General features: G+C 61.6%; 190 protein-coding genes (2 of these 190 running past the window's edge). 120 read left to right on the forward strand and 70 right to left on the reverse strand.

The window, feature by feature from the left end:
- The 26 genes from KOL99_RS13070 to KOL99_RS13195 all read left to right on the forward strand — a co-directional run.
- Positions 1 to 1,778: the 3' portion of a GNAT family N-acetyltransferase gene (locus KOL99_RS13070; protein ID WP_216510891.1), read on the forward strand. 913 nt of this gene lie to the left of the window's left edge; only the last 1,778 of its 2,691 coding nucleotides appear in the window; the start codon falls outside the window, past its left edge; it ends in the stop codon at positions 1,776 to 1,778.
- A gap of 29 nt (positions 1,779 to 1,807) precedes the next feature.
- The gene (locus KOL99_RS13075) at positions 1,808 to 2,185 is read left to right on the forward strand and encodes a helix-turn-helix domain-containing protein (protein WP_236026086.1); all 378 of its coding nucleotides are present in this window, start codon (positions 1,808 to 1,810) and stop codon (positions 2,183 to 2,185) included.
- Entirely contained in the window at positions 2,182 to 3,006 is an 825-nt protein-coding gene (locus KOL99_RS13080; protein WP_216510893.1) for a TIGR04282 family arsenosugar biosynthesis glycosyltransferase, read from the forward strand. The genes KOL99_RS13075 and KOL99_RS13080 overlap by 4 nt, the downstream gene beginning before the upstream one ends.
- A complete protein-coding gene (locus KOL99_RS13085) occupies positions 2,999 to 3,970 on the forward strand; it encodes a DUF169 domain-containing protein (protein ID WP_216510894.1) in 972 nt (323 codons plus the stop codon). Before KOL99_RS13080 ends, KOL99_RS13085 begins: the two co-directional genes overlap by 8 nt.
- Before the next feature lie 47 nt (positions 3,971 to 4,017).
- Entirely contained in the window at positions 4,018 to 4,389 is a 372-nt protein-coding gene (locus KOL99_RS13090; RefSeq protein WP_216510895.1) for a winged helix-turn-helix domain-containing protein, read from the forward strand.
- A 25-nt stretch (positions 4,390 to 4,414) separates the two neighbouring features.
- Positions 4,415 to 5,608 carry a molybdopterin molybdotransferase MoeA gene (locus tag KOL99_RS13095; RefSeq protein ID WP_216510896.1) on the forward strand — a complete coding sequence of 398 codons (1,194 nt, stop codon included), beginning with the start codon at positions 4,415 to 4,417 and terminating at the stop codon, positions 5,606 to 5,608.
- Positions 5,609 to 5,617: 9 nt separating this feature from the next.
- Positions 5,618 to 6,598 (forward strand): GTP 3',8-cyclase MoaA, encoded by a 981-nt coding sequence (moaA, locus tag KOL99_RS13100; RefSeq protein WP_216510897.1) that lies wholly within the window; start codon positions 5,618 to 5,620, stop codon positions 6,596 to 6,598.
- A gap of 133 nt (positions 6,599 to 6,731) precedes the next feature.
- A complete protein-coding gene (locus tag KOL99_RS13105) occupies positions 6,732 to 7,175 on the forward strand; it encodes an MOSC domain-containing protein (RefSeq protein ID WP_216510898.1) in 444 nt (147 codons plus the stop codon).
- Complete coding sequence (locus KOL99_RS13110; protein ID WP_216510899.1) at positions 7,172 to 8,374, forward strand: putative sulfate/molybdate transporter; 1,203 nt, start codon at positions 7,172 to 7,174, stop codon at positions 8,372 to 8,374. The genes KOL99_RS13105 and KOL99_RS13110 overlap by 4 nt, the downstream gene beginning before the upstream one ends.
- Before the next feature lie 42 nt (positions 8,375 to 8,416).
- A complete protein-coding gene (gene moaC, locus KOL99_RS13115; RefSeq protein ID WP_216510900.1) occupies positions 8,417 to 8,899 on the forward strand; it encodes a cyclic pyranopterin monophosphate synthase MoaC in 483 nt (160 codons plus the stop codon).
- On the forward strand, positions 8,896 to 9,489 hold the full coding sequence (gene mobA, locus KOL99_RS13120; protein WP_216510901.1) for a molybdenum cofactor guanylyltransferase: 594 nt from the start codon (positions 8,896 to 8,898) through the stop codon (positions 9,487 to 9,489). The genes moaC and mobA overlap by 4 nt, the downstream gene beginning before the upstream one ends.
- Positions 9,486 to 10,040: a molybdopterin-guanine dinucleotide biosynthesis protein B gene (mobB, locus tag KOL99_RS13125; RefSeq protein WP_216510902.1), complete on the forward strand. Its 555-nt coding sequence runs from the start codon at positions 9,486 to 9,488 to the stop codon at positions 10,038 to 10,040. Before mobA ends, mobB begins: the two co-directional genes overlap by 4 nt.
- A gap of 8 nt (positions 10,041 to 10,048) precedes the next feature.
- Positions 10,049 to 11,134 carry an NADH:flavin oxidoreductase gene (locus tag KOL99_RS13130; protein WP_216510903.1) on the forward strand — a complete coding sequence of 362 codons (1,086 nt, stop codon included), beginning with the start codon at positions 10,049 to 10,051 and terminating at the stop codon, positions 11,132 to 11,134.
- 9 nt (positions 11,135 to 11,143) lie between these two features.
- Positions 11,144 to 12,337 carry a radical SAM protein gene (locus tag KOL99_RS13135; RefSeq protein WP_216510904.1) on the forward strand — a complete coding sequence of 398 codons (1,194 nt, stop codon included), beginning with the start codon at positions 11,144 to 11,146 and terminating at the stop codon, positions 12,335 to 12,337.
- Positions 12,327 to 12,767 (forward strand): sigma factor, encoded by a 441-nt coding sequence (locus KOL99_RS13140; protein ID WP_216510905.1) that lies wholly within the window; start codon positions 12,327 to 12,329, stop codon positions 12,765 to 12,767. The genes KOL99_RS13135 and KOL99_RS13140 overlap by 11 nt, the downstream gene beginning before the upstream one ends.
- A gap of 26 nt (positions 12,768 to 12,793) precedes the next feature.
- Positions 12,794 to 12,943, forward strand: a complete 150-nt coding sequence (locus KOL99_RS13145) for a zf-HC2 domain-containing protein (RefSeq protein ID WP_216510906.1) — start codon at positions 12,794 to 12,796, stop codon at positions 12,941 to 12,943.
- 24 nt (positions 12,944 to 12,967) lie between these two features.
- Positions 12,968 to 13,321, forward strand: coding sequence for a hypothetical protein (locus KOL99_RS13150; protein ID WP_216510907.1), 354 nt, complete (start codon positions 12,968 to 12,970; stop codon positions 13,319 to 13,321).
- 38 nt (positions 13,322 to 13,359) lie between these two features.
- Positions 13,360 to 14,754, forward strand: a complete 1,395-nt coding sequence (gene lpdA, locus KOL99_RS13155; RefSeq protein WP_216510908.1) for a dihydrolipoyl dehydrogenase — start codon at positions 13,360 to 13,362, stop codon at positions 14,752 to 14,754.
- Between the two features lie 74 nt (positions 14,755 to 14,828).
- The gene (locus KOL99_RS13160; protein WP_216510909.1) at positions 14,829 to 15,881 is read left to right on the forward strand and encodes a methyltransferase domain-containing protein; all 1,053 of its coding nucleotides are present in this window, start codon (positions 14,829 to 14,831) and stop codon (positions 15,879 to 15,881) included.
- Positions 15,882 to 15,920: 39 nt separating this feature from the next.
- Complete coding sequence (locus KOL99_RS13165) at positions 15,921 to 16,979, forward strand: methyltransferase domain-containing protein (RefSeq protein WP_216510910.1); 1,059 nt, start codon at positions 15,921 to 15,923, stop codon at positions 16,977 to 16,979.
- Between the two features lie 37 nt (positions 16,980 to 17,016).
- Positions 17,017 to 17,844, forward strand: coding sequence for an MIP/aquaporin family protein (locus tag KOL99_RS13170; RefSeq protein ID WP_216510911.1), 828 nt, complete (start codon positions 17,017 to 17,019; stop codon positions 17,842 to 17,844).
- Between the two features lie 96 nt (positions 17,845 to 17,940).
- Positions 17,941 to 19,365: a B12-binding domain-containing radical SAM protein gene (locus KOL99_RS13175; protein ID WP_216510912.1), complete on the forward strand. Its 1,425-nt coding sequence runs from the start codon at positions 17,941 to 17,943 to the stop codon at positions 19,363 to 19,365.
- 214 nt (positions 19,366 to 19,579) lie between these two features.
- Positions 19,580 to 20,560 (forward strand): arsenosugar biosynthesis radical SAM (seleno)protein ArsS, encoded by a 981-nt coding sequence (gene arsS, locus KOL99_RS13180; RefSeq protein ID WP_216510913.1) that lies wholly within the window; start codon positions 19,580 to 19,582, stop codon positions 20,558 to 20,560.
- A 55-nt stretch (positions 20,561 to 20,615) separates the two neighbouring features.
- On the forward strand, positions 20,616 to 20,840 hold the full coding sequence (locus KOL99_RS13185; RefSeq protein ID WP_216510914.1) for a MoaD/ThiS family protein: 225 nt from the start codon (positions 20,616 to 20,618) through the stop codon (positions 20,838 to 20,840).
- Positions 20,841 to 20,871: 31 nt separating this feature from the next.
- Positions 20,872 to 22,725, forward strand: a complete 1,854-nt coding sequence (locus KOL99_RS13190) for an aldehyde ferredoxin oxidoreductase C-terminal domain-containing protein (protein WP_216510915.1) — start codon at positions 20,872 to 20,874, stop codon at positions 22,723 to 22,725.
- Entirely contained in the window at positions 22,706 to 23,272 is a 567-nt protein-coding gene (locus tag KOL99_RS13195) for a TetR/AcrR family transcriptional regulator (RefSeq protein WP_216510916.1), read from the forward strand. The genes KOL99_RS13190 and KOL99_RS13195 overlap by 20 nt, the downstream gene beginning before the upstream one ends.
- A gap of 45 nt (positions 23,273 to 23,317) precedes the next feature.
- Here KOL99_RS13195 and KOL99_RS13200 read toward each other — a convergent pair whose 3' ends face one another.
- A complete protein-coding gene (locus tag KOL99_RS13200) occupies positions 23,318 to 24,880 on the reverse strand; it encodes a sigma 54-interacting transcriptional regulator (RefSeq protein ID WP_216510917.1) in 1,563 nt (520 codons plus the stop codon).
- 208 nt (positions 24,881 to 25,088) lie between these two features.
- On the opposite strand from KOL99_RS13200, the gene KOL99_RS13205 reads away from it, so the two are divergent.
- The 9 genes from KOL99_RS13205 to KOL99_RS13245 all read left to right on the forward strand — a co-directional run bounded on the left by KOL99_RS13205 (position 25,089) and on the right by KOL99_RS13245 (position 36,467).
- Entirely contained in the window at positions 25,089 to 25,718 is a 630-nt protein-coding gene (locus KOL99_RS13205) for an FMN-dependent NADH-azoreductase (protein WP_216510918.1), read from the forward strand.
- Positions 25,719 to 25,941: 223 nt separating this feature from the next.
- Positions 25,942 to 27,057: an efflux RND transporter periplasmic adaptor subunit gene (locus tag KOL99_RS13210; protein WP_216510919.1), complete on the forward strand. Its 1,116-nt coding sequence runs from the start codon at positions 25,942 to 25,944 to the stop codon at positions 27,055 to 27,057.
- Between the two features lie 24 nt (positions 27,058 to 27,081).
- On the forward strand, positions 27,082 to 31,506 hold the full coding sequence (locus tag KOL99_RS13215) for an efflux RND transporter permease subunit (RefSeq protein ID WP_216510920.1): 4,425 nt from the start codon (positions 27,082 to 27,084) through the stop codon (positions 31,504 to 31,506).
- 18 nt (positions 31,507 to 31,524) lie between these two features.
- Positions 31,525 to 32,187 carry a TetR/AcrR family transcriptional regulator gene (locus KOL99_RS13220; RefSeq protein ID WP_216510921.1) on the forward strand — a complete coding sequence of 221 codons (663 nt, stop codon included), beginning with the start codon at positions 31,525 to 31,527 and terminating at the stop codon, positions 32,185 to 32,187.
- A gap of 43 nt (positions 32,188 to 32,230) precedes the next feature.
- On the forward strand, positions 32,231 to 33,511 hold the full coding sequence (locus KOL99_RS13225) for an alpha/beta hydrolase (RefSeq protein ID WP_216510922.1): 1,281 nt from the start codon (positions 32,231 to 32,233) through the stop codon (positions 33,509 to 33,511).
- A 14-nt stretch (positions 33,512 to 33,525) separates the two neighbouring features.
- On the forward strand, positions 33,526 to 34,290 hold the full coding sequence (locus KOL99_RS13230; protein ID WP_216510923.1) for an MlaA family lipoprotein: 765 nt from the start codon (positions 33,526 to 33,528) through the stop codon (positions 34,288 to 34,290).
- Positions 34,291 to 34,352: 62 nt separating this feature from the next.
- On the forward strand, positions 34,353 to 35,213 hold the full coding sequence (locus tag KOL99_RS13235; RefSeq protein ID WP_216510924.1) for a CBS domain-containing protein: 861 nt from the start codon (positions 34,353 to 34,355) through the stop codon (positions 35,211 to 35,213).
- Between the two features lie 31 nt (positions 35,214 to 35,244).
- A complete protein-coding gene (locus KOL99_RS13240; RefSeq protein WP_216510925.1) occupies positions 35,245 to 35,661 on the forward strand; it encodes a protease inhibitor I42 family protein in 417 nt (138 codons plus the stop codon).
- 161 nt (positions 35,662 to 35,822) lie between these two features.
- Positions 35,823 to 36,467: a DUF3313 family protein gene (locus KOL99_RS13245; protein WP_216510926.1), complete on the forward strand. Its 645-nt coding sequence runs from the start codon at positions 35,823 to 35,825 to the stop codon at positions 36,465 to 36,467.
- Between the two features lie 31 nt (positions 36,468 to 36,498).
- Here the strand turns inward: KOL99_RS13245 and KOL99_RS13250 are convergent, their stop codons facing one another.
- On the reverse strand, positions 36,499 to 39,297 hold the full coding sequence (locus KOL99_RS13250; protein WP_216510927.1) for a hybrid sensor histidine kinase/response regulator: 2,799 nt from the start codon (positions 39,295 to 39,297) through the stop codon (positions 36,499 to 36,501).
- Positions 39,298 to 39,398: 101 nt separating this feature from the next.
- Positions 39,399 to 40,268, reverse strand: a complete 870-nt coding sequence (locus tag KOL99_RS13255) for a transporter substrate-binding domain-containing protein (RefSeq protein ID WP_216510928.1) — start codon at positions 40,266 to 40,268, stop codon at positions 39,399 to 39,401.
- A 388-nt stretch (positions 40,269 to 40,656) separates the two neighbouring features.
- Between KOL99_RS13255 and KOL99_RS13260 the strand changes: the two genes are divergently transcribed.
- A complete protein-coding gene (locus KOL99_RS13260; protein WP_216510929.1) occupies positions 40,657 to 41,694 on the forward strand; it encodes an HD-GYP domain-containing protein in 1,038 nt (345 codons plus the stop codon).
- Positions 41,695 to 41,756: 62 nt separating this feature from the next.
- On the opposite strand, the gene KOL99_RS13265 is transcribed toward KOL99_RS13260, so the two are convergent.
- The 5 genes from KOL99_RS13265 to KOL99_RS13285 all read right to left on the reverse strand — a co-directional run bounded on the left by KOL99_RS13265 (position 41,757) and on the right by KOL99_RS13285 (position 51,346).
- A complete protein-coding gene (locus KOL99_RS13265) occupies positions 41,757 to 43,103 on the reverse strand; it encodes a hybrid sensor histidine kinase/response regulator (RefSeq protein WP_216510930.1) in 1,347 nt (448 codons plus the stop codon).
- A gap of 4 nt (positions 43,104 to 43,107) precedes the next feature.
- Complete coding sequence (locus KOL99_RS13270; protein ID WP_216510931.1) at positions 43,108 to 45,348, reverse strand: ATP-binding protein; 2,241 nt, start codon at positions 45,346 to 45,348, stop codon at positions 43,108 to 43,110.
- Between the two features lie 67 nt (positions 45,349 to 45,415).
- Entirely contained in the window at positions 45,416 to 47,434 is a 2,019-nt protein-coding gene (locus KOL99_RS13275) for an ATP-binding response regulator (protein ID WP_216510932.1), read from the reverse strand.
- Positions 47,431 to 49,548 (reverse strand): PAS domain-containing hybrid sensor histidine kinase/response regulator, encoded by a 2,118-nt coding sequence (locus KOL99_RS13280; RefSeq protein ID WP_216510933.1) that lies wholly within the window; start codon positions 49,546 to 49,548, stop codon positions 47,431 to 47,433. The genes KOL99_RS13275 and KOL99_RS13280 overlap by 4 nt, the downstream gene beginning before the upstream one ends.
- Positions 49,549 to 49,801: 253 nt before the next feature.
- Complete coding sequence (locus KOL99_RS13285) at positions 49,802 to 51,346, reverse strand: sigma 54-interacting transcriptional regulator (protein WP_216510934.1); 1,545 nt, start codon at positions 51,344 to 51,346, stop codon at positions 49,802 to 49,804.
- 787 nt (positions 51,347 to 52,133) lie between these two features.
- On the opposite strand from KOL99_RS13285, the gene KOL99_RS13290 reads away from it, so the two are divergent.
- The 9 genes from KOL99_RS13290 (at position 52,134) to KOL99_RS13330 (ending at position 60,669) form a co-directional block, all read left to right on the forward strand.
- A complete protein-coding gene (locus tag KOL99_RS13290; protein WP_216510935.1) occupies positions 52,134 to 52,997 on the forward strand; it encodes an SDR family oxidoreductase in 864 nt (287 codons plus the stop codon).
- Between the two features lie 27 nt (positions 52,998 to 53,024).
- Positions 53,025 to 53,333 carry a hypothetical protein gene (locus KOL99_RS13295; RefSeq protein ID WP_216510936.1) on the forward strand — a complete coding sequence of 103 codons (309 nt, stop codon included), beginning with the start codon at positions 53,025 to 53,027 and terminating at the stop codon, positions 53,331 to 53,333.
- Entirely contained in the window at positions 53,330 to 53,710 is a 381-nt protein-coding gene (locus KOL99_RS13300; protein WP_216510937.1) for a response regulator, read from the forward strand. The genes KOL99_RS13295 and KOL99_RS13300 overlap by 4 nt, the downstream gene beginning before the upstream one ends.
- A 72-nt stretch (positions 53,711 to 53,782) precedes the next feature.
- Complete coding sequence (locus tag KOL99_RS13305; RefSeq protein ID WP_216510938.1) at positions 53,783 to 55,528, forward strand: SulP family inorganic anion transporter; 1,746 nt, start codon at positions 53,783 to 53,785, stop codon at positions 55,526 to 55,528.
- Between the two features lie 33 nt (positions 55,529 to 55,561).
- Complete coding sequence (gene ppk2 / locus KOL99_RS13310; RefSeq protein WP_216510939.1) at positions 55,562 to 56,389, forward strand: polyphosphate kinase 2; 828 nt, start codon at positions 55,562 to 55,564, stop codon at positions 56,387 to 56,389.
- Between the two features lie 121 nt (positions 56,390 to 56,510).
- On the forward strand, positions 56,511 to 57,074 hold the full coding sequence (locus tag KOL99_RS13315) for an OmpH family outer membrane protein (protein ID WP_216510940.1): 564 nt from the start codon (positions 56,511 to 56,513) through the stop codon (positions 57,072 to 57,074).
- A gap of 109 nt (positions 57,075 to 57,183) precedes the next feature.
- Positions 57,184 to 58,440: a paraquat-inducible protein A gene (locus KOL99_RS13320; RefSeq protein WP_216510941.1), complete on the forward strand. Its 1,257-nt coding sequence runs from the start codon at positions 57,184 to 57,186 to the stop codon at positions 58,438 to 58,440.
- A gap of 1 nt (position 58,441) precedes the next feature.
- Positions 58,442 to 60,064 carry a PqiB family protein gene (locus tag KOL99_RS13325; protein WP_236026090.1) on the forward strand — a complete coding sequence of 541 codons (1,623 nt, stop codon included), beginning with the start codon at positions 58,442 to 58,444 and terminating at the stop codon, positions 60,062 to 60,064.
- Complete coding sequence (locus tag KOL99_RS13330) at positions 60,061 to 60,669, forward strand: PqiC family protein (protein ID WP_216510943.1); 609 nt, start codon at positions 60,061 to 60,063, stop codon at positions 60,667 to 60,669. Before KOL99_RS13325 ends, KOL99_RS13330 begins: the two co-directional genes overlap by 4 nt.
- An 11-nt stretch (positions 60,670 to 60,680) precedes the next feature.
- Here KOL99_RS13330 and KOL99_RS13335 read toward each other — a convergent pair whose 3' ends face one another.
- The 5 genes from KOL99_RS13335 to KOL99_RS13355 form a co-directional block, all read right to left on the reverse strand.
- Positions 60,681 to 61,574, reverse strand: a complete 894-nt coding sequence (locus tag KOL99_RS13335; RefSeq protein WP_216510944.1) for an efflux RND transporter periplasmic adaptor subunit — start codon at positions 61,572 to 61,574, stop codon at positions 60,681 to 60,683.
- Positions 61,575 to 61,617: 43 nt separating this feature from the next.
- Complete coding sequence (locus KOL99_RS22005; RefSeq protein WP_407931856.1) at positions 61,618 to 61,884, reverse strand: DUF1656 domain-containing protein; 267 nt, start codon at positions 61,882 to 61,884, stop codon at positions 61,618 to 61,620.
- A complete protein-coding gene (locus KOL99_RS13345) occupies positions 61,808 to 63,964 on the reverse strand; it encodes an FUSC family protein (protein WP_216510946.1) in 2,157 nt (718 codons plus the stop codon). The genes KOL99_RS22005 and KOL99_RS13345 overlap by 77 nt, the downstream gene beginning before the upstream one ends.
- Complete coding sequence (locus KOL99_RS13350) at positions 63,961 to 65,433, reverse strand: efflux transporter outer membrane subunit (protein WP_216510947.1); 1,473 nt, start codon at positions 65,431 to 65,433, stop codon at positions 63,961 to 63,963. Before KOL99_RS13350 ends, KOL99_RS13345 begins: the two co-directional genes overlap by 4 nt.
- Positions 65,434 to 65,584: 151 nt before the next feature.
- Positions 65,585 to 66,229 (reverse strand): NAD(P)H-dependent oxidoreductase, encoded by a 645-nt coding sequence (locus tag KOL99_RS13355; RefSeq protein ID WP_216510948.1) that lies wholly within the window; start codon positions 66,227 to 66,229, stop codon positions 65,585 to 65,587.
- 224 nt (positions 66,230 to 66,453) lie between these two features.
- Here KOL99_RS13355 and KOL99_RS13360 point away from each other — a divergent pair, with 224 nt between their 5' ends.
- Positions 66,454 to 67,995 (forward strand): sigma 54-interacting transcriptional regulator, encoded by a 1,542-nt coding sequence (locus KOL99_RS13360; protein ID WP_216510949.1) that lies wholly within the window; start codon positions 66,454 to 66,456, stop codon positions 67,993 to 67,995.
- A 399-nt stretch (positions 67,996 to 68,394) separates the two neighbouring features.
- On the opposite strand, the gene KOL99_RS13365 is transcribed toward KOL99_RS13360, so the two are convergent.
- Positions 68,395 to 68,742: a helix-turn-helix domain-containing protein gene (locus KOL99_RS13365; RefSeq protein WP_216510950.1), complete on the reverse strand. Its 348-nt coding sequence runs from the start codon at positions 68,740 to 68,742 to the stop codon at positions 68,395 to 68,397.
- A 204-nt stretch (positions 68,743 to 68,946) separates the two neighbouring features.
- On the opposite strand from KOL99_RS13365, the gene KOL99_RS13370 reads away from it, so the two are divergent.
- From KOL99_RS13370 to KOL99_RS13400, 7 genes are all read left to right on the forward strand, one after another.
- Entirely contained in the window at positions 68,947 to 69,474 is a 528-nt protein-coding gene (locus KOL99_RS13370) for a hypothetical protein (RefSeq protein ID WP_216510951.1), read from the forward strand.
- Positions 69,475 to 69,513: 39 nt separating this feature from the next.
- A complete protein-coding gene (locus KOL99_RS13375) occupies positions 69,514 to 69,804 on the forward strand; it encodes a hypothetical protein (protein ID WP_216510952.1) in 291 nt (96 codons plus the stop codon).
- A 935-nt stretch (positions 69,805 to 70,739) separates the two neighbouring features.
- Positions 70,740 to 71,747, forward strand: a complete 1,008-nt coding sequence (locus KOL99_RS13380; RefSeq protein WP_216510953.1) for a hypothetical protein — start codon at positions 70,740 to 70,742, stop codon at positions 71,745 to 71,747.
- 85 nt (positions 71,748 to 71,832) lie between these two features.
- A complete protein-coding gene (locus KOL99_RS13385; protein ID WP_216510954.1) occupies positions 71,833 to 72,030 on the forward strand; it encodes a helix-turn-helix transcriptional regulator in 198 nt (65 codons plus the stop codon).
- Between the two features lie 156 nt (positions 72,031 to 72,186).
- Complete coding sequence (locus KOL99_RS13390; protein ID WP_216510955.1) at positions 72,187 to 72,819, forward strand: tyrosine-type recombinase/integrase; 633 nt, start codon at positions 72,187 to 72,189, stop codon at positions 72,817 to 72,819.
- 144 nt (positions 72,820 to 72,963) lie between these two features.
- Positions 72,964 to 74,247 (forward strand): tyrosine-type recombinase/integrase, encoded by a 1,284-nt coding sequence (locus tag KOL99_RS13395; protein ID WP_216510956.1) that lies wholly within the window; start codon positions 72,964 to 72,966, stop codon positions 74,245 to 74,247.
- An 807-nt stretch (positions 74,248 to 75,054) separates the two neighbouring features.
- Complete coding sequence (locus KOL99_RS13400; RefSeq protein WP_216510957.1) at positions 75,055 to 75,651, forward strand: antibiotic biosynthesis monooxygenase; 597 nt, start codon at positions 75,055 to 75,057, stop codon at positions 75,649 to 75,651.
- Between the two features lie 128 nt (positions 75,652 to 75,779).
- Here the strand turns inward: KOL99_RS13400 and KOL99_RS21820 are convergent, their stop codons facing one another.
- On the reverse strand, positions 75,780 to 75,911 hold the full coding sequence (locus KOL99_RS21820) for a hypothetical protein (protein WP_268898929.1): 132 nt from the start codon (positions 75,909 to 75,911) through the stop codon (positions 75,780 to 75,782).
- Between the two features lie 123 nt (positions 75,912 to 76,034).
- Between KOL99_RS21820 and KOL99_RS13405 the strand changes: the two genes are divergently transcribed.
- The 4 genes from KOL99_RS13405 to KOL99_RS13420 are packed head-to-tail and all read left to right on the forward strand — an operon-like array spanning position 76,035 to position 78,952.
- Positions 76,035 to 76,376, forward strand: a complete 342-nt coding sequence (locus KOL99_RS13405; protein ID WP_216510958.1) for a hypothetical protein — start codon at positions 76,035 to 76,037, stop codon at positions 76,374 to 76,376.
- A 49-nt stretch (positions 76,377 to 76,425) separates the two neighbouring features.
- Entirely contained in the window at positions 76,426 to 76,941 is a 516-nt protein-coding gene (locus tag KOL99_RS13410; RefSeq protein ID WP_216510959.1) for a lipocalin family protein, read from the forward strand.
- A 25-nt stretch (positions 76,942 to 76,966) separates the two neighbouring features.
- On the forward strand, positions 76,967 to 78,766 hold the full coding sequence (locus KOL99_RS13415) for a cytochrome c3 family protein (RefSeq protein WP_236026092.1): 1,800 nt from the start codon (positions 76,967 to 76,969) through the stop codon (positions 78,764 to 78,766).
- A gap of 18 nt (positions 78,767 to 78,784) precedes the next feature.
- On the forward strand, positions 78,785 to 78,952 hold the full coding sequence (locus KOL99_RS13420; RefSeq protein WP_216510960.1) for a hypothetical protein: 168 nt from the start codon (positions 78,785 to 78,787) through the stop codon (positions 78,950 to 78,952).
- A gap of 217 nt (positions 78,953 to 79,169) precedes the next feature.
- Here the strand turns inward: KOL99_RS13420 and KOL99_RS13425 are convergent, their stop codons facing one another.
- On the reverse strand, positions 79,170 to 79,754 hold the full coding sequence (locus KOL99_RS13425) for a superoxide dismutase (protein ID WP_216510961.1): 585 nt from the start codon (positions 79,752 to 79,754) through the stop codon (positions 79,170 to 79,172).
- A 307-nt stretch (positions 79,755 to 80,061) separates the two neighbouring features.
- Between KOL99_RS13425 and KOL99_RS13430 the strand changes: the two genes are divergently transcribed.
- The 5 genes from KOL99_RS13430 to KOL99_RS13450 all read left to right on the forward strand — a co-directional run bounded on the left by KOL99_RS13430 (position 80,062) and on the right by KOL99_RS13450 (position 86,030).
- The gene (locus KOL99_RS13430) at positions 80,062 to 81,309 is read left to right on the forward strand and encodes an efflux RND transporter periplasmic adaptor subunit (RefSeq protein ID WP_216510962.1); all 1,248 of its coding nucleotides are present in this window, start codon (positions 80,062 to 80,064) and stop codon (positions 81,307 to 81,309) included.
- Positions 81,310 to 82,035 (forward strand): ABC transporter ATP-binding protein, encoded by a 726-nt coding sequence (locus KOL99_RS13435; RefSeq protein WP_216510963.1) that lies wholly within the window; start codon positions 81,310 to 81,312, stop codon positions 82,033 to 82,035. It begins immediately after the preceding gene.
- Entirely contained in the window at positions 82,032 to 83,261 is a 1,230-nt protein-coding gene (locus KOL99_RS13440) for an ABC transporter permease (RefSeq protein ID WP_216510964.1), read from the forward strand. The genes KOL99_RS13435 and KOL99_RS13440 overlap by 4 nt, the downstream gene beginning before the upstream one ends.
- 29 nt (positions 83,262 to 83,290) lie before the next feature.
- On the forward strand, positions 83,291 to 84,772 hold the full coding sequence (locus KOL99_RS13445) for a TolC family protein (RefSeq protein ID WP_216510965.1): 1,482 nt from the start codon (positions 83,291 to 83,293) through the stop codon (positions 84,770 to 84,772).
- 481 nt (positions 84,773 to 85,253) lie between these two features.
- The gene (locus KOL99_RS13450; RefSeq protein ID WP_216510966.1) at positions 85,254 to 86,030 is read left to right on the forward strand and encodes a tRNA threonylcarbamoyladenosine dehydratase; all 777 of its coding nucleotides are present in this window, start codon (positions 85,254 to 85,256) and stop codon (positions 86,028 to 86,030) included.
- 185 nt (positions 86,031 to 86,215) lie between these two features.
- Here KOL99_RS13450 and KOL99_RS13455 read toward each other — a convergent pair whose 3' ends face one another.
- Entirely contained in the window at positions 86,216 to 87,145 is a 930-nt protein-coding gene (locus KOL99_RS13455; protein ID WP_216510967.1) for a DUF72 domain-containing protein, read from the reverse strand.
- A 130-nt stretch (positions 87,146 to 87,275) separates the two neighbouring features.
- Between KOL99_RS13455 and KOL99_RS13460 the strand changes: the two genes are divergently transcribed.
- The gene (locus tag KOL99_RS13460) at positions 87,276 to 87,932 is read left to right on the forward strand and encodes a methyltransferase (protein ID WP_216510968.1); all 657 of its coding nucleotides are present in this window, start codon (positions 87,276 to 87,278) and stop codon (positions 87,930 to 87,932) included.
- Here KOL99_RS13460 and KOL99_RS13465 read toward each other — a convergent pair.
- Positions 87,929 to 88,261 carry a phage holin family protein gene (locus KOL99_RS13465; protein WP_216510969.1) on the reverse strand — a complete coding sequence of 111 codons (333 nt, stop codon included), beginning with the start codon at positions 88,259 to 88,261 and terminating at the stop codon, positions 87,929 to 87,931. The genes KOL99_RS13460 and KOL99_RS13465 overlap by 4 nt on opposite strands.
- 344 nt (positions 88,262 to 88,605) lie before the next feature.
- Between KOL99_RS13465 and iorA the strand changes: the two genes are divergently transcribed.
- From iorA to KOL99_RS13530, 13 genes are all read left to right on the forward strand, one after another.
- A complete protein-coding gene (iorA, locus tag KOL99_RS13470; RefSeq protein ID WP_216510970.1) occupies positions 88,606 to 90,360 on the forward strand; it encodes an indolepyruvate ferredoxin oxidoreductase subunit alpha in 1,755 nt (584 codons plus the stop codon).
- Positions 90,357 to 90,938, forward strand: a complete 582-nt coding sequence (locus KOL99_RS13475; RefSeq protein ID WP_216510971.1) for an indolepyruvate oxidoreductase subunit beta — start codon at positions 90,357 to 90,359, stop codon at positions 90,936 to 90,938. The genes iorA and KOL99_RS13475 overlap by 4 nt, the downstream gene beginning before the upstream one ends.
- Before the next feature lie 164 nt (positions 90,939 to 91,102).
- The gene (locus tag KOL99_RS13480) at positions 91,103 to 92,407 is read left to right on the forward strand and encodes a phenylacetate--CoA ligase family protein (RefSeq protein WP_216510972.1); all 1,305 of its coding nucleotides are present in this window, start codon (positions 91,103 to 91,105) and stop codon (positions 92,405 to 92,407) included.
- A gap of 12 nt (positions 92,408 to 92,419) precedes the next feature.
- A complete protein-coding gene (locus KOL99_RS13485) occupies positions 92,420 to 92,851 on the forward strand; it encodes an ACT domain-containing protein (RefSeq protein WP_199395290.1) in 432 nt (143 codons plus the stop codon).
- 197 nt (positions 92,852 to 93,048) lie between these two features.
- Positions 93,049 to 94,191 (forward strand): ABC transporter substrate-binding protein, encoded by a 1,143-nt coding sequence (locus KOL99_RS13490; protein WP_216510973.1) that lies wholly within the window; start codon positions 93,049 to 93,051, stop codon positions 94,189 to 94,191.
- Positions 94,192 to 94,233: 42 nt separating this feature from the next.
- Positions 94,234 to 95,373: an ABC transporter substrate-binding protein gene (locus KOL99_RS13495; RefSeq protein ID WP_216510974.1), complete on the forward strand. Its 1,140-nt coding sequence runs from the start codon at positions 94,234 to 94,236 to the stop codon at positions 95,371 to 95,373.
- Between the two features lie 13 nt (positions 95,374 to 95,386).
- Positions 95,387 to 96,271, forward strand: coding sequence for a branched-chain amino acid ABC transporter permease (locus KOL99_RS13500; protein WP_216510975.1), 885 nt, complete (start codon positions 95,387 to 95,389; stop codon positions 96,269 to 96,271).
- Between the two features lie 66 nt (positions 96,272 to 96,337).
- The gene (locus KOL99_RS13505; protein WP_216510976.1) at positions 96,338 to 97,303 is read left to right on the forward strand and encodes a branched-chain amino acid ABC transporter permease; all 966 of its coding nucleotides are present in this window, start codon (positions 96,338 to 96,340) and stop codon (positions 97,301 to 97,303) included.
- Positions 97,296 to 98,048: an ABC transporter ATP-binding protein gene (locus KOL99_RS13510; protein ID WP_216510977.1), complete on the forward strand. Its 753-nt coding sequence runs from the start codon at positions 97,296 to 97,298 to the stop codon at positions 98,046 to 98,048. The genes KOL99_RS13505 and KOL99_RS13510 overlap by 8 nt, the downstream gene beginning before the upstream one ends.
- A 13-nt stretch (positions 98,049 to 98,061) precedes the next feature.
- The gene (locus tag KOL99_RS13515) at positions 98,062 to 98,805 is read left to right on the forward strand and encodes an ABC transporter ATP-binding protein (RefSeq protein ID WP_216510978.1); all 744 of its coding nucleotides are present in this window, start codon (positions 98,062 to 98,064) and stop codon (positions 98,803 to 98,805) included.
- A gap of 2 nt (positions 98,806 to 98,807) precedes the next feature.
- Positions 98,808 to 100,109, forward strand: a complete 1,302-nt coding sequence (locus tag KOL99_RS13520) for a phenylacetate--CoA ligase family protein (protein WP_183346168.1) — start codon at positions 98,808 to 98,810, stop codon at positions 100,107 to 100,109.
- A 102-nt stretch (positions 100,110 to 100,211) separates the two neighbouring features.
- On the forward strand, positions 100,212 to 100,544 hold the full coding sequence (locus KOL99_RS13525; protein WP_199388740.1) for a c-type cytochrome: 333 nt from the start codon (positions 100,212 to 100,214) through the stop codon (positions 100,542 to 100,544).
- Positions 100,545 to 100,740: 196 nt separating this feature from the next.
- Positions 100,741 to 101,007 carry a hypothetical protein gene (locus KOL99_RS13530; RefSeq protein WP_216510979.1) on the forward strand — a complete coding sequence of 89 codons (267 nt, stop codon included), beginning with the start codon at positions 100,741 to 100,743 and terminating at the stop codon, positions 101,005 to 101,007.
- A gap of 159 nt (positions 101,008 to 101,166) precedes the next feature.
- Here the strand turns inward: KOL99_RS13530 and KOL99_RS13535 are convergent, their stop codons facing one another.
- Complete coding sequence (locus tag KOL99_RS13535) at positions 101,167 to 101,544, reverse strand: pyridoxamine 5'-phosphate oxidase family protein (RefSeq protein WP_216510980.1); 378 nt, start codon at positions 101,542 to 101,544, stop codon at positions 101,167 to 101,169.
- Between the two features lie 83 nt (positions 101,545 to 101,627).
- Positions 101,628 to 102,827: an MFS transporter gene (locus KOL99_RS13540; RefSeq protein WP_216510981.1), complete on the reverse strand. Its 1,200-nt coding sequence runs from the start codon at positions 102,825 to 102,827 to the stop codon at positions 101,628 to 101,630.
- A 224-nt stretch (positions 102,828 to 103,051) separates the two neighbouring features.
- Between KOL99_RS13540 and rd the strand changes: the two genes are divergently transcribed.
- The 18 genes from rd to KOL99_RS13630 all read left to right on the forward strand — a co-directional run bounded on the left by rd (position 103,052) and on the right by KOL99_RS13630 (position 126,031).
- Positions 103,052 to 103,210 (forward strand): rubredoxin, encoded by a 159-nt coding sequence (gene rd / locus KOL99_RS13545; RefSeq protein ID WP_216511140.1) that lies wholly within the window; start codon positions 103,052 to 103,054, stop codon positions 103,208 to 103,210.
- Positions 103,211 to 103,227: 17 nt separating this feature from the next.
- A complete protein-coding gene (locus KOL99_RS13550; protein WP_216510982.1) occupies positions 103,228 to 104,562 on the forward strand; it encodes an FAD-dependent oxidoreductase in 1,335 nt (444 codons plus the stop codon).
- A gap of 10 nt (positions 104,563 to 104,572) precedes the next feature.
- On the forward strand, positions 104,573 to 107,386 hold the full coding sequence (gene acnA, locus KOL99_RS13555; RefSeq protein WP_216510983.1) for an aconitate hydratase AcnA: 2,814 nt from the start codon (positions 104,573 to 104,575) through the stop codon (positions 107,384 to 107,386).
- Positions 107,387 to 107,643: 257 nt separating this feature from the next.
- Positions 107,644 to 107,934 (forward strand): metal-sensitive transcriptional regulator, encoded by a 291-nt coding sequence (locus tag KOL99_RS13560; RefSeq protein ID WP_183346158.1) that lies wholly within the window; start codon positions 107,644 to 107,646, stop codon positions 107,932 to 107,934.
- Positions 107,935 to 107,955: 21 nt separating this feature from the next.
- Entirely contained in the window at positions 107,956 to 110,442 is a 2,487-nt protein-coding gene (locus KOL99_RS13565; protein ID WP_216510984.1) for a heavy metal translocating P-type ATPase, read from the forward strand.
- 2 nt (positions 110,443 to 110,444) lie between these two features.
- Entirely contained in the window at positions 110,445 to 110,663 is a 219-nt protein-coding gene (locus KOL99_RS13570; RefSeq protein ID WP_216510985.1) for a heavy metal-binding domain-containing protein, read from the forward strand.
- Between the two features lie 418 nt (positions 110,664 to 111,081).
- Positions 111,082 to 112,242, forward strand: coding sequence for an ABC transporter permease (locus tag KOL99_RS13575; protein WP_216510986.1), 1,161 nt, complete (start codon positions 111,082 to 111,084; stop codon positions 112,240 to 112,242).
- A 10-nt stretch (positions 112,243 to 112,252) separates the two neighbouring features.
- The gene (locus KOL99_RS13580; RefSeq protein WP_216510987.1) at positions 112,253 to 112,921 is read left to right on the forward strand and encodes an ABC transporter ATP-binding protein; all 669 of its coding nucleotides are present in this window, start codon (positions 112,253 to 112,255) and stop codon (positions 112,919 to 112,921) included.
- 267 nt (positions 112,922 to 113,188) lie between these two features.
- Positions 113,189 to 114,466: a TolC family protein gene (locus KOL99_RS13585; protein ID WP_216510988.1), complete on the forward strand. Its 1,278-nt coding sequence runs from the start codon at positions 113,189 to 113,191 to the stop codon at positions 114,464 to 114,466.
- 42 nt (positions 114,467 to 114,508) lie between these two features.
- Entirely contained in the window at positions 114,509 to 115,912 is a 1,404-nt protein-coding gene (locus tag KOL99_RS13590; RefSeq protein WP_216510989.1) for an efflux RND transporter periplasmic adaptor subunit, read from the forward strand.
- A 33-nt stretch (positions 115,913 to 115,945) separates the two neighbouring features.
- Entirely contained in the window at positions 115,946 to 119,083 is a 3,138-nt protein-coding gene (locus KOL99_RS13595; protein WP_216510990.1) for an efflux RND transporter permease subunit, read from the forward strand.
- A gap of 146 nt (positions 119,084 to 119,229) precedes the next feature.
- A complete protein-coding gene (locus tag KOL99_RS13600) occupies positions 119,230 to 119,709 on the forward strand; it encodes a hypothetical protein (RefSeq protein ID WP_216510991.1) in 480 nt (159 codons plus the stop codon).
- Positions 119,710 to 119,888: 179 nt separating this feature from the next.
- Positions 119,889 to 120,779 carry a GerMN domain-containing protein gene (locus KOL99_RS13605; RefSeq protein WP_216510992.1) on the forward strand — a complete coding sequence of 297 codons (891 nt, stop codon included), beginning with the start codon at positions 119,889 to 119,891 and terminating at the stop codon, positions 120,777 to 120,779.
- A 39-nt stretch (positions 120,780 to 120,818) separates the two neighbouring features.
- Positions 120,819 to 122,039 carry a two-component system sensor histidine kinase NtrB gene (locus tag KOL99_RS13610; RefSeq protein ID WP_216510993.1) on the forward strand — a complete coding sequence of 407 codons (1,221 nt, stop codon included), beginning with the start codon at positions 120,819 to 120,821 and terminating at the stop codon, positions 122,037 to 122,039.
- 19 nt (positions 122,040 to 122,058) lie between these two features.
- Complete coding sequence (locus tag KOL99_RS13615) at positions 122,059 to 123,405, forward strand: sigma-54-dependent transcriptional regulator (protein WP_216510994.1); 1,347 nt, start codon at positions 122,059 to 122,061, stop codon at positions 123,403 to 123,405.
- A 331-nt stretch (positions 123,406 to 123,736) separates the two neighbouring features.
- Positions 123,737 to 124,288: a DNA-binding protein gene (locus tag KOL99_RS13620; RefSeq protein WP_216510995.1), complete on the forward strand. Its 552-nt coding sequence runs from the start codon at positions 123,737 to 123,739 to the stop codon at positions 124,286 to 124,288.
- A gap of 71 nt (positions 124,289 to 124,359) precedes the next feature.
- On the forward strand, positions 124,360 to 125,184 hold the full coding sequence (locus tag KOL99_RS13625; protein WP_236026095.1) for a transporter: 825 nt from the start codon (positions 124,360 to 124,362) through the stop codon (positions 125,182 to 125,184).
- A gap of 37 nt (positions 125,185 to 125,221) precedes the next feature.
- Positions 125,222 to 126,031, forward strand: a complete 810-nt coding sequence (locus tag KOL99_RS13630) for a hypothetical protein (protein ID WP_216510997.1) — start codon at positions 125,222 to 125,224, stop codon at positions 126,029 to 126,031.
- A gap of 57 nt (positions 126,032 to 126,088) precedes the next feature.
- On the opposite strand, the gene KOL99_RS13635 is transcribed toward KOL99_RS13630, so the two are convergent.
- The 4 genes from KOL99_RS13635 to KOL99_RS13650 form a co-directional block, all read right to left on the reverse strand.
- Complete coding sequence (locus tag KOL99_RS13635; protein ID WP_216510998.1) at positions 126,089 to 128,353, reverse strand: ATP-binding protein; 2,265 nt, start codon at positions 128,351 to 128,353, stop codon at positions 126,089 to 126,091.
- Between the two features lie 12 nt (positions 128,354 to 128,365).
- Positions 128,366 to 129,211 carry a phosphate/phosphite/phosphonate ABC transporter substrate-binding protein gene (locus KOL99_RS13640; RefSeq protein ID WP_216510999.1) on the reverse strand — a complete coding sequence of 282 codons (846 nt, stop codon included), beginning with the start codon at positions 129,209 to 129,211 and terminating at the stop codon, positions 128,366 to 128,368.
- A gap of 764 nt (positions 129,212 to 129,975) precedes the next feature.
- Positions 129,976 to 130,695: a creatininase family protein gene (locus KOL99_RS13645; RefSeq protein WP_216511000.1), complete on the reverse strand. Its 720-nt coding sequence runs from the start codon at positions 130,693 to 130,695 to the stop codon at positions 129,976 to 129,978.
- 94 nt (positions 130,696 to 130,789) lie between these two features.
- The gene (locus KOL99_RS13650; protein ID WP_216511001.1) at positions 130,790 to 134,578 is read right to left on the reverse strand and encodes a PAS domain S-box protein; all 3,789 of its coding nucleotides are present in this window, start codon (positions 134,576 to 134,578) and stop codon (positions 130,790 to 130,792) included.
- Between the two features lie 258 nt (positions 134,579 to 134,836).
- On the opposite strand from KOL99_RS13650, the gene KOL99_RS13655 reads away from it, so the two are divergent.
- Entirely contained in the window at positions 134,837 to 135,661 is an 825-nt protein-coding gene (locus KOL99_RS13655; RefSeq protein WP_216511002.1) for a CvfB family protein, read from the forward strand.
- Positions 135,662 to 135,722: 61 nt separating this feature from the next.
- On the opposite strand, the gene KOL99_RS13660 is transcribed toward KOL99_RS13655, so the two are convergent.
- Entirely contained in the window at positions 135,723 to 136,397 is a 675-nt protein-coding gene (locus tag KOL99_RS13660) for a Bax inhibitor-1/YccA family protein (protein WP_216511003.1), read from the reverse strand.
- Positions 136,398 to 136,628: 231 nt separating this feature from the next.
- Between KOL99_RS13660 and KOL99_RS13665 the strand changes: the two genes are divergently transcribed.
- On the forward strand, positions 136,629 to 136,967 hold the full coding sequence (locus KOL99_RS13665; RefSeq protein WP_216511004.1) for a hypothetical protein: 339 nt from the start codon (positions 136,629 to 136,631) through the stop codon (positions 136,965 to 136,967).
- Positions 136,968 to 137,084: 117 nt separating this feature from the next.
- Here KOL99_RS13665 and KOL99_RS13670 read toward each other — a convergent pair whose 3' ends face one another.
- The 3 genes from KOL99_RS13670 to KOL99_RS13680 form a co-directional block, all read right to left on the reverse strand.
- Positions 137,085 to 138,149 (reverse strand): NADH:flavin oxidoreductase/NADH oxidase, encoded by a 1,065-nt coding sequence (locus KOL99_RS13670; protein ID WP_216511005.1) that lies wholly within the window; start codon positions 138,147 to 138,149, stop codon positions 137,085 to 137,087.
- Between the two features lie 129 nt (positions 138,150 to 138,278).
- Positions 138,279 to 139,091 (reverse strand): bifunctional DNA-formamidopyrimidine glycosylase/DNA-(apurinic or apyrimidinic site) lyase, encoded by an 813-nt coding sequence (mutM, locus tag KOL99_RS13675; protein WP_216511006.1) that lies wholly within the window; start codon positions 139,089 to 139,091, stop codon positions 138,279 to 138,281.
- A gap of 15 nt (positions 139,092 to 139,106) precedes the next feature.
- Complete coding sequence (locus tag KOL99_RS13680) at positions 139,107 to 139,292, reverse strand: hypothetical protein (RefSeq protein ID WP_216511007.1); 186 nt, start codon at positions 139,290 to 139,292, stop codon at positions 139,107 to 139,109.
- Between the two features lie 269 nt (positions 139,293 to 139,561).
- On the opposite strand from KOL99_RS13680, the gene KOL99_RS13685 reads away from it, so the two are divergent.
- On the forward strand, positions 139,562 to 141,958 hold the full coding sequence (locus tag KOL99_RS13685; protein ID WP_216511008.1) for a PAS domain-containing protein: 2,397 nt from the start codon (positions 139,562 to 139,564) through the stop codon (positions 141,956 to 141,958).
- Between the two features lie 355 nt (positions 141,959 to 142,313).
- Entirely contained in the window at positions 142,314 to 143,018 is a 705-nt protein-coding gene (locus KOL99_RS13690) for a GntR family transcriptional regulator (RefSeq protein WP_216511009.1), read from the forward strand.
- A 15-nt stretch (positions 143,019 to 143,033) separates the two neighbouring features.
- Here the strand turns inward: KOL99_RS13690 and KOL99_RS13695 are convergent, their stop codons facing one another.
- From KOL99_RS13695 to KOL99_RS13715, 5 genes are all read right to left on the reverse strand, one after another.
- Positions 143,034 to 143,915, reverse strand: a complete 882-nt coding sequence (locus KOL99_RS13695) for a sensor histidine kinase (protein WP_216511010.1) — start codon at positions 143,913 to 143,915, stop codon at positions 143,034 to 143,036.
- A gap of 234 nt (positions 143,916 to 144,149) precedes the next feature.
- On the reverse strand, positions 144,150 to 145,928 hold the full coding sequence (locus KOL99_RS13700; RefSeq protein WP_216511011.1) for an acyl-CoA dehydrogenase family protein: 1,779 nt from the start codon (positions 145,926 to 145,928) through the stop codon (positions 144,150 to 144,152).
- Positions 145,929 to 145,968: 40 nt separating this feature from the next.
- On the reverse strand, positions 145,969 to 147,141 hold the full coding sequence (locus KOL99_RS13705; RefSeq protein WP_216511012.1) for a thiolase family protein: 1,173 nt from the start codon (positions 147,139 to 147,141) through the stop codon (positions 145,969 to 145,971).
- Positions 147,142 to 147,254: 113 nt separating this feature from the next.
- Positions 147,255 to 149,621, reverse strand: coding sequence for a 3-hydroxyacyl-CoA dehydrogenase/enoyl-CoA hydratase family protein (locus KOL99_RS13710; protein WP_216511013.1), 2,367 nt, complete (start codon positions 149,619 to 149,621; stop codon positions 147,255 to 147,257).
- A gap of 26 nt (positions 149,622 to 149,647) precedes the next feature.
- On the reverse strand, positions 149,648 to 151,459 hold the full coding sequence (locus KOL99_RS13715) for an AMP-dependent synthetase/ligase (RefSeq protein WP_216511014.1): 1,812 nt from the start codon (positions 151,457 to 151,459) through the stop codon (positions 149,648 to 149,650).
- A 318-nt stretch (positions 151,460 to 151,777) separates the two neighbouring features.
- On the opposite strand from KOL99_RS13715, the gene KOL99_RS13720 reads away from it, so the two are divergent.
- A complete protein-coding gene (locus KOL99_RS13720; RefSeq protein ID WP_328760354.1) occupies positions 151,778 to 152,083 on the forward strand; it encodes a hypothetical protein in 306 nt (101 codons plus the stop codon).
- A gap of 4 nt (positions 152,084 to 152,087) precedes the next feature.
- On the opposite strand, the gene KOL99_RS13725 is transcribed toward KOL99_RS13720, so the two are convergent.
- From KOL99_RS13725 to KOL99_RS13770, 10 genes are all read right to left on the reverse strand, one after another.
- The gene (locus tag KOL99_RS13725) at positions 152,088 to 154,202 is read right to left on the reverse strand and encodes an EAL domain-containing protein (protein ID WP_216511015.1); all 2,115 of its coding nucleotides are present in this window, start codon (positions 154,200 to 154,202) and stop codon (positions 152,088 to 152,090) included.
- Positions 154,203 to 154,205: 3 nt separating this feature from the next.
- On the reverse strand, positions 154,206 to 157,709 hold the full coding sequence (locus tag KOL99_RS13730) for a PAS domain-containing sensor histidine kinase (RefSeq protein ID WP_216511016.1): 3,504 nt from the start codon (positions 157,707 to 157,709) through the stop codon (positions 154,206 to 154,208).
- A 16-nt stretch (positions 157,710 to 157,725) separates the two neighbouring features.
- Positions 157,726 to 159,309, reverse strand: a complete 1,584-nt coding sequence (locus tag KOL99_RS13735) for a sensor histidine kinase (RefSeq protein WP_216511017.1) — start codon at positions 159,307 to 159,309, stop codon at positions 157,726 to 157,728.
- Entirely contained in the window at positions 159,306 to 159,704 is a 399-nt protein-coding gene (locus KOL99_RS13740; protein WP_216511018.1) for a response regulator, read from the reverse strand. Before KOL99_RS13740 ends, KOL99_RS13735 begins: the two co-directional genes overlap by 4 nt.
- Before the next feature lie 155 nt (positions 159,705 to 159,859).
- Positions 159,860 to 162,133, reverse strand: a complete 2,274-nt coding sequence (locus KOL99_RS13745) for a GAF domain-containing sensor histidine kinase (protein WP_216511019.1) — start codon at positions 162,131 to 162,133, stop codon at positions 159,860 to 159,862.
- A gap of 18 nt (positions 162,134 to 162,151) precedes the next feature.
- Entirely contained in the window at positions 162,152 to 164,194 is a 2,043-nt protein-coding gene (locus KOL99_RS13750) for a pilus assembly protein PilZ (RefSeq protein ID WP_216511020.1), read from the reverse strand.
- Positions 164,195 to 164,256: 62 nt separating this feature from the next.
- Positions 164,257 to 164,742, reverse strand: coding sequence for a response regulator (locus KOL99_RS13755; RefSeq protein WP_216511021.1), 486 nt, complete (start codon positions 164,740 to 164,742; stop codon positions 164,257 to 164,259).
- Between the two features lie 14 nt (positions 164,743 to 164,756).
- Positions 164,757 to 165,899, reverse strand: coding sequence for a sensor histidine kinase (locus KOL99_RS13760; RefSeq protein ID WP_216511022.1), 1,143 nt, complete (start codon positions 165,897 to 165,899; stop codon positions 164,757 to 164,759).
- Between the two features lie 127 nt (positions 165,900 to 166,026).
- Positions 166,027 to 166,587, reverse strand: coding sequence for a DNA-3-methyladenine glycosylase (locus tag KOL99_RS13765; RefSeq protein ID WP_216511023.1), 561 nt, complete (start codon positions 166,585 to 166,587; stop codon positions 166,027 to 166,029).
- 9 nt (positions 166,588 to 166,596) lie between these two features.
- Entirely contained in the window at positions 166,597 to 167,226 is a 630-nt protein-coding gene (locus tag KOL99_RS13770; protein WP_216511024.1) for a DUF4136 domain-containing protein, read from the reverse strand.
- Positions 167,227 to 167,447: 221 nt separating this feature from the next.
- Here KOL99_RS13770 and KOL99_RS13775 point away from each other — a divergent pair, with 221 nt between their 5' ends.
- The gene (locus KOL99_RS13775; RefSeq protein WP_216511025.1) at positions 167,448 to 167,930 is read left to right on the forward strand and encodes a universal stress protein; all 483 of its coding nucleotides are present in this window, start codon (positions 167,448 to 167,450) and stop codon (positions 167,928 to 167,930) included.
- Between the two features lie 27 nt (positions 167,931 to 167,957).
- Entirely contained in the window at positions 167,958 to 168,134 is a 177-nt protein-coding gene (locus KOL99_RS13780; protein WP_216511026.1) for a rubredoxin, read from the forward strand.
- 81 nt (positions 168,135 to 168,215) lie between these two features.
- On the opposite strand, the gene KOL99_RS13785 is transcribed toward KOL99_RS13780, so the two are convergent.
- Complete coding sequence (locus tag KOL99_RS13785; protein WP_216511027.1) at positions 168,216 to 168,443, reverse strand: hypothetical protein; 228 nt, start codon at positions 168,441 to 168,443, stop codon at positions 168,216 to 168,218.
- Between the two features lie 196 nt (positions 168,444 to 168,639).
- On the opposite strand from KOL99_RS13785, the gene KOL99_RS13790 reads away from it, so the two are divergent.
- The 11 genes from KOL99_RS13790 (at position 168,640) to KOL99_RS13840 (ending at position 194,496) form a co-directional block, all read left to right on the forward strand.
- On the forward strand, positions 168,640 to 169,320 hold the full coding sequence (locus KOL99_RS13790) for an ABC transporter ATP-binding protein (protein WP_216511028.1): 681 nt from the start codon (positions 168,640 to 168,642) through the stop codon (positions 169,318 to 169,320).
- Complete coding sequence (locus KOL99_RS13795; RefSeq protein ID WP_216511029.1) at positions 169,313 to 171,811, forward strand: ABC transporter permease; 2,499 nt, start codon at positions 169,313 to 169,315, stop codon at positions 171,809 to 171,811. Before KOL99_RS13790 ends, KOL99_RS13795 begins: the two co-directional genes overlap by 8 nt.
- Before the next feature lie 54 nt (positions 171,812 to 171,865).
- Positions 171,866 to 172,519 carry an arylesterase gene (locus tag KOL99_RS13800; protein ID WP_328760366.1) on the forward strand — a complete coding sequence of 218 codons (654 nt, stop codon included), beginning with the start codon at positions 171,866 to 171,868 and terminating at the stop codon, positions 172,517 to 172,519.
- A 253-nt stretch (positions 172,520 to 172,772) separates the two neighbouring features.
- The gene (locus tag KOL99_RS13805) at positions 172,773 to 174,386 is read left to right on the forward strand and encodes a PfaD family polyunsaturated fatty acid/polyketide biosynthesis protein (protein ID WP_216511030.1); all 1,614 of its coding nucleotides are present in this window, start codon (positions 172,773 to 172,775) and stop codon (positions 174,384 to 174,386) included.
- Entirely contained in the window at positions 174,383 to 181,735 is a 7,353-nt protein-coding gene (locus tag KOL99_RS13810) for a type I polyketide synthase (protein ID WP_216511031.1), read from the forward strand. The genes KOL99_RS13805 and KOL99_RS13810 overlap by 4 nt, the downstream gene beginning before the upstream one ends.
- 2 nt (positions 181,736 to 181,737) lie before the next feature.
- A complete protein-coding gene (locus tag KOL99_RS13815) occupies positions 181,738 to 189,048 on the forward strand; it encodes a beta-ketoacyl synthase N-terminal-like domain-containing protein (protein ID WP_216511032.1) in 7,311 nt (2,436 codons plus the stop codon).
- A 183-nt stretch (positions 189,049 to 189,231) separates the two neighbouring features.
- Entirely contained in the window at positions 189,232 to 190,275 is a 1,044-nt protein-coding gene (locus KOL99_RS13820; protein WP_216511033.1) for a 3-oxoacyl-ACP synthase III, read from the forward strand.
- Entirely contained in the window at positions 190,272 to 191,174 is a 903-nt protein-coding gene (locus KOL99_RS13825) for an alpha/beta fold hydrolase (protein ID WP_216511034.1), read from the forward strand. Before KOL99_RS13820 ends, KOL99_RS13825 begins: the two co-directional genes overlap by 4 nt.
- Before the next feature lie 3 nt (positions 191,175 to 191,177).
- Entirely contained in the window at positions 191,178 to 192,827 is a 1,650-nt protein-coding gene (locus KOL99_RS13830) for a fatty acid CoA ligase family protein (RefSeq protein ID WP_216511035.1), read from the forward strand.
- The gene (locus KOL99_RS13835; protein ID WP_216511036.1) at positions 192,815 to 193,807 is read left to right on the forward strand and encodes an NAD-dependent epimerase/dehydratase family protein; all 993 of its coding nucleotides are present in this window, start codon (positions 192,815 to 192,817) and stop codon (positions 193,805 to 193,807) included. Before KOL99_RS13830 ends, KOL99_RS13835 begins: the two co-directional genes overlap by 13 nt.
- Positions 193,804 to 194,496 (forward strand): 4'-phosphopantetheinyl transferase family protein, encoded by a 693-nt coding sequence (locus KOL99_RS13840; protein WP_216511037.1) that lies wholly within the window; start codon positions 193,804 to 193,806, stop codon positions 194,494 to 194,496. Before KOL99_RS13835 ends, KOL99_RS13840 begins: the two co-directional genes overlap by 4 nt.
- 77 nt (positions 194,497 to 194,573) lie before the next feature.
- Here the strand turns inward: KOL99_RS13840 and KOL99_RS13845 are convergent, their stop codons facing one another.
- The 4 genes from KOL99_RS13845 to KOL99_RS13860 are packed head-to-tail and all read right to left on the reverse strand — an operon-like array spanning position 194,574 to position 196,427.
- Entirely contained in the window at positions 194,574 to 194,963 is a 390-nt protein-coding gene (locus tag KOL99_RS13845) for a type II toxin-antitoxin system YhaV family toxin (protein ID WP_216511038.1), read from the reverse strand.
- A 1-nt stretch (position 194,964) separates the two neighbouring features.
- Positions 194,965 to 195,831: a hypothetical protein gene (locus tag KOL99_RS13850; protein ID WP_216511039.1), complete on the reverse strand. Its 867-nt coding sequence runs from the start codon at positions 195,829 to 195,831 to the stop codon at positions 194,965 to 194,967.
- Between the two features lie 8 nt (positions 195,832 to 195,839).
- Positions 195,840 to 196,106, reverse strand: a complete 267-nt coding sequence (locus KOL99_RS13855) for a hypothetical protein (RefSeq protein ID WP_216511040.1) — start codon at positions 196,104 to 196,106, stop codon at positions 195,840 to 195,842.
- A 30-nt stretch (positions 196,107 to 196,136) separates the two neighbouring features.
- A complete protein-coding gene (locus KOL99_RS13860; protein WP_216511041.1) occupies positions 196,137 to 196,427 on the reverse strand; it encodes a hypothetical protein in 291 nt (96 codons plus the stop codon).
- 203 nt (positions 196,428 to 196,630) lie between these two features.
- On the opposite strand from KOL99_RS13860, the gene KOL99_RS13865 reads away from it, so the two are divergent.
- The 4 genes from KOL99_RS13865 (at position 196,631) to KOL99_RS13880 (ending at position 201,101) form a co-directional block, all read left to right on the forward strand.
- Positions 196,631 to 197,251, forward strand: a complete 621-nt coding sequence (locus tag KOL99_RS13865) for an OmpH family outer membrane protein (RefSeq protein WP_216511042.1) — start codon at positions 196,631 to 196,633, stop codon at positions 197,249 to 197,251.
- 209 nt (positions 197,252 to 197,460) lie between these two features.
- Positions 197,461 to 197,928 (forward strand): DUF2844 domain-containing protein, encoded by a 468-nt coding sequence (locus tag KOL99_RS13870; RefSeq protein ID WP_236026098.1) that lies wholly within the window; start codon positions 197,461 to 197,463, stop codon positions 197,926 to 197,928.
- Positions 197,915 to 199,369, forward strand: a complete 1,455-nt coding sequence (locus KOL99_RS13875; RefSeq protein ID WP_216511044.1) for a DUF3443 family protein — start codon at positions 197,915 to 197,917, stop codon at positions 199,367 to 199,369. Before KOL99_RS13870 ends, KOL99_RS13875 begins: the two co-directional genes overlap by 14 nt.
- 199 nt (positions 199,370 to 199,568) lie before the next feature.
- A complete protein-coding gene (locus KOL99_RS13880) occupies positions 199,569 to 201,101 on the forward strand; it encodes a S10 family peptidase (protein WP_216511045.1) in 1,533 nt (510 codons plus the stop codon).
- A 6-nt stretch (positions 201,102 to 201,107) separates the two neighbouring features.
- Here the strand turns inward: KOL99_RS13880 and KOL99_RS13885 are convergent, their stop codons facing one another.
- Together KOL99_RS13885 and KOL99_RS13890 are read right to left on the reverse strand one after the other, a co-directional pair.
- Entirely contained in the window at positions 201,108 to 201,875 is a 768-nt protein-coding gene (locus KOL99_RS13885; RefSeq protein ID WP_216511046.1) for a DNA/RNA non-specific endonuclease, read from the reverse strand.
- Between the two features lie 84 nt (positions 201,876 to 201,959).
- Entirely contained in the window at positions 201,960 to 202,154 is a 195-nt protein-coding gene (locus KOL99_RS13890) for a hypothetical protein (RefSeq protein WP_216511047.1), read from the reverse strand.
- Between the two features lie 443 nt (positions 202,155 to 202,597).
- On the opposite strand from KOL99_RS13890, the gene KOL99_RS13895 reads away from it, so the two are divergent.
- Positions 202,598 to 203,296: a hypothetical protein gene (locus KOL99_RS13895; RefSeq protein WP_216511048.1), complete on the forward strand. Its 699-nt coding sequence runs from the start codon at positions 202,598 to 202,600 to the stop codon at positions 203,294 to 203,296.
- On the opposite strand, the gene KOL99_RS13900 is transcribed toward KOL99_RS13895, so the two are convergent.
- From KOL99_RS13900 to KOL99_RS13920, 5 genes are all read right to left on the reverse strand, one after another.
- Positions 203,229 to 205,232 carry a (Fe-S)-binding protein gene (locus KOL99_RS13900; protein ID WP_216511049.1) on the reverse strand — a complete coding sequence of 668 codons (2,004 nt, stop codon included), beginning with the start codon at positions 205,230 to 205,232 and terminating at the stop codon, positions 203,229 to 203,231. The two genes, KOL99_RS13895 and KOL99_RS13900, sit on opposite strands and share 68 nt — an antisense overlap.
- 143 nt (positions 205,233 to 205,375) lie before the next feature.
- On the reverse strand, positions 205,376 to 206,689 hold the full coding sequence (locus tag KOL99_RS13905; protein WP_216511050.1) for an electron transfer flavoprotein subunit alpha: 1,314 nt from the start codon (positions 206,687 to 206,689) through the stop codon (positions 205,376 to 205,378).
- A 143-nt stretch (positions 206,690 to 206,832) separates the two neighbouring features.
- A complete protein-coding gene (locus KOL99_RS13910; protein WP_216511051.1) occupies positions 206,833 to 207,645 on the reverse strand; it encodes an electron transfer flavoprotein subunit beta/FixA family protein in 813 nt (270 codons plus the stop codon).
- 94 nt (positions 207,646 to 207,739) lie between these two features.
- Complete coding sequence (locus KOL99_RS13915) at positions 207,740 to 208,543, reverse strand: GNAT family N-acetyltransferase (protein WP_216511052.1); 804 nt, start codon at positions 208,541 to 208,543, stop codon at positions 207,740 to 207,742.
- Position 208,544: 1 nt separating this feature from the next.
- Positions 208,545 to 209,402, reverse strand: a complete 858-nt coding sequence (locus KOL99_RS13920) for a radical SAM protein (protein WP_216511053.1) — start codon at positions 209,400 to 209,402, stop codon at positions 208,545 to 208,547.
- 501 nt (positions 209,403 to 209,903) lie between these two features.
- Between KOL99_RS13920 and draG the strand changes: the two genes are divergently transcribed.
- Positions 209,904 to 210,812, forward strand: a complete 909-nt coding sequence (gene draG / locus KOL99_RS13925) for an ADP-ribosyl-[dinitrogen reductase] hydrolase (RefSeq protein ID WP_216511054.1) — start codon at positions 209,904 to 209,906, stop codon at positions 210,810 to 210,812.
- Between the two features lie 559 nt (positions 210,813 to 211,371).
- On the opposite strand, the gene KOL99_RS13930 is transcribed toward draG, so the two are convergent.
- The 9 genes from KOL99_RS13930 to nifV all read right to left on the reverse strand — a co-directional run bounded on the left by KOL99_RS13930 (position 211,372) and on the right by nifV (position 221,939).
- Positions 211,372 to 212,163, reverse strand: coding sequence for an NAD(+)--dinitrogen-reductase ADP-D-ribosyltransferase (locus KOL99_RS13930; protein WP_216511055.1), 792 nt, complete (start codon positions 212,161 to 212,163; stop codon positions 211,372 to 211,374).
- 65 nt (positions 212,164 to 212,228) lie between these two features.
- A complete protein-coding gene (locus tag KOL99_RS13935) occupies positions 212,229 to 212,558 on the reverse strand; it encodes a NifB/NifX family molybdenum-iron cluster-binding protein (RefSeq protein ID WP_216511056.1) in 330 nt (109 codons plus the stop codon).
- 103 nt (positions 212,559 to 212,661) lie between these two features.
- Positions 212,662 to 212,925: a ferredoxin III, nif-specific gene (gene fdxB, locus KOL99_RS13940; protein WP_216499290.1), complete on the reverse strand. Its 264-nt coding sequence runs from the start codon at positions 212,923 to 212,925 to the stop codon at positions 212,662 to 212,664.
- Positions 212,926 to 213,042: 117 nt separating this feature from the next.
- On the reverse strand, positions 213,043 to 213,432 hold the full coding sequence (gene nifX, locus KOL99_RS13945; protein ID WP_216511057.1) for a nitrogen fixation protein NifX: 390 nt from the start codon (positions 213,430 to 213,432) through the stop codon (positions 213,043 to 213,045).
- 91 nt (positions 213,433 to 213,523) lie between these two features.
- Positions 213,524 to 216,280: a bifunctional nitrogenase iron-molybdenum cofactor biosynthesis protein NifEN gene (locus KOL99_RS13950; RefSeq protein ID WP_216511058.1), complete on the reverse strand. Its 2,757-nt coding sequence runs from the start codon at positions 216,278 to 216,280 to the stop codon at positions 213,524 to 213,526.
- 160 nt (positions 216,281 to 216,440) lie between these two features.
- A complete protein-coding gene (gene nifK / locus KOL99_RS13955; protein ID WP_216511059.1) occupies positions 216,441 to 217,904 on the reverse strand; it encodes a nitrogenase molybdenum-iron protein subunit beta in 1,464 nt (487 codons plus the stop codon).
- Positions 217,905 to 218,037: 133 nt separating this feature from the next.
- On the reverse strand, positions 218,038 to 219,480 hold the full coding sequence (gene nifD, locus KOL99_RS13960) for a nitrogenase molybdenum-iron protein alpha chain (RefSeq protein ID WP_216511060.1): 1,443 nt from the start codon (positions 219,478 to 219,480) through the stop codon (positions 218,038 to 218,040).
- A gap of 48 nt (positions 219,481 to 219,528) precedes the next feature.
- Positions 219,529 to 220,398, reverse strand: a complete 870-nt coding sequence (gene nifH / locus KOL99_RS13965) for a nitrogenase iron protein (RefSeq protein WP_216499296.1) — start codon at positions 220,396 to 220,398, stop codon at positions 219,529 to 219,531.
- A gap of 398 nt (positions 220,399 to 220,796) precedes the next feature.
- Complete coding sequence (nifV, locus tag KOL99_RS13970; RefSeq protein WP_216511061.1) at positions 220,797 to 221,939, reverse strand: homocitrate synthase; 1,143 nt, start codon at positions 221,937 to 221,939, stop codon at positions 220,797 to 220,799.
- A gap of 462 nt (positions 221,940 to 222,401) precedes the next feature.
- Between nifV and KOL99_RS13975 the strand changes: the two genes are divergently transcribed.
- A complete protein-coding gene (locus tag KOL99_RS13975) occupies positions 222,402 to 223,901 on the forward strand; it encodes a HAMP domain-containing methyl-accepting chemotaxis protein (RefSeq protein ID WP_216511062.1) in 1,500 nt (499 codons plus the stop codon).
- Positions 223,902 to 224,199: 298 nt separating this feature from the next.
- On the forward strand, positions 224,200 to 224,421 hold the full coding sequence (locus tag KOL99_RS13980; protein WP_216511063.1) for a hypothetical protein: 222 nt from the start codon (positions 224,200 to 224,202) through the stop codon (positions 224,419 to 224,421).
- Between the two features lie 77 nt (positions 224,422 to 224,498).
- Here KOL99_RS13980 and KOL99_RS13985 read toward each other — a convergent pair whose 3' ends face one another.
- The 6 genes from KOL99_RS13985 to KOL99_RS14010 all read right to left on the reverse strand — a co-directional run.
- A complete protein-coding gene (locus KOL99_RS13985) occupies positions 224,499 to 225,257 on the reverse strand; it encodes a DUF1499 domain-containing protein (RefSeq protein ID WP_216511064.1) in 759 nt (252 codons plus the stop codon).
- Between the two features lie 122 nt (positions 225,258 to 225,379).
- Positions 225,380 to 226,381: a methyltransferase gene (locus KOL99_RS13990; RefSeq protein ID WP_216511065.1), complete on the reverse strand. Its 1,002-nt coding sequence runs from the start codon at positions 226,379 to 226,381 to the stop codon at positions 225,380 to 225,382.
- A 194-nt stretch (positions 226,382 to 226,575) separates the two neighbouring features.
- The gene (locus KOL99_RS13995; protein ID WP_216511066.1) at positions 226,576 to 228,057 is read right to left on the reverse strand and encodes an ammonia-forming cytochrome c nitrite reductase subunit c552; all 1,482 of its coding nucleotides are present in this window, start codon (positions 228,055 to 228,057) and stop codon (positions 226,576 to 226,578) included.
- A gap of 197 nt (positions 228,058 to 228,254) precedes the next feature.
- The gene (locus tag KOL99_RS14000) at positions 228,255 to 229,157 is read right to left on the reverse strand and encodes a sensor domain-containing diguanylate cyclase (protein WP_216511067.1); all 903 of its coding nucleotides are present in this window, start codon (positions 229,155 to 229,157) and stop codon (positions 228,255 to 228,257) included.
- Between the two features lie 150 nt (positions 229,158 to 229,307).
- Positions 229,308 to 230,210, reverse strand: a complete 903-nt coding sequence (locus tag KOL99_RS14005) for a Ppx/GppA phosphatase family protein (protein WP_216511068.1) — start codon at positions 230,208 to 230,210, stop codon at positions 229,308 to 229,310.
- Positions 230,207 to 230,686: the 3' portion of a Na/Pi cotransporter family protein gene (locus KOL99_RS14010; protein WP_216511069.1), read on the reverse strand. 1,191 nt of this gene lie beyond the right edge of the window; the window shows 480 of its 1,671 coding nt (coding positions 1,192–1,671); its start codon lies beyond the right edge, outside the window; its stop codon occupies positions 230,207 to 230,209. The genes KOL99_RS14005 and KOL99_RS14010 overlap by 4 nt, the downstream gene beginning before the upstream one ends.

Consider the following 230,686-nt stretch of genomic DNA (forward strand, 5'->3'; position numbering starts at 1 on the left):
GCACGCAAACCCTGAGGACCATCGCCATCCTGCGGGCCGTCACCGGCAACATCGATCTGCCCGGCGCCTCGCTTATGAACGACGGCTCCGACTTCGTTTCCGAAGTGGAGTTGGAGCTGAACCACCTGATGCCCGAGGAGCAAAAGCGCAAGAAACTGGGCGCCGGACTCTTTCCGCTGCAGCGGCACGAGGGGTACCGGAAGATGCTCGAATCGACCATGCGCCACGGCAAGCAGTTGCCGGCACGGTACATGACCTCGGCCCACCCCGGCCTCGCTTGGCAGGCGATGATCAGCGGCGATCCCTACCCGATCCGCGCGCTGATCTGCATGGCGAGCAACCCGATGCTGTGCCAGGCCGACACCAGGAAGGTGCATCGGGCGCTTTCCGGCCTCGACCTGCTGGTCACGCTGGAGAAGTTCCTGACTCCCACGGCGATGCTGGCCGATTACGTCCTGCCGGTGACCGGCGGCTTCGAGCAGCCGGTGGTCCAGATGAACGGCGGGGTGGCCAACATCCTTTACGGCGGCGAAGCGGCGATCAGGCCGCTTTATGAGCGCCGCACCGACTTCGAATTCTGGATGGAGCTGGGCAAGCGCTTGGGACAACAGCGGTACTGGCCCTGGGAAACCCTGTCGCACGCCATGGACGATATCCTGTCTCCCACCGGGCTCACCTGGGGCGAGTTCTGCGAAACCGGCCTCTATGCACCGGAGCCGGCGTACCTGAAATACCTGGAATCCGGTTTCGCGACTCCCAGCGGCAAGGTGGAGCTCTATTCCTCGCTGCTGGCCGAGGCGGGACACGATCCGCTCCCTTCTTTCCGGATCACCCCCGATCCCGGCGACGCGGGGGAATTGCAGTTGATCACCGGGGTGCGCAGGCAGCCTTATTACTCCTCCGAGTTTCGCCAGGTGGAGAGTCTGCGCCGGCGGCGCCCGGAGCCTCTCGCCGAGATGGCCGCCGAAACCGCCGCTTCGCTTGAGTTGAACGACGGCGATCTCGTCTGGATCCAGACCGCGAAGGGGCGCATCCGTCACCGTCTGCGCATAAAGGAGATGTACCCCGGCACGGTAAGCGTCGAGCTGGGGTGGTGGTTCCCGGAACGGGCGGCAGCGGAACCGGAGCTGGGCGGGGTTTGGGAGGCCAACGCCAACGTGCTCACCTCCGCCGACGTCGACCACTGCGACCCTATTCTCGGCCAGTGGAGCTTCCGCGGCATCCCCTGCCGGGTCTACCGGGCCCTGGACCTGGAGAGAACCGAGGTGCGCCAGGCCGGAGCGCAGGATTGGGCGGGGGTAATGGAACTCCTTGCGGCCAGCGACATGGACTGCTCCGCGGTTCCAGTCGAGGAGTTTTTCGTTCTTGTGCAGGGGCTGGAAATCCTGGCGGCGGTGCGCCTGGAGGAAGGTAGCGACTCCGTCATGATACGCCCCATCGTCGTCGCCGACGGCTATCGCGGCCAGGGGGGCGGGCGGCATCTGCTGGAGCGGGTCCTCCCCCGGCACACGGCGACCCTTCTGGTGGCGCGGGGCGGGGCGGTGGATTTCTACACGAGGCTCGGCTTCACGAGAACTTCCTGGAACGGTATCCCCTCGCATCAGGTGGAGGAGTGCAAGGTTTGTCCGGACAGGCAGGCTTGCTCGCCGCTTCCGCTGGTGCGGTACCCGGTTGCGGCCCCCTCCGAGGGGCAATCCCCGGCCCCTTACCGTACCGGCCGCGATCCGGGAGCGTCGTCCGAAGAGCCCGGCGCCGCGCGGGGGGGCGCATGCGGTTGAAAGAAGGAGATCGCCTGAGGATAAGCGACATGGGCCGGATACTCGGCATCAGCACCAGAGCCATCAGGCTGTACGAGGAGCTGGGACTGGTGGCACCACCCAAGCGGACCGAGGGACGGATCAGGTACTACGAGAAGAGTGACGAAAGGCGCTTCAAGTTCGTGCTGAAGCTGAAGGCACTTGGACTTTCGTTGGAGGAGATGAAGGAACTGGCGGACCTCTGCAGACACGAACGGTTCCCGGCGCAGCCCGCACCGCGTCTTTTGGAAGTGCTGGACGGCCACCTGGCCGGGATCCGGGACCGGGTAGAGAAGCTCAAGTCGCTGGAAACCGACATCTGCGATTTTCGCAAGCAGGTGGGGGGCGATCATGGGGAGTGCACGCTGGTACAAAGGAGAAAGTTATGAAGAAAAACGCCCTGCTGTTGTTCACCAAGTATCCCCAACCCGGGGTGACCAAAACCCGGCTCATCGAGGAGAACGGCGGCGCCCTGACGCCGGAACAGGCCGCCGAACTTTACCGGGCGATGGTCCTGGACACCGCCGAAGTCGGACTGCATGCCCTGGAGCGGTGCCGCGGATCCCGTAACGCCGCCTACGACCTCTACGTGTCGTCTTCCCCCGAGGAGGATCTCCCCAAGGTCGAGGCCATGTTTCGCTCCGCCTTCCCCCGCGCCGAGATCGGCTGCATCTGCGACAGGGGGAGTAATTTCGACGAGCATTTCAACGACAGCTATCGGCAGCTGTTCGCCAAAGGGTACGACTCGGTGATCTGCATCGGCGGGGATCTCCCCTGCATAACGCCCGACCTGATCGTCCGCTCCTTCGACTGGCTCACGGCCAACGATGCCGCCTCTTCGACCGGGGCCATGGTGTTGGCGCCGTGTCAGGCCGCCGGCGTTTCCCTGGTCGGCGTCACCAGGAGCGCCGGAGTCGACTTCACCGGTGTCTTTTACAATACCGCCGGTGTTTCCGCACTCGACGCCCTGATACAGATCGCGCAGGGGAGGGAAATCCCCACCGCGCTGTACGAGGCCCTGTTCGACGTCGACTACATGGAGGATCTGGCCCACATCATGGCGGTGATCAACGCGACGGCCTACACGGCGCAGCACCAGCCGGAGATCAAGGTTCCCGAAAGGACCAGCACGCTGATCGCGCAACTGGGATTGGTGACCAGCACCCCCCCCAACACCTCCCACGACCCAAGGAGCAGGATCGATGGTTGATATCGATTTCGACCTGGAAAGATGCAGTCGCTGCGGCCTTTGCGCCGAGCTCTGTCCCAAGGAGGTCTTCTCCTTCGAGGCCGGAGCGGTACCGGGCGTGGTCCGTGCCGAGGAGTGCTGCGCCTGCATGACCTGCTCCGGTAAGTGCCCGAGCGGCGCCTTAACCGTCTCCGAGCGGGAGCCGGCGCACCGGTACCTCGACGGCGGTAACGAGAGCGCCTTCGTGCCGCTCTCCGAGGCAGAGGTGGCGCAGTACGTTTCCCTGTCGGAGACCCTCGAGGAAATCCTCATGCTGCGCTCGAAGCCGGTGGCCATCACCCTGATCCGCGCGGGGGAGCCGCTGCCGCATCTGCCCGTCCCCCGGCACAGCCTGCGCTACTGCCAGGCGCTCATAATGGCCAGGCGCGGCATCACGACGCTCATGCCGGCTGAGTCCCACTCCTGTCCGGACGGCGCGTCCATACTCGGCCTGGGCAAGGTGCCGCGCAAGCTGGCGACGGGGGAGATCTACGTGCAGTTGGGTAAGCTCGCCACGAAAGAGGTGGCGCGGCAGATGGTGGCAGAAAGACCCGCCCTGCCGGAGGGCTCCATGCGGGCCACTCTTTTGACCCCGCTGGCCAAACCGGTTATGACCCCCGACGTGGTGGCGGTGATTGCGCCTCCCGAGACCGTCATGTGGCTGTGCATGGCCTCGACCTACTTCACCGGGAAGAGGTCGAGCTTTCAGATGAGCTCGTACAACGCCCAGTGCGTCGAGACCACCCTGTATCCGTACACCACGGGGGAGATGAACACCTCGCTCGGCTGTTACGGCTGCCGCGCCATCTCGGATCTGGGGGAGGAGATGATGTTCATCGGCATCCCCCTGAAAATGATGCCGACCTTGATCGAGGGGCTGCGCCATCTGGGCAAGAAGGCGATCAGGGATTGCCGCGCCAAGGTCTACCTGCCGCCGCTTGTCTGACTCGACGGGGGCTCTGCTGCGAATCCCGGTGCAATGTGAGGTGACACGTGAAACTCGCGGAGATACTGGCAGGAAAAAAGTTGGCGGCACGCTCCAAGGTCTGGCTTGAGCTCGACGGCCACCCTTTCTTCGGCGAGGGGCGCTACATGGTGCTCAGAACCATCGAGCGCCAAGGGTCGCTGGCCAGGGCTTCCGAGGAGACCGGCATCCCGTACCGCAGGATGAGGGGCGCGATCTATGCGATGGAGCGGGCCATCGGGGTTCCGCTGGTGGTGAGATCGCGCGGAGGGGCATCGGGAGGGGGCGCCGCGCTGAGCGAGGCGGCGCGCGAGCTGATGCGGCTGTTCGAAAAACAGGAAGAAGGGATCCGGGAGAGGGTGAACCAACTGCACCGCCTGGCTTTCGGAGAGCAGGGTTGACCACGGGTCGGCAAGGGAGTCTGTCATGATCAGTATCTATGAAGCACAACAAGTCATCTTGCAACATGTGGCCCCGCTTCCCCGGGAGGAGATCGATCTGCTGCAGGGGCTGGGCAGGATCATCGCCGAGGACGTCGCGGCACCCTGGGACGTCCCCACCGCCGATAATTCCGCGATGGACGGCTACGCCTTTTCCCACGAGTCGCTCCAGAGCAACCGCCTGAAGGTGACCGGCTTTCTCCCGGCGGGGATGAAAAGAAGCACCCCGGTCCTGGCTGGAGAAGCCATTAAGATCATGACCGGCGCCCCCATCCCGTCCGGATGCGACACCGTCGTACCTATCGAGGAGGTCGTCGATTTGGGCGATGAGATCAGGCTGCAGGGGGACGTCAAGCCGGGCGCCCACGTCAGAAGGAGGGGAGACACCATCCGGGAGGGGGAAGTGGTGATCGCCGCCGGAACCACGCTGCACGCGTCGCAAAGCGGGCTGCTGGCCTCGCTGGGGCGCACCCGGGTCGCCACCTATGGCAGGCCCAGGGTCGCCGTCATCGCCACCGGCGACGAACTGGTCGAGGCCGGCTCCGTGCCGGAGGGGGCCGCGGTGGTCAACAGCAACAGCCACAGCATCGCCATGCAGATCCTGGAAGCCGGAGCCGAGCCGGTCGTCCTTGGCATCGCCAGGGACACCAGGGAGGCGACCCGCGAGATGCTGCTGCGCGGCCTCGAGGCCGACGTCGTCATCACCAGCGGCGGTGTTTCGGTGGGCGATTGCGACTACGTCAAGGAGGTGGTCGAGGAACTGTCGGGAGAGCTCCTGTTCTGGAAGGTGAACATCAAGCCGGGCAAGCCGACCGCCTTCGGGATGTTGCGCGGCAAGCCGTTCTTCGGACTCCCCGGCAACCCGGTCGCCACTATGATCGCCTTCGAGCAGTTCGTCCGTCCCGCCCTGCTGAAAATGATGGGACATGTCTCCCTGTTCAGGCCTGTGGTCAGGGCCACCGTGACTGAAGGGTTTCGTAACGACGGCGAGCGCCCGCACCTGGTGCTTTGCCGGCTCGCCGCGCAGGAGGGGCGGCACGTCGCCTCGATCAGCAGGGCCCAGGGCTCGTCCAACCTCCTCACCATGGCGCGGGCCAACGGGGTGATCGAGGTCGCCCCGGGTGGCTGCCTCGTGCCGGAGACGGAGATCGAGGTGACGCTGCTGACCGGCCGCGTCTAGAGAGGTTTTATGCTGATCGATACTTTTGGCAGGAGGATCAACTACCTGCGTCTCTCCATCACCGACCGCTGCAACCTGCGCTGCTCGTATTGCATGCCGGCGCATGGCATCGAGGGGAAGCGCCCGGCTCGCGACGTGCTGAGCTACGAGGAACTCCGGGAAATCACGCAGGCGGCGGTGGAAATCGGCGTCGAAAAGGTGCGCATCACCGGCGGAGAGCCCCTGGTCAGGAAAGGGGTGGTCCCTTTTCTCGCCGGGCTGAGCGCCATTGCCGGCCTCAAGAAGCTCGTCCTCACCACCAACGGCATGATGCTTGAGGAAATGGCCCGGGACCTGAAACTGGCGGGCGTGGAGAGCATCAACATCAGCCTGGACTCGATGCGGCCGGAGGTTTTCAGGAAGATCACCAGGGTCGGCGAGCTGAGCAGGGTGCTGGCGGGGGTCGAGGCGGCCGAGCGCGTCTTCCGCCACGTTAAGATCAACGTGGTGGTGATGAGAGGCGTCAATGACGAGGAGGTGCTGGATTTCGCCGCCCTGACGCTGGATAAGCCGATCAACGTCAGGTTCATCGAGTACATGCCCACCACCAGGGAATCCGGCTGGCGCAGCCTGATGGTGAGCGGGGGCGAGATCCTGACCAGGCTCTCGCACCGCTTCCGGATCGAGAAAGAGGTCAGGGACTCCCTGGAGGGGCCGGCGGTCAACTACCGGATCAAGGGGGCTGCGGGCAAGGTGGGTTTCATCACCCCGATCTCCCAGCACTTCTGCCAGAGCTGCAACCGCCTGCGGGTCACGTCGTCCGGCATGGTCAAGAGCTGTCTGTTCGAAGAGCAAACCGTGAACCTGAAGCCGTACCTGGCGGCCGGGGACCAGGCCGGCCTCAGGGAAGCCCTGGCGGGAGTCGCGCGCAGCAAACCGTCACAGCACGCCTTCCTGGTCCCGGGCAGCGCCGACAGCCAACGCTTCAGCATGTCGCAGATAGGCGGCTGAGACGGTCATGGGGAAGGGGCCTGCAGGCGGGTAGCGGCGAGGTAGCGTGTATGGCGACGCAGCAGCGCGTCGGGGCGGATGCAGGTGGCAAGATTACCCGAGAGCAGGTTTCTGCCGGGAAAGGAGGCATCAGATGACGGGACGAGTGAGAGCCGTCTGTACGAGCCGCAACAAGGGGGAGCGTAAGACGCCGGTTCCCTCCGTGGAGGTCGTCGAGGACCACGGGATCGAGGGGGATGCCCACGCCGGAGTATGGCATCGGCAGGTGAGCCTGCTGGCCATGGAAAGCATTGAGAAGATGCGGAAACTGGGGCTATCGGTCGACACCGGTGATTTCGCCGAAAACATCACGACCAGCGGCATCGAGTTGCCGACGCTGCCCATCGGAACCCGGCTGAAGGTCGGGGAAACGGTACTGGAAGTGACCCAGATCGGCAAGGAGTGCCACACCCGCTGCGCCATCTACCATCAGGCCGGCGACTGCGTCATGCCCAAGGAGGGGATCTTCGCCAGGGTCGTGTCGGGCGGGCGTATCAGCGCCGGTGATGTGGTGGAAATCATGGGAGGTGCGTTATGAGCCGATTTCATTTCACCCTGCAGGAGTTTTCCGGGGCTCTGGCGGACCTCGGGGTAATGGTGCCGCTGGTCATTCTGCTGATCGTCAAGAACGGCATGAACCCGACCGCCATCCTGGTCGTGGCCGGTCTGCTCTACATCGTCAGTGGCGTCGTCTTCCGGGTTCCGGTTCCCGTTCAGCCTTTGAAGGCGGTCTCCATCATCGCCATCGCCTCCGGACTGGCGCCCAGCGTCATCGCGGCAGCCGGCATCATCATGGGAGGCATTTTGCTGCTCTTCTCGGTGACCGGCGTCTCGGCCATGCTGTCCAGGATTTTCTCCCGGGCCATCGTCCGGGGGATCCAACTGGGAGTCGGCGTGCTCCTGGTGGCCAACGGCGTCAAGATGATCGTCGACCCCAAGTTCCTGCGCGGAGGTGAGACCGCGGTTGTGCGCCTGGCCGGACTGGACGTGCCGATGGGGGTCCTCTTCGCCATAGCAGGCGCAGCCGTAGTGATCATTTTCTCCTCCAGTCGCCGGCTCCCGGCCGCCCTCGCGCTGATGTTATTCGGGATAGCATCGGGTCTGTACTTCGGCTCCTACACGGCCTTGCACAAGGTAGTCCTGGCGCCCACGCCGATCACCCTGGCATTCCCGACCGCGGAGGATTTCACCAAGGCCTTCTTTCTCCTTGTGCTGCCGCAGCTTCCGCTCACCTTCGGCAACTCGATCGTCGCCACCGCCGACACCGCCAGGGCCTATTTCGGCGCCCGTGCCTGCGGGCTCACTCCGGGACGGCTTTCCTTGTCGCTCGGGGTTACCAACCTCATTGCCGGCGTGGTGGGAGCGGCTCCGCTTTGCCACGGGGCTGGAGGGATGTCCGCTCATTACCGGTTCGGAGCACGCAGCGGCGCCATGGGGGTGATGCTCGGCGGCTGTCTGGTGCTAATCGGCGCCCTGTTCGGCAGGTCTGCGCCCGACCTGTTCGTGCTGCTCCCCCCCTCGATACTGGGCGTCATGCTGGTGTTCATCGGGGTGGAACACGCCATGCTCATGCAGGACGTCGTCGATTCGCGCAAGGATCTTTTTATCACCCTGGCCATCGGGACCATCGCGGGCACCACCGCCAACATCTTCGCGGCGACGGCGATCGGCTTCTTTCTCGTCATCCTGTTCAAGGCCGCCTCTGCCGGCGGAGCCTACACCGAATCGGCGACCTGAACGCGCGCGCCGGCGTAATTTACGGCAATTCCGGGGGAGACCATGCATCTGAACCATTTTGACGAAGCCGGCCGCGCGGTAATGGTCGACGTGACCGCGAAACAACCCTCGTTACGAACGGCTGTAGCCGCTGCGAAGGTCACCATGCGGCGCGACACCCTGGCGAAGATAATCGAAGGGGCGACCGCCAAGGGGGATGTCCTTGCGGTTGCCCGGCTGGCCGGGATTGCCGCCGCGAAGAAGACGCCCGAGCTCATTCCCTTGTCGCACCCGCTGGCGATTCATGCGGTGAGCGTGGACTTCACAACCGAGCTGGAGGCCGGCACGGTCCGGGTCGAAAGCACGGTGAAGGCCTTCGAACGCACCGGGGTGGAAATGGAGGCGATGGTCTCGGCCTCAGTTGCCGCCCTGACCATCTATGACATGTGCAAGGGGATCGAAAAGGGAATCGAGATCACCGAGACCGTGCTTCTCTACAAAGAGGGCGGAAAAAGCGGCGTTTACCGCAGGGAAGGGGAGCGATGACGCTCTTCGATGACATCACCGGCGTCATCCTGGTCGGAGGGAAAAGCCGCCGCATGGGGAGGGACAAGGCCTTCCTGGAGCTTGGCGGCAGGACGCTCTTCGAAAGGATCCTGGATGCCTTCCGCGCCAACTTCAGCAGGATCATCCTGGCGGGAAACGAGGGAGAACGTTTCGCCCGCTACCGGTTGCCGTTCTACGACGACCTTTTCCCAGGCAGCGCCCTGGGCGGTCTCTATACCGGATTGCATTATGCCGAGACCGATACGGTCTTCGTCTCGTCTTGCGATCTTCCCTTTCCCTGCAGCCGCGTTATCGGTCACCTCTGCTCCCTGACCGGCAACAGCGACGCCGTGGTGCCGAGGCTCGCCCACGGATACGAACCGCTCCACGCGGCCTATTCGAGGAGTTGCCTGGCGCCGGTGCGAGAGATGCTCCAGGCGGGCGAGTACAGCGTCCTGGATCTCTACCCCCGCATCGGCGTGAGGGATGTCCCCGAAAGCGAACTGGAGGCGGCGGGAGCGGGGCTGGACGCTTTTCTGAACGTAAACACGCCGCAGGATTACGAGGCGGCGAAGAGGAGATGCCTATGAAAAAGCCTGTAGTGTCAATCGTGGCGAAGAGCGGGACAGGGAAAACGACGCTTCTGGAAAAGCTGATCGCGGAGCTTAAGCGCCGCGGCTATCGGGTGGGGGCCGTCAAGCACGATGCGCATGAATTCGACATTGACCGTCCGGGCAAGGATTCCTGGAGACTGACCCAGGCCGGGGCCGACACCATGCTGGTGAGTTCTGCCGCCAAGGTGGCCATGGTCAGGCAGAACCCGGCCTGCCGTGAACCCTCATTACAGGACCTGGTAGCTTCGTACTGCCACGACTTGGACATCGTGCTGACCGAAGGGTTCAAAAAGAGCGGCTTTCCCAAGATCGAGGTGCACCGAAAGGAGCGTAGCGCAGCACTTTTGTGCCGTGGCGAAGAACATGATCCCACCCTGATCGCCGTTGCTTCGGATCAGCCTTGGGCACTGGACGTCCCGGTGTTCGATATCGACGACGCCGGCGGCATCTGTTCCTTTCTGGAGCGGGAATTCCTGCGCGGCGGACCGGAATGCTCAGCGGATGCGGGGGCGGCTGAGGTCGCATAGGTGAAGGCATGGGCCTTTTGTTCGAAAGGACGGAAATAAACGGCATGGAGCTGCGTAGCCGTATCGTCAGGTCGGCAACCTGGACCGGTCTGGCCGACGAGACGGGCGGATGTTCACAGCAACTGATTCGGTTCTACGAAACCCTTGCCAGGGGGGGAGCGGGTCTCCTGGTGACCGGGCATGCCTACGTAAGCAGGGAGGGGCAGGCGGGCCCCCGGCAACTCGGGGTCGACAGCGACGCGGCGGTACCGATGCTGGCGAGACTGACCCAAGCCGTGCACAGAAACGGCGGTCGGGTGGTTATGCAGCTCTCCCATGCCGGGCTCTACGCGGACACCGCTCTCACCGGCCTTCCCGCCAAGGCGGTCACCGCCGGGAAGCGATACTCGCGACATCAGGTGGAAGAGCTGACCTCGGAAGAGATCGAGGGGATCGTGCGGGCGTTCGCGGCGGGAGCACGGCGTGCCCGAAGAGCCGGCTTTGATGGCGTTCAGCTTCACGCCGCTCACGGATACCTGCTGAACCAATTCCTCTCCCCCGCCTACAACGTCAGGACCGACGGTTACGGAGGGGACTTGCACAACCGCGTGAAACCACTTCTGGAGATCGTGCGGCGCATCAGAGGGGTGCTGGGGAAGGGCTTTCCCCTCCTGGTGAAACTCAATTGCCATGATTTCCTGGCGGATGGCCTGACGGAGTCGGATGCGGTGCAAGTCGCCGCGATGCTCGAGAAGGAAGGCGTAGACGCTATCGAAGTGAGCGGCGGGACAAGGGAGTCGGGTGCTTTCAAGTCCGCCAGGGCGGGGATCGTTTCGGAGCAGGACGAAGCGTATTTCGAGCCTTTCGCCCGTTTGTTCAAGGAACGCCTGAACATTCCTGTCATCCTGGTTGGCGGGATTCGAAGGTATGCAACGGCGAAGCGATTGGTGGAGACCGGGGCGGCCGACTACGTCGCCATGTGCCGCCCCTTCATCAAGGAGCCAGGGTTTGTGTGCAGGTGGCGGTCCGGCGACACGGCGACGGTGCGGTGCGTGTCGGACAACGAGTGCCTCGGCGTCGGATTGACGGGCAGCGGCATCGGGTGCAGCCGGTAAGGGGGCAACATGGAAAAGATATTTTTATGCACCGCTTTCAAGCTTTGCGACAACAACGGCTACCTCACCACTCAGCTCTCCAACTTCTTCAAGTCCAACAGCGTCGAACTGGTGAGGGACCCGGAAGAGGCCGACACCATCGTGATCACCACCTGCGGCTTTGATCAGGAGCGGGAGAACGAGTCGACAGCGCTCGTCAACCAGTATCTGCGGCAATACCGAGGCGAAAAGAAGGTCATAGTGTCCGGCTGCCTCACGAAGATCAATCCCGAAGCCTTCGACTCCGGCGTCAACCTGATCGGAAACAAGGAACTGCACCTGTTCAACGAACGCTTCGGTGCGACCACAAGCATAGATGACGTTTCCGGCGGCGATCTCTCCGACGAGTTCATCAGCAGCGAGTACGGGTTCGTCGACGCCTACTACATCCAGATCTGCCAGGGGTGCGTCAACAACTGCAGCTACTGCGCGATCAAGAAGGCGAAAGGCCACGTGGCGAGCAAGCCGATCGAGGTGATCCTTCGCGAAGTGGAGCGGGGCATGAAGATGGGCTTCACCCGTTTCATGCTGCTCGGCGACGACTGCGGCAGCTACGGCGCTGACCTCGGGGTCAACCTGGCGCAACTGCTGAACAGGCTGATCCCCTACGACATCCGGGTCCTCATCAACTACCTGGAGCCGGGAAGGTTTCTCTCCCTCTACCCACGCATCGATGTCGCCGCCCTGGAGATGATCGATTTCATGAACGTTCCGGTCCAGGCGGTATCCAGGCGCATCATCAGGCTTATGAACCGCAACTACGACGCGCACTGGGTGATGGAGACCGCCCGCCAGCTGAAGGAGAAATTCCCGGCTCTGTACCTGGAGACCCACGTCATCTTCGGCTTTCCAGGGGAGACGAGGGAGGAGTTCCGGGAGACGCTGCGGCTGGCGGAGATCTTCGATGCCGTCATCTATTTCCGCTACACCGACAGAAAGGGGGTGAAGTCGGCCGAGCTCCCGGGCAAGGTTTCCGAGCAGGAGGTGGAGCTGAGGATCGAAGAGATCGTTCGGCACCCGAGATTCGCCTGGAAGCAGCAGGACGCCGCCCCTCCGCTGGTGCTGCTGGGATACGGGCCGGAAACCTCCGAACTGTTCCAAAGGCTCGGTCTGCAGGATGAGGGCAAGGCCGCTGTGGCGCGGGACGGGGCTCATGCATCCTGACCGGCGTCGCTGCATGAGGAACCAGGCCGCGGGTGGCCATCCGGGGCGCTGCGACAGGGAAGCCGAGCAAAGGATGATCGCGCAATTCCAAAGGACCAGGAGCGTCCTTCTCGTGGCCCCGATCGTCAAGCAGAACCTGCCCATGGTGACCGACGTCGCGCGCCGGTATCTGAAGTTGGCCGGCAATGACGCAATCTATAAGGACCTGGTGGGAGTGGGTGTGCTGGAATTGATCCGGGCTCTGCACGGCTACCGCTCCGATGACGGCCTCGACTTCGGCGAGTTCGCGCAGCCGCAGGTGAGGCTGGCCGTCATAAGGGAGATTCACCGCTTCAACGGGACACGGGTGGTGCGCAACGTGTGGCGCAGGCTCGCCCACATCACCTTCCTCAACACCTGCCGCAACTGCATCAGGCACTGCGTGTACTGAAAATACCAACTGGAGGGGAGTGAACTATGGAGTGTAAGGAATTCAGGGAACAGGTCGAGCGCTTCCTTCAAGGGAAGCTGGACATCCTGGAACTGGAGGACTTCGCTCACCACCTCATCCGATGCAACGGTTGCGAGACGTACCTTGCAACCGGTGACTTCGAGCTGAACAAGTGACGCTGCAAACAGTAGGGGGACGCCATGTCGATTAGTTGGACGCATTACAAAGAGAAAAAGATTCTCAGGCTGGATTACACCGGGATGGACGAGGAAGCCATGCTGAAGCAGTTGCAAGGCTACCACCGGATCCTCCCGGCCGAGAGGGAGATCAGGCAGCTCAGCGATTTCGGCGAGACTATGATTTCCAAGACGTTCGTGGAAACGGCGAAAAGACTGGCCGCGGAGAATCCGGATGGCCAAGCTGCCAAGATGGCGCTGCTCGGCATACACAGGCACCAGAGGGCGCGGGTGTTCACCTTTAATTTTCAGGCCAAAGCCAACGCCCAGGTGTTCGAGTCGGAAGTGGAGGCTTTGGAGTGGCTGGCCAGCGACTGAAGCAGCCGGCACCATCTAAAAACCAAGGAGATAACGGAATGAGTGAAAGATACGACTACGACCTCATCGTGCTCGGTGCAGGTCCGGGAGGTTACGTGGCCGCCATCAGGGGGGCGCAGCTCGGGCTGAAGACGGCCGTGGTGGAGCGCGACAAGCCCGGCGGCGTCTGCCTCAACGTCGGCTGCATCCCGTCCAAAGCCCTCATCGATCAGGCGCGCATTTTCGGCGAAAGTGCGGCGCTCGCCGAAATGGGAGTCGCCGTCGACAAGTCGCGTCTGGATTACCGGAAGGTATTCCGGAAATCACGCGCCGTCGCCGCACAGCTTTCCAAAGGGGTTAGCTTTCTGCTCAAGAAAAACAACGTCGACTACATGGCGGGGAGTGCCAGATTCGTCACAGCGCACACGGTTTCGGTGGACGGCCAGCGGACGATTTCCGCCCGCAACGTTCTCATCGCCACCGGTTCCCGCCCCACCCAGTTGAAGGGGTGGGAGTTCGACGAGGACCGGGTGATCTCCTCGACGGGAGCGCTGATGATGGAAGAGCTCCCTAAGCGCATCGTGATCCTGGGCGCCGGTGCGATCGGGGTGGAGTTCTCCTACGTGTTCAGCTCCTTCGGCGTCGAGGTCACGCTGGTCGAGATGATGGACCGCATCCTGCCCCAGGAGGACCACGAGGCGTGCGCGCTGCTCACCAAGTCCTTCTCTCAGAAAGGGATAAAAGTGAAGACTTCCACGAAGGCGGTGGGCTGCGAAAAAGGCCCGGCTGGATTGAAGGTCACCCTGGAAGGGCAAGACGGAGCCCGGGAAACGGTGGAGGCCGACAAGGTCCTCGTCGCCGCCGGCAGGACACCCAACTCCGACGGCCTCGGCCTGGAAACGATCGGCGTCAGGACCGAAAACGGTTACGTGCAGGTCGGTGATCACTATCGGACCGACGTGCCCGGCGTGTACGCCATCGGCGACGTCATCAAGTCCCCGCTGCTCGCCCACGTCGCTTCCAAGGAGGGGGAAATCGCGGTGGAGCACATGGCCGGCCACCCCTGCGCCGCCCGGGTCGATGCCGAACTGGTTCCCTTCGCCACCTACTGCGAGCCCCAGGTAGCGAGTTTCGGCAGGACCGAGCCGATCCTGAGCCGAGCAGGGGCGTCCTTCGAAAAAGCCGTCTTTCCCTTCCGTGCCATCGGCAAGGCCGTGGCGGTGGAGAAGTCGGACGGCTTCGTCAAGATCCTGTTCGATCGGGAAAGCAAAGAGATCCTCGGTTGCACCATAATCGGCTCCGAAGCCACCGAGCTGATCCACGAAGTGTTGCTTGCCAAACAGGCGGAACTGACGGCCGAGGAGCTTGCCGTCATGATCCACGCGCACCCGAGCCTCTCCGAAGGGGTCATGGAGGCAGCCCGCGCTGCCGCCGGGGCAGCGATCCATATCTGAGGGGTAAGCCCAGGGGACTGGCTCCGCAGGTGCCAGTTCCCCTTCAAGCCCCATGAAGCGAAGGACGACGAACGATGTCAGAGCAGGTATTTGAAAACGCAGCCGCGGCCCGTTGCGCGGCGGCCGACCGGGAACCTTCCCCCAAGGCGGGTGGCAGCTGCAGTATCGAGATGTTTCCGCTCCACCAGCGGCGGGCGCTCGCCCGGATCCACGGCGAGATCCTCGACAAGTTCTTCGGCTGCGGCTCGCCCATCCCTGCGGCCATAGAAGGGTGCACGGTACTCAACCTAGGCTGTGGCACCGGCCGTGACGTCTACCTCGCCTCCCAGTTGGTGGGGGCGGAGGGACTGGTGATCGGGATCGACATGCGCAACGACGAGTTCGAGCGCTACGTCGCGACGCAGCTGCCCGGCCTGGACGGCACCCTGTTCGGCTGCGAGGGCGACGAGGAGCAGCTTGACGTAGCGCGCAGGCATGTCGGTTTTCACATGGACTGCTTCGGCTTTGGCAGGCCGAACGTCGAGTTCCGGTACGGAGCTCCGGAGGATCTGGCCCGCTGCGGCATCGCCGCCGAAAGCCTCGACCTTGTCGTTTCCAACTGCGGGGTCAACCTCTCGCCCGACAAGGAGCGCCTGTTGAACGAGGTGTACCGTGCTCTCAAGCCGGGCGGGGAGTTTTACTTCGCCAACATCTTCAGCTCACGGCCGATCCCAAGCGGACTGCGGATGGATCACGAGTTTTATGCCGAATGCTACGGAGGAGCCCAGACGCTGGAGGATTTCTCGACCCTGCTGAGGCGGGTCGGGTTCAGGGACTATCTGGTGGTATCCAAGGAGCGTCTTGAGCCGTCCAACCCTCGCACCGCTGCAAAAGCTCGGGGGATCGATTTCTATTCCATGAAAGTGCGGCTGTTCAAGGTTGGGGATGACGCGGAGGAGTGCGGGGAGTCAGGCTGCCTCGCGGAGTACCTCGGAACAATCCCGGAACTGCCGGATGAGATTGCCCTGGACCAGGACCACCTTTTCATCACCGGGAGACCGGTCAGCATCAGCGGCCGCGTTGCCGCCATACTTCGCGGAACCCGGTACGCCAGACACTTTCGGGTGAACGGCAATGACACCCGGTGATCCGATCCAGGAAAAAAGATACTTGAAGGAGAAAGAGTGATGACCGGCAGCACAGACGTCAAGGAGAAGGTCAAGGAATACTACGGCAAGATACTTTCCACCAAGAGAGATCTCAAAACCAACGCCTGCTGCAGTGCGGAGTCCTTGCCAATCCACCAGCGCGAGGCCCTTTCCCTTATCGACGACGAGATAATGGAAAAGTTCTACGGCTGCGGCGCCCCGATACCGCCGGCCCTCGCAGGATGCACCGTCCTCGACCTCGGGTGCGGAAGCGGGCGCGACGTTTACCTAGCCTCCAAACTGGTCGGCCCGGACGGTTTCGTCATCGGCGTCGACATGACCGACGAGCAGCTCTCGGTGGCGCGCAAGCACATCGCCCCCCAGATGAGCCGCTTCGGATACCCAAGGGCCAACGTCGATTTTCGAAAGGGGTACATCGAGGACCTCGCTGCCTGCGGCATCGCGGACAATTCCGTCGACGTTGTCATATCCAACTGCGTCATCAACCTCTCCCCCGCCAAGGAGCGGGTCTTCGCGGAGATCTTCCGGGTGTTGAAGCCGGGAGGAGAGTTGTACTTCTCGGATGTTTTTGCCGATCGCCGCTTGCCCGAGGCACTGAAGAACGATCCCGTCTTGTACGGGGAATGCCTGGGGGGCGCTCTGTACATCGAGGATTTCCGCCGCCTGCTCCGCTCGCTCGGCTGCATGGATTACCGCACCGTCTCCAAACGTGCCATATCGATCGACAACCCTGAAGTCGCGGCAAAGGCCGGACAGGTCAAATTCCACTCGTGCACGATCCGCGCGTTCAAGCTGGACTGCCTGGAAGATCTCTGCGAAGACTTCGGCCAGGTGGCCATCTACCGAGGGACCATTCCGGAACTCCCTCAGGCCTTCCCCCTGGACGATCACCACACCTTCTACGTCGGCAAGCCGATGCTGGTCTGCGGAAACAGCGCTGCCATGGTCGCGCAAACCCGTTTCGGCGACCATTTCACGCTGTGGGGAGACCGTTCCGTCCACTTCGGGGCCTTCCCGTGCGGACCGTCGCATTCCGGCTCGCCCGATGATCCCTGTGCCGGCGGTTCCTGCTGCTGATGGGTACCTTGCGTTTCGCACTGGAAAGGAGACTGGTATGAAAAGTTGTCATGACTTCATGGGAGAGCTCATCGGGACTTTCCTCCTGGTATTTTTCGGCTGCAGCTCGGTTGCGGTGGCGGTTTTGTTTTCCGCACATGCGGGTCTTTTCCAGATCGCCATGATCTGGGGCATCGCCGTGATGATCGCAATCTATGCCACGAGACATCTTTCCTGTGCCCATTTGAATCCGGCGATCAGCATCGCTATGGTGTTGGGTAGGAGGATGGCTTTACGGAAGTTGCCGGAATACCTGGCAGGGCAGTTCATTGGCGCCTTCGTTGCGGCCGGCGTGCTCTACCTTTTGTTTTCCAATTCCATCGCTCACTTCGAAGTCGTCAACCACATCCTCCGCGGTTCTCCGGAGTCGGTCAGGACCGCCCAGATCTTCGGAGAGTTCTACCCGAATCCAGGAGCCGGTGTGGCTGCTGCGGTAAGTCCGCTAACGGCGTTCCTGGCCGAAGCCATCGGGACCTCCGTGCTGGCGTTTCTGATTTTATCCCTCACCGAAGGGTGCAACCTCGGCAGGCCCGACGATGCCCTTGCGCCCGTATTCATCGGCCTTACCGTCACCATTCTCATCTCCATCATGGCGCCTCTGACCCAAGCGGGCTTCAACCCCGCGCGTGACCTTGCACCGCGGTTGTTCTCCATGCTGGCGGGATGGAAGAGCGCCGCTTTGCCGGATAAATCTTTCGGGTTCCTGACCATCTACGTCCTTGGTCCGATCATCGGTGCATCTTCTGCCGCAGGCGTTTTTGCCTTTGTGGTCGAACCGTTGATGAAGGGAAAAGGTAAAGCCAAAAGCGTCTGCGAATGTGCATGACCAACGGCCGTTCACGGAACTGAAGAAGAAAAAGATGGCAGATACCCTGAATCCAGCCGCTGGTTCGGATATCGCCGGAAATGACGGGTTGAAAACATGAAAGTCCTGCTGGTGCGTGTACCCATACAACCGTGCGAGGTGATGAAGCAGGTGACCTTCTCCTACTTCGCCGAACCGGTCGGGCTCCATTACCTCGCCGAGGCGCTCGACGCGGTGGGGATGGAGTCGCGCATCCACGACATGTTCCTGGATGCGGACCCGGATTCCTTCATGGCGGTCGTCTCCGGGGACCGCCCAGATGTCGTCGGGTTCAGCAGTCTGATCCTGGGCTACGACAACGTGAGGCTGCTGGCGGGTCTGGTCAAAGCCCGCTTCCCCGAGGCGGTCGTCGTCGTGGGCGGTCCCTGCACCTTCATGCCTCCACGCGTGCTGATGGAGCGAGGCAGTGCCATCGACTACCTCATCAAGGGGGAGGGGGAGGAGTCGTTTCCGCGGCTGTGCAGGGTCATAGCGGGCTCCAAGCAGGAGGGGCTTGCCGACATCGACGCCCTGACCTGGCGGGACGGCCGGAGGATTGTCGAGAACCCACGTAGGCGGTTCGTTGATCCCGGCGCCATCAGCTACCCCCTTGACCGCTACCGGGACTACAACGATGCCATGGCGGGATCGATCATGACGGTGATGATGGGAGAGCCGCCCATCGCCTTCATCGAGGCCTCCCGCGGCTGCCCGTTCAGTTGCAGTTTCTGCGGCGTGCACGAGCCCTACCGCACCCGCCCGCCGGAAAAGGTGGTCGAGGAAATGGGAGAGTTGTACCGCCGGCACGGTGTCCGCAAGTTCGTCTTCGGCGACTACACCCTGACCGCTGACCAAGGACACGCCGAACTCCTCTGCCGGTTGATCATCCAAAGCGGTCTCCCCGTCGAGTGGGGGTGCGACACCAGGGTGGACTGCGTCACGCCGCAGCTGCTCAAGCTCATGAAACGCGCGGGATGCCGGGTGATCTTCTACGGCGTGGAGTCGTTCCACGACCAGACCCTCACCCTCTACAACAAGGGAACCGATGCCGCGACCATAAAGAAGGCGCTGCGCGACACGCGCCGCGCCGGAATCCGGACACTTGCCTACATGATGCTCGGCGGCCCCGGGGAAAGCAGGGAGATGATACGGGACAATTCCGCCACTCTGAACAGCCTGGGCGTCGACTACGCCTTGGCGGGTATCACCCGTCTCTTCTGCGGAACCGCGCTGTTCGAGCAGGCGGTGGAGCGGGGGGTGATCGACCGTCGCCAGGGGGAGGATTGCTGCCTGAGTGGGCTGATCGATTGGATCCCTGTTTGGGAAGAGAGGCTGGGCTACGCCGAGTTGAAGGAACTGGAAGCCGAGGTGGTGAAGAGCTTTTATTACCGCCCCGGGTATGTCTGGCAGAGGCTGCGGGGGGTACGGGATGGTGCCGAGTTGTGGCGGATGACGAGGGTTCTCGCCCGGTTCACCGCCGGTCGATTTTCCCGGACCTGCTGAGGAGGAATCATGTGCTGGTCGACCATATCATTTCCCGGGTGCGGGGGCGCCCGCCCACCCAGGGGCCGCAGCATACGCATAAAGGAGCCTGAATCATGGAAGGTTATTACGCTCCGGCGGACCTGGCGAAATTGGGCGGGATCGGCATGGGTGCACACGAACTGGTGGCTGAGAAGCTTTCGTTGTGACGGCAGGTGACCGGACTGGGGGATCTATGGAAAATGCACATACTGACTCAAGCGCGCCAAGCTTTGCGAACATCCTGCTAACGCACGGTTTGTCCCTGCGACGCGACAAAACGGAAACGCTCCAGGTGAACGTCGGCAAACTGTGCAATATGGCTTGTCGTCACTGCCACCTGGAAGCCGGTCCGGACTGCTCCGAAGTCATGAGCCGGGACACCATGGACGAGGTGATTTCCTATGCGCGCCGCACCGGCTTTAATGCCATCGACATTACCGGAGGGGCGCCCGAGATGGTGCCGGGTATCGACTACCTCGTCGACAATCTCGCACCCCTGGCGTCAAGGGTGCTCTTTCGCACCAACCTGACCGCGCTGTGGGACATCCGTCTGGACGGGCTGTCGCAGCTTCTAAAGAAGCATCGCGTCGTGCTGGTCGCCTCGCTTCCCTCTCTGCATGCGGGGCAGGCGGCCGCGCAACGAGGAACGGGGAGCCTGGAGAAGAGTCTTGAGATGCTTAAGGTTCTGAACGCTCTCGGCTACGGCCGGGAGGGGGGCGATCTTCTGCTCCACCTGGTCGCCAACCCCGCAGGCGCCTTCATGCCCCCGGCGCAACGCCAGCAGGAAATGAAGTTCCGTCACGATCTCTCACGCAGGGAGGGGATCGTCTTCAACGATCTCCTGACCCTCGCCAACGTTCCGGTGGGGCGCTTCCGCAGATGGCTGGAAAGCTCCGGCAACCTCGACGGCTACATGGATAAGCTGGTCTCGGCCTTCAACCCTGCCACCGTGCCGAACCTGATGTGCCGGTCGCAGGTATCCGTCAACTGGGACGGCTATCTGTACGATTGCGACTTCAACCTCGCCCTCGGTCTTGGTCACGGTGGCGAGAATGTCCATGTATCGTCGATGCCGGCGGCTCCGCCGGCCGGTGCCGCCGTCGCCAACGGAGAGCACTGTTTCGCCTGCACTGCGGGTGGCGGGTCATCGTGTGGCGGCGCACTGGCTGCTTGATTCCCCTGCCGGCCGCCGCGTGCGGCACATCTTCGCACGACAGGAGCAGAAAACCATGCAAGTGACCGTAAAGCTCTTCGCGTCTCTTCGTTACCGGTGGTTCGAAGAAGAAACGCGGCAATTCCCCGATGGCTCGACGCTTCTTGAGGTGGTCGACCGGATCGGCATCCCCAAGAAGGAACTGGGAATAACCTTGATCAACGGAAGCCATGCTTCCTTGCAGGACGTCGTCCTTGACGGTGACGTCGTTGCGCTGATGCCGCACATAGGCGGCGGGTAACGGAAAACAACTTCGCATTGAGGAGAATGCCATGTCTGAGGAGAGTTCCACCTTTGCACCATCCACTGTCAGCTATCGCAGATGCACCGTCAACCTGGAGCAGGGCACCGTCTCCTTCCAGAGCTTGCCGTGCGCAAACCTGGAAGATGTGCTAGGGGGATTCGGACGATCGTTCCAAGTCCTGGAACAGCGAACGGTGAAAAACGCCTACTCGCCGGAGAATCCCCTGATCGTCAATACCGGGCTTCTCACCGGCACTGCGGTGATGACCGGGCTTCGTACCTACTTTTCCGCCTACAGCCCGCTCAAGCGCTCCGATGCCGGCATGCCTGGCGCCATGTGGGCGGCAGGAAGCGGGAACTTCGGCAACAAGCTGAAATGGGCCGGATTGGACGAACTGATCTTCGAAGACCGGTCGTCGACTCCGGTACTGGCGGTGATACGCGAAGGAGCGTCGGGACCGGTGGTCGAACTGGAACCGGCCGACCATCTCCTAGGGCTCACCGGGCATGAAAAAATCATGGCGCTGCACCGGCAGTATCCCGATGCGCATTTCGCCGTGATAGGTCCGGCCGGTGAGAACTACCAGAACGTTTACATGGGCGCAGTCGTCATGAGCACCGACAACGAGCTGAAGTCGGGAGAGCCGAAGAGCCGTTTCGCCGGTCGCGGCGGCATGGGCAGCGTCATGGGGTACAAGAACCTGATCGCCATAGTCGCGCAGTCGCGGGACAAGATGCCGCCGGTGACCTCGGCGATGCGCGACGTCAACCGGGGCGTGATAACCAACGGGGGCTCCGCGCGTTTTCAGCCCGTCAGCCAGGGGGGCGGCGGGGGGACCTGGGCGAACATCGAGGTGTTGCAGGCCTTTCATGCCGTGCCGGTCAACAACTTCCGACCCAAAGGCAACGACGACGTCGAGCGGCTCTTTCGCGACAAGGTGGAGATGGAGTTTGACGTCTTCGCCGAGGCCTGCTTCCGTTGCGGCATCCGCTGTCACAATAACGTTTTCAACCGGACCGCATGGGGAGGGCGTGGACGCCTGCAGGCAAAGTACGACTTCGAGCCGCTCATCCTTTTCGGCTCCAACCTCGGCGTCCACCAACCGGCTCAGGTCTCCGAACTGATCCATCTGTGTGACCTGCTCGGGATGGATGCCATCTCCCTGGGCACCACGCTGGCGTACGTACTGGATTACAACGAGCGGCATCCCGAGGCGCCCCTGTTCAACGGCGCCACTTTCGGCGCATTCGAGGCCATCAAGGCGCTGATCCAGGAAACTGGGCGCGGAGGGAATGAAGGGATCGGCAGGGGCGTCAAGCGGCTGTCGCAGCAGCTCGGGGAAACCTCGTACGCCATGCACGTAAAAGGCCTGGAGCTGCCGGCCTACCTCCCGGACACCAATCCCGGCTACATCTTTGCCATTGCGGGCGGCCACATGTCCATGGGGACTCACATGCTGTTGGCGAAAGAAGGGGTCACCACCGTCGAAGGCTGGGCGAAAGCGATCACCACCACCGGACTGCTGCAGGTCGGCTATGACATGATCGGGCTTTGCAAGTTCGTGGGCGCCGGAATGGGGCATGAACTGGTGTCGCAGGCGATAGCGGAGGCCACGGGGCTCAAAGTGCCGCCCGAGGACATCGTCGCGGCGGTGCGCCGTGCATACCTCAGGGGACTGGCGCTGGAGCTGCGGCAAGGTTTTGGAGAGGATGAATACACCCTCCCGTCCCAGGTGATGAACGATCCGAACCCGAACATGACGCTGCCGGCTTTTATCACGCGCGCATTCATTGAGGAACTGAAGGAGAGGGTCTGGTCGGTGTTCAAACCGGAGATCGATGAACTGAGGGGAGCATGGCGCGATGAATCATCGGAAGCGTGAAGACATCATCAAGGCGGCGATAGAGCTGATATCCGCGCGAGGCTTTCACGATGCCCCCATGGCGATGATCGCTGAGCGCGCAAACGTCGCAGCGGGAACCATTTATCGGTCCTTTGAAAGCAAGGATGATCTCATCGTTAAGACGTATGCGACTGTGGAACAAAGGATGATTGCCTCGATCACCGAGGATTATCCGGAAAGGGAATCGCTCCATGAGCGGTTCCGGCATCTGTGCGTAAAAGTCGTTCGGTATTTCCTTGCCTCGCCGATGGAATTTCGCTTCATAGAGCAATTTCTCAATTCCCCGTACGGCGTATCGACCCGTAACCAGCGGCTGAACGACGATACCCGCATCCTGACGACCCTTTTCCGAGAGGGGCAGCGGCAGCAAGTGATCAAGAGCCTTCCTTTGCCGGTCCTTACTGCGCTGGTGTTCGGCCCGCTGATACAGATGTGCCGTGATCATATCCTTGGATTTTTCGCGTTGGATGAGGAGGCCGTCAATACCACCGTGGAGGCGTGCTGGGATGCGATCCGACAGCGATGACGCAGTGATCACCTGACGGCGCATTGAACATCGGCCGGCTGCGCTTTATTTACCGGCATTGCTCCTTTCCCGCTCCCTGCGACGGTAGCTGATGCCGAGTTTGTCCAGGCGCCACCGGAGCGTGTTGGGATTCATCCCGAGGAGTTCCGCCGCCCCGCCGGGTCCGTGGATCTTCCCGTTGGTGAGCTTCATGACCTCGATGATGTGAGCCGATATCGCCTGGTCTAATTTCGAAGGGCATTGAGGCGCTGTATCGCCTGCGGCAACTGCTTTTACCTCTCCGTTTGTGTTGAGAATAATAGAGTCAAAATCCAGCGGACCCGCGCTATGCCGGATCAACTCACGTTCGACCAGGTTTTCCAATTCGCGGACGTTGCCAGGCCAGTCGTATTCCATAAGCCGCGATAGCGCCCCTGGTGCCACCGAGGGGGGGAGGGGCATCCCGAACTCCCTGCTTTTCACCGCCAGGAAATGGCGTACTAGAGCCGGAATGTCCTCCTTGCGCTGCCGCACCGGCGGGACCATGATCGGGAAACCGCTCAGCCGGTACCACAGGTCCTCGCGGAAGGTGCCCTCCGTCATCATGCTCTGGAGATTGCGATGGGTCGCGGAAATGACCCTGATGTTCACCGGTATGGCGCGCTTGCCTCCTATCCTCTCGACTTCGTGATTTTGCAGTACCCGCAGCAAGCGCACCTGCGCCGAAGGCGGAAGTTCCCCGATTTCGTCCAGGAAAATGGTCCCTCCATCGGCACGTTCGAACCGTCCCCTGCTCTCCGCAACCGCCCCGGTGAAGGCGCCCCTCTCGTGGCCGAACAGCTCGCTGTCGATCAGGCTCTCCGGGAGTGCCCCGCAATTGACCTTTATGAACGGCCCGTCCTTGCGGGGTGAAGAGAAATGTATGGCATTGGCTATCAGCTCTTTGCCTGTTCCGGTTTCGCCAAGGAGCAGTACCGTGTTGTTGAGCGGCGCCACCTGGCGCACCATTTCCATCACGTGACGCAGGCCGGTGTTCGCCCCGATGATGTCTTCCGCCGCACCTCCGTATAACTCCCGGCTCAGGAAACGCTTGTCATCGAGCAGGATCGCCTGGTAGCGGAGCACATCCTCATGGGCCATGGCGTTGGCAAGTGCGATCGCAAAGGGCTTTGCGATCCCTCCTAAAAGCTCTACCTGCTCTGCGCTATACCTGTCTTTTCCCCCCGCTCGCAAAACCAGCCCGCCAAGCAATTCGCCTTTCAATCTCAAAGGAACTATCAGTTCGGTCACAGCCTCGTACTTCACCATCGGTGCGAGGGCACCGAAAATCTCGTCGTGTTCGGGGTCCACGATGAACGGCGAGGAAAAATTTCGCGCAGCGATTTTTTCGGCCAGCCCTTGCGACAGCGGAATGATCTCATCCGGCACGGTCACCTGGCAACTGCTCTCCAAAGCGTTGGCGACTCGCCGCACCGCTCCCAGCCGTGTGTCCAGGATGAAAAGGGTCAGCAGGTCTACCGGGACATGAACCTTCAGGTACTCGAAGGCGTTTTGCAACGACTCCTTGATTTCCAGACTGCTGCAGATTTTTAGCGTTATCTCCCTGATGAACTCATCGTGGCTTATCATCGCTTCCCCTTCCGTCTGCTGGCTACATCCAGGACTACAAGATACTGTAGATTTTGCCCAGTTTCACAACATATCGCAATAGTTATTGCGGCATGTTGTAGTGCTGGTTTGTGCTCTGATTCCTAACTGCCTGAAATGTCTATATTTTATGAGTTGGCACATTCGTCGCTAAAGAGATGACAATAAATCCAACTGGAAGGACAACCCCATGGCCAACATCCTTTATGTCACCTGTAACGTTAAATCCCAGGCGAGGGCTCGCACCCTTTTGCTGGGGGACGAGTTCATGGATGAATACCTCCGCAAAAATCCGCAGGACGAGGTTCAGGTTCTCGACTTGTACCGCGACAGCATTCAGCGGGTCGATCAGGACGTTTTAAGTGCCTGGGGGCGGATCGAGCGTGGCGAGGAATACGGTTTCTTATCGGACGAAGAACGCCGGAAGATTAACAAAATCTGGCGCATCGCGGACCAGTTTCGCAGGTGCGACAAGTATGTCTTCGTCACCCACAGCCTTAACCTGTGGTTCCCAGCGGAGTTCAAGATGTACATCGATGCGATCTGCGTACTGGATCGTACCTACCGTCTTACGCCGGAAGGAACTGAAGGGATGCTCCACGGCCTCTCCAGGAAATCGCTGCATCTTCATGCAAATCAGCCTTACAAGTTCGGTGGAGAGGGCGACCAGAGTGTTGCTTATCTCCGATCGGTGCTCTGTTTCCTCGGTGTGGCAGATCAGGAAACTGTCCTGCTTCAAGGTGATGATCCCGAACGAGGGCGATGGGACGAGTATGAGGCAGTTCGCGGCAAGCTTTTGGAACTGGCCCGCCGTTTCTAAAGACGGCACACAGTCAGTGCCAGTCACTCATCAGGATTCTGGCATCTTGGCTCCTCTGAGCCGACCGGCCGAACCGTCGACCATTAACTAAATGAAAACGAAAGGAGCAATATCAATGAGAGGTACTTGGGAGTCCATTGTAAAGGCGGCATGTCTGGCGACAGTCGGATTTTCACTGGCAGGTTGCGCAGGTGAGCAGCAAAAGGAAGCCAAAGGAGATGCCGTGCCGGTGGTGGTGGGGCGGGTCCAGAAGGTCCAGGAGCGCGAGACCATCTCGGTGAGCGGGACGGTCGCAACCCCCAATGCACCGGCGACCCTTTCCTTCCTGGTTTCCGGGAAGGTGGTGTTCGTGGGGCCGCGGGAGGGTGAGTTCGTGAAGAAGGGGCAGGTTCTGGCCAGGATCGATCCCACCGATTTCAACCTTTCCGTCAAAGGTGCCGCCGCTCAGCTGGCAAGCACCGAGGCCGCACTGGAAAAGGCGATGAACTCGGCGCGGCCGGAGCATCTGGAGCAGGCGCGCATCGCGTATGAGCGGGCCGAGGACGAGTACCGGCGTATGAAGATGCTCTACGACTCCAAGAGCCTGGCGCCCAACGATTTCCAGAAGTACAAGGCGGCCTACGAGCACGCCAGACAGGAGTACGACCAGGCCAAGGCCGGCGGCCAGAAAGAGGACAAGGCCCTGGCGAAAGCGGGGTACAACCAGGCAGCGGCCCACCTCGACGTCGCGAAAAAGGCGCTCGGCGATGCGACGCTGTACGCGCCGATGGACGGGTACATCGCGAAACGTGCCGTGGAGCCGGGCGACACCGCCGCGGCCGGGCGTCCCGTCTTCGAGATGGTCCGCATGGACCCGGTCGAGGTGAGCGTGGGCGTGCCGGAGACCGACGTGCACCTGGTCAGCATCGGCCAGAAGGCCGACATCACGGTGCCGGCCCTCCCCGGTAAATCCTTCCAGGGGACGGTGCGCGTCATCAACGTTTCCGCTGACTCCAATACCCGCACCTACATGACCAGGATCAGCGTCCCCAACCCGGAGCATGCCCTCAGGGTGGGGATGGTGTCGGAGGCGACCATCCGTGGCAACCGCACCGTGTCCATGGTGACGCTCCCCGGCGACGCGGTGGTGCGCGATCCGCAGGGGGCGACGCAGGTGTACGTCTACTATCCGGACCAGAAGCGCGTGTACACCAAGCGTGTGGAAATCGGCGCGGCGGTCAACAAGGACATCGAGATCAAGAGCGGTCTTGACGGCAACGAACTGATCGTCCTCGCCGGGCAGGCAAAGCTCAGAAACGGCGCGGTGGTGTCGGCAACGGAACAGACGGCTCGGAAATAGACCGGCAAACGAGAGGAATAGAGTATGACACCGATAAAGTTTTCCCTTCGCTATCCCCCCGTCACCCTCATACTGACGGCGATGGTCGTGTTCATAGGCATCCACGCCTTTCTGAAAATGCAGCGCACCGAGGATCCTACCATCACCATCAGGACCGGGCTCGTGGCCGCCATGTATCCGGGGGCCACCTCCGAGCAGGTGGAAAAGCAGGTAACCAAGACCCTTGAAAAGCACATCTTCAAGTTCCCCGAGGTCCGCAAGGAGAAGACCTATTCCACGAGCCGTCCCGGCATGGTCATCATCAACGTGGAACTCGAGGACAGCGTGAAGAACTCGGACCAGTTCTGGGCCAAGCTGCGCCACGAGATGAACCTGGTGCGCACTACCGAGCTTCCCTCCGGGGTGATGGGGCCGGTGGTCGACTCGGACTTCGGCGATACCGTGGCCATGCTGGTGGCGGTCCACGGCAAGAGGTACGGTTACCGCGAGCTCAGGGACTATGCCGACAAGATCCACGACGAGATGCGCACGGTCCGGGAAGTGGGCAAGCTGGTCACCTACGGCAACCAGTCCGAAGAGATCCGCATCACCGGGAGCCTCGAGAGGATCGCGCAGTACTTCACCGATACCCGCCAGATCGTGAACGCGCTCAGGGAGCGAAACGCCATCCAAAGCGCCGGGCATTTCGAGGCCGAGCGCTCGAAGGCGCCGGTGAGAACCACCGGTATCTTCAATACCGAGGACGAGATCCGCAACGTCCTGGTCGACGTCTCCAAGGACGGCCATCCCCTCTACATCAAGGACTTCGCCAAGGTGGAGCGTCGCTACCAGGACCCGACCTTCATGGTGCGTTACGACGGCGACCCCTGCCTGCTGCTCTCCGTGGAGATGCAAAAGGGTAAGAACATAGTGGAACTGGGGGAGCAGCTCGAGACCGTTTTCAAGCGCCTGAAGGTGCTCCTCCCTCCCGACGTCAAGCTGGACCTGGTCGCCAACCAGCCCGAGGTGGTGAAGGAGCGGACCGAGTCGCTGAGCCACGAATTCCTGCTGGCGATCATCTCGGTGGTCCTGGTCACCATTGTGCTGCTCCCCTTGAGGGTCGCCGTGATCGCCGCTTTGGCCATACCGGTGACCTTGTGCGGCACGCTCGGTGTCATGAACGCCTTCGGCATAGCCCTGCACCAGGTTTCCATCGCCGGCCTCATCATGGTGCTCGGCATCGTGGTGGACGACGCCATCGTGATCGCGGACAACTACGTCGAGCTTTTGGACCACAAGGTGCCCAAGGCGGAGGCGGCCTGGCGCTGCGCCAGCGACGTGCTGGTGCCGGTACTCACCGCGACCATCACCATCATCGCCTCATTCCTGCCGCTATTGATCATCACCGGTTCGGTCGGGGAGTTCATCATGGCGCTCCCGCTCACCGTGGCGATCGCCCTCGCGGTCTCCTTCGTCGTGGCGGTCTTCCTGACCCCGCTTCTGTGCCGGTTCTTCATCCAGAAGGGGCTGCACGACCACGACGCCTCACCGGAGCACGGCAAGCAGAAGAAGAGCCTGCTCGACCGGCTCCAGGACAACTACGGCGTGTGGATCGGCATCTTCATCAAGCGCAAGTGGCTCGGCTTCACTCTTGGGGGATGCGCCTTCGTCTTCGGGGTGATGCTGTTTGCCGCGGTGCCGCAGCAGTTCTTCCCTTCGGCGGAGCGCAACCAGTTCGGGATCGACGTCTGGATGCCGCAGGGTACCAGGATCGAGGCGACGGACGAGGTCCTTAGAAAGATCGAGAAAAGCCTAGGAGCCCACAAGGGCGTCACCCACTACGCCACCTTCGTCGGCCAGAGCGCCCCGAGGTTCTACTACAACGTAAACCCGCAGCAGCCCGACGCCGCCTACGGCCAGTTCATCGTCAACACCGCCTCGGTGAAGGACACCACGCGTCTTGTGCAGGAACTGCGTGACGATTTGGCCAAGGTCGCTCCCGAGGCGATGGTGATCGTGAAGGAGTTGCAGCAGGGCGCCCAGATGGAGGCCCCCATCGAGGTGCGCATAGCCGGAGACGACATCGCCGAGTTAAAGCGGCTGGGGGAGAAGGTGCAGGGGATCCTGGAGAGCATACCCAACACCCAGTACGTGTTCAGGGACTACCTCAACGACTCCTACATGGTGGACGTCAAGGTTAACGACGAACTGGCCAACCGTCTGGGGCTCACCGACGCATCAGTGTCCCAGACTCTCGCGGGCGCCTTCGACGGCTCCGCGGTCAGCACCTTCTGGGAAGGGGACCGGGCTATCGACATTAAGCTGAGGCTCGACGCCGCGTCGCGTTCATCCTTCGGCGACATCGAGAACACCTATCTCAATTCCGACCTTACCCGCGCCAGAGTGCCGCTGCGGGCCGTCGCCACGCTGGCGCCTGAATGGCAGACCAGCAGGATCGTGCGTAGAAACGGCGTGCACACCATGACCATCCGGGCCTTCCAGAAGCCGGGGGTCTATGCTTCCAAAATCCTGGAGCAGGCGATGCCGCGCATCAAGGCCTTGGAGCTCCCCACCGGGTACCGGATCTACTACGGCGGCGAAAAGGACAACCAGGAAGAGACCTTCCCGCAGATGGTGTCCGCTCTCGCCATCAGCCTGGTGGCCATCTTCCTGGTCCTCTTGGTTCAGTTCAGGACCATTTCCGACCCGCTGGTGGTGATGGCCTCGATCCCGCTGACCCTGTTCGGGGCGATTTTGGGGCTCGTGATCACCCACAACCCCTTCGGCTTCACCGCGTTCATGGGGCTCATCAGTCTGTGCGGGATCGTGGTCAGAAACGGGATTATCCTGGTCGACTACTGCAACGAGAGGGTGGCCGAGGGGGAAACCCTGGAGCAGGCCGCGCGGGAGGCGGGTGCCAGGCGGCTGCGCCCCATCTTCCTTACCACGATGGCAGCGGCCGTGGGGGTTACGCCAATGATCCTGTCCAGGTCGAGTCTGTGGAGCCCGCTGGCAAGCGTCATCGCCTTCGGTCTCATCTTCTCCATGTTCTTCACGCTATTGGTGGTACCGGTGATCTACGTGGCGGTAAAGTCGCTGGTCGCCCGTCGCGCCGCCGGCAAACAGGCCGCGGTCGCAGCCGCGCTCGTGTGCATGGTGCTGCTCGTGGGGGGGAGGGAAGCAAGCGCCGAGCCGGTGCGGCAGTCCCTTACGCTGTCCCAGGCAGTCGAGCTTGCCCTGAAGCAGAACTCGGTGCTCAAGATCGGCCGGGACAAGATCGTGGAAAGCGACCACAAGATCGCGTCGGTACGGTCGCAGTACTTCCCGCAGCTCACCAACAACACGAAGTACATGGCCGTGTCCGACAAGCAACAGATCTCCATACCGGCGGGGAGCCTCGGCAACGCGGGCGGGGAGCAGTTCCCCAACAAGGAGGTGAAGCTCAGCCAGAGCAAGTCCACCATGCTGTACAGCGAGACCATGCTGGCGCAGCCCACCACGCAGCTGTTCAAGATTGGGGCAGCCAACGACATCGCCAAGGCGGAGCGCGGTATCGCCAAGGCGGAACTCTCCAGGTCCGAGAACGAAACGGTCCTTGCCGTGCACGAGCTGTACTACGCGCTGCTCGTGGCCGACAAGGAGCGCGCCGCCGCCCGCGCCTCGCTCGACGCGGCGCAGGAAAACCTGCGCGAGGCCGAGGACGGGGTGAAGGCGGGCAACGTGCTCGAGGTGGCCCTGACCGGGGCGAGGGCGGATCTGCTGCAGAACCGGCAGGCGCTCCTGGTTGCCGAGAACCGCGCCTCCGACGTGACCTCGGAGCTGTGCGACCTCCTGGGGCTGCCGAGCGACACCGCGCTGGAGGTAACCGAGGCGGGGCTTCCCGAACTGGCCAAACCGGTGAAGGAACAGGCCTATGACGAGGCCCGCTCAGGCAACGGCGAACTGCTCGCCGCACGCGGCACCCTGGAAAAATCGCGCCACGCGGTACGCGCCGCCCGCTACGAATACATCCCCGACCTGACCATCTACGCCAAGCACGGTTACCAGGACGGGGCCCCGTTCCTGGAAAAGAACATAGGGATCGTGGGCGCGGAGCTCACCTGGAACATTTTCGACTGGGGCAAACGCAAGGCGGACCTCGGGCAGCGTCTGGCCCAGCAGTCCCAGGCCGAGGAGAACCTGGCGCGGATCGACAAACGGATCGGCATCGACATCGACAAGGCGCTGCGCAAACTGGAGCGTGCGCAACAGATGGTGGAGGTGGCCCGCGAGGCGCTCTCCCTGCGTCGGGAAAACGCGCGCCTGAGCGACAACCGCTTAAAGGCCGGCACCGTGACCGCGGCAAAACATGCCGAAGCCGTCGCCGCGCTGAAACGGGCGGAGATGGACGAACTGCAGGCTACGCTGGCCTACCGCTTGGCGCAGGCCGAGTTGGACCGGATCAGAGGCGTGCTCGCCTCCAGCCGGTAGCAGCGGCGGATTGCCATCATGAAAATCATCGAGGAGAAACAAAACATGGACAATGCCAAGCGCCGCGCGCTCATCGAGGCCGCGATCCAGGTGGTGGCACACCACGGCTTTCACGGCGCTCCCATCGGGTTCATCGCCGGGGTTGCCAAGGTAGCAGTAGGGACGGTCTACCTGCACTTTGAGGACAAGGACCATCTCATGCTAGACGCCTACCGGGCACTGGAACAGCGCTGCCTGACGGCGGTGATGAAGAACTATCCCCCCCGGGGTGACATCCGGCAGCGCTTTTCGTCCCTGGCGCTGGGGGTGATCCGCTATTTCAAGCTCTTTCCGGAGGAGTTTCTGTTCGCGGATCAGTTCCTGAGCTCGCCCTACCGCAAAAGGGTGTCGCCGCACTTCCTGCCGGACGGCGAGGTCGGACGGATACTGCAGTTTTTCAGCCAGGGGGCTGAAGAGGGGATCTTCAAGGCGATGCCGCCGACGATGCTGCTGGCGCTCGCCTGCGGCCCCCTGATTCAGGTAGTGCGTGCCCATGCGGTCGGGTACCTGTACTTGGACGAGGAGCGCATCGCGCGCACGGTCGACTCCTGCTGGGAGGCGATCGCACGAGAGAGGGGGCCGGCGTGTGAAGGCATCGTGACGGCGGAAGGGGATGTGGCTCAGCCACCGGCGTTCGCGTGATAACGGTGACGGCTCAAGAGCGGTTGTGAAATAGGTGGACGAAATGGAAAGGATACGGAAGTACATCATGGTCGGGTTGCTCCTGTTGCTCCCGACCGGCGCCTTGGCGGAAGAAGCACGTTACGCCTATCCGCTTGAAGACTCGTACGCGGCTACCATCCTGGGGGCCCCGAAGAACCTGAGATCGGAGTCCCCGGGCAAGGTCCCCATCAAGACCCTGACCCTGGAGACGGACCGGGACAAGCCGGAGGCCTTCTTCTACGACCGGGGACTGCGCTACACGGTGGCGTTCCAGGACCACAAGGCACCCCTGGTCTTCCTCATCGCTGGGACCGGGGGCGGCAGCAAAACCGGTAAGATGCTCGCTCTGACCGGGAGCCTGTACCGCGCCGGGTACCACGTGGTCGGACTTCCGTCCCCGACCTTTCCGAACTTCATCATCGACGCCTCGACTACCCACGTCCCCGGGAACCTCCCCGACGACGCCGCCGACCTCTACCGCGTCATGGAGCAGATCTGGGCCCGGACCAGGGGGCAGATCGAGGTTTCCGACTTCCTCCTGGCCGGCTACAGCCTGGGGGGGACCGAGGCCGCCTTCGTCATGAAGCTGGACGAAGAAAAAAAGGCGTTCGGCTTCCGCAGGGCTATGATGATCAACCCGGCAATCAGTCTCTACAACTCGGTGGCGAGGATAGAGGGGCTCCTGGACCGGATCCCTGGAGGTCCGAGGAGGATCGGAGCGTTCTACAACCGGGTCATGGAGAAGGTGACCGATTTCTACCGCAAGGGGGACTTCGTCGCCGTCGATGACGACTTCCTCTTTGCCGGGTACAACGCCCACCTCCTCAGTCCCGACGAGGGTGGAGGGATCATCGGCGTCTCGTTCCGGATCAGTTCCGCGGGGATGATCTTCACCTCGGACGTCATGACCCACGGCGGCTACATCGTCCCGAGGAACCGCGAGCTCAAAAACGGCGATTCCCTGCAGGACTACTTCTGGACCTCGCTGCATATCTCGTTTCTGGACTACTTCGACGAGTACTTCTTCCCCTACTTCCGCAACAAGCGCCCGGGGCTGACCAGGGACGCGCTCATCGAAGAGCTGAGCCTCAGGAGCATCGAGAGCTACCTCGCCTCCACCGACAAGGTCGGGGTGGTTACCAACGAGGACGACTTCATCCTCGCCCCCGGCGATCTCGACTACCTACGTCGGATCTTCGGCACCCGCCTCAAGGTCTATCCCCGCGGCGGGCATCTGGGAAATCTCGAGTACCGCGACAACATGGCCTTTCTCATCGACAGGCTCGGCTCGTCGGCCTGGTAGGGGGGAGGTACGCCATGAAAAGCAATGCCATGAAGTTCATCGCAGCAACCGCTTTCCTTATCGCCCTATCCGGCTGCGCCGCGAGAAGCGCAATCCTTCCGGGAGAGGAGCCGCCCATGCACACGGTAAGCGAGTTCCGCGACGACGAGAACGTCTCGCGGACCAGCGACCCCTGGGAAGGCCTCAACAAAGGCATCTATAAGTTCAACTACGAGGCCGACCGGTTCGTGCTGCTTCCGCTCGTTGCCGGCTACGAAACCGTCGTCCCGGGTTTTGCCCGGACCGGCGTCAGCAACTTTTTCAGCAATCTGCGTGAGATCCGGACCTTCTACAACTGCGTCTTCCAGGCCAAGGGGAAGAAGTCCATGGTGACGCTCGGGCGCTTCCTGACCAACTCGACCATCGGGATCGGGGGGCTCTTCGACCCGGCCACCGCTTTAGGCATGAGGCGGGAGGTCGAGGACTTCGATCGTACCCTGGAGACCTGGGGGGTGGGCAACGGCCCGTACTTGGTGCTCCCCATCCTCGGTCCGAACACGGCACGCAGCGCGGGCGGCTTCGCCGTCGACGCCGGGGTGCGCTGGGCGACCATGAGTGCGGTGGACCCGTTCGGCGGGACCGGGGCCCGCACCGCGATAGAGGAGGGGGTGACGGGTCTGGAGACGGTGGACCTGCGCCACCGGGAGACGTTTCGCTATTACGACAGCGATTACCCGTTCGAATACTACATGGTGCGCTACCTGTTCACCCAGGAGCGCGAGTTGAAGATCCTCAGGTGATGCCGGTTATGGAGTACCCGGGTTGAAGCGCGTCATGAAAATATGAAATGCAGGAGGAGTGGATGAGGGCTATGAAGTTTGGAGCCGACCCGATATACCGCATCAGCAAGTTGCCCGCCTCGGGCCGGAAGCCGCTTTTCGTGGCGCCGGACGCCAAGCTGCAAGAGGTCGTCACCCATATGCTCAGCAACGATCTGTCGCAGTTGCCGGTGATGACCAATGAAAGAGACGTCAAAGGCATCATAACCTGGACCTCGATCGGCAGCCGCCTAGCGGTAGGCAAGAAGTGCTCGGTGGCACGCGAGTTTATGGAACAACACCAAGAAATCCGCTGGGACGCTTCGCTCATTTCCGCAATCGGCATCATCGCCGAACATCAGTACGTCCTGGTTCGCGGGTGCGATCAGAAAATTTCAGGCATAGTGACGGCAGCCGACCTGAGCCTGCAGTTCCAGCAACTGGCCGAGCCCTTTCTGCTGCTGGGGGAAATAGAAAACCACGTGCGTCGTGTCATCAGTCACCGGTTTTCGCTGTGCGAACTCGAAGCTGCCAAGGACCCGGCGGATCATGGCCGGACCGTCACCTCTGCCGCGGACCTCAGCTATGGGGAATACATCAGGCTGTTGGCCAATCCGGAGCGTTGGGACAAGTTGAACATCGCCATCGACCGGATCACGTGTATCGACAAGTTCGAGAACGTGAGAAGGATCAGGAACGAAGTCATGCATTTCGACCCGGAGGGTTTGCCCGAAAAGGACTTGCTGACGTTGCGCGAGTTTGCCCGCTTTCTTCAGAAACTGCAGATGATAGATATCATCGATGCCAGGCCGGGTATCGACGGTCATTCACAAGGCGCTCTTCAGCCGTGCCGGCAAGGGCGGGCGACGGCCATGGATGCTGCTCTGTCGCCAGCTTCCGAATGATCGCAAGTACATGCCTCCGGAAAGGAACCATATGAAGAACATCGTCCTCCCCGTTATTGCCACCGTCATCACCATGTCGGCGTGCGGATGCACGTCCCGTAGGACGTACCTGAAGGAATCGGAGGTGCAAACCGTCACGCTGACCGAGGTCGACTCCGGCAAAACCATACGTATCGGACAAGATGCGATGCTTAGAGTGTGTCTCCCTGGGAACGGGTCCACCGGGTTCGCTTGGGAAGTGGTGAGTTCATCAATACTCAGCCAGCAGGGCGAACCCGAAGTCGATCCCAACAGTAGCGCCATTGGAGCCGGCGCGACATATAGCTACTTCTTTAAGGCCGCTATGCCGGGTACCGGCAGCCTGAAGATGGTGTATCGGCGCCCATGGGAAACCCGTGCGGCTCCGCTGAGATCGTTCGAAATCGTCGTCGTTGTAGTGGGAGGTTGATGAGGTACAGATAATGATATTGATGCGCCGTACCGTCAAAGGATGAACGAAAGGATGTAAGCCGGCAAACAGACGGGGATGGCAGGAAATGGCGGACGCCCACAAGCCCCCGCGTTCGGCGGCTGTGACAGGGAACATGCAAAAACCGAGGAGGATGTGCGATGAAATCAAAAACTGTGGGGGTGACAGCTCTTTCGCTCTGGCTGTCTTTAGGGGCCGCGTTCAGGTGCGTGCCGAATGCCCATGCGAATGCGGCCCAACCTGCGGAAACCGGGCTTGCGGCGGCAAAGGCCACCACGAATAAAGACTTGAACCAGTACCAAAAGGTGATGCTGCTGCCAGCCGAGTTTGAGTCGGGGAATGATGCCGGGTTCAAGGGGGTTCCTGTCCTGGGACAGCATGCGATGGCCGCTTACCTCACGGGGCGCATGGCTGCCGACCTGAAGGGAAAAGGGGTGCTGACCGAGACGTCGGGTCCCGGTGTCGCACGGTTGAAGCTCGTCGTGAACCACTTGGAGGTGAAGCCCAAGCGCCGTTCCGCCGGGCCGCCTCCTCCTCCTTTCCCGTTACCGGAAATGCCGCCGGGACCTGATGACGACGTCTTCACGGCTATGGCGACAGTCACCGCCAGTTTCATTGATTCGCAGACAGGGGAAACCGTGACGTCGTTCGCAACCAAGGAAAAGGCCAAGGGCGGCCCGGTAGAGGCTTTGCCTAAGGCCCTCGACAAGGTCGTCCTGGCCATCGGGAAGCGAATGGAACGGAGCGCCGGCTCCGCACCCGGCAAGGAAGATCCCGACGACTAAGGGCGGGTCGCGTAACCTCTCATACCGGACCTCAGCCGTTCAGCACGGCCTTTATCTTTAGGGCGAGTCCAGTCATCGTGAATGGTTTCTGAATGAACGCAACCCCCTCCTCCAGTACTCCGTGATGGACGATGACGTTGGACGTATAGCCGGACATGAAGAGGGTTTTTATGGCCGGTCTCTTCTCCTGGAGTCTGCGCGCCAGATCGTGCCCGTTCATCCCCGGCATTACTACGTCGGTCAGCAGCAGCTCGATCTTACCGGGGTGCATCCCGGCGAGATCAAGCGCCTGCTCCGGAGTGGACGCCGCCAGCGGGGTGTACCCCTGCAACTCCAGCATGGACTTGATCATCTCCAGGATTCTCGGTTCATCCTCCACCACCAGTACAGTTTCCCCGTTGCCCATCGAGACACTCGGGGGGGCTTCGGCTACCGCATCCCCGCTCTCCCAATGGCGGGGGAGGTAGATCCTAAAGGTGGTGCCTTTGCCAGGCTCACTGTAGACGGAGATGTGCCCTGAGTTTTGCTTCACGATGCCGTACACCGTGGAAAGGCCCAGTCCGGTTCCCTCACCGACCCCCTTGGTGGTGAAGAAGGGCTCGAAGATTTTGGCAACGGTTTCCCGGTCCATGCCGCAGCCGTCGTCGCTCACGGCGAGGATAACGTAGTCGCCGGGGGTGACGTCGGGGCGACCGGAGCAATAAGCTTCATCGAGGGTGATTTCGTCCGTTTCGATGGTGATCTTGCCGATGCCCGAGATGGCGTCCCGGGCATTCACGCACAGGTTCGCCAGGATCTGGTCGAGTTGAGGCGGATCTATCATGACCCGCCGCCCGCCGGCCTTGGGGAGCCAGGCGAGGGTTACCTCCTCCCCTATTAGGCGTTGCAGCATCGTGAGTGTCCGTGCAACCGCCTCGTTCAGGTCGAGGAGCTGCGGCGAAACCGTCTGCTTGCGGGCGAAGGCGAGCAACTGCTGCGTTAAATCGGCGGACCGCTCCCCCGCCTTGCGCATCTCCCAAAGCATCCGGTACAGGGGGTGGGTGTCGTCGATCTGGGATAGGGCGATGTCCGCGTACCCGAGGATGACCAGGAGCATGTTGTTGAAGTCGTGAGCGATGCCGCCGGCCAGTCTTCCCACCGCCTCCATCTTCTGCGCCTGCAAAAACTGGGCTTCGAGTCTTTTTTGCTCGGTGAGGTCGGTGTGGGTGCCGGTCATGCGCAGCGGAGCTCCCTCCGCGTCGCGTGAGACCAACTTTCCTCGGGCAAGTACCCACTTCCAACTCCCGCTTTTGGTGCGCAATCTCTGTTCTGTCTCGAAGAGGGGGGTGCGGCCGTCGAGGTGAGCTTGAAGCCTTTCTCGCGTGTGTGCCAGGTCGTCCGGGTGCACGAGTTGGGACCAATCCGGCAGCTCGGTGAGCTCGCCCGGGGGATACCCGAGGATTTCGCAACTGCGTGGGCTCAGGTAGGTCGACCCCGTAGACATGTTCACGTCCCATATCCCATCGTTGGCTCCCTCAAGGGCGAAACGGAGCTGGTTCTCGCTCTCGAGTAGCGCCTCCTCCGCTTTTTTCCGCTCGGTGATTTCTGTGGACATCCCGCAGACGCCGGTGACCTCCCCCTGGTCATTGCGGATGGGAAACTTGATCGAGATGAAGTAGCGCTTCCCTCCTTCCGTCTCGAGCATCTCCTCCAACTCAGTCACGTCATTGGCGGACATCGTCCAGCGGTCGTTGTCGAAGAACTCTTCGCCTGTCGCTCCAGGGAACAGCTCCTTGTCAGTCTTTCCGAGGGCTTCATGCCGTTTGAGACCAGTCACCTCCTCCCACTCCGCGTTCACCAGCAGGTAGCGACCATCCCGGTCCTTGGAATAGATCACCGCTCCGCTGTGCTCGATGAGGTCGGAGAGAAAAGATCGATTTTCCGCCAACTCTTTCTCTGCCTTCTTCCGCTCGGTCAAGTCCTGCATGTTGTTGATGAAATACAGAGGCTGCCCCTGCTCATCCCGCAAAAGTGCCGAGGTCCCCACCGCCCAGATGTAGTATCCCTCCTTGTGCAGAAGACGGATCTCGAACTGGAAGGAATCCATCTCTCCGGCGATCACCCTGCGCCTGAGCTCGTCGCCTGCCTTGAAGTCAGCGGGGTGGATTACGGAGCTGATGTGACTATCGGTCAGCTCCTCCTCGCGGTAGCCGAGCATCTGGGCGAGCGCGGGGTTCAAGATGACGATATTCCCTTCGATCGTGGTGATCGAGAAGCCGGCCGAGGTCTTTTCGAAGATGGTGCGGAAACGTTCCTCGCTCTCGCGTGACTCAAGGGCCAGCTTGTTGGTAACGCGCCCGGCCCTGAAGACGACCCCACAGATCAAAGCCAGCAGCAGCGCGGCGGCCGCAAGAGCGATCGCGAATTGCCGGTTGAGCTGGTTCAGGAGCTGCCGCAGATTCAACTGGGTCAGGGTGTCGAGCTGGTCGGCCTGGGCCTCCAACTGGTAGAAGGCAACCCGCAGTGCGACTTCCCTGCGACTTTTGTCCCCCGTCTCCTGCTTCCAACGGGAGAGGCTATCCTTGAATGCTGCGACCCGCTGCCTAAACGTGTCGACTGTCGGCCTGTTCTCACTCTGAAGATGGGCTTGGGATCTTTCAAAGGATTGTATTGCCTGGTTCAGCAATGCGAGTCCTTCTGCCTGCCCGAAGGGTGCACCAGGCTGACCGGAAAGGGTGAGATGCGAAAAGCCACGGTTCAGGTCGATGCGTGCCTGGCGCAACCCTTCCAGTTCCCGCAGGGCCAGTTGCAGGGTTTGCCGCTGCTGCACCTGGAGTCCATACAGGGTCATGCAGATCAACAAGGATGAAAGGACGGATATCCAGATCCAGAACAGGCTAGATGTGAGCGCGCCCCGCCTGGGGCTGTAGGCGTTGCTTAGCGGTGAACGGGTCACGGAACGACCTCCTTCCCGTTGCCGGCCGGAAGAGGGATGTCGGCCTTGGTGAGGCCGAACCTGCCGACAAGCACCAGATGTTCAGGTGAGCCCACGAAGGTTGCGAGGGCTTCGTTCCAAGCCGCCAGGAGCCGGTGGTCCTCCTTCCTGAAAGCGAATGCCCCCAGACCGCCGCCGTCCTTGCCCGTTTCGAAAGGCTCTGCAGCCTCCGTCCCGCCATTCTTTTGCTGCAGCGCCATCCAGTGAACGGTCGGAGAGGACAGGGCCAAGCCGTCAACTCCCCCCGTTTCGACGGCGATTCTACCGGTCAGCGCATCCGGAACTGTTAACAGTCGGGGTTCCCGCAATCCCAGACGGTGCAGTTGATCCTGCTCGACCGAGCCGTCAAGGACCGCGATCTTGACGGCGTGAAGGCCGGCGGCCTGGCTGTAGGAGTGCAAGCCTCGCGGGTTCCCCTTCGCGACGAGCAGCCCGGACCTGGCGCGGTAAGTTGGCAGGGAAAAGGAGACGCGGCGAGCGCGTTGAGGGGTGATGAACATGCCTGCGGCGATGGCGTCGATGCGTCCGGCCTGAAGCTCTCCGATCAACGAGCCGAATTCGAGTTGCCGCCAGTAGATGTGCGGTATATCGAGGCGCGCGGCGACCACTTTGGCTATCTCAGGGGCCTCTCCGGTGACTTCCCCCTCCGGAGTAAGGAACGCGTAGGGGGCCTCGATAGCGTAGCCGATGATGATGGTGCCGTCCTTTCGAACTCTCTGCAGGGAGTCGTCCCCATCGCAAAGGGTCGCTATGCCGGCGGCTATGATGCCGACGAGTAAAAGAGAAAAAAACAACCAGAATCGAAAGCCAAACGATGGTCTCCGCAATCGTACACCTCGTGCCCGATACCCTTGTTAAGCCGCCTTAGCAAGGACAGTTTGCCAGGCTGTCGTATCTTGTCGAAGCCAATACACAGTCAGCCACTTCAGTCAGTATCAAAGACTATGAATACTACCGTATGAGTCAGTAAGTGTAAAGCGGGGGCGCTCAAGGCGTGATTGGAGTAGTGGACGTAAGATCCAAAGTGACTGCTAACTCTAAAGCAGGGAGTGCTAAAGGAGGGCCTATTCACCTGTCAACCGTCTTTGTCGGTAGCTTTTTCAGCTCAGGAAAAGTGATATAGTCTCCACGGGGCTTTTGCTGCCATCAGACGCAGAGGACAGAGAAGCCACCAAAGAGGTCATATACCAGTTATTGTATGGGAGACCAATAGCCATGAAGGTTGCCAGGGACGCGGAGAAGAAAAGGGCACTGTTTGGCGCGAACACTCAAAATCTTGTGGCGCTGGTCAGGGCATCGCCACACGGAATTATAGCCATCGACCTTGACGGTACCATCCTCCTGTGGAACCACGCCGCTGAGGAGATTACGGGCTGGCGCGAAGAGGAGGTGCTCGGGCTTCCCATCAGGCTTTTTGAACAGGAAAATTGGGAGAGCTATGAAGTCTTGCGCAGGCGCACCATGACGCGCGAGGTCTTCCACTCCTTGCCCATGGACGTTACGAGAAAAGATGGCCGGCGAATCGTTATCAGCTACTCCTCCGCTCCCGTCTGTGACAGCAAAAAACGCGTTGTGGCCACAATGGCCGTCATCTATGACATTTCTGAAAAATTGAAGATGGAAACGGATCTCAAAGAAAGCCTGGAGAAGACGAACCGGCTTTTGGACGAGACAGTTGACGCTTTGAGTTCTGCCGTGGAAAAGCGGGACCCATACACTGCGGGACACCAGCAGCGGGTGGCACAACTTGCCTGCGCCATTGCAGGGGAACTTGGAGGGATTGCTGCGGAGCACCTGAAAGGGATCTGGACTGGAGGGATCCTCCATGACATCGGAAAGATATACGTTCCGGCGGAAATCCTGACCAGGCCGGGCAAGCTGAGCGAGATCGAATTGCAACTGGTGAAGAGTCATGCCGAAGTAGGCTTTGACATCCTGAAGGATATCGAGTTTCAGTGCTCGGTCCCTCTCATCGTGCGTCAGCACCATGAACGTCTGGACGGCAGCGGTTATCCTGACGGGCTGAAAGGGGATGGTATTCTTTTCGAGGCGCGCGTCTTGGGAGTAGCCGATGTGGTCGAGGCGATGTCGTCGCACCGACCTTATCGCCCCAGTATAGGGGTTGCATCCGCTCTCGAAGAGATAAAGCGTGCCCGCGGGACCGCCTATGACCCATCCGTTGTTGATGGGTGTCTTAAGCTGTTCCGGAACGGCTTTAGCTTTTCTGAAACGCCCAAATCCCCGTTTGGGTAGCGCTCACCGGCATGTGGCAGTTGAGAGGGGGGTAGCAGCATTCAGGAACTCAGGGTGGTTTTTCATGGCGAAACGTCTTCGGGAGCGACCGGGAGTTCGATGCGGAACTCCGCGCCGTTCAGCTTGTTGCTGACGGACAGGGTCCCTCCCATTCCTTGCTCAATCGTCATCTTACACAGGTATAAAGCGATGCCGGTCCCGGGCGACTGGAACTTGGTCGTGAAGTACGGATCGAAGATCTTGTCGATGATCTCCTCCGGAACGCCTCCCGCGTTGTCCTGGATGGTGATGACGTCTCTCCCCCCCTCGCAGCGGCAGCGGACCTCGACCGCGGGCTCGGGCGTCCCCCATTTCAGCAGAGCGTCCTTCGCGTTGTTGAGGATGTGCAGGATCACCTGAGAGAATTCCGTATCCACGCCGGCCACGGGTTGCATCCCACCGTTCACCACATTGATGACGATGCCCATCTGTTCGTAGGTCGTCTGGACCAGGGCGTGTGCTTTCCGCACCATCTCGAACGGATCGAAGACCTTCCGCGGGCTGCCGGTCATGAAGACGCTCTGGAACACGTTTATGGTCTTTGAGAGGTACCCGATCATATCCATGCACCTGTTCACATAGTCGGCGAAAGTGTTAACTTCGAGGACCCCGCCCCGATAACTGACGTCGGCCTCCTGGATCAACAGGGCGATGTTGTTGAGCGGCTGCCGCCACTGATGGGCGATGTTGTTCAAAAGTTCGGTCATCGCCGCCAGCCGCGCGCTCTGGAAGAGCATGCGGTCCTTCTCCTGGTTTTTCGCCACCTCCTCCAGTACCCGTTCTTCCAGGTGCGCGTTCAGGGCCTCCAAATCGCGCTGGTTAGCCGCCAGTGCCTCCTGGGTGGTCTTCCTCTCCTCGATCTCTCTTTGCAACTCGTCGTTGGTCCTCGCCAGTTCCGCAGTGCGCTCCTCAACCCTTCTTTCAAGGGAGTCGTTCGCCTGCTGCAGGCTCTTGGCCAGCGCGCGCAGCCCCAGGTGCACCCCCACTCGCGCCAGCAGTTCTTCCCGCTGCAGCGGTTTGGTGACGTAGTCTACTGCACCGCATCGGAACCCGGTTATCTTTTGATCCGGCTGCGACAACGCCGTCATGAAGATGACCGGAATGTCCCGGGTGGCCTCGCTCCCTTTGAGGCGGCGGCACGTCTCGAACCCGTCCAGCCCCGGCATCATCACGTCGAGCAGTATCAGGTCCGGCTTGGCCAGCACCGCTCTGCTGATGCCGCTTTCGCCATCCTCAGCGACGAAGATGGTATAGCGGCACTCCTCCAGCAGGGAAGAGACGATAGCGAGGTTGTTGGCGTCGTCGTCGATTATGAGGACGGCGGGGGGGGGCTGTTCTGCGTCTGCTAAGACGGGATCGCGCGGTTCCATGTTTTTATCCTTTCTCGTTGCGGCTTTCCGCCGGCAGATAGCGAGCCACCAGGGCTGTGATTGCCTTGGCCTTGAAGCCACCGGCCAGCTCGCGCACCTCTTCGGCAAACCGGTGGCATGCGGAGGTTTCCATCATCTTCTCCGCCCAGAGACGGATCCTGCGTATGTCGCCCAGCTTTGCCAGTTCGTAGAGCTCGTGCAGCATTTCCGGCGGCGGCACCTCACTGGCCCGGTACTGGTAACCGTGGGTCGGGCCTTCCGCCGCCTCGACAACAACGCTAGCCGCCACGGGAACACCACCCTCGGCGACCGCTGAAAGGGGTATCTCCAGTCGAAAGCTGCTCCCGCGCCCCGGCTCGCTCTTCACATCCAGTTTCCCGCTCATCGAGCTTACCAGATGGTGGGCGACGGTCAGCCCCAGTCCCGCTCCTTCACGCGCGCCCCCCTTTCGCCCCAGCTGGGTGAAAGGCTCGAATATTTCTTCCAGGTTGTCGGTCTCGATCCCTATCCCCGTATCGATAACCTCGCATACCAGGAGGCCGGGACGCTCTCCGTGATAGGTTACCCGCAGCGTTACCCCCCCATCCCCGGTGTACCTCACGGCATTGTCCAAAAGGTTGAGCAGAACCTGCCGGAGTTTGCGCTCATCCCCATGGACCCTGCCAGGGAGCCGGGTCGCGGCCAAGTATCTGAAGGCCAGCCCCTTCTCCTCGGCCGCTCCCCGCGAGATGTCTAGGACCTGGCCGATAAGGGCCGGGAGGTCGAAGTCGATCTGTTCCAGCGCGCTCTCTTCCTGTTCCTTGCCGATCTCGAGGATGTCGTTGATCAGCGAGAGGAGGTACTGACCGTTATCGGCTATCACCTTCAGCTGGGTGTGTTGCGTAGCATCGAGGCTCGAGTCCCGCATCAGGATCTGGGAGTAACCCATGATGGCGTTGAGCGGGGTGCGCAGCTCGTGGCTCATCGCCGAGATGAAGGCGCTTTTGGTCTTGTTGGCCTCCTCCGCCTGCTCCTTGGCCTTGACCAGTTGCTCCTCCGCTTTCTTCTGCTCCGTAACGTCGCGGTTGGTCCCGCGTTTGCCTAGGAAGCGGCCGCTTTCGTCGAAGACCGGGCAGCAGACGTGGTCGATCCAGCGCTCGCTCCCGTCGGCGGCGACCAAACGGTACCCGAAGCGGGAGACGGGCGGGCTGTCCGGGCGCAGGGCAAGGCGATGGTGCTCGTCGAAGGCGGAACGGTCGTCGGGGTGTGTGATGCTGATGATGAAATTCTGGTCCCTGGCGAACTCCTCGGGGGGGTATCCGGTGATCCTTTGGCAGGAAGGCGAGGAGTAGATGTAGTTCCCTTGCGGGTCTCTCCAGAACTCCCAGTCGAAGGTGTTGTCGGCGACGATCCGGTACTTCGTTTCCGACGCGCGCAACTGGGTGATCACGGCCGTGAGTTGGGTTGCCATCTTGTTGAAGGCCTGAAAGAGGGTGCCCATTTCGGTGCGCGCGCCTGCCCGGGAGGTGAGCATCGTGTCCAGCCTCCCTTCGGACAAGGCGATGGCTGCTCGTGAAAGCTCGGCCAAGGGGAGCGAGATGCTGCGGCTGATCGAGAGGGAGACCAGCAGGATGATGACGCCGGCGACCGCCCCGATGACAAAGAGCCAGATTATGCTGCGGGAGATCGTCTTCGCGGCCGTGTTCTCATCACGCTGGGCATACCCGGTTGCCACGGTGACCGCCTTTTCAATCAAGGCCCTGTGTGCCTGGAACTCTGGCTCCAGGACCGCTGCATCCACCTTTTCCGCCTCTTTCAAAGAGCCTGCCAGCAGCGCGGGGAGGAAGTGCTCGTCCTGGGCTCTATAGTACCTGAGGGCTGTGTCGTGGGAGCTGGAGAGGATCTGCGTCAAAGGGTCTCCCGCCGGCAGGTTGGACATCCAGTAGCGGTAACGTTGCTCGTACTTGTTGCGGAGCTGCGCCGCCTGTGCGGCCATCCCGGCCAGCGTCTTCCGGTCGACCCCATCCTCCGCAGCTTTCAGCATCTGCAGCGCATTGAGACGGGACTCCACCATGTACAGGGGGGGCGGAAGGATGTCCTGGATCACGAGGTGGTTCTGAATGATGTGGGCGTAGAGCGGTCCGTTGATCTTGACCCGGTCCAAGGTGTGGAAGGAGAAGAGGCACAACAGGGCGAAACCGAGCAGGAAGATTCCCACCAGCAGCATGAGCCTTGAGCCGATACTCGAATCGTTGAACTTGGTCATGCTCGGCGCCTCCCTTATCACCACATCCCCGACTTCGGGTCGGCGACCGGAGCCGGGAAGAGCGATTCTACCGTGAAAGGAGTTCCCGCACTCGGGTGAGCAGGATGCGTGGGGGGATCGGCTTGAAGATGAACGGGTCGGTCCCTATCACGACCCCCTTTTTGGCAATGACATCCTCGGTATAACCGCTCACGAACAACACCGGCAGGCTCGGCCGCACTGCCTTGATTTCCCGGTACACCGCCATGCCGTCTTTCTTGGGCATCACCACGTCCAGGAGGAGGAAGGCGACCCTGTCCCTGTTTGCCTGAAACTTCTCCAGGGCGTCCTCGCCGTCCACGGTCTGGATGACGCTGTAGCCGTACTCAGAGAGGACCCTGGTCATGGAGTCGCGGGCATCGGCGTTGTCTTCGGCAAGGAGGATGGTTTCGCTCCCGCCTGGCACGGGAGCCTCCTCGTTTTCCGGCGCGCTCTCCGATTCGGTCGGGAGCAGCCTAAGGTAAATACTGAAGGTGGTCCCTTTCCCCGGGTCGCTTTGCACCGTAATGGCACCGCTATGCTGCTGGATGATCCCGTACACAATCGATAACCCCAGCCCGGTCCCCTTGCCGATCTCCTTGGTGGTGAAGAAAGGGTCGAAGATCCTCGCTTTGGTGGCGGCATCCATCCCTTCACCGGTATCGGAGACGGCGATCACAGCATAGGGACCGGAGGGGAGCTGTGGCGGGTCGCCGTCCGCTGCGAGGTCGATACGGCCGGTGGCTATGGTGAGCACCCCGCCGTGCGGCATTGCGTCCCTGGCGTTCGCCGCGAGGTTCATGAGGACCTGCTCGATCTGCCCGCAGTCGGCCAGAGCGTAGAGCGGGGTCTCGGCCAGTTTGGCCCGAAACTCCAGGTCTTCGCCGATGATGCGCAGCAAAAGCTTGTCGATCCGCTTCACGATCTCGTTCAGGTTCTCGGGCTTCAGGCTTATGGTCTGCTTCCTGCTGAAGGTCAGCAGGCTTTTGGTGAGGTTCGCCGCCCTCTCTGCGGCGGCCAGGATGTCCAGGGGGAAACTCAGCAACGGGTTTCCCTCCCCCATGCGCAGTTTGAGCAGGGTGGCGTACCCCATGATGCCGGTAAGGATGTTGTTGAAGTCATGGGCAACGCCGCCGGCGAGAGCGCCCAACGCCTCCATCTTCTGTGTCTGCCGCAACTGCTCTTCTAGCTTTTTGCTCTCGGTGACGTCCCTTACCGACTCGATGGCCCCGGCCAGTTTCCCGTTTGAGTCCCAAAGGGGGGCCGCCTTCCCCATGAAGTACACCTCGCCGTGCGGCAGACCGCGCACCAGGCACTCTCCCGTGATCACCCCGCCCTCGATCGACACGTAGTCGTAAAGCCGGTCTATCTCGCAGCTTGGATTCAGGATCAGGTCGACGAGGGTGGCACGCCGCTCCCCGTAGAAAGGGATCGCGTACTGATGGTCTCCCTTCCCCAGCATGTCGGACGCTTTGGCGCCGGTGAGGCACTCGGCGGTCAGGTTCCAGATGACGATCTCCCCCTTTAGATTGATGGCGAAGGTGGCGTCGGGGAGGAAGTTGATGATCTCCATGAGGCGCAGCTCCGAGTTCCTGAGTTCAGCCGTCCGTTGCTCCACCCGTTTTTCCAAAAGCTCGTTGGCCTCGGTAAGTTTGCGGGTGAGTTCCCGGATTTGCAGGTGGACCGAGACCCGGGCCAGGACCTCTTCGCGCTGGAAGGGCTTCGTGACGTAGTCCACCGCCCCAGCCTGGAATCCCCGCACCTTGTGCTCGGTTTCCGCCAGTGCCGTCATGAAGATGACCGGAATGTCCCTGGTCTTGTCGTCGGCCTTGAGCCTGCGGCAGGTTTCGTAGCCGTCTATCCCCGGCATCAAGACGTCGAGCAGGATCAGGTCGGGTTTCGCGTACGCCGCCCGCTCCAATCCGCTCGCCCCGTCTTCGGCGACCAGGATGGTGAAGTCGAATCCCTTGAGGTATTCCGAGACGATAGCGAGGTTGTCGGCATCATCGTCGATGACCAGTATGATCGGGCTCTGGCCGGCGCGGCCATACTGAATGTAGTCGTTCATTGCGGTCCCCCCATATGCCGTTCCACCAGCTCAACGAGCGCGCTAACCCGGAACCTCTTTGCCAGCTCCTTAACCTTTGCGACGAAAGGGGCATACCTGGAGTCTGCTTGCTGCATCTTTTCCGCCCAGGTCTGTATCTTTTGCATATTCCCCAGCAACGCCAGTTCGTGCAGTTCAGCCAGTTCTTCAGGAGCAGGCGCCTCGAAAAACTCGGCTCTCTCGCCGCCGGAATTGGAAGAGCGGGGCTCGGTCGATCTCTGCCACACCACGCCGAGCCGCTCCCGTATTTTATCCAACAGCTTTTCCAGGTCGATCGGCTTGAGAAGGAAATCCTCGCATGCCGAAACGAAGCAGTCCTTCCGGCCGCTCCCGGAGGCCATGGCGGAAGTCCCGATGATACAGCTTTGCGCCAGTTCAGGGTGCCGCCGCATCTCCTGCACCGCTGCCAGCCCATCCATGTCCGGCATCACCAAGTCCATCAATACCAGGTCGGGGGGACAGCGCAGCGACTGTTCCACCGCCTGGCGCCCGTTAGCTGCGGTGGTCACTTCGAATCCGAGCGGCTCCAAAAACGAGACGAGCATCGAGACGTTGGCGACGTTGTCGTCCACCACCAGGATCCGCTTCCGTGGCCCGTCGTAGCCGGTAACGACCTCCAGTTCCGGCTCGTTGAGACGGTCGCGGCGGGAGACCACTTTCAGCGGAAGCCGCACCCGGAACAAGCTTCCCTTTCCCGGTTCGCTTTCCACACTGATCTCTCCCTGCATCAGCCCCACCAGTTTATTGCTGATGCTGAGTCCCAGCCCGGTCCCTTCACGCACCAGGCCGTCACCGGTCAGCTGGGTGAAGGGGTCGAAGATGCTCTCCAGTTTGTCGTTCGGGATGCCGATTCCGGTGTCCTCCACCTCGCAACTGAACAGGCCGCTCCCGGTGTCATGCCCGACCCGCATCACTACCTGTCCGTGCCTTGTGTATTTCACCGCGTTGGAAAGGAGGTTCAGCAGGACCTGTTTGAGCTTGCGCTCGTCGCCCTGGACATACTTGGGAACAGGGGGGGACTCCTCGTAGAGGAACCCCAGGCTCTTCTCCTCTGCCTTGATCTTGGCGATCTCGAAAACCTGCTTGAGCAGGGCGCCAAGATGAAAGGGACTCTCTTCCAGCTCCATCTTTTCCGCTTCTATCTTGCTCATGTCGAGGATGTCGTTGATGAGGAGGAGGAGATGCTGCCCGCTGGCGCGGACCACTTCCAACTGCTGGCGCTGCGTCTCGGTCAGGTTCTCCTGCCGCTTGATGATCTGGGCGTACCCCAGGATGGCGTTCAGTGGTGTGCGCAGTTCGTGGCTCATGCTGGAGAGGAAGGTGCTCTTGGCCCTGCTTGCGACTTCCGCTTTCTCTTTGGCCACTACCAGTTCGGCGGTCCGCTCCCGGATCTTCTCCTCCAGTTCCGCAGCGTGATTGGTGAGGAACCTTTCCCGTTCTTCGTTGAGCTTTTTCAGCTCCTGCTCCGCCAGCTTCCGCTGTGTGACGTCGCGTGCGATGAGCTGGATGGCAGGCCTGCCATGACTCGTCACCGGAGCGCCGACGAGTTCCACGTCGATAGCTGTTCCATCGAGGCGCACGACACACAAGTCGCTGAGCGGGACGACCATCCTTTCTTCCAACAGCAGCCGGGTATTTTCCCTCGCCATCTCCCGCCAATCGGGGCAGACGAAATCCAAAATCGGTTTCCCGATCACCTGATCGGGCTCGGTGGCGCCGAGAAGACGGAGAGCGGCGTCGTTGACGAAGGTGCAGGTCTCCCCGTCTGCGACAAGAATCGCATCCGGAGCGTTTTGCACCAGTTGGCGATATCGTTCCTCGCTTTCCCTCAGATCCCGCTCGCTGTTGCGGTAGGCACGAATGTCACGGGCTATGAGACCGGTAAGGAGATACGACGTCAGGGCGATGAAGGCGAACCCTTTGAACATCCCGATCCGGACGGTGGTTGCGGCGTCGTGAACCAGAAGAGCCAGGGCCTCGTCGGAGAGGTAGATCCATGCCGCGCTGAAAAAAGCGTAGATGACGACGATTCGAAGGATGGCGAGGCGGTCGGCTTTGTGGAGAGACTCTTTCATAAACACCCCGATGCTGTCAGGGAGCTGCAAGGTTCTCTTAGGGGGGCTATAGATCTTTCAGTGACCGATCAATGCGATACAGTCCTTTTTAGCGGGAACCAGTATAACACACGTCGTGTCGGTAGCGGCATCAAGAAAAAGGTAAATGAAGAGGAAGGAGATGCGTAAAAAACTCAACCGGTGGCAGTCATTGAGAGGGGCGGTGCCGTGTCGGCTGATCCAGCAGAAGGTTACGAGCCCTCAGCTAGGCTAGTCAGGCAGCGTCCCGCTCCCGGCGGCGATAGCTGATGCCCAGTTTATCCAGGCGCCAGCGCAGCGTCGTTGCCTTGAGGCCCAACAGTTCCGCCGCGCCCCCCGGACCGTGGATCTTGCCGTTGGTAACCTTCAACACCTCCCTCAGGTGCACGGTCATCGCCTCGTCGAGGTTGAATGGATAGCCTGTTCGTTGGATGTCGGTGGGGGAGGCGGCTTCCTGTGCTTGCTGGCTTGAGAATAGGAAATCGAATGTGAGCGGGCCGCCCGGACGAAGGATCAGTTCGCGCTCAACCAGATTCTCCAACTCCCGGACGTTGCCCGGCCATCCATACTCCATAAGACGCATCAATACACCGGGCGCGAACGATGGGGGGGACGGAATGCCGAGTTCCCTGCTCTTCGCCGCCAGGAAATGGCGTGCCAGCGCGGGGACATCTTCCTTACGCTGTCTGACCGGCGGCACCATTATGGGGAAGCCGCTCAGCCGGTACCAGAGGTCCTCGCGGAAAGAGCCGTCCGCTACCATGTTCAACAGATTGCGGTGGGTGGCCGCAATGACGCGGATGTCGACCGGTATCAGGCGTTTCCCTCCAACCCTCTCCACCTCGTGGTTTTGCAGCACTCGCAGCAGGCGGACCTGCGCCGACGGTGGCAGTTCTCCCACCTCGTCGAGGAAGATGGTTCCTCCGTCGGCACGCTCGAAACGTCCCCTGCTCTCGGCGACCGCTCCGGTAAAGGCCCCCCTGTCGTGCCCGAATAGTTCACTGTCGATCAGATTTTCAGGGAGAGCGCCACAGTTGACCTTGATGAACGGGCCATTGTTGCGAGGGGAGTAGAAGTGGATCGCGTTGGCGATCATCTCCTTGCCGGTTCCCGTCTCCCCTAGAAGCAGCACGGTATTGTTGAGAGGCGCCACCTGCCGCACCATTTCCATCACGTTTCGCAATCCCGTGTTGGCGCCGATTATCTCGTCGGCACCGTCTCGGTGCAATTCGCGGTTCAAGAACCGCTTGTCGTCCAAAAGGATTGCCTGATAGTGAAGCACCTCAGCGTGGGCGAGAGCATTGGCAAGCGCTATGGCGAAGGGCTTGGCGATGAAGCCTAACAGTTCAGCCTGCAGATCGCTGTATCTTCCTTCCCCTCCTGCCCGAAACGCCAGCACGCCGAAAAACTCGCCATTGAGGCGCAAGGGGACTATAAGATCGGTGTTCCCTTCGAACCTCATTACCGGCGTCAAAGCTTGAAAAATCTCGTCCTCTTCGGCGTCGACGATGAGCGGAGCGGAGAAGTTACGGGCCGCAATCTTCTCCAGCAGTCCTTCCGGCAGCGGGATGATCTCACTGGGAGGAACGATGCCGTCTTCGACCGCGAGCCCCACGCGTCGAATGGCGCCCAACCGCGCGTCTACTATGAGTAACGACAGCACGTCGAGAGGAACGTGTTGCCTCATGTATTCGAAGGTGCTGCGCAAGGAGTCGTTGATATCCAGACTGCTGCAGATCCTGAAAGTTATCTCTTTGATGAATTCGTCCGTTGCCACCATCGCCTCTCCTTCGCCGTCTCGGTTCCTGCACGTTTCTCTCTTATCGACTCCCCTCATTGGAGCCTAAAAGAGCTTGTCATGATGCGCTTTTTTGCAACACTCTGCAATTACAAATTGCGGTATTCGGTAGTTTTATTGTCTGGCTGACTTGTAAGTATCTGTAACTGTGTACTCGCTTCCGCAGCGCGCCCCCACTTTAATGTCGTCTTCCGCTTCTCCGCCCTCTCTGACTCCGGCATGTTGTAATTATTGTACTCGTTTACGATATCTTGTAACCAGAAATACGGCATGCTGTAGGTTTCACCCATGCTCAATTCGCAAGTTGCTGAAATTGCGTCACTCGTAAGTTTGGCACGATGATCGCTAATCAGTAGCGAGTGAGAGGGAGCGACATGTTCCCGTTGCTCTGCATCCCTGCAGCGTTGCTGCTGACCGGGGAGGCCCGCTAATCAGGAGGCAGGCTTGGAGCACATACCTTCTACTGGCGCTTCATATTTCTGAGGATAGCGGCACATGGGGCTGGTAGTCTCAATCACCTTTGCAGTCTGGGTTATGGTAGTCGTGGTCGCATTTCGTTCCGGGAGGAAATGACCGTTGGGTGGCAAGATTTGCAATCAGCACTGCTATACAGCCGTCGCCTTTCAAAGTAACTTCACTGAAGCACGGGAGGCAAAGAGATGCACGAATGCCCCCGCCCCGGTTTTTTTGAGACCTCCTCGTGGGGCGGGGGATTTTTTGGCCGGCGGGCACCGCAACGGATAACAAAGAACCAAGGTAGGAGGAAAAGATGAAAACGAAGGAACGGATACTGGTGACCGGCGCGTCCGGCAGCCTCGGCAATCTAATCCTGGAGGAGCTCTTGAGAGCCGGTCAGGCAGATCTGATGGCGACGCCGAGGACGTGGAAAACCGCCGCGCTCTTTTCACTACGCGGCGTCGACATCAGATCGTTGGACTTTTACGATCCCATTGACCTGCTGGAGGCGTTTCGCGGTGTGACGAAGCTGCTGCTTATCGGCACGCTCGATTTGGGCCGGACACTCGCTCAAAACCGCAACGCCATCGAAGCTGCCAGGAAAGCCGGCGTGAGGCATATCGTCTACTTGTCATGTGCCAATCCCAAAACTGCCGCAGCCTCGACGATGACCGAACATCGCCAGACCGAGGAGCTCATCAAGGCCAGCGGCCTCAAATACACGTTCCTGCGCAACTATCTCTTCGCGGAGAACCTGCAGTTCGTCTTGCCACGTGCTGTTGAAACGGGGACGCTCTACGGCTGCGCTGGGAATGGGCGCATCGCCTATGTGACGCGGCGCAACTGTGCCGCTGCCGCGGCGGGAGCCTTGTTAAAAGCCGAGAGGTTTGAAGACGCCGTCCTCGAAATTACGGGGCCTGAGGCCTTTTCGCATTCGGAGCTGGCAGACCTGGTGAGCGAGATAACTGGGAAGAGCCTTTGCTATGTTGACCTTCCTTCGGAGGAGTATAAGGCCGAGTTGGTGGCGTCTGGCTTGCCGGAACTGTTCGCGCCTATATTTGTGGGAGTCGATCGGGCCGCTAAGCACGGCGAGCTCGGCGCGGTAACCGATGCCGTCTTGCAACTGACTGGGGAGCACGCTGAGGACATCCGAGAGGCCTTGAAACTATGCCTGTAATTGTCATCGCGACCAAGGAGTAAGCCAATGGTTACCCGTGACCGCATCAATAGCTTCTTCTGTGAAATAACCGCGCTTGGCGACGGCAACGTTTTCTCCGAACGTGGATTCAAGGCATTGGCCGACTGGAGTGAGCGGCAGCCGTGGTGGTGTCTCTTTGTCCTGGAGTACTCCCTTCGCGCCGACTGGCGCTCTGCCGGGACGGCTGAGAGCTACCTGTTCACGGTCAATCTCTTCAAGTTTCTCAACGGGCCGTCCCGATCTTTAGTCGTGCTTGGAGGGGCGGGCGGTACGGTTTCAAATGAAATTCGGGCTGGTCTTAGGAGCTCACCATGAACACAAGGGACATCCTTCTGGTCGATGACGACATTCACTCCCTCCATATCCTCAGTTCGATCCTGCACTACCGCGGATTTGATGTCAGAGCAACTTCGGACGGTATAGAGGCGCTGGAAATCATGGAGTGCGAGAGATTCAGAATGCTGATTATCGACCTCGAGATGCCGAAAATGAGCGGTCTGGAATTGGCGATGAAGGTGAGAGAGCGACACCCGGACATGCATATCGTCATGGTAACGGGAAGTTATCTTCCTGAGATTGTTGAGCCGGCGGCAGATGCAGGCATTTCTCTGGTAATGGCGAAGCCCGTGGATTGCGCGAAACTCGTGTCAGCGATCAGGTCGTCCTTACCGAAACACACAGCCTCTGATTAATGCCCTCCAGCGAGGTGGGGCGGCCGGTGTTACCAGCACCAGATGGCATTCCGTAGCAAAGAGGACCGTGTCGTGAGTTGGCTCGAAAAGTTTATCCCGATAATGGAGTGGCTCCCTTCCTATCGTAAGGAATGGCTTCGCTGCGACGTCGTTGCAGGACTAACCACGGCGGCGGTGATCATCCCGCAAACCATGGCGTATGCGGCCATAGCGGGACTGCCGCTGGTGGTGGGGCTTTACACGTCTCTGGTCATGCTGGTGGTATATGCCGCACTGGGAACTTCCCGTCTTCTAAGCGTATCGACCAGTTCCACCATTGCCATCCTGGCCTCCGGCGCGCTCCCACTGGTTGCCCCCGTCGGCGATGCCGCGAGGCTATTGTCCGCGTCCTCCACCCTGTCGCTCCTGGTTGGGGCTTTCCTGCTGCTGGGGGGAGTGCTTCGCCTGGGCGCAGCGGCGAACCTCATTTCCGATCCGGTGCGCATAGGCTTCAAGGCGGGCATCGGTCTGTCCATCCTGCTGAACCAGGTCCCAAAGCTCCTAGGCGTGCATATCACCCACGCCGGCTTCTTCCAGGATCTGGTCGCCATTGTCAGGTACCTGCCGGAAACTTCCCTTCCCACACTCACGCTCGCTCTGGGGATGCTGGGACTCATGCTCGGCCTCAAACGGGTCACGCCGCGACTGCCGGCCCCGTTGATAACCGTGACGGTCGGCATCGCGCTTTCCTGCATGATCGGCCTCGATAGACTCGGTATCTCCTTGGTCGGGAGGGTCGACTCTGGATTGCCGAGCTTCGTCCTGCCCGATTTCTTCCTGGTGAAGCAGCTCTGGCCTGCCGCGCTCGGCATCGCCCTGATGAGTTTCGTCGAGACGGCCGCCGCGGGGCGCGCGTTCCTGCCCAGCGGCGATCTTCCCCCGCAGGCGAATCGCGAACTGGTGGCAACCGGCCTGGCAACCCTCATCGCCAGCTTCTTCCAAAGCATGCCCGGCGGAGGTGGAAGTTCGCAGACGGCGATCAATCAGCAAGCGGGCGCCCGCAGCCAGTTGTCCGGAGTGGTCAGCGCCGCGGTCGTCGTGGCAGCCCTTTTGTTTCTGGCGCCCCTCTTCGGGATGTTGCCCAACGCCACCCTGGCCGTCGTCGTCATCGTCGCCGGTATCGGGCTGATAAGCCCCACCGAATTTCGCGCAGTTCACAGCATCAGGACCATGGAATTTCACTGGGCGCTGGTCGCGGCGTCAGCAGTCATGGTGCTGGGTACCCTGAAGGGGCTGCTGGTTGCGGTGCTCGTGTCCATATTGTCCCTGGTCATTCGCGCCAATAACCATCCCATCCACGTGCTGGGGCGCAAACCGGGCACGAACATCTTCCGTCCCCTGTCTCCGGAGCATCTCGAGGACGAAACCTATCCGGGACTTTTGCTGCTCCGGCCGGAGGGTGCCATTTTCTTCGCCAACGCCCCACGGTTGGGGCAGAAGATCAGGGAGCTTGTGGCACAGTTCAAGCCGCAGGCACTAGTCCTCGACCTGAGCGCCGTGCCCGATATGGAATATACGGCGGTCATGATGCTTGTCGACGGGGAAGAGAAAGCGCGCGGGGATGGGACCGTGATGTCGCTCGTGGCTTTGAGTCCCAACGTCAAGGAGATCATCCGCCGATCGTCCCTTTGGGAGCGGATGGAGGGCGAACGGATATTCCTTACCCTCGATCAGGCGGTGGAATGGTTTGAGCGGCAACTGCCGGAAGATGCGGAGCCGGATGCAGCCCGCGAGGAAATGCTACACGCTGGATCTTATCAACGCGCATTAACACTGTAAGAGTGGATCATCTATGAGGAAGGAGTGCCAGCCATGAAAGGTGGAAAAACAGAGAAAAAAGAACTTCAAGGCCGCGTGAAAGCCGGCGCAAGGCTGAAGGATAAAGAGTATGAGAAGGAACTGGCCAAACTGCACGTGGAACTCGTCAAGCTCCAGGAGTGGGTGAAGTTCAAGGGGCTGAAGGTATGCATCGTCTTCGAGGGGCGCGACGGAGCGGGGAAGGGGGGGACCATCAAGGCCATTACGGAACGGGTCAGCCCCCGCGTGTTTCGTGTGGTGGCCCTTCCGGCTCCAACAGAGAGGGAGAAGACGCAGATGTACCCCCAGCGCTACATCCCCCATCTGCCGGCAGCCGGTGAGGTGGTGATCTTCGACCGCAGCTGGTACAACCGGGCGGGAGTCGAACGTGTAATGGGCTTTTGCAGCAAGGATGAGTGCCAAACGTTTCTGGAGGTGGTGCCGCATTTCGAGAAGCTTGCCTGTGAGTCGGGAATCATTCTGCTCAAGTATTGGCTGGAGGTCAGCCCGGAGGAGCAGACGCGTCGCCTGGAGGGACGAATCGAAGACAGGCGCAAGATCTGGAAACTGTCGCCCATGGATCTCAAGTCGTACAGCCGCTGGGATGACTACACAAGAGCGCGCGACGAGATGATCGCGGCGTCCGACACGCCGTGGGCGCCGTGGCGCGTGGCGCGATCGGACGACAAGAAGCGGGCGCGGCTAAATATCATCGCCCACATCCTGAACATGGTCCCCTACGAGGAGGTACCGCGCGAAAAGGTGAAGCTACCCAGCCGGCAGGGCATGGGCAAGTACAAATCGCCGGCGTATCCCTTCAAGTACATCCCCGAGGTGTTCTGAGTTTGAATAGACGCGATGAGTCATATCGGCCGTCGTATAACAATATGTCGGGAAACATCAATCGCTCTTCGGCAAATCTGCTTGCTGCCAGCTTTGCCGTCCTTGATCCAAAGGGGACTGTATGAAAAATAGCACTTCAATCTACCTGCTTGCACTAATACTCTCACTCGCCTCTCCGGCGCACGCCACCTCCGGTGGGAAATATGCTGCTCTGGATGCTCGTAATGAGCTGATGGTCACCGAGGAGGCAAAGTATGGTTTTGTCGATGTTCAAAAAATCCTGACACTGTCCTATGCCGGCAAGGAGGCCAAGGCGAAATTCGATAGCGATGTGCTGAAGGCTGAGATGGAGAAGAACTCCAGGGGGCAGGAGTTGACCAAGCTGAATGCGCAACTGGAGAAGCATAGCATTCATCTGTCTGAGACGGAGAGATTTGCCAAGCGGAAAATATACGAACAAAGGCTCCAGGAATATCAGCAGTTCATGGCGAAAACCGCCGAAGACCTCCGTTCAGAGGACACCGAGCTGACCCGGGGCATCGTCGAAAAAATCGGCAAAACGGCACGGGAATATGGGCGTATGAACGGGTTTGTCGGAATTTTTTTCAAAAACGACAGCATGTTGTACCTGAGCGACAAGGTCGATATAACCGATGAAATTTTGAAAGCCTTAAACGAGATGTAAGGCGGACATGGTAAATCACCAACCCACAATCGGTCAGGAATCGGGGACACAACTCACCCATGCCGGGGCGAGTGGGCGGTCCAGCATGGGTGAGCTCACGGGCACTACGATGACCGTCATAGCCTGCCACGAGTGCGACCTGCTGCAGCGCAAGATCACGCTTCCGCCCGGCAGGGTGGCTCGCTGTGTCCGGTGCGGCGCGAAACTGTACCGCGTGGAATACAGGAGCCTCGACCATACGCTGGCCCTGACAGTGGCAGCCGCGATCGTATTCATCCTTGCCAATATCTTCCCCATCGTCAGCCTCCAGATTCAGACGACGCGCAACGACACCTCGCTCATCAATGCCGTTCATATCTTGTTGGATCATGGTATGTGGCCGGTAGCCGGACTGGTGTTTTTCACCACCTTTCTTGCTCCTTTTGCAGTGCTCGCCATCATGATCCACATTCTTTTGTCGCTCAAGCGCGGTTACATTCCCGCCGGGATCGCCCCCGTCATGCGCGTGCTGCAGATCGTCAACCCTTGGGGGATGGTGGAGGTGTTCATCATAGGGGTGATGGTGGCGCTTGTGAAGCTCACCCACTACGGGACCCTGATCCCCGGCATGGCCCTCTGGTCACTGGGCGTTCTCACCTTGCTGATGACGTTAACAGCGTCATCTTTCGATGCCCATGACATATGGAACCGGGTGCGCTTTGCGACCCCGACAAAGAGGCAGCCGGTGCGGGCCGCGACCTTGACGGCCGCAGGGCGCGGCCTGCTCTCCTGCCATGTCTGCGGCCTTCTCTCCAGTGGAGGTCATGGCGGCCGGACGGTCCACTGCCCACGCTGCTCCGCGCCGCTTCATTTTCGCAAACCCGACAGCGTGGCCCGTTCCTGGGCATTCCTGGTCGCCGCCTACATCCTGTATATCCCCGCCAATGTCCTGCCCATCATGGAAACCAGTTCCCTCTTCGGCGCCCAGGCGGACACCATCCTCAGCGGAATCATCTACCTGTGGCACTCGGGATCGTGGGATCTGGCGCTGGTGGTGTTCATCGCCAGCATCATGGTGCCGCTGCTCAAGCTGATCGCCTTGACCCTGCTGTTGATCTCGGTGCAGCGGCGTTCCACCTGGCAGCCGATGCAGAGGGCCAAGCTCTACCGGGTCGTCGAACTGGTCGGCCGCTGGTCGATGCTGGATATCTACGTGGTTGCCATCCTGGCTGCACTGGTGCAGATCGGGCCACTGGCGACCATCAATGCCGGACCCGGGGCGCTGGCCTTCGGCGCGGTGGTGGTGCTGACCATGTTATCCGCAAGCGAGTTCGATCCGCGCCTGATTTGGGCGCCCATACAGAAAGAGGAAATCGATCATGAGTGAAATGCGGCAAGAACCCGAACTGTTCGACATCCCAGAGGCAGCGCCCGAGCGCAGGAAGCGACTCTCCCTGCAGTTGGTCTGGCTGATACCCATTGTGGCCGCCGTCATTGGCGGCACCCTGGTGGTCAAGACCTACCTGCGGAAGGGGCCGACCATCACCATCTCCTTCAAGACCGGCGAAGGGCTGGAGGCTGGAAAGACCAAGGTGAAGTACAAGGATGTTGAGGTCGGCTTGGTCAAGGATGTCGCCATCGCCAAGGACATCACGCACGTGGTTGCGACCATCGAACTGAAGAAGGAGGTTACGCCCTACCTGGTCGAGGACACCAAGTTCTGGGTGGTGCGGCCACGGGTATCCGGAGGTGGCGTCAGCGGCCTTGGGACGCTCATGGGCGGTTCCTACATCGGAGTCGACGTCGGCAGATCCAAAAAGCCGCAACGGGGCTTCGTCGGTCTGGAAGTAGCGCCTGCCGTCGCCATGGATGTGCCGGGAAGCCGCTTCCAACTCCACAGCGCGGATTTAGGCTCCCTCGATATCGGTTCGCCGGTCTACTTTCGTCGCATCCAGGTGGGACAGGTGGTTTCCTATCAACTCGACAACGACGGCTCGGGGGTGAGCTTCAACGTCTTCGTCGCCGCACCTTACGACAAGTATGTCAGGGCGAACACGCGCTTTTGGAATGCCAGCGGGGTAGACGTTACCATGGATGCCGGCGGGGTGAAGGTCGAGACCCAGTCGCTGGCGTCGATCCTCATCGGCGGGATCGCTTTCCAGACCTTTGACGAAAGCGGAGCGGCGCCGCCGACCGGCGCCAACACGGCTTTTACCCTGTTCGCCACCCGGGATGAGGCGATGAAAAACCGAGACACGATCAGCCAGAATTTCGTCATGACCTTCAAGGAGACGGTGCGCGGGTTATCGCTGGGCGCTCCGGTCGACTTCCGGGGGCTGACCGTCGGTGAAGTCTCCGGTATCCATGTGGCACACGACGCCCGCACCAAAAACGTCGACATGCTGGTGGAGATGCGCATCTACCCGGAACGCCTCCGTTCGCGAGTAGTTGGAGCGGCGCCGGATCCCAAGCAATATCGCGCCATCCTCGACGAGATGGTCGGGCACGGCCTGAGAGCTCAGCTTAATAGCAGCAACCTTCTGACCGGGCAGCTTGTCGTGACCCTCGACTTCTTTCCTGATGCTCCGAATGCCAAGGTGAACTGGGCCGCCAATCCGCCCCTGTTCCCCACCACACCTGGCAGTTTGGTGCAATTGCAGGCAACGCTTATGCAGATCGCCAAAAAACTGGAGAAACTGCCGCTGAACGAGGTCGTCGATGACGTGCGTCACACGGTGCAGACCCTGGATATTACCCTTAAAGATGCTGGCGCAATGATCCGGAAGGTGGACAAGGATCTCATGCCCGAGATGCAAACGACACTGGAGGAGGCGCGCAAGACCCTCGGCGCTGCGAAGCAGACCCTGTCGGCCGATGCGCCGCTTCAACAGGACCTGCGGGTGACACTGAGGGAACTGGGCCGTACCGCCCAGTCGTTGCGGGTCCTGACCGATTATCTTGAGCGTCACCCCGAATCGCTGATCCGCGGCAAACAGGAGGACAAACCATGACCCTGCAGTGCTCCATAACCGGCTTTACAACTCTGTGCCTCGCAGTTGCCCTCCTGGCCGGCTGCAGCAGTTCGCCGAGGGTGTCATTTTATACCCTGAACGTCGCCGCGACGGACGTGACAGCGGCCCCGCCCTTTAACTCGGTGGACATCGGTCCCATCACCCTTCCGGATCTGCTGGATCGGCCCCAGCTCGTCGTGCGTACCTCTGCCACCAGGGTGGAGATCCTGGAGACCCACCGCTGGGCCGAGTCTCCTAAGAGTGAGATCCCGCGCATCATAGCGGCGGACCTGGGCGTTTTGCTCAAGCCGGTACGTGTGTCGTTCTACCCGCAGAACGCGGGCCTGGAGGCTGACTATCGGGTTCTGCTCGACATCCAGCGCTTCGAGATGGCCAATGGGGAAGGGGTCGGCCTGGAGGTCCTCTGGTCCGTCCGCAGAAGCGACGGCGGAGTTGCGAAGACGGGCCGCACGGTGGTCGACGAGCGGGTCAGCGCTGCCGGTTATGACGCACTGGTGGCTGCGCAGAGTCGGGCGCTGGCTGCCGTCAGCCGCGATCTGGCCCAGGCGTTATGCGAAGCGGCGCGGACCGCGCGGTCGCGATGAGCCGGACCTGGTCACATCGTTGCTTGCCGGTAAGGAGGGGAGGGCCGAGGTTTGGCGATGACCGTGCAGGTCGTCCCTGCCACCAGTTGGACGCTCTTCGGCACATTGTCTATCGCGATCCGCACCGGAACCCTTTGCGCGAGCCGTACCCAGTTGAATATCGGGTTGACGTCGGAGAGGAGCTCCCGCCCGACCGGGTTGTCGTGGTCGGAAATCCCTCTGGCAAGGCTCTCGACGTGCCCCTTCAGAGGCCGATCGCTCGCGAGAAGCCTGATTTCGACAGGGGCGCCGACGTGGAGCAATCGGATTTTCGTCTCCTCGAAATAGCCGTAGACCCAGAACGAATTCTTGTCGACTATCGCCAGTTTCGCCGCTCCCGCAGATGCGAAATCCCCCCTGTGCACGTTCAGGTTGGCAATGTACCCGTCCACGGGTGACCGCACCTCGGTGCGCTTGAGGTTGAGCTCGGCGGTTTCTACCGCAACCGCGGCTTCCTGGCAGGCCGCCTCCGCGGCATCGGCCTGGGATCTGGCGTTCTCGCGATTTTCCACGGATACGACGGCCACGTCCACCCGGGCGCGGCGCTCCGCCTCTTGCTGCTTCATTCCCATCTGGGCCCTGCTGGCCGACAGCCGCGCTTTCGCCTGGGACAGGGCCAGGGCGTAGCGCTCTCGGTCGATCACGAACAGCAGGTCGCCCTTGTGCACCAACTGGTTGTCCTTCACCGCCACCCGGTCGACAAGACCGGATACATCGGCGGCCACGTTGACGACGTCGGCGCGGACCTTGGCGTCACGGGTCCAGGGCGAATCCATGTATCGATCCCAAAGTTTCTTGCCGGTAAAGATCGCGGTAGCGAAAATGGCTATCGTGAAAACGAATCTGACAACGACCTGGAGTTTCATGCAAAGCCTTCCTTCTGGATAAGGTGTTGTATCGATGCGGCGCTTAGCGGAGCACCAGCAGGCCGCACGCGCTGAACATGCAGACGAAGCAACTCAGCCTGAAGAGCGGCGGATGCCAGACATGCCGGTATACGCCACACCACGCCATGACTCTGTCCAAAACCACATGGACCACGACGCTGGCCAGAAAAACCGGCAGCAGATTCGGGACCAGTGCGTCTAATATCGCTATTTCACGTGGCATATGACGTTTCTCCTGGGATAATTCCCCGCGGCCGGGAGGTCGTGGCCGCAAGGATGGATTCCTCATCGAGCAGCGAGGAACGGATCAGGTGCAGTGAGGTCAGCATCCGGCGCATGGCATCCACAGTCTCTTCGCCGACTCCTTCCCCGGCTGATGCTGAAAGGATCGCGTCGATGGTTTCCTCGACAGTGACAAGGGCGGCGTTGTGGTTGTGCTGGTTCGGCCGCCCGAAAAAGCGCGCGATCTGCCGCGGCGTGTTGATGGCGCCGGCGGATACTCGCTGCGGCAGGAGAACGGATGCCGCGTCCTGGCGCAGGTGAATAACGGCCCGTCCGATCTCCAGTGCCACGAAGGTCCAGCCGACAATCTCCCGGTCATGGACATCCTGCAGGTTCGGCTTGGCCGCGACCCTCTGCAAAAGGTCCCGGGTGCCGCTCTCGTACCTGGAGCCGAGGTGCGGGAGCGTGCACGAACAGGCCATCTCCACCTGCCCGCGCAGCATGCGGGCGGTCCGTCGTTTCATCCATCCGCCTGTCACCGGGGCAAATGTCGCGAATATAAGGGCCGCCGCTGCTACGCCGAGAATGAGCGCGGTGCCGAAGTTTATGGATATGATCGGATCATAAAGCATCCTGTTGGCTGGAGAGACCATGAAGCAGAACATGGTGCTGTAGCCCAGCCCGACCATGGCCAGTTTCGGATTCAGGGCCAGGTACGACCCCACCAGCAGGAAAGGAGCCATGCCCATGACGAGGAAACCGATGCCGTTCAGGGAGGTTAGGATGAAAAACTTGCACGCCAATGCCGCCCCGAAACCTATCAAGGTGCCGACAAGTGCGGTTTTTATGGCAAGTGTGGGGTCCGGCGCTGGAGCGAATAAGGCTGTGCCGATAGCCGCCATCATTACCGCACTGGCGCCGTATGGCCATGCCGAAGCGATCCAGAACGCCGACACCAATAGGATTGCGGTTGCGGTACGCACTCCGGTTACAAGCGCCACCAAAAGATCGGTGCGGGAAGCGAAAGAGACCTCATTGAGCTTCTCGGGACCCGCTTTCTCCATCAGAGAGGCATACGTCCTCATGTAGTGGTGGATCTCATGGACGAAGCGTCTGACGAGGTCGAGGGCGGTCTCGATGTCTAGTCGCGCCTCGTGACCTGCGTGATCGAGGCACTCACGCAGGATCGCCGACTCCCGCTCCGGAAGATCCACGCGAAACTCGGCGAGCCGGCGCGCGGTCAGGCGCGCGCACTCCGCACCGCTGGCCGGCTCGCATTCCGGCGCAAGCGCCTCGGCAAGCAATGCGCCGAGCGACGCCAAGGCAGGGGCCGCCGGGGCATCGGGGTCCGTCAACCGGCTGAGGATTTGACACAGGGAGTGGAACGTGGTGGACATCTCCATGAAATCCATGTTCAGCCGGCGCAGCCGCAGGTCGCGTGAGCGGATATCCGAGGCCTCCATGAACAGGGAGCTCCGCAGCGACTCCAGAGCCACGACGTTGCTCGCCACGTGCAGATGCATCCGGTCGATTTCCCGGGGCGTCATGCTTTTCGACAGAAGACCTGTGACGAATCCCATGAACCGGGCGTATCGCTCCTCCATGGTCTTGATGATGCCGTCGCCGAGGCTGCGCGGAAAAACCACCTCGCTGACGACGCCGGCGCAGATGATGCCGACTACCACCTCTGTCGCGCGGTTCACCGCATAGTTGAAGAAACCGGTCGGTTGCATGACCAGGGGGAGGCCGATCATGGCGGCGGTATATCCGGCCAGGGTGAAGCCGTAGGACTTGAAGTTGCGGTAAACGGCCGCTCCTGCCGCGCACAGCCCGACCCACAGCGCCAGTCCGACCAGAAAAAGCACGCGCTCCTGGGCAAAGAGGCCCAGAAGCGCGAGGCTCGCCAGGGTGCCCGCCAGGGTGCCGCACACGCGGTAGAGGCTCTTGGTCAACACCATGCCGGTCTGGGGATGCATGACGATGTAGACCGTGACCATGGCGGTGACGGGCTGACCCAGCTCCAGGCGCATGGAAACGGCCAAAGCCAGCAAAACGGCGACGGTGGTCTTGAAGGCGAAGATCCATCTCGGCCCCTCCGCTTTGCTCCAGGCAACGATCTCCCGCCGCAAGCCGTCGAGGAAATTCATTTGTCTGCTCCCGGGGTTCCCGGTGGGGCATTCACGGGGACTCCCCCGCCGATCGCCCGCATCAGTGCGGCGTAGGCATCAAGAAAGTGCGCCTCGACCTGCGCTTTGCGCTGGGATTCCACGAGGGTCTGGCTCTGGGCGTTCAGCACCGTCAGGTAATCGCTCAGTCCCGCCTTGAAGCCGGCGAGGGCGATGTCGTAGGCGCGGCCGGCCAAGGAATACGATAGATACGTCTCGGTTCGCTGTTTTTCCAGTGATCGCAGGGTGACGACCTCGTTGGCGACTTCCTCCAGGGCATGGATCAGGGTGTTGTTGTAGGCATCCACCGCCAGGTCGTATTGCGCGGTCGAGACACGCAGCTGCTCCCGCAACCGTCCCCCTTCGAAGATCGGGAGCGAAATAGCAGGGGTGAAACCCTTTATCACGGATTGGGATGACAGGAACTTGTCGAAGCCGAGGGATTGCCACCCCGCAAAAGCCGTGAGGTTTATGTTGGGATAAAAGGATGCTTTGGCGACGTTGATCCCCTTGCCGGAAGCTTCCACGCGCCAACGCTGGGCCACCACATCCGGCCTTCGCCCAAGGAGGTCCGCCGGGATGGAAGACGGCAACCCGATCGGCAGCGCGAAAGACATGGTCGGCCGGCGAATCCCCTCGCCGTACCCGGGCCCCTTGCCGGCGAGGGCGCTCAACCGGTTGCGCAGAATCTCGATCGACTCGGAGATCCTCTCGATGTCAGCCCGTGCGGCAGGCACCACCGTTTCGGCCTGGCGCAGCTCGATTTCCGTCCCGAGCCCGGCTGAACGGCGCTTCTCCAGGATGTCCCGGATCTGCTCGCGCTGATGAAGGGTCTCCCTGGCCACATCGAGCAGGCTGTACTGAAGCGACAACTGCACGTACAGGCGGATTACCGCTGTTTCAAGGGAAAGCCGGACTTCCTGCGCCTCGGCCGTGACCATCTGTATCTGGTCAAGGGCGGCGGCAAGGGCGCTGCGGTTCTTCCCCCACAGGTCGAGGTCGTAAAAAAGGGCCGTGGTCCACTCGTTGTACCACGCCCAGTTACCCGCGTAAGAGTGCGGAACGAAATATCGCTCAGAAAATTGCTCCCGCGTGAAGGACGCCTCCGTCTGTACCGTGGGCATCAGGCCCGATCTCGCGATTCCACCGACGGACTTGGAGATGGTAATGCGGGACCGTGCCATGTGCATGCTGGGGTTACCCGCAGTCGCATCTGCGATCAACCGGTCGAGCTGCGGGTCAGCGTACACCTTCCACCACTGCTGCGACGGCCATGTTACTGAATGCTTCTTCTCGCCATCGATTGCGTTGCCGGCATCCAGACTGGCCGGCTCGACAACCCGTGCCTCCGGTTTGACCCCGACGGGAAGCCGGGCGCATCCCCCCAGCGCCATTGCGGCGACGATGGCGACGCAGCTGATATTCGAGATCCTGACCATTCCATTTTCCATGTACTGACATCCTTTCTACTTCAAACGTGTCCCCGCTCCATGCGCTGTTCACCGTTTCTTACAGAAGGCGATCAGGGCTACGCAGAGCCAGACGACCATGGCGAAGAAAACGATGAAGCCCGTATCTTCCTGGGGCGAATGGAGAGTTTCGTCAGAATGTGAGAGCCGCTTCCGCGACTCTCCCTAGTTCTTTCCTGATCAAGGCCGCATTCTCGTCCGAGGCTGGACCGACGCCATAGATAAGGATGCTGCTGAATTCGGCGACGCCCAGAAATTTCATGGTCTGCCTGATGCTGGAAACGCAGTGCAACTCCTTCTTCCTGTAAACGAATCCCTCGGTCGAATGGATCATGAGGCATTTTCTTTCCTGGTCTTTCAATAGACCTTCGGGGCCGCTGGAAGTATTTCGGTAGGTCGTTCCGGCGACCAGTACGGTGTCGAGATATTCCAACATCTGCGGAGGGAATCCAGGTTTCCACATCGGCGTAACGAACACGTATTTGTCGGCAGCGGCGAACTGCATGGCGAGAGTAGAAATGCGGACCATTTTTTGCTGCTCAGCCTTGGTCAAGGTCGCGAAATGGTGCCCACGAGCGGTTTTATCCCATGCGCTGAGCACATCGAGGTCGGCTGGCTGAAGAGGGTCGCGGTAGAGGTCAAGCATATGAATTTCGTCGCGCGGGTTCGCTTTCTGGTACGCGTCCAGAAATGCCAGACCAGCCGTGAGGCAGCAGGATTGTTCCTGCTGTCTCAGGTCGCAGGTGATGTACAGTAGTATCGACATAAGGATCAACATTGGCAGGACTCCAAAAGGAAGCCTGCGTTTCCGCCTTGCTTTACCTTTATGTAGCCATTACTGTGCCAACTTTATAGCCTCGCAAAATCGCTGTGTTATGCCTGCGGTTCTCGTGACTGTTACAATATTTGGTGAAAAAGTTAAAATATTTGGTATATTTCGGGTGCGATTACCAAATATTTGAGTTTTGCGAGGGGTGGGTGGGGATTTACGGAGATATCGGCGTGATTGACAGGAACACCTTCTTCAAGGAGGTTACGATTAAAATTTGCAGCAGCCTGAAGATAAAAACCGCTTTGAAGGGCGCGTTCGACTATTTGAGGCAGAACATCCCCCTCGACAGTCTCGCATTGACCATTCGCGATACCAATCTTGCCGCCTTGAGGAGAGTCGCCCAAGTGGCGACCAACCGGGTGGAGCTTGCCGATGAAGTCTTCGTGCTTCCGGAGGAACTCTGGTCCAAAGTGCAGGCATGGGAAGTTCGAGCTCCAACTATCATGAGTGCCGACCATGACGAAGTAATTCGTGCTATAGCACCCTACATTAAGCTCGAAGGAAACTCGGCCATCCTCATACCGCTGTGGGTCGAGAACGAATGGCTCGGAGGGCTGATACTCCGCGTCCGCGGAGAGGGAGTCTATGATTCATCACATGTCGAGCTCTTAGCTACTGTGACAGAGCCATTCTCTATCGCACTGGCCAATGCATTGGCGCACGAAAGGCTTCTTAGGTACCGAGACACTCTGCTAGACGACAACAGCTTTCTGAACAGGGAGCTTTTATCCCACACCTCAGACGAGATCATTGGCGGCAATACCGGGCTTCGAAACGTGATGGAGATGGTGCGACAAGTGGCACCGCTGAATAATTCCGTACTGCTGTTGGGGGAAACTGGGACGGGCAAGGAAGTGATCGCCAATGTCATTCATTTTGGTTCTCCACGCAGAGATGGACCTTTCATCAAAGTGAACTGTGGGGCGATTCCGGAAAGTCTCATCGACAGCGAACTGTTCGGTCACGAAAAGGGGGCTTTTACCGGAGCTGTTGCTGAGAAGCGCGGACGATTCGAGCGGGCTGGCGGCGGGACTATATTTCTGGACGAGATTGGGGAGTTGCCCCTCCAGGCCCAGGTTCGTCTGCTGCGCGTGCTCCAGAATCGTGAGATCGAGCGAGTCGGCGGCAGTAGACCGATTCCTTTGGATATCAGGGTAATCGCGGCCAGTCATCGCAATCTGGAAACCATGGTGTCCGAAAATCGGTTTCGCGAAGACCTCTGGTTCCGGTTGAACGTGTTCCCTGTCATCATTCCACCTCTACGGCAGCGAAAGGAAGACATCCCAGCTCTCACCCGATATTTTGTTATGCGGAAAAGCAAGGAGTTGGGAATTTCCGGTTCGCCCGCCATTGTGCCAGGCGCCCTGCAACGTCTTACGGACTATTCTTGGCCGGGGAACGTCCGTGAACTAGAGAATATTGTGGAACGGGAGATGATAAGGTACCGGGGCGAACAGCTGTTGTTCGACTCGCTGCTTCCAGCAGAAGACGGCAGGTGGAAAAAGGAACCTCCAGAGGACAGCCGCCGGCAAGCACCACTGAAACTTGACGCTATTTTATTCCAACACATCAGCAAGGTGCTGAAAATGACCAACGGTAAAATCCATGGACGTGACGGTGCAGCGGCGTTGCTTGGTGTGGAGCCGAATACCTTGAGGGCTCGTATGGACAAACTCGGCATCGATTACCGTCGTAAACGGAATGCGAGTTAGGGCAGGGGCAAAGGCTTATTCCTGCAGTTGTCGATGATGCTGCTGTCCACCATGGGGGGAGAGGGAGCTTGGTACCGGCGACCTTGGGTCCGACGCTTACGCCCCCTCGACGTCGTAAAGGAGTCGTAAGCGTGCTGTAGCAGTATCGATCCCGCTACCCTCATTATTGGAAAACGTTCCGGAATTGTGTAACAGATGGTGGTCCACGGGGCAGTGCGGCGGGGCGTGAAGTTTAGGGTGTTCAATGCGGCCATTTACAACATGTCACGCATGGCTAAAAAAGATAGAAGCCTTGGAGGCATCTATTCCCCGTTCAGGTTCTTTTGCTCGCCAGACTGCTCCGGTGTACATTGAAAAGATGCGAAGCTTTTGTAGGGAGCAACGAAGGGGCTCCACCAATTATGGATTGTGTAAATCTTTGAAATTTGTGAGACAACTGCAGACGAACGCACGTATTTCGGGGCTTGGTAGGCTCCTAAATCCATTGATTACTTTATGCTCTTCTTCAGAGAGAGTAGCTAGGTAGAATCCGCTATCCTCAAAAAAAGCAGCGACAGGAACAGATAGGGCTATGGCGATAGCTTGCAATTTGTCGGTGTTTAGGCGGCTGGCGCCAGTTTCGTAGTTTTGTATCTGCTGGAATGTCACGTCAATTTTTCCTGCCAATTGTAGCTGTGTTAGCCCTTTACACTTACGAAACTCCTTGAGCTTCTCGCCAATTTCTTCGCTGGTTAAGATCCTTCTCATGGGCACCTCTCTAGCCTCTACATCCCAGTATCCTAGGAACGTCGGTGTTGCTCAACTGAAATTTGATAATTAGCTTGACAAAACAAATGCTGATTGTATTTTTAACGGAAAGGGTTCCGGACTTCGACCACAATCCGCATTTGGCAGGAACTGGATATGTCGGGATAGGCGTTGCCCCCGGCTCCTAGCTCGTGAGGCGTGAAGATGCCATACTCCGACAAGGAAAAGCAGCGGGCGTACCAGCGTGAGTTCATGCGGAAAAAGAAGCAACACAACCCACACTGGCATGCTGAGCTATCAAGGCGAAGAAAGCGAGAGCGTCAAGTAGCCAGAGACATTATTGCCCAAATTAAAAGGAGTTTTGGCTGCTTATTATGTAATGAAAATAATCCCGACAACCTACATTTTCATCATGTTTTACCAAACACCAAAACTGCATCTGTATCTGATTTGCTGTCCGATCGCACTAAACTGATATCCGTACTGAAAGAGATTGATAAATGTGTTTGTGTGTGTACGGTATGCCACAAACATTTTCAAAGAACGGTGGACTACGTCATAATGAACATGAAAAAGGAACGATGGTACTCAGACTGGGGGCTAAATGACGCCTTAGAATGGGCTACGGTACATCCTCAGCGCCGGCTTAACAAAAATAATTTCATTGAGATAATTAACGCTGTTGCTAAGAATTGTCAATTTCAGGATCTAAAGCAGTTTTATGATCAGTAATAGCTGACCATACTAGTGCGACTGCAGAGGACTTCTACTATGGACGATCGAGATGAAAGGATGTTCAATAAACGCTTAAAAGTAGTAGCCAGTAAAGGTATCGAAACCCATTTTGGCCGCTTGGGGATAGTCACCCTTCATCAAGTCGCTGAAATGATGATTAATTTGGCTTTGCCAATAACGAATTTCACCAGTAGTCCTGAGAAATACTGCGAACTCTGGCACGAGGAGATAGGCAGCGATATTAAAGGCCTTAAATCGATGCTGGAGATTTTAGAGCGCACCTACGCCAAAGTTGATGTAGCGTTACAAAGTGACAAATTGAGGTGATCTTCTCTGATGTGACACCCAAAACCGCCCTCCCCACTACTCTCCTGCAATGTAGCTCAATAAATTTATCCACACAAGTCAAATCCCCTTCGCGTTTGCTCTATGAGAATCTCAGGTAGGTCGAAGGTACAAGTGCCAGCACCAAATGCCCAGTACCAGTACCAACACCTAGTACCGGTACCAACACCCAGTACCAGTACCAACACCCAGTACCAGTACCAACACCCAGTACCAGTACCAGTACCAGTACCTAATAGATCCCAGGAACTCGTGGCCTGAGCCTGCCGAATAAGGCTCTTCACAGCCTTGCAGTTCACTCCATAAGAGATGGGCCTGTTGGCGTCTGGTCCGCCTGGCACAACAGCAAGGACGCCTCTTCAGGAGATGTGGCACAGTCCCTCCCGGGGCTGCGTCTCCGGCAGCAATTTTGGGGGAGGCTCGTGGAGCCGTGGACCTGGTATGGGCCGACAGGTTCCGGTCAGACAAATGACGGTGGATCTGGTTGAACCGGGGGCTTTTTCAACTCGTGGACAAGTTAGTGAAGTTGCCCGGCCATGCTGGTATAGCCCATTTACCCACGGCAGTGAGGGACATAATGTCCTGCCTTAAAAAATTGCCGTAAAAGTAATTTTATGCCGCATAAATAAAATTTATGCAATGGATGTGGGTCAGTATTTAATGGCATAAATAAAATTGTTATGACAAACATATTGTATAAAGATTACCAGCATAATTTTTTGACATAAAAATATTGAAAATGTTCTTTCAAAAAAAATAAATAAGTGTGCTTGACAAAACTAAAAGCCTTCGATACCGTTTTTAAGAAAGTGATATAGTTTCAGAATACGGTTCGTACTGTTTAACCTAGATGCTGATACAGCCTTGAGAGATGGTAATAATGCTTAGGAAGGACTATCGACATTCGGGGGATGGCAATGGACGCAGAAATAGAAACAACAGTAGTTGACGCGAGAAAAGTCGGGCCAGAATTGGTTTGGGAGGCGACACAAGCTGCTCTCGATGACGCAAGGACGAAGGCACCCGAAGCTACACTCGAGAACTTGCTCCATGGCATCAGTCCGCACGTTATCTACAACTACTGGATGCCCCGCAAATTTAACAAGAAAGGCTGTTATCAACAGGTTGCTGGGCTTTTCAAGCAGGTAAGAGAGCAAATATTGAGTGCTGAGCAGCTGGAGCAGACAGGACGAATTCCCATCAAGACGTTATCACTTGAACTCACCACTGAGCTTAACCGCGTCACCCAGCAGCTTACGGAGGGGGTAAACCGATCTGTAGCCTCTCTTGAGATCACCATCGCCGCAAATAATGAGACCATACGAGACGAAGTACTTCGATATGCCGACGCAAAACAGCAAGCAGAAGATGCAAAGCATCAGCGTATGATAAGGATCATTGAAAAAGAGAGCATGGATCATTTGGCGGCGGCTGCCGTTTTCGAAAGAGAGCGGGACGTAGCAATCGGCAAGGTTGAGGAACTTACAAATAGAGTAGAGGAACTCACTGCACAGATGGCTGCAGCAGACGAGAAATGTCATTCCTTTGAGCGTGTGGTGAATAGCTTAAGCGACCAGCTTCGGGACGGGTGCCAAAGAGCAGACTCCGCTTTTACCAAAATGGACGAGGCAAGCCTGGTTATAGCAGATCTTCGTGAGCAGCTCACGATAACCAGCCGTAGGGTCTTTGAGGCAGAGGCTGAAACAGGTGTGGCCAGAAATGAGGCTGCACGTTTAACCGGATTGCTCACAGAAATAAAGGACCAATTGGCGGCTGCACACGGTCAGGTCGACATTCTAACCCAGCAACTTCACATACAGTCAGCACGGGCTGACAGGGAGCTTGCTAAAGGCGGGCGCCAACACTGCCATTCCTACCCTTCGAGGGCAGTTTACGTCAGCCGCCGCAAAAGCAGATCAGATTGAAGATACGAACAATAGTCCTAATGATTTGCCAGCGTTTTGCGGAATTACAACCACGCACGGGTCGCTTCCCGTAAAGGAGGGGCAAATGTCAGAGCGGTTATTAAGGTTAAAAAAAGTTCTGTCTATGGTGCCTGTAAGCCGGACTACTTGGTACGCGGGGATCAAATCCCGCAAGTTTCCGCCCGGCCGGCTGCTTACCGAGAGGACAAGAGTTTGGGACGAGTCGTCCATCATTGCCGTTGTCAACGGAACTTGGACCCCTGAGGGAGACTCAACTTCTTAGTGAGACGCTTAAAGGCGACCAAAACATGGCCATTGCAAAACCCACTGATCTCGCAGTCGAAAAAGGAAATAAAACACTCGACGATCCACATCAACCAAGCAGAGCAGTCTCGGAGTATAGCCAGAAATCTGGCTTGCGACCACAACGGAGAATTCTATGCCCAAGCGTATTCCGCAACCACCGTCCAAACATAAACGTTTCAAGGCCCTCTCGGATCCCCAGGAGATCGCCTCTCTGCTCAGCGCCATAGATGGCTACAAGGGGGCGTTTGTTGTGAAGTGCGCCATGAAGCTGGGCACTCTTCTGATGGTCAGGCCAAATGAACTCCGCCATGCCGAATGGGCAGAAATCGACTTTGTAGAGGAAAATTGGATCATTCCAGCCCACAAGATGAAGGCGAGAGGGCCACACATTGTCCCGCTGTCGCATCAGGCCATCGCGATCCTGCGGGAACTCCGCGCCATTACCGGACATAGCAGGTATCTATTTGCCAGTCCAAAGTCAGCGGATCGCTGTATCGGGGCAGGCGCAATTAATTTCGCCTTGAATCGCATGGGGATGGAAATTACAGCTTACGGTCTCCGGCACATGGCGGCAGGAATCCTTTACGAAGTATTGAGCTTCAGTGCTGAGGTAATAAGGTGCCAGCTCGGGTATGCGACTGGCCGCCAGATGAAATACTTAGGGGGCTGGCCGAAGTATTTTGACGAACGGCGCGAAATGATGCAGAAACTAGGAGACTATTTGGACGTTGTGAAGGAGACGGCAAATAGGCCTATGGAGATTTGAGTCTCTGGTTGTGGGGCAGGCGGTACCATCAAAAAGGAGAAGCTGTCATACCACCAAGGGCTAACAGATACCATCAAAACCTGAAGCCGTCGGAAATATACCACCAACGGCAGAAAAAGTGACTGCGACCACAGGGAGAATCCCATGCCTAAGCGCATTCCGCAACTGTCGGTTCTCAAGATAGACAACGCCAAGGCCAGAGATAAAGCGTACAAATTGGCAGACGGATACGGCCTGTACCTTTTGGTCACGCCCTCTGGTGGTAAATTATGGCAGATGCAGTATCGGTTCGATGGGAAGCAAAAGGTTTTGTCCTTCAGGGCTTATCCTGCAGTTTCCTTGAAGGCTGCGCGGGAGAAGAGGGATGAAGCCAAGAAGCTGCTTGCTGTTGGCCTAGATCCCGGTCAGGTAAAGAAGGAGAAGAAGAAGAAGAAACTGGAAGCTTATACCAACACCTTTGAGGCAGTGGCACGAGAATGGTTTGAACGCTTCAAATCGAAGTGGACACCGACTCACGGTGCTCGGAAACTTGCAGGTCTTGAAAAAGATGTTTTCCCTTCGCTAGGCCAGCGCCCTATCGGTGAAATCAAACCTCCTGAATTGCTGAAGGTCTTGTGCCAAATCGAAACGAGGTCTTTGGAGATAATGCACAAGGCAAAGTGCACCTGTGGGCAAGTCTTCCGCTATGCCGTTTCTACAGGGCGCGCCGAGCGGAACCCGGTGCCCGAACTGCGTGACGCGCTTCCTCCTGTCAAGAATGGACATTTCGCGGCCCCTACCGATCCAAAGAAGGTCGCACCTCTTATGCGGACGATATACGGTTATCAAGGTTCTTTTGTCGTCAAATGCGCCCTAAAGCTTGCCCCCCTTTTCTTTATCAGGCCGGGAGAACTGCGGAAGGCGGAATGGACAGAGATAGACTTTGTCGAGGAACAGTGGAACGTCCCAGCCGAAAAGATGAAGATGAAGGTGGCACATACAGTTCCCTTGTCGCGTCAGGCCATTGCGATCCTTCATGAGCTTCACACTTTGACAGGGCATGGCAAGTATGTTTTTGCAGGTAGGCGTTCATCGCTTAACTGCATGAGTGATAATGCTGTTAATGCAGCACTACGAAGCATGGGCTACACGAAGGACGATATTGTCGGTCATGGGTTCCGTGCCATGGCGCGGACGATCCTAGCTGAAGTCTTGTTATTTAGGGTTGACATCATTGAACACCAGCTTGCACATGCAGTGAAAGACCCCAACGGGGTCGCGTACAACCGGACGACGTTTCTCCCGCAGCGGCGCCATATGATGCAGGTATGGGCGGACTATTTAGACGCATTAAAAAAATGCACAACGCAAGACGAGATCAGCAGTGTAAATAAAAAGTATTCAACTATTGCCTTAAACGCGTATAGTACTATGATGATGGAGGCTTAGTGAGCGAAGAGGTAGAACGCTTTAATGGTATTATTGGTGGAGTTTTGACGACGTGAGAGCTTTTATTACGTATTACCTAGTAGTTGCATGCATGCCCGGTTCCCGCTTTCGGGTTCGAAAAACTGAAAGTGGGTGAAACTCTATAAGGTATTATTTGCGGTATCTGGCCGGAGTGGCTGGTGAAAGGGTTATGTTTACAGCAGCTTGGCTGGATTTCAGTGGCCGGCCTCCGGTACCATAACAAGATTCAAAAGGCTTAGCTCTTAAAGGGCTAAGCCTTTTGTTTTTTCCATGCCGCGAGCACGATCATTGCTTCGCTTGGTGATGGCGCTCTGTGGGCTCCTGGTCTCCAGTGCTGCCATCTTGTAGCGCCGGACTGGCCCCCCGGCCAAGAACTCCTCCACTTGCCACTTCTCCGCCTGGCTGTCGATCTGCTTCCGCTGGTGGAGAAGCCCAAGACTGCGGCATACCATTGGACAGCCTGCTCTGCGAGACGGATCCTCGGTTTCTCCCCTTGTTTTCAGCTCTTCACAGGTTATTGCAGGAGGCCTATATCTCAACGAGGAATATTACATTGATCGAAGCTAACCTGCGTGATAATCTCGCGGAGCGACTGTTCGACTTGTCCCATAGGACGCCTTCGTGGTCAGGAACATGAAGACGCGGACCATCGATGAAGAGTTGCTGGACGAGGATTGAACGAGTTTCTGGAGTCGAGGACATGACACCTGGCTGGACACATCTCCGTGAAGCTCAGTCGGTCAGCCAATAGCCGGTGGGCGCAGTCATGAAGAGAGGGATAACCCAATGAGCACAGAGGTCCCCGCTGTTACAAAAACTGCCGAGGGCGCGACGGTAGTTATCACTCATAGGTTGCGCGAAAACAAGCAGACAGAATACGAAAGGTGGCTTGAGGAGATTGCGCCTCTTTGCAAGGCTTCGCCAGGTTATTTGGACTGGCATATCGTTCGACCAATACCAGGCTTGACGGAAACCTATACCGTCATAATCCGATTCGATACCGAGGTGCACTTGCGGGAGTGGATGGAATCACCGACTCGCGCCCGTCTTATTAAACAGGTTCGGCCTCTCTTTGTGACCGACGATGATTTTTTTATCAGTAGCGGGCTGGATTTCTGGTTTACACCAATGGGGGCGAAAGCCAAGATACCGGTGCGCTGGAAACAGTTTCTGGTTACATGGTCAGCTATCTATCCTCTAGCGTTGGGTATGCCGCTGGTCGTTTATCCAGTTATGCATTACCTTCACGTTCCTGATAACCGGTTATTCGCAACATTGGCAGTAACTGGACTGGTTGTTTTTCTTATGGTGTACGTGGTAATGCCTCGCTACACAAGACTAGTGCAACGATGGCTATTTTCTGCCAAGGGAGAAGAGTCATGACGTCATCAGAGGCAAGCACGGCACAGACGGTTTGCCCTAAGTGTTCCGCACCGCGACCGCTTGGTAGTGACAGCTGCCCGAGGTGCGGGGTCATCTTCGCCAAGGTGCGGCAGCATTCCAACCAAACGTCAGCGCAGCCTGAAGTCGCCCGGTCCGTGCCCGCCGCTGTCGCAGGCGGGCCTGCCGCCTCTGGCGTTGTCGTGGCGCGATATGCATTCCTCGCTCTCATCGCGTTCTATGGTTTTCGCATACTGATACATCCCATTGCCTCCAATTACGTCGGCGAAACGTTCCTGCACCTCGTCAATCTCCCCTTTCATGAGGCGGGGCATATCCTTTTTTCACCTTTCGGTCGCTTTCTCCAGGTCGCCGGCGGCACGATCATGCAGCTTCTGGTTCCGGCGGTGGTGGCGATCTCCTTTTACAGGCGCTGCGACCGCTACGCCGCAGCGGTGGGCGTGTGGTGGCTCGGAGAGAGCATGGCGGATGTCGCTCCCTATGCGGACGACGCCCGTGCCGGAGAGCTCCCGCTCCTTGGGGGCGTGACGGGGAGCGAGGTGGAGGATTATCACGACTGGGAGGTGATGCTGGGGAAGCTTGGAATGCTTACCTGGGACCATTCTATCGGCAGATTCTTCTTCGTCGCCGGGGGTGCCGTGATGGCAGCAGCCATCATCTGGGGAGTCATCGTATCTTCTCGTCACACAGAAACGGAGTCCGGCTAAGCTGTCGGCACTGTCAAAGACCTTGAAGCTGTACCCGGAGGGAGGCGGCGTGAAAAAATTATCGTTGTGGTTGACGCTTTTGTTGTCAGGGTGCATGGGGATACCTGAGCGGGTCAAGCCGGTCGATAACTTCGACGTGCGGAAGTACCTGGGGAAATGGTACGAAGTCGCCCGTCTCGATCACTCTTTTGAACGGGGCTTGAGCTGGGTATCTGCGGAATACAGCCTGCGGGAGGATGGAGGCCTCAAGGTAATCAACCGCGGCTACCTGGCGAAAGAAGACAGGTGGAAGGAAGCAACCGGCAAGGCATATTTCGCAGACGGTGCTGACAAAGGATACCTTAAGGTTTCCTTCTTCGGCCCCTTTTACGGTTCGTATGTTATATTTGACCTCGACCAGGAGAACTATCAATACTCTCTGGTCTGCGGGCCGAACACGAACTACCTGTGGATCCTGTCACGAACCCCTGAGATGGAAGCTTCGGTCAAAGATCGTCTCGTTGCAAAGGCTGCTTCACTTGGCTTCGATACGAGCAAGCTGATCTATGTTACCCACAACCGGTGAGTGATCTAGCAAGGAGGAGGGGGAGATGGAGAAACATGTTCCTGGCCGGAAGAGTGCTGTAACCCTGCTGCGCCGCTGCCGCTGCTTTCTTTCCCTGCTGCTGCCAGCTCTTTTGCTCCTTTTCACCCTCGTTGTCCCGGCCCGGGCAACGGACTCCTGTACGGACTGTCACGGCAATCGCGCCAAGATGACGTCTCTCGGTTTTCCGCACATGGCGGTCACGGTAGAGGAGGTCACACGGCAGTCGGGGATGAGCGCGGGGTGTGTCGATTGCCATCTCGGTGACCCTGCCAGCCCGGAGCGTAACGCCGCCCATCTCGGCATGGGACGACTGCAGCTGGTACACAAGAAGGGACTGCTGGCCCAGACGGCCGAGCGGGTGGCTCCCCTGGAACTGACCGGCAATCCGATGACCCGCATCAAGAACCAGGTTGTCAAGAACGGGAAGACCGTCATCGACCCGGATGTGGCCCTGGTGCTCTACCAGGACAAGCGCCGGGACACCCTTTCCCAGGATTTCGTCACCATCGAGAAGACCTGCGGTTCCTGCCACGCCAAGGAGTTTTCGGAGTTCACCCGGAGCACGATGGGGCAAAACGGCAAGCAGAGCCGCTACCAGAGCTGGACCGACCCGCAGCGCGGCCCGCATAACTGCGGCGCGTGGTTTGACGGCAACTACGAGAAAATCGCCCCCAGCACGGCCGTTTCTTTTTCCAGGGAGCAAAGCGCTCTCAATCAGCGCAGCTGCAACACCTGCCACGTCGGGTGTCTCGATTGCCATTACGATCCGCAGCCGCGGCATGCGGCCAACCCCAGGGCAGGGATGCACACCTTCAACCGGGTGCCGAAGCCGGAGAGCTGCTATGGTGGCGGCCGCGGCCAGATCTGCCATGCCGGTCCCGAGGAGCGCCGCCGCGGCGCCGGCTATTTCGGTGGGAGCTACGCCAACCCTGAGGGGATGGAGCCGGACATCCACCAGGTGAAGAAGGTCGGCTGCCTGGACTGCCACGAGAACAGCGGATCCAACCGTGAATTGGGGCACGCCATGATCAAGCGGCAGGGGCGCTGCGACAAGTGTCACGAGCGGCAACTCGCCAGCCACCAGAGGTCGCTGCACAAGTCGCTCGCCTGCGAGGCATGCCACATCCAGAACGTCTCGGGATACCAGGGGACCTACTGGGGGCCGGGAAAGCTTGCGGGCACGGAGACCCCGTACTTCAAGTACAAGGAATATTACGGGATCATGAAGGAGCCGATCCTGATCCGCGACCAGAAAGGGCGCTGGATTCCGGTGAAACCGTTTCCGATGGCGGTCCTGAACCAGAAGGAGTCCTCGCTGAAGCCCGGCTTGCACTGGCGATGGCCCGCCGACCTGCCCGACCTGCAGCGCACCGATGATGCGTTTGGCTATGTCGGTCTCTTCGGCGGCCTCCCCGAGAACAACCGGGCCTTGCTCTGGATCCAGATGGACAAGGTGTCCCACAAGTACGGGAAAAGCCGCCCCTGCGCCTCTTGCCATGACTTGGCCGATGGCGAACAGCGCCAGGTGGTGCAATGGGATTTCAGCGACGCCGGCGCCTTGCCCTTCAGCGGCAGCCACACCGTGACCGCTGGCAAGAAGGGGTTGTCGATAGGTGATCTTACATCCGAAAAGATCGAGGTCTCTGCCGGTTACCGGCTTTCCAGCCTGGCGCCGTGGTTCTACCTGAAGGACCGCTGGCACATCGACGGCGACTTCTCGTTGCCGGTGCTCAAGGACCGGGAGTTGTACACCAGTGTCCGGGGAGATGTCGGCAAGGCACGCTCGGTAAAGGTAATTCATTGAAAGGGAATAGGGGATAGCATGTTCGAGATGCAGTACAACGAGGAGATGGAAGCGGAGGTAAGGCGGTTGGAGGCGAAGAAACGGGCGGCGGAGGCGGGGCATCCGGAATGGGACAACGCCTGTGCTTCCTGCGGTTGCCAACTAGCCGGCACCGATGATCGGTTCTGCGCGGCCTGCCACCGCTAGCGCAGCTCTCAACCGCCTAAATGCAAAACAGGCATACCACTTTGCTTGATCCGGTATGCCGATCTAACGAACCGGCATACCACTTCACGCCGCTTTGGTCTTGTTTCATAAGGCAAGGGTATCGGGGATTTCACGAAATTGGCATTTACTTGAATAGAAAAGGGCCCCCTGCTCCGGAGGGGGCCCTTTTCTATTGCGCGCTCTGCAGCAGGCGCAACTAGATCTGCATCCGCTCCTCTGCCTTGGTCCACTCGATATTCTGGAAGAAGGAGTTGATGTAGTCGGCGCGCTTGAGCCCGTAATCGGTCATGAAGGCGTGCTCGAAGACGTCCATCACCAGGATCGGCACGCAGCAGGCGGGATGACCGACATCGTGCTCGTTGATCCAGCAGTTCATCAGCCTGCCGCTGTGGACGTCCTGGTAAAGGATGGCCCAGCCGATGCCGCGCATTGCCCCCACCGATTTGAAGTCCTGGACCCACTCGTCATAGCTTCCGAAGTCCTGATGCAACCGGGCCGCCAACCTGCCATCCTGGTTGATCGGGTGGTTTCCACCCAGGTTCTCGAAGTAGAGTTCGTGCAGCCTCATGCCGTTGAACTCCCACCCGAAACGTCTTTTCAGCTCGGCAAAGGTCGGGTCGGAACCCTTGCCGTCCTTGCGCAGCTGCATGAGCTGCTCGTCGAGGGCGTTACTGTTTTTCACGTACCCCTGGTACAGGGTGAAATGGTTGTTGAGGAGCGCTTCGCTGAAACCGGGCATGCCGATCAGCTGGGAGTAGTCTTTTGCCGTGAACGCGGTCATTTGTCTCTCCTTTTTCATGTAGTGTTGATCATTTGCAGCTGTTCCGCAAAACACTGATCAATTGTACAGGGGTGATTAGTGGTGTCAAATGTGATATGAGATCGGCGAGGCTTTTGCGCGTAGTTGCCATAGATAATTTTCATTGACCGCTGGTCCATCCATGGTTAAAGTGACGATTTGCCATTGTGTTGCACAAATGTTACCCGTTTCATCTTTCTTGCACATTTAGCAGGTACCCTGCCACAAGACTGCTGCCCTCAATAGGCTGTGCAAGGACAGTCTCAAGAATCAACCAAGAGGTGTACTCGTGAAAAGAATTGTAGGCGCCGTCATACTATTGTCCGTTCTGGGAGTGGCCGGCTACTTCTACTTCAAAGAACCCCCGAAAGCGCAGTACAAGACCCAGAAGGTCGAGCGCGGCGCCATCACCTCCACGGTCTCCGCCACCGGCACCCTGAACGCGGTGGTCACCGTCCAGGTCGGTACGCAGGTCTCGGGGACCATCGCGAAACTCTACGTCGACTTCAACTCCCCTGTGAAGAAGGGGCAGCCGATCGCGCAGATCGACCCGGCGCTGTTCAACTCCGCGGTGCAGCAGTCGCGAGGCAATGCCTTAAACGCCGAGGCGAGTCTCGCCAAGGCCAAGGTGACCCTGGCCGACGCCAAGAGGACGCTCGGGCGCAACAGGGAACTCTTGAAGGAAGGGATCATCGCACAGAGCGACCTCGACGCGGCCCAGACCGCCTATGACTCGGCGCTCACCGGCGTGAAGGCGGCCGAGGCGGCCGTGATGCAGACCCGCGGCGCCCTAAAGCAGGCCGAAACCAACCTAAACTATTCCACCATCAGGTCGCCGGTGGACGGCACCGTCGTCTCCCGCAACGTGGACGTTGGGCAGACCGTCGCCGCCTCCTTCCAGACGCCGACCCTCTTCACCATCGCCCAGGACCTCACCAAGATGCAGATTGACACCAGCGTGGACGAATCGGACATCAGCAAGCTGAAGGTCGGTCAGAAAGCGACCTTCACGGTGGACGCCTATTCGGATCGCCAGTTCGAGGGGACCGTGGTGCAGATCAGGAACGCACCGGTGGTGACCCAGAACGTGGTCACCTACGTCACGGTCATCGCGGTGGACAACAAGGAGCTGAAACTAAAGCCGGGGATGACGGCCAACGTCATCGTTGAGACTCTGAGAAAGGACAACCTCCTCAAGGTCCCGGCCGCCGCGCTCCGCTTCAAGCCGCGTTCCGACAAGGAGAAGAGCGCATCCGCGAAGGGCGGCCCCGGCAGCATGACCGGCAGCGGGGGTGGACACGGCGCCGGTACCGGCCCCAAGGGGAGGCCCGGAGGCAAGGACGGCGGCCAGAAGGTCTATACCCTCAACGCCGAGGGGAAACCGGTGCCGGTCGCCATCACCACCGGCATCAGCGACGGCAGCTTCGTCGAAGTGCTCTCCGGCAACCTGAAGGAAGGCGATGACGTCATCGTGGAGCAGGTGAGCCAGGATAAGAAGAAAAACGGCATGGGGTCCCCCATGGGGCCGAGGTTCTAAATGGACGAGGTAGTTCGGCTCAGCGACGTCGTCAAGATCTACACCATGGGAGAGGAGCGCGTCGAGGCGATGAAGGGGGTCTCCTTCACCGTCAAGCGCGGCGAGTTCGTTTCCATCATGGGCGCCTCCGGCAGCGGCAAGTCCACCTGCATGAACATCCTGGGGTGCCTGGACGTTCCGACGCGGGGCAGCTATTTCCTCGACGGGGTCGATGTCGGGAGGCTTTCAGCCGACGCCCTGGCCGAGGTGCGCAACAAGAAGCTCGGCTTCGTCTTCCAGGGGTTCAACCTGCTGGCGCGCACCACGGCGCGGCAGAACGTCGAGCTGCCGCTGGTCTACGCCCAGATTCCCGCGACCGAGCGCCGGACGCGCGCGCTGGAAGCGCTCGAGCGGGTGGGGCTGGCCGGCAGGGAGGGGCACTACTCGAACCAGCTCTCGGGCGGCCAGCAGCAGCGCGTCGCCATCGCCCGGGCCCTGGTGAATCGCCCCTCCATCATCCTGGCCGACGAGCCCACCGGTAACCTCGATTCCAGGACCACCATCGAGATCATGTCCATCTTCCAGGAACTGAACCGGCAGGGAATCACCATCATCATGGTCACCCACGAACCCGACGTCGCCGAGTTCACCAGCCGGCATATCATCTTTCGCGACGGCGAGGTCATCTCAGACCAACCCCACCAGGCGAAGAGCGCCGCTCTCCCCGCGGAGGTGGCGCACCCATGACGACGCTTTACCAAAGCCTGCTCATAGCCCTGCGCGCCCTGCGCGTCAACAAGATGCGCGCGCTGCTCACCATGCTCGGCATCATCATCGGCATCGCCGCGGTCATCGCCATGGTCGCCATCGGCTCCGGCGCCAGCAAGATGATCTCGGACCAGATCTCCAGCATCGGTTCGAACCTGCTCCTGGTGCTCCCCGGGTCGGTCACCTCCGGCGGCATGCGTTCCGGCTCCGGCGGCACCCAGACGCTCACCTACGACGACGCCCGGGCCATCAAGGCCGAATGTCCGTCGGTCGCGGCGGTCGCCCCCAACGTGCGCGGCTCCGGCCAGGTCGTGTATGGCAACCAGAACTGGTCCACCGTGGTCTACGGTGTGACGCCGGAGATGGTCGACGTGCGCGACTGGACCATCGTCGCCGGCCGCAACATAACCCAGTCCGATGTCGACGGCGCCACCAAGAATTGCTTGATCGGCCAGACCGTCGCTGATAACCTCTTCGGCGGCACCGATCCGGTCGGCAAGATCATCAGGATCAAGAAGATACCCTTCACCGTCGTCGGGCTCCTGGGCAAGAAAGGGCAGTCGCCGCAGGGGCAGGACCAGGACGACGTGATCTACGTGCCGCTCAGGACCGCGCAGAGGAAGCTTTTGGGAAGCCAGTTTCCCAACGTGGTCGGCTCGATCATGGTGCAGGCCAAGGATGCCGAGGTGCTGGACAAGGCCCAGGACGAGGTGACCGAGCTGTTGAACCAGCGCCACCGGATCGGTCCCAACCGCGAGGTCGACTACACCATCAGGAACCTCTCCGAGCTCCTCGCGGTCACCGAGCAGTCCTCCAGGGTCATGTCCATCCTGCTCGGCGCGGTGGCCTCGATATCGCTGGTGGTCGGCGGCATCGGCATCATGAACATCATGCTGGTCTCGGTCACCGAGAGAACCCGCGAGATCGGCATCCGCATCGCCATCGGCGCCAAGAAGCGCGACATTTTGCTGCAGTTTCTGACCGAGGCCGTGCTCCTTACCACCTGCGGCGGGGTGATCGGCATGCTGCTGGGGGTGGCGGGGGCGAAGCTCGTGGCGAGCTTCATCGGCTGGCCCACCCTGATCTCGGTCAACACCATCATCATCGCCTTTGCCTTCTCGGCCGGGGTCGGGGTCTTCTTCGGCTTTTACCCGGCGCGCAAGGCGGCGTCGCTCAACCCGATCGACGCACTGAGATACGAGTAACGTTCAACTAGCAGTCGAAAGGATCGCCCATGAAGAGAAACAAGAACACCGCGCTGGCCCTCTCCCTTGGCCTGGTGCTCGGCGCCGCCACCTCGGCTTTCGCGCAGACCACCATCAACCTGACGGTCAAGGACGCCATCAAGATGGCCCTGGAGAAAAACCTCGACCTCAAGGTGGAGCTCTACAACCCCGCCATGGCCGAAGCCGACGTCCGGCGCAACCTTGGGATCTACGATCCGCTGCTTACCCTCGGGATCAACTATGAGCGCAACAACAGCAACAACGTCCTGACCTTCAGGCCGCAGGCGGTCGACCAGGTCACCGCGAGCGCCGGGATAAGCCAGCTCCTGCCCACCGGCACCGTGGTCGGCGCGACCGCCCAGAGCGGCTGGATCAGCAATTCGGCCAAATACTACTCCAACGCCATCGACCTTTCCCTGCAGCAGCCGCTGCTCAGGGGATTCGGGCAGGAGAACACCGACCTGGCCATCAACGTCTCCCGGTTCACCAAGGGGGAGACCATGAACGTCTTCAGGACCCGGCTGAGCGACACCGTCGCCAAGGTGCGCAACGACTACTTCCAGCTCTACAACCTGATCGAGGTGCTCGAGGTGCGCCGCACCTCGCTCGCGCTGGCCAAGCGCATCCTGCAGGACGACCAGGGACGCGTGAAGGCCGGGGTGCTCCCGGCGTACGAGCTCTTGAACTCCGAGTTCCAGGTCGCTACCCGGGAGAAGCAGGTCATCGACGCGGAGCGGGCGGTGCGGGACCAGTCCGACGTGCTGCGCGTGGAACTGCAGATCCCCGCCGCTGCCGATGTCGTTCTGGCCGACGAGCCGTTCCGCGGAACCTACAACCTCTCCGAGGAACAGGCGCTGGACGATGCGCTCGGCAACCGGCCGGAGCTTGCCGCGCAGCGCGATGCCATCAAGATCAACGACCTGCAGCAGCGGGTGGCCAAGAACCAGACCCTGCCCAACCTGACGCTCAACGCGAGCGTCGGCACCGGCGGCTTCGACCGCCGCTTCCTGAGCGGACTCGAGAAAACGGCGACCATCGATGAACCGAGCTGGGGAGTGGGGCTTCAATTCAGCTACCCGCTGGGCAACCGTGCCGCCGAGAATGACTACATCAGGAAGAAGCTCGCCCTGGAGCAGGCCCAGACCCAGCTGCAAAGCCTCGAATCAGGTGTGATCAGGGACGTGAAGGCCGCCTTGCGCCTGGTAGCCGCTAGCTATGCGCAGCTCGACGTGACCGCGCGCGGCAAAGCCTACGCCGAGGACCGGCTGCGCGCCTTCCAGAAGCGCCACGATGTCGGCCTTGCCACGACCAAGGACGTCTTCGACGTGGAGAACGACCTGGTGGCCGCCAAGGGGAACCAGATCCAGGCCGTGGTCGACTACAACAACTCCATCACGCAACTCTGGCGGATGACGGGTGAGATCCTCGATCAGGCGGGAATCAACATAACGGACACCGATGCCGATCACCTGTACCAGAAGATGCAGTAGCGCCATACCCCAATTGCCAGCCGCGTGATCCACGCTACAATTTGCGGGTGCTAATGCGGCGGGGTGGAGGTGGCTATGCAAAGGGTGCGCTACGAGCATGTTCATCAGATCAAGTTCACCGCGGTCGGTGCGAAGACCATCACGACCTGATCCGCAATTTCGAGGAGAGCCTGGAGCTCTTCAAGCAGTGGGAAGAAAAGGGAATACAGCTGGACCCGCATGGCGTAGGGAGCACCTACGCCATTTTTTATACCTACGATGAAGAAGTCGCCCGGCAGGAAGGGTTCGAACGGATACGGACCGAGTCGGGAAACCCGCTGCCCCGCCGCTGATAGTCGGCAGGGGGAAGTGATAAAGAGCAAAAGTTAAAAAGGGGACAGGCACCTTCGGAGCCAGTCCCCTTTTCGCTTCCAAGATACGCCCCATCTATGAGATACTTTGCCGTCACCATCCCCGCAAAAGCGTCAAAGGCAAAGGAAACATGTCCCATCTGCACCGTTTTTCCCGTACCGAACTCCTCATTGGACCTGCTGGACTCGACAAACTCAAAAACTCCACCGTCGCCATCTTCGGCCTGGGCGGGGTAGGGAGCTACGCCGCCGAAGCCCTGGCTCGTGCCGGGATCGGGCGCCTGGTCATCGTCGACTTCGACGAGATCTGCTTGACCAACGTGAACCGTCAGCTGCACGCGATGGACGGCACCGTGGGCAAGGCCAAGGCCATGGTCATGGCCGAACGCATGCGCCTGATCAATCCGCAGGCGGAGATCGTACCCTATCACGATTTCTATTCCGCCGAGAACAGCGACTTCCTGCTGCACGATCACTACGACTACGTGGTCGACGCCATCGACCACATCACCAGCAAGCTGCACCTGATCCGCACCTGCCGCGAAAAGGACATCCCTATCATCTCCAGCATGGGTGCCGCGGCGAAGCTCGACCCGACTAAGATCGGGGTGGCCGATATCTCGCAGACGCACAAGTGCCGCATGGCGCGTTCGGTGCGCAAGCTTTTGAAAAAGCAGGGGATAGAGAGCGGGGTGAAGGTTGTCTTCTCGACTGAGGAGTACCGCGAGCAGGCGGGGAAGGACGGCGGCTGCAAGGGAAACTGCATCTGTCCCAACAAGGACGATCAGAAGTTCTCCTGCGAGCACCGCCGCGTGATCCTCGGCAGCGTTTCCTTCATCCCCTCCATCTTCGGGCTGACCATGGCGGGGGTGGTGGTGAACGATCTGCTGGGGGCGCGGGCCGAATAGAGGCGCCGCAGAAGTAGGGGGAAGATAGATGCCCGGGGGCGCTCTTCGGGCATTTTTCTTTTTTCCGCCCGTGGGAAGTTTCAGCATCCGTCTTGGCGAGGGGCGTGCTGCCTTGGGTATGGGGGGGCGAATATTTATTCACCCCTACCGTGGACGGGAAGGCTCGGTCTTGTAGGGGCGAATAATCATTCGCCCGATTTTTCCGCCCCGGCGCCGACGTCGAACTTCGTCGCCTGACAATACCGGCGCATCTCCAGTGCGTTTTGTGCCGCATAGCCGCAGCGGCAGTTGTTGAACATGATGAACGTGGTTCGCGCGCTCTCGCTCAGGCGCAAAGCGTGCGCCGCGATCTCCTTCAGCTCCGCTTCCGGGTAGAGGTACTCGTCAGCGGGGACTTCGCTGTGCCAGCTGTCGCCGTTTCTGCCGTGCAGCCTGAGATAGGCGATGCCGGTGGTGGCGGCGGGATGGAAGGGGGCGGTGGAGAGGTTGCCGAACTGCGGCTCGTCGCAGGTGATGTAGGTGATCTTGTGCTCCTTGAGGAAGGCAAACACTTCGTCCCGGTGCTGGGCGGTGAACCAGCTGCCGTGGCGAAACTCGACGGCGATGGGGACTCCCGCCATCAGCTCCTTGCAGTAGCGCAGGTAATCCAGGTTCGCCTTCTTGTACCCGAACCAGGGTGGGAACTGGAAGATGATGAACCCCATCTTGCGCGCCTGTCTAAGCGGCTCCAGGGCTGTCAGCAGCGCCTGGGCCATGGCCCTGAGTATGGCCGGCTCGGCCACGTGCAGGTCCTCCCGGGCCAGATCCCCGGGCGCCAGCATGGCGCGCAGCTCCTCCGGCAACCGGCGCGGGTCGATATTGTGACCGGTGAGGGCGCCGAAGGCTTTCACATGGAACAGGAACCCAGGCGGCGTGCGCTCGGCCCAGGCCTGCGCCATCTCCAGTGACGGGATCTGGTAGTAGGAACTTTCGATCTCGACGGTGTCGAACCGGCGGGCGTAGAATTTCAGGCGGGCCTTGGGAGTAGCGGCGCCGTGGGGATAGAAGGCGCCGCTTTCGATGAGGCTGCTTTCAGTCCAGGAGCAGGTGCCGACGCGGATCCTGCCAACTCCCATGGATGCCTCCGAGATTTAGTACCCTCTCTTCCTGGGAAAGGGTGCCCGAAAGGCGGGTGAGGCGATGGTGCCGCGCCCTCACCCCCGCCCCCTCTCCCGGTGGGGGAGGAGAGCGGAAGGAACTTCAGATATGGATCGATCCTCCAAAAACCGACTGACCACCCACCTGTTGCCGCACTTTCCCGGCAACACCCTCTTTGACCGCATCGCCTGCGCCGTATGCCGGGCGGGATGCCTGCCGCGCAAGGAACTTTACGAGGCGTGGGAGGTGGCGCGCCGGGTGCACCGCCGCTTTCGCGGTGGCCGGGTGGTGGACCTGGCGGCGGGACACGGTTTGCTGGCGCAGGTGCTGCTCGTCCTGGACCGCGAGCTTCATGAAGGGATCGGCGTCGATCTGCGCATCCCGCAAAGCGCCGCCCGGCTTGCTTCCGAGATCCGGGCGGAATGGCCCGCCGCAGCCGAGCGGTTCTCCCTCCTGGAGCAGGACCTGAACCTGGTCGAACTGCGCCCGGATGACATCGTCGTTTCCGCACACGCCTGCGGCTCACTCACCGACCTCATCCTGGCTAAAGCTGCCGCCGCCCGCTGCCGGGTGGCGGTGCTCCCCTGCTGCCATGACCTGCGCAGTTGCGACGACGGCGGCGTTTCCGGCTGGGTGGACGGCCCCCTGGCGGTTGACGTCACCCGGGCCGCCTGGCTGCGCTCGCAAGGGTACCGGGTCTACACCCAGACCATCCCGCTCGACATCACGCCCAAGAATCGCCTGCTGATGGGCGAACCGCTCTAGAAGATCGCATTCAAAAGGAAGTTGACCACCGACAGCACCAGGCTGAACAAAAGCGCCCACAAGAACCCGTCCACCGTGAAGCCGCGTACCAGGGCGCTGGTCAGCATGATGAGCAGCGCGTTGATCACGAAGGTGAGCAGCCCCAGGGTCAGTATGTTGATCGGCAGGGTGAGCAGCATCAACAGCGGCCTGATGAAGGTGTTGATGAGGCCGAGCACCAGCGCCGTGATCAGCGCCGCGCCGAACCCGGACAGGCGCACCCCCGGCAAGAGATAGGCGGTTATGACGATCGCAACTGCATGTACCAGCCACTTCACTATGAAACCCACGTTGAACCTCCTTGGTCTGTAGCCCGAAAAACAACCCGCCAATTATACCTGATTCTCCACCACGACAAAGCTCTCTTTGATCTCCCGGCCCGGACAACTATGGCCCCGTGTCTGGTCGTTGTTTCGGCTTGTCAAAACGATGTTCAAGCTGGCAGTAAACATGACCTCCGTCGCCTCTTCGAAAACTGTCACCGGCGCCCGGCTCCATCGCGTCATCACCTGCTAAACCTGCATAAATACTGGTTATAGCGATTAACTTGCTCCTATAAACAAGTTGACAGCGCGGGCAATACTCGGGTATATTTCGCCGACTCTCACATTAATACACAGAGGACACGCAACCCATGAAGGAAATACTTTCCGGCAACGAAGCCATTGCCAGAGGCGCGTACGAGGCAGGCGTCAAAGTTGCCTGTGCCTATCCCGGCACCCCTTCCACGGAGATCCTGGAAAACACCATCCGCTATCGGGAGATCGACTCCTCCTGGGCCACCAACGAGAAGGTCGCCCTCGAAGTGGGGATCGGCGCCTCCTTCGTCGGCGCCAGGAGCCTGGTCACCATGAAGCATGTCGGCGTCAACGTCGCCGCGGACCCTCTCTTTACGCTCTCTTACACCGGCGTCAACGGCGGCCTGGTGCTGGTCTGCGCCGACGATCCCGAGCTGCATTCATCCCAGAACGAGCAGGACAGCCGCAACTACGCGAAGTTCGCCAAGGTTCCGATGCTCGAGCCCGGCGACTCGCAGGAGTGCCTGGAGTTCACCAAGCTGGCCTACGAGATTTCCGAGAAGTACGACACGCCGGTCCTGCTGCGCACGACGACCCGCATCTCGCACAGCAAGTCGGTGGTGAACCTTGGCGAGCGCACCGACCAGGTCCGCGAGGCGAAGATCGAGAAAAACGCCGCCAAGTTCGTCATGCTGCCCGGCAACGCGCGCGTGCGCCACGTTGTGGTCGAGGACCGCACCGTCCAGCTCTCCAAGGACGGCTGCAACATGCCCATCAACCGCGTCGAGATGCGCGATGCCAAGGTCGGCGTGATCACCGCCGGCATCAGTTACCAGCATGTGCGCGAGGCGCTGCCGGAGGCTTCCGTCTTGAAGCTCGGCATGGTGCACCCGCTTCCCTTCGACCTGATCCGCGAATTCGCCGCCAAGGTGGAGAAGCTTTACGTGGTCGAGGAGCTGGACCCGTTCATCGAGGAGCAGGTGAAGGCGATCGGCATCCCGGTCATCGGCAAGGAGATCATCTCGATCTGCGGTGAGCTCACCCCGGGGCGGGTCAGGAAGGCGTTCGGGCTCCCCGAAAACGCCCAGGCCGCCGTGGAGAAGCTCCCGGGGCGTCCCCCCAACATGTGCCCGGGCTGCCCGCACCGTGGCGTGTTCTACACCCTGAACCAGCTGAAAGCCTACGTTTCCGGCGACATCGGCTGCTACACCCTGGGCTTCATGCCGCCGCTTTCCGCCATGGACACCTGCGTCTGCATGGGCGCCTCCATCGGCATGGCCACCGGTGCGGCGAAGGTGCTGTCGCCGGAGGAGAGGAAGAAAGTGGTCGCGGTTATCGGCGACTCCACCTTCCTGCACACCGGCATCAACGGCCTGATGGACATGGTCTACAACAAGGGCGCCGCCACCGTCATCATCCTGGACAACAGGATCACCGCCATGACCGGCCGGCAGGAAAACCCCGGCTCCGGCCACACCCTGATGAACGATCCGACCAACGCGGTCGATTTCGAACTGCTGTGCAAGGCGATCGGCGTCAAGAACGTGCGCACCATCAACCCCCTTGACCTGGACGAGTGCCGCACGGTGATCTCCGAGGAGATGGAGCGTCCCGAGACGTCGGTCATCATCACCGACAAGCCCTGCGTCCTCATCAAGAGGGAAGGGATCTTCAAGGCGGGCGCTCCGCTGCAGGTGGTTGATGAATCCTGCACCGGCTGCCGTGCCTGTTTGAAGATCGGTTGCCCGGCCATCGAGTGGGTGCCGGCCAGCGGCAAGAAGGGCAAGGCGCACATCGATCCGCTGTTATGCAACGGTTGCGACGTCTGCAGCCAGCTGTGCAAGTTCTCTGCGATCCAGGAGGCAAAATGAGCGACAAGGTAACCAACATCGTCCTGGTAGGCGTGGGTGGCCAGGGGATCCTGCTTGCCGCCGAGATCCTTTCCGAGACCTTCATGCTGGCCGGCTTCGACGTCAAGAAGAGCGAGATCCACGGCATGTCCCAACGTGGCGGCTCCGTCGTGTCCCACGTCCGTTACGGCAAGGAAGTCTTCTCCCCGATGGTTCCCGAAGGTGAGGGTGACATCCTGTTCGGCTTCGAGTTGATGGAGAGCTACCGCTACCTTTCGCTTCTGAAGCCGGGCGGCACCGTGGTGGTGAACGACCTCTGCATCGCGCCCCCGTCCGTCCTTGTCGGCCAGGAGACCTACCCGGCCGACATGGCGCTGAAGATCCAGGAGTTCTGCCCGGACTGCCTGCTGGTGGACGGCCAGAACCTTGCCATCGAGGCGGGCAACGCCCGTGCGGCCAACACCGTGCTCCTCGGGGCCGTTTCCAAGCGTCTGGACATCGAGGAGAAGTACTGGATCGAGGCCATCGAGAAGATGGTGCCCAAGAAGGCGCTGGAAGTGAACCTAAAGGCCTTCCAGATGGGGCGCGGGCTTAAATAACAGAACCTGATATTTAACGCAAAGACGCAAAGGCGCCAAGACACCAAGGAAAGGCAAAAGCATTTTGGGTGTAACCCGTCTATAGGTTTTCTTTGCGCCTCTGCGGCTTTGCGTTAAATAAGCCTTTGGCTGCCTTTGAGGGTTTATCAGTTAAGGAGTGAGTCATGTTTTTCAACGAGGAGTTCGAGACACTGCCGAGGGAGGCGCTGGAAGCGCTGCAGCTCAAGAGGCTGAAGGCCATGGTGGCCCGGGTCGAGAAAAGCGTTCCCTTCTACAAGGACGCGCTCGCCAAGGCCGGCGTCACTTCCGATTCCATCAAGACGCTCGCGGACCTGCAACGACTCCCGTTCACCTACAAGCAGGACATGCGGGACTCCTACCCGTACAACCTCTTCGCGGTGCCGATGGAGGACATCGTCCGCATCCACGCCTCCTCCGGCACCACCGGCAAACCGACCGTGGTCGGCTACACCCGGAAGGACATCGAGACCTGGAGCGAGCTCATGGCGCGCTCCTTCGTCGCGGCCGGGGTGCACAAGGGCGATATCATCCACAACTCCTACGGCTACGGCCTCTTCACCGGCGGCCTGGGCGCGCACTACGGCGCCGAGCGGCTGGGGGCGTCGGTCATCCCGATGTCGGGCGGCAACACCAAGAAGCAGATCATGATCATGCAGGACTTCGGCTCCACCGTGCTCACCTGCACCCCGTCCTACTCGCTGTTCATGGCCGAGGCCGCCAGGGAAGAGGGGATCGATTTCCGCGACCTGAAGCTGCGCGTCGGTATCTTCGGCGCCGAACCCTGGTCCGAGGAAATGCGCCGCGACATCGAGGGGAAGCTGAACCTTTCCGCCGTCGATATCTACGGCCTCTCCGAGATCATGGGACCGGGGGTCGCCATCGAGTGCTGCGAGGCGAAGAAGGGGCTCCATGTCTGGGAGGACCACTTCATTCCGGAGATCATCAACCCGGAGACCTGCGAAGTGCTCCCCGAGGGGCAGATGGGCGAGCTGGTCATCACCACCATCACCAAGGAAGGGATCCCGCTGATCCGCTACCGGACCCGAGACATCACTTCCATCACCTACGAGCCGTGCGTCTGCGGCCGCACCCACGCCCGCATCGCCCGCATGAGCGGCAGAAGCGATGACATGCTCATCATCCGCGGCGTCAACGTCTTCCCGTCCCAGATCGAGGCCATCCTCATGGGGGTCGAGGGAGTCGAGCCGCATTACGTGCTCATCGTGGAAAGAAAAGACAACCTCGACACGCTCGAGGTCCAGGTCGAGGTCGGCGAGAACCTCTTCTCCGACGAGATCAAGCACCTCCAGGCGCTGTCGGCCAAGATCGAGAAGCAGATCAAGGAGATGCTTGGCGTCACCTGCCGCGTCAGACTGGTGGAACCGAAAAGCATCACCCGCAGCGAAGGGAAGGCGAAACGCGTCATCGACAACAGGAACAAGGCCTAAGGGGGGAACGTCATGCACGTAGAACAGATCTCCATATTCATCGAAAACAAGTTCGGACGTCTGGCCGAGGTGACCCGCATCCTGGGCGATGCCGGGGTGAACATCCGCACCCTGTCCCTGGCGGACACCTCCGACTTCGGCATCCTGCGCCTGATCGTGAACGACACCGAGAAGGCGAGGACCGTGCTCAAGGAGCGCGGCTTCACGGTGAGCAAGACCGAGGTGGTCGCGGTCGAGATCCCGGACCGTCCCGGCGGGCTCGCCGACATCCTCCAGGTGCTGGACGCCGACGGGATCAACGTCGAGTACATGTACGCCTTCGTGGAGCGCTGCGGCGAGAACGCGGTGATGATCTTCCGCTTCGACGAGACCCAGAAAGCGATCGCCACCCTGACCGGAAAGAGCTTCAACGTGCTGCCGGGGGAGAGGCTGTACAGCATGTAGTTTGGCCCGAGAGGGTAGCTCCCTCCCCCGGAGGGGGAGGGTTGGGGAGGGGGAACCTTCGGCGACCGTTTCCCCCCTCCCGGCCTCCCCCCTCCGGGGGGAGGAGAAGGACGCGCCTGCCGTGAACCGTTTCTTTAACGGCAGTCGTACAACCTGTTCATATTCAATGCGGTTAACCAGGAAGAGGGGGGCAACAGATGAGAAAGATGTTCGCTGTAATCGGTATCACCATGCTGCTTCTGTGTAGCGCCAGCGCGGCTTTCGCCGCAGCTTCGATCAAGATCGGAGGACTTTTCGCCGTTACCGGACCTGCTTCCTTCCTTGGCGAACCGGAAAAAAACACCCTTGAACTGCTGGTCAAAGAGGCCAACGCCAAGGGGGGCATCAACGGCTCCAAGATCGAGCTCTTCATCTACGACACCGGCGGGGACGCCACCAAGGCGGTCCAGCTCGCCAACAAGCTGATCAAGAATGACAAGGTGGTCGCCATCGTCGGCCCCAGCACCACCGGCGAATCGATGGCCGTCATCCCGGTCGTCGAGAAAGAGCAGATCCCGCTCATCTCCTGCGCCGCCGGCATCAAGATCACCGACCCCGTCAAGAAGTGGGTCTTCAAGACCCCGGCCAACGACCACGTCGCCGCCGAGAAGATCCTGATCCAGGCCGAGAAGCTCAAACAGAAGAACATCGCCCTCATCACCGTTTCCGATTCCTTCGGCTCTTCCGGGCGCGAACAGTTGAAGCAGATGGCCGCCAAGCGCGGCTTCAAGATCGTTGCCGACGAGGTGTACTCGCCGAAAGACTCCGACATGACCCCGCAGCTCACCAAGATCAAGGCGGCCAAGCCGGACGCCATCATCTGCTGGGGCACCAACCCGGGTCCCGCCATCATCACCCGGAACCTTCAGCAGCTCGGCATCAAGACCCAGGTCTACCAGAGCCACGGCGTCGCCTCCAAGAAGTACATCGAACTCGCCACCCCCCAGGCGGCCGAGGGGATTATGCTTCCCGCGGGCAAGCTGGCCGTGTTCGACCTGCTGAAGCCGACTGACCCGCAGGCGAAGCTGCTCAAGGACTACAACACCGACTACAAGAAGAGCTACGGCGTCGAGGCCTCCACGTTCGGCGGCTACGCCTACGACGGCTTCCAGTTGATCGCGGCCGCCATCAAGAAAGGGGCCGTCACCCCGGCCCAGATCCGCGACGGCATCGAGAAAAACGGCCGCATGGTCGGCGTGTCCGGCATCTTCAAGATGTCGCCGACCGACCACAACGGCCTTGACCTGGGCGCCTTCGAGATGGTGCGCATCGTCAAGGGCGACTGGGTCATCGTCAAATAAAAGGACCGCGGCCAAGATGCCGCTCAAAAGGGGAGGGAAACCGTGAAAAAACTTGTCTCGACTGCTTTTGCTTCGTTCGCATTGCTGTGCCTGTCCACCGCCGCGCTGGCGGCTCCGCCCATCAAGATCGGCGCGCTCTTCGCCGTGACCGGCCCCGCGTCGTTCCTTGGCGAGCCCGAGCGCAACACGGCGCAGATGGTGGTCGACGAGATCAACAAGGCCGGCGGCGTCAAGGGGCGCAAGCTGGAGCTGATCACCTACGATACCGGCGGGGACGCTACCAAGGCGGTCCAGCTCGCCAACAAGCTGGTCAAGAACGACCAGGTGGTTGCCATCATCGGCCCGAGCACCACGGGGGACAGCATGGCCATCATCCCGGTGGTCGAGAAGGCCCAGGTCCCGCTCATCTCCTGCGCGGCAGGCAGCAAGATCACCGAGCCGGTGAAGAAATGGGTCTTCAAGACCGCCCAGAACGACGGGCTGGCGGTCGCCAGGATCTACGAACAGTTGAAGAGGGAGAAGAAGACCAAGGTGGCGATCCTGACCGTCTCCGACGGCTTCGGCGCCTCCGGCCGCGAGCAGCTGAAGGCGCAGGCAGCCCACTACGGCATCCAGATCCTGTCCGACGACACCTACGGCCCTAAAGATACCGACATGACGGCGCAGCTCGCCAAGATCCGCGGTTCCCAGGCCCAGGCCCTCATCTGCTGGGGCACCAACCCGGGCCCGGCTGTCATCGCGAGAAACGCGAAGCAGCTCGGCCTCTCCATCCCGGTCTACATGAGCCACGGCGTCTCCTCCAAGAAGTTCATCGAACTGGCCGGCGACGCCGCCGAGGGGATCAGGCTGCCGTCGGGCAAGGTGCTGGTCGCCGACCTGCTCCCGAAAAACGACAAGCAGAGAAACTCCCTGCTCGCCTTCATCAAGGACTACCAGAACCATTTCAAGGCCGAGGGTGACCACTTCGGCGGCCACGCCTGGGATGCGGTCATGCTCCTGAAAGGCGCCATCGAGAGGGGGGGCGACACCCCTGCCGGCATCCGCAACGCGCTGGAAAACACCCGCAACTTCCCGGGTATCGGCGGCGTTTTCAGCTACTCCGCCAAAGACCACGCCGGTCTGACCAAGGACGCCTTCACCCTGGTCGAAGTGCGCAAAAAAGACTGGGTGCTGGTCAAGTAGGTAAAGAGGATTCATGGAGCTTTTAAACCAGGTTACGCAGTTCGTCATATCGGGGCTCGCCACAGGTTCCATCTACGCCCTTATTGGCCTCAGCTTCGCCATCATCTTCAATTCGACAGGGATCATCAACTTCGCCCAGGGTGAGTTCGTCATGCTGGGCGGAGTGTTGACCATCTTCTCGCTGAACGTGCTGCATCTGCCGCTGCTGGCCGCCATCGTCGTCGCGGTGGCGGTAACGACCATCATTGGCCTTCTTTTCGAGCGGCTGGCCATCCGGCCGCTTAAAAACGCCACCCCGCTCATGCTCATCATCATCACCATCGGCGCCAGCATCTTGATTCGCGGCCTGGTGATGCTCTTGTGGGGCAAGGACACCCAGGCGCTGCCGGCCTTCTCCGGGACCGATCCCATCAGCATCGCCGGCGCGACCCTGTTGCCGCAGCACCTCTGGATCTTCGGTGTCACCGTGCTGGTCATCATCGGCTGCCGGCTCTTCTTCAACCACACCATCAGCGGCAAGGCCATGCGCGCCTGCTCCTTCAATCGCCGCGCCGCCAACCTGGTCGGCATCAGCGTGGGGCGCATGGTCCTCTTCTCCTTCGTGATATCCGCCGCCGTCGGCTCGCTGGCGGGGGTGATCATCGCCCCGCTCACCATGACCGCCTACGACGTCGGCGTCATGCTGGGGTTGAAGGGGTTTTGCGCCGCCATCATGGGGGGGATGGGGAGCGGTCTCGGCACCGTATTGGGCGGCCTGATCCTGGGGACCCTCGAGTCACTCGGGGCCGGGCTCATCTCCTCCGGTTACAAGGACGCCATCGCGTTTTTCATCCTGCTCCTGATCCTTTTCATCAGGCCGCAGGGACTTTTCAAGAAGGGCGAGACGGAGCGGGTCTGATACCCTCTCCCAGAGGGCAGTTTGGCAGTATCTAGTGCATGAATCACGCGGAAGGATGATCTTGTTTTGAAATCGGACAGAATTAAATTTCTCGTTTTTGCCCTCGTGGTGCTGCTCGTCCCGCTGCCGCTTTCCGGGGGGTACCTCACCAACGTCCTCATCTTCGTCGGGATCAACAGCGTGCTCGCCTTGGGGTTGAACCTCCTTCTGGGCTACGCGGGACAGATTTCGCTCGGGCAGGCAGCCTTCTTCGGTCTGGGCGCCTACGGCTCCGGCGTGCTTACCACCGCTTACGGCGTCAACCCCTGGCTGGCCATGGTCGCGGTCGCGCTCTGCGTCGCCCTGTTTGCTTTCGCCATCGGTTTCCCGGTGCTGCGCCTGAAGGGGCACTACCTGGCCATGGCGACCCTCGGCGTCGGCGTCATCGTCAACATCGCCCTCAACGAGACCGTGGAACTTACCGGCGGCCCCTCCGGGCTCTCCGGCATCCCCAACCTCACTATCGGCAGCCTCACCTTCGACTCCGACCTGAAGAACTACTACCTGGTCTGGGTGTTCGCGCTGGGGATGATCCTGCTGTCGCTGAACCTGGTGAACTCCCGCTTCGGCCGGGGTCTTCGGGCCATCCACGATTCCGAGGTGGCCGCCCGCGTCATGGGGGTCAACGCGAGGCTCATGAAGGTGCAGGTGTTCACCCTGTCGGCATTCATGTCCGCCATCATGGGGAGCCTGTACTGCCACGTGATGACCTTCATCTCGCCCAACTCCTTCGGCTTTCACTTCTCGGTGGAACTCCTCACCATGATCGTCATCGGCGGCCTGGGGAGCGTGTACGGCTCCATCCTGGGGGCGCTGCTATTGACCCTGCTTCCCGAGATGCTGCGCACCTTCCAGGACTACGACATCATCGTGTACGGGCTCTTGCTGATCACCATGACCATCTATCTCCCCGGCGGCCTGGTGGAGGGGATCCCGGCGCTGTTGCGGCGCCTGGTGCCGGCCAGGAAGGTAACGGAGGGGAGCGATGCTTAGCCTGAACGGAATCGGCAAGAGGTTCGGCGGGCTGACCGCCCTGGAGGGGATCAGCTTCAACGTCGGCAAGGGATCCATCACCGGCATCATCGGCCCCAACGGCGCCGGCAAGACCACGCTCTTCAACGTCGCCACCGGCATCTATCCCCCCTCCAGCGGGGCGGTGCTCCTGGAGGGGAAGGACATCTCCAAGCTGCCGCCGGAAGGGCGTGCGCGGCTGGGGCTGGTGCGCACCTTCCAGAACATCGAGCTCTTCGGCAAGATGACCGTGCTGGAGAACGTGATGGTCGGCCTGCACACCCAGAGCCGTTCCGGTTTGTTCGCCTGCTCCTTCCGGATGCCGTGGCAGATGAGCGAGGAGCGCCGCATCCGCGAGCGGGCCATGGAATTGCTCGACTTCGTCTGCATCCCCGACCTGGCCGGGGTTCAGGCCGGAACGCTGTCCTTCGGCAAGGGGAGGCTCCTGGAGATCGCCCGGGCCATGGCGCTGGAGCCGAAGATCCTCCTGATGGACGAGCCTGCGGCGGGTCTCAACAGCAGCGAGACGGCCGAACTGGCGGAACTGATCAAGCGGATCCGCGACCTGGGCGTAACCGTGGCGCTGGTCGAACACGACATGGACCTGGTCATGGACATCTGCGACCAGTTGGTGGTCCTGAACCTGGGCACCATGCTGGCGGAGGGGACCCCGAGGCAGATCCAGGACAACCCGGCCGTCATCACCGCGTACCTGGGCGAAGAGTAGGCAAAGGAAACCGATGCTAAAGATCAAGAACATCAACGCCTATTACGGCAAGGTGCACGCGCTCAAGAACGTCTCGCTGCACCTGAAGGCCGGCGAGATAGTGACCCTCATCGGCGCCAACGGCGCGGGAAAAACCACGCTGCTCAACACGCTCTCGGGCATCATCCCGACGGCAAGCGGGGAGATCCTGCTGGAGGGGAGGGACATCGTTGGTCAGGCGGCCGATCGCGTGGTCTCGCTGGGGCTTTCCCAGGTGCCGGAAGGGCGCCAGGTCTTCAACCCGCTCACCGTCGAGGAGAACCTGGAACTGGGCGCTTACCTGCGCTACCGGTCCGGCGGGCAGAGAAGCGAGATCGGCGCCGACCTGGAGCGCATGTTCCAGATGTTTCCGAGGTTGAAGGAACGTCGACGCCAGGCGGCGGGAACCCTTTCCGGCGGCGAACAGCAGATGCTGGCCATCGGCCGCGCGCTCATGGCGCGTCCCAAGCTGTTGCTTCTGGACGAGCCGTCCATGGGGCTCGCCCCGCTGGTGGTGCAGGACATCTTCAAGGTGATCGAGCGCCTGCGCGGCGAGGAGGGGACCACGATCCTTCTGGTGGAGCAGAACGCGCGCGCCGCCCTGAAGGTCGCCGACCGCGGTTACGTCCTTGAGACCGGTAAAGTGATACTTGAAGGAAAGGCGTCCGAGTTGCTGGAAAACAAGGATGTGCAGCGCGCCTATCTGGGGCGCGACAAGAAAGAAATTTGGGAGAGGTAGCTATGCAGATTTGGGAGCCCGAATACGAGTGCATGCCGCGGGAGGAGATCGAGCAGCTCCAGTTGGAGCGGCTCCAGGCTACTCTGAACCGCGTTTACAAGAACGTCACCTGCTACCGCACCAGGTTCAAGGAGATGGGGATCGTCCCCGAGGACGTCCGGTCCCTGGCCGACCTCGCCAAGCTCCCGTTCACCACCAAGGAGGACCTGCGCCTCAACTACCCGTATGGCATGTTCGCGGTGCCGCTGCGCGAGGTGGTCCGCATCCACTCCTCCTCCGGCACTACCGGCAAGCCGACCGTCGTCGGCTACACCAAGCACGACCTGAAGGTCTGGTCGAGTCTGGTGGCCCGGTTCATGACCGCGGCGGGCGTCAACAGCGATGACGTCGTCCAGATCGCCTTCGGCTACGGTCTCTTCACCGGCGCCTTCGGTCTGCACTACGGCTCGGAAATGATCGGTGCCTCCGTCATCCCGATGGGCGCGGGCAACACCGAGAAGCAGATCATGATCATGCAGGACTACCGCACCACCGCGCTGGTCTCCACCCCGAGTTACGCGGTCACCATCGCGGAGCGGATGGAGAAGATGGGGATCGATCCCAAGGGGCTCACCCTGAAGGTCGGCCTCTTCGGCGGCGAGCCCTGGTCCGAAGCGATGCGGCGCGAGATCGAGGAGCGTCTCGGCATCACCGCCACCGACAACTACGGTCTCTCCGAGGTCATCGGCCCGGGCGTCGCCGGGGAGTGTCTGTGCAAGCGCGGCATGCATATCTCGGAGGACCACTTCATCGCCGAGATCATCGACCCGGATACCGGCGCCGTGCTTCCTCCCGGCAGCGTGGGCGAACTGGTGCTCACCTCGCTCACCAAGGAAGCCTTCCCGATGGTGCGGTACCGGACCCGCGACATCACCTCGCTCGACTACGAGAAGTGCGATTGCGGCAGGACCATGGTGCGCATGAAGAAGACCATGGGGCGCTCCGATGACATGCTGATCATCAAGGGGGTGAACGTCTACCCGTCGCAGATCGAGGACGTGCTCTTCGCCATCGAGGGGTGCCAGCCGCACTACCAGTTGGTCGTGGACCGCAAGGGGGCGCTCGATACCCTCGAGATTCGCATCGAAGTGACCGAGAACATCTTCTTCGACGAGATGAAGAAGCAAAAGGCCTTCCTGGACAAGGTGGAGAAGAAGATCGACTCCGTGCTCGGCGTCGGCGCCGTGGTGAAGTTGGTGGAGCCCAACAGCATTCCGAGGGCTGAAGGCAAAGCGTGCCGCGTCATTGACAACAGGAAAATCTAGACTAGCATTGATTCCGCTTTTGCTTTCAAGCCGGGTGTTATTAGGCTGCAAGCGATACTCAACTGGGGCACGCCCCCCCGATACTACCAAGGAGGAATCAACATGAAAAAAGTTGTCATTGCTACTGCTGCTGTGCTGTCTATGTCGGTAATCGCGGTTCCCGCCTTCGCTGACGTCAAGAAGGGCGAGAAGATCGATGCCAAGGCCGAGTTCGATAAGCACTGTGTCGCCTGCCACCCGAAAGGGGGCAACATTATCAACCCCAAGAAGGGCCTGGGCAAGAAGGACCTCGCCGCCAACGGGGTAAAGACCGAGAAGGATATCGTCGCCAAGATGCGCAACCCGGGTCCCGGGATGACCAAGTTCGACGCCAAGGCCGTGCCCGATGCCGAGGCCCACGCCATCGCGAAGTACATCCTGGCGACCTACAAGTAATTCCCGTTTTCAGAAAAGCAAAAAGCACCTGCCGGCCCTGCGCCTGCAGGTGCTTTTTTATTCATACAGGGCATCTGTGAGCCAGGGCACGGATGCCTTGCAGGACATCCACGCCCTCACATTGGCGTTTGACTTTGCCTTCATTACTGTTAAACCGATCTAATGCTTTTTAACCCGTTTGAGCAAGGAGCAGGCGATGGCAAAGAATAATTGGCTCTTCAAATGGCCGGCCCTGCGCCAGCTGGCCAGCAGCGACACGGCAGGACTGGGTGAGGCCGCCATGACCGAACGGACCCGTACCCTGAAACCGCGCATCGCGGATGCGGACAAGGTGGTGGGGTCGATCTGCCCGGAGCCCTCACCACCATCGGCGCCATCTGCCTGCGCTTCGCGCTGCTGGAGTCGGGAAAGGCGGCGGCACGGGAGCCGCAAACGACCATCAATGTGCAGCGCAGCAGGATGAACCGCTAGCGGGCACGGCGGGGGGGGCGGTGGCGGGAACAAGGCACGACACGGCAACCATATAAAGAAAGAGCGCCGCGGGAAAATCCAGCGGCGCTCTTTCTTTATTCTGTCTGGTCCATTCCCATTTCCTCTCCCAAGGGGCGAGGGGGGGACGCCACTACAGCGTCTGCTTGGCGGCGGACACCTTGATCTCAAGTACCGCCCGGGCCCAGGGGAAGGTGGCCTTGGTGGATTCGAAGGTGGGGCCGGAATCGAGGATGGTTCCGGTTCCTTCCACGAAGAACCCGGTGCCGGGGCCGTGACTACCTTCAACCTCACGGGTGCCGAGCGTGATCAGGACCCTCGGGTTCTGGGCCAGGTTGTTCTCGGTCACGTGCATGTAGCCGACCGGCACCAGCAGTTTCCCGTCCGGGCTGATCCTCAGGTAGCTGTTCCAGGTATTGACCATGTGCGGCCCTTCAATCCCCTGGGTCACTATGGCCACCACGCCCTCATGCGCCATCACTTCTTTCATCTTTTCAGGAATCGCTATCATACGGAACCTCCTTTGTGGCAGTTGTCATGCCTGATGGCGTACTTGTGTATCTACTTACCGCTTTACTTGTGTCGATGTTTGTTTCAGGTTTCGGCTATGAGTGCGGCAGTAGGTGCTTTTTCAGGTACCCGCATCCACTGTGCCGCGATCAGCGAGATGACACCAAGCACGGTGCCGCCAATGAACGGTATGCGGTAATCCATCATCCAGAAGTATCCGCCGAGCGCGGGCAGGAACACGGCCGCTATGTGATTGATGGTGAACCCGACAGACATCGAGGACGCGATATCTGCGGGGTCGGCCACCTTCTGGAAGTAGGTCCTGATGGCGACTTCGAAATTGTAGAGGATGTTGTCAAGTATGTACATCAGCATGACCAGATTTTTCGAGGTGGTGAAGGCGTAGACCAGGAAGATGACGATGACGCCGGAGTACTCGATGGAGGAGATGGTGCGTTCGCCGAAGTGGTTGATCGCCTTGCCGATCAGCGAGTTGAGGATGTAGGCGACCACGTTGTTCACGATGAAGAGGATGGTCATCTCGCGCACCGTGAAATGAAACACCTGGACCAGGAGCAGGATGGAGAAGACCACGAAGATCTGGCGCCTGGCGCCGGAGAGGAGCGTGAGGAGGTAAAAGAGCGAGTAGCGGCGGCGCAGGATCATCTTCTTGCGCTGCGGCACGATCCCGGCGTGGGTGGGGTTCTGGAACAGCCCCCAGACGCCCGCTGCCAGCACCAGGGCGCCGATGGCCAGGTACATCTCGCGGTACTGCGCTACCCCGCTCAGGCAGTACACGATGACGCCGGCGACGACGCTGGAAACCGCCGCCAAGGCCCGCAGGCGGCCGAAGATGAGCGGCGACAGCGCGGTGGAGAAGTACTGCAGCGTAAGGGACTGGTTGGTGCTTTCGTAGTAGTGGAAGCCGAAGCTCATCACCACGGTGGTGAAGATGACCCAGCCGTAGGACGGGAACAGCGCCGTGATGCCGGTGCCGAGCCCCAGGAGCACGACGGAGAGCGCCGCCAACTTGTGTTCCCGGACCAGCAGCAGCACGAACACGACCAGCAGGGACAGCAGCCCCGGGATCTCGCGCACCGACTGGGTCACGCCCACCTGGCTGCCGTTAAGGTGCACCATCTCGGCGGCGAAGTTGTTGAAGAGTATGGTATAGCCCTGCAGGCCGATGGTCGAGGCGGCGGTCAGCACCACCAGAAAGCGCAGCATCGGGCGCTGCTCCGAGGCCAGAAGCCCCGTATCGAATTTTCCCAGTACACCTTTCATGCATTCTCCAGTCGTCTTCTCGCGGGTCCCGCGCCGGCTCCAGCCGCGCGAAGGGCTATCTTTAGCACCGATGACGTCCGCTTGTATATACCGCTCTCTCTAATGATCGAGCCGTGGCTTGACATTAATGGGGCTCCAGCTACTTTTTATGAATGTTTTTGGGCGCGGGGTCTCCTCATGATAGGAAGAGCACCGTGTCAATCCCGTTGGCAAAGGAGGAAGTCATGCAGAAATACCGTTGTACGGTCTGTGGTTATGTCTATGATCCCGAGGTCGGCGATATCGACAGCGGCGTGGCCCCGGGGACGGCGTTCGAGGATATCCCCGAGGACTGGGTCTGCCCGGTATGCGGCGTCGACAAGAGCATGTTCGAGCCTGAATAACCTTCCGGGAGATCCTCATGAAGTGCGTGATTATCGGCGGCATCGCCGCCGGGCTTTCCGCCGCGAGCCAGATCAAGAGGCAGTCCCCCGAGGCCGAGGTCACCGTCCTCGAGAAGAGCGGCGACGTCTCCTATGCCGCCTGCGGCATGCCTTACAACCTGTTCTTCAAGGACCGGCCGGTGGAGAAGCTGTACGCCATGCCGTTGGAGACCATCCGCGGCGAGCGCGGCGTCGACTATCGGCTGCACCAGGAGGTGACCCGCATCGATGCGGACGCAAAGAAGGTCGAGGTCACCGATCTGCGCAGCGGCAAAAGCTACAGTGAATCCTACGATTTCCTGGTCTACGCCACCGGGAACAAGGCGATCCGCCTCGAGTACCCCGGCTTCGACGACAGCGATGTCTTCTATTTCCGTACCCTGGAGGACACCCGCCGGGCCAAGGACTTCCTCTACCGCACTCCCCCCGCCAAGGTGCTCCTGATCGGAGCGGGCTATACCAACCTCGAAGTCGCCGACGTCCTCACCAACCTGAAGCTCGCCCCGGTGATCGTCGAGAAGGCGCCGGTGATACTCCCCTCGTTTTGTGAGGAGGTGCGCGAGAAGGTTGTGGCCAAAGCGAAGGAAAAGGGGCTCGAACTCCTGACCGGCGTCGACATCGAGGAAAAGGATGGGCGCCGGGTGAGGACCTCGGCCGGCACCTTCGAGGCGGACATGGTGGTGGTGGCCGCGGGAGCACGCCCCAACACGGCCCTGTTCGCCGCGGCGGGAGGCGAGCTTGGCGTGGCCGGCGCGGTGAAGGTGGACCGGTACCTGCGCACCAACCTGGACGACGTCTTCTCCGGCGGCGACTGCGCCGAGCACTACGTCCGGCAGTTGGGGCTCAACTCGTACTTCCCTCTGGGGCCGGCGGCGAACAAGCAGGGGCGGGTGATCGGCAACAACATCTGCAATCCCGACAGGATGACCGAGTTCTGGGGGATCGACCAGACCGCCGTCTTCAAGTTCTTCGACTACACCGTGGCCACCACCGGGCTGAGCGAGCGGCAATTGCAGACGCTCAACAAGGACGTGGTCAAGGTGGTGGTGGACGGGCCGACCCGGGGCGAGTTCCCCGGCGGCGGCGTCATCCGCATCGTGCTCTTGTGCGAGAAGGGGAGCGGACTCCTCCTGGGCTGCCAGATGGTCGGCGAGGACGTGGTGGCCAAGCGTCTCGACATCCTTGCCACCGCCCTCTACAAGAAGATGACCGTCTTCGAAATAGCGGAGTTGGACCTGAGCTATTCCCCGCCGTACGCGCCGGTCTGGGACCCGGTCCTGGTCGCGGCCAACGTCGCAGTAAAAAAAGTCTGAGGAGAAAAGCATGAGCGTTACCAACAGCTACAATACCCTCTCCACGCTCACCGCGGGCGGCACGACCTACCGCTATCATTCCTTGAAGGCCTTCGCGGCCAACTCGGGTATCGATATCAGCCGCCTTCCTTACTCCATGAAGATCCTGCTGGAGAACCTGTTGCGCCGCGAGGACGGCGTGGTGGTGAAAAAGGAGGACATCGAGGCGGTGGCTCGCTGGGACGCGAAAGCCGAGCCGGACCAGGAGATACAGTTCATGCCGGCCCGCATCCTCCTGCAGGACTTCACCGGCGTGCCCGCCGTCGCCGACCTGGCCGCCATGCGCTCCGCCCTGGACCGCCTCGGCGGGCGTCCCTCGGACATCAACCCGATGCAGCGCGCCGACCTGGTCATCGACCACTCGGTCCAGGTCGACCAGTACGGCAGCCAGCTCGCCTTGAAGGCGAACTCCGTGCTGGAGTTCGAACGCAACCACGAGCGCTACCAGTTCCTGCGCTGGGGACAGTCCGCCTTCCGGAACTTCAGCGTGGTGCCGCCGGCTACCGGCATCTGCCACCAGGTGAACCTGGAATACCTGGCCCAGGTGGCGTTGGTGAACACGGTTGACGGCGAGGACGGCGGGGAGTGGGTGCTGCCTGATACCCTGGTCGGCACCGACTCGCACACGACGATGATCAACGGCCTGGGCGTGGTCGGCTGGGGCGTCGGCGGGATCGAGGCTGAGGCCGCCATGCTCGGGCAGCCCTGCTCCATGCTCATCCCGCAGGTGGTCGGCTTCCGCCTGACCGGCGCCCTGAGCCCCGGCGCCACCGCGACGGACCTGGTGCTGACCATCACCCAGATGCTCAGGAAGAAGGGGGTGGTGGGCAAGTTCGTCGAGTTCTACGGCCCCGGCGCCGCGTCGCTCAATATCGCGGACCGGGCCACCATCGGCAACATGGCCCCCGAGTACGGCGCCACCATCGGTGTCTTCCCCGTCGACGAGCAGACCACGGCCTACCTGGCACTCTCCGGAAGGGGCAAGGGGGTGCCGCTGGTCGAGGCCTACTTCAAGGAACAGGAACTCTGGCGCTCCTCGGACCGGCCCGAACCGGTGTTCAGCGACACCCTGGAACTGGACCTGGCCGACGTCGAACCGTCGCTCGCCGGTCCCAGCCGTCCCATGGATCGCGTGCGCCTCAAGGAAGTGCGTGGCTCGTTCAGAAGGCAGCTGGTCACCTTGAGGCAGCAGGACGCGGCCCACGTGGACAAGGAGACCCTGAACCGGTGGCTGGGAGAGGGAGGCGCACCGGTCACCGTGGCGCCCGAACTGATGGCGGAGCATCCGGACAAGGGGCTCGGTTCGCTGGGGCAGTGCGTCCCGGTGCGCCAGCCCGACGGCACCAGCTACAACCTGTGCCACGGCTCCATCGTCATCGCGGCGATCACCAGCTGCACCAATACCTCCAACCCCTCGGTCATGATCGGCGCCGGCGTGCTGGCCAGAAACGCGGTGCGGCGCGGCCTCCAGGTGCGCCCCTGGGTGAAGACCAGCCTCGCCCCGGGATCCAAGGTGGTCACCGACTACCTCGCCGCCGCCGGTTTGACGCCCTATCTGGACGCGCTCCGCTTCCACCTGGTCGGCTACGGCTGCACCACCTGTATCGGCAACAGCGGTCCCCTGGCGGACCACATCTCCCGCGCGGTGGTCGAGGGGGATCTCGCGGTCGCGGCGGTTCTCTCCGGCAACCGCAACTTCGAGGGGCGCATCAACGCGCACGTGCGGGCGAACTACCTCGCGTCGCCCCCGCTGGTGGTCGCCTACGCCCTGGCCGGCAACATCACCATCGACCTGACCCGCGATCCCCTCGGCACCGACCCCAACGGGGAGCCGGTCTACCTGAAGGACATCTGGCCGGACGACCAGGAAGTGGCGGATCTGGTGCAAAGCTGCGTGCACGCCGACTCCTTCGCCACCAACTACGCCGACGTCTTCCACGGCGACGACGAGTGGCGCAGCCTCGTGGTCCCCAGCGGCGAGCTGTACCAGTGGCAGGAGGACTCGACCTACATCAAGGAGCCCCCCTTCTTCCTCGACTTGCCGCGCGAGCCGCAACCCGTCGCCGATATCACCGGGGCGCGCTGCCTCGCCCTCCTGGGAGACTCCATCACCACCGACCACATCTCGCCCGCAGGCTCCATCGGCAAGGCGACCCCGGCCGGGCGCTACCTGATGTCGCTGGGCATCGAGCCCAAGGACTTCAACTCCTACGGCGCGCGGCGCGGCAACCACGAGGTGATGGTGCGCGGCACCTTCGCCAACACCCGCATCCGAAACGCGCTGGTCCCCGGAGTCGAGGGGGGCGTGACCAGCTACTTTGCCAAGGGCGACGGCAGCGGCAAGCAGATGTCCATCTTCGATGCCGCCGAGAACTACCGGGCCGACGGTACCCCGCTCGTCGTCATCGCCGGCAAGGAGTACGGCACCGGTTCGTCGCGCGACTGGGCCGCCAAGGGGACCAAGCTCCTCGGCATCCGTGCCGTCATCGCCGAGAGCTTCGAGAGGATCCACCGTTCCAACCTGGTGGGGATGGGGATTCTGCCGCTGCAATTCCTGCCGGGCGAGACCTACAAGAGTATCGGCCTCGACGGCACCGAGAGCTTCGATCTGACCGGCATGGATGGCGTTACGCCGGGGCAGAAACTCGAGGTGAACTTCACCAGGGTCGACGGCTCGACCGGATCGTTCACGGTGCTGGTGCGTATCGACACCTCCAACGAGCTCGACTATTACCACCACGGCGGGATCCTGCCGTTCGTGCTGAGGCAGTTCCTCAAGAGCTAAGTGCACCGATTGGCTACCTCATCAACCTGTAGGGGCGAATAATTATTCGCCCCTTTTTCTTTGCGATCTCCGCGAGGGGGACCCTCGGCGTATGATTCTGTCCCCGCCGCTTCTTCCGCCTACCCGCACCCCGTTCGGCAAAGGCGGGCGAATGATTATTCGCCCCTACAATTCTCGCTTGACCTGTAATACCCCCTGGGGGTATTGTTTCTGTAACGTGATACCCCGGTGGGGTATCTAGAAGACCGGAGGGAGCCATGAGCGACTCGTCAAAGAACAAGCTGAATACCCGCGTGAAAAGGATCGCCGGACAGGTAGCCGGTATCGAGCGGATGCTGGAGGAGAAGCGCTACTGCGTTGATATCCTGAACCAGATTTCCGCCGTGCGCTCCGCGCTCGATGCGTTGGGCGTCGAACTGCTGACCCGTCACCTCGAGAACTGCGTCTTGGGGCAGGGGGGTGACAAGCAACACGACCAGGCCAAGCCGATGAGCCAGCAGCAGTTGCTGGACGAGGTCAAGACGGCATTGTCACGGTTTCTCAAGTAGCCGGCAAGGGAGGAGAGAATCATGTCTGAAACAGTTTTGACACGCGACCCGGTCTGCGGCATGGAGGTCCCGGAATCGGCGCCGCTTTCCACGGTGCATGGCGGCGTCACCTATAAATTTTGCTCCGCGAGTTGCCTGGAGAAGTTCCTGGCCTCGCCCGAGACCTATCTCGAGGAAGGCACCGCGTCAGCACCGGTCGCGGCGCCCGCACCGGAGCGGGTGGAACAGTGCGAGCTGCCCCTCCTGGGCATGAGCTGCGCCGGGTGCGCCGGCCGCATCGAGAAGACGCTGAACGCGACGCCGGGAGTCGTCACCGCCGCGGTAAACTTCGCCACGACCCGCGCCACCATCAAGTACGACCCCAGGGGCACGACACCTGACGGGCTGAAGCGGGTGGTGCGCGACATGGGCTATGACGTACTGGAGTCCGGCGGCGAGGGGGAGGCGGACGAGGCCGGGATGCTGGAAGCGCAGACCCAGGTGCACGAGGCGCAGTACCGGAAGAACCGGACCAAGTTCGTGCTGGCGCTGGCCCTGACCCTGCCGGTTGCCGTGTTGGCCATGGGTGGCCACGTGGTGCCGGCCCTGGCGGACGCCTTCAACTTCCCCGGACGCTCCTGGGTAGAGCTCGCCCTCACAACTCCGGTGCTGTTCTGGGCCGGCCGCGAGTTCTTCACCGGCGCCTGGACCGCCGCCAAACACCGCGTGGCGGACATGAACACCCTGGTTGCCCTGGGCACCCTGTCCGCATACCTCTTCAGCCTGGTCGCGACCATCACTCCCGAATGGCTCATGGCCGGGGCTGGCGCGGCGGGCGCACACGGCCACGCCATGGCCTCGCCGGTCGGCGTCTACTACGAGGTGGCGGCCATCATCGTCACCCTGATCCTGATGGGGCGACTCCTGGAGGCGCGCGCCCGCAGCAAGACCAGCGGCGCCATTCACGCGCTGATCGGTCTGCAGCCCAAGCTGGCCCGCGTGATTCGCGACGGCAGGGAGGAGGATATCCCCATCACCGAGGTGCAACTGGGCGAGGTGATCGTGGTGCGTCCCGGCGAGAAGGTCCCGGTCGACGGCGAGGTGGTCGAGGGAACCTCCTCGGTCGACGAGAGCATGCTGACCGGCGAACCGCTGCCGGTGCACAAGAAGACGGGCGACACGGTGATCGGCGCCACCCTGAACAAGACCGGCTCGTTCCGGATGCGTGCCACCAGGATCGGCAAGGACACCGTGCTGCAGCAGATCGTACGCCTGGTGCAGCAGGCCCAGGGGAGCAAGGCTCCCATCCAGCGTCTCGCCGACCTGATCGCGAGCTACTTCGTTCCCGTCGTCATCAGTCTCGCCATCGCCACCTTCGTGATCTGGTTTGACGTCTCGCCGCCCGAGACGCGTCTCAACATGGCGGTACTCACCTTCGTCTCCGTTTTGATCATCGCCTGCCCCTGCGCCCTCGGTCTTGCCACCCCGACCGCCATCATGGTCGGCACCGGGCGCGGCGCCCAGAGCGGCATCCTGATCAAGGGGGGTGAGGCGCTGGAAACCGCCCACAAGCTGACCACCGTGGTGCTGGACAAAACCGGCACCATCACCCGCGGCGTCCCGGTCGTTACCGACGTCGAGACCGAGGGGCCGGACCGGCAGACCTTGCTGCGGTTGGCTGCCTCCGCTGAAGCGGGGAGCGAGCACCCACTCGGCGAGGCGATTGTGCGCTCGGCGGAAGAGCAGGGGCTTGACCGGCTGCCGGTGAGCGGTTTCAACGCCATACCCGGTCACGGCATCGAGGCAGAGGTCGGCGGGAAAAAGATACTGATCGGCACCGAACTGCTCCTCACCAACCACGGCATCGCCGTCGATCCGTCGAAGGCGCACCGGCTCGCCGACGCGGGAAAAACGCCGGTGCTGGTAGCCATCGACGGGAGTTTCGCAGGCGTCATCGCTGTCGCCGACCCGATCAAGGAGACGTCCGCCGCCGCCGTTAAGCGCCTGCACGACCTCGGGCTCGAGGTGATCATGCTGACCGGCGACAATCGTCGCACCGCAGATTCCATCGCCCGTCAGGTAGGCGTGGACCGGGTGGTCGCCGAGGTGCTGCCGGACGGCAAGGGGGAAGAGGTCAAGAAACTGCAGGCGCAGGGCAAGGTGGTGGCCATGGTTGGGGATGGCATCAACGACGCCCCGGCGCTGGCGCAGGCCGACGTCGGCATCGCCATGGGGAGCGGCACCGACGTCGCCATCGAGGCGGCCGACATCACGCTGGTACGCGGCGACCTAAACGGCGTCATCTCCAGCATCGCGCTCTCCCGCGCCACCATCGCCAACATCAAGCAGAACCTGTTCTTCGCCTTCATTTACAACATCCTCGGCATACCGATCGCGGCGGGGATCCTGTACCCGTTCACCGGGTGGCTCCTAAGCCCGATCATCGCTTCGCTCACCATGGCGCTCTCGTCCGTGAGCGTGGTCAGTAACGCGCTGCGTTTGCGCGGGTTTACCGTAGAGAGGGGATAACCATGGACACGGCTCAAATACTCGTAACGTTGGGCGGAGTGGCGCTCATCGCCGGCAACCTCTGGTTCTTTTTCGGGAAAAAGGCTACCATCAAGCCTGTCGCCGCGAAGGGAGCCCTGTATGCCTGCCCGATGCACCCCTGGATCACCAGCGATGATCCGTCCGCGGATTGTTCGATCTGCGGGATGAAGCTGGTCAGAAGTGACGAGGCGGGCAAGTAACGGCACCACGGCCGTGTGTGGAATATTCTGCTGAGTACGTGGAATATTCCCCCGCGGCCGTTGCCGTGTCTTGACGTCGGCACTGTGCTGAAACGGGAATACGGGGAGTTAGCCCCTGTATCGTCCTTTGGCATGACACTTGATTAAACGTTATCCGGTCGTCGTTGAAAAAGGCTGTCGCGGGGCTCCTCCTCCTCGGTCCCGCGGCAGCTTTCAATGCCGGCGACCTCCCTTTACCCGGCCTTCGGCCACCCTTTCCCGGAGGGCGAGGGTATGGTCAGCGACGGACAACCACCCGGCCTTCGGCCACCCTCTCCCAGGGGGCGAGGGTATGGTCAGCAACGAACACACGTCCACTGTAGGGGCGAATAATCATTCGCCCTTACTTGCACCGATCGACACGCATCTCGGAGACAAGATGAAACTGCACACCATCTCGATCAACAACCTGAAACGCCGCAAGGCCAAGATGGCGTTTTTGACCATCGGCCTCATGGTCGGCATCGCCACCATCGTGACCCTGGTCACCCTGACCCGCTCCATGTCCAACGACATCGAGCGGAAGATGGACGAGTTCGGCGCCAACATCCTGATCACCCCGCAGAGCAACGGCCTGTCCATGAACTATGGCGGCATCAACCTCGGGGGTGTCACCTTCGATCAGCGCGAGATCAAGCAGGAGGACCTGGACAAGGTCCGCAAGATCAAGAACAACAAGAACATCTCCTCCATCTCGCCCAAGGTACTGGGCGGCGTCAAGGTGGGGACGCACGACGTGCTGCTGGTCGGCGTCGACTTCGCGGCCGAACTGAAGATGAAGCAGTGGTGGCAGATCTTCGGCAGCGAGCCCAAGGGCGACAACGAGGTCCTCTTGGGGAGCGACGCCTCCAACACCCTCAACGCGACGTCGGGCGACAGCTTCGAGATCAAGGGCGAGAAGTTCAAGGTCGCCGGCGTCCTGAACCAGACCGGTTCGCAGGACGATTCCCTGGTCTTCATCGCGCTGCCCAAGGCGCAGAAGATCCTCGGCAAGGAAGGGAAGATCACCATGGCCGAGGTCGCGGCTCTCTGCTCTGGTTGCCCGATCTCCGACATGGTCAACCAGATCGCTGAGCTGCTCCCGGACAGCAAGGTTTCCGCGATCCAGCAGGTGGTGGCCGGACGTCTCAAGGCCCTGGACCAGTTCAAACGCTTCTCCTATGCCATGGCCAGCGTCGTCGTCTTCATCGGCTCCCTCATCGTCTTCGTGACCATGATGGGGAGCGTCAACGAGCGCACCACCGAAATCGGTGTCTTTCGTGCCATCGGCTTCAGAAAGAGCCACATCATGCGCATCATCCTGCTGGAGGCCGCGTTGGTGAGCCTTCTGGCCGGCGTGCTCGGCTACGCGGCGGGTATGGGGGGCGCCAAGCTCGCGCTTCCGTTCATGGCCGAAACCAAGAATGCCCACCTGGTCTGGGACACCACGATTGCCTTTGGCTCGATAGCGCTGGCGCTGCTGCTCGGCATCCTGGCGAGTCTCTACCCGGCGCTGCACGCGAGCAAGATGGACCCGACCGAGGCCCTTCGGGCACTTTAGAGAGGACGACATGGCGATCATACAGATGAAGAACGTGAAGAAGCAGTACCAGACCGGCTCCGACCTGGTCGAGGCGCTGCGCGGCGTGGACATAACCATCGAGGCGGGCGAGTTCATCACCATCATGGGGCAGTCCGGCTCGGGCAAGAGCACGCTCCTCTCGGTCCTGGGCGGGATGAACCATCCCACCAGCGGCGAGGTCGAGATGGCAGGGGTTAAGCTGTACCAGTTGAAAAGCGAGGAGTTGGCCGACTTCAGGGCGCAGAACCTTGGTTTCGTGTTCCAGTCGTTCCACCTGATCCAGTACCTGACCGCCCTGGAGAACGTCATGCTGCCGCTGGCCATCGTGAAGATGAGCACGGCCGCCAAGAAAGAGGCGGCCCGCCAGGCGCTGGAGCGGGTTGGGCTTGGTTCCAAGACCGACCGGCTCCCCAATCAGCTCTCCGGGGGCGAGCAGGAACGCGTCGCGATCGCCCGCGCCATCGTCAACAACCCGCACATCCTGCTCGCGGACGAACCGACGGGTAACCTCGATTCCAAAACCAGCGAGGAAGTCATGGCGCTGTTCAGGCAACTGAATGAAGCGGGACAGACGGTGGTGATGGTCACTCATAACCCGGAAAACGGCGCTTATTCGGATCGAACCATCCATTTGAAAGACGGCTTGATCAGCGCGTAGAAGGCAGAAACCTGTCGGTACATAGAAAGATCTGGAGGACCACACACTATTTCAAGAGGGTGTCCTTCAGATTTTTCTTTTTGAGCCGAAGGATCAATGATAAGACAAGCCCGTTCTGTTGTGTATAATATTCCACGATAACTGCCGAATATCCTTCGCATTGTGGAGAGTCCGCACTGCGTGATGCTATGGAAAACAGGCATTTAGAAGTGGGCACGGATCGTGTAGATCCATTGTGAACGCTACCGCCACGTTTCTGGAGTCGCCATGAAATACCGGCTTTTCCCGCTGTACCTGTTGTTGTCCATCCTGATGACCGCCCCTGCGGTTCTCGCCGAAGAGGCAAAACCCGCCACGGAAAACCTCGACCAACTGGTTCAGACGGCTTTGACCAACAATCCCGAACTCAAGTCGTCCTCTGCGCGTTGGGAGATGTATAAGAGCCGCATCAAGCAGGCGGGGGCCCTCGAAGATCCCATGCTGATGCTGAAGCTGCAAAACATGATCGTCACCGATCCGCTTAGCTTCAACAAGGACTCCATGACCCAGAAGGTGGTCGGCATCAGCCAGTTGATCCCGTTTGCCGGCAAGAGGAAGCTGAAGGAAGACATAGCTTCCGCCGAGGCGGAGACCTACCGCTGGACCGTCGAGGAGCGCAAGCTCGAACTGACCCGGATGGTGCGCGAGGCCTACTACCAGGTCTACTTCACCGACAAGTCCCTGGCGATCATCGACAAGAACATCAAGATTCTCGACGACTTCATCACCCTGGCGCAGACCAAGTACTCGGTCGGGCAGGGGGCGCAGCAGGATATCTACAAGGCCCTCCTGGAACGTTCCAAGATGCTCGACATGAAGATCTCGCTGGAGCAGCAGCGCCGCAGCCTCGAGGTGAGCCTGAACTCGTTGCTGAACCGCCCCCAGAGCACCAAGGTCGGCGCTGTCGCGGACTTCAAACTGTCGCCCTTCACCTACACCCCGGAGCAGTTGGTCGACCTCGCCGAGGAGAACCGGCCGCAGCTCAAGTCGGTCAAGGCGCAGATCGAGAAGGGGAGGGCGGGGCACCTGCTGGCGCAGAAGGAATCCTACCCCGACTTCAACGTCTCATTCGAGTACATGCAGCGCCAGAAGGCCATGGGGAGCGACGGTTCCGACATGTACTCGCTGGGCGTCACCTTCAACCTCCCCATCCAGAAGGAGCGGCGCGCCGCCATGCGGGCCGAGTCCTCCTCCGAGATCAACATGGCCAGCGAGGAACTGAACGGAGCGCGCAACACCATCTCTTCGGGAGTGAACGACCTCCTGGCGCAGATGGAGCGGCGCAGGAAGCTGATCGACCTGTACCTCACCGGCATCATCCCGCAGGCGGAGCAGTCGCTGGAGTCGGCGGTCATCGGCTACCGGGTCAACAAGGTGGACTTCCTGACCCTCTTGGACAACCGGGTCACCCTGTTCAATTACGAGCGCGAATATTACGATTCGATGGCTGATTACCAGATGAAGCTGGCCCAGCTCGAAGCGTTGGTGGGCAAGGACCTGCAGTAATCCCTGCAAAGTGAAATTTATTACCCCGCGAGGTACTTATTCATGAACAAAAGCGTCAAGGTCGCAATTCCCATCGTTCTCGTCCTGGTAGTGGCTGCAGCCGGCGGCGGATACTACCTGTGGCACCAGAAGCACCAGGCGCCGGCCGGGAAGGAAAAGGCGGCCCAGGGACAGGTGCTCTACACCTGCGCCATGCACCCCTTCATCATCAAGGACAAGCCGGGAACCTGCCCCATCTGCGGCATGCAGCTGATCAAGAAGGTTGAGGGGACCCAGGCCAGCGCCGAGGAGCAGAAGATGCTCGGGCACGTCTCGCTGTCGCCGACCCAGTCGGTCATGGCCAACGTAGCCACGGTGCCGGCCGATTACGCACCGCTATCCAAGGAGATCAACGCCGTCGGCATCGTCCAGTACGACCAGTCCAGGCAGGCGAAGGTGACCGCGTGGGTGGCGGGCCGCATCGACAAGCTGAACGTGAACACGGTGGGCGCCTTCGTCTCCAAGGGAAGGCCGGTCGCCGAGATCTACTCGCCGGACCTGGTCGCCGCGCAGCAGGAATATCTGCTGGCCCTGAGAAGCCGCGAGCAGTTCAAGAAGTCGAGCATCGACGCCATTTCCCAGGGCGGTGAGGGGCTGGTGGCCTCCGCGCGCCAGCGACTGAAACTCCTCGGGGTGAAGGACGAGCAGATCGCCGGCCTGGAGAAGGCGGGACACCCCAACATCAAGCTCCCCATCTACACGCCGCTCTCGGGCGTCGTGATCGAGAAGGTGGTCCAGGAAGGGCAGTACGTCAACATGGGCGACCCGCTCTTCAACATCGCCGACCTCTCCACCGTCTGGGTGGACGTCGAGGTGTACGAGAACGAGTTCAGCTTCGTGAAGATGGGGCAGCGGGTGGAAATCCTCTCCCAATCGTACCCGGGCAAGACCTTCTCCGGGCGCGTCTCCTTCATCTACCCCTTCCTCGATCCCAAGACCCGGACCGTGAAGGTGAGGGTGGAACTCGCCAACCCCGGGCTCAAGCTGAAACCCGACATGTTCGTCAACGCCTCCATTAAGGCGCCGCTGGGGAACGCGCTGGTGGTTCCGGCCACCGCGCTCATGGACACCGGCAAGCGCCAGGTGGTCTGGGTCGAGTCCCAGCCCGGCATGTTCGAACCGCATGACGTGCAGGTTGGCGCACGCGTCGGCGACAAGGTGCAGATCCTTTCCGGCCTGAAGCAGGGTGACAAGGTGGCGGCTTCCGGAGGCTACCTGATCGATTCCGAGTCGCAGCTCGCCGGCGGCAGCGGTGGCGGCGGTCACGAAGGGCATACCGGCGGGGCCGCAACTCCGGCCGCACCGGCCGCACCGGGAGCGGGCGATCACCAGGGTCACGGTGCCCCGGCCGCACCGGCCGCGCCCAAAAAAGGCGGCAGCATGGATATGGGCGACATGAAGATGTAGTTGTTGGAATTACTATGAGCACTGAGGTTTTACATGATTGAAAAGATCATCGAATATTCCGCCCGCAACCGGGTGATAGTGCTGATGCTGTTCGCCCTGCTGATCGCCTGGGGGGTCTGGGCGGTCTACAAGACGCCGGTGGACGCGATACCTGATCTCTCCGACAACCAGGTCATCGTCTTCACCGATTACCCAGGCCGCTCGCCTCAGGTGGTCGAGGACCAGGTCACTTATCCGCTGGCGGTGAACCTGCAGGGGCTGCCGCAGGTCCGCGCCGTGCGCGCCTCCTCCGCCTTCGGCTTCTCCATGATCTACGTGATTTTCGAGGACAAGGCGGACATCTACTGGGCCAGGACCCGCGTCCTCGAGCGCCTGAACTACGCCGCCAGCCTGCTGCCGCAGGGCGTCGTGCCGACGCTCGGCCCCGACGGCACCGGTGTCGGTCACGTCTTCTGGTACACGCTGGAAGGGAAGGGGTACGACCTCGAGCAGTTGCGGACCCTGCAGGACTGGTTCGTGCGCTACCAGCTGAACACCGTCCCCGGCGTGGCCGAGGTCGCCTCCATCGGCGGCTTCGTGCGCGAGTACCAGGTCGACCTCGACCCCAACCGTCTCTTCGCCTACAACATCAAGGTCGGCCAGGTAGCCGACGCGATCAAGAAGTCCAACAACGACGTGGGCGGCAGGCTCCTGGAACAGGCCGACGCGGAGTACCTGATCCGCGGCCGCGGCTACGTGAAATCGACGGCGGACCTTGAAAACATCGTGGTCGGCGCCGACATGCGAGGCACCCCCATCTACGTCAAGAACTTGGGCACGGTGCAGCTGGGCGGCGCCATCCGGCGCGGCATGCTGGACATGAACGGGCAGGGCGAGGCGGTGGGCGGCATCGTGGTCATGCGCTACGGCGAGAACGCGAAGGACGTCATCGACCGGGTCAAGGAGAAGATCGTCTCCCTGGAAAAGGGGCTCCCTCCCGGCGTCAAGATCATGGTCTCCTACGACCGCAGCGACCTGATCGAGCGCGCCATCCACACGCTGAAATCCTCTCTCATGGAGGAGTCCATCGTGGTGTCGCTGGTGATACTCGTGTTCCTGCTCCACTTCCAGAGCGCCCTGGTCATCGTGCTGACGCTTCCCATCGCGGTGCTGATCTCGTTCATCACCATGAAGCTCATGGGGGTGACCTCCAACATCATGTCCTTGGGCGGGATCGCCATCGCCATCGGCGTCCTGGTCGACGCCGGCGTCATCATGGTGGAGAACTGCTACCGCCACCTCTCCGAGATGCCTCCCGAAGAGCGGCGCGAGAGGCGCCTCGACGTGATCATCGCCTCGGCCAAGCAGGTCGGGCGCGCCATCTTCTTCTCGCTGGCCATCATCATCCTCTCCTTCGTGCCGGTGTTCCTGCTCGAAGGGCAGGAAGGAAAGATGTTCCACCCGCTCGCCTTCACCAAGACCTTCTCCATGATGGGGTCCGCCTTCATCGCCATCACCCTGGTGCCGGTATTGATGTACTACCTGATGCGGGGCAAGATGCCGCCGGAGAGTTCGAACCCGGTATCGAGCTTCTTCATCAAGCTGTACTCGCCGGTGATCCGCTGGGTGCTCAAGTGGAAGAAGACCACCATCGCGCTGAACGTTATTGCGCTCGCCGTCGCCATCCCGATGTTCATGAGTATCGGCAGCGAGTTCATGCCCCCCTTGGACGAGGGATCGCTCCTCTACATGCCGGTGACGCTCCCCAACATCTCCATCAATGAGGCGAAGCGCCTGATCCAGGTCCAGGACACGGTGATCAAGAGCGTCCCCGAGGTGGAGCACGTGCTCGGCAAGGTCGGGCGCGCCGAAACCTCGACCGATCCCGCGCCGGTCTCCATGTTCGAGAGCATCATCATCCTGAAGCCCAAGGACAAGTGGCGCCCCGGCGTGACCAAGGCCGACATCGTCTCAGAACTGGACGGCAAGCTGCAGCAGATCGGGGTCAGAAACGGCTGGACCCAGCCCATCATCAACCGCATCAACATGCTCTCCACCGGGGTGCGCACCGACTTGGGCGTCAAGATCTTCGGCTCCGACCTCAACGTCCTGAAGGACTTGGCGGTTGAGGCCGAGGGGATCCTGAAGACCGTGCCGGGTGCGGCCGACGTGGTCGCGGAACGGGTGACCGGTGGCAACTACATCGACATCGACATCGACCGCGAGGCCGCCGCTCGTTACGGGGTCTCGGTGGGCGACATCCAGGAGGTCATCTCCACGGCCCTGGGGGGCGAGATGCTCTCCACCTCGGTGGAAGGGCGCAACCGCTTCCCGATCCGCCTGCGTTACATGCGCGAGATGCGCAGCGACATCCCGTCCATCCAGCGCATCCTCGTTTCGGGGATGGAAGGGGCCCAGGTGCCGCTGTCGCTGGTGACCAAGCTGAAGGTCTCCACCGGCGCGCCGGAGATCAACAGCGAAGGCGGTCTCTTGCGCTCCATCGTCTTCCTGAACGTGCGCGGCCGCGACATGGGCGGCTTCGTCAACGAGGCGAAGACCGTGCTCGAGAAGCAGATGAAGCTCCCCCCGGGCTACTACGTTGCCTGGTCCGGCCAATGGGAGAACCAGGTGCGCGCCAAGGCGCGGCTGCAGATGCTCGTTCCCGCCGGCATCCTGATTATCTTCATCCTGCTCTACTTCACCTTCCACTCGGCGCTGGAGGCGAGCATGGTCATGCTCTCGGTCCCGTTCGCGCTGGTCGGCGGGGTCTACCTGGTGAAGCTCCTTGGCTACAACATGTCGGTCGCCGTCTGGGTCGGTTTCATCGCGCTGTACGGGATCGCCGTCGAGACCGGCGTGGTCATGGTCATCTACCTGCACGAGGCGCTGGACAAGAAGCTATTGAAGGGGCCGGTCACCGAGCAGGACATCTACGACGCCACCTTCGAGGGAGCCGTGCTCAGGTTGCGTCCCAAACTGATGACCGTCGCCGTCGCCCTGATCGGCTTGGTCCCCATCATGTGGTCCTCGGGGACCGGCGCCGACGTGATGAAACCGATCGCGGCACCCATGATCGGCGGGATGATATCGTCCGCGGTGCACGTGCTCATCATGACCCCGGTGATCTTCGTGTTGATGAAGAAGCATGATCTCAAGAAAGGGAAACTGAAGTACTCGGGGATGAAGCATTAGACGAATATGCTACTGCCGCAGTGGAATATTCCTCAAACCACTTGTGGCACGACGCGGTGACGCCGCGTAGCAATGGCACTTTAGCTCTTGGCACACCACGTGCTTAGTCAATAACAGATTATTTTTCACGCAAAAGGAGAATCATCATGAAGAAACTCGTCGTTCTGGTTGCCGCCGCTCTCGCTTTGACCGCTCCTGTAGCTTCTTTCGCCATGGACCACGGTTCCATGGATATGGGGCACGGCGACATGAAGATGGACCACGATATGGGCGCCGTCGCTCACCAGGAAGTCGTCAACGGCGTGAAGGCCACCTTCAAGGTCATGAGCATGAAGGAGCACATGGCCGCCATGAAGATGGAACTCCCCAAGGGAATGAAAGAAACCCACCACATCGCCGTCGAGTTCAAGGACGCCAAGACCGGCAAGCCGCTCACCGAAGGCCAGGTGACGGCGAAGGTCCAGGGCCCGGACAAGTCCGAGCAGACCAAGGACCTGATGGGGATGCAGGGGCACTTCGGCGCTGACTTCGATCTCTCCAAGAAGGGCAAGTACGGCGTGATGTGCAAGTTCAAGCTGAAAGACGGCCAGGTGCGCAACACCAAGTTCTGGTACACCGTCAAGTAGTTACGGCCGGGGCGGCTCCTCACCCGGAGCCGCCCTTCGTTTTTCCCTTTCCCCCCTGCGTTCTCCCGTCCTCTTCAGCCGCTGTAGTATCGCATGGTTCGCCCTGTAAGCATAAGTTGTCGAACTATAAGAATTATCGACTGGCGTTTTTCTCTAAAATACCTTAGAGGATACTTACCATGACCACCGTTGCCCTTGCCCGAAACGTACGCACCGTGTCCCTCTTTCTTCTCCTCTCCCTGTTTGTCGGGTGTACTTCCCGTCAGGAGCCGCCTCCTGAAGCGAAGGGGAGGGTGAACGCCACCGCTTCCTTCGTGAAGTACTTCGGCCAGGTGCCGCCCGTGGACAAGGGGACCTGCTACGGCTTCGTCATCTATTTCCCCTCCGCCCGGGAGGCCGGCAAGGTGCTTCCGTTACCGTTCTTCAGCTTCGATGAGGCGAGCCTCAAGAAGGTTGCGCTGGGCAAACTCATCGCTGGCATGGGGGATCAGAAGTCGTACCAGGGTGAACTGGCGCAGCCGTTTCCGGTGGGGAGCCGCGTCCTCGATATCTCCGAGTCCGCCGGTACGACGACCGTGAACTTCAGCAAGGAGCTGAACGCCGTCAAGGACGACCAGCAACTGCGGCAGGGGCTGGTAAACGCGGTGGTGCTGACCTTGCGCCAGTTTGGCGCTGTGGCCAAGGTGGTCATCAAGGTCGAGGGGGCGGAAGGTCCGCTTGAGAAACTGGTTGCCAGGGCCGATGAGAGTGCGGTCTTGCCACTTGCCGCGCCGCGGCTCATGGGTGTCGTTGGCATGAAGGAGAAAGGGGCCGCCAATGTCGAGGAGATCGACGCCTTTTTCGACCGTCCCGTGGAGATCAAGGAATTAACCCTGTCGGGCGCCGATGGCGGCAGGATCGAGGGGGACGTTTATCAATCCGTCTTCGACATGGCGGGGGTGCTCAAGACCAGGAAGCCGCAGCCGTACCAGCCCGGCACGCCGATAAAGGTGCACTGGAAGATAACCGACAAACTCGGGCGCAGCGCCTCTGGGGACACCGACGTCGCCCTGGAGATAAAGGAGCACTGACCGGGGTGATGCCGCTACGGAACGGGGCGTAGGACGCACATGTTCAAGAAAGCCATACTGCTGCTGGGCGTCTCCGTTACCTGCTGCTTGCTCTGGTTCGCCGTCTACGACTACCGGGAGGCGGGCCCCATAGCGCGGGAAAACCTGCGGGGGGTCGCGCTTTCGCTCACCACGGCCATCGAGCATCTCGCCGTGAACGATCCCTCTTTGAAAACGCTCCACGCCTTCCACCCTCCCGATGTTGCGTATTTCGCCCTGATCGACGGGGGTGGCGTCTATCGCTTCCATTCCAACCCCGATCTCGTCGGCACCGCCGTCGAGCGCGGCTCCGCCGGCAACCTCCCGCTGTTCAGCAGGTCTGAGACCCGCGTCGCGCTTGGCACCGGTGAACGCGCCTACCAGTTCGCCTCGCCGGTCAACGTGGGGGGAGAGCCGCTGGACCTGGTGCTTACCCTGCACACCTACCGCGCCGATGCCGTGGTCCGGCGCGCCAGGCTGAACATGACCATCGTGCTGGCCCTCGTGGGCGTTGGATGGCTGCTGAGCATCGGCCTGGCGCGTTATGCCGTTCGCGAGGAGCGCCACCGCGATGAGCTCGCACGCAGGGAGGCGTTGGCCAAGCTTGGTGAAATGGGCGCGGTGCTTGCCCACGAGATTCGCAACCCGCTGGCGGGGATCAAGGGGTTCGCCCAGGTGATCGCCGCCAGGCCCCAGGAATCGCGCAACGCCGCCTTCGCCCGCAGCATCGTCGCCGAGGCGGTGCGCCTGGAGAGCCTGGTGAACGACCTCCTGGCGTACGCGACCGACGAGCCGCAGGCCCCTGACCACTTCCCCCTTGCCCCCCTGGTCGAGGACACGGTCGCCCTGTTACGACCGGACGCCGAGGCCCATCATGTAGCGGTGACCTGGAGCTGTCCCGATGGGCTACTGGTTCGCGGCAACCGGGACCGGATCGAACAGGCGCTGCTGAACCTTTTGCACAACGCGGTTCAGGCCATGGAGCACGGGGGCGAGCTCCGCATCGACGCCGAAAGTTCCGGCGCGGAGGCCTCCCTTTCGGTCCGGGACAACGGGCCCGGCATAGCGGAAGAGCACCAACCGCTCGTCTTCGAGCCGTTCTTCACCACGAAGCCCCGGGGAACCGGGCTGGGGTTGGCGCTGTGCAAGAAGATCGTCGAGGCGAATGGTGGCCGGATATCGCTTAAGAGCGGGGTGGGGGAGGGGACCACGGTCACGCTGACCCTTCCCCGCACACGTTGAGGACATTGAGGAGCCGCAGATGAAAGGAACCGTGCTGGTTGTCGAGGATGACGCTACCTTCCGTGCCTTTATGCAAACCATTCTCCAGGACGAAGGGTACCAGGTGGAGACGGCGGTCGATGGCCTCAAGGCGCTGCGCCTGCTGCGCCAAACCGGGTTCGACGTGGTTGTTTCCGACCTGAATCTCCCGGGCAAGAGCGGTCTCGACCTGTTTCGCGAGACCCGGCCGGACCCGGCGGCTCCTCCTTTCATCTTCCTCACCGCGTTCGGCACGGTCGACCAGGCTGTCTGCGCCATCAAGGAAGGAGCGGTCGACTTCCTCACCAAACCCCTCAGCGATCCCCAGGCTCTGCTCACGCTGGTGCAACGAACCATCGAGACCCAGAGCCGGACCCGGGAGTACCTTTCCCTCAAAGAATCAGAGGCCGCGGGGCTGCCGCCGGAGGAACTCCTTTTTGCAGGCGAGGCCATGCGTCCGGTGCGGCAACTGGTGCATGACGTGGCCGCCACCATGGCCAACGTGCTCATCCTCGGCGAAAGCGGCACCGGTAAGGAGCTGGTCGCCAGGATCATTCACCTGATGAGCCGGAGAGAAAAGGGCGCCTTCGTCGCCATAAACTGCGCCGCCATTCCGGAAAACCTCCTGGAGAGCGAGCTGTTCGGCCATGAAAAGGGGGCCTTCACCGGCGCCATCCAGGCTCGCCAGGGCAAATTCGAGTTGGCCCGGGGGGGCACCATCTTCCTTGACGAAATCGGCGAGATGCCCCTTTCGCTCCAGGCGAAACTGCTGCGAGTGATCCAGGAGCGGTCCTTCGAACGGGTGGGCGGCACCCGGGAGATCAAGGCCGACGTTCGCATCATCGCCGCGACCAACCGGAACCTGCGCGAGGAGGTGGGAGAGCGACGCTTCCGCGAGGACCTCTACTACCGGCTCAACGTGTTCCCGCTGCGAATCCCTTCCCTGCGTGAAAGAACCGATGCCATAGCTGTTTTGGCCGAATACTTCATGCAGCGCTTCAGCTCTCAACTGGGCAAACAGCTGAAGGGGATCGAACATGACGCCGTCGCCGCCCTGCGCCGCTATCACTGGCCGGGTAACGTTCGCGAGCTGCAAAACGTGATGGAGCGGGCGGCGATCCTTTCCAGGGAACAGGTTCGGGCGGCGACGCTCCCGGATGAGATCGTCTCCGCGTCCCGGGAAGGGGCATTGGACAGCAGGGAACGCCTGAAAGGCGCCGAGCGAGACCTCATCGCGCAGGCGATAGCGAAGCATGGCGGCAACCGCCGGCTTGCCGCGCAGGAGCTGGGCATGTCGCGACGCTCACTACAGTACAAGCTCAAAGAGCACGGCTTCCTGGATGAATGAGGTGTGCAAGGCCGCTCGGTTATGGTGCAAATCCTTGCACTCAATGCGTTAGTGCCGGCCCGGCTTGAATCTCAGGACAGACGCTTTTTCAGCAAGTTGCGCTGTCGCCCCTATCTGGCACGGACCGTGAAACTCCCTTCGCGTCGGAATAACGAAAAAGGAGGTTCAGGTCGTGGACACAGATGCGCAGTTCAGAGATGGCGGTAGCCGGAAAGCTGGGGGAGTGATGAAGACGGTCGCGGTGGTGGGGATGGTGATGGCATTCGGGCTGATGACCGGGTGCTGCATGTTACATCCGATGTGGTGATTAAAAGCAGGACGGAGATTCGGTATGACTGTTGCGCGGCTCATCTTGCTGGTCATGGCTCTGCTTCTGAACGGGGTGTGGCACGGGGAAGCTTCCGCGGGCTTTCTTGGCTTTGGCTCCGACGGCAAGGCCAAAAGCGGGCTTGATTTCAACCGCGGCTACGACCTCAACACGGTGGGGAATGTAGCCGGCCGCGTCACCTCCCTTCCGCGCCAGGTTGAAGACGAGCAGTACATCCTGGAGGTACAGACCTCCGCAGGCATCGTGAACCTCAGCGTCGGGCCCGGCGCGTACTGGCAGAAAAAGGGAATCACGGTGCGGGTCAATGACGCAATCAGCGCCAAGGGGGCGAGGGCACAGGGGCAGGACGGCAGGGACTACCTGCTGACCCAGAAATTGGTGAACAGGACCACGGGAGCCACTATCGAACTGCGCAGCGAGAGCGGTGAACCGGCGTGGTCGGGCAGGGGAGCCGGGGTCGGTTCGCGGTCGCAAGACGGTCGGTTCGGCGCCGGAGGCGGCGGTGGGTTCATGCGCGGCGGAGGGATGATGGGCGGCGGTATGATGCGGCGCTAGCGCCATCAGCCGGGTATGGCCACGAGGTGACGATGTTCAGAATGTGTACTTCTGGGGTTATTTGGGGCGTTTTGCTGGTAGCGGGTACCTTGCTTCCGGGGATGGCCCGGGCGGACGGCCCCGCGCTCTCCGCCACCCTCGGCTTCGAGTTCGCCTCGGGCGATTACGGCAGCGGCGTTCACACCAGTTCGGTCTACCTGCCGCTGACCGTGGGGGTCGCCGCCACGGATCGGCTCGGCTTTTCCGTCGAGATTCCGTACGTCTACCAGAGTAACTCCGCCGTTAATACCGGCGTCATCCTCGGTTCCGGCGGGCAAAGGGCAGGTATGCAGAAAGAGGTGGCAGCGATGAACGGCGGGCATGGCGGCAGCGGCTCCATGTCCACCGCACCCTCCGGCAGCTACGGCGGTTCGGCGAGCGGCCTCGGCGACATCACCGCCAAGGCCGGTTACGTCCTGGTGCCGGAGGGGGAGTTCATGCCGCGGATCCGTCCCTACCTCTTCGTGAAGTTTCCCACCGGCGACGAGAACAAGGCGCTGGGTACCGGGGCCTTCGACGAGGGGGGAGCTGTGGAAATCTTCAAGCAACTGGGCAACTGGTACACCTTCGCGGAGGCGGGGTACACACTGCAGGGGCGTTCATCGGTACTGCCTTTGAAGGATTACTGCAGCGTGAACGCGGGTGCCGGCTACGCGGTAACCGAGGCCTTGCTCCCCATGCTGGTGGTCAAGACCTCCAGCGCTCCCATCGAAGGGGCGAGCCAGTTGGTGGAAACCCGGATCAAGCTGAAGTACCTGGTTACCGGGAAGACCAGCCTTGAAGGGTATCTCGCCAAGGGCTGGACCCGCAGCAGTGCGGATTTCGGCAGCGGTATTGCGGTCAGTTACGACTTCTAAGAAAACTAACGACTCCATCAAAGAGAGGGTGAATGCTATGAAAAAAGAAATGATTGCGGCCGCGGCGGCGGTTGTCGCTGTTGGTCTCCTGGCGGGTTGCGGCGGTTCCTCATCTACCACGCCTTCCACGAGCGTCGCGGGAAAAGTGGCCGACGGCTACCTGGAAAAGGCGACGGTGTTCCTGGACAAGAACAACAACTATCGGCTCGATGCCGGCGAGCCCAATACCGTGACCGACGCCAACGGCGCCTACACGCTCACCATCGATCCAGCGGATCTGGGACGGTACCCGATCGTCGCCCTCGCCGTCAAGAACGTCACCATCGACAAGGACAACGGGCTGCCGGTCGCCCACAGCTACCTGCTGAGCCTTCCCAAGGACAGCGTATCCGGTACGGTGAGTAGCAACTTCATCAGCCCGATCACCACCCAGGTGCGCGAGATGATGGAGACGGGCGACTACACCATGCCCCAGGCGATGGACCAGTTGCGCCTGAAACTGCACCTTTCCCAGGACACCGATTTGATGGGGGACTACCTGGCCGGGCAGAACCCGATGCTCCACGCGACCGCCCAGAACATGGCGACCCTGATGGGGGGGCAGATGGGGCAGGTTTACCAGTCTGGCAGCGACACCGTGGTGGACGTCAACCGTTACCGCGGCATGATGGGAACGATGTTCAGCAACATGTCGTCAGTCAGGGCCGCCACCACGGCGGCGGACATGACGCAGTTGATGACGCTGATGTCGTCGAATTTGAACAACATCACCATCGGGCAGCCGTTCCACAACATGTCATCCTATTTTGGCGGCATGATGGGGAGCGGGGGGATGATGGGTAGGTAAGTGGTGCACCAGCGGCATCTTCCGGTTTATCAGTCCCCGGGGATGCCGCGCTCTCTTTTACGCCGCCGCTAGTGCGTCTCTCACCTTGGCAGCCAGGGACTGCATGGTAAACGGTTTTTGCAGGAAGCACATTCCCTCTTCAACCTTGCCTCGTCCAGCGATGACATCGGCGGTGTAGCCGGACATGAACAGGCACTTCAAGTCGGGGCGGTTGACCAGCAGCCGCTCGGACAGATCCCGGCCGTTCATGCCCGGCATGATGATGTCGGTCAGGAGCAGGTCGATCGATTTGCTCCCGTCCGCCGCGATGGCGATGGCCTGTTCCGGCGAGGCCGCCGGGTAGACGGTATAACCGAGCTGGGTCAGGATGGTGGTACCGATCTCCATGATCGCCGGCTCGTCCTCCACCAGCAGGATGGTTTCCGTCCCCCCCACCGGTCTTTCCCTTTTCGGGTCAGCTTGCTGGGCGACTTCGTGCACCGCCGGCAGGTAGATGCGGAAGGTGGTCCCATGGCCGGGAGTGCTGGCGACCTCGATATGGCCGCTGTTTTGCTTGACGATACCGAAGACGGTGGCGAGGCCGAGACCGGTGCCGCGCCCAAGCTCCTTGGTGGTGTAAAACGGTTCGAAGATCCGCTCGATCACTTCCCGCGTCATCCCCTGCCCGCTGTCCGCCACCACCAGCATCACGTAGTCGCCCGGCATCAGGTCGGCCATCCGCGCCTGTTCATGCTGGCCGAGCTTCACGTTTTCGGTGAAAATCTCTATCTTGCCGACCCCGACTATTGCGTCGCGCGCGTTGACGCAGAGATTGGCCATGACCTGGTCCAGTTGGGACGGGTCCAGTTTTACCTTCCACAGATCGAATCCGGGGGACCAGGAGAGGTCTATGTCTTCGCCGATCAAGCGATGCAGCATCTTGAGCATCCTGGCGATGGTCTCGTTGAGATCGAGGACCTTGGGTTCGGCGTGCTGCTGCCTGGAAAAGGCCAGCAACTGCTTGGTGATGTCCGCCGAGCGCGTGGCCGCATCGTGGATCTCCTTCAGGCGTTCGTGCATCTGCCCGGAGGGATCCGCGCTGAGCATGGCCAGTTCCGCGTGCCCGATGATGACGCCGAGCATGTTGTTGAAGTCGTGAGCGACGCCGCCGGCCAACTGACCGACCGCCTCCATCTTCTGTGACTGTATCAACTGCTGGGCGAGGCCGAGCTTCTCCGCCTCGATTCTCGCCTGCTCGGTGATGTCATGGATTACCAGCACCATTCCGCCCAACTCGCCGGAACTGTTGATGATGGGCGCTCCGTTCACGGTGACGGTGCGCTTGGCGCCGTCTTTTGAGACCAGCGTATGCTGTCCCGGCAGTTCCAGGGTCCGCCGCGCGTCGATCACGTGTCGCAGCCCGGCCATGACTTCGGTCCGCCCCGTTTCTCCATCAAGTTGGAGCACCTCCTCCAGCAGTCGTTGTCTGGCCTCAACCTCGCTCCAGCCGGTGAGGGTCTCGGCGACCTGGTTCAGCAGCACGATCCTGTTGTCGGTATCGGTGGCGATGACGCCGTCACCGATGGATTGCAGGGTGATGGTGAGTCTTTCCTGTTCGGCGATCAGGCGCTGTTCCGCGTCGCGCAGTTGGGTCGACGAATGGTTCAGGGCATCGGCCAGCATGTCGATCTCGTAGACCCCGCGCCGTACCGCGACCTGCGCTCCTTTGCTGTGCTGCAGGTCCTGGGCGAACAGGCTCAGCTCGCGGATCGCGCGCAACGGGCGCTTGACCACCATGAACATCAGGAGGGTGCCGACCAGGATCCAGAGGGCGCCGATCTGCAAACTGCTGCGCCAGGTGGCCAACTGCAGCTGGTTGGCCGTTTCCAGGGTGAGGGCCATGCGCACCCAGCCGAGATGGGTGCCGGCGGAAATGGGGGCCCACGACACCAGTTGGTCGCCTTGGCGACTGAGCGCCGGCTTCGGCTCCCTGGGGACGGTGACTGCATGCACTTCGTAGTTGATTCGGGCCGGCAAGCCGCGGGAAGGACGCTCGATGTTGCACAGGACATGACCGTCGGGCTCGGCCACCCGGATGGTTACGACATCCGGCATCTGGGCCGCGTTCATCATGTGAGCCTCGAGACCGGCGTACTCCTGGGTGACGATGAATCCCGCCGCGTTGTCGGCAAGGCTGTGGGCGAGTACCCGCAGGTTGTCCGAGAGGGCCTGGACGTAGATCGTCTGCTGACGGCTGCCGGTCCACCAGCCGTAGACGGCGATCATGACGGTGAGAATGAGCGCCAGGGATACGATGATTTTTACTTCGAGGCGTTTGAGCATCGCGGGGCCGGTCTAGTTGCTCTGTTGCCTGTCGAGCAGGTCGAAGTTGACGTCGGCGAAGAAGGCGTAGTCGCGCTGGTAGTCAGCCTTCACTGGCCCGACCAGCTTCACGGCCTTCAGGATGTTGCGCCCCTGCTCGGTGTGGTCCAGGTTGAGCAAGGCCGTCGTGACCGCGTCACGAACCTTCTTGGGGACCCTCGGGTGGGCGGCGAAAGGGTGGGGAGCTATTTCCTGTGTTTTCATGATGACCCGGAACTCCTTCTGCATTTCAGGGAAGTCCTCGATCATGCTGCTGTCCAGGGTGGCTCCGGCTGCGGCCTTGCCGACCAGGACGCTCTTGGCCACGTTGATGGTGGAACCGCTGAAAAACACATTGAAATCGATCTGTTGGCCGGTAAGCATGGCGTGGCGCGTGATCACGCTGCAGACGTTTTTCGGACCGACGATGGCGATGGTCTTGCCCTTGAGGTCCTTCACCTGGGTGTACGGCGAGTCCTTGCGTACGAAGACCTGGCCGCGCAGCATCTTTGATCCCCGTACCAGCGGTATGTATTTCTGCTTTTGGTAGGCGAGGTAGAACATGTTGGGGGCGGCGTACATGAAATCGACCTGGTCCCCTTTGGTTTCTTCCAGGAAGGTGGTGATCTTGTCGTAGAGTTTCAGTTCGATCTTCACGCCGACCTGCTGGGACAGGTAATTCACCAGGGGCGTCCAGTTCTTATGGAGCGTCACCGCCGGGAGGTTGGGCACCACGGCGAGTGTATAAACCTTTTCCGTCGCGAAAACTCGATAGGGAAGGGCGGTAAGTATCAGAAGCGCGAAGATAAGACTGTAAAGCCTGCCATTGGTCCAAGACATAAAAATCTCCCGGAAATAATCTCTGTGTCATTATTCGTTAGAAAGACTGGTTGTGGCGGGAAGCCTTATAGTAATACCACATGCTGAGAGCTTGTCAGCCTGGACGCATACTTCTTATTCGGTTGTGGGACTGTATCACTAAATTACTTTGCAAGTAATCTTTGTGAGAGTGAGAGAGACTGTGATCTGCTGATGGGGGTAAGGGACACAAATTCCGGCGTTTGCTGGTTTTGGTGGGGAGGGAGAAGAAGATGGGATAGATATATGTATGGTGAGTGGCCTTTGCTGACCTATCCGTATTTGTCCCATAAGATATATTATGTAAAGTTGGATGTCTCGTTTTGGCGGCTGGGGGGCTCGGGGCGCTCCCCCAGCTCCTGAGGGACCTGACGGATGAAGCGTGCCCTCGAAGCGGACACATCGATGTGTTTTTAAATGGCTCGAGGTGGCCCACTCGATCAACGTTGCGTCGACGGTGTCTTTCGGTCGAGCTTCGGCAGCCTGAGGGACCGGCACCCGCGCTGTCGGGCAACGTCGATCGCCTTCGAACTCACCTTGATGAAACCGGCCCCGCGAGGTTCCCGTTTTCCATAACACAGCCCCCGCGCGTGACCCATCGCGGCGAGTTTTACAGCCGCGGCACCCGCTGGGCGCCTAAAAACGCTCCTGGAGCGGCGGCAGCAAAAATCGGGTGCAGGTCTACCCCTGCACCCGATGGAAAAGTCCCTTTAAACGGCAAATTTGGAAGCCGTTTTTTTGGGCAATTACCAGCGGCGGCTCTCCAGCGCCTTGACCAGCTCTACCACCTTGTCCGCCACCAGTGATTCCAGGATCTTGCCTTTTTCCGCGCTCGCCTTGCCGGGGTCGCCCCAGACTCCGCCGGGCCAGAAGCTGCGCTTGTCGCGTACCAGGATCCCGGTCGGAAAATTGGGATACTCGGCCGGGGCACTCCCTTTCACCAGGTGCGGATGCGAATGCATGATGCGCGAGGTCTCGATTTCGCCGGCATGGGCGTCGCCGCGGGTCTCGATCAGGTGGGCGCCGCTTTCCTTGGCGAGGTCGTATTCGGTGACGACGGCCATGTTGATTTCCGGCAGTTCCTGGATCAACTCCTCGCCGGCATCCTGGAGGGCCATGCGGTGCGAGCCGCCGGCGTGCCCGGTGAGCGCGATGAAGTTGACCAGCCCCTGTGCGTGCAGCGAGCGCACGATGTCCTTGAGAAGCGCCTTGAGCGTCCCCGTGCTGATGCTTACGGTGCCGGGATGGCGCGATGTCGAGCGGCAGCTCCCGTAATGCACCGGCGGCGCCACGAACAGCGGGATCCGCTCCGCGGCGCGTTTTCCCACCTCGTAGGCCTCGATGGTGTCCGTGGACAGCGGCAGATGGCTGCCGTGCTCCTCGACGGACCCAAATGGGATGTAGACGCTCTTGCAGGTCTGCAGCCCCTGGGCGAATTCGTCCATGGTGATGTTCTCAATCAGCACAACAACCCCCATTAAGTGTCTGAATTAATTACAGTTTGTCGCCAGCCGCCTCCCCTCCCCTGTTCGGTAGTTCCGGGGCAGGGGGCGCTGGGGGTCAGCTGTCGAGCATCTCCCGGACCTTCTTGGCGAGCTCGATGGGTCGCGCCGGTTTCCTGATGATGTCGACCCCTTCCTCGAGGAAGATCCCCTTGTCCTGTATGACGTCGGCGGTGTACCCGCTCAGGAACAGCACCTTCAGGTGGGGCGAGTGCCGACGCAGCTCCTCGCAGAGCTGTTTGCCGTTCATCTTGGGCATGATCACGTCCAGGAGCGCCAGGCTGATCTCCTGTCGTCTCGCTGCGAAGAGCTGCAATGCTTCATCGCCGCTGCTGGCCCGAATGACCTGGTAGCCGTACCGTTTCAGCACGGATTCGACGAGTCGCGCCACGGCGGCGTCGTCCTCGACGACCAGGATGGTCTCGCTTCCACCCTCGGGAATGAAGGTGGATGGTTTTTCAGCCGACTGCACCTTCTCGGTGATCAGCGGCAGGTAGATGCTGAACGTGGTGCCGAAGCCCACTTGGCTGAAGACGGTTATGAAGCCGCCGTGCTGCTTGATGATGCCGTACACGATCGACATGCCCAGCCCGGTGCCGCGCCCGGGAAGCTTCGTGGTGAAGAAGGGCTCGAAGATCTTCTGCTGGGTTTCGGCATCCATCCCGGTCCCGGTGTCGGCAACGGTGATGAGGGCGTAGCGCCCTGGCATGCCGTACCCGTACTGGCGGTGGAACTCTTTGCCCACCACCGCCAACTCGGTCCGTATGGTGAGCTCGCCGCCAGTGGACATGGCGTCCCTGGCGTTGGTGGCGAGATTCATCAGTACCTGCTCCAACTGCCCGCTGTCAGCCATCACCAGCAGCTTTTCGTCGCTGAAGAAGGTCTTCAGGGTCACGTCTTCGCCGATGATGCGGACCAGGAACTTGGCGTGTCTGCGGGTGAGCTCGTTCAACTCCACCTGCTGCATCACCATCACCTGCTTGCGGCTGAAGGCCAACAGGCTCTTGGTGAGGTGCGTGGCCCGGTCGGCTGCATCGAGGATCTGCTCCATGTGGTCGAGCATCGGGTCGTTTTTGGGCAGGGAGTGCTGCAGCAGTTGGCCGAAGCCGAGGATGACGGTCAGTATGTTGTTGAAATCATGGGCGACACCTCCAGCGAGCTGGCCGACGGCTTCCATCTTCTGGGCCTGTCTCAGTTGCTCCTCGAGTTTCTTGCGCTCGTTGATGCTCTCCATGAAGGCCATGAAATGGCTGATCAACCCGGAACTGTTCAGGATCGGCGAGATGGTGGAGTGCTGCCAGAAGGTGGAGCCGGTTTTATGCCGGTTGTACAGTTCGCCGGTCCAGACGCGGCCCGAGGTGATGGTGTCCCACATCCCCTGGTAAAGCTCCGGCGAGGTCTTGCCGCTCTTCAGGATGCGCGGGTTCTGGCCGATGACTTCTTCCGAGGTGTAGCCGGTGACTTCGGTAAAGCGCGGGTTGACGAACTCGATGTCCCCTTTGATGTCCGTGATCATGATGGCGACGGGACTCTGCATCACGGCTTGGGACAGCTTCAGCAACTGCTCGTCGGCCTGCCTCCGCTCGGTTACGTCCTTGTAGATGACCACGGCGCCTACCAGCTCTCCTCCTTCACGTAATGGTCGGCAGTTATATTCAGCGTAGAAGCTGCTGCCGTCCTTACGCCAGAACAACTCGTCGCTCCCCTGGTAGGGGCGTCCCTCGTAGCAGGCGGCTGACAACGGGCAATCCTGTTCCGGGAACGGGGACCCGTCCTCGTGGCTGTGGTGCATCAGGGAATGTTGATGCTGTCCCAGCAGTTCTTCCTGGGTCCATCCCACCATGTGCGCCGCTGCCGGGTTCACGAAGGTGATGCGCCCCTGCAGGTCGACGCCGTTGATCCCCTCTCCGGCGGCGTCAAGGATCAGTTGCATCTGGCGGCGGGTTTTCTCGTGTGCGTCCTCGGCCTGCTTGCGCTCGGTGATATCCTCGAGGCTCTGGATGGCTCCGACTACCCTTCCCTGGCGATCCCGGATCGGCGCTGCGTTGACGGTGATGTAGTGACCGTTTCCTTCAGGGTCCTTGTACCACCCTTCAGCCTGTACCCCTTCTTCAATGAGGGTGGATCTCCGGTAATTGGTGTAAAGCTTTGCCCCCTCATCGTGATTTTCCAGGAGCACGATGTCCGCGAGAACTGGTCTGTCGCTGCCGTAGAAAATTTGCCCCAGATTGCGGGAGCCCAGCACCGTGTCCGCCTTTATCCCGGTCAGGGCTTCCAGGGCATAGTTCCACATGATGACGCGGTGCTCGCAGTCCAGCACGAAGGTTGGTTGGGTCATGTTCAGCACCAGGCTTTCGGCAAACTCCTTCTGAGACTGTAGGTCCGCCTCGGCCCGTTTGCGCTCGGTGATGTCGTGCAAGACGCCCAAGATCCCGCCACAGGTGCCGTTTACCGTCGTAAAGCTTGTCTTGCAGAATATGACGTCGCGCTCGGTATGATCGGCATGTAACGCTTTGCCTTCGTAAACCTGGATCCCGCCCCGGCTAATCAATTCCTGGTCGACGTGGTGGTGCGTTTCGGCGATCGGTCCGGGAGCGACATCGAACACGGTCTTGCCGATGATCCGGTCCCGGCTAAGGCCGGTGAAGTTGAGGAAGGCCTGGTTGCAGCCCAGGTACCTGCCGTCGGCTCCCTTGTAGAACACGGGGATAGGGGTCACCTCGATGAGCTTTTGCGAGAAGTCCAGTTGGCGCTTCAGTTCGTGTTTCTGCTGCTGCAACTCCTGCACCAGCTGGTTGAAGGCATCCCCCAGGACGCCGATCTCGTCGCCAGCCGGGATGTTGATCGGTGCGACATCGCCTTCCTTGTTATGGGTCAGCACCCTGATCTGTTCGGTGAAGGTGGTAAGAGGCGCGGTCAGAAATTTCATGCACAGCGAAACCACCAGCATGGATATGAGAAACACCACGAACAAGGCGGCCAGGATATAGCTGCGTGCCCGGTAGATCGGCGCGTAGGCCTCCTGTTGCGGGAAGTTGCTGGCGAGGATCCAGTTGGTGCTTTTGAGTCGCTTGAAGGAGCTGATGACCGCGAGGCCCCGGGAATTGGTGGTCTCCCCGGTCCCCTCGTACCCGCCGATGGCCTCGTCGTAGAGGCGGTTCTTGCCGACCGGGACGTCCTGTTTGAAGACCCGGCGGCCATCCGGATGGGCAATCATGACCCGGTCCGTGCTGTACAGGTAGAGGTAGCCCTTGTCACCGAGGGTGACCCTGCCGACCTTGGTGATGAAGTTGTCCCTGGTAAGGTCGATGCTCCCGGCCAGGACGCCGGCCACTTCTCCCCTGTCATCCAGGACCGGAGCGGTAAGCATGATGATGGGGTGCCGGTGCGTCTGCGACGAGATAAAGGGGGCGGAAATCTGGGGTTGTCGGGTGGCCAGGGTCTTCTTCAGGTAGTCACGGTACAGGAAATTCTTGCCGACGATGCCGCTATCGAGCGGGTTGCCCGAGATGAGTGTCCCTTGGGCGGAAAAGAAAAACAGGCCGTTATCGAACATGGTCAGGTTTCCCGGACGCTGGTCGAAGAAGCTCTGCAGGGTGTGCGGGTCGCGTAGCGAGGCGGTCTTGAGGGTGCGGGCGGTGGCCACCAGTTCCGTCTGCGACAAACGGAGCTTGTCGTCGATCTGGTCGGCAAGAGCGGTGACCATGTCGAACTGCTGCGTGAAAAGCAGCCCCTTGATCTGGTCGGTCACATAAAGATGGGTGGTAAGCGCAAGAATGGACAGCAGCCCGGCTATCAGCAGGGATATGGTGACCGTCATCTTGGTTTTCAAGCTAAAGGTGCGCAATCAACCTCCACTGTCATGGCCACGCCACGGCGGGTTTCGTGGAACTGACACCATAGTATGAATACCTCTCTACTGTCCAGCTAAAAAGTTTTCCCGTTTCAGCGGGAAACGCTTGTTTGTTAAGGGGTTTTCGCGCGGCGCCCCGGTGCTGCCGACAGGGGCGCGGAAAAGATTAATAGGCTCGCGCGGCGATTTGATATAGTATTCGGTGCGCGGCGGCAAAACATTAGAACCGCGTGCACGGGAGCAGAGACATAGATGCTAGCAATTGGCAAGTACAACCGTTTGGAAGTGAAGAAATTGAGCGCCATTGGTGCCTACCTCGCGTCGGAGTTGGGGGACATCCTTTTGCCGACCAAGTACGTCCCGGAGGGACTGCACCATGGCGAGCACCTGAAGGTGTTCGTTTACCTGGATTCCGAGGATCGGCTTATCGCCACCACCCTGGAACCTAAGGCGCAGGTGGGCGACTTCGCGCTCATGGAGGTGAAGGACGTGAGTCCGGTGGGCGCCTTCCTCGAGTGGGGGCTGGAAAAGGATCTGCTGGTCCCCTTCAGCGAGCAGCCGCGCCCCATGCACAAGGGGGAGCGGCACCTGGTGCGGGTCTACCTGGACCGTTCGGAACGGATAGCTGCGTCGGCGAGGCTCGGCAAGTTCCTGGAGAAGTCGGCACCGGGCCTCAAGGAGGGGCAGGAGGTGAACCTCACCTTCTACGAGTTCGGCAACCTCGGCGCCAAGGTCATCATCGACGGCCGCTACGACGGGCTGCTGTTCAGGACCGAGCTCTTCGGCACGTACCGCATTGGCGACAGCGCCCAAGGGTACGTGAAGAAGGTCAGGGGGGACGGCAAGATAGACGTGACCCTCAGAAAGGGCGGCAGGCAGGATCTGACCGGCGGCCGGGAGACCCTGTTGCGGGTGCTTGGCGAGCGGGGAGGCTTTCTTCCGGTGGGAGACAAGTCGCCTCCGGAGCTGATCGCCGAAATGTTCAGGATGAGCAAGAAGAACTTCAAGGCGGTGATCGGCAACCTGTATCGGGAAGGGATCATCGAGATAACGAAGGAGGGGATCCGGCTGCGCTAGACTCCCCTCCCCTTTGTCGATGTGAGGAACCCCGGTGCGCTCGTGCACCGGGGTTCTTTTTTTACCTGCGGTCGCCGAGGAACCTGAGCAGCAGCAGGAACATGTTGATGAAGTCGAGGTAGAGGGTGAGCGCGCCCAGGATGGCTCCCTTGCCGCCGGTGTTCCCCATCTGCTTGATCTTTTGGGTGTCGTAGGCGGTGAGGCCGGTGAAGACGATGATGCCGCACAGGCTGAGCACCCAGTTGAGCATCGAGCTGTGCAGGAAGATGTTCACCAGTGAGGCGATCACCACCCCCACCAACCCCATGAACAGGAAGCTGCCCCACGAGGAGAGGTCGCTTCTGGTGAGGTAGCCGTAGAGGCTCATGGTGCCGAACATCCCCGCGGTGACCAGGAAGGTCGAGGCGATGGAGGAGTGCGTGTAGGCAACGAAGATGGTGGACATGGTCAGCCCGTTCAGCCCGGCGTACAGCAGGAAGAGGATACTGGCCGTGGCGGTGCTGATCCTGTTGATGGCGCCGCTTATGGCCACCACGAGGCCCAGTTCCCCGAAGAGCAGCGCGTAGAACAGGATGCGGTTACCGAGGATCGCCTGCAGCAGCGCCGGCGAGGACGCGGTTATGACCGACACGAGAGCCGTGAGCAGCAGCCCGCCGCTCATCCAGCCATAGACTCCTCTCATGACGCCGCTGTTGACTACCGTTATGGTCCGGTATTGAGTCTGATATCTTTCCATTCGATGCTCCCTTGTTTGCCGGCCGCGGTGGCAAACACATTGCCGTGGCGGTTGTCGGTGATTTATGCCCCTCGTTTATATCATGAAGTGGTGTGGTCAGGCAGAAAAATAACCATGACCGCGTGAATATGCAAGGGTTGGTGTTACAATCATTGCTCTGTTTTTTCTTGGTGCCGCAACGGCACCTTTGAGCGGCGCCTTGGCCGCATTGACTAAAAGGAGGAACCCGTCATGTTGAAAAAAATTGCCATCCTCGCCTGTCTCGTCTCGTTCGCCCCGGCCGCGGCCGGAGCCCAGGACGTGGCGCTCATGGTGAACCAGCAGCCCGCGCCGCAGACCGAGGCGCAGCGGAGCTTGAACCTGATGCCGCGCGAAGAGCGCTCCGCGACTCTGGTCGCGGCGAACGACGTCCAGGGGACGGCACCCGCTCAGGAGGAACGCCCGAAAAAAAGCCACACCGGCTTGACCTTCAAGGAGTTCTGCGACGTGCACTTCGGCGAGTATCGCTGGGTGTACTGGGTGGGCGCGGTCGCGGCAATCGTTGCCATCCACGTGGTAGCCGCCGACTAAAACAGCGCGGGCGGCGGGTGCCATCGCCCCGCCGCCCGCGCCCATGCTTCTTCTTCCCCTTCCCTTGCGCCCCCCGCATCCTTCCTTACCGCGCCGCAGGCGCCTCGCCTTGATTACTTATTTCGCCCTCTCGTACTGGAGCGGCCACGGCAGGTCGACTCCCAGCGCCTTCGCCGCGTGGAGCGGCCAGTACGGGTCCCGCAGCATGGCCCGCGCCAGCAGGACGGCGTCGGCGAGGCCGGTGGCGACGATCTGTTCGGCCTGGGCCGGGTCGGTGATCACACCCACGGCGCCGGTCGGTATGCCCACTTCCCTCTTGATCGACGTGGCGAAAGAGGTCTGGAAGCCCGGCCCGAAGGGGGGCATCGCCTCGGGGACCATCCCGCCCGAGGAGCAGTCGATGAGGTCGATGCCGATCTCCTTGAGCGAATGGGCCAGGTGCAGGGTCTGCTCGAGGTCCCAACCACCGTCCATCCAGTCCGTGGCGGAAACCCTCACGAACACCGGCAGGTGCTCGGGCCAGATGTCGCGCACGGCCTTGGCAACCCTGAGCGGGAACCGGCAGCGGTTCTCCAGCGACCCGCCGAAATCGTCGCGGCGCTGGTTCGACAGCGGCGACAGGAACTCGTGCAGCAGGTAGCCGTGCGCCATGTGTATCTCGGCAACCTCGAACCCGGCCTCGACGCTGCGTCGCGCGGCCGCCGCGAACTGCCCAAGGAGCGTTTCCAGGTCCTGCAAGGTCGCCTCGCGGGGGATCACCGGCTCCTCCCTGGAGAAGGGGACCGGGCTTGGGGCGATGGTCTGCCAGCCGCGCTGGTTGACGTCGACGGGACGCCCACCTTTCCAGGGAAGGTCGGTGGATGCCTTGCGCCCGGCGTGCGCGAGCTGGATACCGGGGACCGCGCCCTGTTCCTTGATGAAGCGCGTGATGGGGGCGAAGGCGGCGGCGTGCTCGGCGCTCCAGATGCCGCTGTCGTCGGGGGAGATGCGTCCCTGGGGCGTCACCGCGGTCGCCTCGACCATGACCAGGCCGGCGCCGCCCACGGCACGGCTTCCCAGGTGCACCATGTGCCAGTCGGTGGGGAGACCATCCCTGCTTGAGTACATGCACATCGGCGACACGAAGATGCGGTTCTTGATAACCAGCTCGCGCAGGGTGAGCGGCGTGAAAAGGATGCTCATGCTGGAAAACCTCCTGAAGCTGACGTGATATGGCGCTGCGTGCTACCCGCGGCAGTTTAGCAGGCCTTGCGGTAACCGCAATGAACGAGGCGGGATATCCTTCCCGGGGCCGCCGGCGCGGCGGCCGCCTCAGCGCTGGCAGGCGGCGCAGAAAAAGGTGGACCGGTTCCCGAGCCTTCCCCTGGTGACGGGAGCGCCGCACACGCGGCAGGGAAGTCCCCCCCGCCCGTAGACGTAGAGCTGCTGCGGGAAGTAGGCGAGCTTCTCCTCCGCCTTCTGGAAATCCATGCTGGAACGCCCCGTGGCGATCGAGGTGGCGAGGGTCTCCTTGATGGCGGCGACCAGCTTGGAACAGTCGGCGGCGCTCAACTCTCCCGCCGGCGTGTCGGGATGCATGCGGCAGCGAAAGAGGCTCTCAGCCGCGTAGATGTTGCCGATGCCGGCCACCACCGCGCTGTCCATCAGGAAACGCTGCAGGGCCACCTTCCTGCCGCGGCTCAGCCGGAACAGGTAGTCGGCGTCGAAGGCGTCGGTGAGCGGCTCGGGGCCGATCTTGCGCAGGAGCTGGTGTTGCAGCGGGTCCGAGGCGGTGAAGTGAATCGAGCCGAAGCGGCGCGGGTCGTTCAGCCGGAGCGCCAGTCCCGAATCGAGGTGCAGGTCGAAATGGTCGTGGGGCCCCGGCGCGGTCGAGGCCGGCACCAGGCGCAGGTGCCCGGTCATGCCCAGGTGCAGCAGCAGCGAGCCGGTGCCGCAATCGAGAATGAGGTATTTGCCCCGCCGCTGCACCGCCCGGATGGTCTGCCCCGCGAGGAGTTGGGAGAGCCGCTCTGGCACCATGTGGCGCAGCTTGACGATGCGCATCTCGACCGACGCGATGCTCGCGCCGGTCAGGTGATCCGTTATGCCCAGCCGGGTGACTTCGACTTCGGGTAACTCTGGCATGTTCGCTCCGGGCGCTTACTTGTCCAACGGCATGGGGCTGCAGACGTTGTCCGCGGAGTTGGCCTCGCTGCCGCAGGTGAAACAGACCACCGTCGGGTTGCTGGTGAGGTGGGCGACCTCTTCCAGGCGCCCGGCGCTTTTGAGCATGCAGAGGTGGCCGGTGTGTTTCGCTCCGCAGTGGCAGTTAGCGGTACTTTCCATGATGATCCTCCTTTGTCTGATGTATCACTCATTACTACTGCAAAAATGCTGTGGCAGTCAACCACTGGGTCACGGGTAGTCTGGGCGGTGTCGGCTGTGACTTGTGGTTGAAATTATTTTTTTATAATTTGTAGTTGCTACTTTAGGATAATGTGGTTATATTAGAAAAAACTTTCCTTGTGCCAGTCCGGACAATGAACCGAGACAGAGGACGGTCTGCAGGAAGGGTCTTGATACGCTTGGACGAAACGTTGCCCAAGGGGGAGCGCATGAACCGATTGTCGCAGGTAAACCACGTCAGCGATCTCAAAAACAGCGCTCCCCTTACCTGCGTGGGGGGCGACGCGGTGGCGCTTTCGCCGACCGTCATCCCGCCCCTTGGCTACGAGCAGGTTCTGCGCAACATGTTCCGGTCGGCACCGCTTGGGGTGTACCAGACCGATCTCGCCGGCCAGCCGTTAACGGCGGATCTTCGCGGCTGCGCCGACTTCGGCGAGACCTGCGCGGCGCACAGCGTGGGGTATCTCAACCCACAGGAGCGCAAGGCCATGGCGGTAAGCTTCCAGGGCGCCATGGAGAGCGGGCGCCAGTGGAGCCATCAATTCCAGTATCGCTTCGCCGATGGCGCCGTTTCGCGGCTGCACGCCGTCGCGGCCCCCTTGCGTGACGGCAGCGGCACCCATATCGGCTACCAGGTCTGCACCATCGATATCACGGCCGAGCACCACGCCCACCAGGAACTCGCGCTCAGCGACGACCGGCACCGGGTTGCCCTGGACGCCGCCGAGCTCGGCATCTGGGATTTCGACGTCGTCGCCAACGACTGCTACTTCAGCCCCTGCTGCTACCAGATGCTCGGCTACAGCGGCGGCCAGATGCAGGTGCGGCTGGAGGACTGGACCAACATCATCCACCCCCAGTACCTCGACAACGCGCGGCGTGTGCTGGAAAGCTGCATCAGCGGCGAGATCGAGAAGTTCGAGCTGGAGTTCCGCCTCAAGACCAACGAGGGGAAGTGGCACTGGTTCCGCTGCACCGGCAAGGCTGCCGACCGGGAAGCCGGCGGCAGGGCCACCCGCCTGGCCGGCACGCTGCTGGATATCAACCAGGCCAAGCTCATGGAGCACCTGCTGCAGATGGAGCACGGCCTGCTGAACCTGATCACTGCCACCAGCCCGGTCGGCATCATGTTCATCGAGTCCGACGGCAACACCACCTTCGTCAATCCCCGGGCGGAACGGATCCTTGGGCTGACCAAGCAGCAGATGGCGCACCGGGAAACTCCGGTGATCGACGCCATCTTCTCGGTGGAGTGCGATTGCTCCACCGGCTTTGAGGTATCGCTGGGGCAGATCCTGGGACAGGGGCGCTGCCTGCTGCAGTCATGCTTCGTCTTCACCCGGCACGACGGCGGCCGCGCGGTCCTCTCCATCAGTACCGCCCCCTTCCTCGATCCCGCCAGCACGGTGAGCGGGACCGTGGTGACGCTGGAAGACGTGACCGAGCAGAAGACGCGCGAGCAGGTGCTCGCCGACAACGACCGCCTGCTGCGGGAGACCCAGAGGATCGCGCAGCTTGGCAGCTACGTCCTTGACATCGCCAAGGACCACTGGGTCTGCTCCAGCAAGCTCGAGGAGATCCTCGGTATCGACGCCGCCTACCCAAAGACCATGCAGGGGCACTTCGATATCGTGCACGAGGAGTTCCGGGACCAGTTCATCGACAGTTACCGCGCCGCCATCAGCAACAACCGCCCCTTCGAGCACGAATACAAGATCAGGAGGCACAACGACGGCGAGGAGCGCTGGGTGACGGAGTGCTGCGAGATGACCTGGGACGCGGCATGCAAGCAGGCCCGCATGATCGGCACCATCAAGGACATCACCGAGCGCAAGGCCGCCGAGGAGGCGATCCGCAATCTCAACGACGAGCTGGACCGGCGGGTGATCGAAAGGACCTCGCAGCTCGTGGCGGCGAAAAAGGAGATTGAATCCTTCAGCTACTCGGTCTCCCACGACCTGCGCGCGCCGCTTCGGCACATCAACAGCTACAGCTCCATCCTGGTCGAGGAGTACGGCGACTCCCTGCCGGACGAGGCCCGGTATTACCTGGAGCGGATCTGCACCGCCAGCAACAGGATGGGTAAGCAGATCGACGACCTGCTCGCCCTGACCCGTGTCGGGCGCGCCATCATGAAAAGGAGCACCTTCAACATCAGCCAGGTGGCCGCCGACGTGGTCGAGATGCTCAGCGAGGAGTCCGACAACGCGCCGGAGTTCGTGGTTCAGCCCGGGATCAGCGCCTACGGCGACAGCGCCCTGGTGCGGCTGGTGTTGCAGAATCTGCTGGGCAACTCGGTCAAGTACTCCTCCCGCACGTCCCTTCCGCGCATCGAGTTCGGCCAGGCCAACGTCGCGGGACGGCACGCCTTCTTCGTCAGGGATAACGGGGTGGGCTTCGACATGGCCTACGTCGCGAAGCTGTTCCAACCCTTCCAACGCCTGCACGGTTCCGAGTTCGAGGGGACCGGCATCGGCCTGGCCACGGTGCGGCGCATCATAGAGCGCCACGGCGGCAGCATCTGGGCCGAAGGCAAGGAAAACGAAGGGGCGACCTTCTACTTCACCCTCTCCCATCCGCGCAAGTCCGACCTGGGCTCGCGTTGACAGCTGCGCGGGGCCGGCGCCGCCAAACCCGTGGGCGCCGTTCCCTCCCGTCACCGATCTCGCTCCGATAATTACTAAAACAGTGTCTACCTGTGAAGTGGGCCGCTCGTCTCCACCTGCGGTCGGGGTGGAGACCACACCGCGCGCCGCCCTGGGGTGGATCCCCTAACGCCCCGCCCTTTCGACGCCGTTGGCCAGAGTAAATCCCTCGTTGCGGAAAAAATTCCGTTGTCATTTAAACAAAACTATGTTTTAAATATTTGTACGTTTGCGCGACGCGCGGTTGGTTGTGTGGCGCGGACCATCAAAGGTATGCAAGCCTGAGCTGGCTGCCGTCTAAAAAGTGAGGGGGCCGATGAGGAAGACCTGCCAGATGGTGGAGAAGGCTTTGGTGGACGGGATGTTGAAGGGAGAGTTCAAGCCGGGGAGCCCGCTGGCGAGCGAACGGGACCTCGCCGAACGTTTCGCGGTCAGCAGGACCACGGTGCGGGAGGCGCTGCAGAAGCTGCAAAACGCTGGGTGGATCTCGGTGCAGCAACGGCACGTCACCGTCGTGAAGGACTTCTGGTCCCAGGGGGACCTGGAGATCCTCTCCTCCATCACCAGGAACAGCGACCCCTTTCCCTACGAGCTGGCCACCCACCTGCTGGAGCTGAGGGTCCAGTTCGCGCCGGACTACGCCCGCCGTGCCGTAGAGAACGACCCGGCCGGGCTGGCGGCCCTGCTGCGCAAGGCGGAGAAGCTGCGCAACTGCTCCTCGGCGCTGGTGACTTTCGACTGGGAGCTGCACCTGGCCATGGCGGTGATGTCGGGCAACCGTATCTACCCCCTGATGCTGAACAGCTTTTCCGGCGTCTATTCAAAGCTCAGGTCCGCCCTTTTTTCCAAGGACAAACACCGGCTGCAGCTGCGCGACTACTACCGCGAACTGCTCGCCGCGGCCAACGCCGGCAACGCCCTGTTGGCGGAAAACATCACCCGGGCGGCCATGCTGTTGCGGCTCAACGACTTCAAGCTGTACTTCGGTTCGCTATCCCAGGACTGCCCGTCCCCGGCCTAGCGCGGCTCGCGCCGATCAGCTCCCCAGGGTGAAGTAGAAGGTCGCCCCGGCGTTCACCTCGGCCTCCGCCCAGATCCTGCCGCCGTGGCGGTTGATGATGCGCTGCACGATGGCGAGCCCTATGCCCAGCCCCGGGAACTCCTCGTCGCGGTGCATGCGCTGGAACGGCCCGAAAAGCCGGTCGGCAAAGCGCATGTCGAAGCCGGCGCCGTCGTCCCGCACGAAATAGACCACCTCGTCCCCTTCCTTTTCGCTGCCGATCTCGATGGTGGCGGACTCCTTCTTCGCCGTGAACTTCCAGGCGTTCTCCAAAAGATGTTCCAGTGCGGTTCGCAACAACACCGCGTCTCCGCGCGCGGGGAGCCGTTGCGGGATCTTGAAGGTCACCTTTCTGCCCGGGTCCCCTTCCCTGACGCAGGCGGCGTAGCTGTTGGCCATCTGGCTCAGGTCGAGGTTCAGCGGGGTCATGTCCTGGCGCCCGATCCGCGACAACGCCAGCAGGGCGTCCACCAACCCCTCCATCTTGCGCCCCGCCCGGACGATGCAGTCCAGGTAGCTGTGTGCGGTCGGTTCCAGCACCTCGCCGTAGTCCTCGAGGAGGGCGTTGCTGAAGCCGATCAGGTGCCGAAGCGGAGCGCGCAGGTCGTGGGACACGGCGTAGCTGAAGGTCTCCAGCTCCCTGCCCAGGTTGTCCGCGGCGGCTTTTTGCCTGTTCAGCTCGTCGCCGAGACGGCGGAGCTCACTCTGTGCCTCGGCGAGCCTGCTTTCGCAGTCGCCGGCAGGGCCGCGCACGGGTGCCCCCCCTTCCGATCCGTCGCCTTGCGTTTCCGGACTCCCGCCGCCGGGCGCCTTCGGTGCGCCGGACATGCCCTCGCCACTGCCGTTAGGCACGTTCATGTGTCCCTCCCACTGCTACTGACACAGCCACGCTTAAAACTCTCTTAAGTGTCAATTCTGCCACAAGATTCCGCGTTCCACCACTCATAAAATGAAGATTTTTACTCTCATCGACACCTTCTGACAGTGCTTTGAGAATTCCTGAGGTGGTCGAGGTAACCTGGAAAAGAACGGGCCGGTTCCGCTGACATCTCAGTCAGAACCGGCCCGAGCCAATGCCCATGGCTTTAGGTCTCAGAAAGGGTACTTCTCGGCTTCGATGACGGCCTGGGCCAGGATCCGTTTATCCTGGAGCAGACCGGTGGCATGGTAACGTGTGAAGCGCCGGACCGCGCCCAAGAGGACGGCCAGGGTGTCCCCCTCCTCGCTGTAGAAGGCGGCCTTGCGGGCGGCGCTGGCGGTCTTCTCGTTGGCGCCGAAGCAGAAGCTCCTGACTGCCGCCGTGACCGCCGGTCGCTTCGCCTCGCTCAGGCGCGGCAGGATCTTCTCCGCGCGCAGCACCGCGCTTTCCATGGCGAAGATGTTGATCACCACGTCGGCGAGCGCCATGAGCAGCTCCTGCTCGTCCTTGATGGCCGCCTGGTACTTCTGCGCCGCCGAACCCGCCACCACCAGGAACAGCTGCTTGAGACCGGACAGGAGGGCCTTCTCGGCCGCGAAGGGAACGGAGTCGTCGGTTTCATCGAAGGAGGGGGTAGTGAGTGCGTCGAGCGCCTTCATCGCCTCGCTCCGCAGCGGGATCTCCCCCTTCAGGGCGCGGGTGAGCAGGGTTCCCGGGATCAGCAACCGGTTGATCTCGTTGGTCCCCTCGAAGATGCGGTTGATGCGCTCGTCGCGGTAGTAGCGCTCGGCCGGGTACTCCTGGATGAAGCCGTAGCCGCCGTAGATCTGGACCACCTCGTCCGCCACGAAGGCGAGCATCTCGGAGCAGAACACCTTGGCTATGGCGCACTCCATGGCGTATTCCTCGATCCCCTTCTGGTAGGCGTCGTAGTAGTTCGGGGTCTCCTTGGGGATGGTGGCCAGCCGGTCGTCGATGAGTCCGGCCAGGCGGTACACCAGCGATTCCGAGGCGAAGATCTCGGCCGCCATGTCGGCCAGTTTCTCCTGGATGGCACCGAAGGAGGCGATGGGGCGGCCGAACTGTTTTCTGAGCACCGCGTACTTCACCCCGTCCGCCAGGGCGAACTTGGCGGAACCGGTCACCGCGGCGCCCAGCTTGAAGCGCCCTATGTTCAGGACGTTGAAGGCGATCTTGTGCCCCTTGCCGATCTCGCCCAGCACGTTCGCGACCGGCACCTTGACGTTGTCCAGGATGACCTGGGTGGTCGAGGAGCCCTTGATCCCCAGTTTCTTCTCTTCCGGCCCGACGCTCACCCCCTCCATGGTCCGCTCCACCAGGAACGCGGTGAAATGCTCCCGGTCCACCTTGGCGAAGACGGTATAGAGATTGGCGATGGAGCCGTTGGTGGTGAACTGCTTGGTGCCGTTCAGGATGTAGTGGCTGCCGTCCGCCGAGAGGGTCGCGCTCGCCTTGGCGCCCAGCGCGTCGCTCCCGGAGTTGGGCTCGGTGAGGCAGTAGGCCGCGACCCACTCGCCGCTGGTCAGTTTCTCCAGGTAGCGTTCCTTCTGCTCCTCGGTGCCGTAGTAGACCAGCGGCAGGGTGCCGATGCCGCTGTGGGCCGCGTAGGCCACCGAGAAGGAGCCCGATCCGGAAATCTTCTCCGCCGCCAGCATGCTGGTCGCCTTGTCGAGCTCGAGGCCTCCGTACTCCTCGGGGACGTCGATCATCAATAGCCCCAGGTCGCCGCAGCGCCGCAACAGCTGCACCACCTTGTCGAAGTCCTGGTGCTCGATATCTTCGCGCGCCGGGATCACCTCGTTCGCGACGAACTGTTCGGTCGTGGCGCCGATCTGGCGCTGCTCGTCGCTGAAATCCTCCGGGACGAAGACGTCGTCCTTGCCGGTCTCGGTGATGAGGAATTCCGCTCCCTTGAATATCTTTGCTGCCATGACACACCTCTCGTTTGGTAGTGGAACGCGTTCGTCCGGCTCAGCTCAGCTCGAAGATCCCGGCGGCCCCCATGCCGCCGCCGATGCACATGGTGACCATGCCGTAGCGCGACCCGCGCCGCCGCATCTCGTGTAGCAGCGTCGCGGTCAGCTTGGTCCCGGTGCAACCAAGCGGGTGCCCGAGCGCGATGGCGCCGCCGTGGACGTTGACCCGCGCCGGATCGAGTCCCAGTTCACCCATGCAGGCAAGCGCCTGCACCGCGAAGGCCTCGTTGAGCTCGACCAGGTCGAGCCGGTCCTGGGCGAGCCCCGCCATCCTCAGTGCCGCGGGGATGGCTTCCACCGGGCCGATGCCCATGATCTCGGGGGGAACCCCCTTCACCGCGAAGCAGACAAAGCGCGCCAGCGGTTTCATCCCGGTCCTTTTCAGGAAATCCTCGGACACGACCAGCGCCGCCGCCGCGCCGTCGGTCATCTGCGACGAGTTGCCGGCGGTCACGGTGCCGTCCGCCTTGAAGGCGGGCTTGAGCTTCGCCAAGGCCTCCATGGTGGTATCCCCCCGCACGCCGTCGTCGGCGTCGACCAGCTCTTCGCGGCACCTAAGCTTGCCGTTTTCCAGTGAGCAGTACTGCGCCGGTACCGCGATGGTCTCCTCGGCGAAGGTTCCTTCTGCCAACGCCCGCGCCGCCTTCTGGTGGCTGGCAAGGGCGAAGGCGTCCTGGTCCTCACGGGAGATGCCGTATTTCTGCACCAGCCGTTCCGCGGTGATCCCCATGGAGGCGTAGGTCTCCGGCCAGGCCGACACCAGCCCCGGGTTGGCGCTGTACTTGTTCCCCCCCATGGGGATCATGGACATGCTCTCGGTCCCCCCGGCGATGATGCAGTCGGCGAACCCCGCCATGATGCGGTCCGCGGCCGAGGCGATGGTCTGCAGCCCGGACGAGCAGAACCGGTTCACGGTCTGGCACGGGACCTGGTACGGGATGCCCGCCTTGAACGCGGCGATGCGCGCGACGTTCATCCCCTGCTCCCCTTCCGGGAAGGCGCAGCCGATGATGATGTCCTCGACCAGCGCCGTATCCAGGCCGGTCCGCTCGACCAGCCCCTTGATCGCCGCGGCGCCGAGGTCGTCGGGGCGGACGTCCTTGAGCTTACCCTTGTAGGCCTTGGTGGCCGGCGTGCGTACGGCTTCGACGATATATGCTGCTCGCATGGCGTTGCTCCTTTGCTGGCTTTGTTCGCTCGGTAACCGCTGCGGGAGGCTTTGGCGGTTCCCCCCTCCCCGCCTCCCGCGCCCCTCCTGGGGAGGGAGATAGTGAACCGGAATCAGTTCCTGAGTGGTCGCCCTTTTTTCAGCATGTGCTGGACGCGCTCCTGGGTCTTCTTTTGGCCGCAGAACTTGAGGAAGGTTTCGCGTTCCAGGTCCAGCAGGTACTCCTCGCTGATGATGGTCCCGGCCGGCACGTCGCCGCCGGTGATGACGTCGGCGATCCCCGCGGCGAGGTAGTGGTCATAGGCCGAGATGAAGCCTCCCTGCTCGAGATTCCACAGCTGGGTCTTGATGCTGGCGGCGATGCCGCGTCCCGGGGCCTTAACCGCCACCTCGGCCCTGCCGGGGCGGTAGTTCGCGGCGAGGGAGAGCGCCTTTTGCTTGGCGTCGTGGATGCGGCGGTCAAGGGCCAGGGTGATGCCGTCGCCGGGGCGCATGAGCCCCATGGCCATCAACTCGGTGGCGGAGCCGCTCACCTTGGCCATGGCGATGTTCTGGTAGTTCTTGACGAGGAACGGGGTGACATCGGCGCCGTTGGCCTCGGCGAGGCGGATGGCCCTGAGCGCCATCTCCTTGGTGCCGCCGCCGGCCGGGATGAGCCCCACCCCGATCTCCACGAGCCCCATGTAGGTCTCGGCGTGGGCGTTGATGGCATCGGCGTGCAGGCAGGTCTCGCACCCTCCCCCCATCACCAGGCTGTGCGGCGCCGCGACCACGGGGATCCGGGAGTACTTGATGGCCATCATGGCGCGCTGGAACGATTTCACGGTGAGGTTCAGGTCGTCCCACGCCCCCTCGGCGCAGGCCATGGCGATCAGCATCAGGTTGGCCCCGGCCGAGAAAAGGCTCCCCTCGTTGGCGATAACCATGCCGAGACCGTCGGATTCGCTTCTTCTTAGCCCCTTCTGGATCATGCTCAGGGTGTCGCCGCCGATGGTGTTCATCTTGGAGTGGAACTCCAGGCAGAAGATGCCGTCGCCGATGTCGATGAGCGAGGCCGCCGCGTTTTGCTCCACCACCCCCCCCGCGCTTTTCAAAAGGGTGAGCGAGACCTGGCCGCGGGTGAGCGGCACCTCGCGGTACTTGCGGTCCGCGATGCTGTAGTAGTACCGCTTCCCCTGCTCCACCCGGTAGAAGGTGTCCACTTCGCGCAACAGTTGCGGCACGGCCACGCCGTCGCGGTCGGCGCGGGCCACGAACGAGGCGACGCCCAGGGCGTCCAGGATTTCGAAGGGGCCGAGGTCCCAGTTGTACCCCCACTTCATGGCATTATCGACGTTGACCACGTCCTCCGCGATCTCGGGAAGGCGCTTGGCGGTGTAGATCAGGGTGTCGCGCAGCGTCCGCCAGGCGAACTCGGCGGCCTGGTCGTTGCCGGAAACGAGGGCCTTCACCCGGGCGCCCGGGTCGTCGATCTGCTTCGCCGCCACGACCGAGCCGAACTTGGGGGAGACGCACTCGCGGTAGGCGCCGCTCTCCGGGTCGTAGCAGAGCTTGACGCTGGCGCCCCCCACCATCTCCCGTTTGAAGAAGCCTCCCTTCCCTTTCTTGCCGGTAAGCCCCTCGGCGACCATGCGGCGCGTGCTCTCCGGGACCCGGAACAGGTCACGCTCGTCGTCGCCGGTGAGCAGCTGGTAGCTGTTGTCCATGACCCGCACCACCGTGTCGATCCCGACCAGGTCCCAAAGGGCGAAGGTGGCGGTCTTGGGGCGGGCCATGGCCTGCCCGGTGACGGCATCGGCCTCTTCCACGGTGAGCCCCATCTCCGTCATGTGCTTCCAGGTGGCGGCGCCGGCGTAGGTGCCGATGCGGTTGGCGATGAAGTTGGGGGTGTCCTTGGCGAACACCACCCCCTTGCCCAGCCGTTTGTCCATGAAGGATGCCATGCCGCGCAGCAGGTCCGGATCGGTCTCGCCGCAGGGGACCATCTCCATGAGGCGCATGTAGCGAGGCGGGTTGAAGAAGTGGGTCACCATGAAGCGGCGCCGTAGCTCAGCCGGCAGCGCCTGCGCCAGTTCGTTCACCGACAGGCCGCTGGTGTTGCTGGAGAGGATGGCGCCCTCCTTGAGGTTGGGTATCACCTTCTCCTGGAAGAGGCGTTTCTTTACCTCGAGATTTTCCAGCACCACCTCGATGACCCAGTCGCACTCCTTGAGCCGGTGGCTGTCATCCTCGAAGTTGCCGGTCTGGATCCAGGCGGCGTACTCGGGAGCGTAGAGCGCGGCGGGCTTGCTCTTCGCGAGCGCCGCCACCGCCCGGTCGGCGACCAGGTTGCGCTGCGCCTTTTCCGGGGGCGATCCCGGCGGTTGCTCCGGCACCAGGTCGAGCAGCAGCACCTCTATACCCGCGTTGGCAAGATGGGCGGCGATGGCCGCTCCCATGACGCCGGCACCCAAAACGGCAACCTTGTTCATCTGTCTCATCACATCCTCCGGCTCATCGCGCGGCCTCAGTTCTCCGCGACGGTATACATCCGCTCTATTCTATCCTTATAACGTTCAGAAATCACCCGCCTTTTCACCTTGAGGGTCGGGGTCAGCTCGCCCGCCTCCAGCGTGAAATCGCGCGGCAGCAGCACGAAATCCTTAATGGTCTCGTAATGGGCCAGTTCCGCGTTGACGGCCTCGATCCGCTGCCGGTACAGCTCACGGACGGGCTCATGCACCACCAGGTCCTCCAGGTCGGTGTAGGCGATCCGTTTCTCCTGGGCGAACTCCAGGAGCTTCTCCAGGGTCGGCACCAGCAGCGCGGTCAGGTAGGGTCGTCTGTCTCCGTAGACGTAGGCCTGGGAGATGTACTTGTCCCGCTTCAGCAGGTTCTCGATGGGCTGGGGGGCGATGTTCTTGCCGCCGGCAGTGATGATCAGGTCCTTCTTCCGGTCGGTGATCACCACGAAGGGCCCCTCGAAATGTCCGATGTCGCCGGTGCGCAGCCACCCGTCGCTGAGGACTTCCCGGGTTGCGGCCTCGTCCTTGTAGTAGCCGAGCATCACCTGCGGGCCGCGTACCAGCAGTTCGCCGTCATCGTCCACGCGGAACTCGGTCTGTTCCAGCGGCGTCCCCACGCTGCCGAAGCGGAGTTGGTCGAAGGTGTTGTTGCAAAGGACGGGGCTGGTCTCGGTGAGCCCGTACCCCTCCAGGATGGGGACACCGATGCTCCAGAAGAATTCGTTGATCTCCCGGTCCAGTGGAGCGCCGCCGCTGGAGCAGAACTTGAGGTTGTTGCCGAAACGCTGCCGCAGCTTGCTGAAGACCAGGCGGTCGACCACGGCGTACCGAAGTGCCAGCCACAACGGCACCTTCTTGTCGATGTACCTCGCGTAGACGTAGCTCCGCCCGATGGCGAGGACCGACCTGAACAGCTTCCTCTTGTACAGGGAAAGCTGGTGCACGTGCTCGTAGATGCGCGAGTGGATCTTCTCGAAGAGCCTGGGGACGCTCACCATGATGGTCGGCTGGATCTCCAGCATGTTCTCCGCGATTTTCTCGATGCTGTCCGCGAAGGCGATCATCGCCCCCTGGGCGACGGGCAGGTAGTAGCCGGTGCACCGCTCCAGCACGTGGCTTAGCGGCAGGAAGCTCAGGAAAACCTCGCCCTCGTCCAGCACCGCCGCCTTCTTCATGGTCGCGAAGACGTCGAAGAGCATGTTGCGGTGCGAGAGCATCACCCCCTTGGGGGTCCCCGTCGTTCCCGAGGTGTAGATGATGGTCATCAGCGACTCGGGCTCGATGGCGTCGATGCCGGCGGAAAGCTCCTCGCGCTCCTGATCGCTGATCGGGTCGTCGATCTCGGAGAGCTGGTAGAACGTGGTGAGCGGCAGCGATGGCTCCCCGAGGAAGCGCTCGAAGGAGACCACCAGCTGCACCATGGGTATGGCGTCCTTGACCTTGACGAGCTTGCGGTACTGCGACTTTCCGGAGATGAAGACGATGCGCGCGTCGCTGTGGTTCAAGGTGTATTCGATCTGTTCGGGGGTGTTGGTGGGATAGACCGGGACGGTTACCGCACCGGCGCAGAGGATCCCCATGTCGGCGATGATCCAGCCGGCGCGGTTTTCGGAAAGGATGGCCACCTTGTCGCCCGGCCTGATGCCGAGCTTGCGCAGGCCGCGCGCCACCATGAGGGCGCGATTGTAGAACTGGGAGTAGCTCAGCGTGACCCAGTTCCCCTGCTTTCTGAACTTCACCGCCAACTTCGCATCGAGCCGGGTCGCTTGGTGTCGCAGCAGGTCTGGTATTGAACGAAATGGCACCTTTTCCACAACAAGCTCCAATCACAACAGGAAACTGAGTGTCTCTGTAATTAAAAGATAGAGGATGCCAAGGATATTACAAGAGTAATGAAACTCAATAACGAAAAAAAGAATAGCACTGGCCATGCAAACCCCTTCATAGAGAGATGCGGCACTTGATCAAGTAAAAGTTTGACACGGGTGGAGCTGGCCAATATTATCCGGTTGCCTGAGTTGCTCAACCACCTGCCATATAACGTCAAGATTCAGAGCCGCAACATTCATCCCTGTTGAAGTTCTTTAGGATGAGCAGTCAGTTAAAAACAACTGTCATGCAAGGAGTTAGCTGTGATTGAAGCCATGATATCGGAAATGGAAGCCGCTTTTCGCGAGGGGATCTTCGACAAGGAGACGGTCTTTCGGTTTCACCTTGACCAGGACACCGTCACCATCGTCGTCGGTTCCGCTGGCTACCGCGTGGTGAAGGGGGCGACTCCGGAACCGGTCGACTGTGAGTGCGGCACCAGCGCCGAGATGTTCAGAAAGATCTGGTACGACGGTTACCGTCCCGGGATCATGGATTTCCTTGGGGGCGCGATCCGGTGCAACAACCCGTTGCTGCTGCCCGGGTTCCTGAAGGCCTTCGGTCGCTAGGCACCTAAAACTGCGGCGTGTCCAGCGCCATCGACCGGGCCAGCATCTCCTCGAAATCCGGTGCGGGTAACGGCCGGCCGATCAGGTCGCCCTGCACCTCGTCGCAGCCGTAGTCCTGCATGAGCGACAGTTGCTCAGGCCGTTCCACGCCGACCGCGTTCACCGTAAGCTTCAGGCTGTGGGACATGCAGATCATGGCGGAGACCACGTCCAGGTTGTCGGGGTTCTCAAGGTGGGTGATGAAACTGCGATCGATCTTCAGTTTGGCGATGGGAAGCTGCCGGATCCGCTGCAGTGACGAGGAGCCGACGCCGAAATCGTCGACACAGAAGGCGACCCCCGCTTCGGTAAGGCGCAGCATGTTCTGCCGCGACGACGGGCCGTTCTCCATGATGGCCCGCTCGGGTATGTCGATCTGCAGGGTTCCGGCGCCGAGGCCGGTCTGCGAGAGGGCGGTCAGGGTCTGTTCGAGAACATGGGGCTGGTGGAACTCGCGGTTGGAGAGGTTGACCGCCAGCGACAGGTCGAACCCCATCTCCTGCCACCGTTTCATCTGGGCGCAGGCATGGTGGATCACCCACTCCCCGATCGGCACTATCACGCCGCTCTCCTCGGCGATGGTGATGAACTGCTCCGGAAGGAGCAGGCCCCGGTCCGGGTGGTGCCAGCGCAAAAGTGCCTCGGCGGCGATGATGCGCCGGTTGCCGAGGCTCAACAGCGGCTGGTAGAGGAGCTGCAACTCTCCCCTGGAGACGGCCTGGCGCAACTGCCGCTCGAGGTTCTGGCGGTTCAGCGTGCGCGCGTTGATCTCGGCGTTGTAGAACTGGTAGCTGTTGCCGAGGTTCTGCTTGGCCGTGTACATGGCACTGTCCGCCTTTTGCAGCAGCTCGTCGCAGCTGTCGCCGTCGGCGGGAAACATGCTGATGCCGACGCTCGTCCCCACCTTCACCTCTATCCCTTCCAGCCGGAACGGCGCCTGGAAGACCCCCATGATCTTGTTGACCACGGTCCCCACGTCGTCCGCCTGCGCAAGGTCCGGCATGAGCACGTTGAACTCGTCGCCGCCGATGCGCGCCACCGTGTCGGATTCGCGCACGCAGCCCTTCAGCCTCTGGGCCACCGACTGTAGCAGCAGGTCTCCGGCAGGGTGCCCCAAGGTGTCGTTGATCTGCTTGAAATGGTCAAGGTCCAGGAAGAGCACGGCCAGGTTCTTCCGATTGCGGCGCGCCTGCGCCAGTTCCAGGGCCAGGAAGTCCAAAAAGAGCTTCCGGTTGGGAAGATCGGTCAAGGGGTCGTGCTGCGCCTGGTGCTTTATCACCTGTTCCAGCCGCTTGCGCTCGCTGATGTCCTTGAACAGGGTGAGCAGGAAGACGCTCCCGTCCATCTCGATGCTGTCGGCCGACACCAACCCCTCCAGTTCCTGCCCCGATTTCCCCTTGATGCGCACCTCGAGGTCGCGCACCGCCCCCTTCTCGGACAACTCCAGCAGCATCGCCCCGAACTGCCCCTCGTCGAGCCAGAGGCCGAGCTCCTGGCTGCTGCGGCCGATCACCTCTTCGCGGTCGAATCCGAGCACCCTCAGGAAAGCCTCGTTCACCTCGACCAGTTTGCCGTCGGTGAGGCTCGCGATGCTCAAGAGGTCGGGGGTGGCCTGGAAGATGGTGGAGAAGCGCCGCTCCGAGGCGCGCAGGGCTGCCACCTGCTGGGCCACCAGCCGCCTCAGGGTCAGTTTCTCCCCGACCCGGTCCAGCACCCGGAACAGTTCTGGGTAGTTGACCGGCTTGAGGACGTAGTGGTCCATGCCGATCTCGATGGCGTTCATGAGGTAGCTGGTCTCGCTGTGCGCGGTGACCGCCACAATGGTGGCGTCGGGATTGAGCTCCTTGATCTCGCGGGCCATGGCGATGCCGTTCATCTGCGGCATGTTGATGTCCGTCACCACCACGTCCGGCTGGTAGTGGCGGTACAGATCGAGCCCGGCCCTGCCGTCGTCAGCCGCATAAATCTTGATCCCCGGGTAGTTGAGGGCGATCATCCTGGCGAGCATCTCGCGCGCCTCGATCTCGTCCTCGACAAGGAGCAGGGAGACCTCCTTGAAGCGTTGACTGGGCTGTTCCATCGGTCACACCTCTATGCAGAAACGGGCGCCCCTTTCGGTGTTGCAGACCGTGAGCGCCCCCTGCATGTTCTTTTCAATGATGGTCTTGGACATGAACAGGCCGATGCCGGTGCCCTTGTCAGGCCCCTTGGTGGTGAAGTATGGGTCGAAGACCTTCTCGACGATGTCGGCGGGAATCCCCCCGGCGTTGTCCTCGATGGTGAGGAACGTTTTGCCGCCTCGCCATCCCAGCCGGATCACGATCCTTGGATCGGCAACCTTGCGTTCCAGCAGGGCGTCCTTGGCGTTCATCAGGATGTTGACCAGTACCTGTGAGTATTCGTTGGGGGAGCCGAAGATCTCCGCCTCCGGGTCGGCTTCCACGTCGAAGGCGATCTTGGCGGCGGCGAAGGCCGCCTGAAGGATGGCCAGGGTCTGCTCCAGGATGGTCGCGGCCTTGAATCTCTGCTTCTCCTTCTCGGGGCCGAAGAAGTTGCGGAAACCGTCGATGGTCCTTGACATGTAGTTGATCACCTGCATGGCCCGGCACACGCTGTTGTCCAGGTACTGCTTGGTGAACATCCCCTGTTCGTAGAAACTGGGGAGTTCCTGGACGATGAGTCCCAGCGTGTTCAACGGCTGGCGCCACTGGTGCGCAATGTTGCCGATCATCTCGCCCATCGCCGCCAGGCGCCCCTGGCGGATCAGCAGCTGTTCCTGGCGGCGCAGCTCCTCCACGGCCCGCAGCCGCTCGGTCATCTCCTCCCGCAACGCCTCTTGCGCCAAAACGATGTCGGTCACGTTGAGGCAGGCGCCCACCAGCCTCATCGGTGTCCCATAGTCGTCATAGGAAACCCGGGCCCGCATGCTGAGCCAGCGCAGCTTGCCGTCGGGGGCGGTGGAACGGTACTCGGCGCTGTAGAGCCCGGCGCCGTTGGTGCTGCGGGCGTCCTTGACGATCAGCTCCAGCCGCTCGCGGTCCTCGGGATGCACCATGCGCAGCACGGTATCGAGGTCCACCTCGGCTTCGGGGGCGATGCCGTAGTGCAGTTTCGCGATGGAGGACCAGTCCCCCTTGCCGGTCTGCAGGCTGACGTCGAAGATGCCCAGGCCGGTGGTCTCCACCGCGAGCTTGAGTCTCGCTTCGCTCTCCTTGAGCGCCTGCTCGGCCCGCTTCAAATCGGTGAGGTCGACGGCGAATCCGATCCCCTCCGCGGCCGACTCCGCCATGCGGGCGATGGCGGTGAGCGCCGCGACCCGCTCGTTGGTCTTGCGCCTGACGAAGACCTTTTCGTAGGTCCGGCTGATACCGCGCGTGATGGTTTCCTCCATCGCCGCCCGGTCCTTCGCGTACTCCTCGGGGGGGGTGACGTCGGCGAGGCTCAGGGTCCCGCCGCGGCACTCCGTTTCGCTGTAGCCGACCAGCTCGCAGTAGGCGTTGTTGGCGTCGGTGATGAAGCCGTCGCGGGTCCAGAAGAAGATCGCCACCAGGCTCGACTCGTACAGCCAGCGGAACCTGGTCTCGCTGGCGCGCAGTTTTTCCTGGGTTTCCCGCAGGTCGTTGATGTCGGTCGCCGTCCCGTACCATTTCACCACCCTCCCCTCATCGTCCAGCTGTGGCGTGGCGCGGGTCAAGTGCCAGCGGTAACCCTCGTCGCGATACCTGATGCGCTGCTCGATCTGGTAGGTCTCCCCCGTCTCCACCGCGTGGCGCCACACCTGCGCGGTACGTTCCCGGTCCTCGGGGTGGATGAGGTTGCCTATCAGCAGATCGGGATCGCCGGAGGTCTGTGCCAGGATGCAGCGCCGCACCCCGGTGTAGTTCTCGAAATGGGCGTTGAGATAGTCCACCGTGCCGTTGGGGTTCGCGGTCCAGACGATTTGCGGCATCGAGTCGGCCAGGTTGCGGAAGCGCTGGGCCGACAGGCGCAGTTCCTCTTCGATGCCCTTGCGCAGGGTCACGTCGAAGATGACACCGATGAAGCGGCATGCCCCGTCCTCACACCAAAAGCGCCCCATCACGTTGACCCAGACCACCGCCTGGTCGTCCACCCGCACGATGCGGTGCTCCGATCGGAACAAGTCGTGCTCCTTGCAGGCGCGGTCGAACGCGGCCAGCACCTGGTCCTTGTCGGCGGGATGGATCAGGTCCTGCCACATGGAGATGGTCGCCTCTCCGTTTTGTTCCGGCGGTGTCGGGTACCCCACCAGCAGGTAGTGGCGTCGCGACCAGATCCCCTTCCCGCTGGCGACGTCGATGTCGCAAGAGCCCATTTCGGCCGCGTCCAGCGCGAGCTTCAACCGCTCCTCGCTTTCAAGGAGGGCTTTGGCGGCGCTTCTGCTTTCGGTGATATCGGAGAAGGCGGCCAGCCCCGAGATGACTTCCCCGGAGATGTCGCGCAGCGGGGTGGCGTTGACGTTTATGAAGCCGCGGGTCCCATCGCCGCGCAGGATCTGGTACTCCTCGGCGAAGACGGTTTCGCCGCGCTCGATGGCGCGGATCAGGGGGTATCTCTCGGTGGGAAGCGGCCTGCCGTCCAGGGTGTACATCTTCCATCGGCCAAAATCCGCTGCGTTGACCACCTCCCCCTCGTCCTCCCGGAAGATGACCCGCGTCAGCTCATTCTGGTAGACCACCCTCCCCGATTGCGCCTCGGCGATCACCACGCCCACCGGGAGCTGCTCGACCACCGCCTCGAAGCGCGACTGCTGGAAGGCGAGCTCCTTCAGGATGGTTTCGCGCTCGGCCTGGGCCGCCTTGCGCTGCGACACGTCGCGGGCGATGGTCTGGATGGCGGGACTGCCCTGGTAGTCGATCCTGGTCGAGGAGCTCTCCATGAAGAGCTCGCCGCCGTCCAGGCGCAGCAATCTGAACTCGAGGGTGCTGGGGGCCGTTTCCTCCATGACCGCAGCGACGCTCCGCCGCATCGCCTGGCGGTCATCGGGGTGTACCAGGTCAAGGAAGGTGCGTTCCTGCAGCTGCGCGAGGGTGCAGGCGCCGTAGGTCCCGAGGGCCGCGCAGTTCGCGTAGAGAAAGGCTCCGTCCCGATGCACCAGCACGGCGTCTGGCGCCATCTCGATCAGCGCGCGGTAGTAGCGCTCGCTCTCGCGCAAAAGCCGCTCCTTATGGAGCTGTTCCGCGTTTTCCCTGGCGATGATGGATATGCCGGTGAGGCCCCCTTGGTGGTCGAAGATGGGGGACAGGGTGAGGGAAACCTGGACCTCGCGCCCCCCCTTGGCCAGGCGCACCGTTTCCAGGTTGCGTATCTTCTCCCCGCGCAGCACCTTCGCGGTGATCTGGTCCAGTTCCTCGAGGCGGTCCTCGGGCACCAGCATCCTGATGTTGCGCCCGACGGTCTCCTCGGCGTCGTACCCGTAGAGGGCCTCCGCCGCCTGGTTCCAGCTGGTGATGATGCCGTCGGGAGTCTTGCTGAGGATGGCGTCGTTGGAGGAGTCGACGATGGCCGCCAGATGCGCCATGGCGTCTTCCTTGTTCGCTGCCTGTATCGCCCCGGGTTTTCGTGTCATGACGCCTCGCAACGGCTCACGCCTCCTTGAGGTAGCTCCCCGACTCGGGGTTGGGCTCCAGCGTGAAGTAGAAGGCCGCCCCCCGACCCACCTCCCCTTCCGCCCACATGCGCCCGCCATGCCTGAGCACGATGCTGTGCGCGGTGGCGAGCCCGATCCCGGTTCCGGTCCCGAATTCGCCCGGGGCGTGGATGGTCTGAAACGGTTTGAAGAGCTTTGGGGCGTACTTCATGTTGAACCCCGCCCCGTTGTCGCGCACGAAATAGGTCCTCACCCCCTCCTGGTCGTTCCAGCCGAATTCGATGCGCGCCCGATCCGTCTTCGAGGTGAATTTCCACGCATTATCGAGGAGGTGCCCGAGCGCCTTGCCCAGGAGCTCCGGGTCCCCCTTGACCCGCGCCCCCTCCGCGATCACGAATTCGACCCTGCGCTTGGGCTCTGAGTGGGCGAGACGTTGCGAAATGCCGCGGGCGAGCGCGCTCAGGTCGGTGTCGCTGATGGTCAGGGCGCAGCGCGCCAGGTGGGTGAGGCTGTTGAAGGCATCCATGATCTGCTTGATCTGCTGCACCACGTTGGCGGAGCGCTCGGCGTACTGGCGGCAATTGGCATGGCCGCAGCCGCCGCAGTCCTCCAAGAGGGCGGTGCAGAATCCCTCCAGGCGCGCCACGGGCGCCCTGAGGTCGTGGGAGACGAAGTAACTGAAATTCTCAAGCTCGCTCACCGTGGCCTGCAACAGGGAGGTGCGCTGCGATACCCGCCGCTCCAGCCCCTCGGTGAGCGAACGGACCTGCAGTTCCGCCTGCTTAAGCTCGGTGACGTCGTGACAGGTCCCGATCACCCCGGTGGTTCCCGCCTGCTCCCGGACCGCCTCGACCTCAAGGCGCACGATGCGCAGGGCACCGTCCGGGCGGAGCACCCGGACAAACGTGTGGTCGGGTTGACGGTCCGGGTCCAGCGCCCTTGCCAGCGAGCTTGCCACCCCGGCGCGGTCCTCCGGGTGGAACCGCTCCAGGAACGCCTGGTACGAAGCGGGGATGGAGCCGGGTTCCAGGCCGCAGATGCGGTACATCTCGTCGGACCAGTCCATTATCTCCGCGTCCAGGTCCCGCTGCCAGCTCCCCAGGCGCGCGATGCGCTGGGCGGCGGCGAGCTGGCGCTCGCTCTGGGCCAGGCGCCGGTGCTGCGCGCTCACCAGGCGCTTCAGCTCGATCTGCTCCAGGACCTTGTCCAGCACCGCGAAGAGTTCCTGGTAGTTGAGCGGCTTGAGGACGTAGTGATGCACGCCGATTTCGATGGCGCTCAAGAGGTAGGAGGTGTCGCTGTGGGCGGTGACGGCGATGATGAGGACTTCGGGGTTGATCGTTTTGATCTCGCGGGACATCCTGATGCCGTCCATGACCGGCATGTTGATGTCGGTCATCACGATCTCCGGGGTGCGTTGCCGGTACAGTTCCAGCGCCTGCAGCCCGTTGTCCGCGCTGTAGAGCGTGAGGTTCGGGTAGTTCATGGCCAGCATCCGCGAGACCATCTGGCGGGCGTCCGCCTCGTCCTCGACGTAGAGCATGCTGATGCCTGCGCCCTCCCGGGCCTCGTCTCTCATTGAGCCCCCTCGTAGCGCGACAGGATCCCCTTGAGCCGGTCCACCGTCATCGGCTTGTAGATGTAATCCACCACGCCGAGTTGCCAGCACTGCTCCTGGTCGGTCTCGTTGTCCGACGAGGTGAGGATGGCGACGGCCAACTCGTGGAGCTTGTCGCTGGTTCTGATCCCCCGCAACAGGTCGAGGCCGCTGATCTTGGGGAGTTTCAGGTCCAGGAGCACCAACCTGATGTGGCGGTAGGTGTCGTCACGTTCCATGCGCCTGAGCAATTCGTCGGCCTCCTCCCCGTCCCGCGCGGTCAGGATCTCGTGGCCGCACGCCTTGCCGATGATGCGGCTGGCCAGGAAAAGGTCGTCCGGATTGTCTTCCACGAGCAGGATGTACGAGGGCGCCATGGCATACTCCGCGCCGCCGGCCGTGTGCCGTCGGCAAAAAAAAGCCGAGCGTTTCAACAGTTGCTGCGTCTGCTCGGCCGCCTGCCTGTGCCAGTGTTAAAACGTGTGACGTGGCACATTAACAATCGCTTATTCTAGCCTGCTCCACCACCTTGTCAATCGGCGCGGCGCCCGTGTGCCGCCTCGGCGGGCGCTGCGATCCTGAACTCCGCCCCGTCGGCGACGTTGCGCGCGGTGAGCGAGCCGGGAATGTTCTTCTCGATGATCACCTTGGACATGTACAGGCCGATGCCGGTGCCGCGCTCCGGCCCCCTGGTGGTGAAATAGGGATCGAAGATCTTCTCCATGATCGCCTCGGGGATTCCCCCGGCGTTATCCCGCACGGTGACCACCGAGCTTCCCCGCTCCTCGAACACCGCGACCCATATCTGCCGCTTCTCGATGTTGCGCTCGAGGAAGGCGTCCCTCGCGTTGAACAGGATGTTGAGTACCGCCTGGGAGAACTCGTTGGGATGGCCGGTGACCCACGGGTCGCCGCTGACCTTGAGGTCGACCGCTATCTGCAGGTGCCGGAAGCTCTCCTGGACCAGGGAGAGCGTCTTCTCGACCACCGCCGCGACCCGAAACGGTACCGCTTCCTTGTCCGGCTTGAAGAAGTTCCTGAAGTCGTCGATGGTCCTCGATGTGTGGCTCAAAAGTCTCATGAAACGGGCGACGCTCGCGCCCAGGTACTCGCGGGTGAGTTCTCCGCGGTCGAACATGATGGGCAGCTCCTGCACGATGAGTCCGAGTTCGTTGAGCGGCTGGCGCCACTGGTGCGCGATGTTGCTGATCATCTCACCCAGCGCCGCCAGGCGGCTTTGCTGCAGCAGCATCCGCTCCTTCTCGCCCAGTTCCTCCAGGGCCTGCAGCCTCTGAGCGGTCTCCTCCTCCAGTTCGAAGAGCGTCCGCGTCAGTTCCTCGTGCTGCAGCTCCACCTTGCGCCGGCTCTGCTCCAGGTCGGTGGTCCGTTGCGCCACCCGCTTTTCGAGCTCCTGCTTGGCCTGCTCCAGGGCGCCGATCAGTTGGCAGTTCCGGTAGCTGATACCGATGATGGAGGCTGTCCCCATGAGCAGGCTGACATCCCTTTCCACCAGGGGACGTTTGGTCTTCACGTTCTCCGCGGCGAGGACGCCCAGGGAGACCCCGTCGGACACGATGGGACAGCAGATGAAGGCCCTGGTGCCGTTTTTGAGGGCGCAGGCGAGGGTCCGCTGCCCGAGCGTCTCCTGTTCCCGTTCCAGGTCGTTGACCAGGAAGGGGCGTTGCTCCTTGAGGCAGGCGACGTAGACGTCGTCGTGCGCGCCGTCCTGGTTCAGCGGTAGTTCCAGACCGTTCAGGCAGCCGAGCTCCCCGGCGCCGTAGCCGTAGCTGGCGCGCAGCTGCAGCCGCACCTCGTCCCCGTTCACCAGGAAGATGGCGCCGCGGTCGTACTCGAGCCTGCGCTGCATGATGTCCGCCACGTCCATGAGCATCTCCTCGAGGCGGGTGAAGTTGCCCAGGCGCTGCCCGACCTCGTGGGTCAGCATGGCGTTGTTGTAGTTGAGATCGATCTGCTCAAGGAGATTTTCTATGGAGTGGTTGGTGCTGCTTAGCCCCTCCTTGATGGCCCTTTTCTCGCTCATCTCCGCCGCCAGCCAGACCACGAGAAACAGGCACAGCGAGCCGAGCAGGAACTCGACCGCGCCCTGCCCACGCAGGGCCATGATAAACGCGAGGTTCGCGGCGACCAGGACCGGCAGCATCAAGTTGCGGGCCTTCTTCAAGTAGGTGTAGGCGCTCTTCTCCCAGGTGACGATGTAACGGCAGACCGGGTCGCCCCGGAATACGCACTCCGGCTGCTGGATGGTGGGGAGGTGGCGAATTTCCGGGAAGTACTGCAGGTCGGTCAGCTTGTGGTTGAACATGAGCACGATCGCCTCGAAGAAGCCGATGCGGTTCTCGCACTGGTACTGCTTCTCAAGCCCCGCCTCGACGGGGGTGACGGTGATCTCGACCATGTTGGAGGCGAGCCGGCGTGAACGGTAGGTCGTGCTCCTGGTGAAGTTTGCGGTGGCCTTGCTGATGATGTCGAAGGTGCTGGAGGCGTCGACGAGCCCCAGGATGTACTGGCGCATGGCCCCGAGCACGTCGGGAGAGGCGGCGTAGCGTCCGGCCTCCCTGGCGATCCTGGGGTTGCCCGTCATCTGCAGCAGCCGCTCGTAGAAGCGGTCCACCTGGTCCTGCCGGAACCAGTGCGCCTGGTCGGCGACCTCGTACTCTTTCATCCCCGCGTACTCGAGCAATTCGTTGATGTCGACGTGGCTGTATTTGTGCTTCACCAGCAGGATGAAGGAGTTGATGATCCTGCTGTTGTACAGCGGCTTGTCGCGTAGGCGGGATTGGTCCATTCCGGCTCCGGGTCGGTGTCAGGGCGTTTTGCCGTGCCCCTTGAAAAGGGTGTCGCAGTACCGCAGGAAATGGTCGCTGTAGTGCATGTCGAGGGTCCACAAGAGGTAGTTCTTCTCGCGCGGCAGCCCCTTGCTTTCGGCGTAGGCGTGCGGGAAGGTAAGTACCGGCATCCCCTCCCCTTGGTAATGACTGCTCACCTGCCTTAGCGAGCGCTCGATCAGGGGCGCCGGCGTTTCATCATCGATCACGATGACCGTGACGCAGTTGGTGAGTTCGGCCATGTTGAAGCCTGCGTCGGTGCGGTTAACAAGGAAGAAGGCCTTCAGGCCGCCCCCCTTGCGCAGTGAGTAGAGGTAGAGCTCCTTGCGAAAGCCCAGGCGGCGGTATTCCTCGTTCAGTTCACAGTTTCCGGCTGTGCCGGGGTGAAGATCAAAGGCGTCCACCATGAGCCCGCCGGAGACATGCCGGTAAAAGCCGGCCAGTTCGGCGAGATCGAAGTCACCGCTATGCTCCAGCGTCCAAGGTTCCGGCCACGGCTGCTCCTCGCCCTCGGGGTGATAGTGGAAGTAGGCGAAGAGGTCGAGGGAACAGCTTTTCTGGTCGCCGTGGCGCTGGGCGAAACCGCCGAACACCCGGGCCGGGAACTTGTTGTCCGGCCGGTAGTAGCAAAAGACGTAGCGCAGGTGCGCGAATGGAAACGTCTCCAGCTCGTTCAGGTAGTGCCCCACCTGTTGCAGCACGGCCACCCCCGCCTTCACCGATGCCGACTTCCGCGCGGCGTGATGGTGGATGAGCCAGGAGTCCTGGTAGAGGCGGACCATGGCCAGGTGACCAAGGATGGCGCCCCGGTCCAGGTAGATGAAGTGCCGGGCGATGTGGGGGCTTTCGCTGTACAACCTGGCGTAGGTCTCCTTGATGCGCTCCTTGTTGGCCTGGAAGTGGGCGTACTTCCCGGGATAGATGAAGCCGGTCTGGAAGAAGAAATCCCACAGGTCGTCGAGGTCCACCTCGGTGCTGACGTAGGCGTTGCGGTCCGACGCCTGGTGCAGGATGGAGAGGAGCCTCACGTGGTCGTGGATCTCCATCTCGAGGATGGCGCAGCCGCAGCGCACGTTTCGCTCCCCGGTGCCGGTCCCGGTCACGTTGCGCGACAGCACCTGCGCCGTGCAGTCAAGGGTGAACCCTTGGGCGAAGCTGATCTTGAGCCCCGGGATGATCATGCCGGGCAGCAGCACGGATTCGCCTTCGTTCTCCTCGACCGAAAAGCCGGTACCGGAGATGTCCCCCATCTTCAGGTTCAACCTCTTGCCGATCAGCGGGTGGTTGAAAACCACGTTGGGGGACGGTACCAGCTCCTGGCGCGCGTTGCGGTAGGTCTTGGGCCTGAAGCGGCGGATGTTGTCCTGGTGTTGCTTCAAGACGAAGGAGCAGCGTCGCCTGGCCGGGTGCAGGGAGAGGATGTCGAAGCTTCCGGAGAAGATCAGCTCCTCCCCGCGCGACAGCCTCAGGTGCACCGGCTCCTCGGTGTTGATCCAGTTGAGGGCCTCGGGCCGCTCCCAGGTGCCGGCAACCCGGAGACTGACCGGTGTGAAATCAACCAGGTCGCAGTTGAAGAGCACGCCGTGCTGCAGCAGTTGCGCCGAGATGCCGCTGGCGGGGTGGCGCCGGATTTTCCGGGCCTGGAATTCGCGGCAGGCTGCGGGGAGCAACAGGGTGAGCCCCTTCTCGTCGATGGCGAGCAGTTCCGAATTCACCACCAGGTACTTCCTGCCGTCCGCGATGAGGAGGTAGTCGAAACGGTAGGTCTTCAGGATCTGACGGATGCTCTCCGGCTCGTCCCACCGGCATTCCAGCCGCTCTCCGGCGCATGGCTCGGGGCGGGCGCGGAGCATGATGGAGTCGTCGTAGACCAGGTGTCTCAGGCAGACCAGCACGGTCTGGTCCTGGAAGTTGACGTAGTTCAGGCGGTTCACCAGGTGACCGCGGCTGACGCTCTTGCCGGTCGCCGGGCTTTCGGCGTCGGATGGGACTGCGCGAAGTGTCGTTGCCGGGTCTCCCATGTCTCCCTCTCGGGGCGATTCTGGACGGTTCGTTGTCGGTGCGAGGCAACCTTGCCAATGGATCAGATGGTGCTGCCGGATTGCTCCTGGGCCGATGGCTGGGTCGCGAGCTCCGGGGCGACGTTCAGACCAAGCCAGTACTGCACCAGGTTCTGCATCATCACCAGCAGCGCGTTGAAGGAGTTGGGCTTGACCAGGAAGGAGTTGCAGCCGAGCTCGTAGGCCCGGTTCAGGTCCGCCGGCGGGACCGGCGAGGTGAGCACCACCACCGGCAGACGCTTCAGCGCCGGCTGGTCCCTAAGCCACGAGAGCAGTCCCACCCCCGAGATGTGCGGCAGTTTCAGGTCGAGCAGCATCAGGACCGGCATCGGATAGCACTCCCGGTCCTGGAACGCTCCCCTGCCGCTCAGGTAGCCGATGGCTTCCTCGCCGTCCCTGGCGCTTTGCACCGGGGTTATCACCCCCACGCGCTGCAGGGCGAGCTTGGTGAAATGGGCCTGGTCCTGGTCGCTGTCGACCACGAGTATGGTATGGTGCACGTAGCTCATGGTTTCCCCCGGCGCTACTCCGCTCTCCTGAGTTCGATCCAGAACCGGCTCCCCTCCCCTTCCTTCGATTCCAATCCGATCCGCCCGCCAAGGCGCTGCACGGCCTTGCGCACGATGGCGAGGCCTACCCCTGTCCCTGGATAGCTTTCCATGCTGTGCAGGCGTTCGAAGATCTTGAAGATCCGTTCCTGGTGCTGCGGCGCGATGCCGATGCCGTTGTCCTGCACGTAGAGACGGCAGTATTCGTGCGACTCGTCGGCCCAGATGCGCACCAGGGGGACCACCCCCTGGGGGACGAACTTGATGCCGTTGGTCATCAGGTTGAGGACCACCTGGACCAGCACCGTGGGGTGCCCGATCACCATGGGGAGGTCGCTGGAGATCTCGAGACGATACGGATTGCCCCCGCCGACGAGTTCAAGTTGCTGCGCAGCGTCGCGCACCACCTGGTCCAGGCTTACCGGCTCGAGGGGGATCTCCTGCCTGCTGACCCGGCTGTAGGCGAGCAGGTCCTGGATGAGCCGGTCCATCCCCTGGGCCGCTGTCTTGATGCGCACCAGGTACGCGTTTCGCTCCGCCGGGGTCTGCAGTTCGTCGTCCAGCAGGATCTCGGCGAAGGCCTGCATGGCGCGGATCGGTGCCCGCAGGTCGTGGGAGACGGAGAAGGCAAAGGAATCGAGTTCCTTGTTGATCTCCTCCAGCTGCGCGGTGCGCTCGGCAACGCGGCGGTCCATGGTGGCGGCTTCCTTTTCCAATTTCTCCATAAGTTCCGCGATTTCAGCTTCTTCCTCGCGGTACCGGGTGCAGTCGCTGATGACCATGCCGATGTGGTTGTCGGTAAGGGCGAAGATGCGGACCCGGTAATACGACCCCTCTCTTGATACCTCGCCCAACTCCAGGGAGCCTCCGAAGGCCGCCAGCCGGTGGCAATACTCCCTGAAACGGTCCGCCTCGAACCAGCCGGGGAAACAGTCGGTCACCAGGCAGTTCTTGAAGTTGAAGGACTTGCAACGGCACAGCTTGACGGCAGCCGGGTTCATTTCGATTACCTGCGGGGAGGCGTCAGGGGTGTGCACGTCCAGGCGCAGGATGGCAAGCGCTTCCCGCATGTTGGTGAACATCAATCGGTAGAGCTGCTCGGCCTGTTCCATTTCCATGGCGGGCTCTCCTTGGCAAATGCAGAAGAGTATAGCGAAGTGAGATTGGATTGCACTAATGTTTTGCGGTGTTGGGCGACGTGCGGAAGGGATGTGCATCTTGCGGGGGGAGAGAACGCAGCACTGACTACTTCTTTGAAACGTACGGGTTACCCTCCAGGTAGAAGCGGAGCGGCTTCGCGGCCCAGATACCCGAGTAGGCGACGCCGATGCGTGGCCTCGCCACAACCTGGCGCGGCTGTTCCTCGTCAAGCGCGGCGATGAAGAGATCGGCGCTCTCCAGGTCGTGCCCGTTGTGGCGCAGGTCGATACCCATGGCGCGGCAGAGCAGTCCCGGTCCCGAGGTTCGATCGCTCAGGTTCCGCACCGGTTCCAGCGCGCGCACAAGAACTGCACAGGCGTTTCCTTCCCGCTCGGTCACGACGTTGAGGCAGAAATGGATTCCGTAGATGAGATAGACGTAGGCGAAACCGGGCGGGCCGAAGAGGATGCGGGTGCGCGGCGTCAGTCCCCTGGAGGAGTGCGCCGCAAGGTCCGTCTCGCCGAGATACGCCTCCACCTCGACGATCTTCCCCACCCTCTCCTCTCCGGCCACGTCATGAACCAGGTAGGTGCCCAGGAGATCATGTGCCACGTCGACGGTGTCGCGGTCGTAGAATGCGCGTGGCAGCGGGCTCAGGCCAGTCACGAGGAACTCCTAGATCAATCGTTCCTTCTGGAGGGATTTCACTACCTTGTCGGCCAGGTCCTTACCCACCTTGGTCACGTTTTCCGGCTCCAGCGTCTGCAGAGTTCCGGCCCAGAGCAGCTTGTCGGAGCCGACATCGAACAGGTTGACCTGGATGGTGGCGATGTCGTAGGTGGTCACGTAGCTCGGGCCATAGAGGGCCATGGAGCGGTAGTAACCGGGAAAGTCCCAATCAGGGAAAGCGGGCGGGTACCAGTAACCGGGGTACGGCGAGGCGACACCTCCCGGCTGCACCGTCGTCTGCCTTTCCACCTTGATGGTCTGCACGGTAATGATTCCTTCCGCCCCCGTGGAGCGGACCGCGCGGTCCAGCGCGTGCCAGTCAGGGATCGTTGCCTGGGACAGGATCGAGTAGCTCGCGACGGCGTCGACACCGTGTTTGCGCAGTTCACCGGCCAGCGTGTCCTCGGACACGGCGCGGCTCGTTTCCTTCCTGGCGAAGCTCACCACGAGCACCTTGTGCAGCCGGTTGCCGCGCAGCGAAGGGTTGCGCCAGGTGTCCACCACAGAGACCGAAGCGCAGGAGCAAAGAAGTGCGGTCAAGCACACGATTACGGCGATCCTGATCAGGTTGCGCATGTGTCACCTCCGTTAACGGTCTGGAATCAAGTACAGGCAGGGCTTGGAAGGGATCTTTGGAAAAGATTGGAAATATTTATACCAAGTTGCCGCGGGTTGGCAATCGTATATACTGGGGTGGTCAATCATTAGCACCTCCCCCACGCCGGATTCGTTAACGGCGCTCTCTATCAGGGAAAACCGGGAAGAACAAAAGCAAGGTTCACTCAGGAGGCAAAGCCATGGAAAATTACAAACGCGTTCTCGTAGTCAACAGGATGAGCGAATACTGCCGGGATGCGGTCCAGGCGGGCGTCTCGATCGCCAGGAGATACGGCTCGGAACTGATGGTGCTCCATATCGCCACCAATCCGGAAGGGACCATGAGCATGGCGGGAGGCGCCCTCAACGCCCCCAGCGCCATCCCGGACGATGTAAAGAACTACGCCAGCGTCAAGGAGCGAGCCAAGGATGAACTGGACCAGATGATCGGGCAGGAGATACGGGCCGGGCTCCCCATCAAGGTCATCATCAAGGAAGGAAAGCCGGTGGATGAGATCATGCAGGTGGTCAAGGACGAGAAGATCGACCTCATGGTGCTGCTCGCCCACGAAGAGGGGCGCATCGAGCACATGCTCTTTGGCCGGGACAACGACGCCATCTTGCGCCGCATGCCGTGCAGCGTCCTGCTCATAAAGAGGGAGCCCGATTCCGTCAATTGGTAGTTCGCGTGCAAGCGAAGGGAGATTGCCATGCAGCGATGGATCTGCACCATTTGTCAGCACGTCTACGACCCCGACGAAGGCGATCCCGTCAACGACGTCCCGCCCGACATCTCCTTCGAGGAACTCCTGCCCGACTGGCATTGCCCGGTGTGCAAGGCCGCCAAGAGCTTCTTCGAACCGTATCCCGAGGAACCTGAACGCTGAAGGAGAATCGTTGACAAGATAACAACCTGCGAGGGCAGGTCTCGGGACCTGCCCTCTTTCTTTGGCTGTTCCGCTCAGGATTTACAGGTAGGGATGATCCGCTGGGGTGTCGGCAGCGAAGGACTCACAATCGGGATGCTTGCAGACTATGTCATAGCCAACCGGCAGGGCGTACCTGCATTCGGCTTCATCGAGGGAGCAGTAGAACATGAGCTTGCCGTTGCCGGGCATGGCGGCACCTATGCTGGTGGTCCTGCAGTCTGAGAAGCAGTTCCTCCTCTTTTTCAGTCGACATCCGGACTTTCGCATGGCAACCTCTCCCGGTTTCAGCCTTGTGAAGGCGGAAAGACATTCCGCCAGAATGACTCAGGTGATGACCTTGTGCAACGGATGCACCTGTAGGGGCGTATGATCATTCGCCCGGTCCGTCAGTATAATAAAATTTTTCTAACTGTAAACCTCTCATAGCGGAATTCAGCCTGATAAAGAACGGAACCCTACCCTGATGACCATCCTGCAAGCGCTCGACGTTACCAAGAACTACCGCATCGGCAGCCGCGACATCACCGTGCTCGACCGGGTCTCCCTGGAAGTGAAAGAGGGCGAATTCCTGGTGGTGAAGGGAGAAAGCGGCAGCGGAAAATCGACCCTGCTCACCATTCTCTCCGGCCTGGACCGCCCTGACCAGGGGCGCGTCTTCATCGAGGGACGCGACATCACCGATCTTTCCGAGGACGCCCTGGCGCCGCTGCGCAACGCTACCTTCGGGTTCGTGTTCCAGTCCTTCCACCTGGTTCCTTCCCTGACGGCCCTGGAGAACGTCACCTTCCCCGCTGAACTGCGGCAGGACCCTGCTGCCCGGGGCAAAGCGGAGGCGCTTTTGGAGCGGGTCGGGCTGGCGCACCGGATGGCGAGCTTCCCGCACCAGCTTTCCGGCGGCGAGAAGCAGCGCTGCGCCATCTGCCGCGCCCTCATCAACGAGCCGCGCATCATTTTCGCCGACGAACCAACCGGCAACCTCGATTCCGTCAACGGCTCCGCCATACTGCAGCTACTTCTTGAACTGCAGCGCGAACGCGGCACGACGCTGCTCCTGGTCACTCACAGCCCGGAGATAGCGCAGAGCGCGGACCGGGTGGTGACGCTCAAAGATGGACGGGTGGTAACGGACGCGGCGCATGGTTAACCTCCGTTTCATCGCCCGACAGATGACCGGGGCGAAGCGGCAGTGCGCCGTCTTCATCCTCTGCGTCGCCCTCTCCATGATCACGTTGGTGTCGCTGGGGAGCTTCCGGGAGAGTGTGGAGAGCTCGCTGTTGCGTGACGCCCAGTCGCTGCATGCCGCGGACATCATCGTCAGGTCACACGCACCCCTTCCCTCCTCCATCGAGCAGGAAATCGCCGCGCTGGTGCGGGACAGGCAGGCAAAAAGTGCCAGGTTTTGGGATTTTTATTCGGTAGTTCAGAAAGTAACGGGTGAAGGTTCCCTGCTCTGCGACCTGAAGGTGGTCGAGCCGGGTTACCCCTTCTACGGCCGGGTGCTGCTGCGCTCGGGCAAGGCGCTTGCCGAGGTGCTCAAGCCGGGGAGTCTAGTCGTGGAACAGCAGCTTCTCGACCGACTGCGCCTGCGGGTCGGGGACTCGCTCAAGGTGGGGAACGCGACGCTGGTGGTGCGTGACGTGGTGTTGCAGGAGCCGGACCGGCCGGTGAATTTCTTCTCGCTTGGCCCCAGGGTTTTCATCGCCGCCGCGGACAAAGACGCCTTGGGGCTGATCGGCCTTGGGAGCCGCGTGGAGCACGTGACCCTGTTGAAGATCGCACGCCAGGGGGATCTGGACGCCATCGCCGCGCGCCTGACCGCTTTGAGCGATGAAACCCGTGTGCGGATCGCCACCTACAAAAACGCCGGTTCCCGGGTGAAGCGCTTCTTCGACAACCTCCTGTTTTTCTTGAACCTGAGCGGCATCTTCACGCTGCTTCTTTCCGGCTTCGGCATCCAGAGCACGCTCTTTGCCCTGTTGAAGGAACAGGAGCGGACCATCGCGGTGCTTAAGGCGCTCGGTGCCAGAAGCCGCTTCATCATCGGCCACTTCCTGGCCGTCACCCTGGTCCTTGGCGCCATCGGCACCCTGGCAGGCCTTAGTGGCAGCTTCCTGTTGCAGCGCTTCCTCCCCGCCCTGTTCAGCGGGTTGATCCCGGCCCAGGTGACGCTGCAGATCTCCTCCGGCGCGATCTGGCAGGGGATGCTGATCGGCCTGCTGGTGGTGCTTCTGTTCACCGCCCTCCCCCTGTACCGGCTCAAGGAGGTCAAGCCCCGTGCCATCTTCGGCAAGGAGGACGCGGCACGGATCTGGAACCGCTCCACCTGGATCATCGCTGGACTGGGCGCGCTCTTCTTCCTCTCCATGGTGTTGGTCCGGTTACGCGACCTAAAGACCGGCCTGTACTTCGTGCTCGCGTTGGTGGGGCTGATCCTGGTTTCCTACCTCCTCGCCACCTTGGTGCTGTGGCTATTGAGAAAGAGCAGCCCCAGGAACCTCGAGCTCCGGCAGGCCCTCAAGGGTCTGTTCCGGCCGCACAACGCCTCCCTCTCCATCATCGTCACCCTTTCGGCCGCACTGGGTGTCATCTTCTCCTTCACCCTGGTGGAAAAGAACCTTGACGCCAGCTTCATCGAATCGTTTCCTCCCGGCGCCCCCAACGTCTTTCTGATCGATATCCAGCCGGACCAGAAGGAAGGCGTGGCGCGGCTCCTGGGGCCTGGCGCCAGCTACTACCCGATCGTCAAGGGGACGGTGAGCGCGGTGAACGAGAAGCCGGTCGATCCCGAGCAGGAGCGGAAATCGCGCGGCGACAACCTCGGCCGGGAGATGAACCTTACCTACCGCAATGACCTTCTTTCCGACGAGCGCATCGTTTCCGGTGGTACGTTGTTCAAAAAAGACTGGGGCGACGCCTTGCAGGTATCCGTGCTTGACACGGTGCTGAAGATGCACGACATGAAGGTGGGTGACAGCATCACCTTCAAGATCCAGGGGGTCCCGATGACCGCCCGGATTGCCAGCATCCGCTCCCGTAACAGCAGCGGTTTTACCCCGTTTTTCTATTTCGTTTTCCCGCCCGAAGCCCTCGCCGGTGCGCCGCACACCATCTTTGCTGCGGTCCGGGTGGACAAAAACCGCATCAGTTCCCTGCAGAACCAGGTGGTAGCCCAGTTTCCCAACGTGAGCGTCATCGACCTCACCGAGACCGTCGTGATCTTCGGCCGCATCATGGGCAAGCTCTCCACCATCGTCCGTTTCTTCACCTCGTTCAGTATCGCGGCCGGGGTGCTGATTGTGGTAAGCTCAGTCTTCGCGACCCGCTACGCCCGGATCCAGGAAGCCGTCTATTTCACCATCCTCGGCGCCAGGCGAAGCTTCGTGCTGGCCGTGTTTGCCGCCGAAAACCTGCTGCTGGGGGTGGTCAGCGGCGCCATCGCCCTGCTCATGTCCCAGGTGGCGAGCCTCCTCATCTGCCGCAAGGGGCTCGACATGGAGTACCTCCCCTACCCTATCGACAGCCTGTTGTTGCTTGGGGGGACCACGCTCCTGGTTGTCCTGGTCGGGATGGCGGTGACCCTGCCCCTGCTGCGACAAAAGCCGGTGACTTTCCTGCGCGAGCAGTCGGACGAATAGGCGGGGACTGGCTCCGCAGGTGCCAGTCCCCTTAGCTTCCAAAAGGAGAAACCCGTGCGCAACCTTTTCACCATATTCACCCTGGCGCTTTGCACCATGGCAGGGGGCGGGCCGGTGCTCGCAGCGGGTGCCGCCAAGCCAGCCGACCATGGCACCATCGTTGCCTTCGGCGACAGCCTCACCGCCGGTCTCGGCGTGCCGGAAGCGGACGCCTACCCGGCCCAGTTGCAGCGCAAACTGCGGCAGGCCGGCTACCAGTGGACCGTGATCAACGCCGGCATCAGCGGCGAGACCAGCACCGGTGCCCTCGCCCGCGTCGAGTGGGTCATGAAGCTCAAGCCCGACATCGTCATCCTGGAAACCGGCGCCAATGACGGCCTGCGCGGCCAGGAGCCGGAACTGACCTACCGCAACATCGACAAAATCGTAACCATGCTGCAGGCAAAAGGGGTGGTCGTCGTTCTCGCCGGCATGAAAATGCTGAAGAACCTCGGCCCCGCCTACACCGGCAAGTTCGCCGCCATCTATCCCCGCGTCGCCAAGGAACGCAAAGTGCTCCTGATCCCCTTCTTCCTGGACAAGGTCGCCGGCAAGGAAGGCCTCAATTTGTCTGACGGTGTACACCCGACCGGCAAGGGGTACGCCATCGTCACCGAAAACGTTTACACCTACCTTCTTAAGGCGATCCAACAAAAAGGGGGACACTGACTCTCAGCTCATGCTCCGGTACTGTTAAAAGTTGCCTGAACCCGCGTCTTCTCTTGCTTTTTTGCTCGATTTAATGTAGACGTACTCTGTTAAACTGGGCGCCAATACTTACAGCCGAATCCGGCTTTTCGCAGCAGCAATCGACATGATGCGTGGACCTGCCTTCTCCATGCCCGAGCTTTGTCCTTCTGCCGAACCAGTACCATACGCCATCACAACTCCGCTGCAATTCGTGGCAACAGGAGAATCCCGTTTGGATCTTTTTTCGCTTCAGGGTGAGCCTGGCGCTCGCTCTGCCCAATCCGAGAGTCCCGAGCCTGCCGTTATGAGTCTGAGAGACGCGCTCCGCGTCGTGCGCCACCCCCTGTACCTGGTGCGGCGGGACGGCGAACTGGTGCCGCAGCTTGGCGGCGCCGGCAGCGTCAATTCCTGCGTGGGCTACGCCCCGGCCTGCCTCCCCGAGAACCTGGGCGATCCCTCTTTCTGCCGCGAAATCGGCATCCGCTACCCGTACGTGGGCGGCTCCATGGCCAAGGGGATCAGTTCCGCCGCCATGGCAGAGGAACTGGGGCGCGCCGGAATGCTCGGCTTTTTCGGCGCAGCCGGCCTTCCGATCACCACGGTGTCCGATACCGCGGACCGCCTCAAGCAGTCCCTGGGCGACATCCCCTACGGCTTCAACCTGATCCACTCGCCGCACGAGCCGGAACTGGAAAAGGAACTGGCCGAACTCTATATCCGCAAGGGCGTGCGCATCATCGAGGCCTCCGCGTTCCTGGCCCTCACCCTCCCCCTGGTGCGCTACCGCCTGCACGGCATCAAGCGCGCCGCCGACGGCAGCATCGTCACGCCCAACCGCATCATCGCCAAGGTCTCCCGAGAGGAACTGGCGGCGAAGTTCTTCGCCCCGGCCCCGGAGAAGCTCTTGCGCGCCCTAGTGGAGAACGGCTCCATCACCGCCGAACAGGCTGAACTTGCCGCGCACGTGCCGCTGGCGCAGGACGTCACCGCCGAGGCGGATTCCGGCGGTCACACCGACAACCGCCCGGCCATGGCCCTGTTCCCGACCATCAACTCGCTCGCGGCACGACTGGAGCGCCAGTACGGCTACGACTGCAAGCTTCGCGTCGGCCTGGGGGGCGGCGTTTCCACCCCTGCCTCCGCAGCCGCCGCCTTCGCCATGGGCGCCGCCTACATCATGACCGGCTCGGTAAACCAGGCCTGCGTCGAGTCGGGCACCTCGGACACCGTGCGCGCCATGCTGGCCGGTACCCGCCAGGCCGACGTCACCATGGCCCCCGCCGCCGACATGTTCGAGATGGGTGTCACCGTGCAGGTCTTGAAGCGCGGCACCATGTTCCCGATGCGCGCGGCCAAGCTGTACGAGCTCTACCGCGCCTACGGCAGCATGGACGAGATCCCGGCCGCGGAGCGCGAAAAGCTGGAAAAGACCATGTTCCTCGCGCCCCTGGAAGAGATCTGGCGCGGGACCCGGGAGTACTTCCTCAAGCGCGACCCCTCCCAAGTGGAGCGCAGCGAGCGCGACCCGAAACACAAGATGGCGCTGGTCTTCCGGTGGTACCTCGGCATGGGGGCGCACTGGGCCAAGGACGGCGTCGAAAGCCGCAAGATGGATTACCAGGTTTGGTGCGGTCCCGCCATGGGCGCCTTCAACGAATGGGCCGCCGGCTCCTTCCTGGAGGCTGCCGCCGAGCGCAAGATCGTCACGGTCGCGCTCAACATCCTGCACGGCGCGGCACATCTGACCCGCGCCAACTTCCTGCGTAGCCAGGGCATCGAGCTGCGCCTGGAAGACATCGCACCGCAACCCCTCGAAATCGCACACATCAAGGAGTACCTTTGTTGAAAACTGATGATCTGAAACCTGCCGTCTCCAGCAACGGAACTCAGCTTGCCATCATCGGCATCGGTTGCCTCTTCCCGCAGGCCGCGGATAAAAACGCCTACTGGGCCAACATCAAAGACGGGGTCGACGCCATCACGGAAGTCCCCTCAACCCACTGGCCGTTGGACGCGTATTACGACGAGGATCAGAAGAGCCCGGACCGCACCTACGGCCGCCGCGGCGGCTTCCTGTCGCCGGTCGACTTCAACCCGATGGAATTCAACATCCCGCCCAACGTGCTGGAGGCGATCGACACCTCGCAGTTGCTGGGACTGGTGGCCGCCGGGCAGGCCCTCAAGGACGCCGGCTACGGCCCGGACCGCGCCTTCGACAAGAGCAACGTCTCCGTCATCCTGGGGGTCACCGGTACCCTGGAGCTGGTGATACCGCTGGGGGCGCGCCTCGGGCATCCGGTCTGGCGTTCCGCGCTCAAGGACGCCGGTGTCGACGAAGCCACCGCCAAGGACGTGGTCGAGCGTATCTCCGACTCCTACGTCCCATGGCAGGAAAACTCCTTCCCCGGCCTTTTAGGCAACGTGGTGGCGGGCAGGATCAGCAAGCAGTACGACCTGGGCGGCACCAACTGCGTGGTCGACGCCGCCTGCGCGAGCTCCTTCAGCGCGCTGCACCTGGCCTCTATGGAGCTCATGTCGGGCAAATCGGACATCGTCGTGAGCGGTGGCATCGACACCTTCAACGATATCTTCATGTACATGTGCTTTAGCAAGACCCCCGCCCTTTCCCCCACCGGTAACGCCAAGCCGTTCGACGTCTCGGCCGACGGCACCATCCTGGGCGAAGGGCTCGGCATCGTGGTCTTGAAGCGCCTGGCGGACGCTGAGCGCGACGGCGACCAGATCTACGCGGTAATCCGCGGCATCGGTTCTTCCAGCGACGGCAAAGGGGACGCCATCTACGCGCCGAGCTCTGCCGGTCAGAAGAAGGCACTCCTCAACGCCTACAGGAACGCGGACGTCACGCCGGAAACCATCGGCATGCTGGAAGCGCACGGCACCGGCACCAAGGTCGGCGACGCCGTCGAAGTGAGCGCGCTGCGCGAGGTGTACGGCAAGGCCGATAACCCGTGGTGCGCCCTCGGCTCGGTGAAGTCACAGATCGGCCACACCAAGGCCGCGGCGGGTTCCGCCGGCCTCATCAAGGCCGCGCTCGCCCTGCACCACAAGGTGATCCCGCCTACCATCAAGGTGCAGACCCCGCAGCAGACGGTTGTGGGCGACAGTTCCCCCTTCTATCTCCCGACAGCCAAGCGTCCCTGGTTTCCCCGTCCCGATGCGCCGCGCCGCGCCGCGGTCAGCGCCTTCGGTTTCGGCGGCTCCAACTTCCACGTGGTCCTCGAGGAATATCAGCCCAAAAAGCAGGGCGTGGACTGGGACGGCAACACGCAGATCCTGGCCTTCTCCGGTGCCGACGGCGCCACCCTGGCCGCCAAGCTCGACTCGGTTCCCGGCGACAGCGCCTGGGGCGCCCTGCGCGACCTGGCGCTTAACTCCCGCGCCTCCTTCGACGCGAAGGCGCCCTGCCGTCTCGCGCTGGTCGTGGAGCACGGCAAGACCAACCTCGCCTCCCTGGTGAAGAACGCCCGCGCCATGCTGGACAAGAACGCGAAATCCGCCTGGCAGACACCCGACGGCGCCTACTTTGCCTGCGGCGGCGCGCCCGGCAAGCTCGGCATGCTGTTCCCCGGCCAGGGCTCGCAATACACCGGGATGCTCAACGACCTCGCCTGCACGTTCCCGCAGGTGCTCGATGCCGTTGTCGCTGCCAACGAGGGGTTCACCACCGCTGACGGCAAGATGCTTTCCGATTTGATTTACCCCCCCTCCTCCTTCGATGAGGCAGGCCGCGCCAAGCAGGAAGAGGAACTGCGCGCCACCCAGGTCGCCCAGCCCGCCATCGGCGCCACCAGCCTCGGTGCACTGCGCGTGCTGCGCGATTTCGGCGTCGAACCCGACGCGGTCGCCGGTCACAGCTACGGTGAACTCACCGCCCTGTGCGCCGCCGGAAGGCTCGACGAAAGCGCCCTGCACGAACTGTCCCGCCTGCGCGGCAAGCTGATGGGCGCCGGCTCCGGTGACAAGGGGAGCATGTTGGCCGTCTCCGCGCCGCTGGAAAAGATCGCCGAGGTCGTCGCCGCCGAGAAGCTCGACCTGGTCATCGCCAACAAGAACGCCCCCACCCAGGCCGTTCTTTCCGGCGCCAGCGCCGAGATCAAGCGCGCCGTGACCGTCTTCAAAGGACTCGGCCTTACCTGCAAGGAGTTGCCGGTTGCCGCCGCCTTCCATAGCGCGCTGGTCGCCGACGCCGCCAGGCCGTTCCTGGCCGCGCTGGAAAAGATCGACATGCCGCAGGCGAAGATCCCGGTCTACGCCAACACCACCGCCGCCGTCTACCCGGCCGACGCGACCGCTGCCAAGGCACAGCTTGCCGCCCAACTCGCCAAGCCGGTCGAGTTCGTCGCCGAGATCGAGGCTATGTACGCCGCCGGGATCACCAACTTCGTCGAAGTGGGCCCGGGCAACCGGCTGACGGGCCTCGCGCAGGCCATCCTCGGCAATCGTCCCCACGCAGCCTTCGCCCTCGATGCCTCCTCCGGCAAGCGTGGCGGGGTCGCCGACCTGGCCCGCACCCTGGCGCAGCTTGCCGTGCTCGGCTACGGCGTGAACATGGCGCTCTGGGACGAGGGGCATACCCCCGCCCCGGCACCGACCGGCAAGAAGCCCGCGCTGACCATCCCGCTCTGCGGCGCCAACTACGTGAAAGCCAAGCCGAAGAAGCCGCCGGTCCAGCCGAAACCCGTCATGGTGGCGGCACCGCAGGCTCCGGTCGCTACGGCAGCAGCATCCGCTGCTCCGGCTCAAGCCGCAGCCGCCGTACCGCAGCAAGCCGGCTACCAGAACGCCGCACCCGTAGCGCCTGCCTATCAGCCGCAGCCTGTCGCTCAGCCGGCCTCTCATGGCGCGTTGAACGAGTCCCTGCGCCTGGCCCGTGAAGGAATGGCTGTTCTGCAGAAAATGCAGGAGGATACCGCGCTGCTGCACCGCCGCTTCCTCGAAGGGCAGGAAGCCGCAGCGAAGACCTTCCAGACACTCCTCGAACAGCAGCAACGGCTCATCATGGGCGCACCGATTGCTCCGGCCACCTACGCGACGCCGGCTGCAGTTGCACCGGCCGCGCCCGTCGCCGTCCCGCAGGCGCCTGCCTACGTGGCCCCGGTTGCCGCTCCGGTTGCCGCCCCGGTTGCCGCTGCTGTTGCCGTTGCCGCTCCGGCTGTTGCCATTGCAGCTGCGTCGCCTGTCGTGGCCGCGCCCGCTGTTTCGGCACCTGCCGCTCCGAAAGGCGCCGACGCCAGTCAGATTACCCAGACCCTCTTGACCGTGATCTCCGAGAAGACCGGCTATCCCATTGAGATGCTTGAACTGGACATGGGCATGGATTCCGATCTCGGCATCGATTCCATTAAGCGCGTCGAGATCCTCTCCACCCTGCAGGAGCGCCTTCCGGGCTCTCCGGTGATTGGACCTGAGCACCTCGGCACCCTGCGCACCTTGGGGGACATCGCCGGGCACCTCGCCGCCGGTACCGTATCGACCGTCGCTGCCAGCGCTGCCGCGCCCGTTGCCGCGCCGCAAGCGGGTGCCGCCGCCAGCCAGGTAACCGAAACCCTCCTCGCCGTGGTCAGCGAGAAGACCGGCTACCCGGCTGAGATGCTGGAACTCGAGATGGGCATGGATTCCGACCTCGGCATCGATTCCATCAAGCGGGTAGAGATCCTCTCCACGCTGCAGGAGCGCCTGCCCGGCTCCCCGGCCATCGGCCCCGAGCACCTGGGCACCCTGCGCACGCTGGGCGACATCGCGGGCCATCTCGCCGCTGGTGCGGTTGCCGTTGCCGCAGTAGCACCCGTTGCTGTCGCCGTTGTCGCCCCCAACGCTGGCGTCGATGCCGCACAGGTGACAGAAACTCTCCTCGCCGTCGTGAGCGAGAAGACTGGCTACCCTGTGGAAATGCTCGAACTGGAAATGGGGATGGACTCGGACCTCGGCATCGACTCCATCAAGCGGGTCGAAATCCTGTCCACACTGCAGGAGCGCCTTCCCGGTTCCCCGGCTATCGGCCCCGAACACCTGGGCACTTTACGTACCCTGGGCGATATCGCCGGGCACCTCGCCGCTGGCACGGCTTCCGTAGCAGCAGCAGCGCCGGTAGCAGCACCTCAAGCTGCGGCAGCGGCACCTGCCGGTGCAGACGTCGCCGCCGTCCTGCTTGAGGTAGTGAGCGAGAAGACGGGCTATCCGACCGAGATGCTTGAACTGACCATGGGCATGGACTCCGACCTCGGCATCGACTCCATCAAGCGCGTCGAGATCCTGTCCACGCTGCAGGAGCGCCTCCCCGGCTCGCCGACCATCGGGCCGGAACACCTGGGCACCCTGCGCACCCTGGGCGACATCGCCGGCTTCCTCGGTGCCGGACCTGCCGCTGCTACGGTTGCTGCTGTTGCCGCCCCGACTGCGCCTGCTGCACCCGTTGCGGCCCCAACCGCCGCTGTCGATCACGCCGCCGTCTGCGAAGCCCTGCTCGAAGTCGTCAGCGACAAGACCGGCTACCCGGCCGAGATGCTGGAACTGACCATGGGCATGGACTCAGACCTGGGCATCGACTCGATCAAGCGGGTCGAGATCCTTTCCGCCCTGCAGGAGCGCCTCCCGGCCTGCCCGGCCATCGGCCCGGAACACCTGGGGACGCTACGGACCTTGGGCGACATCGCGAACTTCCTCGCTGGTCCTGCACAACCGGCACAACCGGCTGCTTCCGCACCGGTCGCCCCTGCCGCTGTCGAGGTTGCTGCTCCTGTCTCTACCGATGCAGCGCCTGCCGTTGCCGCTGCCGCTCCGGTAGAGACAACCGCTCACCCGATCCAGCGCAGCTCCATGATCCCGGTGCTGCTCGGAGACAGCGACGACGACGCCGTCACCCTCGCCAACGACGGCGAGATCTGGGTCACCGACGACGGCTCCGCCTTTGCCGCGGAACTGTGCGGCATTCTGCTCGAGCACGGCTGCTCGGTGCGCAAGGTGAACGCGGCACAGGCACAACAGATCGCACCGGCCGGGAAGCTCTCCGGCCTGGTCATCTGCGCGCCCGTGGCCGGCACCGACGACCTGTTCCTGGAAAACGCCTTCCTGCTCCTCAAGAACGCCGCAACGGCCTTGATCGAGTCCGGACGCGCCGACGGCGCCGTGTGCGTCACGGTTTCCCGCCTGGACGGCGCCTTCGGTTTCGGCTCTACCAAGACGCTGAAGGATCCCCTTTCCGGCGCCCTGGCCGGTCTCACCAAGACCGCCGCCTTCGAATGGCCGGAAGTCACCTGCAAGGCGATCGACCTGGGCGAATTCGCCCATCCCGCAGCCGCCGCAGGCGCCGTGGCCGTCGAAATGCTGCGGAGCGGACCGGTCGAAGTCGGCCTCACCCCGGAAGGTCGTTTCGGCCTGCAGACTGCCGTGCTTCCGGCCGCATCGGCCCCGACCGATCCGGTCCTGGAGCAGGGTGACGTCGTGGTCATCACCGGCGGCGGCCGAGGTGTGACCGCCGTTTCGGCGCTGGCGCTGGCGAAGGAATATCATCCGTTCCTGGTGCTTCTCGGCCGCAGCCCGGAGCCGCAGGAGGAACCCGCCTGGCTCGCCGGCATCGCAGACGAAGGTGAGATCAAGCGCGCCATCATGCAGCACGCCACCGGCAAGCTCCATCCCCGCGAAATCGAGGAGCGTTACCGCTCCGTGGTTGCCGGGCGCGAACTGCGCGAGACGCTGACCGCCATCGCCGCCACCGGCGCCGAGGCCATCTACCGTTCGGTCGACATCCGTGACCAGAGCGCGATGGAGCTCCTGCTCGGCGAGGTGCGTCGCGCCCATGGCCCGATCCGCGGCGTGGTGCACGGCGCCGGCGTCCTGGCCGACCGCCTCATCGTGGACAAGACCCCGGAGCAGTTCGAACAGGTCTACAGCACCAAGGTGCACGGCCTGCGCGCCCTGCTGCACGCCACCCGCAACGACGACTTGAAGTTCGTCGCCCTCTTCTCCTCCTCCACGGGGCGTTTCGGCCGCGTGGGCCAGGTGGATTACGCCGTTGCCAACGAGGTACTCAACAAGACGGCCCAGGCCGAGGCGCGCCGCCGCACCGGCTGCCGCTGCGTCAGCATCAACTGGGGTCCGTGGGACGGCGGCATGGTCACGCCCGCGCTGAAGAAGGTCTTCGCTGCCGAGGGAATCGGCGTCATAGGCCTCGCCGAGGGTGGCGAATTCCTGGCGCGCGAAATCTCCGCCGCCGATGCGCCGGTAGAGATCGTCGCCATCGCGCAGCTTCCTGAACAGGCAAGCGCCGCCGCGCCCGCTGCCGGCAAGCCGCAGAGCCTGTCCGAGGCGTTCTCGCTTACGCTCACCGTTCCGGAATACCCCTTCCTGCGCTCTCACGTGCTGGACGGCAAGGCGGTGCTCCCCATGGCGGTCATCGTCGAGTGGCTCGCCCACGGCGCGCTGCACGGCAACCCCGGTTTCCGCTTCCACGGTTTCAACGACCTGCGCATCTGCAAGGGGGTGGTCTTCGAGGACAACACCCCGTTCAAGTTGAACGTGATGGCGGGACGTGCGGAAAAACGCGAGTCGTTCTGGCTTGTTCCGGTTGAAATGTGCAGCCCGGGCGTCAACGGCAAGACCATCCTGCACGCCCGTGCCGAGATCGTGCTGGCAACCAAGCATCCCGAGGGGATCCGCTCCATCAAGGAAATCCCGAGCACCCCGTACGCCCCGTACGACGGCATGATCTACAACAACGAGCGCCTGTTCCACGGGCCGGACCTGCACGGCATCGAGCAGGTGGACGGCTGCTCCGCCAAGGGAATCGCCGCCTCGGTCAAGGGTGCCCCGGCGCCCGCCAAATGGATCAGGCGCCCCCTGAGGAGTTCCTGGCTCACCGACCCGCTGGTCATAGACAGCGCTTTCCAGATGATGATCCTCTGGAGCTTCGAGCGTTTCGGCGCGGGTTCGCTCCCCTGCTTCGCCGGGCGCTACCGCCAGTTCCAGGAGTCCTTCCCGCGCGAGGGGGTCCAGGTGGTCATCCGCGTCACCTCGGAGAGCAAGCACGGCGCCAGCGCCGACATGGAGTTCCTCGACCGCAGCAGCGGCAAACTGGTGGCGCGCCTCGAAGGGTACGAGTGCGTCATCGATCCTTCCCTGAAACAGGCCTTCCAGCGCAACAAGCTTAGGACCGTAACTGTTGTGGGGGCGGCATAGGCATGAAGCAGCAGTCGCCTTCCGTGGCAATCGTCGGCCTGGGCGGGATCTTTCCCGACGCGCCGGAACTGACAACTTTTTGGGAAAATATCCGTAACGCCAAGAGCGCCGCGCGCGAGGTACCGGCCGGACGCTGGGCCCTCGCGGCTGACGCTGCCTTCCATCCCGAGGCGGGCAAGCCGGACCACGTCTACTCCAAGCGTGGCTGTTTCATCGACAGTCTCCCTCCCCTGTCCTCGCTTTCCGGGCTGCACATCGACCCGAAGCTTGCCGACGGGCTCGATCCCGCTTGCCACCTGCTGCTGCACGCCGGCAAGCGCGCCTTCGACAGCGCGGTCACCGCGAAACTGGACCGCTCCCGCGTCGGCGTCATCATCGGCAACCTGGCCCTCCCCAGCGAAAAATCCGCCGAGTTCTCCCGCGCCCTCTTGGGGCGCACCTTCGAGGAAAAGCTTTTAGGGCACGCGGGCAACGACCCGATCCCCAACCCGCTCAACCGTTACGTGGCGGGGCTCCCGGCCGGGCTTCTGTCCGCCGCGCTTGGCCTGGGCGGAGGGTGCAGCACCCTGGACGCCGCCTGCGCCTCCTCGCTCTACGCCATCAAGCTCGCCTGCGACGAACTTCTTTCCGGCCGCGCCGACGCCATGCTGACGGGTGGCCTGTCCCGTCCTGATCCGCTCTACACCCAGATGGGCTTCGCCCAGCTGCGCGCCCTGTCCCGGCGCGGCATCTGCTCCCCCTTCGACGCCTCCGGCGACGGCCTGGTGGTGGGCGAAGGCGCCGGCATCTTCGTGCTCAAGCGCCTGGACGACGCCATCGCCCAGGGCGATCGCATCTATGGCGTGATCAAGGGGATTGGCCTCTCCAACGACGTGGGCGGCAGCCTCCTGGCGCCCATGGCCGACGGGCAACTGCGCGCCATGCGCGCCGCCTACGAGAAGGCCGGCTGGCAGCCGCAGGACGTGGACCTGATCGAGTGTCATGCCACGGGTACCCCGGTCGGCGACGCCACCGAGGTCGGCAGCCTCAGGGAACTCTGGGGCGACGCGTCAGGCAAGGGATGCGTCATCGGCTCGGTAAAGTCCAACATCGGGCATCTCCTCACCGCCGCCGGTTCCGCCGCCTTGACCAAGGTTCTCCTGGCCATGGCCGAGGAAACCCTGCCGCCGACCGCGAACTTCAAACAGGCGCCGGAGAACTTCCGACTTGATGAGAGCCCGTTCCGCGTTCTGCAGGGGGCGACCCCGTGGCAGCGCCGTGCCGACGGCGTCCCCCGCCGTGCCGCCGTCTCCGCCTTCGGTTTCGGCGGCATCAACGCGCACCTGCTGGTCGAGGAATGGCTCCCCACTGGTACGAACGCCGTTGCCGCAGAGCCGCCGAAAAAGGGTGGTCCGGTGGCGGTGGTCGGCCTCGACGCCCGCTTCGGCAAGTGGCAGGATCTGAAATCCTTCCAGGCTAGGGCCCTCGGCGGTGACGCCGACGCCAAGACCTCGAACCCCAAAGACTGGTGGGGTGCCGAGCAAAGCGCCTGGTTCGCCACCGAAAAGCTGAAGGACACCCCCTTCTCCGGCTACTACCTGGACGAGTTCGCCCAACCGACCGACCAGTTCCGCATCCCGCCCAAAGAGCTGGAGGAGATGCTGCCGCAGCAACTCCTCATGCTTCAGTCCGCCGCGGCCGCCATCAAGGACGCGGGGATGGACCGCGGCGACAACCTGCGCGCCGGCGTCTTTGTCGGTATCGCACTTGACTTGAACAGTACCAACTTCGCCTTCCGCTGGACCATCGCGGCGAAGGCTGAGGCATGGGCGCGCCAGCTCGGCCTGCAGCTCTCCCCGGAGGAACTGGAGCGGTGGATTGAACAACTGCGCGACCAGGCCGGCCCTGCACTCACCGCGAATCGGACCATGGGCGCCCTCGGCAGCGTGGTCGCCAGCCGGGTGGCGCGTGAATTCCGCTGCGGCGGCCCCAGCTTCACCATGTCCAGCGAGGAAAGCTCGGGCCTGCGCGCGCTGGAAACCGCCGTGCGCCAGCTGCAGTCCAACGAAATCGACCGCGCCATCGTGGGCGCCGTGGACTTGGCCGGCGATTTCAGGGCGGTCATCGGCCAGCACTTGAACCGTCCCTACTCCGGCTTTGGCAGTGCCACCCCCTTCGACCAGTCCGCCGACGGCACCGTGGTCGGCGAAGGTGCCGCTACCGTGATCCTGAAGCGCCTGGAAGATGCCGAGCGTGACGGCGACCGGATCTATGCCGTCATCGGCGGCATCGGCAGCGCAAGCGGCGAAGTCATGCTCCCCGGCGTCCCCGCCTACCGTCACGCGCTAGAACGTGCCTACGGCGAGGCGGATGTCGCACCCGCAAGCGTCGGTCTCATCGAGGCCCACGGCAGCGGCAACGCGGCCGAAGACCGGATGGAAGCCGCCGCCCTTACTGAGTTCTTCGACGAACCGGGCCCCACGGCACAACCGAGACGTATCCCGGTCGCCAGCGTGAAGGCCGATGTCGGTCACACCGGCGCAGCTTCCGGTCTCGCCTCGCTGGTGCGCGGCTGCCTGGCGCTGTACCAGGAGATCATCCCTGGAACCCGTGCCGGCGAGCGACCCGTCAGCCAACTCTCCGGCAACGGCGCACTCTTTCTCCCCAACGGGTCGCGCTACTGGCTGAGAAACCGCAGCGAAGGCGCACGCCATGCCGGTGTCAGCGTCTTCGGCGTGGACGGCAGCGTAAGCCACGTCGTGCTGCAGGGCTACGACAACGTGCCCGAGCGGGCCGCTATCGAGCGCGTGGCACCGCTTGCCGGCTGGGACGAGTTCCTGTTCAGCGTCACCGGCGCAGATCGCCAGGAGCTCGCTGAAGGCATCAGGCAGTTGCGGGAGACAGCCGAGAAAAGGCCGGCACCCGATATGGCCACCCTTTCCCGGCGCGTCTGCAAGGAAAGCAGCGCTTCCGGCGCACCTTTGGCGGTATCCCTGGTGGCCCGCAGCGCCGACGAGCTCGTTTCCCTCTGCCAGCAGGGAGAGCGGATCCTCCGTTCCGACGCGGCCTACGCGGAGTCGGTGCTGCACCCGTCCCAGCGCGACCGCCTCTTCTTCAACGCCAAACCGATCGGCAAAAACGGCAAGATCGGCTTCGTCTACCCCGGCTCCGGCAATCATTTCGCGGGCATGGGGATGGAACTTTCCGCCCGGTGGCCGGAGGTGTATCGCCGCCAGGACGCGGAGAACCTCTACCTGCGCGAGCAGTTCCAGCCGGAGCAGTTCTGGAACGGCGCGCCCATCGACAGCGTGCACGAGAACCATCTCGCCGTGATCTTCGGGCAGGTGGCCACCGGATGCGCCGTCACCGACGTGGTGCAGCGCTTCGGGATCAAGCCGAGCGCAGTGATCAGCTACAGTCTGGGCGAATCCGCCGGGCTCTTCGCCACCCGCACCTGGACCGAGCGCGACCTGATGCTGACCCGCATGAAGGCCTCCACCCTCTTCACCCGCGACCTGGCCGGCGAATGCCGCGCCGCCCGCGAGGCCTGGGGCGAGCCGGACGGCAAAGAGGTCAACTGGAGCATCGGCGTCGTGGATGCGCCCGCGCGCGAGGTGCGGCGTGCCCTCAAGAAGACCAGCCGCGTCTACCTGCTCATCGTCAACACGCCGGACGAATGCGTCATCGGCGGCGACGTGAAGTGGGTGAAGCACCTGGTAGCCATGCTCGACTGCCGCTTCTTCCCGCTGCAGGGGGTGACCACCGTGCATTGCGAGGTGGCGCGCCAGGTGGCCAACGCCTACCGCGACCTGCATGTCTTCAATACCAACCCGCCGGCCGGCGTGACCTTCTACAGCGGCGCCGCCGGGAGCGCCTACCAGGTGAACCGCCGCAGCGCGGCCGAGTCGATCCTGGCCCAGGCTGTCGAGGGGATCGACTACCCGAAGGTGATCGAGGCCGCGTACGAGGAAGGTGTCCGCTATTTCATCGAGATGGGGCCCGGAGCTTCCTGCAGCCGCATGATCGGGCGCATCCTCAACAACCGCCCACACATGGCCCGCTCGGTCTGCCAGCCCGGCACCGACGCCAACTCCGGCCTGTTGCGGCTTCTGGCCCAGCTCACCGCCGAGCGCGTCCCGGTCGACCTAGAGCCGCTTTTCGTCACTACGCCGGATATTCCGGTGCAGGCCTCGGTACTGGCATCCGAGCCCAAAGGGCTCCGCTTCTCGACCGGAGGAGCACCCTTCGTGCCGGGCTTGCCTCAGGCCGCACAGGTTGCCCAGGTTACGGTTGCTGCAGCTGCACCTGCCGCGGTCAACGCTCCGGCCCAACCGTCTGCCGCACTGCAGCCTGCAGTGAGTCCTGTACCGGGCACTAGCGGCGTGCCGGTAATGCCCGGTACAAATAAACCGGTAAGTACGATTGAAAAAATACCTGCTGCTGCTGGCTTTACGCCCGCTTCTGCTGCTGCGACGGTTGTTAGCGCTGTCCCGCAATCGGTCGTCCAACCGATGCAGGGTGCGGCGCCTCAGGTCAATGCGGCTCAGGCCCCTGTCGCCCAGGCGTCTACTGCTGAGCCGGTCGCCGATCCGCTCTTGAGCGATTTTGCCCGCGCCCGGGATGCGCACCAGCAGGCCCACGATGCCTACCTCCGGGTGGCAAACGATTTGAGCCAGTCAATCGCCGATGCTTTGGCGCTGCAGATCTCCATCCAGGAGCAGATGCTGGCTGCTGGGATACCTCTTGACCAGGATCTGCTGAACCAGTCTGCTTACGCTGGGGCGATGTCCGTGGCTGCACCCGCCGAAAGGCAAATCCCCTCTGTCTCCCCTTCGCAAAGGGGAGGACGTGAGGCGCGTGCTCCGTTTGATGGCGGCAACGCGGCGGTTTCGAGTCCCGCTCCTGCTATGGCTTCAGCACCTGCTACGGTTCCGGATCCGGCTACTGCTACGACACCGGCCCCCTACCCTGGCGCGCTGCCGGCGCTGTACGACTACGATATGTGCCTGGAATTCGCCATCGGTTCGGTGGCCAAGATGCTCGGTCCCGAGTTCGCCGAGGCGGACAGCTACCCGACCAGGGTGAGGCTGCCGGACGTGCCGCTGCAACTCGTGCACCGCATCGTGGCGCTTGAGGGCGAGCCGAAATCGATGACCAGCGGCCGCGTCGTTACCCAGCACGACGTCCATCCCGGCACCTGGTACCTGGACGGCGGCCGCATCCCGACCTGCATCGCGGTCGAGGCGGGCCAGGCCGACCTGTTCCTGTCCGGCTACCTCGGCATCGACTTCATCACCAAGGGGCTCGCCGTGTACCGGCTCCTGGACGCCGTGGTGACCTTCCACCGCGAGCTTCCCGCGCCGGGCGAGACCATCAACTACGACATCCGCATCGAGCGCTTCTTCAGGCAGGGCGAGACCTACCTGTTCCGCTTCCATTTCGAGGCGACCGTGAACGGGGAACCGCTCCTCTCCATGCGCAACGGCTGCGCCGGCTTCTTCACCCAGGAGGAGCTGGACGCCGGCAAGGGGATCGTGCGCGGCGCCATCGACCTGCGCCCCAAGACCGGGAAGCTGCCGGCGGACTGGCAATACCTGGTTCCCGTGCAGCCCGCCACCTACGCAGCGAGGCAGTTGGACGCCCTGCGCCGCGGCGACCTGGCCGGGTGTTTCGGCCCCCTCTTCGCCAATCTGCCGATGCAGCGGCCGCTCACCATCCCGGGCGGCAGGATGGAGCTGGTGCACCGCGTCATGGAACTGGTGCCCGACGGCGGTCGCTGCGGGCTTGGTTTCATTCGTGCCGAAGCGGACATCCACCCGGACGACTGGTTCATCACCTGCCATTTCGTCGATGACCGGGTCATGCCCGGCACGCTCATGTACGAGTGCTGCATGCACACGCTGCGCATCTTCCTGCTGCGCCTGGGGTGGGTTGCCGAGGCCGACGGCGCCGCCTGGCAGCCGGTCCCCGGTGTCGCCAGCCAGCTCTGCTGCCGCGGCCAGGTGCTGGAGACCACCAAGGTGGTGACCTACGAGGTCACGGTGCGCGAGCTGGGCTACCGCCCCGAGCCGTACGCCATCGTCGACGCGCTGATGTACGCCGACGGCAAGCCGATCGTCGAAATCACCAACATGTCCGCGCGGCTGACCGGCACTACCCGTGAAGCGCTGCTTCAGTTGTGGCAGTCCAACGTGGCGCATTCGCACAATATTGCCCCGGTTACAGTGCAGGCGCCGGCCTACGATCAAAAGCCGGCCATCTACACCAAGCAGCAGATCCTGGCATACAGCAACGGCAATCCGTCAGAAGGATTCGGCGACCGCTACAAGGTCTTCGACAGCGAAAGGAAGATCGCCCGCCTCCCCGGCCCTCCGTTCCAGTTCATGGACCGGGTCACCGGCATCAAGGGTGAGCCGTGGCAGATGGTGCCGGGCGCCATGGCCGAGGCGCAGTACGACATCCCGGTGGACGAATGGTATTTCGCCGCCGACCGTCAGCCGCGCATGCCCTTCGCGGTGCTCCTGGAAGCCGCGCTGCAGCCGTGCGGCTGGCTTGCGGCCTACGTCGGCTCCGCCCTCACCAGCCCGACCGATATCTCCTTCCGCAACCTCGGTGGGACGGCGGTGCAGCATCGCCCGGTGACACCGGAAAGTGGCACGCTGACCGCCACGGCGACACTCACCAAGGCGGCCACCAGCGGCGGCATGATCATTCAGGAGTTCGACTTCTCCGTGGCCGACCGCCACGGCGTGCTGTACGAAGGCGATACCATGTTCGGTTTCTTCGCCAAGGAGGCGCTGGCCAACCAGGTCGGTATCCGTGAAGCCGCTCCCTATCTCCCGAGCGCCGAGGAAGTGGGCCGGGGGCGTTCCCTCCCCTACCCCGAGCAGCGTCCTTTCCCGGACAAGATGCTGCGCATGATCGACAGGATCGACCTGTACGTCGCCGACGGCGGCCCGGCCGGCCTCGGTTATCTGAGGGGGACCAAGACCGTGGTCGCCGAGGATTGGTATTTCAAGGCTCATTTCTACGAAGATCCCGTCACGCCCGGATCGCTGGGGCTCGAATCGTTCCTTCAGTTGATGAAGTTCGCTGCGGTCGAGCGCTGGGGATGGAACGAAGGGGATACCGTCGCGGCGGTTGCCTTGGAGCGCAAGCACCGCTGGCTCTATCGCGGCCAGGTCGTGCCGACCAACAAGGAAGTCACGGTCATCGCCTGGATTACCGCAGTCGATGACGCCAACCGCGTCATCACCGCCGCAGGCTTCCTGTACGTGGACGGCAGGGCTATTTACCAGATGAACGACTTCACCGTGCAGATCGAGCAACCCTAACTGCTGTTCTACGTTCTATGTTCTAGGTTCTACGTTACCCCCCCCTACACCTCGCATTCGCGGTCTTGGGCAGGATACGGTAAATACAACTTCTTTTCTCTGTGACCTCTGTGGACCTCCGTGTCCTCTGTGGTCATGCTTTCGGCTTCTACAGTTTTCAGCTTCCGTTTCTTAAGGTGATTGATGAAGTATTCTAAGGTATATATCGAATCTTTCGGTTACGAACTCGCTCCGGTGGTGGTTACTTCGGACGAGCTCGAGGCGCGGCTGGAGCCGCTTTACAAGACGCTGCACTTTACCCCGGGACAACTGCAGGCCCTTACCGGGATCCGCGAACGGCGCTGGTGGGAACCGGGCTTCCAGCTTTCCAAGGGCGCCATCGCGGCCGGTAAGAAGGCGCTGGCAACGGCGGGCATCTCGCCCAACGAGATCGGCGCCCTGCTCTACACCGGCGTCTGCCGGGAACGCTTCGAGCCGGCCACCGCCTGCCGCGTCGCCGCCGGTCTGGGCGTCTCGGGCAACGCCGCCGTCTACGACCTCTCCAACGCATGCCTGGGCGTATTGAACGGCATCCTGGAAGTGGCGAACCGCATCGAACTTGGGCAGATCCGCGCCGGTCTGGTGGTCTCCTGCGAGAGCGCGCGCGACATCAACGACGTCATGATCGCCAAGATGCTGGAAGACCGCAGCATGGAGAACTTCGCCAGCTCGCTCGCAACCCTCACCGGCGGCTCGGGCGCGGTCGCGGTCCTTCTCACCGACGGCTCCTTCTCCAAGTCCGGCCGCAGGAGGCTCCGCGGCGGCATCGCCCAGGCAGCGCCGGAACACCACGGGCTCTGCCTCTGGGGCATGACGCCGGACGGCAAGGGTGGCTACGAGCAGTCGATGAGCACCGATGCGGTGAGCGTCATGAATTACGGCGTGGAACTGGGACGCCGCACCTGGGACGAATTCCTTCCCGAGGTGGGGTGGCGGGAGACCGACGTGGATCGCGTCATCTGCCACCAGGTCGGCAGCGCGCACCAGAGCGCGATCCTGAAAACCCTCGGCATACCGCTGCACAAGGACTTCACCAGCTACGAGTTCCTGGGCAACATGGGGACCGTGTCGCTGCCGCTGACCGCCGCGCTGGCCGACGAGCGCGAAGTGCTTTCCGCCGGCGACCGGGTTGCCCTCTTGGGTATCGGAAGCGGGCTCAACTGCCTGATGCTGGGAGTGGACTGGTGAGAGACGCAGTGAAAAAATACTACCCCTTCACCGGCCGCACCCTCGACCTCGACGGCCTCGCCTACCACTATCTCGACGAGGGGACCGGCGCGCCGGTGGTCATGGTGCACGGCAACCCGTCCTGGTCCTTCTATTACCGGAACCTGGTGCTGGCGCTGCGCGACAACTACCGCTGCATCGTGCCGGATCACATCGGCTGCGGTTTTTCGGACAAGCCCGGCGACGACCGCTACGACTACACCCTCTCGCGCCGCATCGACGACCTGGAGCGCCTGATCGACTCTCTCGACCTGCAGGGGAAGATCACGCTCGTGGTGCACGACTGGGGCGGGATGATCGGCATGGGGTACGCGAGCCGCCACCCGGAAAGGATCGGCCGCATCGTGGTGCTCAACACCGCCGCCTTCCATCTCCCCAAGGAGAAGACCTTCCCGCTCGGGCTGAAGATCTGCCGCGATACGATGCTTGGCACCCTGCTGGTGCGCGGCTTCAACGCCTTCAGCGTCGGCGCCTCCATCGTCGGCTGCAAGAAGAACCCGATGTCGCAGGAGCTGATGCACGCCTACCGCGCCCCCTACGACTCCTGGCAAAACCGCATCGCCACGCTGCGCTTCGTGCAGGATATCCCGCTCGCTCCCGGCGACCGCGGCTATGACCTCGTCAGCGAGATCGCTAACGGGCTGGATCGCTTCCGCGACCTCCCCATGGCCATCTTCTGGGGCGAGCTCGATTTCGTGTTCGACACCACGTTCCTGGCCGAGTGGCAGCGCCGCTTCCCCAAGGCGCAGGTGAAGAGCTACCCCGATGCCGGGCACTACATCCTCGAAGACATGAAGGAGGAAGTGGTGCCGATGATCGTCCAATTCCTGCAGCAGACCGAGACCGCGGAGACTGCCTGACCGATGGCTGAGACCGAATTCGTCAACATTGCCGCGCACCTGCCGGAGATGGCCAAGCGCCAGCCGGAGACCAGGGCGATCATCTTCCCCAAGGGGAAGCGGAGCCTCACCTTCTCCGAACTGAACCGCATGAGCGATAAGATCGCGCGCGGGCTGATCGCCAACGGCATCCGCAGCGGCGTGCGCACGGTGCTCATGGTGACGCCGAGCCCGGAATTCTTCGCCCTCACCTTCGCCCTGTTCAAGATCGGCGCGGTGCCGGTGCTGATCGACCCGGGCCTTGGGATCAAGAACCTGAAGCAGTGCTTCGCCGAGGCGGAGCCGCACGCCTTCATCGGCATCCCCAAGGCGCACATCGCCCGCAAGCTCTTTGGCTGGGGCAAGGAAACCATCCGCACCTGCGTCACCGTCGGTCCGCGCCTGTTCTGGGAAGGGACCACCCTGGCGAAGATCATCGCCGAGCAGCAGGACGACACCCCTTTCACCCTCGCGCCGACCCAGAAGGAGGACGTAGCCGCCATCCTCTTCACCAGCGGCAGCACCGGCATCCCGAAGGGCGCCATTTACAGCCACGGCAACTTCGCCGCCCAGGTGAAGGCGCTCAAAGAGGTCTACGGCATCGAACCGGGCGAGATCGATCTCCCCACGTTCCCGCTCTTCGCCCTGTTCGCACCGGCGCTCGGCATGACGGCGGTGATCCCGGAGATGGACTTCACCCGTCCCGGCTCGGTCGATCCGCGCAAGATCGTGGGGCCGATCAACGAGTACGGCGTGACCACCATGTTCGGATCCCCCGCCCTCATCAACCGGGTGGGACGCTACGGCGTCGAGCACGGCGTGAAGCTCCCCACCCTGCGCCGGGCCATCTCGGCCGGTGCGCCGGTCCCGGCCTCGGTGCTGGAGCGCTTCACCAGCCTGTTGAACCCGGGCGTGCAGGTCTTCACCCCTTACGGCGCCACCGAGGCGCTCCCGGTCTGCTCCATCGGCAGCACGGAAATCCTTCAGGAAACCCGCAAGATAACGGATGCCGGCGGCGGCGTCTGCGTCGGCCGTCCGGTCGAAGGGATTCGCCTGGAGATCATCCAGATCACTGACAACCCCATCTACGGCTGGGACGATCTGCTGCGCGTCCCCACCGGCAAGATCGGCGAGATCGTGGTGCAGGGAGAGCAGGTGACCCGCGGCTACTACAACCGTCCGGAATCGGACCACCTCTCCAAGATCATCGACCCGGCGACCGGCTCCTTCTTCCACCGCATGGGGGACCTGGGGGGCAGGGACGAGGAAGGACGCGTCTGGTTCTGCGGCCGCAAGTCGCACCGCGTCGAGACCGAAAGTGGCCCGCTCTACACCATCCCCTGCGAGGCGGTCTTCAACACCCATCCCGCAGTCTTCCGCAGCGCCCTGGTCGGTGTCGGTGAGCCGGGGGCGCTCACGCCGGTGATCTGTATCGAACTGGAGAAGGGCGCCAAGGTGGACCGGGAACAGGTCCGCAACGAGCTGAAAACGCTGGCGGAGGAACACATCCACACCCGTTCCATCGAGACCATCCTGTTCCATCCCGCCTTCCCGGTGGACATCCGGCACAACGCCAAGATCTTCAGGGAGAAACTGGCGGTCTGGGCAGCGGAGAGCCTGAAATGCGCGCGCTAGTCACCGGGGGAGGCGGCTTTCTCGGTTCGGCCATCGTGCGGCAGTTGCGTGCCCGCGGCGACGAGGTGGTAAGTTTCTCGCGCGGCGACTATCCCGAACTTGCCGCGCTGGGCGTCGAGCAGCGTCGCGGCGATCTCTCCGACCTGAACGCCGTGGTCGAGGCGGCGCAAGGGTGCGACATCGTCTTCCACGTGGCGGCCAAGGCCGGGATCTGGGGCGATTTCCAGGAATACTACCTGGCTAACGTCGTCGGCACCGAGAACGTGGTCGCAGCGTGCCGCATCCTCGGCATAAGGCGCCTGGTCTACACCGGGTCACCGAGCGTGGTTTTCGACGGATCCGACGTCGAAGGCGGCGACGAGTCGCTCCCCTACCCCACCCATTTCGAGGCGCCCTACCCGCACACCAAGGCGCTCGCCGAAAAGGCGGTACTCGCCGCCAACTCGCGCGCCCTCTCCACCGTTTCGCTGCGGCCGCACCTGATCTGGGGTCCCAACGACAACCACCTGGTACCGCGCATCGTTGCCAAGGGTCGCGCCGGCGCCTTGAGGCGCATCGGCACCCGTACCTGCCTGGTCGATACCGTCTACGTGGAAAACGCCGCCGAGGCCCACCTGAACGCGGCGGACCGGCTCACTGCCGATGCCCCGCCGGCCGGGAAGGCATATTTCATTTCCAACGGTGAGCCGATCGCACTGTGGGAGATGGTGAACGCGATACTCGACGCGGCCGGCGTAGCGCCGGTCACCCGCACCATCCCTGCCGGAGTCGCCTACGCCGCCGGGGTTGCCTGCGAAATGGCATGGAAGACCCTGAGGCTTGCCGGCGAGCCTCCCATGACTCGCTTCGTCGCCAAGGAGCTTGCCACCTCCCATTGGTTCGACATCTCCGCGGCCCGCAGGGAGCTCGGCTACTCACCGCGCATCTCGACTCAGGAAGGGTTGAGGCTGCTGCGCGAATCGTTCGAGGCAGGGGCTTGACCCCGGTCGCCGGACTGGAGGCGGTACGCGCACACTACCGGCTCGAACCGCTGCAGCGGCCGGATTTTGAGAAAACGCGGTTGATCGGTCATTTGAACGATGCGGAGCTCAGGCGCGGCGCGAGGTTGCTCGATAGCAGGAAGCGCGAAGAGTTCCTGGTAGGAAGGGGCTTGGTGCGGGAAATCCTGGGCGGCCTCACCGGCGAGGAACCGGGCCGTCTCCAGGTAGTGGAGGGCGAGTTCGGGAAACCCTATCTGCCGGCCCCGCAGCGCGAAGATGGCTTGCGCTTCAATGTTTCCCATGCCGGCGGATTCCTGCTGATCGCTGTGTGTTACGGCGCGGAGATTGGAGTCGATCTGGAGGAAGTGCGGCAGGACCTGGCGTTTCGCCCCATGGCGGAGCGCTATTTTTCTGTGCGGGAGCGGAAAGAGCTGTTCGGGCTGGAGTCTGGGCAGCAGTTGGAGGCCTTTTACCGTTGCTGGACCAGGAAGGAAGCTTATATGAAGGGGACCGGCAGCGGTTTCTCGCAGCCGTCCACCGGGTTCGACGTGTCGCTGCGGCCGGGTGAACCGGCGGCCCTGTTGTGGCATCAATCGGACCCCGCCGAGATCGAGCGCTGGCGCATTATGGACCTGGCCGTCCCCGCCGGTTATTGTGGGGCTTTGGCAATGCAAAGGCAGGGCGAATAATTATTCGCCCCTACAGAGTCCCATCCTTCCCATCCTTCCCATCCTTCCCATCCTTCCCATCACTCCCATTGTCCACCCTACTTCCCCTTCCCCCTGAACGCCCGGTACGCCTCCATGTGGCTTCGATACTTTACCAGGCTCACCTCGCTGTTGAGCCATGCGTAGATGATGGCGTTGGTCTCCTTGTCCCACTTGAAAAAGAGCCGGTGCTCCTTGGTCGGCTTGGCCCGGCGCCATTGCCGGTAGGCATGCCCCTCGGCCTCCCCCTGGTAGTACCCGGCGTGCTGCGGGTCAGCTGGTATCTCGTCCTTTATGGCCCGGTACACGCGCGCCAGGAGCTTCGCCTGGGGCGAATCCTTGTAGGTCTGCGGGCTCCTCTCCTTCTCCTTGGCCACCACGACGATCAGTTCGTCCAGCACCTGTTCGAAGGCGGCGTGAAAGCGGATGCGCGACTCGTTGCTGACCATCTTAGACCTCCACGTCCCTGATCAGTTCCTCGATCAGCTTCATCTTGTCGGGATCCGGAACCTTGATGGTGTCGGCGCTGCAGGCGAGCTCCCGCTCCATGCAGTCGTACAGTTCGTACAGGGTGCCGTTCTCGACGGAAAAGGAGAACGCGTCGAAGATGCGGGGATGGCAGGCCATGGTCGACAACCTCTCGGAGACAACGTCCTCGTAGTAGGTGGCGACCAGGCTGTCCGGGAGCACGAAACGGTAGTGGATGAAGGCGGAGTCCTTGCCCCGAACCAGCTCATAGCTGTAATGCTGGAGCATGACGTCGGTCTCGGAAAAGGCGGTCCCGATTGAGCTCAGCACCGTCTTCAGGTCCTGCTCCGCCAGCCCCTGGCGAGCCAGCGCTTCGGTGACCGCCTCGTAATCCCCCTGGCGCGGGTGACGCACCCCTTCGTGATCCTCCTGCCACTGGGACAGCAGTTTGTTCAGCAGCGAAAACCTCCCCGTCAGCGGGGCGATACCGATGGCGGCATTGAGCAATTTCGATTCTTGCGGCGCCCGATCCAAGGCGAGCAGGGCGTACTTGGCGGCGTCGTTCCAAAGGCAGGATTTTTCCAGGGCGAAGGCGTAGTACATCAGGGATAGGTAGGAATCGGAGTGCTCGATGGCCTGGAGATACTGGGCGTGCATCGAGACGATGTCGTGTTCCAGGCAGGCCACCAGCCCAAGCAGGGCGTGGGCAGACGCCGGCTCCTTTTTCAGCAGCGTCTGTGCCGCCTTCTTGTACTTGGCCAGCTTGTGCCCCTGGGTCACGTCCCTACGCGTGAAGCTACCCAGTTCGCGCAGAAGCTCGCCGAAATCGGGCTGCCTGCGGAAGAACATGGCCCGGCTCAGCTAAGCGCCGTGCCGCAGAACCTGCACGAGCTCTCGCGCCATTTGCTGAACTCGCTGCATTTCGGGCACTGCCGATAGTGCCCCTGCACCGTGCGCAGCGGACGCTGAAAGAGGGTGATCATGACGGTGGGAGCGAAAAGAGCGTTCAGCAAAAACCACAGCACAGGGTTGCGTCCCTTGCTGTAGGCGACATAAGCGCCGATGGTTCCAGGCAGGAGGAAGAAAACGACGACGAATCCCCATTCCATCATGTTGCTAGGCATGTACGCTCCAGTGTTCGTGTAAAGGCGGGATCAGGTTCTCGGTTCGGTCCTGGTGATGGTGCTGCGCAGCTCGAGCCCCAAAAGCCCTGCGGCTTCGTGGACCGCGTTCAAGTAGCGCTCCTTGAAGTGCGGCAGGGCGTCGGTCGGGCTGCCGTCCTCATCCCAGGGAAGCTCGGTGCGCGACAGCACGATCATGATCTCTTCCAGCGCGTCCCTTTGCCTTCTCAGTTCGCGGATCTCTTGCACAGCCTCGCGCAAAAGCTCTGCCGTGGCCGGATCATCGGACGTCGCCGCCTGCAGCTTGTGTAGTATATCGGTCATCGGTAGCTCCTCTTGAGTGGTGGCATGGTAACAGTGAGGCGTATACGAGTCAACAGCCTTTATAGGCACGATTTGCCGGCTCTTTCCCTCCCCTTGACGCCACTACTGCGCATCCTTACGTATTTCTTTTAATTGCCAAAGCGTAACAAAGGCTTTATGCTCTCCCAGTCGCAGTCACCACTACTCAAATAAAGGACGATCATATGACCAAGTTCGTGACACTACTTCTCGGCTCCGCCCTCACCTCCCTCATTGCCGCCAACGGTTTTGCCGCTGAGGCTGCCCCCGCTGCAGCTCCGGCAGCGGCGCCTGCCGCGGCGGTCGTTCCGGCTACTCCGGCTACGCCGGTCAAAGACGCAGATGCGGGCGCAGTCAAAATCGCGTTCATCGATATGGCCAAGGTCGCGTCAGAGTCTCCCGAAGGCAAAGCGGCTGGTGAATCGCTGAAGAAGAAGTCCGAGCAGTTGCGCGCCAAGCTCGATGCCAAGACCAAGCAACTCGAGAAGCAGAAGGCGGCCATCGAGGCCAAACTCCCCACCATGACCCAGAAGGAGCGCACTGCCAAGGCGGCCGAGTTCCAGAAGAAGGTCGAGGAGTACCAGAAGCTGGCGCGTGCAAGCGAATTGGAGGTTAACCAGCTGCAGGACAAGCTGACTACCGAAATCGGCGGCATCATCAAGAAGGCTGCCGGTGAGTACGCCAAGGCCAACGGCTACCTGCTGGTGGTCGAGGAAAAAGGGGTGCTGTTCGCGGATGAAAAGGTGAAGCCCAAAGACATCACCGAAGAGGTCGCCGCCGAGCTTTCCAAAAAAGGCAAGAAATAGCCGGTCTGCCGAACAACCGCATCAACCTCACCGTTTCATCGTTTCGCCGCCTCGGATTCCCTGGCGGCGAAACTTTTTCCTGCTTCAGCCTTTACTCCTCTGTCCTCAATAAAAATTAACGTCTGTTAAGAAAAAAATACGATTGTTGCTAGAATGTCACCTTGTTTCTTGGAAGGACCAAATTCCGAGCGGCACAGGGGACAACGATGATGCTACGACCTTGTCTGATTTCGCTCTGCCTTGCGCTGGCCATCACCTTCCGCTGCGGGGGTGCCCGAGCGACCCTGGGGGAACCGGCCGAGAGCATCACGAGGGACACCAGGAATTTCTCCGGCGTGCTCCTAAAGTCGGCGACGCGGGCCAGGTACCGCGTCCAGTCCATCGCGTCAGGCACAACGGCCACCACGGTGCGGGAGTACGTGGGGCCTTCAGGGGTCGTCTTCGCTGTCGCGTGGAACGGCTTGGTGCATCCTGACCTGCAGGTGTTGCTCGGCAACTATCACCATGACTACCGCAAGGCGCTATCCCACGCCGTGCGCCTGCCTGGGCGCCGGGGAGCGAAGGTGACGACGGACAGGCTGGTGGTGGAAACCTGGGGACACATGCGCAACCTGCAAGGGCGGGCCTACCTTCCCGAACTCCTGCCCGAAGGAGTGAGCCTCGATGAGATCCGTTAAGCTGTCGCTAGCCCTGGCCGTGGTTGCCGTACTCGTCGCGCTGGTGGGGTGCGGCGGCGGAGGGAAAAAGGGGCCAGCCCTCACGTCGATAACGGTAACCCCCACGAATTCAACGCTCTCCGTGGGCACGACCTGGCGCTTCACCGCTACCGGCACCTACTCCGACAACAGCACGCGTGACATCACCAACCTTGTTTCCTGGAGTTCGTCCAGCGAAGCGGTGGCGACCATAAGCAACGCGTCGGGGACCAAGGGATTGATCACCGCGGTCTCGGTGGGGACCGCGACCGTGAGGGCAACCCTGGGCGCCGTGACCGGGACCACCGGCCTCACCACCACGCCCGCTTCGAGCCCCACCGCCAATGTCATGCCCCTCACCGTGAACGGCTCGCTCTGCTCCACTGGAAGTTACCTGAACAAGGCCTGTGTCAGCGTCACCATCTGCAACCCCGACCTCTCCGCCTGCCAGACGGTTAACGACATCCTGCTCGACACCGGCAGTTACGGGCTGAGGGTCTTCCAGCAAGCCATCCCCAGCCTGACCCTGCCCCCGGTGGCAAGCGGTGCAGGTTCACTCACCGGTTGCGTCCAGTTCGCCGACGGCAGTTCCCTGTGGGGGCCGATCAGGACCGCGATGGTGAAACTTGGCAACGAACCGTACGTTTCCGTGCCGATCCAGGTGATTAACTCAAGCTTCGGGTCGCTCCCCCTCCCCTGCTCCAACGCGGATCCCACCCCGGTTTCGTCGGGGTTCGCCGGCATCCTCGGCGTCGGGGTCTTGAAGGAGGACTGCGGCCTTGGCTGTGCCTTCAACGCTGCCAACGGTGTGTATTACAGTTGCAACGGGACCACCTGCGTTGGCGCCTCGGTGCCGCTCACAGACCAGGTGCAAAACCCGGTCGCCGCGCTGCCGGTGGACCACAACGGGCTGATCGTGAGCCTGCCCTCGGTTCCCGTGGGTGGGGTGCCCTCGCTTGATGGATCCGTCATCCTGGGCATCGGCACCAGTACCAACAACACCCTTTCCGGACCGGTTGTGCTCAAGACTGACGCGGCGGGCGACTTCACTACCGTCTACAACGGGGTCACCACGAACGGATTCGCTGATACGGGATCAAATGGTTTGTTCTTCCCGGACACGAACCCGAGCGTCCTCCCGGTATGCCCGTCGCCCAGCACCGACTGGTACTGCCCACCCGTGACCAGGTCGCTTCTGGCCACCAACGTCGGTGCGACGGGCTCACCCTCGTCCGCAGTGAGTTTCAATCTCTCTAATGTCAACACGCTGCTGAGCAGCCCCAACCGGGTTTTCAGCGACATCGGCGGGCCATCGGGTTTCGGATTCGACTGGGGCCTCCCCTTTTTCATGGGTCGCAACGTAGCCTTCGGCATCGAAGACGAGACCTCCGCGCTCGGTACCGGCCCCTACGTCGCCTATTGACGCGAAGACGTAGATGACAGTGAAAAAAGCACCCTGTTCAATCAGCAGGGTGCTTTTTTATCATCCGCGTCCTCGATCGAAACGTATCCTTTTCCTCTCCCCGCACTCCTTGAGTTTGACCTGGTGCGCGCCATCAGATAGTATCCTCAGTGTCATGTCATGTCTGCAATGTAATTCCTAATCGAGGGAGGGATTTCCTTTGTTCAAATCCTCACTGTTTGTTTCTGCATTGCTCTTCGCCTTATGCCAAGTGCCGGCGCTGGCCGCTCCTCCGGTCCCGGATAGCAAGCCGCAAGTTCCTGAACAGCAGGAACCACACGCGAAACCAGCAGGGGGGGCACGTCCGGCGTTCAGCACCCACCAGGCGCGCATAGGCGGCAAGGAGATCTCCTACCAGGCATTGGCCGGCACGCTCCCGGTACAAAACGACGCGGGCGAGACCGAGGCGGAGATCTTCTACGTCTCCTACCGCGTGCAGCAACCCGCCACGGCCAAGTCCCGCCCCCTGCTCTTCGTCTTCAACGGCGGCCCCGGCGCGGCGTCGGTCTGGCTGCACTTGGGCGCGCTGGGACCCAGGCGGGTGCAGATGCTTCCCGACGGGAACATGCCTGCTCCCCCCTTTCATTTGGTCGATAACGCGTCAAGTTGGCTCGATGTCGCCGATCTCGTCTTCGTGGATCCCGTCGGCACCGGCTACAGCCGCGCCGTAAAGCCCGACCTCACCAAGAAATTCGCCGCGGTGCAGGGCGACATCGATTCGCTGGGGCGCTTTATCAGGCTGTACCTTACCCGCAACGCGCGCTGGGACGCTCCCGTGTTCCTGGTCGGCGAGAGCTACGGCACCTTCCGCTCAGCGGGGCTGGCGGAGTACCTGGCCGAGCACGGCGTTGCCCTAAACGGTCTGATTCTCGTTTCCAGCATCCTCAACATGCAGACCGTCTCCTTCGATTACGGCAACGACCTGCCCTACCAACTGTTCCTTCCCAGTTACACGGCGACGGCCTGGTACCACCGAAAGCTCGCACCCGAACTGCAGGCCGACCTGAACCAAACCTTGGCGCAGGCTGAGCAATGGGCGGCAACGGAGTACCTGTGGGCGCTTAACAAGGGGGACCGGCTCACTGCTGCGGAGCGCAAGGCGGTAGCGGAAAAGCTGGCTGGCTTCACGGGGCTTAGGGCGGACCTGGTGCTGAACAGGAACCTACGGGTGGACAACCGGGATTTTGCCAAGGAATTGCTGCGTGGCGAGGGGCGCATGGTCGGCTTGATGGACAGCAGGTTCAACGCCGAGAACCCGGAACCGGGCAGGCATCTCGGTTTCGATGCGACGGTGGCGACCATTCGCCCACCATTCACAAGCGCGGTGAACGCATACCTGCGGGAGGAGCTTGGCTACCAGTCCGATCTCGAGTACTTCGTGCTGGGCGGCGGCATCGGCCGCTGGGACTGGGAGGCGAAGAACGGCTACGCCGATACCGGCGAAAACCTGCGCAACGCGATGGTGAAGAATCCTTACCTGAAGGTGTTGATCGCCTCGGGGCTTTTCGACCTGGCCACCCCGCATTTCGCCACCGACTACACCGTTGCGCACCTGGGGCTTGGGGAGGAACTGCAACGCAACATCTCGGTGAAGCGGTACCGCTCGGGGCACATGATGTACCTGGCGTCAGACTCCCTGGCAGAGCTCAAGAAGGATGCGGCGGACTTCATCAGCGCAACGTTGAAGCGTTAGTAGAAGTTATTGCCAGAGTGAAGGCGGCGTCGGCGTCTCGATCCGGTCCTGCTCCTCCCTGGGGAATGCGGAAAAGAAATCGAGCCCCGTCTGCCGCTCCACCTCGCGCACCGGCACCAGGTACTTCGGCATATCCTCGCTCCGCAGCGGCTGGTTCGGCATGATCAGGGCGAGCGCCTCGTGCCTTGCGGGATCGAGGATGACCTTGTACAAGGCCGATGGCACCGCGACACGGTTGCGGCCGATGGTCTTAAACGCGCCTTTTTCATAGACCGGCCCGCTGTAGATGAAGAGTTCCCCCCGCTTCTCCACCCACTTGCGCACCTTTCCCTCCAATTCCGACCAGATGCCGCGGTTCATCCCCTCGCCCGCCTGAGGTACCATATTGGAGAGGTAGAAGCTCTCCGACATCGCCTGCTCGTCCCACGCCATGTCCGCCGCGGGCGCCATGTGCCCCCGGTCGTAGCCCGAGCCCCTGTAGTCCGAGAGTTCGGCGCGCTGCCCTCTGGGGATGTCGAGGTCCGGGCGGAAGTTGTTGGAACGTTTCAGTTTCACCTTCAAGCGTTCCCTGGTCATCCTCTCGACGACCCAGACCGGCGTCTTCTTCTCGGCATCGTGGCTCAACAGGTACCCCCTTCGGCAGAGCAGATCGCCGCTCACCCCGGGAACACCGTAAGCTGCGAACTCCTGGCACTCCTCGAGAGGACCGCCGAACGCGGGAAGGGTCGACAACAGGAAGAGGAATACGAATGTGATGAGATGGCTACGAGGCATCGGACCGCCGGAAAGTTCCGCCCTAGGCGGGAATCACGCGGCAGTGTAGCAGGTGGAAGCGGTGCCGTGCAACGGTTATGACATTCAGAGGAGGTCCCGCTCTGTCTCCACGTTGTTCAGGTTCAGCTTCCTGTTGATCTCGCGCACGTATTGCGGTTCATCACCGCGGCAGCTGTCCCCTTTGAAATCAAGCAGTAGTTTTAATAGGTAGCAGAAAAGCCCGAGTCCCAAGCAGGGAAGCACTCCCCCCAACACCAGCATAACCCCTGAATATCCCACGTCGGCCTCCTTCGCAAGAATGTTCAGAACTGCAGCGGGAACAAATAATATATTAACTAGCGTTAATGTCAAGGGGCCCGGGCTTTAATGTTGGCGGATGAAGCGGTGGTGAATGCGAACGGGAGGGATTGCGGGCATTTCTGAAAAAAATAACGTTAAAATGTTTACACAAGGCAAATCTCGTTTATCATCACATAGTGAAGCCGGCCTAACGCTCACCACGCGAGGTACCACTGACAATGCACGAGGGATTCCACTCCGAACACAGCCAAAGGACTGCCGCACAGACTTTCCATCGGACCGGTATGACCGAGCAGATCGCAGAGGTTAAGGCAAAGCTGGTTCACAATGTCAGACGCAACTCGAAGAGGTATGGCGCGTTAACCTCGTCGCGTATTCTAACCGTACTTGCCAAAGGACTGCCGGGAGAACTGCAACACGGGGTGCTGGAAGCAATCTCAGCAGGCGCCCTCGCCAGTGACATACGGACCCTGGTAACCCCGTCGGGACAGTTATTTCTCTATTCCCAGGACTACATGAGCAGTGACGATGCCGCCGCCAAGGGGAAGCTGGAAGAAGTGAAGCATGCCATGGCGGGGAAAATCCGCAGAGATTCCAGGGTGCTGACCGCCCTCACCCCGCTGAACAGCATGTTCGCGCTGTGCCCAGACATCAAGCCGGTAAAGATCTGTTCCCTGCTCAACGAGATGCAGGGTCAGGTTCAATACTGGGACATCAAGACCGTTTCCGCCTTCAGCGGCGAGCTTTACCTCTATTGCGACGCCCACATCACCGAGAAATACGCCGTGCTGCTGGTTCGCTCAGCCGTTACCGACGCCTGCAGCACCATCGTGGACACCGTACGGGAGGAATCACGCATCTATCCCAGGCCCACCAGGGTAAGCCTTTTTACCAGCCACGTTTACGGCATTCCTGCCGCCACCCTCCAGCCCTGCATCGTCCGGGTCCTCAACTCACCGCAATACGCCGATATCCGCAAGCTGGTGCACCCGGAAACCGAGGCGGAGTACCTCTATTCCACCCTGCACATGAACGAGGAACAGGCCTACTCGCTTATGAAGTGGATGGAGGAAGAAGGGACGGCTGAAGGGAGAGCGCTACCACCTCCGCGATGTCCCTGACCTGGGTGGTGCTCCCGGGCACCTCCTTGATACCGTCCTCGAACATGGTCATGCAGAAGGGGCAGCTGACGCAAACGGTCTCAGGTTGTTGCGCCAGCGCCTCCTGCACCCGGTTGCGGTTGATCGGGGTCCCTTCGTGCTCCTCGAGCCACATGCGCCCGCCCCCCGCACCGCAGCAGAAGGCGTTTTCGCGGCTACGCCCCATCTCCAGGACATCCTGCCCGGTAACCATCCTCAGTACCTCGCGCGGGGCTTCATAGACGTCGTTGTGCCGCCCCAGGTAACAGGAATCGTGAAACACGACCCGCCCCGGTTCCGCACTGCCGGAGGTCTCAAGCCTCCCTGCCTTGATGAGGTCGCTGATCAGCTCACTGTGGTGAATCACCTCCAGTTCCAGGCCGTACTGGCGGTAGTCGTTCTTCAGCGTCGTGAAGCAGTGCGGGCACTGGGTAATCACCTTGGTGACGCCCTTGGCCAGGAACTGCCGCACGCTCTCGTTGGCCATCTGGTCGAACAGGTATTCATTGCCCAGGCGCCGTACGCTGTCGCCGCAACACCTCTCCTCCTTGCCCAATACCCCGTAGGAAACGCCCGCGGCGTCCAGCACGCGGGTCAGGGCTATGGAAACCTGCTTGTTGCGCGCATCGAAGGCGCCGGAGCAGCCGACAAAGAGCAGGTATTCGGTCACCCCCGCCTCGAAGGGGCGCAGACTTAACAGTGAGCTCCACTTGCTCCGTTCCGACGGCGCCATACCCCAGGGGTTGGAGCGCTGTTCCATGTTTTCGAAGAGATTCAGAAGCTCCTCGGGGAAACGGGCTTCCATCTGCACCAGGTAGCGCCGCATCTTGACGATCTTGGGGAGATGCTCGATGAAAACCGGGCAGACCTCCATGCAGGCGCCGCACGAGGTGCAACTCCACAGGGCGGCCTCCCTGGTATTCCCCCTGTCCCCGTTGCCGATCAAGGAAATCTCGCGCTCCGCCTCGACATCCCCGGAAAGCTTTTCCATGACAGCGCCGTTTTGAAGCAGGTTCTCCTTGATGGCGTGAATGACCTCGCGCGGGTTGAGGGCCTTGCCGGTGCCGGCAGCGGGACAGGATTGCTGGCAGCGACCGCACTCGGTACAGGAAAAGGAATCGAGCAGGTCTTTCCAGGAAAGCCCCTCCACGGTGGCCGCTCCAAAGCTGTTTCCTTCCTGGAAGGTCTCGCGCTCTTGGGTATTGCACTTCTCCATGTTGCGCAAGAATACGTTGGGTATGGCGGTAAGTATGTGCATATGTTTGCTGTAGGGGAGGAAGTTCATGAAACCAAGCAGAACAATGGCGTGGATCCACCAGAAGACGTTGCCCGCCGTCTCCAGGTGTGCCGCGGCGGGTGTCGTCCGGATCAGGCCGGCAACCAGGTTCGACACCGGTGGGGCGGATGTCGACGGCAGGATCCCCTGGGCTATGCGCACACCGTTCAGCCCGAAGTAGGCCAGCATCAGGGTGCCGATCATCGCGAGGATGAAATAGGCCTCGAAGGTGCGGGCACCAGCGAAGGGCGGGTTGATCGTGCGGCGCAGCGCCGCGATTGACACCGCCACCAGGGTTGCCAGCGAGCAGATGTCGCAGAGGAACAGGAGCGCGCCGTGCAAGGGCGCCGGGAGTTGCTCGAATGAGATCATCGGAAATAGGCCGCTGACCAGGAATTCCAGGTTAGCCAGCGCCAGCACCAAAAAGGCCCAGAAGATGACGCCATGGTTCAGGCCGAAGGGGCGGCTTACCACCCTCTTCTGCCCGAACGCGTACACCAGCATACCTTTGAGACGGTCGACGGGTCGGTCGAAGCGGCACTCGTTCGTGCCTACGCTGACCAGAGCCAGTTTCCGGTAACAGCTGAAGGTAAAAACCGAGAGTGACAGAGTCAATATTGCGAAGAATAGTGTATGTTCCATAGGTGCTCCATAGAATCGAGACTGAAAGCAGATGGTCAAATCCCGCAGTCCTCACTTCGCAAAGGGGAGAACTTTGGTTCACGTGCGTGGGATGTGGCGGCGTCTTCCGTGGGAAGGGCTTCGCCCAACAGACGGGGAAGCTTTTAGGCAGCAGCGCGCTCCTTCATCTCCCGCACCCGCGCGGTGAGTGCCGGGATGACCTGGAACAGGTCCCCCACGATGCCGAAGGTTGCCACCTCGAAGATGGGCGCCTCGGGGTCGCGGTTGATGGCGATTATCACGTCGGAATCCTGCATCCCCACCAGGTGCTGTATGGCGCCCGAGATACCGCAGGCGATGTAGATCTTGGGTCGCACCGTTTTTCCGGTCTGTCCGACCTGCCGATCCTGCGGCAGCCAGCCAGCATCCACGGCGCTGCGCGACCCGCCGACAACACCTCCCAACTCCTCGGCAAGTTCCTCCAACATGGCGAAATTATCCTTGGCCATGAGCCCACGGCCGCCCGAGACGATGAATTCGGCCCCGGCAACATCGACCTTGTCCTTCGCGCCCTTTTCGGTGATCACCTCCAGTACGCGAGTGAAGATGGACGATTCCGAAATCGGGCAATGCTCATGGATAACCGCACCGGTCCTGCCGTGTTTCTGCTGCGGCATGGGCATCACGTGCGGGCGCACCGTCGCCATCTGTGGGCGGAAGCGGTCGCACATGATGGTGGCCATTATGTTGCCGCCAAATGCGGGGCGTGTCTGCATGAGGTTTCCCTTGGCGTCGATGCCGAGGCCGGTGCAGTCCGCGGTGAGGCCGGTCTTGACCCTGGTCGCGACCGCGCCTGCCAAATCGCGCCCCATACCCGTCGCTCCCATCAGCACCACCTCCGGCTTGTGCTTGTCGATCAGGTGGCACATCGCCTCAAGGAACGGTTCGGTTCGATACTGACGGAATACCGGGGCGTTGACCAGGTAAGCCCGATCCGCGCCGTAGCTGAAGGCGAGGTCCGCGAGGTGCTCGACCCCGCTCCCGATGATGACCGCCGACAATGGCACCCCCAGCTGGTCGGCAAGCTCGCGCCCCACGCCGGTCAGCTCCCAGGAAACCTTGGCCGCCTCGCCGTCATTGTGTTCGATGAAGACCCAGACACCCTTGTACGCCGCGGTCCTGCGGCGGCGCTCCAGTTCTTCCTCGTCCACCTCTTCGCCGCCGTGCATCTCGAAACTGGCGATGATGGCGAGTTCCTCCGGGGTGTAGAACATCTCAAGAGCGCCCGCCGGGCAGACTTTGACGCATTTTACACAGCCGATGCATTTTTGCGCCTCGATGATCGGTTCGCCCTGCTCGCTCATCTCCACGCCGTTCACCGGGCAGACGCTTTGGCAGCGCGCGCCGCAGGCAATGCACTTGACAGCTATGACCCGGGCCTTGCCGCGGGGTTTCTTTTGTTTCTGTGGTTCAGTCATGGGCTACCTTCTCTTGTCCTGTGATGTCCTGTAGGGGCGAATAATCATTCGCCCTGTTCTTCCTCCCTCGTCCTTCAGGAGAGGGTTGGGGTTAGGGCGTTTGTGGCGGCGTGGGCGAATAATTATTCGCCCCTACAGCTCACTTAAACTGCCAGCATGTCGCTGTCGATCAACCGGTCGAGCAGCATGCTTGCGGCACCCGCCGGGTCGTTCATGCCGTCGCCGATAATCTCCCCTTCCTTGCGCTCCGGGGAGAAGATGCGGCTCACCCAGGTCGGTGACCCTTTCAAGCCGACGCTGTTCACATCCAACTGCAGTTGCTCATTGCTCCAGCACTCCACCTGCGCCTTCGCTGAGGAGAGCCGCATGGGCACCGTCGGGTAGCGCGGCCGGTTCAGTTCGCGCACCACGGTGATCATCGCGGGGAGCCGCGCCTCGACAATCTCGTAGCGACCCTCCAGCTTGCGTCGCACCACGATAGTCTTTTGCACCAGGTCGATCTTTTCGATCCGGTCCACCAGCGTCAACTGGGAGTACCCCAGGCGAACCGCAATCCCCGGTCCCACCTGCGCGGTGTCGCCGTCTATGGTCTGCTTGCCGCAGAATACGATCCCCACCTCTTCCTGTTCGCCCAGCTTTTTGATGGCAGCCGCAATAACGTTACTGGTAGAAAGGGTGTCGGCGCCGCCGAAAACGCGGTCGGAAAGGAGGATGCTGCGGTCGACCCCTAAGGCCAGAGCTTTCCTGAGCGTAGCCTCGGCGTTGGGTGGCCCCATGGAAAGGGCAACGGCCTTGAAGCCATGGCTGTCCTTTAGACGTAAGCTTTCTTCCAACGCGTGGCTGTCATAGGGGTTGATGATGAACGGTATGCCGTCCCTGATGAGAGTGTTGGTGACGGGATCTATCTGTACTTGTGTGGTGTCCGGAACCTGCTTGATGCAGGCAATGACTAACATGGGGTCACTCCTTGTCGCGACTCTCTGAATTTGGTGCATTTACTTACCGGCGTATTGTTTTACCGGAGTATCTTGCTGCCTTGATCTCGCCTGCTTATCCCATACTCCCCATGCTGGCGAGGGCAAATACCTTCTGTGGTGCATATTTAGGCCGCGCGCCAAAGTACATGAGGGTGTTGCTCCCCTTGATGGAAAACCCTTTGCGGGTGAGTAACGCTGCAGCCGTCAGGTTGCCTGCGGGGACGTCGAGGAACACGGATCTGGCCGCCACAGCGAGGGCCTCATCAAGCAGCGCCGCCGCCTGCCCTTCGAAAAGTGCGCCCCATGGGCCGAGTTGCGTACCATGCGGCCATTGCTGCAGGCAGACGAACGAGTTGTTGCCGCAGATGACTTGACCCCGGCCGAAGGTTACCTGCAAGAGCGCACCACGATGGTCGCCCCACCCGGCGCTGTCCACCTGGGTGATCATTTCCCAATGGCAAGGGGCGGAACGACACTGATCCAGAGCACCACTCCCCTCACCCGCCCAACGGTTGATGCTGTCGATAGGCACAAAGCCGAGTTTCCTGTATAGCTCGACCCCCTTCGCCGAAGCCGTCAGCCAAACAGTTTCCACACCCGCATCGACCAGCGCGTGCAAAGCTCCCTGCATCAACTCTGTGCCGATACCACCCCTGCGCGCATCGGGGGAGACCAGGAGGTTTCCGATCCAGCCGCTTTTGTCGTGGCGTAGCGAGGTGATGTACCCCAACGTCTCGCCGCCGGCGCGCTGCACCAGACAGCCTTGTGGGAAAGTCCGCAGCAGGAAGTCCATCTCCCATTGCCCGCAGACCCACCCCTCCTCCAGGGCCAGCCTGAGGAACGGGTTAACGTCGGAGCTGACAAACGGGGTCGGCATGTCAGTCAACCGTTGCAACCGCGAGTTGCAGATTCTCGCCGATCAGTCCAACCGCGTCGGCGCGGCACTGCTTGCAATGCTTGAATTGCCCTATCGTCTTCTCGTTGTCGCGGCGCAACGCGTCCAGGCACTCCGCCGAGGGGGGCGCGATGTGGGCGAAGTCCGCCTGCGGGATGAGCGGCATGATGTTCATCACGAATGCGCCCAACTCCTTGACCTGTTTCGAGATGAGCGGTATCTGGGCGTCGTTGACTCCGGGGATCAGCACGGTGTTGATTTTTATGGTCATCCCCAGTTCCGCCGCCATGCGGATCCCTTCCAGCTGGTTGCGCACCAGGATCTCCCCCGCCTCGGTGCCGCTGTAGGTCGTGCCCCGATAGTGCACGTAGGAGTAGATTTTTCCGCCGATGACCGGGTCGAGCGTGTTCAGTGTCACGGTCAGGCTATGCAGCCCAAGCGCCTTGAGGATCGGCATCTTGTCCGGCAAAAGGAGGCCGTTGGTGCTCATGCACTTGATCAGTTCCGGAAACTCCTGGTCCACCAACTGGAAGGTCTCGAAGGTCTCGTCGTTGAAGAGGGGATCGCCGGGGCCTGCAATGCCGATGACCTTGATGATGGGACCGGTGACCGGGCTTGCCATAACCTCCCGCACCCTGATGATCGCCTCCTCTGGCGAAAGCAACCGACTGGTCACGCCCGGCCGCGACTCGTTGGCGCAATCGTGGCGCCTGGTGCAGTAGCCGCACTTGATGTTGCACCTCGGGGCCACCGCCAGATGCATCCTGCCGTTTTTGTGGTGGTTGCCACCGAAGCAGGGATGCCCCTGGATCTTCTTCATCTTCTCGCACGAGGTTGCCATGGTATCCTCCTTGACCCGTTCAGGCCTGGCCTGAAAAAGAAAATGCCCGGTCGGAGATCTATCCGCCGGGCATCGTTGCCGTCACTGTCAGATACTTCGTTGTACCTTTGCCACCTATGAGCATTTAGCGTGCCATAGACATGGTACGGTGCTGTCTACGATATTGTGGGGCAGTACCGGCTGATAGCTGCCTGGAGAAAGCATGGATGGAAAAGTATGCAGAATAGGCTGGTTAGGGGAGTATCGCTGTTTTAACGGGTGGGCTGTTCGCACTACAGAGGAAACGACATAAGCGCTGCTGGCTCGCCTGTTACTTTTAATGATTTTTCTGCCTCACGCCACCGGCTCTCGTCTATTTTTTGGGCATTGCCTAACGTCGCGGCAGCCCCCCCAACATCTTCGGGTCTGGTGTTCACACTGCAAAGGCCGGCGAACCAAGCGTTCCTGTGAGGCTCATCGAATCGTCCGGAACAACGGATTGGATATTGCAGCATCGTGGCTATGCCCAGTCCATCCGCACATAGAGACGTTATCAGTCGGGCCCGGGGAGCCTTCCTCGGCCTCGCGGCTGGCGATGCGCTTGGGGCTCCGGTCGAGTTCATGACCCGCGGCGAGATAAAGGACAAGTACGGTGTCCTGAAGGAGATGGTCGGAGGCGGCTGGCTCAGGTTGAAACCCGGGCAGGTCACCGATGATACCGAGATGTCTCTTTGCCTGGCGCGGGCAACCGTCGGGGCGGGGGGATGGAACCTGAAGGCGGCGGCTGAGCACCTCGCGGGATGGCTTAAGTCAAAGCCCATCGACGTCGGTGACACCTGCCGGCGCGGCATCAGGAATTATATGCTGCACGGGATGTTGGAGACTCCCCCCAACGAATGGGACGGCGGCAACGGTGCCGCCATGCGGACGCTGCCCGTCGCTCTCTGCACCGTTGGCGACGATCTGTTACTGGAGCGCTTGACTCTCGAACAGGCCCATCTAACCCACAACCATCCCTACTCCGATGCGGCCTCCATATACCTTGGTCGACTGCTGCATTTGGCGCTTACAGGGCGCTCCATGCTGCAACTGCGCAGGGAGGCGGACCAACTCATCTCCCTGCACCCTTCCTTTTCATTTGATCCGTACAAAGGCCTGGCCACGGGCTACGTGGTGGACACCATGCAAACCGTCTTTCACTGTTTCTTCCGGTCGCGCTCTTTTGAAGGGTGCGTCATCGAGACCGTCAACCAGGGTGGCGATGCGGACACGACTGGCGCCATAGCAGGCGCCCTTGCTGGTGCCTATTATGGAGAAGAGGGCATACCAGTCCGATGGAGGAAAAAACTGGCAAAGGAGATGGCTGCCGAGGTCTCAGATCTTGCCGAACGCTTGGTCCGCTTGTCGCCTTTGTTGCAGGATGGACGGTGACCACGGAGAGCGCAGAGACGGATCGTGTGCCCGGTCAGATAACACGTCTATCGCGGTCGACAACTTGTTTATCGCGATAGATAACTTCTCTACCGGGATTTATAACTTATATATCGCTCTTCAGAAGTTGTGAATCGCTGTTTAGAAGTTATGAACAGCCCTCCAGAAGTTGTAACTCGCTCTCCAGAAGTTGTAACTCGCTCTTCAGAAGTTCTGAACCGCTCTGCAGAAGTTCTGAACCGCTCTTCAGAAGTTATGAATCGCTCTTTAGAAGTTATGAATCGGTCTCCAGAAGATGTAACTCGCTCTCCATAAGTTATGAATAGCTCTTCAGAAGTTATGAATCGGTCTCCAGAAGATGTAAATCGCGGTCAATAAAACCTGAATCGCGATTGAGATGTTGTGACTCGCGGTTGATAACTTCTGAATCGCGATACATAACTTATGTGCAGGAATTGATGATTTTTACTGCCGCGATTAATGAATCGTCAGTCGCCAATGATGACCTATCACTCGCGACAGACGAGTCGGGCTGTCCTATCGGTGAGTTGGAACGAACCTAAACCGTGCACATGAGCCGCTTGACCCGGTACTCTCCGCCGATTACGAGGCATTCTCCCTCACCCTTCAGGATGGAGTTGGGCAACAGCTCGCTGTAGAAGAACACCTTCGCCAGTGGAACTTGCACCTGCCACACGACGAAGCCGAACTCCCAGGCGCGCTCCTCGTCCGTCGTGAACGAGTTGAGGTTGTTGAGGCGCACGATCTCCTCCCGCTTCGATATGGTCTCCAGGACATCATATTCGGAACGGTCGAAGGTGCCGCGGTACAGGGTGAGGTGCTTCCGGTCGGGGTACCTCTTGGTAAGCTCGTACTGGGAGTATTCGTAGAGGAGGTCGAGTTGGGAATTGATCGCCGAAGTGCGGGCGCTCCCCTTGGTACGGTCCACCGCGTATTGAAGGTAATTTTCGTCGTGGATTCCCGTGATGCGCACGTTGTGAAAGGTGGGCGCCAGCCCCATCCTGCTCTCGACCCACCCCTTCAGCACCGCCCCCTCCACCGAGTTCGAGTCCATCATCCAGCCCCGTAGAAAACGCAGGTAGCTGTTTTTGAGACTCTTGCGGGCGGTAGCGGTTTCCTGCTGCCATTGGTGCAACTGGAACTTGACGGACATGTAGTCGTTAAAGACCGAGGCGCGTTCCTCATGCGACGCGATGCCGTCCAGTTTTTCGAACAGGAACCGGTTCACGGCACGCACGCCCTGGATCTCCAAGAGCTGTGGGTTGTCGTTGAAATGGCGGGAAGCGATGACCCAAGGTGGGAGGTTGCAGTGGTTGAATGAATTCTCCATTGAATCACCACTAAATCAGATTGAGATTAAGACTCAGATTGAGAGAAAAAATGCACGGCCAGCATCTACAGTACCTTGGCGAGATCCTTCAAGATCGGCTCGATCTCGCCTTCGACTACATACGGTTCTACCCCCAGACGGTCGAGTTCCATCCTCGGAGCTTCCCCGATCATCGAACAGACCACAGCACGGCAGCCTGTGAGGGCGTCGGCGGTGTCTTTGAGCGTGTGGGCGCGCAGCGGATGGTCCGGATCGAAACGGCAGTATTTCTCCACAGGCCGCTCCTCCAGGAAGGTCACCTCATCGTCCTCCACCCGGTAGATAAGAAAACGCTCGACGTGCCCGAAGTGCTGGTTGACCTCTTTGCCATCTTTGGATGCTACAGCGAAAAGCATGGTAAACCTCCATCAAACTCCCCCCTCACCTTGCGGGAGGGAGGAGTCCGCGCGCAATTTTCCCGATACCCCGGAACGAACCAAGGGAATGGAGTTACGGTTCTTACGCCTCTATCGGGGCAAAGCTGAAGCACTTCTTGGAGCAGGTCCGGCCGCAGGCACCGCAGCCGATACAGTTGCCGGGATTCTCCACCTTCATAAACATCTTCGCCGAATCGTCCTCGTCTACCTCTTCAAAGCTCAGCACGTCGTGGGCACAGACCTTGTAGCAGCGGCCGCAGCCTATGCAGGTCTCGTCGTCAATGGCGACGATGAATTCGGGGGTCCACTCTTTCTTGCTCTTGGTCAAGCCTGTGATGTAAGCCATGATGAATCTCCTTTTGTTATGTAGTTGTCAGTCGACAGTTAATGCATTGAATGAATATGTCGCGCGCTTTGCCGGCCTTGTCCCCTCCCCGGAGGGTAAGGGTTAGGTAGGGGGAGACTAGTCCTCTTCGAGGAACGAGCTCACGTTGTCCTTGTTCATCGCCTTACGCAGCCACGGCGGCGGGTTGCCACGCAGCACCTCCTGCATCTTCTCGATGGACTCCTTCAGCCCCACCTCGACGTTGGTCTTCATCGGGTGGATCCGCTTGGCCACCAGCTTTGCCGCAGCCGGACCGCCGATCTGCATGGTATAGACGATGGCGCACTCGGAGAGAAGGTTCGCTCGCGCGGCGATGCGGTCTTCCTCGTCACTGCCGTGCTCACCGACGGAGAGGGTCTGGACGTAATGTGCCTCGTCCGGCCCCACCTCCCAGATGTGGAACGAATCCGCCTGGCCGAAGTGCATATCGATGGTGTCGCCTGTCTTGCTGGTAAAAGCGATCTTCATAGCTCGGTCTCCTTAAATGCAGATTGAGATCAGGATAAAGATTTAGTAAAGCCGTACTTCCTTAGTCTTTATCTTGGTCTAGATCTGTCTACTAGTTGTGCGCCAGCTTCTGCGCTTCCTTGGCGTTGGCCTGGAAGATGTTGGCCAGCTCGAATATCAGGTTGAGCGTCCCTTGGTAGCCGACCCACATTTTGTGGTGCGCGCCGAGCCGGTCGAACACCGGCATGCCGGTGCGCAGGTGTGCGCCGATGCCCAACTTCTTCGCGGCCTGGCGGCCGTTGGAATTGGCCACCAGCAGATCCGCCCCGGCCGCCGTCTGCTCGAGGTCTTCGAGATCCCCGACGAAGAGATTCTCGACCGGCAACAAGTCAAGTCCGCGGGTCCTGGTTGCCGCGATGGCGACGTGGATATCGCAGCCGAGACTGGCGAGGAACGTGGTCATCCCCTTCAGGTGATCGGCCTCCAGCGCCAGAGCGACCTTCTTCTGCCCGAACTGGTAGTGGCAATCGACCATGGCGTCCATGAGGCGGCTTCTCCAACGCCTGAACTTCTCCGGCGTCGGCCGTCCGGACACCGCCGAGAGCGTGGTCATCAAAAGATCGGATTCCATGAGGCCTGTTATCGACATGAATCCGTAACTGGGGATGCCGAACCTCTCTTCGAGGATGCCGGCGGCGTCGGCCAGCGAATCGCCGAAGTACAGGGTGGCCACACTGCTGCCCGCCGCCTTGATCCTCTCGACGCTGATCCCTCCAATGGACAAGGCCGAAACGGTGGCATCGATATGGCCATCCAGTGCGTTGGAGATGTCGGGTACCACCAGCGGATCGAGACCGAATGCACGGCATATTTCCGAGATTTCTTCCACCTCTGCAGGAGTTAAGTGGCACCCGGGCAAGATATTTACCTGTGTAGGTATTGCGATACCGTCTTGCGGAACGGTGGCAACGATCGCTTCTACCGCCGCGGCATACCCCTCCTGCATCGAGCCACAGTAATCCGGGGTGGACGCGTGAATCACGGGAATATCGGCATGCTCGGGGTGCGCTTCACGAAACTGCACGATGGCGCTTCTGACGTCGTCCCCCATGGTTTCGGTCAGGCCTGTGGTCATCACCCCTACCACGGCCGGCTTGAATTTCTCCATGACCCGGTTCAGGCCTGCCTTCACATTCTCCCAGCCGCCGAAGATGGCGGCGTCCTCACTCATGCTGGTCGAGTTGAGCGCGATGGATTCCTTGAAATGCCGGGAAAGCTGCAACCTGATGAAGGTGGAGCATCCCTGCGCGCCGTGCAAAAGCCCGAGCATCCCGTCGATGCCGAGGTACGCAAGCGTAGCCCCCAGCGCCGGGGAGTTCTTCTGCGGGTTCACGGTCGCGTTTTTGGTCGGCACTTTGACCCGCGATTCCTTCATGTCCATGGCGGCCAGGCGGGCCGCGTGTCCCGTACTGAGGGCAAGGTCCGTTTCCAACCCTGCAGCATCCTTCTCCCAGGGCGCCTTGCCGTTGAGAGCCGGCCAGATCGGGTTGTTCACCGTCAAGTCGAGCTGTTTGGCGAAGGTGACCATGCCGGCGTATCCGGCGTAGGGATGCGAACGGCCGTGGTTGATGTCCAAAAACGGAGTCTTGGTCTTCAACGCAAGGTACTTGGTCTTGCCTCCCGCCACGATCAGGTCGGGGAGCTTGTCGTACATCACGGAGAGAAGACCGGCGGTGCTGGTGTCGGTGATGATGGAGGCATCCTCGTGCATCAAAGCCTTCATGCGGTAGAAGTCTTCCAGGGTGGAATTCTGGGTACCGGCGGCGAGGATCTCGACTCCCAGTTCGGCCAGGGCATTGACCATGGACCAGGTCTTCACTCCGCCGGTAAAGAGCACCGCCCGCTTCCCTTCCAGCCGGGCGCGGTAGGGAGCAAGTTCGGCGCGGCAGGCGGCCTCGCGTTCCTCGATCAGTTGCTCCACCCGGTCCTGCATCACCCTTTTCTCCAGGCCGTTGACCCGGTCATCGAGTTCGCGCGCTATGTCACGCAAGGCCTTGGCCACGTCGGTCATACCGTAAAAGGATTCCTCAAGGTATGGGATGCCGTAGTTCTTCTGCATCTTCTTGGCGAGGTTGGTGAGGCTCTTGGAGCAGACGATGACGTTCAACTTGGCGCGGTGCGCGTAACGGAGGTCCTCGAACTTCGAGTCGCCGCTGATGCAGGAGAGAACCCGGATGCCAAGCTGATCGAAGAGCGGCAGCATCCCCCAAAGATCCCCGGCAATGTTGTACTCGCCGATCAGGTTGATGTCGTAGTCCGTGGTGTACTCGGGCTCGGCGGTCCCGATCACGTATTTGAAGAGGGTCTCGCCCGCCAGGCGGTTGCCGATGTTCTTGTCACCGATGAAACCCGGCGTATTGACCGGGATGACCGGGACGCTCACCTTGTCAGCGGCGGCCTTGCAGACGGTCTCGATATCGTCGCCGGTCATGGAGGTTACGCAGGTGGCATAGACGAAGATCGCTTTCGCCTCCGGGTAGCGCCCGGCCAGTTCCTGGATGGCGCGGTACAGCTTTTTCTCGCCGCCGAAGATCACGTCGTTTTGCAGCATCTCCGTGGTGAAGCCGCGGCGGTAGATCTGGGAGTCGGAGGAGCGGGCCCCGCGGTTGTCCCAGGAGTTCCCGGCGCAGGCGATGGGACCGTGCACCAGGTGAATCACGTCGGTGATGGGCATGAGGACGACGCGCGCGCCGTCGTAGGCGCAGCTTCGTTCCGTCCCCTCGCCCGGTTCGGATTTCTTGCAGAACTTGGGAGCCCCGGCGTCATGTGTGTCGCAATCTGTCGTGTCGTACCAATCCGGCTTCGCCATTGGAGCCTCCTTTTCGTGTGGGGCCGAGGGGTAAAACCATCAGCCACGGAGAACTTCTGAGAACATCTGAGAAACCCAAAAACTTTTACAGGTAAACTATCAGTCTTTGCTTCTCTCCGATTCTCTCAGATTGCCTCCGTGGCCAATGGTTTTCAGGTTGTTATCTCATCATCTCGAAGTGACGGTCATCGCAGGTTTCGTCACGAACTTCGATGAATTTGTTGCAGATGGTGGTCAGCATGTTGATGGCACCCTGGTAGCCGATCAAGGGAGCACGGTGCAGGTTGACGCGGTCGAAGACCGGGAAGCCGAAACGGAACAGCGGGATCTTGGCGTCGCGTGCGGCGAACTTGCCGTGGGTGTCGCCGATCATGGCGTCCACAGGGTCGGTCATCAGCAGGCTTCTCATGTGCCAGAGATCCTTGCCCATGTAGATCTTGCACCCCTTGCCGTCCGGGGACGCGTCCAGTAGCGCCTGAATCTCTTTCTCAACCTTCTTGGTCCCCTTGCTGCAGAGGATGTGGTGCGGTCTGGCGCCCATCTCCAACAGGAAGGAAACGTAGCCCAGCAGGTAATCCGGGTCGCCGTAGAGGGCGAACTTCTTGCCGTGGATGTACTGGTGCGCGTCGGTCATGGCGTCGACGGCGTTGCCGCGCTCGGCCTTCAACGACTCCGGCACCGGCTTGCCGAACAGCTCGGACAGCTTCAGCAGCAGGGCATCGGTCTTGGCGACGCCGAACGGTGTCGGCAGGGATGCGTGGATGCCGGAGTAGTTGTCCTTGATCCAGCTGAAGGTCTTGGCGCTGGCGAAGGGGGCTACGGTCAGCGTCGCCTTGCCGTTGATGGAATCCGCCGCGTCCTCCAGCTTGGTGCCTCCCGGATAGGGACGGTAGGTGCCGTCCAGGGGCGAATCGAAGGTCTCGGAAATATCGGCGAGCAGCGTGTAGGGGATGCCGAATTCCTTGAGGATCCTCTTGTACTCGCGGTAGTTGCCGGTGTTGCAGTCAAAGCCCGGGATCAGGTTCAGCTTCCCGGTGCAGCGCCCCTCGACTTTCCTGTCTTCGGTCAGCGTCTGCAGGATGGAGAGCAGCATCGAGTCGTAGCCGTGAACGTGGGAGCCGTTGAAGCTCGGGGTGTTGGCGTAGGGGAGCGGGTAGTCCTGCGGCACGATCCCCTTGTTCCTCGCGTTCTTGATGAACGCGGTCAGGTCGTCGCCGATGACCTCCGGCATGCAGGAGGTGAAGACCGCCATCATCTTGGGCTTGTAGATGGTGTAGGCGTTCTCCAGTGCCTCGTGCAGGTTGTTCTGTCCCCCGAACACCGCGCCGTCCTCGGTCATGGAGTCGGACACGGCCGGAGCCGGCTCGCGGAAGTGGCGGTTGAAGGTGGAGCGGTAGTACGAGGCGCACCCTTGCGAGCCGTGCACGAAGGGGAGCGTCCCCTCGAAGCCGTGCGCGGCGAGCTCTGCACCCAGCGGCTGGCAGGCGTGCGGCGGGTTGATAACCAGTGCCTGGCGGGCGAAGTTCTTTTCCTTGTACTCCTCGGTATTGATCCACGCGGAAACCCGTTTCACTTCCTCTTCGGGTATCTCGGTGACGTATTTCACGGCAGCTTCTGCAGTCATGGTTATGCTCCTTTAGGCCGGCGACTAATCCGTCGCACGGCGGTAAGTCAGATTGAGATTAAGATCGAGATAAAGAAGTCATAAACAGGCACTGTCCTCTTGCTTTAAATCTTTATCTTTGTCTAAATCTGCTCTAAAACGGCGCCTTCACGAGCTTCCAGGTCGGGCTGTTGACGGCCATATCGACGTCGCGGGCGAAAATCGGGAAGCCGTTGTAGGCGTGGTATGGGCCTGAGTAATCCCAGGAATGCATCTGGCGGAACGGGATGCCCATCTTCTGGAACAGGTACTTCTCTTTGATGCCGGAGCCGACCAGGTCGGGACGCAGCTCGTCTACAAACTGCTCAAGCTCGTGCTCGGAGGCGTCGTCGTAGATGACGGTGGCTTCCGGCATCTCCACCGAGGTCCTCTCGTAGTCGTCACCGTGGGCGAATTCGTAACCGGAACCGACCACCACCATCCCGAGGTCCGCGTAGGCGTTCACGGTGTGGCGGGGGCGCAGGCCACCGACGTAGAGCATCACCTTCTTACCCTCCAGACGCGGACGGTACTCGTCGATCACCGCCTGCATGATCGGGTCGTACTTGGCGATGGCCGCCTCCACCTTCTCCTTGATGGTGTCGTCGAAGTACTCGGCGATCTTCCTCAGGCTTTCGCGGATCTTGGTGGGGCCGAAGAAGTTGAATTCGAGCCAGGGGATGCCGTATTTTTCTTCCATCACGCGGCACATGTAGTTCATGGAGCGGTAGCAGTGGATCAGGTTCAGCTTCACCTTGTGGGTCGCCGCGATCTTCTCCAGCTCGCCATCGCCGGTCCAGACCGCCTTGACGTTGAGACCTATTTCCTCAAGCAGAGGTTTAACGCTCCAGACGTCGCCGCCGATGTTGTAGTCGCCGATGAGGGCGATGTCGTACGGGGATTCCGGCTCGGCGAACTCGCGGGTGCCGATGATGTGGTCGCGGATGGTGTCGTTGGAGATGTGGTGCCCAAGCGACTGCGACACGCCGCGGAAACCCTCGCAGTTGCAGGGGATGACCGGGATCTGCAGCTCCTCGGAGGCGATCTTGGCTACCGAGTTGATGTCGTCGCCGATGAGGCCTACCGGGCATTCGGAGAGTACCGAGATCCCCTTGGCGAGCGGAAAGAGCTCGTGCGCCTCGTTAAGAAGCGTCTTCAGCTTCTTGTCGCCCCCATAGACGATGTCCTTTTCCTGGAAGTCGGAGGTGAACTGCATTGCGAACTGGCTGACGCCGTTCACTCCGGTGACGAGGTTGCGACGTGTGCCCCAGGAGTACCAGCCGCAGCCGACCGGGCCGTGGGAGACGTGTACCATGTCGCGGATCGGCCCCCAGACCACCCCTTTGGCTCCTGCATAGGCGCAGCCGCGTGCGCTCATGATGCCGGGAACGGTCTTGCGGTTACTCTTGACGCAGGCCCCCTCCCCTTCGTTGGGAGCCAGGTGCGGCGCCCTCTTCTTCTTGGCCTTATCCGGATAAATCTCCATGGCGTGATCGATCATGGCCTGGGTAGATTCCTTGGTGATCCCTGCTACCTTCTTTACGGGTGCTTCAGACATATAAGGCTCCTTTTCAGGGGCGGCTGCCGATTCCGCCCCTGCAGAAAATTAAACTGCTGCCGCCTCGGCCACGCCCACGATAGACTCGTCCTCGGCTTCCATGATGCCGAACTCCATCAGCAGTTCTTCCAGTTCCTCCATCTCCAGCGGAGTCGGGACTACCAGCATCTTGTTGTCGTAAATCTTCTGTGCCAGGGTGCGGTATTCCTGTGCCTGGGGATGCTCAGGGGAGTACTCGATGACGGTCATCCTGCGCAACTCGGCGCGCTGCACCTGGTTGTCGCGGGGCACGAAGTGGATCATCTGGGTGCCGAGTTTTGCGGCCAGAGCCGAGATCAGTTCGAACTCCTTGTCCGTCTTCCTTGCGTTGCAGATGAGGCCGGCGAGGCGGACCTTGCCGGAAGAGGCGTACTTCAGGATACCCTTGGCGATGTTGTTGGCGGCGTACATGGCCATCATCTCGCCGGAGGTCACGATGTAGATCTCTTCCGCTTTCCCTTCACGGATCGGCATGGCGAAACCGCCACAGACGACGTCGCCCAGGACGTCGTAGAAAACGAAGTCGAGGTCCTCGGTGTAGGCGCCGTTTTCCTCCAGGAAGTTGATGGCGGTGATGACGCCGCGCCCTGCACAGCCAACCCCCGGCTCCGGTCCGCCGGACTCGACGCATTTGACGTCGCCGTAGCCGACCTTCATGACGTCATCAAGCTCCAGGTCCTCGACGGTGCCGAGTTCGCGCACCAGGTCCATGACGGTGGACTGGGCCTTGGCGTGGAGGATCAGGCGGGTAGAGTCCGCCTTGGGGTCGCAGCCAACGATCATGACCTTCTTGCCGAGGGATGCCAGACCAGCCACGGTGTTCTGGGTAGTGGTGGATTTGCCGATGCCGCCTTTGCCGTAGATTGCGATCTGTCTCATGTTCCTTCTCCTTTTTTTGTGCGCCGCTGCCGCCGCCGTCTACCGGTGAACGCTCGACCGACTTCGTCAGCCATTCTGACGAACCCGCCGGTCTCGTCCGATCACCTCAGATGCGAAGGCGGCGCGGTGCCCTTTTGGTTTTCGAGGCCAATTCCAAATAAAAAAGGCGCTCCGTACTGCTACGGTGGCGCCCTTGCCTTGTTGCTCTGGATGGAATACCTCGGTGTATCCCTATTCGGTTTTCATTCTACTCTAAGCAGCTACCGTGCCAATTTGTAAGTTGCTGCTTTTCCGTTGTTATATCGTTTACGGAATCTGGTTTCTTTGCTGTGTCGGGCTATGCGTCGAGGCAGCTGCCTAACTTTTGTGCACCCAATCGGGCCGGTTTGGATCCCGGCTCATGCTGCCAGCGAGACGGTACGGGCGCGGTGCAGCTGGAGCAGGTCTTTCGGCGCCAGCGGTCCCTTGAGGCGCTGTGCGGTGCTCCTTACCAATTCCATCAGTTCCTGCGCCTCGTCGCGCGAGATCGGTATCCCAATCTGGCGGTAGCTCTCCACGATGCCATTGGTACCGGAATGCTTGCCGGCCACGATGTGCCTGGTGAGCCCTACCTCTTCAGGGGTGAAGACCTCGTAGTTGCGCGGGTCCTTCAGCACCCCGTCCGCGTGCAGCCCTGACTCGTGCGCGAACACCCTTTCCCCCACCACCGCCTTCCATGCCGGCACCTCGCGCTTGGAGGCGCGCCCGACCAGCTTGGAAACGGCGCGCAGGCGCCTGGTGTCGATGCCGACGTCGATGCCGCAGGCGATCTTGAGGGCCATGACCACCTCTTCGAGGGCCGCGTTGCCGGCGCGCTCTCCCAGACCATTCACCGTCGTGCTGATGTAGCGCGCCCCTCCCCTCACCCCGGCCAGGGCGTTGGCGGTGGCGAGCCCCAGGTCGTTGTGGGTGTGCACCTCGATCTCCAGTTCCGGCACCGCCGCCTTCAGGCGCGCCACCTTTTCATACATGGCAAAGGGATCGAGGATGCCGAGCGTGTCACAGAACCGGAAACGGTCGGCGCCGCTATCGTGTGCGATCCGCATCAATTCGACCAGGAAGTCGCCGTCTGCGCGGCTGGCGTCCTCGCCCCCAACGCAGACGTACAGTCCCTTCGCCTTGGCGAACCCCAGCGCGCGCTTCAGTTGTTCGCGCACCCACCCCCTGCTCTTGTTGATTTTGTGCTCGATCATGATGTCCGAAACGCTCAGCGAGATATCTACGGCCTCGATGCCGCAGGCGATGCTCGCCTCGATGTCCGTTATCACGGCGCGGTTCCAGGTGATGAGGCGTGCCGACAGCCCGAGGTCGACCAGGGCCCGGATCGATTGGCGCTCCTCCTCACCCATGGCGGGGATGCCACACTCCAGCTCGTGCACGCCCATGTCATCCAGGTGCCTGGCGATGGCAATCTTTTCGCGTGCGCTGAAGACAACCCCTGCAGTCTGTTCGCCGTCGCGCAACGTGGTGTCGCCGATAAAAACCTTCTTTTGCTCACCCATGTCGCCTCCCTCCGAAGCGGATGCTTCGTTAACAAAGCGCAGCGGGCGTCATTGCCCTGGAACTGCTTACGTAGCTGTAAAGAGCAGAAGCTGTGCCAGCGGGCGGGTAAAAATCGGTATACATAGCGCAGGAACACGTCAAGCCATAGACATCACAGGGGAAAATATCGTTCATGGTTGCGGATCGGCTTTAGGGGCGACTGCGAGGAGAGCGGTAAGGGGGCAAAACTGGCGCCTAAATATGTGGCACTGCGATCTCAAATTCCGCGCGCACATCACAGGGCTATCTCTAACCCCTGACCACGGCGGCTCGCGGGGAAATCAGATCAAAGTGGTAGGGAACATTGCCCGGTACTAAACCGGTGTTTTTTTACTACTAAAGTCGGGAAATGTATTACCGAAAAGGGGTGAGCAATCAGAATCATCTGTGGTCAATCAACCGCAAATTAAAGGAGTCGTAGAATGTCTATTTCAAAAAGGTTGTTCCTAATGCTGTTCGTCTCGGTGTTCGCTATGGTGGGACTCACGGTGTTCAACGAGTTCCAGTCGGAGCGTGTCTACAACGCTGCAAACTACGGGAATATCAACAGTGTCCCGAGTATCACCGTGTTAAACCGGGCTTCCATCGCGATGCGCGACGTGCAGACGGAGACCTTGATCCACATTCTCAATACCGACGAATCCAAGATGGCGGAGTTGGACCGGTTGATCCAGGAAGGTAGGTCCGAGGTCGATAAGGCGCTAAAGGAGTACGAGGCGCTTCTATCTGACGACAAGGACCGGCAGCTTCTGGCCGATGACCGCGCCGCCACCGCGGAACTGTACGCCATGTTGGACAAGGTACTTGGCCTGTCGCGTGCAAACAAGAACAGCGAGGCGAGGGAGGTGTTCACCTCGAACCGCGCCGTCTGCACCAAGGCCGACAACGTATTTGCCGCGCACCTGAAGTACAACCTCGCGCTGTCGGACAAGGGGAGCAAAGAGGCCATCGCCATCAAGAAGTCATCTCTGGTATTGGCGGTCACCTCTACCCTGGTCGTGGTGGCCATCGTCATCGCGGTGGCTCTCTTCATCATCCGCTCCGTGCGCGCGGTCGTCGGCGAGGTGATGAGCGCTGCGGATAACGTTTCCTCCGGAAGTCAGCAGATGTCTCAAGGTGCTGAGGAGTTGTCCCAGGGGGCGACGGAGCAGGCTTCGGCAGCCGAGGAGGCGTCCTCAGCCATGGAGCAGATGTCGGCCAACGTGCGCCAGAACGCGGACAACGCCATGCAGACCGAGAAGATCGCCCTGAAAACGGCAGCCGACGCCAAGGAGAGCGGCGAGGCGGTGACCAAGACGGTGCAGGCCATGCGGGAGATCGCCGGAAAGATCTCCATTATCGAGGAGATCGCGCGCCAGACCAACCTGCTCGCCTTGAACGCGGCCATCGAGGCAGCGCGAGCGGGGGAACACGGCAAGGGGTTCGCCGTCGTGGCAAGTGAGGTGAGAAAGCTCGCGGAGCGGTCCCAAAAGGCAGCCGCTGAGATCTCCAACCTGTCTCAAGGGAGCGTGGAAGTGGCGGATAGGGCGGGAGAGATGCTGGCGCAGATGCTTCCGAACATCCAGAGGACCTCTGAACTGGTGCAGGAGATAACCGCCGCCTGCAAGGAGCAGGACACCGGCGTGCTGCAGATCAACCAGGCCATCCAGCAGCTCGACCAGGTGATCCAGCAGAACGCTTCCGCCGCCGAGGAAATGGCGAGCACCGCGGAGGAGCTCGCCAGCCAAGCCGAACAACTGCAAGGCGCCATTTCGCTGCTGACTGCGGGGGATAAGGGCGTGAACGTGACGGTACCTGAGCGCCGGTCCGCTGCCAAGCCGGTTCCGAGAAAGGTCACGCCGAAAAAACAAGACAGCCGTCTCACCTTCTCGGGAGCGGCACTGGACCTCGAAGATCACGACGTGCGTTTCGAGAAATATTAGCAAATCACGTCCACCACTGATTCCGGCGCGCCTGCCCTTTGAACGGTCGGGCGCGCCGGTACTTCCAGCGTTCCCGCCACACCGTACCGCCCGTCCTGTCGGTGAGCGAGGGGGCCCAATACACCAGGCATTTGCATACGGCGTCTGTCATCGTGTAGGCGCTTTTCCGACAAACTTCTCTTAATGTGATCCAAGATACATCTAAATCATCGAAACTACTGCAATCTGCCCTTAACTGGTGGATGCTTTCTGTCTCATGGTATGGCGTACAACGTCATTGGCTGTAAAGGAGGACGTGATGGCTTCCAAAGATCGCAGCGGCGGGGCCCGGTTGGATTCGGCTGATTTCTGTGTCCTGCAGGTGGAGCTTGCCAGCAAGGGGGCGATGGCGAACACCGCGCCCCAAACGCTCTTCGTGACGGTCGACAACCGCATGGAGACACTTACCTTCGTCCAGAGTAACCTGGATCTCTGCGCGAAAAACATCCTCAAGCTGATCCGCGGCAAAGGCGACAAATAAAAATCCCCGGGGAGCCTTACCCGGGGATGAAAAGATCACACAGCCGCGTTCTCGCACCGCTGGTGCCGCGGCGCGCCTTACGTGTGGGGTGGCGCTATCTTCGCGAGGAAAGCGCGTACCCGTTTGGCGTTGGTGCCGAGGTCGGAGATGCCGACCCGCGACACGGAGCGGATGTCGAGCAGCGACCGGTCACCGGCGGGGACGATGCGGATCACGATGTCGTCTTTGAAGCCGAACCACCTGGTGGTGTCGGTCGCCTCGATGGTCCCTTCCGCCGGGCGCTCAGCCACGATATCCCACCCCAGATCCCTCGCCGTCAGCAGTGCCGTCTTGTAAGCCTCGTTCGCAGGGAGCGCCAAAACAACCGTCTTCACTTCCGGGTACGCCTTCATCTGCTGTGTGGCGACCTCCACCCCGCCATATCTCACTCCTGCACCGCGCTCCGTGCTGATAGCGACGAAACGCGGCGGGTTGTTGAGATCCGTGCTGATGTCATGGATGCGCGGATAGCTTTGCGCCTGTACCTTCCAGTACAGAGGTATCCCGAACGAGATCAGGGCGAGGACAAGGGCGACCAGCGACACCAAGATCCCCCTGAAGTCCCTTTTCCTGGCGGCGATCACGCTCGAGGCGAGCGCCACCACGGCGCACCCTAGCCCGATGTATCCCGCCGCCTTGATCATGGCGAATCCGGTCCTGAAGCTCCAGGCGTGCAGCCTGGCGCCGGGGCCGGAGGAAAAAAGCAGCAACGCCGCGAAAACGGCACAGGCGACTGCGAAAAGCGGCAGCACCATGGCGGTGCTGCGGACGGAAGTCTTTCTCTCCTCCTGTTCCATGTCGCCTCCCTTCCCGGAGATGTTCTCCCCGGTTTAATTCCCCCCTCACCCTCCCTGCCCGTCCGGGGCGGGAGAAGCACCGCCCGTTTACTTCACGAGAGTACCCGCCCCGCAGCTGTACTTCAGGGCACGACCCCGACTATGACTCCGGCTCCGTTGGGCAATTCGATGGGAAGCCGCCTCACCTCGGTCGCCCCCGCCTTTTTCAGCATGTCGCACAGTTCGCCCTGGCTGTAGGCTTGCCCATCCGGCGTGCCGAGCAGCATGTTGAGCGAGAACAGCGCCGGGAATACGGGTGCGTCCTTCTTGTCGTCCAGGATGAACTCCTGGATCAGTATCAACCCTCCGTGTTCCAGGGCCGCCACGGCCTTTGTCAGCACCCTGGCGCAGGCATCGGGGCCGATACCGTGCAGCACGTGGGACAACCAGGCCACGTCGAACCCCTCGGGCAGGTCCTCCTGCTCGAAGTCGGCGGCGACAAAGCCGATACGGTCCGACAGCTCGAAACGCGCCACGGTCTGCTCGGCGAAGCTCCTGGTGGTCGGGAGGTCGCAGATGACGGCATCGAGTTGCGGGTTATGCCGGCAAAAATGGATGGCGTAGGTGCCCGGTCCACCGCCCAGATCGAGCAAACGCCTGCGTCCCTGCAGGTCGATCTGGGGAACGATCTTCGGGGCCAGGATCATGGCCAGGTTGAACATCCCCATCAGGAAGCTCTCGCGCGAGCTCTCGACGTCCTCGTGGGATACCCGCTCACGCACCGGTTGCCCGGTCTTGACCGCCTCGTCGAGGCGGCTCCAGCCGGCGACCAGGTGATGGTGGTGCATGATGATGTGTCCCAGGTATTCGGGGGAGGTGCGGCTGAGGAACTTGGCGGAAAACGCTGTCGCGGAGTAGAGGCGGTCTTCCTTTTTCAGAAGGCCGAGAGCGGCGAGCGCGTCCAGCAGCATGGCGAGCCCGCGCGCGTCGCAGGTCAGCGCGCCGGCCAGTTCCACCACCGTCATCGGGGTCGAGGCAAGCGGGGTGAAGATGTCCAGTTTCACCCCGGCGTGCAGGGTGCAGGTGCTCCAGTATGATCCGGATAGTTCCAGAAGAGTTGCCGGCGTCCACTCTTTCAATTCCACAATTCCCTCCCTCGAAGGTGTATCGGATATCCCCGATTCACATGAAATACAGCGATGCTGCTGAAATCATTAGACGGGGCAAGTCTACCCGGCCGTGTCATGGGCGTCAAGCCGCGTGAGCCGGGCAGCGGACAAAAGAAGAGGGTGCACCCGTCGGCACACCCTCCCCTGACCTCCTTCCCGCCGTCTTGGGGCTACTTGACCAGCGTCGGCGGGAGTATCTCGTGTTCCTTCTTGAACTGCAGCTTCTTGGTGCCGCGGTTGTTCTCGTATTTCGACAATTCCAGGTCGACCTTTTCCGGCACCCGCTCGCCCGCCTTGGCCAGCAACTGGCGCAGGTGCATGTCGGCGCCGGCGGCGTGGTTTGCCGCATCCTCGATGACGCGCATCGCCTCGGCCGGGTTATGGAAGCCGGTGGAGTTCTCGGCCCCGAGGAAGATCAGGCGGTAAAAGGCCTGTTCGTAGTGCTCCCTTGCCATCCCGTACAGCTCCCTGTCGATCTGCTTGCCGGCGGCTGCGGCCTTGTTCGCCATCTCGAAAAGCTTGGCATCGCTGGCGACGGCATAACCGGTCTTCAGGTAGCGGTCGATGAAGCGGTCCTGGATGTCGATCACCTTCTGCCGCAACTGTGCCGGGGTCTCGCTGTGGCAGGCGGCGCAGGCCGACATGCTCCCCTTGAGCGGGCTCATGATCCTGTGATCGGTCAACTCCTCGTTGTTGGAGGTCATCATCGGCATATGACAGTCGGCGCAGGTAACCCCCGCCTGGTAGTGGGGGCTCTGGTTGGAGTAGAACTCGTACTCGGGATGCCGTATGAAGGCAAGCTTGAACCCTGTCACCGCCTGGGTCCATTCCAGGTTGGCAGGCGAACTCTTGATCTGCCTGATGATGTTCTCGATGGTGATATGCCCTTCGCTGCTCCCCGCCCACGGGAAGACGACGTCGGTGGAATGCATATCCTTGTCCTTGGGGATCATGTAGGTGACATGGCACTGGGCGCAGACGAACGTCCTTTTTTGGTCCGCCGTCAGCCTGGCTTCGTCAAGACCGATGACCTTGAGGGCCTTGCCCAGCGTGAAGCCGCGCGAGATCCTGAGCGTCATCCCACGGTTGTCGTGGCAATCGATGCAGGCGACGCCGAGGGTCTGGTTGGCCTTGGGGAGGCGCGCCAGCACCTCTTTGTAGGGAGTGGAGAAATAGGCCGGTCCCATCTCCCTGGCGAGTTTCGGCGCGTAGGGAGTCTTGCAGGTGAGGCAGGCGCCCCCGGCCTTGATCCGGCCCGGGTCGACCTCGAGCTGGTCCTGCACCATGTAGTAGTGCCCGCGCGGCTCGTTGTACTCAGCGCCGAACCCCCAGCCGTTGTACAGCAGCGCCAGGAAAGGGTACTCGTCCAGCTTGTCGCGCCGCTCCTCGCCAACGTCGTACCCCCTCTTGTACTTGCTGAGGCCGGCCGGCGTCGGTTCGCTGGTGAGTTTCCACTGCTGGTAATGGACCGGATACAGTTTGCCCCAACGCGCCGGATCAATGGCCGCATCGGCCGGGTCCAGCGCTGCTTCTGTCACCTGCTGGCCGGGTGGTACCTCGGCGGCACGGTGGCTGCAGCCGGCCCAGATTGGGGTGGCCGCCAACGTAGCAAGGACGGCGACAGTGCATCTCGTGGCGATCTTTACACCCATCTTTAATTCCTCCCTTTCATGGCGTTGGAACAGCGGCTCTGCAGGAAACCAAACGACATGAGTCTACCATCAAATTTTTCAATGGCTCAGCGCGGGCGGGATAAAGGCAAGAAAAAGGTCAAGAGTGGCGCAAACGGGAACAGACAGGAGTTGTCACAGGATTTTCGTGGATGGGGTGCGGTGACGGATGGGTAGAGTCAGCCGATGGTGAGCCGGTTCTTGCCGGCGGCCTTGCTCTGGTACATCAGGGCGTCGGCCCGTGCCAGCAACGTCTGCACGGTGTCCTTTTCGACGGCCATGGTGGCGCCGATGGAGATGGTGACCCTGAGGGCCTCACCTTCCACCAGCACGAAGGATTTTTCCACCAGGCGACGCAAACGCTGCCCCAGGTGTTTCAGGTTGGCGGCGGTCACGTTGCGGATGATGCCGACGAACTCCTCCCCTCCCCAGCGTCCGTAGAGGTCGAATGGGCGGGAGTTTGCGCTCAGGGTCCCGGCGACGAACTGCAGCACGCGGTCTCCGGTCTCGTGACCGTAACGGTCGTTGACGGCCTTGAAATCGTCCAGGTCCATGAAGAGGATCCCGAACGGGATTTCGTAACGGTTCAGCTCCTCGAGGCGGGACTCGAGCTCGCGGTCGAGGTAGCGGCGGTTGGCGAGTTGGGTGAGCCCATCCAGCAGGGCGAGCTTTTCCAGCTCGAGCAGCCGAACGTCGTTGTCGATCTGGCCGCTGTTGTCAGAGAACATCTCCACGCCGCCTATCACCTTGCCGTTGTCGTCGGTCAGCGGGATGACGCGCACCAGCACGGGAATCCGGTGCCCGTTCTTGTGGTGCAGAAACACCTGGGCGTCGTGCGGGTCTCCAGAATCGATAGTGGACGCCAGGGGACATTCGCTGCAGCAGAGGTTGAGGCCGACGTCGTCGACGTGGCACAGGATGTTGTCGGCGCAGGGCCTCCCGATCACCTCATCCGCACGGTACCCGGAGATCCTTTCAGCAGCATGGTTCCAGAACACGATCCTGCGGTCCAGGTCGACGATGTAGAGCCCGTCACGCAGGTCTTCTATGATCTTTTTATAGGAATCTTTGCTGAGATACATCGACAACAGGCTCCTTCGGCAGGAAAGGGAGGCCGACCGCTTCCCGAAGGATGGACGGAGGCAACCGGTCATTAAAAAGTTCTGGCTGAACGCTTAATGAGTATAGCGTCCAACACTGCTTTGTCAAAACAATAAAGGCTCGGGGAGCGCCTACACGCCGAGGATGAGCCCTTCCAGCAGTCCGGCGTCGCTCACCTTGAAGGTCTCGAAGCCGAATTCGCGCATCGTCGTGAGCACCACGAGGATCCCGGCGATGATGAGATCCTCGCGCCCCGGTTCCAGCCCCGGCACATCCAGGCGCTGGCACGGAGTGAGCGGCAGCAGCCTTTGGAACATCGCCTCGACCTTGGCCAGCGGCAGGGTGTGGTTGTTCACCTTTTTGTAGTCGTAGTCGGTCATGCCGAGGTCGATGGCCGCCAGGGTCGTGGCCGTCCCGGCCGTCCCCACCAGGGTCGCCCCGCTGAAACGCTCGGCCAGTCCCTCCCCGGCCAGCTCGCTCCTGAAGGCGCGCAGCTCGCGCCGGATCTTGTCCTCCATCTCGGCGACCCCAACCTTCCCCTCGGTAAGGCGCACCACCCCTATCGGCAGACTGCGGGAGAAGAGCGGTTTTCGCTCCGCTGCCAGCGTGTACTCGGTGCTCCCTCCCCCTACGTCGAACACGGCCAGGTCCTCGTTGCTGTTGTCAAGGATGGAGGCCACCCCCCTCAGGGTCAGCATGGCTTCTTCGTTGCCGTCGATGATCTCAAGGGCGATGCCGGTCTCCTCGAGTACGCGCCGGCAGAACTCGGCGCCGTTTTTCGCGTCGCGAACCGCCGAGGTCGCCACCGCCCTCAGCCGCGCCACGCCGTGACTCGCCATGTCGGCGGCGAACTCCCTCAGCGCGGCCAGGGAGCGCTCCTGCGCCTCCTGAGACAGGCCGGCCTCGCGGGTGAAGCCGCCGCCGAGCCTGGTGATGATGCGCTTCAAGAGCAGTTGCTGATAAGGAGCTTGGGTGGCGATGAGAAGTCGTGCGGTGTTGGTGCCGAGATCGATGGCGGCTACCTTGTCGGTCATGGGTTGAGTCCTTTGCGCTGGGCGATGATGGAGAAGCAAAGCTGGGATATCTTGGAAAAACTGATGATGATGTCACCGTAGAGCAGCCCCGCGACGATGTTGCACTTGCCGCTTTTAAGACGGCGCAGATGGCTCGTCTGCAGTTCGCTCTCCATCGAGGCGATTTCGAGCTTGAGATCGGTCACCTCGGGGACCGGCTCACCCTTCAAGGCGGTCTCGCACAGAGCGACCACCTCCCCCACCTTGGCGGCGACACGCTTCAACTCCTCCATGGCACTGGCGGAAAACCTGAGCCGCTCCTCCTTCTTGCGCATGAGATAGTTGAGGATGGCCTCTGCCTGGTCCCCCACCTGCTCGATCTCGTTCACCAGTTCCAGCATGGTCGGAATCTCGACGGCCCGCTCGAGCGAGAGCGTCTCCCGGGAGAGCGCCACCAGGAACTGGGACATGTCGCGGTGCAGCACGTCCAAAACGAC

The organism is Geomonas azotofigens (genome assembly GCF_018919395.1).
GTDB classification, from domain to species: Bacteria; Desulfobacterota; Desulfuromonadia; order Geobacterales; family Geobacteraceae; genus Geomonas; species Geomonas azotofigens.

Coding starts and splice junctions, on each gene's coding strand:
- KOL99_RS13475 (WP_216510971.1), top strand. CDS start 90,357: ATGAGCGACAAGGTAACCAACATCGTCCTGGTAGGCGTGGGTGGCCAG.
- KOL99_RS13660 (WP_216511003.1), bottom strand. CDS start 136,397: ATGGAAAGATATCAGACTCAATACCGGACCATAACGGTAGTCAACAGC.
- KOL99_RS13635 (WP_216510998.1), bottom strand. CDS start 128,353: ATGCTCAAACGCCTCGAAGTAAAAATCATCGTATCCCTGGCGCTCATT.
- KOL99_RS13875 (WP_216511044.1), top strand. CDS start 197,915: ATGAGATCCGTTAAGCTGTCGCTAGCCCTGGCCGTGGTTGCCGTACTC.
- KOL99_RS13920 (WP_216511053.1), bottom strand. CDS start 209,402: ATGGCAACCTCGTGCGAGAAGATGAAGAAGATCCAGGGGCATCCCTGC.
- KOL99_RS13400 (WP_216510957.1), top strand. CDS start 75,055: ATGAGCACAGAGGTCCCCGCTGTTACAAAAACTGCCGAGGGCGCGACG.
- KOL99_RS13570 (WP_216510985.1), top strand. CDS start 110,445: ATGGACACGGCTCAAATACTCGTAACGTTGGGCGGAGTGGCGCTCATC.
- KOL99_RS13950 (WP_216511058.1), bottom strand. CDS start 216,280: ATGGCGAAGCCGGATTGGTACGACACGACAGATTGCGACACACATGAC.
- KOL99_RS13525 (WP_199388740.1), top strand. CDS start 100,212: ATGAAAAAAGTTGTCATTGCTACTGCTGCTGTGCTGTCTATGTCGGTA.
- nifH (WP_216499296.1), bottom strand. CDS start 220,398: ATGAGACAGATCGCAATCTACGGCAAAGGCGGCATCGGCAAATCCACC.
- KOL99_RS22005 (WP_407931856.1), bottom strand. CDS start 61,884: ATGAGGAATCCATCCTTGCGGCCACGACCTCCCGGCCGCGGGGAATTA.
- KOL99_RS13790 (WP_216511028.1), top strand. CDS start 168,640: ATGACCATCCTGCAAGCGCTCGACGTTACCAAGAACTACCGCATCGGC.
- moaA (WP_216510897.1), top strand. CDS start 5,618: ATGCTGATCGATACTTTTGGCAGGAGGATCAACTACCTGCGTCTCTCC.
- mobA (WP_216510901.1), top strand. CDS start 8,896: ATGACGCTCTTCGATGACATCACCGGCGTCATCCTGGTCGGAGGGAAA.
- KOL99_RS13500 (WP_216510975.1), top strand. CDS start 95,387: ATGGAGCTTTTAAACCAGGTTACGCAGTTCGTCATATCGGGGCTCGCC.
- KOL99_RS13870 (WP_236026098.1), top strand. CDS start 197,461: ATGCTACGACCTTGTCTGATTTCGCTCTGCCTTGCGCTGGCCATCACC.
- KOL99_RS13150 (WP_216510907.1), top strand. CDS start 12,968: ATGTCGATTAGTTGGACGCATTACAAAGAGAAAAAGATTCTCAGGCTG.
- KOL99_RS13225 (WP_216510922.1), top strand. CDS start 32,231: ATGGAAAGGATACGGAAGTACATCATGGTCGGGTTGCTCCTGTTGCTC.
- KOL99_RS13435 (WP_216510963.1), top strand. CDS start 81,310: ATGGACGAGGTAGTTCGGCTCAGCGACGTCGTCAAGATCTACACCATG.
- KOL99_RS13415 (WP_236026092.1), top strand. CDS start 76,967: ATGGAGAAACATGTTCCTGGCCGGAAGAGTGCTGTAACCCTGCTGCGC.
- KOL99_RS13510 (WP_216510977.1), top strand. CDS start 97,296: ATGCTTAGCCTGAACGGAATCGGCAAGAGGTTCGGCGGGCTGACCGCC.
- KOL99_RS13740 (WP_216511018.1), bottom strand. CDS start 159,704: ATGGCGCCCTCGTACATCCTGCTCGTGGAAGACAATCCGGACGACCTT.
- KOL99_RS13515 (WP_216510978.1), top strand. CDS start 98,062: ATGCTAAAGATCAAGAACATCAACGCCTATTACGGCAAGGTGCACGCG.
- KOL99_RS13865 (WP_216511042.1), top strand. CDS start 196,631: ATGACCAAGTTCGTGACACTACTTCTCGGCTCCGCCCTCACCTCCCTC.
- nifV (WP_216511061.1), bottom strand. CDS start 221,939: ATGGGTGAGCAAAAGAAGGTTTTTATCGGCGACACCACGTTGCGCGAC.
- KOL99_RS13390 (WP_216510955.1), top strand. CDS start 72,187: ATGCCCAAGCGTATTCCGCAACCACCGTCCAAACATAAACGTTTCAAG.
- nifK (WP_216511059.1), bottom strand. CDS start 217,904: ATGACTGCAGAAGCTGCCGTGAAATACGTCACCGAGATACCCGAAGAG.
- KOL99_RS13700 (WP_216511011.1), bottom strand. CDS start 145,928: ATGGCAGCAAAGATATTCAAGGGAGCGGAATTCCTCATCACCGAGACC.
- KOL99_RS13245 (WP_216510926.1), top strand. CDS start 35,823: ATGAAATCAAAAACTGTGGGGGTGACAGCTCTTTCGCTCTGGCTGTCT.
- KOL99_RS13695 (WP_216511010.1), bottom strand. CDS start 143,915: ATGAACGTGCCTAACGGCAGTGGCGAGGGCATGTCCGGCGCACCGAAG.
- KOL99_RS13630 (WP_216510997.1), top strand. CDS start 125,222: ATGAAAAAAGAAATGATTGCGGCCGCGGCGGCGGTTGTCGCTGTTGGT.
- KOL99_RS13560 (WP_183346158.1), top strand. CDS start 107,644: ATGAGCGACTCGTCAAAGAACAAGCTGAATACCCGCGTGAAAAGGATC.
- KOL99_RS13750 (WP_216511020.1), bottom strand. CDS start 164,194: ATGGGAGACCCGGCAACGACACTTCGCGCAGTCCCATCCGACGCCGAA.
- KOL99_RS13855 (WP_216511040.1), bottom strand. CDS start 196,106: ATGCCTAGCAACATGATGGAATGGGGATTCGTCGTCGTTTTCTTCCTC.
- KOL99_RS13785 (WP_216511027.1), bottom strand. CDS start 168,443: ATGCGAAAGTCCGGATGTCGACTGAAAAAGAGGAGGAACTGCTTCTCA.
- KOL99_RS13135 (WP_216510904.1), top strand. CDS start 11,144: ATGGAAAAGATATTTTTATGCACCGCTTTCAAGCTTTGCGACAACAAC.
- KOL99_RS13935 (WP_216511056.1), bottom strand. CDS start 212,558: ATGCTTTTCGCTGTAGCATCCAAAGATGGCAAAGAGGTCAACCAGCAC.
- KOL99_RS13490 (WP_216510973.1), top strand. CDS start 93,049: ATGAGAAAGATGTTCGCTGTAATCGGTATCACCATGCTGCTTCTGTGT.
- nifD (WP_216511060.1), bottom strand. CDS start 219,480: ATGTCTGAAGCACCCGTAAAGAAGGTAGCAGGGATCACCAAGGAATCT.
- KOL99_RS13615 (WP_216510994.1), top strand. CDS start 122,059: ATGAAAGGAACCGTGCTGGTTGTCGAGGATGACGCTACCTTCCGTGCC.
- KOL99_RS13830 (WP_216511035.1), top strand. CDS start 191,178: ATGGCTGAGACCGAATTCGTCAACATTGCCGCGCACCTGCCGGAGATG.
- KOL99_RS13705 (WP_216511012.1), bottom strand. CDS start 147,141: ATGCGAGCAGCATATATCGTCGAAGCCGTACGCACGCCGGCCACCAAG.
- KOL99_RS13185 (WP_216510914.1), top strand. CDS start 20,616: ATGCAAGTGACCGTAAAGCTCTTCGCGTCTCTTCGTTACCGGTGGTTC.
- KOL99_RS13205 (WP_216510918.1), top strand. CDS start 25,089: ATGGCCAACATCCTTTATGTCACCTGTAACGTTAAATCCCAGGCGAGG.
- nifX (WP_216511057.1), bottom strand. CDS start 213,432: ATGAAGATCGCTTTTACCAGCAAGACAGGCGACACCATCGATATGCAC.
- KOL99_RS13145 (WP_216510906.1), top strand. CDS start 12,794: ATGGAGTGTAAGGAATTCAGGGAACAGGTCGAGCGCTTCCTTCAAGGG.
- fdxB (WP_216499290.1), bottom strand. CDS start 212,925: ATGGCTTACATCACAGGCTTGACCAAGAGCAAGAAAGAGTGGACCCCC.
- KOL99_RS13140 (WP_216510905.1), top strand. CDS start 12,327: ATGCATCCTGACCGGCGTCGCTGCATGAGGAACCAGGCCGCGGGTGGC.
- KOL99_RS13420 (WP_216510960.1), top strand. CDS start 78,785: ATGTTCGAGATGCAGTACAACGAGGAGATGGAAGCGGAGGTAAGGCGG.
- KOL99_RS13985 (WP_216511064.1), bottom strand. CDS start 225,257: ATGGAACAGGAGGAGAGAAAGACTTCCGTCCGCAGCACCGCCATGGTG.
- KOL99_RS13745 (WP_216511019.1), bottom strand. CDS start 162,133: ATGGACCAATCCCGCCTACGCGACAAGCCGCTGTACAACAGCAGGATC.
- KOL99_RS13780 (WP_216511026.1), top strand. CDS start 167,958: ATGCAGCGATGGATCTGCACCATTTGTCAGCACGTCTACGACCCCGAC.
- KOL99_RS13395 (WP_216510956.1), top strand. CDS start 72,964: ATGCCTAAGCGCATTCCGCAACTGTCGGTTCTCAAGATAGACAACGCC.
- KOL99_RS13220 (WP_216510921.1), top strand. CDS start 31,525: ATGAAAATCATCGAGGAGAAACAAAACATGGACAATGCCAAGCGCCGC.
- moaC (WP_216510900.1), top strand. CDS start 8,417: ATGCATCTGAACCATTTTGACGAAGCCGGCCGCGCGGTAATGGTCGAC.
- KOL99_RS13680 (WP_216511007.1), bottom strand. CDS start 139,292: ATGGAAAGTACCGCTAACTGCCACTGCGGAGCGAAACACACCGGCCAC.
- arsS (WP_216510913.1), top strand. CDS start 19,580: ATGGAAAATGCACATACTGACTCAAGCGCGCCAAGCTTTGCGAACATC.
- KOL99_RS13105 (WP_216510898.1), top strand. CDS start 6,732: ATGACGGGACGAGTGAGAGCCGTCTGTACGAGCCGCAACAAGGGGGAG.
- KOL99_RS13575 (WP_216510986.1), top strand. CDS start 111,082: ATGAAACTGCACACCATCTCGATCAACAACCTGAAACGCCGCAAGGCC.
- KOL99_RS13605 (WP_216510992.1), top strand. CDS start 119,889: ATGACCACCGTTGCCCTTGCCCGAAACGTACGCACCGTGTCCCTCTTT.
- KOL99_RS13610 (WP_216510993.1), top strand. CDS start 120,819: ATGTTCAAGAAAGCCATACTGCTGCTGGGCGTCTCCGTTACCTGCTGC.
- KOL99_RS13375 (WP_216510952.1), top strand. CDS start 69,514: ATGGACGATCGAGATGAAAGGATGTTCAATAAACGCTTAAAAGTAGTA.
- KOL99_RS13670 (WP_216511005.1), bottom strand. CDS start 138,149: ATGAGCATCCTTTTCACGCCGCTCACCCTGCGCGAGCTGGTTATCAAG.
- KOL99_RS13900 (WP_216511049.1), bottom strand. CDS start 205,232: ATGGAACATACACTATTCTTCGCAATATTGACTCTGTCACTCTCGGTT.
- KOL99_RS13345 (WP_216510946.1), bottom strand. CDS start 63,964: ATGAATTTCCTCGACGGCTTGCGGCGGGAGATCGTTGCCTGGAGCAAA.
- KOL99_RS13975 (WP_216511062.1), top strand. CDS start 222,402: ATGTCTATTTCAAAAAGGTTGTTCCTAATGCTGTTCGTCTCGGTGTTC.
- KOL99_RS13075 (WP_236026086.1), top strand. CDS start 1,808: ATGGGCCGGATACTCGGCATCAGCACCAGAGCCATCAGGCTGTACGAG.
- KOL99_RS14005 (WP_216511068.1), bottom strand. CDS start 230,210: ATGACCGACAAGGTAGCCGCCATCGATCTCGGCACCAACACCGCACGA.
- KOL99_RS13215 (WP_216510920.1), top strand. CDS start 27,082: ATGACACCGATAAAGTTTTCCCTTCGCTATCCCCCCGTCACCCTCATA.
- KOL99_RS13175 (WP_216510912.1), top strand. CDS start 17,941: ATGAAAGTCCTGCTGGTGCGTGTACCCATACAACCGTGCGAGGTGATG.
- KOL99_RS13280 (WP_216510933.1), bottom strand. CDS start 49,548: ATGAAAGAGTCTCTCCACAAAGCCGACCGCCTCGCCATCCTTCGAATC.
- KOL99_RS13590 (WP_216510989.1), top strand. CDS start 114,509: ATGAACAAAAGCGTCAAGGTCGCAATTCCCATCGTTCTCGTCCTGGTA.
- KOL99_RS21820 (WP_268898929.1), bottom strand. CDS start 75,911: ATGTATCAGTATGCGAAAACCATAGAACGCGATGAGAGCGAGGAATGC.
- rd (WP_216511140.1), top strand. CDS start 103,052: ATGCAGAAATACCGTTGTACGGTCTGTGGTTATGTCTATGATCCCGAG.
- KOL99_RS13450 (WP_216510966.1), top strand. CDS start 85,254: ATGTCCCATCTGCACCGTTTTTCCCGTACCGAACTCCTCATTGGACCT.
- KOL99_RS13370 (WP_216510951.1), top strand. CDS start 68,947: ATGCCATACTCCGACAAGGAAAAGCAGCGGGCGTACCAGCGTGAGTTC.
- KOL99_RS13535 (WP_216510980.1), bottom strand. CDS start 101,544: ATGATAGCGATTCCTGAAAAGATGAAAGAAGTGATGGCGCATGAGGGC.
- KOL99_RS13240 (WP_216510925.1), top strand. CDS start 35,245: ATGAAGAACATCGTCCTCCCCGTTATTGCCACCGTCATCACCATGTCG.
- KOL99_RS13130 (WP_216510903.1), top strand. CDS start 10,049: ATGGGCCTTTTGTTCGAAAGGACGGAAATAAACGGCATGGAGCTGCGT.
- KOL99_RS13250 (WP_216510927.1), bottom strand. CDS start 39,297: ATGACCCTGTATGGACTCCAGGTGCAGCAGCGGCAAACCCTGCAACTG.
- KOL99_RS14000 (WP_216511067.1), bottom strand. CDS start 229,157: ATGTATCTCAGCAAAGATTCCTATAAAAAGATCATAGAAGACCTGCGT.
- KOL99_RS13595 (WP_216510990.1), top strand. CDS start 115,946: ATGATTGAAAAGATCATCGAATATTCCGCCCGCAACCGGGTGATAGTG.
- KOL99_RS13820 (WP_216511033.1), top strand. CDS start 189,232: ATGAAGTATTCTAAGGTATATATCGAATCTTTCGGTTACGAACTCGCT.
- draG (WP_216511054.1), top strand. CDS start 209,904: ATGCCCAGTCCATCCGCACATAGAGACGTTATCAGTCGGGCCCGGGGA.
- mobB (WP_216510902.1), top strand. CDS start 9,486: ATGAAAAAGCCTGTAGTGTCAATCGTGGCGAAGAGCGGGACAGGGAAA.
- KOL99_RS13275 (WP_216510932.1), bottom strand. CDS start 47,434: ATGAACGACTACATTCAGTATGGCCGCGCCGGCCAGAGCCCGATCATA.
- KOL99_RS13330 (WP_216510943.1), top strand. CDS start 60,061: ATGACCCTGCAGTGCTCCATAACCGGCTTTACAACTCTGTGCCTCGCA.
- KOL99_RS13845 (WP_216511038.1), bottom strand. CDS start 194,963: ATGGTCAGCAACGAGTCGCGCATCCGCTTTCACGCCGCCTTCGAACAG.
- KOL99_RS13585 (WP_216510988.1), top strand. CDS start 113,189: ATGAAATACCGGCTTTTCCCGCTGTACCTGTTGTTGTCCATCCTGATG.
- KOL99_RS13730 (WP_216511016.1), bottom strand. CDS start 157,709: ATGACACGAAAACCCGGGGCGATACAGGCAGCGAACAAGGAAGACGCC.
- KOL99_RS13455 (WP_216510967.1), bottom strand. CDS start 87,145: ATGGGAGTTGGCAGGATCCGCGTCGGCACCTGCTCCTGGACTGAAAGC.
- KOL99_RS13195 (WP_216510916.1), top strand. CDS start 22,706: ATGAATCATCGGAAGCGTGAAGACATCATCAAGGCGGCGATAGAGCTG.
- KOL99_RS13385 (WP_216510954.1), top strand. CDS start 71,833: ATGTCAGAGCGGTTATTAAGGTTAAAAAAAGTTCTGTCTATGGTGCCT.
- KOL99_RS13230 (WP_216510923.1), top strand. CDS start 33,526: ATGAAAAGCAATGCCATGAAGTTCATCGCAGCAACCGCTTTCCTTATC.
- KOL99_RS13095 (WP_216510896.1), top strand. CDS start 4,415: ATGATCAGTATCTATGAAGCACAACAAGTCATCTTGCAACATGTGGCC.
- KOL99_RS13320 (WP_216510941.1), top strand. CDS start 57,184: ATGACCGTCATAGCCTGCCACGAGTGCGACCTGCTGCAGCGCAAGATC.
- KOL99_RS13910 (WP_216511051.1), bottom strand. CDS start 207,645: ATGTTAGTCATTGCCTGCATCAAGCAGGTTCCGGACACCACACAAGTA.
- KOL99_RS13350 (WP_216510947.1), bottom strand. CDS start 65,433: ATGGAAAATGGAATGGTCAGGATCTCGAATATCAGCTGCGTCGCCATC.
- KOL99_RS13085 (WP_216510894.1), top strand. CDS start 2,999: ATGGTTGATATCGATTTCGACCTGGAAAGATGCAGTCGCTGCGGCCTT.
- KOL99_RS13480 (WP_216510972.1), top strand. CDS start 91,103: ATGTTTTTCAACGAGGAGTTCGAGACACTGCCGAGGGAGGCGCTGGAA.
- ppk2 (WP_216510939.1), top strand. CDS start 55,562: ATGAAAGGTGGAAAAACAGAGAAAAAAGAACTTCAAGGCCGCGTGAAA.
- KOL99_RS13665 (WP_216511004.1), top strand. CDS start 136,629: ATGTTGAAAAAAATTGCCATCCTCGCCTGTCTCGTCTCGTTCGCCCCG.
- KOL99_RS13905 (WP_216511050.1), bottom strand. CDS start 206,689: ATGACTGAACCACAGAAACAAAAGAAACCCCGCGGCAAGGCCCGGGTC.
- KOL99_RS13460 (WP_216510968.1), top strand. CDS start 87,276: ATGGATCGATCCTCCAAAAACCGACTGACCACCCACCTGTTGCCGCAC.
- KOL99_RS13735 (WP_216511017.1), bottom strand. CDS start 159,309: ATGAGAGACGAGGCCCGGGAGGGCGCAGGCATCAGCATGCTCTACGTC.
- KOL99_RS13725 (WP_216511015.1), bottom strand. CDS start 154,202: ATGGAACAGCCCAGTCAACGCTTCAAGGAGGTCTCCCTGCTCCTTGTC.
- KOL99_RS13620 (WP_216510995.1), top strand. CDS start 123,737: ATGACTGTTGCGCGGCTCATCTTGCTGGTCATGGCTCTGCTTCTGAAC.
- KOL99_RS13850 (WP_216511039.1), bottom strand. CDS start 195,831: ATGTTCTTCCGCAGGCAGCCCGATTTCGGCGAGCTTCTGCGCGAACTG.
- KOL99_RS13315 (WP_216510940.1), top strand. CDS start 56,511: ATGAAAAATAGCACTTCAATCTACCTGCTTGCACTAATACTCTCACTC.
- KOL99_RS13795 (WP_216511029.1), top strand. CDS start 169,313: ATGGTTAACCTCCGTTTCATCGCCCGACAGATGACCGGGGCGAAGCGG.
- KOL99_RS13365 (WP_216510950.1), bottom strand. CDS start 68,742: ATGAGAAGGATCTTAACCAGCGAAGAAATTGGCGAGAAGCTCAAGGAG.
- KOL99_RS13165 (WP_216510910.1), top strand. CDS start 15,921: ATGACCGGCAGCACAGACGTCAAGGAGAAGGTCAAGGAATACTACGGC.
- KOL99_RS13530 (WP_216510979.1), top strand. CDS start 100,741: ATGGCAAAGAATAATTGGCTCTTCAAATGGCCGGCCCTGCGCCAGCTG.
- KOL99_RS13600 (WP_216510991.1), top strand. CDS start 119,230: ATGAAGAAACTCGTCGTTCTGGTTGCCGCCGCTCTCGCTTTGACCGCT.
- KOL99_RS13835 (WP_216511036.1), top strand. CDS start 192,815: ATGCGCGCGCTAGTCACCGGGGGAGGCGGCTTTCTCGGTTCGGCCATC.
- KOL99_RS13235 (WP_216510924.1), top strand. CDS start 34,353: ATGAGGGCTATGAAGTTTGGAGCCGACCCGATATACCGCATCAGCAAG.
- KOL99_RS13930 (WP_216511055.1), bottom strand. CDS start 212,163: ATGGAGAATTCATTCAACCACTGCAACCTCCCACCTTGGGTCATCGCT.
- KOL99_RS13200 (WP_216510917.1), bottom strand. CDS start 24,880: ATGATAAGCCACGATGAGTTCATCAGGGAGATAACGCTAAAAATCTGC.
- KOL99_RS13445 (WP_216510965.1), top strand. CDS start 83,291: ATGAAGAGAAACAAGAACACCGCGCTGGCCCTCTCCCTTGGCCTGGTG.
- KOL99_RS13685 (WP_216511008.1), top strand. CDS start 139,562: ATGAACCGATTGTCGCAGGTAAACCACGTCAGCGATCTCAAAAACAGC.
- KOL99_RS13355 (WP_216510948.1), bottom strand. CDS start 66,229: ATGTTGATCCTTATGTCGATACTACTGTACATCACCTGCGACCTGAGA.
- KOL99_RS13690 (WP_216511009.1), top strand. CDS start 142,314: ATGAGGAAGACCTGCCAGATGGTGGAGAAGGCTTTGGTGGACGGGATG.
- KOL99_RS13190 (WP_216510915.1), top strand. CDS start 20,872: ATGTCTGAGGAGAGTTCCACCTTTGCACCATCCACTGTCAGCTATCGC.
- KOL99_RS13755 (WP_216511021.1), bottom strand. CDS start 164,742: ATGAGCTACGTGCACCATACCATACTCGTGGTCGACAGCGACCAGGAC.
- KOL99_RS13860 (WP_216511041.1), bottom strand. CDS start 196,427: ATGACCGATATACTACACAAGCTGCAGGCGGCGACGTCCGATGATCCG.
- KOL99_RS13265 (WP_216510930.1), bottom strand. CDS start 43,103: ATGGAACCGCGCGATCCCGTCTTAGCAGACGCAGAACAGCCCCCCCCC.
- KOL99_RS13485 (WP_199395290.1), top strand. CDS start 92,420: ATGCACGTAGAACAGATCTCCATATTCATCGAAAACAAGTTCGGACGT.
- KOL99_RS13285 (WP_216510934.1), bottom strand. CDS start 51,346: ATGGTGGCAACGGACGAATTCATCAAAGAGATAACTTTCAGGATCTGC.
- acnA (WP_216510983.1), top strand. CDS start 104,573: ATGAGCGTTACCAACAGCTACAATACCCTCTCCACGCTCACCGCGGGC.
- KOL99_RS13170 (WP_216510911.1), top strand. CDS start 17,017: ATGAAAAGTTGTCATGACTTCATGGGAGAGCTCATCGGGACTTTCCTC.
- iorA (WP_216510970.1), top strand. CDS start 88,606: ATGAAGGAAATACTTTCCGGCAACGAAGCCATTGCCAGAGGCGCGTAC.
- KOL99_RS13550 (WP_216510982.1), top strand. CDS start 103,228: ATGAAGTGCGTGATTATCGGCGGCATCGCCGCCGGGCTTTCCGCCGCG.
- lpdA (WP_216510908.1), top strand. CDS start 13,360: ATGAGTGAAAGATACGACTACGACCTCATCGTGCTCGGTGCAGGTCCG.
- KOL99_RS13540 (WP_216510981.1), bottom strand. CDS start 102,827: ATGAAAGGTGTACTGGGAAAATTCGATACGGGGCTTCTGGCCTCGGAG.
- KOL99_RS13760 (WP_216511022.1), bottom strand. CDS start 165,899: ATGGAAATGGAACAGGCCGAGCAGCTCTACCGATTGATGTTCACCAAC.
- KOL99_RS13260 (WP_216510929.1), top strand. CDS start 40,657: ATGAAGGTTGCCAGGGACGCGGAGAAGAAAAGGGCACTGTTTGGCGCG.
- KOL99_RS13110 (WP_216510899.1), top strand. CDS start 7,172: ATGAGCCGATTTCATTTCACCCTGCAGGAGTTTTCCGGGGCTCTGGCG.
- KOL99_RS13380 (WP_216510953.1), top strand. CDS start 70,740: ATGGACGCAGAAATAGAAACAACAGTAGTTGACGCGAGAAAAGTCGGG.
- KOL99_RS13335 (WP_216510944.1), bottom strand. CDS start 61,574: ATGAAACTCCAGGTCGTTGTCAGATTCGTTTTCACGATAGCCATTTTC.
- KOL99_RS13440 (WP_216510964.1), top strand. CDS start 82,032: ATGACGACGCTTTACCAAAGCCTGCTCATAGCCCTGCGCGCCCTGCGC.
- KOL99_RS13300 (WP_216510937.1), top strand. CDS start 53,330: ATGAACACAAGGGACATCCTTCTGGTCGATGACGACATTCACTCCCTC.
- KOL99_RS13655 (WP_216511002.1), top strand. CDS start 134,837: ATGCTAGCAATTGGCAAGTACAACCGTTTGGAAGTGAAGAAATTGAGC.
- KOL99_RS13290 (WP_216510935.1), top strand. CDS start 52,134: ATGAAAACGAAGGAACGGATACTGGTGACCGGCGCGTCCGGCAGCCTC.
- KOL99_RS13425 (WP_216510961.1), bottom strand. CDS start 79,754: ATGACCGCGTTCACGGCAAAAGACTACTCCCAGCTGATCGGCATGCCC.
- KOL99_RS13160 (WP_216510909.1), top strand. CDS start 14,829: ATGTCAGAGCAGGTATTTGAAAACGCAGCCGCGGCCCGTTGCGCGGCG.
- KOL99_RS13710 (WP_216511013.1), bottom strand. CDS start 149,621: ATGAGACAGATGAACAAGGTTGCCGTTTTGGGTGCCGGCGTCATGGGA.
- KOL99_RS13885 (WP_216511046.1), bottom strand. CDS start 201,875: ATGCCTCGTAGCCATCTCATCACATTCGTATTCCTCTTCCTGTTGTCG.
- KOL99_RS13405 (WP_216510958.1), top strand. CDS start 76,035: ATGCAGCTTCTGGTTCCGGCGGTGGTGGCGATCTCCTTTTACAGGCGC.
- KOL99_RS13520 (WP_183346168.1), top strand. CDS start 98,808: ATGCAGATTTGGGAGCCCGAATACGAGTGCATGCCGCGGGAGGAGATC.
- KOL99_RS13980 (WP_216511063.1), top strand. CDS start 224,200: ATGGCTTCCAAAGATCGCAGCGGCGGGGCCCGGTTGGATTCGGCTGAT.
- KOL99_RS13915 (WP_216511052.1), bottom strand. CDS start 208,543: ATGCCGACCCCGTTTGTCAGCTCCGACGTTAACCCGTTCCTCAGGCTG.
- mutM (WP_216511006.1), bottom strand. CDS start 139,091: ATGCCAGAGTTACCCGAAGTCGAAGTCACCCGGCTGGGCATAACGGAT.
- KOL99_RS13580 (WP_216510987.1), top strand. CDS start 112,253: ATGGCGATCATACAGATGAAGAACGTGAAGAAGCAGTACCAGACCGGC.
- KOL99_RS13995 (WP_216511066.1), bottom strand. CDS start 228,057: ATGGGTGTAAAGATCGCCACGAGATGCACTGTCGCCGTCCTTGCTACG.
- KOL99_RS13295 (WP_216510936.1), top strand. CDS start 53,025: ATGGTTACCCGTGACCGCATCAATAGCTTCTTCTGTGAAATAACCGCG.
- KOL99_RS13815 (WP_216511032.1), top strand. CDS start 181,738: ATGAAGCAGCAGTCGCCTTCCGTGGCAATCGTCGGCCTGGGCGGGATC.
- KOL99_RS13270 (WP_216510931.1), bottom strand. CDS start 45,348: ATGACCAAGTTCAACGATTCGAGTATCGGCTCAAGGCTCATGCTGCTG.
- KOL99_RS13325 (WP_236026090.1), top strand. CDS start 58,442: ATGCGGCAAGAACCCGAACTGTTCGACATCCCAGAGGCAGCGCCCGAG.
- KOL99_RS13770 (WP_216511024.1), bottom strand. CDS start 167,226: ATGCGCAACCTGATCAGGATCGCCGTAATCGTGTGCTTGACCGCACTT.
- KOL99_RS13565 (WP_216510984.1), top strand. CDS start 107,956: ATGTCTGAAACAGTTTTGACACGCGACCCGGTCTGCGGCATGGAGGTC.
- KOL99_RS13640 (WP_216510999.1), bottom strand. CDS start 129,211: ATGTCTTGGACCAATGGCAGGCTTTACAGTCTTATCTTCGCGCTTCTG.
- KOL99_RS13775 (WP_216511025.1), top strand. CDS start 167,448: ATGGAAAATTACAAACGCGTTCTCGTAGTCAACAGGATGAGCGAATAC.
- KOL99_RS13080 (WP_216510893.1), top strand. CDS start 2,182: ATGAAGAAAAACGCCCTGCTGTTGTTCACCAAGTATCCCCAACCCGGG.